The organism is Achromobacter pestifer, from assembly GCF_013267355.1.
GTDB classification, from domain to species: Bacteria; Pseudomonadota; Gammaproteobacteria; order Burkholderiales; family Burkholderiaceae_B; genus Achromobacter; species Achromobacter pestifer_A.
In genome coordinates this window covers 6,700,269-6,926,578 of the sequence record NZ_CP053985.1, presented here as the reverse complement: position 1 = coordinate 6,926,578, position 226,310 = coordinate 6,700,269, and the positions used below count along the sequence as shown (strand labels likewise).

The window sequence follows — 226,310 nt, the reverse complement described above, 5'->3', positions numbered from 1 at the left end:
GCAATACCTGGCGCAACGCGGCACGCCGCTCACGGCCGACGACCTGGCGCACCATGACGCAGTGGCCTACGGCCGCGCGGACGGGGAGCCCCCGGTCTGGCGGATCGCGCAGGGCGCGGGACCGGCCAGCCTGCGGCCCGTCGACGGCGTGATGGCGCTGGACAGCGCCGAAGCCCAGGTCGACGCCGTCGCCGCCGGCTTTGGCATCGCGCAACTGGCAACCTGGCTCGCGGCCGACGCCTTGCGCGACGGGCGGGTGGTCGAGGTGCTGCCGCAATTGGCCACTGAGGGCCTGCCGCTGTACCTGGCGTGGCCGCTGGGCAAGCAGTTGCTGCCCAAGGTGGATGCGGTGCTGGAGATGTTGGGGGAGTCGCTCAGCATCGTGTAGGGGGCGGCCGCAATGTCGTTCGGTCCGAGAAAGAGATGGGCTAGCGCCGCGTTGTTCCTTCGTCTTCTACGCTCATGTCGGGAGGATAGCGGCTCGAGTAAACACTTCTGTTTATTTATTCAACATTTTTGTTTATGCTCGATCAGGCCGTAGCCATCGGTCATGAAATACAGCGAATTCAAGAGATGGCTGGAACGACAAGGGGCAGTGTTTGTGCCGCACAAGTCAGGCAGCAGCCATTACCGGGTTACCTTGAACGGCGTGACCACGATCTTTCCACATCACGGGTCCAAGGAAATGGGCAAGCATCTGGAAAGCGAAATCAAGAAACAGCTCGGTTTGAAATGACGTTGTGCGTCCAGCACGCCGGATGCGCGTCACGCAAACGGTCTTGCCTGGCACTCTCATCGAACAGGAAGCCTGAATGCTGACCTATCCCTACACCCTGACTCGCGACACCAACGATACGTGGCTAGTCCAGTTTCCTGATATTCCAGAAGCGCTCACCGTGGGACAGGACGCCGATGAGGCGGCGATCAACGCCGAAGAGGCGCTCGAAGCTGCGCTGGAGATCTACTTCGAGGCGCGCCGCCCCATTCCCATGCCCTCCAAGCCCGCGAAGGGCCAGGCATCGGTAACCTTGCCTGCCTTGGTCACCAGCAAGGTCTTTCTGTCGAACGAGATGATTCTTCAGGGAGTACGCAAGGCGGAGTTGGCGAGGCGCATGGGGGTTCACATGCCGCAAGTAGATCGCTTGCTCAACGTGCGCCACGCATCCCGGATCGAGCAGGTCGAATCCGCTCTCGGGCAGCTTGGGCGCCGTCTGGACGTGTCGATTGCCTGAGGCTGGCAAGCCTGCAAGTCCCGCGCCCAATGAAAATCGGCCCCGATAACGGGGCCGATCGTCTTGCATCAGAAAACCAGGCTTATTCCGCCGTTTCCTGCAGCACGCGCCGGGCTTCCTCGGCCACGCGCTCGGGGGCGGTGCCGCCCACGTGCTTGCGGGCCGCGACGGAGCCTTCCAGGGTCAGGACCTGGTGCACGTCGTCGCCGATGCTGGCATGGTAGGCCTTGAGCTCGTCCAGCGACAGGTCGGCCAGGTCGCAGCCGCGCTGTTCGCAGTCGCGCACCGCGTGAGCCACCACTTCGTGGGCGTCGCGGAAGGGCACGCCGCGCTTGACCAGGTAGTCGGCCAGGTCGGTGGCGGTGGCGAAGCCCTGCAGGGCGGCGGCGCGCATGTTGTCGGCCTTGACCTTGATGCCGCCGGCCATGTCCGCGAAGATCGTCAGCGTGTCGCGCACGGTGTCGACGGTGTCGAACAGGCCTTCCTTGTCTTCCTGGTTGTCCTTGTTGTAGGCCAGGGGCTGGCCCTTCATCAGGGTCAGCAGGGCGACCAGGTGGCCGTTGACGCGGCCGGTCTTGCCGCGGGCCAGCTCGGGCACGTCGGGGTTCTTTTTCTGCGGCATGATCGAGCTGCCGGTGCAGAAGCGGTCGGCCAGGTCGATGAAGCCCACGCGCGGGCTCATCCAGAGCACCAGCTCTTCGGACAGGCGCGACACGTGCGTCATGATCAGCGCGCTGGCGGCGCAGAATTCGATGGCGAAATCGCGGTCGGACACGGCGTCCAGCGAATTGCGGCAGACGCCGTCAAAGCCTAGGGTCTTGGCGACGCGTTCGCGGTCGATCGGGTAGGACGTGCCGGCCAGGGCGGCGGCGCCCAGCGGCAGGCGGTTCACGCGGCGGCGGCAGTCGGCCAGGCGCTCGGCGTCGCGGCCGAACATTTCCGCGTAGGCCAGCAGGTGATGGCCGAAGGTGACGGGCTGGGCCACTTGCAGGTGGGTGAAGCCGGGCATGATGGTGCCGGCGTGTTCCAGCGCCACCGTGGCCAGGGCGCGGCGCAGCTGGCGCAGCAGGTCCAGCAGGTTGTCGATTTCACCGCGCAGCCACAGGCGGATGTCGGTGGCGACCTGGTCGTTGCGCGAACGGCCGGTGTGCAGGCGCTTGCCCGCGTCGCCCACCAGTTCCACCAGGCGCTTTTCGATGTTCAGGTGCACGTCTTCGAGGTCGAGCAGCCACTGGAAGCTGCCGGCGTCGATTTCGGACAGGATCTGGGTCATGCCGCGCTGGATGTCGGCCAGGTCCTGGGCGCCGATGATGCCCTGGGCGGCCAGCATGTCCGCATGCGCGAGCGAGCCCTGGATGTCGTGGCGCGCCAGGCGCTTGTCGAAATCCACGGACGCCGTATAGCGCTTGACGAGTTCGGAAACCGGTTCCGAGAACCGGGCGGACCAGGCCTGCGCCTTGTTGGCGAACTGGTTTTGATCGGGGGAGGGAGTGTTTGCCATGATGGGCGGAATTATAGGGCCTGGCGCGCAAGGCCGGCGGCGCCGGGCGCGGGTTCCGCGGGGGCGAACCCTCCGGCCTGGGCTTTGTCGGATAATCCTGGATTAGTTTCAAGACCTTAGAGCAGGAAGAGAGCCTATGCCCCTGGAATGGGAAGAGCTGGTCACCCAATTGGATACCCATCTGCCGCGCGAGGCCTGGGCGCAGACCTTGATCGGGATCGGTGCGCTGATCCTGGTCGCGCTGTTCGTGCAGTGGGTGGTGGCCCGGGTCGTGCTGCTGCTGGCGCACCGCGTGCTGGTGCTGAGCGGCCACGGCGACTGGGATAAGGCCCTGCAACGCCGCCGCGCCTACCAGAACCTCTGGTACGCCGTGCCGTTCGCGGTGGTGTCGCTGGGCATAGACTTGGTGCCGCACGTCGAACGGGCGGTGACCATCGTCGGGCGGCTGGCGCACGCCGGCGCCTGGATCTGCGTGTTCATGGCATTTTCCGGGGTGCTGAGCGCCTGGCAGGACACCTATTCCGCTACCACCCGGGCCCAGACCCGCTCCATCAAGGGCTATATCCAGATCAGCAAGCTGATCCTGATGGCGGTATGCACCGTTTTGGTGCTTTCCATCCTGATCGACCGCTCGCCGCTCTGGATGATCTCCGGCCTGGGCGCGCTGTCCGCCGTGCTGCTGCTGGTGTTCAAGGACACGCTGCTGTCGCTGGTGGCCAGCACCCAGCTGACCAGCAACGACATGCTGCGCATCGGCGACTGGATCGAGATGCCGCAATCCAACGCCGACGGCTTCGTCAAGGACATCGCGCTGCATACGGTCAAGGTGCAGAACTGGGACAACACCGTCACCACGGTGCCCACCTACAAGCTGTTCTCGGAAAGCTACCGCAACTACCGCCACATGTTCGAGTCGGGCGGACGGCGCATCAAGCGCACCATCCGCATCGACTCGGCCAGCGTGCGCTTCCTGACCGACGACGAGGCGCAGCGGCTGATGCGTTTCCGCCTGCTGCACGACTACCTGCAGGCCAAGACCCACGATATCGCCCAGGCCAACCAGACCATGGGCGATCTGGCCAGCGTGCCGGCCAACCGCCGCCGCCTGACCAATATCGGCACCTTGCGGGCCTATGCGCTGGCCTACTTGAAACAGAATCCCGAGGTCCGCCAGGACATGGCGATGATGGTGCGCATGATGGAGCCCACCTCCGAAGGCATCCCGGTCGAGGTCTATTGCTTTACCGCCGTCACCGCCTGGGTGGAGTACGAACGCATCCAGGGCGACATCTTCGACCATCTGCTGGCCATCCTGCCCGAACTGGGCCTGCGTCTGTACCAGCAGCCGTCCGGCGCCGACATCGGCGCGATGGGCGTCCATCTGCGCGAAGGCGCCTTGCAGGCCGCGCTGGCCGGCGAGGGCGGCCGGCCGGGCCTGGCCGCGCCGTCGGAGCACGGTCTGACCGACGCGAAGATGCCGCGCTAGCGCACAGCGGGCGCGGCAGGGCGCCGGGGCGGGGCCGGCGGGTGGCCCCGTGAGATAATCCAGGCGTTGAAATCCCAGGCGATAGACCCGATGTCGAACCCGTTCTTCAACCTGTATTCCCACGGCTTTGCCCGGGTGGCCGTCGGCGTGCCCGAATGCAAGGTCGCGGACCCCGCGTTCAATGCCGCCCAGACCATCGCGCTGGCGCAGCAGGCCGCCCAGGGCGGCGCGGTGCTGGCGGCGTTTCCCGAGCTGGGCCTGTCCGCCTACACCTGCGACGACCTGTTCCACCAGAAGGCCTTGCTGGACGAATGCGAGGCGGCGCTGGCCCAGGTGGTGGCGGCGACGGCCGACATGGACATCGCCGTGATCGTCGGCGCGCCGCTGCGCGTGTCCCACCAGTTGTTCAATTGCGCCGTGGTCGCGGCCGGCGGCCGCGTGCTGGGCGTGGTGCCCAAGAGCTACCTGCCCAATTACGGCGAATTCTACGAAGCGCGCCAGTTCAGCGCCGGGGATTGCGCCACCGCTTCCGAGATCCGCCTGCTGGGGCAGACCGTGCCGTTCGGGTCCGAGCTGGTCTTCCAGATGGAAAAGCTGCCGCTGTTCCAGTTCCACGTCGAAATCTGCGAGGACGTCTGGGTGCCGATCCCGCCGTCTTCCTATGCCGCGCTGGCCGGTGCGACGGTGCTGGTGAACCTGTCGGCCTCCAATATCGTGGTCGGCAAGTCCGAATATCGCCACCAGCTGGTGGCGCAGCAGTCGGCGCGCTGCCTCTCGGCGTATATGTACACCTCCGCCGGGCGGGGCGAGTCCTCCACCGACATGGCCTGGGACGGCCAGGCGCTGATCTACGAAAACGGCGAACTGCTGGGCGAATCGGAACGCTTCCTCGGCCATTCCCACCTGCTTTTTTCCGACGTGGACCTTGAACGCCTGTCGCGCGAGCGCATGCGCCAGACCACCTTCGGCCAGTCCGTGCGCCGCCACCACGACGAAGTCCGCAAGTTCCGCAGCGTGGCGGTGCCGGTGAATCCGCCGCTGGAAGACGCCGAGCTGCCGCTGGAGCGGCGCGTGGCGCGCTTCCCCTACGTGCCGGCCGATCCGCAGCGCCGCGACGCCCGTTGCAAGGAGGTCTACAGCATCCAGGTGCAGGCCCTGGTCCAGCGCCTGTCGGCCAGCGGCATGTCCAAGGTCGTCATCGGCATTTCCGGCGGGCTGGATTCCACCCATGCGCTGCTGGTCTGCGCCAAGGCCATGGACGCGCTGGACCTGCCGCGCTCCAACATCCTGGCCGTCACCATGCCGGGCTTCGCCACCAGCTCGCGCACGCTGCAGCAGGCGCGCAAGCTGATGGAGGTGGTGGGATGCACGGCCTCCGAGATCGATATCCGGCCGAGCTGCCTGCAGATGCTCAAGGACCTGGGACATCCCTATGCGGACGGCAAGCCGGTCTACGACATCACCTTCGAGAACGTGCAGGCCGGCGAACGCACCAACCACCTGTTCCGCATCGCGAACTTCAACAACGCCATCGTCATCGGCACCGGCGACCTGAGCGAGCTGGCGCTGGGCTGGTGCACCTACGGCGTGGGCGACCACATGTCGCACTACAGCGTCAACGCCAGCGTGCCCAAGACGCTCATCACCCACCTGGTGCGCTGGGTGGCCGAATCCGGCCGCCTGGGCGACGAAGGCGCGCAAGTGCTGCTGGACGTGCTGGGCACCGACGTCAGCCCCGAACTGGTGCCGGGCGGCGCGGACGACAAGCCGGTGCAGAAGAGCGAAGACTCCATCGGCCCCTATGAATTGCAGGATTTCAACCTGTACTACACGCTGCGCTATGGCTTCGCCCCGACCAAGGTGGCCTTCCTGGCGCTGGCGGCCTGGCGCGACCGCGAGGCCGGCGCCTGGCCCGAGGGCGGCCACGTGGCCCGCAACCAGTACGATCTGGCCGCCATCAAGCGCAACCTGAAGATCTTCCTGGACCGCTTCTTCCGCCTCAGCCAGTTCAAGCGCACCTGCGTGCCCAACTCGCCCAAGGTCGGCTCCGGCGGTTCGCTGTCGCCGCGCGGCGACTGGCGCGCGCCCAGCGACTCCGAGTCGGCGGTGTGGATGCGTGACGCCGAGCGTATCCCCGACGAAGCCTGAGCGGGATTTCCCGCCCATGGGGGACCCGGCGCCCGGGCCCCCTGGCGGGTGGTATTCTCTTATTCGATGCGCCCTGCAGCCATGCCGTGTCAGGGCGCCGCAACAGATCAAAAAACAGGACGACCAACGTGAAACAAGTCACCGCCATCATCAAACCCTTCAAGCTCGACGAAGTCCGCGAAGCGCTGGCCGAAGTCGGCGTCAGCGGCCTGACCGTCACCGAAGTGAAGGGTTTCGGCCGCCAGAAAGGTCATACCGAGCTCTACCGCGGCGCCGAGTACGTGGTGGACTTCCTGCCCAAGATCCGCGTTGAAGTGGTGTTGCCCGACAGCCAGGTCGAAGCCGCCATCGAGGCCGTCGTCAAGGCCGCCCGCACCGGCAAGATCGGCGACGGCAAGATCTTCGTGACGCCGGTCGAACAGGCGATCCGCATCCGCACGGGCGAGAGCGACGAAGAGGCGCTGTAAGTTCCATGGGACTTGCGGCTGACCGGATTCGCCGGCAGCCGCGAGACCGCAGCGGGATTCTGCGGGCTTGGCGCGGCGAGGATCTTGCCGCACCAAGCCCGCAACGCATTTTCCGCCCTAGCGGATGAGCTGGTTCATCTCCAGGATCGGGCTCATCACCGCCAGCACGATCAGCAGCACGAATCCCCCCATCAGCAGGATCAGCGCCGGCTCCAGCAGCGCCGTCATGGCCATGGCGCGCCGCTCCAGGTCGCGCGACAGGTTCTGTGCGCCCCGGTCCAGCAGTTCGGGCAGGCGGCCGGTCTTCTCGCCGCTGGCGATCAGATGCACCAGCAGCGACGGGAACACCTTTTGCGCGCCCAGCGAGGCCGACAGCGAGGCGCCTTCGCGCACGCGCGCCGAGGCTTCATCCACGGCCTGGCGCAGCACGTCGTTGCCCAGGGTGCGGCGCGCCGCCTCCAGCGCCGTCAGCAACGCCACGCCGCTGCCTGAAAGTATCGCCAGCGTGGACGCGAAGCGCGCGGCATTCACGCCCAGCACGAAGCGCCCCGCCAAGGGCAGCTTCAGCACGCGCGCATGCCAGGCGCGCCGCGCGGCGGGCGCGCGCAGCGCGTAGCGCCACAGCGCGACGGCCGCGGCCAGCGCCGCGCCGGTCGCCACGCCCCATTCGCGCACATAGTCCGACAGCGCCAGCATGATGCGCGTCAGCAGCGGCAGCTCCTGCTTGGCCTGGCTGAACGCCGACACTACCTGCGGCACCACATAGCCCAGCAGGAAGATCACGATGATCACCGACACGCAGGCCACCACCGCCGGATAGATGAAGGCCGTCAGCACCTTGCTGCGCAAGGCATTGCGCTCCTCGATGTAGTCCGCCAGCTTTTCCATCACTTGCGCCAGATCGCCCGATTCCTCGCCGGCGCCGATCAGCGCGCGGTAGATCTCGGGGAAGTCGCGCGGCCGCGCGGCCAGGGCGGCCGACAGCTTGTGGCCCGCGCGCACATCGTCGCGCACGCCGCCCAGGGTGGCGGCGATGTGTTTCTTCTCGGCCTGTTCCAGCGTGGCGCTCAGGGCCGCGTCCAGCGGCAGGCTCGCGGCCAGCAGGCTGGCGAGCTGGCGCGTCAGCCAGGCCAGGTCGGCATCCGACAGGCGCGTGCGCAGCGCGGCGCCGAACCCTTCGGCGCGCGCCGCCAGGGACGTGGACAGCGGCAGCAGGCCGCGTCCGCGCAGCTGGTTGCGGGCGCCGCGCTCGCTGTCGGCGTCGATCGTGCCGCGCACGATCTTGCCCAGCGCGTCGGTGGCTTCGTAACGGAAGGAAGGCATCTGGAAAGCATCGGCCGCGCGCATTCAAAACACGCGCAAAGCCCCGAATTTAAAGGGTTTCAAGGCCGCTACGATGCCTGCGGATTATGACCGTAGTGTTGCACTGTCACCCCGTATACTCCGACGCGCTTTCACGTTTTTTCACACGATTTCACGTTTCAGGCACCTATCACGTCATGCGTCATATTGCGCAATTCAGCCTTGCGGTACTACTAGCCGCAAGCCAGCTCGGACCCGCGTCCCGCACGGCCCATGCTCAACAGACCGACAATCGCGTCAGTCTGAATTTCGTCGACACCGACATCCCCGCCGTGCTGCGCGCGCTGTCGCTGTTTACGCAGCGCAACTTCCTGGTGGATCCGCGCGTCAAGGGCAAGCTCACGCTGGTGTCGGACCGTCCCGTGGACAGCGCGCAGGCCCTGTCGATGTTGACGGGCGCGCTGCGCATGCAGGGCTTTGCCATCGTCGAGGTCGACGGCGTGACGCGCGTGGTGCCGGAGGCCGACGGCAAGCTGCAAGGCAGCGTGGTGGCGGGCAATGGACGCCCGGCGCAAGCCGTGGGCGGGGCGCAGGCCGGCGCCGCGGGCCGCGGACCGGTGCCCGTGTCCGCGTTCGCCAAGGGCAGCAGCGGTGAAATGCTGACCCGCGTATTTCCGCTGAAGTACGAGAACGCCGCCAACCTGGTGCCGGTGCTGCGCCCCATGGTGCCGCCCAACAACCCGATCAACGCCTATCCCGGCAACAACACGCTGGTCGTCACCGACTACGCCGACAACCTGGAGCGGATCGCGCAGGTCATCGCGCGCATCGACGTGCCCAGTTCCATCGACACCGACGTGGTGCCAGTGCGTTCGGCCATCGCCACCGACCTCGCCATCCTGGCTTCGCAGCTGTTGGACACGCAAAGCAGCGATCCGACCCAGCGCATCGCCGTGGTGGCCGATCCGCGCAGCAACAGCGTGCTGGTGCGCTCCGGCAGCCCGGCGCGCACGCGGCTGGCGCGCGAGCTCATCATGAAGCTGGACGCGCAGCAGAACCGCGCCGGCAACCTGCACGTGGTCTACATGCGCAATGCGCAGGCCACGCGCATCGCCGAGGTGCTGGGCGGGTTGCTGACCGGGCAGGCGAATTCCGCGCCCGGCGCCACGGGCGGCGCCAGCGGCGGCGCGGGCGCGCAGGGCGGGGCGCGCCCGCAGAACGCCGCGGCGGGCATGGCAGCCCAGGCGGGGCAGGGCATGGCCGGTATGTCCGGTTCGAACAAGGGCGGGCTGTCGGGCGAGCAGGAACGCATCTCGCGGGAAGACAACAGCACGCAGGCCGTGTCGTATTCGGCGGGCGGCGCCACCATCCAGGCCGACCCGGCCACCAACTCGCTCATCATTTCCGCGCCCGAGCCGCTGTACCGCAGCCTGCGCGAAGTCATCGACCAGCTCGACCAGCGCCGCGCGCAGGTGCTGGTGGAAAGCCTGATCGTCGAAGTCAGCGAGGCCAAGGCGGCGGAGTTCGGCATCCAGTGGATGACGGGCGCCGGCAACATCAACAGCGACGGCACCAGCTTCATCGGCGGCACCAACCTGGGCGGCAGCGGCATCACCGGCAAGGGCCCGACCACCATCGACGGCATCGGCAGCGGCCTGAGCCTGGGGGTGGTCAAGGGCACCGTCGACGTGCTGGGCAACAAGGTGATCAACCTGGGCGTGCTGGCGCGCGCGATGGAGAACACCGGTGAAGCCAACATCCTGTCCACGCCCAATCTGCTGACGCTGGACAACCAGTCCGCCAGCATCCTGGTGGGCAAGACCGTGCCGTTCGTGACCGGGCAGTACGTGACCTCGGGCAGCAACGGCAGCACCAATCCGTTCCAGACCATCGAACGCGAGGACGTGGGCCTGAAGCTGAACATCCGGCCGCAGATTTCCGAGGGCGGCGCGGTCAAGCTGGACATCTACCAGGAAGTCAGCAGCATCGACGAAAGCCGCTCCAACGCCACCACCGGCATCGTGACCAACAAGCGCGCCATCGACACCAGTGTGCTGATCGATGACGGCCAGATCATCGTGCTGGGCGGCCTGCTGGAAGACAACGTCACGCTCTCCACCAACAGCGTGCCGCTTCTGGGATCCTTGCCCGTGATCGGCTCGCTGTTCCGCTACGACTCGCGCAAGCGCACCAAGACCAACCTGATGGTGTTCCTGCGCCCCTACGTGGTGCGCGACGCCAACCGCACGGCCGGCGTCACCATGGACCGCTACGACTACATGCGCCGCGCGCAGGCGGCCGTGCAGCCAGGCCAGCACTGGGCGCTGCCCGACATGCAGGCGCCGATGCTGCCGCCGCCGGGCTCCGCGCCCACGGTGTCGAACAACGCCTATGACCTGCGGCCGGAACACCAGGCCGAAACGCTGCGCCGGCCGGCGCCGGTCACGGCGCAGTCCTTCGCGGTGCGTCAGTATCCCGGCATGGAGCCTGCGGGCGATGCCTCGGGCGCCATCCGCGTGTCGCGCACGCTGATGCACAGCGTGGCGGTGGACCCCGATAAGCTGCTATGAGCGCGCACCCCCTGCCTTATGCCTGGGCCCGGGCACAGCGCGCGGTGCTGTCGCTGCGCGGCGGCCAGGCCCGCCTGACCGTCAGCCCGCGCACGCCGGAATGGGCGGTGCGCGAGATCCGGCGCTGCCATGGCGACATCGAACTGGCGCAGATCGAGGACGAGGCGCTGGAAACCCTGCTGACCGCGGCCTACAGCCACTCGGAGGACGCCGCCTCGGTGATGGGCGTGGCCGAGAACGAGATCGACCTGGACCGCCTGATGCAGGACATGCCCGAAGTGGCGGACCTGCTGGAAGCCCAGGACGACGCGCCCGTGATCCGCATGATCAACGCGCTGTTCGCCCAGGCGGCGCGCGACGGCGCCAGCGACATCCACATCGAACCCTTCGAGACCCACTCGGTGGTGCGCTACCGGGTCGACGGCACCCTGCGCGACGTGGTGTCGCCGCGCAAGGCGCTGCACGCCGCGCTGATCTCGCGCATCAAGATCATGGCGCACCTGGACATCGCCGAAAAGCGTCTGCCGCAGGACGGCCGGATTGCGCTGCGCGTGGGCGGACGGCCGATAGACGTGCGCGTGTCCACCTTGCCCACCGGGCACGGCGAACGCGCGGTGCTGCGCCTGCTGGACAAGGAAGCGGGGCGGCTGCAGCTGGAGAAGCTGGGCATGGACGCGGGCGTGCTGGGCCAGCTGGACCGGCTGATCCGCCAGCCGCACGGCATCGTGCTGGTAACGGGGCCCACCGGCAGCGGCAAGACCACCACGCTGTACGCCGCGCTGAGCCGCCTGGACGCCTCCACCAGCAACATCCTCACGGTCGAGGACCCGATTGAATACGACCTGGCCGGCATCGGCCAGACGCAGGTCAACGCCAAGATCGACATGAGCTTCGCGCTGGCCCTGCGCGCGATTCTGCGGCAGGACCCCGACGTCATCATGATCGGCGAAATCCGCGACCTCGAAACCGCGCAGATCGCGGTGCAGGCCTCGTTGACCGGCCACCTGGTGCTGGCCACGCTGCACACCAACGACTCGGTGTCCGCCGTGACCCGGCTCACCGACATGGGGGTCGAACCCTTCCTGCTGGCGTCGTCGCTATTGGGCGTGCTGGCGCAGCGCCTGGTGCGCAAGCTCTGCCCGGCCTGCAAGCAGCCGGCCATGCAGGACGGCGCGCGCGTGTTCCATCCGGTGGGCTGCGAGGCCTGCAACCATACGGGCTACAGCGGGCGCTCCGGCATCCACGAACTTTTCAAGGTGGACGACGAGGCGCGCCGGCTGATCCACGAAGGACGCGACGAACGCGAACTGCGGCGCGCGGCCGCGGCGTCGGGCATGCGGACCATGCGCGAGGACGGGCAGCGCTGGGTGGAGAGCGGGCAGACCTCGCCCGAGGAGATCCTGCGGGTCACGCGGGACGCCTAGCGCCTATGCCCGCCAGCGGTCCGGAAAATCGAAGGAAAGCTGGCGGTGATGCCGGATTGAGAGCAGGTAGACCTGATTCTTGATCCGGGCGTACAGCATCAGGTAGTGCGCGGACACGTATTCGCGCAGCTCCGCATCCTTGGCCAGCGCTTGAAGCTGTTTGGCCAGGCGCGTGACGCCGTTGGCGGCCTCCACCGAACGCGGGGGCCGTTCCAGGAACAGGCGTCCCATGTCGGGAAAGGCCGCCAGGTTCGGGATGATCACCTCGGCCAATTCACCCAGCAAGGCGTCGAAAGCGCGCGGCATTCCCGCCTCCGCGAGGAAGGCTTCGATCTCCTCAAGCTGGCGCTCGAAGTGGGCGGTGAGCTTGACGGCAGGTTTCGCTGTCACGATGCCGGTCAGCGGGCGGTCTTGGCCGCGCGGCGGCGCTTGAGAGCGTACACCGCGCCCTGCGCGTCCTTGACCTTGCCGGCCACAACATCGGACAAGCCCCGGCTTGCGTCGTCGATCAACAACAGGTGGATGCGTTCCTGTTCCAGCCGGTGGTAGTAGTCCAGCCGCTCGGCGTCGATCAGCGCGACGTAGCTTTCACCATTTTTGGTGATGATTTTCTCAGCCCCGGACTTGACCTGATCGGCCAGCTCGGACAAATTGGCCCTGGCTTGGGACAAGGGAATCACATCGGCGGACGAGATGCTCATGGCGGGTCTCCCTGTGCTGAATATTTGTACATAATAACGTACATTTTTATCGCGTAAGACTACTGCCCCGGGGGTCATGTCCCGAAGGTCGTAACATCCCCCGAACGCCGTCCCAGCGCCGACAGCAGTCCGTCCAGCGCCGCCCGATCCGCCTCGCGCGCGGCGCCGGCGTAGGTCGCCTGGCCCTGGAACTTCAGGCCGCCGCGCCCGCCGGCGCTGCCCTGGCCGCTGACGTCCAGCAAGCCGCTTTCCGTACTCAGGGCCAGCGTGGCGCCGGCCTTGCCGCCTTGCACCCGCAGCAGATACGACCCCACGGGCGCGACCGGCGTCAGCGCGGTGCTGGCGTTGCGCCAGCGCAATTCGGCCACGGGGCCGGCGGGCAGGGCCGCGCCCAGCCGCAGGGGCTGCCAGCGGATTTCCAGGGTGCCCTGGGGGGCGATGGTGTTCCACGGCGCGCCCAGCGCGGACAGGATGGAAGCGGGCGCGCGCAGCGACTGGGCTGGCAGCGATATGCCGTTCCAGCCGGGCGTCGCGCGCAAGGGGCCTTGCAGCCAGGGATGCGAGATATCCAGGGCCAGCGCGTCCCAGCGCCATTGCCACTGCACCGGCTGCGGCAGCATGCGGCGCGCGCCGGGAGGTCCCAGCGCGATCCAGGCGCTGCCTTGCCACAAGGTGCCGCTGGCGTCGGCCAGCGTGACCGGCGCTTTGTCCGGCAGCAGGACCAGCAACCAGCGCGCGGGTAGCACGGTGACGGCCGCTGCCGCTGCGCAAGCGCAGCCTGCCAGCAGCAACGCGGCGGAACGCTTGGAGAGGCGGAATCCGGACATTTCAACCCCGCTCAGCTTGCGGCGCCGCCAGGCTGACCTTGCCATTGACCAGGCCGGGCAGCGGCCTGCCGTTGGCGTTGGCGGCGCGGGTGAGGTCCACCTGTTTGACGGCGAGCCCCCAGTCGCGCGCCGCGCCGTCCAACCAGCGCAGCAAGGCCGAAGAAGGCGCCTGCTTCAGTGTCAGCAGCACGCCGGGACCCTGTTCGGGCTCGCCCAGCGTCCATAACTCCGCGGTCAGTCCGGCGCGTTCGAGCGAGGCGCCCAGCTCCGCGGCGCTGGGCATGGCGCCGGCGGGCGCGGCGGACTTATGCCGCAAGGCGCCGGCTTGCGCGGTCAGGTCGGCGACCGTGGCCGCCTGGCCGCGCAGCGCGGGCAATTCCGCTTGTAGCTTGCGCAGTGTGTTCAAGGGCGGTTCGATCAGCGTGACGAAGACCAGCGCCGCGCCCAGCAGCAGGCCGGCGGCGCTTACCAGCCGGCGCTCGCGCGGCGCCAGCGCCCGATAGCGTTGCCCGGCGCGCGTCAGCGCGGGCGTGAGGGTCTTGGCCAGCGACTGCCTGGCCGCATGCAGGGCTTGCGGGAGTTTCATGGTTGCGCGCGCACGATGCGCCAGGTGTTGTCGTTATCGCCGCGTTCGAGCTTCAGGCCCAGTGCGGCGGCTTGCTGGATCAGCGCGGGGGTTTCCGCGACGCGTTGCGACTGTTCGCCGGCGTCGGCCAGCTGCAGCGTCAGCGCCTGTTCGGCGTAGCCCAGGCGGGCCACCTTGTCGGCGGCGAAGGGCAGGGCCTGGGCCGCGGCGCGGGCCAGGGGCAGGAAGTCGGCGGCATTGGCCGCGCCGCGGTTGGCCTGCAGCGCGTCCAGGCCCTGCTGCGCCTGGCGCGGCGGATCCAGCACCACCGGCAGGTCGGGAAAGGCGGCCAGCACCTGCGTGCGCATGCCGTTGCGCAACGCATCGGCTTCGGTGTACAGCTGCGAAGCGTACAGATTCAGGCCGCCGATCCAGACGACCGCCGCGGCCGCGCCCCAGCGCCAGACGGGACGCCAGGCCGAGACGCGGGCCGGCGCCAGCTGCGGCATGGCCAGCGACCACGAAGGCGTGGGCGCGAGCCAACGCGGGTCGGCGGGATCGCGCAGCGGCGCAGTGGTATCGGATCCCAGGGTCTGCGGCGCGATGAGCGCGTGCGCGCGCAGTCCTTGCGCGTTCAGCAGGCCCCAGGCGCGGCGCACGGGTTCGCGCGCGGCCCAGGCCAGCGGGACCGTGCCGTCCGCGGCGCGCGGGCCATGGCCGATAGCGAGTGAGTCCAGGTCGCTGAGCACCAACGGTTCCAGCGCCCCGTGGACGGCGGCGGCGTAGCGGGCGCGTGCCACCGCGGGGATCTGCACGCTGGTGGCGATGACGTCCGCGGGGTGCAGCACGGCTTCGCAAGCGGCGTGGGGAAAGGCATGGCCCATGGCTTCAAGCGTCAGCTCGCCCTGGCGGGCGCAGTGGCCGCGGCGGTCGAACCAGGCATAGGGCAGCAGGGAGCCGGAGCTGAATTCGTCCAGTGGCGGCAGCGCAAGGCGCAGGATGTTCTTCAAGGAATTTCTCTAGTCCATAAGGTGTCGGGGGCCGCGGGCGGCGAACTGCGCAGCAGCACCTGCATGGAGATGCGCGCGCGCTCGTAGGCCACGGTGCCGCTGGCCAGGAACCAGCCGCTGGTGGTGGTCACGGCGGGCGCAGGCGTCTTCACGCCCGCGCCGGCCAGGCGGTTGGCGAAGTCGCCGGAATTGTTGAACCAGTTGCCGCGGTCGCGTTCGCCCGCCATGGAGCGGGCCTGGCTGAGCGACAGGCCGGGCGCCAGCGCCGCAAGCACCTCGGCCGGCGCGGTGTTGACATTGACGGTGGTGGCCGCGGGCAGCACCGTCATGGTGCGGCGCAGCTCATTGCGCACTGCCGGATCCAGCGAGAGCAGGGCGGCCACTTCGTCCACGCCGCGCGGCAGGGGCGCGCGGGCGTCGGGCGCGGGCCGTCCCGGCGGCGCGGAGGGTGCGTCGGCAGGCAGCGCCGGAGGCTGCGCGGCCGACATCACATCCACCATGCGCGCGGCCAGCGTGTCCGGCAGCTGCAGGGTGTTCAGCAGCCGGCGCAGCACCAGCTCCTGCTCGGGCTGCGGCACGCCATGGTTCGCCAGGTTGTAGAGGTTGTACTTGCCTTGCTCGTCCTGCACGCGGCCGGAGAACACGGCGACGCGTTCGTCGCCAGGCCGCTCGATGCGCGTGTCCAGCAGCGGGGTGGCCCAGATCTGGTCGCCGCGGGTGGTGGGCTCGCGCCGGCTGTGGTCGCGCACGATCAGGCGGGCCCAGTCTATGCCGCCCGCCAGCATGGCGCGCGCCTGCACTCGCGCCATCTCGTTTTCCACGCGCCGCGTGCTGGCGGTCTGGCGCTGGAACAGGCCGGTGGTCAATGCCGCGACGATGGCGACGATGATGAGCGCGCTGATGACGGCCGCGCCGCTTTCCGTGGCAGTGCGCGGCGGCATCATGGCAGCTCCAGCACGCGGGTGTAGCGCTCGGGGGCGCCTGGGGAGCCGCGTTCCAGCGTGATCTCCAGGCCGGCGGGGGAGGCGGCCAGGCTGGCGTCGCCGTCCACCCAGCCCGACCCCGGCACCCAGGCGCGCAGCTTCAGGGCGCGCGTGCCGGGCAGCAGCAGGATGCCGTCGCTGGCGGCCGGCAAGGGGCTGCGCGCCGCCGCTGGCCCGCTGGCGCGCCACAGACCGTCCTTGCGCACCTGCCATTGCACGCGCTGCCACAGGCCGTTGCCGTCGGGGTCGGGGCGCAGGATCTCGAATACGGGGCCGTCGCTTGCACGGCGCAGCAGGCGCAGGCCGCTGGTATAGGCTTGCGCGTCCAGGCCCGCCGGTTCGAAGCCGGGGCCGGTGTACGAGAGTTCGACATCGCGCGCCATCTGGCCCAGCGTGCGGACGATGGCGTCGATGTCCTCGGCCTGTTCCTCGATCCGCTCGCGGGCGCTCGACACGCTGGCCAGGCCGCGCCAGGCCATCAGGCTGACCAGCGCCATCAGCGCCAGGGCCACCAGCACTTCGATCAGCGTGAAGCCGGCTTGGTCGCGGGGAGGGCGGCGCATGGCTATCGCAGGCTGGACAGCAGGCCGTCCAGTTGTAGCAGGATGGTAGCCGGCTGCGCCGCGCCCGCGTCGCGCACCTTGACCGATACCTGGCGGAAGCTGCGGTTCATCGAATTCGTAAACTCCATTTCGCATTGCAGGGCGCGGCCGCCTTGCGGACAGGGCGTGCTGCGCGTGCCGGCGCGCGGCAGGGCCTGTTCCAGCCGCAGCTGGGCCAGTGCGTTCTGCGCGGCCAGCAGCGCCAGCGTCTTGTCCTGCAGGGCGCGGTTGTTCTCCGCCATGACGCCGGTTGCGCGCAGGGCGGCGCCCATGGCGACGGCGATGATGGCCAGGGCCACCAGCACCTCGATCAGCGTGAACCCGCGCTGCCGGTCGGGCGGGCGGGGCGGTTCATTGAATTTCATAGCGGCCTGCGGCGTCGCGCAGCAGCGTGACGCGGGCATCGCCCGCGCTCAGCGTCAGGGTGATGGGCGCGGCGACCCATTCCGTGTTGAACACCAGCGGCCGGTCCGGATCGAGCCGCAGCGCCACCGGCGCCACCGACCAGGATTGCGGGCGCAGCACCTCGTCGCGTTCCAGCCGGTCCGGCGGCAGCGGCCTGTCGTCCTCGGCGCTCAGGCCTGGCAGCCGTCCCTGGCGTTCGAACGACCAGCCCTGGCCGCTGGCCAGCCAGCGGATGGGACGGCCGTCGCTGCGGGCCTCGCTCTGAGCCACGGTGAAGGCGTCGGCCAGGCGCTGGGCATCGCCGCGCAGACGGTTCTCGCCGCGGCCCACGGACAGGCTCACCATGCTGGCCGCGATCGCCACGATCACCAGCACCACCAGGACTTCCACCAGCGTGAAGCCGCGCTCAGAGTTCCCAGGAGCCGATGTCGGCATCGCCGCTTTCTCCGCCGGGCTTGTTGTCGGCGCCGAACGAGAACACGTCGATATCGCCTTTGACGCCGGGGCTCAGGTATTGATAGGGGTGGCCCCAGGGATCGTTGGGCAGCTTGTCCAGGTAGCCGCGCCAGTTGTTCACGCCCTCGGGCTTCTGCACCAGCGCGCGCAAGCCCTGCGCGGTGCTGGGGTAGCGGCCGTTGTCCAGCCGATACAGCTTCAAGGCCTGCATGATGCCGGCGATGTCCTGGCGCGCGGCGACCTGGCGGGCCTGGTCGGGACGGTCCAGCACGCGGGGAACGATCAGCGCCGCAAGTATCCCCATGATCACTATCACCACCATGATCTCGATGAGGGTGAAACCTTGCTGGCGGGCAAGCCCGCGCGGTAACTGACGCACTTGATGACTCCGGTCTTTCAGTAGAAGCGGAGGATTGTGGACATGAAATATGACAGCAATACGGACGCCGCCGCCAAATGTGGCAAGGCCGGACCTGCGCGCAGCGTGCGCATCGCAGCGCCTGCGGCGCGGCCTACTTTTCGCGCGATATGCCAGCGGGCGCGGGCAGGGCGGCCGGGGCAGGCAGGCGGCTGGCGCGCCCAGCCTGTTCCACCGTCACGGCGTCCGCGGCGACTTCGCGCAGCACGATGCCGGGGGCCACTTCGCCGCCCGCGCGCCAGGCCAACGGCGGGCCGCCGTCGATGCTGAGCACGGCGGCGCCGTCGGCGCCCGAGGCGATCACGCCCAGCACGGTGATCTGCGTGCGCATGGCCTCGTCCCGGCCGAACCACAGCGCCACCGGCGTGTTGTCGGCGGCGCGCGGCGCGGCTGCCGATACCGCGGGAGGCAAGGCGCCAGCCTTGGGCGCAAGCAGGATCGACGCCCATGCGCCCAGGCCTGCGGCCAGGGCCAGCACGGCAAGAACGCGGAACGCGGCGGGCAGGTTCGGGCGCAGGGACAGGAGCATGGAACGGATGGGCAGGGCGGGTTGCGACGGGCCGACTATAGCGTTGCTACATGACAGGCTTGCGATGGCCGGCGGTATTTGCCACGGCGCCCATCGCGCGGGGCATGCTGTCATCGTTCGTACATGCCCCATGTCTAGCATGCGCTCAAGTCCGGATGCCGAAGCCGGGCAGACCTCCTCTCCAACAGGGAACACCCGCATGCAAGACCTGAACCAAGCCAATCGCCGCCGACTCCTGAAAATGCTGGGAGGCGCGCCGATGCTGCCGCTGGGCGGCGTCAGCCTGGCCGCGCTGCTGGCCGGCTGTAATTCCAGCGACGATGACGACGACAGCGCGCCGCCCGTCACGCCGGTCACTTTCAAGTCCGCCTCCTTCACGTCCATGGCCGCGCCCTCGCTGTCCCAGCCTGAGCTGATGGCGCGCACCACCGTGGCCTCGGCGCTGGAGCTGACGTTCAGCGACGGCTCCAAGCGCAGCGTCGAGCTGGGCTACGAGCCCTTCTTCATGACGGGCGACGCCGTGCCGGACGGCAAGGGCGGCACCGTGGTCGCCGGCGGCTACTACAACCTGGCCGGCGCGCCCATCGTCGACAATTCGGTGCCCGCCCGGGCGCGGCAGTTCTTCTCGAACTGTCCGGACGGCATGTCGCTGCTGTCCTTGTCGGAACCGACCAAGGTGGCGGGCGTGGCCGGCAACGCGCTGTACGCGGTGGTGCAGTTCGAGTACCAGTCCATGGACCAGGCCGGCAAGGACATGTACGGCCTGCTGCCGTCGCAGATCGCGGTACTGACGCTGTCGCAGGACCCCAACACGGGCAAGCTCAGCCTGGTTAAGTACCACACCGTGGACACGTCGTCGGTGCATGGCCTGTGGATCACCTGTGGCGCGAGCCTCTCGCCCTGGAACACCCACCTGTCCAGCGAAGAGTACGAGCCCGACGCCACCACGGCCAAGGCCTCGTCCTCATTCAAGACCTACAGCCAGAATCTCTACGGCGATCCGGCCAAGGCCAATCCCTACCACTACGGCCACATGCCCGAAGTCACCGTCAATCCGGACGGCACCGGCACCATCAAGAAGCACTATTGCATGGGCCGCATCTCGCATGAACTGGTCCAGGTCATGCCGGACCAGCGCACCGCGCTGATGGGCGACGACGCCACCAACGGCGGTTTGTTCATGTTCGTGGCCGACCGCAAGGCCGATCTGTCGGCCGGCACGCTGTACGTGGCCAAATGGAACCAGACTTCGGGCGCGGGCCCCGGCGCTGGCACGCTGAGCTGGATCAAGCTGGGCCATGCGACCAGCGCCGACGTGCAGGCGCTGGCCGACCAGTTGAGCGCCGCCGACATCATGGACGTGCGCACCGCCGACCCGCTGGATGCCGCCTTCACCAAGATCCGCTATTCCGGCAAGGACAACTGGGTCAAGCTGCAGCCTGGCCGCAACGTGGCCGCGGCCTTTCTGGAAACCCACCGCTACGCTGCCATGGTGGGCGGCACGCTGGCCTTCTCCAAGATGGAAGGCACCACCGTCAACGCCAAGGACAAGATCGCCTACAGCGCGATGTCGCGCGTGGACAGCTCGATGACCGACGGCCTGTCGCCTGGCTTCAAGGTCGAAGGCCCGGCGGCCGGCGCGGTCTACCAGCTGCACATGAAGGAAGGCCAGGTCGACACCGACGGCAAGACCATCGACAGCGCCTGGGTGCCGGTGGACATGGCCGCGGTGCCGGAACTGATAGGCGAAGTGCTGGCCGCGCGCGACGCGCTGGGCAACACCCACGCCGCTGGCAAGATCTCCAACCCCGACAACCTCAAGTTCTCGGAGAAGCTGCGCACGCTGTTCGTGGGCGAGGACAGCGGCGGCCACGTCAACAACTTCCTGTGGGCCTACAACGTCGACACCAAACAGTTGTCGCGCCTGCTGTCCTGCCCGGTGGCCGCCGAATCCACCGGCCTGCAGGCCGTGGACGAGATCAACGGCTGGACCTACATCACCAGCAACTTCCAACACGCGGCCGATTGGGGCAGCGTGCACTCGGTGGTGCGGCCCACGCTGGAGCCCCTGGTCAAGGCCAACTACAAGGACGGCTTCGGCGCGTCGGTGGGCTATTTGACCGGCGTCAAGATTGGCGCCTAGGCTCGCGCCAGGCCCAGCTTGCCTGCCGTCTTGGCACGGCTTCCTTCAGGAAGCCGTTTTTTTTCGCGTCGCGCGCAAAAGAATCCTGATCCGTCGATCAAGGTTTCTCTTCTTTGCTTCACGGGGCTTTCACCTTTGCTGCCCATCATGTGGCCCAGCATAAAACCCTGTTCATGACTAGAGAAGAGAAGCATGCAAGCATTGAATTGGAGAAGATGGTGCGCGGCCTTGCTGGCGACCAGCGCCCTGGCGGGCTGCGGCGGCAGCGACGATGACGACGACGCCGAACAGCCGACCCAGCCGCCGGTGACCCAGCCGGACCCGACGCCCGCCGACAAGGTGCTGTTCATCGGCGTCGACGGCCTGACCTATGACGCGATGCGCCGCGGCGTGGCAGACAAGTTCCTGCCGAACATCGCGCAGCTCAACGCCACGCGCGCCTGGACCGGCGGCGTGACGGATGCGCCCACGCAGCAGCCCACGCTGTTGGCGCCGGGCTGGGCGACGCTGTTGACGGGGCAATGGGCCGATCAGCACGGCGTGCGCTACAGCGTGCAGGGCGAAACGCTGCAATCGCCGACCCTGTTCCAGCGCGTCAAGCAGGCGCGTCCCGAAGCGCGCACTGCCGCCGCCTTCAATTCGACCGTGGTGGCCGGACTGATCGCCGGCCAGCGCGATGCGGGCTATCTGCAGTCGCTGACCGACTGCGCCGGCGCGGACGATTGCGTCGCAGCCCAGGCGCGCGACCGCATCACCGAAGGCTATGACGTGGTGGTGGCGCAGTTCGGCGCGCCGGAGGGTGTTGCTTCGGAGAACGGCTTCGGCTCGGCCTATGACAGCGCGATCCGCCAGACCGACGCCGCCATCGGCGTGCTGGCCAAGCAGATCGCCGACCGCAAGGCGCAGCATCCCGGCGAGAAGTGGCTGGTGATCTTGGCTTCCAGCCACGGCCTGGGCAAGACCGGCGCCAGCGACGGCCGTCCCCTGTCCTCGAACAAGACCATCCTGCTGGCCGCCAACCAGCCGGCACTGTTGGGCGGCAGCGCCGACGACGCCTCCTTCGACGGTTTGTGGGACAACAACTGGTACGCGTTTCCCAGCGCGGCCGACGTCGCGCCGACGGTGCTGGACCACCTGAAAGCCCTGCCTGCCGCCGCCAAGTACGACATGGCGGGCACCTCGCTTGCCGGCAAGCTGGCGTTGCGCCACACCGCGGCCCGCACCTCGACCGACAACAAGAGCGTGACGCTGAGCTGGGTGCGCGTGGGCGAACCCGCCGGCGACATCGTGGTCAGCCGCGACGGCGTGGAGATCGCGCGTGTGCCCGGCACGGCCGCCGAGTACGTGGACCGGGGCTTCAAGTTCGACACCGAGGGCGTGCATACGCTGAACTACAGCGTGGCGGTCGGCAGCGCGGTCAGCGCCGCGCGCACCACCGTGGCGTACACCAAGCCGCTGCCGCTGCTGGCTACGCTGCGCACCGGCCTGACGATGCTGTTCCCCTTCGAAGGCAATATGACCGATATCGCCGCGGGCGGCGGGGCCATCACGCCGTTCGACGGCACCCAGGCGCCGGCCTACGCCGAGGCGGGCGTGTTCGGCAAGATGTTCAAGAACGACCGTGGCGCGGCTGCCCTGGGTGGCTTCAAGCTGGACTATCCGGCAGGCATGCTGGACGCGGCCCAAGCCTTCACCATCGGCTTCTGGTACCAGTCCGACGGCACTGCCAATGACCGCTCCATTCTGGGCAACAAGGACTACAACTCTGGCGGCAACCCCGGCATCACCATCGCGCAATGGGCCGGTCCAGTGCTGTATTTCAACCTGGCTGGCGGCGGCTCGCGGGTCGACATCAACAACGTCAAGTTCACCCCGAATAAGCCGGTCTACGTCGCGATGACCGTGAACAAGACGGCCAAGACCCTGACGGCCTCCGTCTACGACAGCGAGCTGGGCTTCTCGCAGCGCACCATCGGCACGGGCTCGGTCGACCTGAGCAAGATCGCCGGCGTCTATGGACCACACCTGGGCCTGAACGAAGACGGACGCGGCACCTATGGCGTCTGCTGCGCCGGCACCAAGGGCCCGTACACGATGTATTTCGACGACCTGGCCTATTGGTCGCGCGCGCTCACCGAAGCCGAGGTGAAGTCGCTGGCCCTGTCCGGCAAGTCCGTTTCCGAACTGTTTCCCTGATGTACCAAGGATAGAAAAATGAACATGTCCATGATCTTGCGCGGTTTCCTGCGCCTGGGCGCGGTGCTGATGCTGAGCGCCACGCTGGCCGCGTGCGGCGGCGATGACGGCGACAGCGACGGCGGCAAGGACCCCGGCACCGGCCAGCCCGAAACGCCCAAGCCCGAGCCCGTCAAACCCGAATTGCGTTGCGCGCCCTGAGCCGCGCTCCCTCCCGATCCATAGGAATAGAATCCGTGACGTTCGATAAAGACCAGGTCCACGCCGGCAAGCGCCGCTTCTTGCGCAACGCAGCCGCCTCGACCGCGGGCCTGACCGCGCTGTCGATGTTCCCGCCGGCGATCCGCCGCGCGCTGGCCATCCCCGCCAACAACCGCACCGGCACCATCAACGACGTCGAGCACGTGGTCATCCTGATGCAGGAAAACCGCTCCTTCGACATGTACTTCGGCACGTTCAAGGGCGTGCGCGGCTTCGGCGACCGCATCACCATCCCGCTGCCCGAAAAGCGCTCGGTCTGGGAACAGAGCAACGGCACCCGCGTGGTGATGCCGTATCACCTGGACAGCACCCAGGGCAACGCCCAACGCGTGGCCGGCACGCCGCACGACTACGTGGACGCGCAGATGGCCTGGGACGGCGGCCGCATGGACCACTGGCCACGCTACAAGCAGAACCAGTCCATGGGCTACTACCGCAAGAAGGAGGTGGAGTTCCAGTTCGCGCTGGCCGAAGCCTTCACGCTGTGCGACGCCTACCACTGCTCAACGCATGGCGGCACCAATACCAACCGCCTGTTCCACTGGACCGGCACCAATGATCCGCTGGCTTTGGGCAACGGCCCCTCGACCCGCAACCAATGGGACAGCCTGGGCGCCTCGTCCACCGGCTGGACCTGGAAGACCTATCCCGAGCGCCTGCAGGAAGCCGGCGTCAGCTGGAAGGTCTATCAGAACCTGCCCGAGAACTTCGGCGACAACCCGCTGGCAGGCTTCAAGCAGTACCGCCGCGCCAACGAGCTGGCCGGCAACAGCGCCAACGGCGCGCCGTATCCGGCCTGGACGCCCTCCATGGACGCCGCCAACCCGCTCTACAAGGGCACGGCCAACACCATGCCCGACGGCGGCTTCCTGAAGGCGCTGCGCGAGGACGCGGTCAACGGCAAGCTGCCGCAGGTGTCGTGGATCGTGGCTCCGGCCACGTACTCCGAGCACCCCGGCCCGTCCAGCCCGATCCAGGGTGCCTGGTACATCCAGGAAACGCTGGACGCGCTGACCGCCAATCCCGAGGTCTGGAGCAAGACCGTGCTGCTCATCAACTTCGACGAGAACGACGGCTACTTCGACCATCTGCCGCCGCCCGCCGCGCCCTCGTTGAACCCGGACGGCTCGATGGCTGGCGCCTCCACCGTCAACACGGACCTGGAGCGCCACACGCATGCCTCGGCCCAGGACGCCGCCGACGACCGCGTCTACGGCCCCGGCCCGCGCGTGCCGATGTACGTGGTGTCGCCGTGGAGCCGCGGCGGCTGGGTCAATTCCCAGGCCTTCGACCACACCTCGGTGCTGCGCTTCCTGGAGGCCCGCTTCGGCGTGGCCGAGGACAACATCAGCCCGTGGCGCCGCGCCGTGCTGGGCGACATGACCTCGGCTTTCAACTTCGCCACGCCCAACAGCGAAAAGCTGCCCGACCTGAACCTGTTGACCCGCGCGGGTTCGGACAGCGAGCGCAGCGCGCAGGAAGCGCTGAAGGCCGTGCCGCTGCCCGACCCCAGCGCCCAGGCCAAGCCGGTGCAGGAGCAGGGCGTGCGCTACTCCCGCGCCTTGCCCTACGAACTGCACACCAGCGGCCGCGCCCAGCCCGACACGGGCGCCATGCGCCTGGTGTTCTCCAACACGGGCAAGCAGGCGGCGGTGTTCCACGTCTATGACCGCCTGCACCTGGAGCGCCTGCCGCGCCGCTACACGGTGGAGCCGGACAAGCAGCTCGAAGGCAGCTGGGACACGGCGGCCGACGGCGGCAAGTACGACCTGTGGGTGCTGGGCCCCAACGGCTATCACCGCCATTTCGCTGGCGACCTGACCCTGGCCCGCAGTTCGGCGCTGGCGCCCGAGATCCGCGTCTGCTACGAAATCGCCAAGGGCGATGTCTACGTCAGCTTCATCAATGGCGGCAAGAATCCCTGCACCTTCGAAGTTGCGCCCAACGCCTACTACGCCAACCACGAGCGCTGGAAGTTCACGGTGCCCGCGGGCGCTCAGGTCGAACAGCACTGGGCGCTGCAAGGCAGCCAGGGCTGGTACGACTTCACCGTGCGCCTGGCCGAAGACCCGGCCTATCTGCGCCGCTTTGCCGGCCGCGTCGAAACCGGCCGTGCCTCGGTGACGGACCCGGCGATGGGGCTGTAGGCCTCAGGCGGCGGTCTGCGGTTCGCGCGCCCGGAAAGCCTGGGCGCAGGACTCGCAGATCGCCGCCGTGATGCCCTGGCGTGCATGCTCGCGCCGCTCCAGCATGCCGATGGCGCGCGTCATCGGCCCCAGGTCCTGCGGCAGCGTCAGGATCCGCAGTTCCGGGCTGTGCTGCCAATTGGAGCCGTTGATCAGCGGCAGCAGCGTCACGCCGACCTCCTGGCGCACCAGCTCGACCAGCGTCTCGATGGCGTTGAGTTCCAGGAATTCGTTCAGCGGCGCCCCCAGGCGCCGCAGCAGCCGGTCTATCTGCAGGCCGGTGCGCTGGGTGCGGTCAAAGCGCAGGAAGGGGTTCTGCGCCAGCACCTGGCGCGCGTCTTGCCCAGGCGCCGAGCGCGGCGCGATCACCACCAGCTGCTCTTCATATAGCGCGGTCCAGCGCGTGCTGGCCATCTTGCGCCCGGCCTCCACCAGGAAGGCCGCGTCCAGCTCGCCGTCCTCGACCTTGCCCGCCAGCTCGCTGGCCTTGCCCGACAGGATGCGCACGTCCAGCTTGGGGTGCTGCTTTTTCATGCCGGACACGACCTTGGACAGGGTGCCCATGCACGACACGATACTGCCCACGGCGACCGATCCGGCCAGCTCGCCGGGCGCGGTGCGCGGCTTCCGCATGCGGTCGTAAAGATCCAGCAAGTGCTTGATTTCCGGCAGCAATTCCCGGCCGGCGGCGTTCAGGATGGCAAGGCGGCCGCTGCGGTCGAAGAGCTCGCGTCCCAGTTCCGTTTCCAGGGAGCGCATCTGGAAGCTGACTGCGGCCTGCGTCAGCGCCACCTGTTCGGCCGCTTCGGAGAAGGAACCATGGTGCGCGACCGCCAGGAAAGTGCGCAGAAAACGGATGGTACTCATAAAAATCTCTTTTATGACGGAACAAAATTTCAAATTGATTTAATTAGACCACGGGAGTAACTTCGGCCGCTTACCCGTTATGAGACTAGCCACATGAAATCCTTCGACTGGGGCAACCCCTATCCTTCCGTCCGCATTCCGCTGTTCGCCCGCAATGTGGTGTCCACGTCGCATCCGCTGGCGGCGCAGGCTGGGTTGCGCATGTTGCTCAAGGGCGGCAACGCCGTGGACGCCGCCATCGCCGCGGCCGCCACCATCGTCCTGGTCGAACCCGTGTCCTGCGGCCTGGGCGGCGACTGTTTCGCCATCGTCTGGGACGGCAAGGAACTGCATGGCCTGAACTCCTCGGGCGTGGCCCCCGCGGCCTGGAGCACCGAATACTTCAAGCGCAAGCACGGCGTGGGCGCCGACGGCCTGGCGATCCAGCCCAAGCGCGGCTGGGACGCGGTGACGGTGCCAGGCGTGGTGGCCGGCTGGTCCGCGCTGCATGAAAAACTGGGCAAGCTGCCGTTCGAGCAGCTGTTCGAGCCCGCCATCGAAATCGCCGAGCGCGGCTACGCCGTGCCGCCGGTGGTGGCGCACAAATGGGCCGCCGCGGCCGAGGAACTGAAATCGCAGCCGGGTTACGCCCAGGCCTTCCTGCCCGAGGGCCGCGCGCCCAAGGTCGGCGAACACTTCCGCTTCCCGGACGCCGCCAATACGCTGCGCCGCATCGCCGCCTCCAAGGGTCGCGACTTCTATGAAGGCGAACTCGCCGAACGCATCGCTGCCTTCAGCCAGGAATGCGGCGGCGCCATGACCCTGGAAGACCTGCGCAACTACCGTCCGGAATGGGTCAAGCCCATTTCCAAGTCCTATCGCGGCTACGAGCTGCACGAGATCCCGCCCAACGGGCAGGGCATTGCCGCGCTGATCGCGCTGGGCATCGTCGAACGCTTCGACATGGCCGACATCCCGGTGGACTCGGTGCAGTCGCAGCACATCCAGATCGAAGCCATGAAGCTGGCCTTCGCCGACCTGTACAAGTATGTGGCCGATCCGCGCTCCATGCAGGTGACGCCGGAGCAGATGCTGTCCGACGCCTACCTGGACAGCCGCGCCAAGCTCATCCGCCTGGACCGCGCCACCCATTTCGAGGCGGGCCGTCCGCACGCCGGCGGCACCATCTACCTGACCGCCGCCGATGAGAACGGCATGATGATCTCGTTCATCCAGTCCAACTACATGGGCTTCGGTTCGGGCGTGGTGGTGCCGGGCACCGGCATCAGCATGCAGAACCGCGGCGTGGGCTTCTCGATGGATCCGAAGTCGGCCAACGTGGTCGAAGGCGGCAAGCGTCCGTTCCACACCATCATCCCCGGCTTCCTGACCCGCGGCGGCAAGCCGGTCATGAGCTTTGGCGTGATGGGCGGCGACATGCAGCCGCAAGGCCACATGCAGACCGTGGTGCGCATGCTGGACTATCACCAGAACCCGCAGGCTGCCTGCTGCGCCCCGCGCTGGAAGGTCAACCGCGATTTCACGCTGGACATCGAGACCAATATGAAGGCTTCCACCATTGCGGGCCTGAAAGACCTCGGGCATGCTCTGAAGTCGGTCGATGATCCGTACATGGATTTCGGCGCGGGCCAGTTCATCTGGCGCATGTCCGAAAACGACAACGAGCTTGGCTATGTCGCCGCCAGCGACAGCCGGCGCGATGGTCAGGCGGTCGGCTTCTAATACGCAATAGCGCAGCCACAAGGGGAAATTAAATAATGAAACGCTTGACCTTGACCTTCGGCGCCAGCCTGCTGGCGCTGGCCGCGGGCGCGGCTTCCGCCCAGAACATCCGGATCGGCCTGCAGGAAGATCCGGACGTGCTGGACCCGCACCGGGCGCGCACGTATGTGGGCCGCATCGTCTTCACCTCGCTGTGCGACAAGCTGATCGACATCGATCCCAAGCTGCACTTCGTGCCGCAACTGGCCACCTCGTGGTCGTTCAGCCCCGACAACAAGGTGCTGACCTTCAAGCTGCGCGAGGACGCGCTGTTCCATGACGGCTCCAAGTTCGACGCCGCCGCGGCCCGCGCCAACCTGGAACGCGCCATGTCGCTGCCGGACAGCCTGCGCAAGGGCGAACTGGCCTCGGTCGAAAAGGTCGACGCGCCCGACGCGACGACCCTGGTGCTGACGCTGAAAAAGCCCGACGCCACCTTGCTGGCCCAGCTGTCCGACCGCGCCGGCATGATGCTGTCGCCCAAGACCTTCAGCGACGACGTCGCCGCCGTGGGCCGCAAGCCGGTCTGCTCCGGCCCCTACAAGTTCGTCGAACGCATCCAGAACGACCGCATCGTGCTGGAGAAATTCGACCAGTACTACGACGCCAAGGATTTCGCCTTCAAGCGCGTGACCTTCCTGCCGATTCCGGACACCACCGTGCGCCTGTCCAACTTGCGCGCGGGCGACCTGGACATGCTGGAACGCCTGAATCCCTCCGACGTGCCGCAGGTCAAGACCGACGCCAGCCTGACGTTCGCGCCGGTGGCCGGCCTGGGCTTCCAGCAGTTCATGTTCAACGTCGCCAACGGCAAGCGCGCCGAGGACAATCCGTTCAAGAACAAGCTGGTGCGCCAGGCGTTCCAGTACGCCATTGACCGCAACGCCATCAGCGAAGTGGCCGGCGGCGGCATCTTCGATCCGGCCCAGCAGCCGTTCCCGCCCGCCAGCCCCTACCACAGCGACAAGTTCCCGCCGACCCAGCGCGACGTTGCCAAGGCCAAGGCGTTGCTCAAGCAAGCGGGCTTCGACCGCGTGAAGGCCGAGGTCATGTTCGGCAACAACACCACGACGTCGTCGATCGCCGAGATCGTCCAGGCCATGGCGTCCGAGGCGGGCTTCGACCTGTCCTTGCGTCCGACCGAGTACGCGGCCCTGCAGAAGGAATCGGCCGGGGGCAACTTCCAGGTCGTGATGCTGGGCTGGTCGGGCCGGGTCGATCCGGACGGCAACATCCACGCTTTCGTCACCTGCAAGGGCGCGCTGAACGATGGCCACTACTGCAACCCGGAAGTGGACAAGCTGCTGAACGAGGCCCGCACCGTGCCGGACGAAACCAAGCGTAAGGCCATCTATGACCAGGCGCAGACCATCATCCAGGACGAATTGCCCGGGGTGTATAACTACTACCAGCCTTGGCCGTTCGCGCTGGCCAAGAAGGTCAAGGGCTTCACACCCTATCCCGACGGCATGATCCGCCTGAAAGGCGTGACGTACGCGCAGAAGTGATCGCGGCGCGGCCGTTGCGCGCCACGCCAGCCGGACGCGCCTTGCGCGTCCGGTTGTTGTTTGCGGCGGCGGGGCGTCGCGGAATATCCTCCCGGCCCCGTCCGCCGTTCCTGTCTTACGGTTTCTCATATGCTTAAACTCATCTTGCGCCGCGTGATCGTCGCGATACCGACACTGATACTGGTGTCGATGATCGTCTTCATGCTGCAGAAAATCCTGCCCGGCGACCCAGTGCTGACGCTGGCCGGCGAAGAACGCGATCCGGCCGTCCTGGACTACCTGCGGGACAAGTACCGCTTGAACGATCCGCTGCCCGTGCAGTACGCCGCCTGGGCCGGACAGGTCCTGCAAGGCGACCTGGGCAAATCGCTGCGCACCGACGTCCCCGTCACCACGCTGATCGGCCAGAAGCTGCCGGTCACGCTGCAACTGGCCGCCATGGCCATGTTCTTCGCGTTGCTGATCGGCATCCCCATGGGGATCATCGCCGCCGTGAAGAAAGGCAAGCCCGTTGAAATGGGGGCCAACATCGCCGCGCTGTCCGGCATGTCCATACCCAACTTCTGGCTGGGCATCATCCTCATCATGGTGGTGTCGGTGCAGTGGAAGCTGCTGCCGGCCTCGGGCTACGTGTCGCCGTCCGAGGACTTCTGGCTGTCGATCAAGACCATGCTGATGCCGTCCCTGGTGCTGTCCACGGCCATCGCGGCCTACCTCATGCGCCATACCCGCTCCGCCATGCTGGAAGCCCTGTCGGCCGACTATGTGCGTACCGCGCGCGCCAAGGGCGTGTCGCCGCGCAGCGTGGTGCTGCGCCACGCCTTGCGCAATGCGCTCATGCCCATCGTCACGCTGGTGACGCTGCTGTTCGGCGAACTGCTGGCGGGCGCCGTGCTGACCGAGCAGGTCTTCACGATCCCGGGCTTCGGCAAGCTGGTGGTCGACGCGGTCTTCACGCGCGACTACGCGGTGGTGCAGGGCGTGGTGCTCTGCGTGGCGGTGGGCTTCATCATCATGAACCTGCTGGCCGACATCCTGTACATCCTGGTCAATCCCCGCCTGAGGCACTCATGAGCGCAATTCCTGCAACGGCCGCAGCCGTCACGCCGCCCCGCAGCCGCAACCGCGCCTGGGGCAAATTCAAGCGCAACCACATCGCCATGCTGGGCCTGGTCATTGTGCTGTTCTTCGTGCTGCTGGCCATCCTGGCGCCGCTGATCGCCAGCCACGATCCCTTCCAGACCAGCTTCACCACCATCCGCAAGGCGCCTTCGGCGTCCTACTGGCTGGGCACGGACGAGCTGGGCCGCGATATTTTCAGCCGCATGGTGTACGGCGCCCGCGCCTCGCTGATGGCGGGCCTGGTGTCGGTCCTGATCGCGCTGGCGGTGGGCGTGCCCTTCGGTCTTGCCGCCGGCTACTTCGGCGGCTGGACCGACAGCATCATCTCGCGCGCCACCGAAGCATTGCTGGCGATTCCCTTCCTGATCCTGGCCATCGCGCTGGCCGCGTTCCTGGGCCCCAGCCTGATGAACGCCATGATCGCCATCGGCGTCTCGGCCGCGCCCAAGTTCATCCGGCTCACGCGCGGGCAGGTGCTGGCGGTCAAGAACGAGGACTACGTGCAGAGCGCGCGCGCCCTGGGCGCGTCCGACCTGCGCATCATCGGCCGCCACGTGTTTCCCAACGTCATGCCGCCCTTGATCGTGCAGGCCACCATCACCATCGCCACGGCAATCATCGCCGAGGCCAGCCTGTCGTTCCTGGGTCTGGGGCTGCAGCCGCCGAACCCGTCCTGGGGCTCGATGCTGAACACCGCCAAGAACTTCATGACCCAGGCGCCCTGGATGTCGATCTTCCCCGGATCGGCCATTTTCCTGGTGGTGCTGGGCTTCAATCTGCTGGGCGACGGCCTGCGCGACGCGCTCGATCCGCGTCAGGAAAAGTAAACACATGGCAACAACAATGGACCCCAAGCGCGTCGTCCAAGTCAACGACCTGACCGTGCGCTTCAAAGCCCCCGAGCGCATCGTGGAAGCGGTGCGCAAAGTCTCCTTCCACGTCGACTGTGGCGAAACCCTGGCCATCGTGGGCGAATCCGGCTCCGGCAAATCGGTGACCTCGCTGGCGCTGATGCGCCTGGTCGAATACGGCGGCGGCAGGATCGTCAACGGCGGCATGCTGCTGCGCCGGCGCAGCGGCGAAGTGCTGGACCTGCTCAACGCGCCCGACAGCACGCTGCAGCGCGTGCGCGGCGCGGACGTGGCCATGATCTTCCAGGAGCCCATGACGTCCCTGAACCCCAGCTTCACGGCCGGCAACCAGATTGCCGAAGCCCTGCAGCTGCACCAGGGGCTGGACGCGGCCGCGGCCCGCGCCGAGACGCTGCGCATGCTGGAGCGCGTGCGCATCCCCGAGGCCCGCGCCATCCTGGACCGCTATCCGCACCAGTTGTCGGGCGGCATGCGCCAGCGCGTCATGATCGCCATGGCGCTGTCGTGCAAGCCCCAGCTGCTGATCGCCGACGAGCCGACCACGGCCCTGGACGTGACCATCCAGGCCCAGATCCTGCAACTGATCCGTCAGCTGCAGGAAGAAATGGACATGGGCGTGATCTTCATCACGCACGACATGGGCGTGGTGGCTGAAGTGGCCGACCGCGTGCTGGTCATGTACCGCGGCGACAAGGTCGAAGAGGGCAGCTCGGACGAGGTCTTCGCCCGGCCGCAGCACGCCTACACGCGCGCGCTGCTGTCGGCGGTGCCGCGCCTGGGCGCCATGCAGGGCACGGACGAGCCCGCGCCGTTCCCGCTGCTGCGCGTGGATGACGCCACGGCGCGAGCGCAAGCCGCGGCCGCGCCCGTCGCGGCGGCGTCCACCGTGCGCCGCGAAAACGGCCCGGTGCTGAAGGTGCGTGACCTGACCACCAGCTTCGACATCACGGGCGGCATCCTGGGCCGGGTGCAGAAGCGCGTGCACGCCGTGGAGAAGGTCAGCTTCGACCTGTATCCGGGCGAGACGCTGTCGCTGGTGGGCGAGTCCGGCTGCGGCAAGACCACCACTGGCCGCTCGCTGCTGCAGCTGGTCAAGAGCAAGGCCGGCAGCATCGAATTCGACGGCAAGAACATCGGCGCGCTGCGCGGCAGCGCCATGCAGACCCTGCGCCAGCACATCCAGTTCATCTTCCAGGATCCGTTCGCCTCGCTGGACCCGCGCATGACGGTGGGCTACTCCATCATGGAGCCGCTGCTGATCCACGGCGTGGCGCGCGGCAAGGCGGCGCAGGATCGGGTGCGCTGGCTGATGGACAAGTGCGGGCTGCTGCCCGAAATGATCGACCGCTATCCGCACGAGTTCTCGGGCGGCCAGCGCCAGCGCATCTGCATTGCGCGCGCGCTGGCGCTGAACCCCAAGGTAGTGATCGCCGACGAATCCGTGTCGGCGCTGGACGTCTCGATCCAGGCGCAGATCGTCAACCTGCTGCTGGACCTGCAGCGCGAACTCGGCGTGTCATTCCTGTTCATCTCGCACGACATGGCGGTGGTCGAACGCGTCAGCCACCGGGTGGCGGTGATGTACCTGGGGCAGATCGTCGAGATCGGGCCGCGCCGGGCGATCTTCGAGAACCCGCAGCACCCCTACACCAAGAAGCTGATGGCGGCGGTGCCCATCGCCGATCCGCAGCGCCGCCACCGTGAGCGCTCGCTGCTGGTCGACGAGATCCCCAGCCCGATGCGCAAGCTCGGCGACGATCCGCTGGTCGAGCCGCTGGTCGCCGTGGGCGAGGGCCATTTCGTGGCCCGCCATCCGATCGGGGTCTATTGAGGCAGGAGGCCGCCGGCTGGCCGCCGGCGGCTTGCGCCCCGCTGCGCGCGGGGGCGTTCTTGGAACGCCGAAACTAGCGCTTTTCCAGCGCCAGCTTCAGCCCGAAGGCGATGAACACCGCGCCCGTCATGCGGTCCAGGCCGCGCATCACGGCCGGGCGCGACAGCCAGCGCGCCAGCGGCCGCGTCGCGGCCACCAGCACGGCGAACCACAGTATGCCCAGCACCGCGTGGATGCCAGCCAGCAGCAGGCTGAAACGCAGCACGTCCGCGCCCGCGGGGATGAACTGAGGCAGGAAGGTGATGTAGAAGATCCCGATCTTGGGATTGAGGGCGTTGGTCAGGCAGCCGCGGACGAACCACCCACCCGCGCTGGCGGCCGCGGCCGGCGCGGGTGGGGCGGCGCCCGGGGCGGCCTGCTTGCCGGGCCGCGTGCCCCACAGCAGTTTCACGCCCAGATAGAACAGGTATAGGGCCGCGCAGAGGCGTAGCGCGTCATAGGCCAAGGTCGACACCAGCAGCAGCGATCCCAGTCCAAACGCCGCCACGGCGCCCCAGACCAGGCAGCCAGCGGCTACGCCCAGGCCGGCCATGAGGGCGCGGCGGCTGCCTTCGACGGCGGCGGTGCGCAGCACCAGCGCGCTATCCATGCCGGGCGTGACGGTCAGGATGGCGGCGGCCAGGGTAAAGGCGAGCAGGGCGGCGGTGGCGGTCATGGGCGGGATCCGGTGGCGGGCGTGGTGGAGCGGAGCCGGCCAGTGTAGCGCCGCCGGGCCGGCGCCCGCAGCCGTCCGTCGCCGTGCCACGGCGCCGCAGGCGTTATCATGGCGGCCTTCAGCAATTCGCTACATTCACCGGATTTACGCCATGGCCCTGCGCGCCACCATCTACAAGGCCGAGCTCAACGTCGCCGACACCGACCGCCACTATTACGGCAGCCACTCGCTGACGGTCGCCCGCCATCCTTCGGAAACCGACGAGCGCATGATGGTGCGGCTGGTCGCCTACGCCCTGCATGCGCAGGAAGATTTGGCCTTCACCAAGGGCCTGAGCGACACCGACGAGCCCGACCTGTGGGTCAAGGACCTGACCGGCGCGGTCAAGCTCTGGATCGAAGTCGGCCAGCCGGAAGAACGCCGCATCCTGCGCGCCTGTGGCCGCGCCGACGAGGTCATCGTCTATTGCTATGGCGGCTCCGCCAGCAAGATCTGGTGGGACGGCGTGAAGAACAAGCTGGAGCGCACCCGCAACCTGAAGATCGTCAACCTGCCCGCCGACCAGACCCGGGCCCTGGCCCAGCTGGCTGAGCGCACCATGCGGCTGAACGCCAACATCTCGGATGGCGTGGTGTATTTCTCGGCGGACAAGGGCGAGGTCAGCGTCGAGCCGGAGATCTGGCGCTGACGCCTGGGCGAGGAAGGGCGTTCGTGCCGCGGGATCCGCGCACAGGCGCGGATGGCGGGAGCGCAGCTTAGCCCGGGGCGCAGCGTCGCGGAGCAGGTGATTTTGAAATGAGAGTTGTTATCATTTATGATGCAGCCTGTTTCGACTGCTCCCGCCGCCAGTGCCGATGCCCCCCCAGCCCAGTACCTGGCTCGCCAAGTACGCAACGATGTTCCGCGACTGGACGCGCCGCAGCGAGCATCCGCAAGAGGCGGAGGATGCGCTGCAAGAGGCCGCGCTGGGCATGCTGAAGCGGCAGGGCGCCGCGCTGGCCGATCCTTGCGCCTATCTGTACCAAGCCAGCCGCAACAACCTCGTGAGCAATCTGCGCAAGCTCGGCCAGCGCGCCGGCATGCCGCTGCACGACCTGGCCGAACACGAGCACCCGCAGTCGGCCGATGTCACGGACGAGCTTGACGGCATCCAGCTCGCGCATGCGATCGACGCCGCATTGCGGCAGTTGCCCGAGAAATGCCGCCAGGCATACATCTGGCACCGCATCGACGGGCTGACCCAAGCCGAGGTCGCAGCCCGGATGGGGCTTTCACTCAATACCGTCGAACGCTATATCATGCGTGCCATGCGCCATCTGCGCGATGTCCTGCAAAGCGGTGTCTCAGGCTGAATCCGGCCTCACGCTTCTCCCCGATGAACGCTCCCTTGGATCCCCGCCACTACTCCGACCCTCGCGACGCCGCGGCGGCGTGGTTCGCGCGCGCTCGGTCCGGACGCATGGGCGACGCGGATCGGCGGGAGTTCGACGCATGGCTGCGGGCTGACCCGGGGCACCGCAAGGAGTATGCGCTGCTGGAACAACTCTGGGACAGCACGGGCCAGGCGGGACATGAGCGCTTGCGCGCATTGGCCGGTGCGCCGCCGGAGTCGTCGGGGAAATCCGCCGGACGCGGGCGGCGCGCGCTGCTGGGCTGGGGCCTGGCCGGCGCGGGCGCGCTGGCCGTCGGCGGCCTCGGCATAGGCATGCGCTGGCAGCGCCCCGCGAATTTCGAGCAGGCGTTGGCGAGTGCGCACGGGCAGCGCCGGACCGTGCTCCTGCCTGACCGCTCTTCAATCGACCTGAACACCGACAGCCGCGCCGTGGTGCGCTTTTACGCGGACAGCCGCGAGGTCGACCTGGAAACTGGCGAGGCCAGTTTTTCGGTGTCCGCTGATGCGTCGCGCCCCTTCATCGTGCGCGCAGGGCGGGCGACCGTGCAGGTGACCGGCACGCGGTTCAATGTCCGCAGGCGGGACGACGCCACCGAGGTTGCGGTGGCCGCGGGTTCGGTCGAAGTCCGGGGCGCAGGCTGGGCGTTTTGGCGGCGGGAAGCGCTGGGGCCGGGCGAAGGGCTGCTCGCGACCCGCGACGGGCTTACGCCGGCTGCGGCCGTCGATGTGGCCTCGGTCACGGCCTGGCGCGAAGGCCGGATCGTTTTCAACAACACGCCGTTGCCCATGGCCGTGGCCGAGTTGAACCGCTACGCGCCTTTCGTCATCCGGCTGGAAGGCGCGCGCCTGGCGCAGCTCAGGGTATCGGGCACGCTGAGCGTGGACTCTCCCGGCAGCCTGCTTGAACTGCTGCCCCGCATGGCGCCGGTGCGCGTGCGGGCCGACGCCAAAGGCGGTTACGTGCTGACGCCGGCGCTGTAGTTTCAATCTATTACAACATTCACGGCCTGGCGCTTCAGGGATTTCCATCGTTGCGCACTCGTTATCCATGAGTGCCGGCTTGCGACCGCAAGCCGCGTTGAACCCGTTGGAACAAATCCCTCATGTCCCCTCTGTCTTTCCGCCCCCGCCGCCAGCCCGCGCGCGCACGCTTACTGCTGGGACGGCTGTCCCTCGCCCTGATTTCCCTGGCGGCCGTTCCCGCCATTGCGTTGGCTGCCGAGACCGCGGTCATCATCAATTCGGCCCGGCAACCTCTGCATGAGGCGCTGGTCGAGGTCGCTCGCCAGATGTCCATGGAACTTCTGTACGACCCCGCGCTGGTTGCCGGCAAGACCGCGCCGCCCGTGGCCGGGCGACTGACGCCGCAGCAGGCGCTGGACCGGCTGCTGGCGGGCAGCGGCCTGATCGCCGCCGTGGAGAACGGCAAGGCCGTGATCGAGCGCGAACCGGACAATCTGGATGCCGCCACGCTGTCGGCCATTACCGTGACCGCGCGGCGCGCCGAAGACGGCACCACGGAAGGCACCGGCTCCTATACCAGCCGCGTCACCAGCACTGCGTCCAAGACCGACTTGGCCTTCCGCGAAGTGCCGCAGTCCGTGTCGGTGGTCACTCGCCAACAGATCGAAGATCAGCATCTGGTCAGCGTCAGCGACGCGCTGGAGCAGGCGGCGGGCATCACGGTGCAGCGCGCCAACTACAACTCGTTCAACTTCTATTCCCGCGGCTTCCAGATCACCAGCATGCAGATCGACGGCGGCGCACCGCTGGCGTTGGGCGCGTATACCTACGATGCGGGCCAGGATCTGGCGTTCTACGACCGCGTCGAAGTCATGCGCGGCGCTTCGGGCCTGCTGGGCGGCATGGGCGATCCGGGCGGCATCGTCAACCTGGTGCGCAAGAAGCCGCTGGCTGAATCGCAGGTGATCGTCGAGGCCTCGGCGGGCAGCTGGGACAACTACCGGAGCATGATTGATGCCACGGGTCCGTTGGGTTTCGACGGGCGCTTGCGGGGCCGCGCCGTGGCCGTGTACGGAAACAGCGACTCCTTCCTGGACGACCGGAGCACGGAATCGCCCCAGGTGTATGGCGTGCTGGAAGCGGACCTCACGCGCGACACGCTGCTGACGGTTGGTGGCAGTTACACGAAAAACCGTGAACGCGGCAATGGCGATGGCGTGCCGCGCTACGCCGATGGCCGGGATCTGGGCTTGTCGCGCTCGACTTCGTTGACTCAGCCGTGGGCGCTGGCATCGACCGAGACCAGGCAGCTTTTCGCTCAGCTCGATCAGCGCTTTTCGGATCGTTGGCGGCTCAGGCTCAACTACACGCAAGAGCGCAGCGACACGCGTTCGACCACCGCCTTTGCCTACGGCGCCATCAGTCCGGTGGACGGCTCGGGCGCCACCTGGGGGGGCGGGCGCTACGTCATGGACAACCAGCAGAACCTGTTTGACGCCAACCTCAGCGGCGGCTTCGATCTGTTCGGGCAGAGCCACGAGATCCTGTTGGGTGTCGACTGGCAGCGCGTGGAGGGTACGTGGAATACCGGCAAGCCGGTGGACAACTGGATGGTGCCGGTCGATGTGTTCGACCGCAACGCCTGGAATCCCGACATGAACGTGCCGCTGACCACACGCTATGAACCCTGGGGCCAGGAGCAGAAAGGCCTCTACGGCCTGCTGCGCTTTAACCCGACCTCGCGCCTGCACCTGATCGCCGGCGCCCGCGTGAGCCGCTATAAGTTCTTCCAGACCGTTTCGAACCGGAAGGATGCCAGCTCCAGTTGGGCGGTGACTTCGCGCACGGACTATGAGGAACCCAGCAAGACCACTCCCTATGGCGGCGTCATCTACGATCTGGACGACGCCTGGTCGGCGTATGTCAGCTATTCAGCCATCCACAAGCCGCAAGGCTTGCTGAAGTCAGGACCGGCGCCGGGCACCTCGCTGCCCGCGATCAGGGGGAAGAGCTACGAAGCCGGCATCAAGGGCGAACTGATGGATGGCCGGCTCAACGCCACGCTCAGCCTGTTCAACGTCGAACGCACCGGCACCGGCGTGCTCGATCGGCGCTACCCGGAATCCTATGACGTCTGGGCAGGCAGTTGCTGCTACCAGGCGCAGGGCAAGGTCGTGAGCCGCGGCGTGGACCTGGAGATTGGCGGTGAAGTCACGCCGGGCTGGGAGATCGCGCTGGGCTACACCTTCAACAATTCCAAGGACAAAAGCGACGATACGGTGTTCAGTTCGATCACCCCGCGGCATCTGTTCAAATTCTCCACCGCCTATACGCTGCCGGGCTCGTTGTCGCGCTGGCGCGTCGGCGGCAATGCCATCATGCAGAGTTCCACTTTCGTCTCCGGATCGGTCTATGCGCCGGATGGCAAGGCCTCGCCCTACAAGTTCAGCGAACCTGGCCATGCCGTGTTCGGCCTGATGGCGCAATACCGCTTCGACCCCAGCTGGACCCTGACGCTCAACGCCAACAACGTGTTCGACAAGGTCTACTACGAACGCGTGGGCGGTGCGGATGGCGGCAACTGGTATGGCGCGCCGCGCAACTGGATGCTGACGGTGCGCGGCACGTATTGAGCAAGCTTGCGGTTGCCGTCGATTGCCGCGGCGTACCCCCACGCGATTCCGCTGACGGCCTCGTTGCGCGTGGCGCTGGGTACATCGCCGCGGGCGGCGGCGCGCCTCAGCCGCAGGCGTCGGCGGCCTGATTCGCGGGATCGGCGCAGGCGCGCCAGCGGGCCTCGTCCATCGCAGGCAGCAGCAGCACCCGGCTCATCAAATCCGAGTACCAGAAGATCCTGCCAGGCTTGTCGCGCATGGCCTGCCAGACGCGCTCCTGTGCGTTGGCCGCGAGCGGCGCGCGGCCTTGCGCGTCGGTCACGCCCTGGGCCAGGATGGTTTGCGTGTCTGGATTCCAGGACTGCATGTCGGTGTCGTCCAGCGGCACCTCGTCGGCGATGCTCACGATACGCCAGTCATTGCCCGGCACCTCGGTGGACAGCTTGGCCAATTCTTCCCGGCGCACCGGATAAGGGCGGGAGTCGGAGGAGGCGTGCGCGGCATCGGCGTAGGACCTGGCGCCATCTCCGGGAGAATGGCGGCGCAGATAGCGCTGCTGCGGCTGGCCCTGGGCATCATAGGTCTGGACCTGGAAGGCGCCGCCTTGCGAGGTGGTATCGATGGCGCGCAGCAGGCGGCCCGCGGCGTCGCGCGCGTAGAACCGGCCGCCGGCCGGTTCCTGCTTGTCGTCGCAAGCCTCATTGATGAATGCGGTCAGCGCGCCCCGGCCATCGCGTTTCAGGCAGGTCTGGCGGCTTGCCTCGTAGGTGGCGGGCCGGCGGACCGAGGTCTGTTCGTACTCGATCACGCGTGTCAGGGCGCCGGCGCCGTCGTACTCCAGCGTGTAACCGCCGGCCAGGAAGGGCGCGCCGCCGTCGCGGGGGATCTCATAGTGTTCCGCGCGGCACAGCCGGCCGTCGCCGTCGAAATACAGCCTCGCGGGCGCCTGTGAGGCCTTGTCCAGCCGATAGGCGGACCAATCGACCTTGTCCATCCAGGAGCGGGGCAGCGGATCGCCGCCATCCTCGACCCATGCCGGCGTGTTGCGGGCGGCAATGCGTTCGCCCTGGCGGCCCAGCAGGACGCGGTCGCCGCCCAGACCGACCGAGACGGGCACCGCCGTCAGCGCCACGGGCGCGGCGAAATCAACGGCAGCCGGGCCGCAGGCCGCCAGCGCGGGGCCGGCATGCGCGATGGCCGCCAGCAGCAGGACCAGTCGCTTATGCATATTGCAGCATGTCCATGAACTTCAGCAGCGCCCAGAACTCCTTGGACACGCCGCCCAGCCGCAGCTTGCCGTCATGGTCCTCGAACAGCAGGAAGGGGTAGGCGTCGCGCTCCAGGGTGCCGGGAGCGGGCAGGCGGTAGGGCTTGAAGACGTCCGGGTCCTTGAAAAAAGGCTCCAGGCGGCCGCCGCCGTCCACATGCATGTAACGCACGCGCAGTACTTGTTTCTGATACTTGGCCTGCGTTTCCGGGTAATCCCCGCCGTCGCCCGCCACCACGGCGTCGGCCAGGGCGGCCAGGAAGATGCGTTGGAAGCCGGCGTAGTGGATCTCGCCGCTGGTGGAGTCGCCGGGCGCCTCGATCAGCGTCTTGACCAGCTGGGTGGCGCGGGATCCCGGGGCGATGGTCTTCGCGAACAGGCTGTCGATATCGGCCTTGGCCGGATCGGGCGACTGCCGCAGGCGCTGCAGGTCGGCGCGGAAGTCCGCCAGCCACTGCCGGTAGCGGGCATTCTCCGCCTGGCGGTCGAATGCCTGGGCCTGGGCCATGCCGCCAGGGAGGGTGATCAGGAAGGCCAGCAGCAGGAGCCAGGCACGTTGCAGCCAGCCTGGGGGCACGCGGATAGGGTGTTCCATAGGCCGGTGATCATATCGTTCAAAATGATGCTATTTTGGTGCAGAGCGTGACAAAATGTCAGACATGGCCACCGGCATGGTCATGTCTATGAACCCAGTGTTGAATCAGGTCCAGAAATGCCAGCAACAGGTGACGTTCCCCCTGCATGCGCGCCCGCCGGTGGCGCGGAAAATGTGCAACCCGGGCTCGACGGTCCCCTGGACCGGCTCGCCCGCTTGGCCAGGCGGCATTTCGGCGTGGACCTGGCGCTGGTGGCCTGCAGCGACGCCGACGGCGTCTGGCAGGCCCAGGCGGGCGCCTTGCCCGCAGCCAGCGCCGGCATGCTTCCTTTTTCCGTGGATTGCCCGCTGCGCGCCTCCGATGGCCGCCGGCTGGGCACGTTCCGATTGCTGCACGGCCAACCTCGGGACTTCGGCGACGAGGACCTGGACGCGCTGCGCGATTTCGCCGAACTGGCCGTCGCGGCCGTGGAAAAGCGGCAGGCCCTGGCGGCGGAACGGGCGGCGGAAGACGGCTGGCGCACCGAGGCGCGCAATCTGTCCATGGCCATCGCCGGCAGCGGCACGGGGATCTGGGACCGCAACGTCGTGACCGGCGAAATCACGTATTCGCCGGGTTGGAAGGCCTTGCTGGGCTATACCGAATTCGAAGTCACCAATCGCATCGAGGATTCCTACAAGCGCCTGCATCCGGACGACGCCGACTATGTGCGCGCCGCCATGCAGGCGCATTTCGAGGGCCGGACCGAAAGCTACGAGGTCGAGCATCGCATCCTCTGCAAGGACGGCAGTTACAAGTGGATCTGCAGCCGCGGCAAGGTCGTCAGCCGCGATGCGGCGGGCCAGGCCTTGCGCATGATGGGCACCACCACCGACATCAGCGCCATGCGCGCCATGTCGGAGCGCCTGCGGCGCACGGCGGACCTGCTGGTCAACCTGACCGACGCCGTGCCTGGCATGGTGTTCCAGTGCGGCCAGCGGCCCGAGGGCGGGTCGCGCTTCCTGTACGTCAGCGCCGGCATCTGGGACATGTTCGAGCTGACTCCCTACGACGTCCGCACGAGTCCGTCGGCGATCGAGCAGCGCGTCCATCCCGAGGACCTGGCCACTTACCACGCCTCGCTGCAGGCCGCGGCCGCGGCGCAGATGCCCTGGCATCTTGAGTTCCGCGTGTGCCTGCCGCAGCAGGGCCTGCGCTGGCGCCAGGGCGACGCCAGCCCGCGCAAAGGAGCTGACGGCGCCGTGGTCTGGCATGGCTTCGTGACCGACATCACCGACCGCAAGCGCGCCGACTTCGAATTGCGCGAACTTGCCGCCACCGACGCCCTGACCACGCTGCCGAACCGCCGCCATTTCATGTCGCGCATCGCGGCGGAGCTGGCCCGGATCAAGCGGCAGGGCAGCGACTGCGCCGCCGTGCTGATGTGCGACCTGGACCATTTCAAGCGCATCAACGACACCTGGGGCCATGCCATCGGCGATGGCGTGCTGCAGCATTTCGCCAATACGCTGCGGGCGCAGCTGCGGGCGGTCGACCTGGTGGGGCGCATCGGCGGCGAGGAATTCGCCGTGGTGCTGCCGGACACCGACATCGAGCGCGCGCGCGCCTTCGCCACGCGGGTGCAGCAGCGCATCGCGGCGGCCCCGTTTTCGCTGGGCGACGACCGGCATATCCCGCTGACGGTCAGCATCGGCATCTCCACCATGCACACCCTGGACGCCGACGCCGAGCTGGCGCTCAGCCGCAGCGACCGTGCGCTGTATTGCGCCAAGCAGCGCGGGCGTAACCGCATCGAGTCCGCGCCCTCAGTGTTTTCCCGATAGAACAACCGTCAATGGCATTTGTTCCATTGACGGTACATTAGGACACCCCTAGAGTTCCCGTCATGGGAACCTCACTGCCGCTGCCGAAGTACCACCAGATCTACCTCGTCCTGCGCGAGCAGGTGCAGGAGGGGCGTTTCGATCAGGACGGCGTGCCCGGGGAGCACGCGTTGGCCGACCAGTTCGACGTGGCCCGCATCACCATCCGCAAGGCCATGGAGATGCTGGTGGCCGACGGGCTGGTGTCGCGCCGGCCGGGCCTGGGTACCTGGCCGCTGCGCGCGCCCGCGAATCCGGCCAGCGCGCCCAAGGCCAATCCGCAGCAGAAGGCGCATCTGACCGGTCTGCTGGAAAACATCGTCAACATGGGCCTGCGCACCTCGGTGCGGGTGCTGGACAGCACCCTGGTGTCGGCGCCGCCCGTGGTGGCCGAAGCGCTGGACCTCGCGCCCGGCGCGCCCGTGCACAAGAGCCTGCGGGTGCGCAGCACCGAGGCCGGGCCGCTGTCCCACATCACCACCTACGTGCCCCAGGCCGTGGCCGATTTCACGCGCGATGACCTGGAGCGCGAACCCTTGCTGATGCTGCTGGAAGCCGCCGGCGTGGAGTTCGGCGGCGCCACCCAGACCATTTCGGCGCGGCTGGCCGACGCCCAGGTGGCGCGCCACCTGGACGTGGCCGTGGGCTCGGCGCTGCTGGCCGTGACGCGCATCGTGCGTGACGTGAATGAACGGCCCGTGCAGCTGCTGCAAGGCCTGTACCGCCCCGATCGCTATCAGTACCAGTTGCAGCTGTCACGCGTCGGCAGCATCGACGCCAAGGTCTGGGTCAGCGAAGAGCTGTCCGCCCAATTCCATTGAACCCTCGGAGATCGCCCATGAATTCGCGCCGCACTTTCCTCTATCAATCCGCCGCCGCAGCCGCCATGGTGTCGGCGCCGTGGGTGGCCCGCGCCCAGGGCGCCAAGCCCGTGAAGGTCGGGATCCTGCATCCGGTGACGGGGGCGCTGGCCTATTCGGGCCAACAATGCCGCCTGGGCGCCTTGCTGGCGATCGAGGACATCAACAAGGCCGGCGGCATCAAGTCGCTGGGCGGCGCGCCGCTTGAGGCCGTGCTGGGCGATGCGCAGTCGCGGCCCGAGGCGGGTTCGGCCGAGGTCGAGAAAATGAACGAGGCGGGCGTCTCGGCCATCGTCGGCGCCTACGCCTCGGCGATCTGCCTGGCCACGACCCAGACCGCGGCCAAGTACAACCTGCCGCACGTGGTGGACGTGGGCGTGGCCGACCAGATCGTCGAGCGCGGCCTGAAGAACACCTTCCGCTTCGGCCCGGGCTACCGCGCCTGTAGCGAACGCGCCATCACCGACCTGGCCGCGCTCAACGACGCGGCGGGCAAGCCGGCCAAGACCGTGATGATCGTGCACGAGGATTCGCTGTTCGGCACCGGCACCGCGGCGCTGCTGTCCAAGGCGCTGCCGCAGCATGGCTTCGAGGTCAAGGACGTGGTCAAGCACCCGAACCCGACCCGCGACTTCAACAACATCGTGCTGCGCATGAAGTCCCTCAACCCGGACATCGTGATCCCGGCCAACTACTACAACGAGTACGCCTTGCTGCTGCGCGCCATGAAGCAGCAGAAGGTGCAGCCCAAGGCGATCTACTCGGTGCTGGGCGGCGCGGCCTCCAGCTACAAGTTCCTGAAGGAATTCCCCGACATCGCCAACGGCATCCTCGACTGCAACCACTGGTTCAACCCCAAGGACGCGCGCGTGGCGCCGCTGAAGGCGCGTGTCGAGGAGAAGGGCGCCTACTTCAGCTACGAGGTCTTCATGACCTACACCTCGGTGCTGCTGCTGGCCGACGCGCTGGAGCGCGCCAAGTCCGCCGACCGCGCCGCCATCATCGATGCGCTGGCCTCCAGCACGTTCTCCAACCACATCATGCCCTACGGCCCGACCAAGTTCGTGGACGGCCAGAACACCGGCGCGCAGCCCCTGCTGACGCAGGTGATCGGCGGCGACATCAAGGTCGTCATCCCGGCCGACTACCGCCAGGCCGACGCCATCTTCCCGCTGAAGGCCTGAGCGTGCTCGATCCCGCCATCCTCCTTGCCTCGGTGCTCAACGGCCTGACCACGGGCGCGGTGTACGCGCTGATCGCCCTGGGCCTGACCTTGATCTACGGCGTGCTGCACATCATCAACTTCGCCCATGGCGCGGCGTTGATGGTGGCGCTGTACGCCGTGTACCTGTTGAAGGACCGCCTGGGCATCGATCCTTACGCCGCCTTGCCGCTGGTGGTGGCTGGCATGTTCGTGCTGGGTTACGCCTTGCAGCGCTACGTGATCAACCGCGCCAGCCACGGCAAGGACGAGAACATCCTGCTGGTGACGCTGGGCCTGGCCATCGTGCTGGAGAACCTGGCGCTGGTGTGGTTCAAGTCGGACACGCGCACCATCGACACGGCCTACACGCTGTCCACGGTGGAGATCGGGCCGGCCATGATCGCCTTGCCCAAGGTCATCGCCTTCTGGGGCGCGCTGGCGGTGGCGGCGGTGCTGTTCTGGATCATCCGCAGCACCGATCTGGGCCGGGCGATACGCGCGGTGGCCAAGGAAAAGCAGGGCGCCAAGCTCATGGGCATCGACGTGGAGAAGGTCTACGCGCTGTCGTTCGGCATCGGCATGGCCTGCCTGGGCGCGGCGGCCTGCTTCCTGCTGCCGGCTTACTACGTCAACCCGCAAGTGGGCGGCGGCTTCGTGCTGGTGGCCTTCACCATCGTGGTGCTGGGCGGCATGGGCAGCTTTGTCGGCGCGCTGGTCGGCGGCCTGCTGATCGGGGTGGTGGAGTCCATCGGGGGCCTGTTCCTGGGCGACTCGCTGGGCCAGATGGGCATATTCGCGATCTTCATCGCGGTGCTGCTGTTTCGCCCGCAGGGGCTGTTCGGGGCGAGGGGCTGAGCATGGGCAAGGATCTTTTGACTATCGCGCTGTTCGGCGCGGCGCTGGCGGCCGCGGCCGCGCTGACCGAGTCGGGCGTGGCGCTGACGTTCGTGATGATGTCGCTGTACGCGGCCCTGCTGTCGCAGGCCTGGAACATCCTGGGCGGTTACGGCGGCCAGCTGTCGTTCGGCCATGCGCTGTTCTTCGGCGTGGGCGCCTATGCCCAGGCCCTGGGGCAGCTCAACCTGGGGATCAATCCCTGGCTGGCCCTGCCCATGGCCATTGCGCTGGGCGCGCTGGTTGGCTTGGCGGTAGGCGGACTGACGTTCCGCTATGGCCTGAAGGGTTCCTACTTCGCCCTGGTGACGCTGGCGTTCGCCGAGGTGTTCCGCATCCTGGCGTTGTCGGTGTCGTTCACCGGGGGCGGGGTGGGGCTGATGGTGCCGCTGCAGGAGGGTGTGGCCAACATGCAGTTCGGCTCGCGCCGCGGCTACATCTACCTGTTGCTGGGTTTCGTGCTGCTGGCGCTGGTGGTCACCGCGTGGCTGCGCCATTCGCGCTTCGGCGCCTATCTGCAGGCCGTGCGCGACAACGAGGACGCGGCGCGCGCCATCGGCGTGAATCCGCTGCGGGTCAAGCTCGGCGGCATCGCGCTGTCGGCCGCGTTCATGAGCGCGGCGGGGGCCTTTTACGTGCAGGTGTTCCAGTACATCGACCCGGGCATCGCCTTCGGTTCGGCGGTGTCGGTGGAAGCGTTGGTCGGCGCCATCGTCGGCGGCCTGGGCACCTTGTGGGGCCCCGTGCTGGGCGCGGTGACCCTGCATCTCCTGAGCGACCTGACGCGCAACCTGTTCGGCGAGTTGCCGGGCATCAGCATGGTCATCTACGGCGTGGTGCTCATCCTGATCGTGATGTTCCTGCCCCGCGGCATCACCGGTAGCGGCCAGGCGCTGGGCCGCCTGTTCAGTGCCAAGGAGCGCGCCCGTGCCTGAGATCCTGCTGCAAGCGCGCAATCTGTCCATCACCTTCGGCGGCCTGAAGGCAGTCCAGGATGTGAGCCTGGACGTGCGCCAGGGTTCGCTGACTGCGCTGGTCGGGCCCAACGGCGCGGGCAAGACCACGCTGTTCGGCCTGCTGTCCGGCTTTCTCAAACCGGGTTCCGGTTCGGTGCATTTCGCGGGTGCGGACATCACCGGCCGCCCGCCGCACGAGTCGGCGCGGCTCGGACTGACCCGCACCTTCCAGATCGTGCAGCCCTTCGGCGCGCAGACGGTGCGCCAGAACATCGCCGTGGGCGCGCACCTGCGGCTGGGCAATCGCCGCGAGGCCTTGGCCGAGGCCGAAGCGGTCGCGGCGCGGGTCAACCTGCAAGCCTTGCTGGACCGGCCGGCGGCCGATCTGACGGTGGCGGGGCGCAAGCGCCTGGAACTGGCGCGCGCGCTGGCCACACGGCCGCGCCTGCTGCTGCTGGACGAAGTATTGGCGGGGCTCAACCCCAGCGAGATCGACGAGATGATACCGGTGGTGAAACAGCTGACCGACGATGGCGTGACCGTGCTGATGATCGAACACGTGATGCGCGCCGTGATGAGCCTGGCCGAACATGTATGGGTGCTGGCTCAGGGCCGCCTGATCGCCTCGGGCACGCCGGGCGAGGTCACGCGTGATCCGGCCGTGGTCGAGGCCTATCTGGGCCAGGGCGCGGCGGCGCGGCTGGCCGCCCAGGGAGCGCCGGCATGAGCGCGCTGCTGGAAGTCCAGGGACTGCGCGCCGGTTACGGCCGCATGGAAGTGCTGCGCGGCGTCGACCTGCGGGTGGACCCGGGCGAGATCGTGGTGCTGCTGGGCAGCAACGGCGCCGGCAAGTCCACGCTGAACAATACGGTCTGCGGCCTGTGCCGGCCCTGGGGTGGCACGGTGCGCTTCGAAGGGCAGGACCTGACCGGCCGCCACTATCGCGACGTGGTCAAGGCCGGGCTGATCCAGGTGCCGGAAGGCCGGCGCGTGTTTCCCAACCTGAGCGTGCGCGAAAATCTGGAGCTGGGCTCCTTCACGAGGGCGCGCGAGCGTCGCGCCGCCAATCTGGAAAAAGTGCTGCATATCTTCCCGCGCCTGCGCGAACGCCTGGCGCAGCTGGCCGGCACCATGTCCGGCGGCGAACAGCAGATGCTGGCCATCGGCCGCGGCCTGATGGCCGAGCCGCGCCTCCTGATCCTGGACGAGCCCTCGCTGGGCCTGTCGCCGCTGATGGTCGAAGAGCTGTTCGGCCTGATCGGGCGCCTGCATGGCGAGGGGCTGGCGATCCTGCTGGTGGAGCAGAACGTGGGCCAGTCGCTGGAAACGGGACAGCGCGCCTACGTGCTGGAAAACGGGACGGTGCGCTATAGCGGCGCCTGTCCGGAACTGCTGGCCAGCGACGACGTGCGCCGGGCCTATCTCGGGATGTAGCCATGGCCGAGACTCAAACGCTGGCCCAGAAGCTGATCGCGGCGGCTTGCGGCCGCGCTTGCGTGGCCGAGGGCGAAATCGTCACCTGTGACGTCGACCTGGCGATGTTCCACGATTCCAGCGGTCCGCGCCGCTTGCAGCCGATGCTGCAGGAACTGGGCGCCGCGCTGTGGGATCCGTCAAAAGTGGTGCTGGTCATCGACCACTATGTGCCTGAATCCGACGATGAGTCGCGCCGCATCGTGCGCATTGCGCGCGATTGGGCGGCCGAACAGCAATTGCCCAACGTCTACGACTCGCTCGGCATCTGCCATGTGGTGGTGCCGCAGCACGGTCATATCCGCCCGGGCATGTTCTGCGTGGGAGGGGATTCGCACTCGCCCACGGGCGGCGCTTTCGGCGCCTATATGTTCGGCATCGGCAGCACTGAAATGCTGGGCGTGGCGGTCACCGGGAAGATCTGGGTGAAAGTGCCCCAGACCCTGATGATGCGCTGGAACGGCCGTCTGCCGGCAGGCGTGACCGCCAAGGACATGATGCTGCGCATGATAGGACGCTACGGCATGAACGGCGGCCGTTATCAGGCGGTGGAGTTCTGTGGCGAAGCGGTGCGCGCCTTGTCGATGCAGGAGCGCATGACCCTGTCCAACATGAGCGCCGAGCTGGGCTCGCAGGTGGGCCTGATCGCGCCCGATGAAACCACCGTCGCCTATCTGCGGGAGGCGGGCATCACGGACGATATCGACTTGGCGCGCTGGCGCAGCGACGAGGGCGCGCAGGCCGAATGGCACGATTTCGACGCCGCGGCGCTGGCACCCCAGGTTGCCGCGCCGCACAGCCCGGCCAATGCGCGCGATGTGGATCAGTACGCCGACGTGCCGGTGCAGGTGGCCTACATCGGCGCCTGCACCGGCGCCAAGCTGGAGGACCTGCGCGCAGCCGCCAGTGTGCTGCGCGGCCGCCGACTGGCCGCCGGCATGCGTTTGATGGTGGCGCCGGCCAGCCAGAAGGACCAGCGCCAGGCCGAACAGGAAGGGGTCATGCAAGTGCTGCGCGATGCCGGCGCGCAGGTGCTGGCCACGTCCTGCGGCGCCTGCGCGGGCTACGGCGGGTCCATCCCCGACGACGCCAGCGTCATCTCCACCACGGCGCGCAATTTCAAGGGGCGCATGGGCTCGGAAACCGCCCAGGTCTACCTGGCCTCGCCCTACACGGTGGCGGCCTCTGCCGTCGCCGGCCGCATCGCCGACCCCAGGGAGTTCATGGCATGACCGAGCAGTCCGTGACGCATCGCGTCTGGCGCGTGGGCGCGGATATCGACACCGATGCGCTGGCGCCAGGCGCCTACATGAAATTCGGCATCGACGAGATCGCGCGCCATTGCCTGCAACGGGTGCGGCCCGAGTTCGCCGCGCAAGCGCGGCCAGGCGACGTGCTGGTGGCGGGCCCCAACTTCGGCATCGGCTCCTCGCGCGAGCAGGCCGCCGCGGCGCTGGTGCGCCTGGGCATCGCCGCGGTGGTCGCGCCATCCTTCAACGGCCTGTATTTCCGCAACGCCTTCAACGTAGGCCTGCTGCTGCTGACTTGCGGACAGGCCGAAACCCTGGAAGAGGGCGAACTCATTGCCCTGGACCCAGGCGCGGGACGCATCCGCCGCGCCGCAGGCGACCCCATTGAACTGCATTGCGACACCGTGCCCGCCTTTCTGCTGGAAATGGTGCAGGCCGGCGGACTGCTGAATCTGCTGAAACAGCGCAAGACTCATTAGGAACCACATCATGCTTGATCCCGTCACACTCGCGGTCCTGAAGGGCCGCCTGGAACAGATCGCCGACGAGATGGACGCCACGCTGTACCGCAGCGCGTTCAATCCCATCATCGCCGAGGCCCACGACGCCTGCCACGGCATGTACGACGCGGCCACCGGCGCCACGCTGGTGCAGGGCAAGTCCGGCCTGCCCGTATTCGTGGGCGCCATGGCCTTCGCCGTCAAGGCCGCGGCCAAGGCGGCCGCCAGTCGCGGCGGCATGGTGGACGGCGACGTCTGGCTGTTCAACGATCCCTACGAAGGCGGCACCCACGCCAACGACTTCAAGCTGGTGCGTCCGGTGTTCCGCGGCGGCAAGCTGTTCTGCTTCCTGGCGTCGGCGGCCCACTGGCACGACGTGGGCGGCGCGGTGCCGGGCAACTACAACCCCGCCGCCACCGAGTGCTGGCAGGAAGCGGTGCAGATTCCGCCCGTGCGCATCGTGCGCGCAGGTGTGCTGGACCTGGACGTGCTGGCCATCCTGCAGGCCAATACCCGCTTGCCCGACAGCCTCTGGGGCGACCTCAACGGGCAGTTGGCGGCGCTGGAATTGGGCGCGGGCCGGCTGGACGGCCTGCTCGACGAGTACGGCGACGCCACCGTGCTGGAATCGCTGGACACGCTGCGCGAACGGGCGCGGCGCCTGATGCGCGACCACATCGCGCGCCTGCCCGACGGCGAATACGCCTTCGAGGACATGCTGGACAACGACGGCGTGCGCGACCAGCCGCTACGCATCGCGCTCAAGCTTAAGGTCCAGGGCGAGCGCCTGACGCTGGACTTCACCGGTACGTCGCCTGCCTGCGCCGGTCCGGTGAATATCTCGCGGGCCACGGCGATCGCGGCCTGCTACGTGGCCTTGAAACACCTGTTCCCGGACGTGCCGGCCAACGCCGGCGTGCTGGACGCGGTGGACGTGGCGCTGCCGGACGGCCTGGTGATCTCGGCGGACCGTCCGCGACCTGTCGGCGGCTATACCGAAACCATTCTGCGCATGATCGACGTGATTTTCTGCGCCATGGCCCAGGCCGAGCCGGCGCGCGCGCTGGCGCAGGCCTACGGCACCATCAATGCCTTGTCGATCGCCGGCTACCGCAGCGATCCCGCCCGGCGCGGCCAGCGCTGGGTGATGTTCAGCTTCTTCGGCGGCGGCCACGGCGGCCATTCGGACGGCGACGGGCTCAGCCACGGCAACGCGCCCATCTCCACCGCGACGATTCCGCCGCTGGAAATCCTGGAGGCGGCCTATCCCGTGCGCTTCACGCAATGGGCGCTGCGCCCCGATTCGGCGGGCGACGGGGAGCACCGCGGCGGCCTGGGCGCCATCTATGAGATCGAATTGCTGGAGGACAGCGCCGAGGCCTTCATCTTCGGCGAACGCGGCAAGAGCGCGCCCAAGGGCATTGCCGGCGGGCGGGAAGCGGCGCTGAACGTCTTCCGCTATCAGCAGGACGGCGGCTGGCAGACCCCGCCCATGCGTTCGAAGATGCTGGGCATCCAGCTCAAGCGCGGCGACCGGGTGCGCCTGGAAACGCCCGGCGGTGGCGGCTATGGCGAGCCCGCCGCGCGTGCGCAGGCGGCGCGTGAGCACGACCGCAAGATGGGTTACGTAAGTGAAAATCTGAAGGAGCAGTCGGCATGAGCGCGGCACAAGGTTTGGTCGTAGGCGTGGACGTGGGCGGCACGTTCACCGACATATTCGTGCTGGACGAGGCGGGCGGCAGCGCCCGCGTGGTGAAGGTGCCTTCCACCCGCGGCGAGGAAGCGCGCGGCTTCATGAACGGCATCGCCCGCGTGGCCGACGGCGCTGGCGCCATCGCCACCATCGTGCACGGCACCACGGTAGGCACCAACGCGCTGCTGGAGCGCAAGGTGGCGCGCACCGGCATCATCACCACCGCGGGCTTTCGCGACGTGCTGGAAATGCGCCGGCGCGACCGGCCCCAGACCTGGGGCCTGCGCGGCAATTACGAGCCCGTGGTCCCGCGCGACCTGCGCCTGGAAGTCGAGGAGCGCGTGCTGGCGGACGGCACCGTGCATACGCCGGTGAACCTGGCGCAGGTCGAGGCCGCCGCCCGGCAACTGCTGGAGCAGGGCTGCGAGGCGGTCTGCCTGTTCTTCGTCAATGCCTATGCCAACCCGGCCAACGAGGCGCAGGCCGCGGCCTGCGTGCGCGCGCTGTGGCCCAATGGCAATGTCACCGCCGCCACCGAGGTGCTGCCTGAGATCCGCGAATTCGAGCGCTGCTCCACGGCCGTGCTCAACGCCTCGCTGCAGCCGGTGGTCGGCGGCTATCTGACGCGGCTGGAATCGGACCTCAAGGACAATGGCTTCGGCGGCGAACTGCTGGTGGTGCAGAGCAACGGCGGCGTGATGTCGCGCCAGACGGCCTGCGACGTGCCGGTGCGCACCGCGCTGTCGGGCCCGGCCGCGGGCGTCATCGCCTGCGCCGCCATCGCGCGCGCCGCGGGCTTTCCCAACGTGGTCAGCGGTGACATGGGCGGCACCTCGTTCGACGTGTCGTTGGTGGCGGGCGGCGAGGCTTCGCTGTCGGCGCAGACCGCCATCGACTTCGGCATGGTGGTGCGCGCGCCCATGATCCAGATCGAAACCATAGGCGCGGGCGGCGGCTCGATCGCCAGCGTGGACGCGGGCGGCCTGCTGCAGGTGGGCCCCGAATCCGCCGGCAGCGTGCCGGGTCCGGCCTGCTATGGCCGCGGCAATACCCGTCCCACCGTGACCGACGCCAATGTGCTGCTGGGCCGCATCGCGGCCGAGCGGCCGCTGGGTGGCGGCCTGCTCGCCAGCATGGACGTGGCGCTGGCGCGCGCCGCCATCGAAGAACACGTGGCCAAGCCGCTGGGCCTGGACGTGTACGCCGCGGCCGAGGCCATCCTGACCGTGGCCAACGCCAAGATGGCGGGCGCGATCCGCGTCGTTTCCATTGAGCGCGGCCACGATCCGCGCAAGTTCGCCTACATGCCGTTTGGCGGCGGCGGCGCGCTGCACGTTTGCGCCATGATGAACGAGGTGGACGCCGTTCGCGGCATCGTGCCGCGCTATCCCGGCGTGACCTCGGCCCTGGGCTGCGTCATGGCCGACATGCGGCATGACGGCGTGCAGACCCTGAACGTGGCGCTGGCCGCCCTGGACGCCGACGACTTGCTGGCCCGTATCGACGGCCTGGCGCTGGCTTGCCAGGATCGGCTGGATTCCGCCGGCGTGGGCTTCGAGGGCATACGCGAGAGCATCGAGCTGGACATGCTGTATGTCGGCCAGAGCCATACCGTGCGGGTCGAAGTCAGCCGCGCCGAACTGAACCTCGCGGGCATCGGCGCCGCGTTCGACCGTGCCTATCGCGCCGCCTTCGGCCGCAGCCTGGAAGGCATTGCCGTGCGCATCCTGAACCTGCGCTATGCGCGCATCGGCCAGCGGCCCAAGTTCGACCTGGCGCTGTTGGCGCCGACCAGCACCGAGATGCCGGATGCGCTGGGCACGCAAGCCGTTTTCCACGGCGGGCAATGGCACGACGCCGTGCGCCATGCGCGGCTGGACCTGCCGGTGGGCGCAGAGGTGGCGGGCCCCGCCATCCTGGAGCAGCCGGACACCACGATCTGGATCGAACCGGGCTTTGGCGGCCAGGTCGATTCCCTGGGCAATCTGCTGATCGCCCGCCAAGCTTCCTAGGAGCCGCGCCCATGTCTGCCTTCGATCCCCGCAGCACCGCGCTGGTCATCATCGACCTGCAGAACGACTTCCTGGCGCCAGGCGGCGCCTACGACCGCGGCGGCGCGGTCAGCCCGCAGGCGCGCGCCTTGCCCGCCCGCGTGGCGCCCGTGGCCCGCAAGCTCAAGGAGCGAGGCGGCTTCGTGGCGGCCAGCCAGTTCACGCTGTGGCCGGACGCCCATGGCGAACCCATGATTTCGCCGCATCTGCGGCAGTTGCGCCCGTTCCTGCGCAAGGGTGATTTCGTCGCCGGCTCCAAGGGGCAGGCCAATGTGGCCGAGCTGGACGGACTGGTGGACGTGTCGGTGTGGAAGGTGGCGTACTCCGCCTTCTTCAATACCCAACTGGACTGGGTGCTGCGGCGCGCGGGCATTTCCAACGTGGTGATCGCCGGCATCGTCACCAACGGCGGCGTGGCCAGCACGGCGCGCGACGCCCACATGCGGGATTATCACGTGGCGGTGCTGGCCGACGGCTGCGCCGCGCCCACGCCGGCCATGCACGATGCCGCGCTGGCGGACCTGCGCACCGTGGCCGATGTGCTGTCCTGCCAGGATTTCCTGGACAGGCTGGCCTCGTGAGTGCGCCGCAGGTCCTGCGGGGCGCTGCGCCCGGCGCGGACGCGATGCATGTGCCGGTGGCCATCATCGGCGCCGGCGCTTGCGGCCTGACCGCCGCGCTGCGCCTGGCCGAGGCTGGCATCGAAACCGTGCTGATCGAGCGCGATGCGGCGCCCAGCGGCTCCACCGCGTTGTCGTCCGGCTTCATTCCGGCGGCGGGCTCGGCGGCGCAGCGGGCCGCCGGCATCGAGGACGACGCGCAGCGCTTTGCCGCCGACATCCAGGCCAAGGCTGGCGGCACGGCCGCGCCACGGCTGGTGGCCGCCTACACCGGGGCGGCCGCGGCCGCCGTGGACAATCTGGCGCGTCACGGACTGGATTTCCAGGTGCTGGACGGCTTTCTGTACCCGGGCCATACCGCCCGCCGCATGCACACCTTGCCCGAGCGCACCGGCGCTGCCCTGGTTGCCGCGCTGGAGCGCGCCGCCACGGGGGCCGGCGCCTACTTGCTGACCCGCGCCCTGGCGCGGCAGATCTGGACGGACGAAGCCGGCCGCATTACGGCGGTGGGCTGCGAGCGGCCGGATGGCTCCATCGACGTGATCGGCTGCGACGTGCTGATCCTGGCCTGCAACGGCTTTGGCGGCAATGCGGCGATGGTGGGCGAGTATTTGCCGGCCATGCGCGGGGCCGTCTACGGCGGCCATGTCGGCAATGACGGCAGCGCGATCGAATGGGGCGCTCAGCTGGGCGCGCATCTGGCCGACCTGGGCGGCTATCAGGGCCACGGTTCCTGGGCCGCGGCCCAGGGCGCGCTGATTTCCTGGGCCGTGATGATGGACGGCGGTGTGCAGATCAACGGGGCGGGGCGGCGCTTTCACGACGAGACCCACGGTTACTCCGAGGCCGCGGTCCATGTGCTGGCGCAACCCGGCGCCCTTGCCTGGAACGTATTCGACGACCGCACGCTGGCGCTGGCGCGCGGCTTCCCGGACTTCGTCCAGGCGGAAGCGGGCCAGGCGCTGAAGACCTGCGTGGACGTCGCGGCGCTGGCGGCCCTGATCGGTTGCGACGAAGCGACGCTGCGCGGGACGCTCGCGGGCGTGGCCCCCGACGCCGCCGATGTGCACGGCCGGCGCTTCGAGCGCGCGCTGCAAGCGCCATACCACGCCATCAAGGTGACGGGCGCGCTGTTCCATACGCAAGGCGGCCTGGACATCGACGCGCACTGCCGCGTACTGGACCAGGCGGGCCATGCCTTGCCCAATCTGCTGGCCGCCGGCGGCGCGGCACGCGGCGTGTCGGGCAACGACGTGTCCGGCTACCTGTCGGGCAATGGCCTGCTCAGCGCGGTGGCGGGCGGCCATATCGCCGCGGCGACCGCCGCATCGTTGCTGGGCCGCGAGCTTTCCTAGGATTTTCCAGACCATGCAAAAACAGAATCTGCAAGCACAGCTGGCCGGCGGCGCCGTGTTGGCTCCGGGCGTCTATGACGCCTTGTCCGCCCTGATCGCCGAACAGGCGGGGTTCGGCGCGCTCTACCTGTCGGGCGCATCCATCGCGTACACGCGGCTGGGGCGTTCGGACATCGGCCTCACCACCTATAGCGAAGTCGAGGACACGCTGGCCCGCATCACCGAGCGGGTGGCCACGCCCGTCATCGTGGACGCCGACACCGGCTTCGGCAATGCCTTGAACACGCAGCGCACGGTGCGCGGCCTGGAGCGCGCGGGCGCGGCCATGATCCAGCTGGAGGACCAGACCTTTCCCAAGCGCTGCGGCCACCTGGACGGCAAGACCGTGATTCCGGCCGCGGAGATGGGCGGCAAGCTGCGGGCGGCAGTGGATGCGCGCGTTCATGCGTCGACCTTGATCCTGGCGCGCACCGACGCCCTGGCGGTGGAAGGCCTGGACGCCGCGCTGGACCGCGCCGAGTCGTATCTGGAAGCGGGTGCGGACGCGCTGTTCATCGAAGCCCTGCGCACGCCCGAGCAGATGCAGGCGGCTTGCAGCCGTTTTGCGCAGCGCGTGCCGCTGCTGGCGAACATGGTCGAAGGGGGTAAGACCCCGGTGCAAAGCGCCGATGCGCTGACCGCGCTGGGATTCCGCATCGTCATTTTCCCGGGCGGCACGGCGCGCGCCGTGGCTCATACCTTGCAAGGCTACTACGGCAGCCTGCGCGCGCATGGCACCACCGCGCCGTGGCGCGAGGGCATGCTGGACTTCGACGGCCTGAACGCCGTCATCGGCACGCCCGAGCTGTTGGAGCGCGGACGCCGCTACGAAGGCTGAGGCCGGCGCTTCAGCGCGGCGTGCGCTGGTGCGGCACCAGCGGCGGCACCGGCTGGTCGGCGACCAGTTCCCAGAATGCCGGCAGGAAGCATTCGGCCACCAGCAGCGGCTGGCCCTGGCGCCAGAAGACGGAGCGACGCGCCCAGATGCGGCCGGCGTCGCGGTCGCGCTGTGCGGTGGGGGTCAATACGCCCAGCGCGGTGCCATGGAACGGTACCGGCGAGGCCAGCCGGCGGCAGGCGAAAGGCGTACGCACGACCGTGCTGTCGTGGTAGAGCATGTCGGCCAGCGGGCGCGTCAGGAGGCGGCGCATGCCTTGCCAGGCGCCGTGGGACGCGCGCAGCGGCGTCAGGCTGCGCGCGGGCACGCTGTCCACGCCGTTCACCGACATCAGCACTTCGCGGATCCACACCGGCGTGCCGGGCGCGATGCCCATCGCCCGGGCTTCATCCAGCGGCGCACCATCCGCGTACTCGGCCAGCACGCGCAGGCGCACCTGGCCGACCTGGCGCAGGCCGGCGGTCAGCGCGCCGGGGCGGAACAGCCAATGGCGCGGGGCAGGGGGCAGGATGGGCGGCGCGCTGGACAGCCAGCCTGCGGCAAGAGGAGGGTGATGTGCTGCGGGTTTGCTCATGGCTGCGTATTATGCCAAGCCGGGCGGGACGGCCCAATGCGTCGCAATGACGCAGCGGCCGCGGGCGCGCTTGGGCGGGCTGGTCCAGCGTCCGGGAAAGCACTTATTGTCCCAGGAACCCGGGCCTCCCTATCATTCGCACACGGTCAACATTGACCTGAACGGCTTGCAGTACCCCGCAGCAATGATTGCTGCTTGAACATACAGTTTGGCTATGAAAGCCCCCGACGTGCACGCAATGCGTGGTCGGGGGCTTTTTCGTTTTCAATTTCCGAATATGGAGCTCGCATGCAAGCGTCGGATCCGCAACGTTCTCCCGCCTCCGTGACCTGGGTGGCCAGTGTGCAGATGGAGCCCGCCATCGGCGAAGTCGCCGCCAACATCGCTCGTTCGATCGAACTGGTGGAGCAGGCGGCGGCCCAGGGGGCACGGCTGGTGGTGCTGCCCGAACTGGCCAACACCGGCTACATGTTCGAAAGCCGCGAGGAAGCCCATGCCCTGGCCGAGACGGTGCCGGAAGGCCCCAGCTCGCAGGCATGGATCGCGTTGGCCCAGCGGCTCGGGATCTACCTGGTGGCAGGCATCGCCGAACGCGCCGGCGGCCGTCTCTACAACTCCGCGCTGGTCGCCGGCCCCGAAGGGTATGTGGGGACTTATCGGAAGCTGCATCTGTGGGGCGATGAGAATCTGTACTTCGAAGCCGGCGACCTGGGCTTGCCGGTGTTCGATACCGAGCTGGGACGCATCGGCGTGGCGATCTGCTACGACGGCTGGTTTCCCGAGGTCTACCGGCTGCTGGCGGTGCGCGGCGCGGACATCGTGGCGGTGCCCACCAATTGGGTGCCGATGCCGGGACAGACGCGCGACGGGCCGGTCATGGCGCACGCGCTGACCATGGGCGGCGCCCACAGCAACGGCCTGACGGTGGTGTGCGCCGACCGCATCGGCACCGAGCGCGGCCAGCCCTTCGTGGGCCGCAGCCTGATCGTGGGCTCCCAGGGCTGGACCGCCGCGGGGCCGGCCAGCGTCGACCAGGAGGAGGTGCTGCTGGCGCCCATAGACCTGAAGGCCTCGCGCCGTGCGCGCCAATTGAATGATTTCAACCACGTGCTGCGCGACAGGCGCCGCGATATCTATGACGAGCAGTTGGGCGCGGCAAGCCTGGCGCAACGCTGAACGACAGTCGTTCCCCCCAAGGAGAAAACCCATGAAGAGCCTATTCAATAGCTGCCGGATCCGTCTGTCGTTTGTCGCATTGCTGGCTGGCGCGGCCAGCGCGCATGCCGCCGAACCGCTGCGCATCGGCGTGCCCGTCGGCCTGTCGGGCGCCAATAGCGTGGTCGCGCCAGGCGTGGTGCAAGCCTCGCAACTGGCGGCCGATGAGATCAATGCGGCCGGCGGCATCCTGGGCCGCCAGATCGTGCTGGAGATCGCCGATGACGCCTCGGGCGCGGTCGGGGCGCAGAAGGCGTATGACACCCTGGTGTTCCAGAAGAAGGTCGACGCCATCATCGCCATGGAAACCAGCGCGGCGCGCAATGCCGCGCTGCCCATCGTGTCGCGCGGCAAGGTGCCGTACATCTACACGTCATTCTATGAAGGCCGTTCCTGCAACCGCTGGCTGCACGTGAACGGCTGGGTGCCGGAGCAGCAGGTCGCGCCGGTGGTGGATCACTTCATGCAGGACCGCAAGGCCAAGACCTTCTTCCTGGTCGGCAGCGACTATGCCTTCGGCCGCGGCATGCTCAAGTTCACGCGGGAATACATCGAAAAGCAGGGTGGACGCGTGGTGGGCGAGGAATACCTGCCCATCGATGGCTCCGATTGGACGCCGGTGATTTCAAAGATACGCTCGGCCAATCCGGACGCGCTGATCAGCTCGACGGCGGGCGGCGGGCCCAATGTCAGCCTGGCCAAGCAGGTCAAGGCGGCAGGCCTGTCCATGCCTTACGGCAATCTGGCGATCGACGAGGGCACCGCCAAGACCATGGGCGACACGGCGGTGGGCATGTACATGTCGGCCTCGTACCTGACCAGCATCGACACGCCGCAGAACCGCAAATTCCTGGACGGCCTGAAGGCGAAGTTCGGCAACGACGCCAAGACCGCCAACGAGTTCTCCGCGCCGCAGTATGAAGCCTTCTACCTGTACAAGGCGGCGGTCGAAAAGGCCGGCGGCACCGATGCGCCCAAGGTGGTGCAGGCATTGAGCGCGGTCACGTTCGACGGCCCGCGCGGCCCGGTGACCATGGACCGCCAGCGCCACGCGGCGCTGACCATGCGCCTGGGACAGGTGCAGCAGGACGGTTCCATCAAGATCCTGCAGACCTTCGACAAAGTCGACCCGGGCGCCCAGTGTCCGGACCTGAAGTGACGGCCATGCCATGACACGCGCCGCCGGTCCTGCCGGCGGCGCCGGAGAGCGATATGGGTTTGCTGCTGGACATCCTGAGCACGGCCGCCATGCTGTTCATCGTGACGGCCGGGCTGATGATCATCTTCGGCGTGATGAAGATCGTCAATTTCGCGCATGGCGCGATTCTTACGCTGGGCAGCTATGCCAGCCTGGTGGTGACGCAGCTGGGGCTGAACCCCTGGCTGGCGCTGCCGTTCGCGCTGGCGGTCGGCGTGCTGGTGGGCATGGGCGTGGAACGCCTGATTGTGCAGCCGCTGTACAAGCGGCCGCTGGACGCCATCCTGGCCACCTGGGGGCTGGGCATCGTGATCGGCCAGCTCATCACCATGGCGTTCGGGCGCGAAGTGAAGTTCGCGGATTCGCCCATCCATGGCGCCGTGTCCTTCCTGGGCACGGAGTATTCGGCGTACCGGCTGTTCCTGGTGCCGGCGGCCCTGCTGATGTATGCGGCCATGACGCTGCTGCTCAGCGGCACGCGCTTTGGCGTGCGGACCCGGGCGGTGATCATGAACGAGGACCTGGCGCGCGGCCTGGGCATCAACGCCGAGCGCATCCGTTTCACCACCTTCGGCCTGGGCGCGGGGCTGGGCGCGCTGGCCGGCGCGCTGATCACGCCCTTGTCCAGCGTCGATCCGAACATGGGACTGCCGTGGCTGGTCAGCGCCTTCATGCTGGTCATGGTGTCGGGGCATTCGATCACCGCGCTCATGCTGACCTGCCTGGTCTACGGCGCCTGCCAGGTGCTGGTAAGCGTCTACGTCAGCCCGATCCTGGGCGGCGTCACCATCGCCGTCCTGGCCGCGCTGACGCTGCGCCTGCGTCCTCAAGGATTCGCCCATGACTGACCGCGCATTGATTCCTCAAACGCTGGCCGGCGCCGCCGATGACGCCTCGTTGCAAAAGGCCTCGCGCAGCCGCAGCCTGCTGGGCCTGGCCGGGCTCTGCCTGGTCCTGACCGCGGCGGGGCCCTGGCTGTTCGACACCTATCTGCTGAACGTGCTGATCAAGGCGCTGTTCTTCGCCGTGGCGGCGGTTACCGTGGATGTGCTGTGGGGCTACACCGGCTACCTGACTTTCGGCCAGTCCGCGTTTTTCGGCGTGGGCGCCTATGCCGCGGGCCTGGCCTTCACCCACTACGGATTCTCGCCTGGCATCGCCGCGCTGGCCGCGCTGGCGGCGGTGGGCGCCGCGGCGCTGCTGGCGCTGGTGACGGGCTGGCTGTCGTTCTACCGCGGGGCCTCGCCGTTCTTCGCCACGGTGATCTCGCTGGTATTGCCCATCGTCCTGATGCAGCTGATGCTGTCCGGCGGCACCTTTACCGGCTCTTCATCCGGCCTGACGGGCTACGAGACCTTCGACCTGTCGCTGGAGGCCTGGTACGTGATCGCGGCTGGCGGCCTGTCGGTGGTGGCGCTGCTGGCCTGGGTGGCGGTGCGCAGCGACGGCGGCCGCATCCTGGTGGCGCTGCGCGACAACGAGGCGCGTTGCAGCTACCTCGGCCTGAACACCGCTCACTGGCGCATCGCGCTGCTGGTGGTGTGCGGCGCCGTGGCTGGCCTGGCAGGCTTCGGCTATGGCGCGTTCAGCGGCGTGGTGGCGCCGGAGCTCACGGGCTTCGTCTTCGGCACGGAGCTGATCATCTGGGTGGCGCTGGGCGGACGCGGCACCATCTGGGGCCCGGTGCTGGGAGCCATCCTCATCAACGTCGCGGGCTCCTATCTCAGCGGCAACATGCCGTTCGTCTGGCAGCTGCTGCTGGGCGTGACCTTTGTGCTGGTGATCCTGCTGCTGCCGCGCGGGCTCCTGCCCCTGCTGACCGCGCCCTGGCGCGCAAGGGCGGGGCGGGCGGCCACGCCCGCGCTGGGCGAGCGCGCCATTCCTGCGCGGCAAGCCGGCGGCGCGGCCCTGGCCTTGAGCCTGGCGGGCGTGTCCAAGCACTTCGGCAGCCTGAAGGTGCTGGAAGGCATCGACCTGCAAGCCCGCGGAGGCGAGCTGTTGGGACTGATCGGCCCCAACGGCGCAGGCAAGACCACGCTGATGCGCTGTATCGCCGATGGCGCCGAGCGGTCCCAGGGCAGGTTGGAACTCTATGGCCACGAAGTGCGGCGCGATGGTCCGGAACAATGCGTGCGCCACGGGCTGGGCCGCAAGTTCCAGAACGCCAACGTGTTCGACACGCTGACCGTGGCCGAAAGCCTGCGCATCGCCACCACGCTGCGCGAGCGGCCGTCGTGGTGGCGCCGCTCGCCCACGCTGGATCTGCCCCCCTATGCGCTGGAGACGCTGCGGGTGACGGGCCTGGACCAGTGCCTGGACGGCGTCGCGCGTGACCTCTCTCACGGGCAGCAGCAGGCGCTGGAACTGGCGATGGTGCTGGCGCTGGAACCGGGCATCGTGCTGTTGGACGAGCCGACGGCCGGGCTGAGCAAGGCCGAGCGCCAGCAGATCGGCCATGTGCTGTCGTCGCTGGCGCACCGCTATGGCCTGTGCTGCCTGCTGGTGGAACACGACTTGGATTTCGTCAAGGAAATCGCGACGCGCATCGTGGTCCTGCATCAGGGCCGCATCGTCATGGACGGGGGATTCCGCGAAGTCGTGGAATCCGAACTGGTGCGCACCATCTACGCGGGCAGCGCGCCGGCTGCGCAAGGAGCAGGGCAATGACGAGTATCGCCGCGCCGGCGTTGCGCTTGGAAGAAGTGTCCAGCGGCTACAAAAGGGCCATGGTGCTGCACGAGGTATCGCTCTCGGTGGAGCGGGGCTCGTGCGTGGCCTTGCTGGGCAAGAACGGCATGGGCAAGAGCACCTTGCTCAAGACGGTCATGGGCTATCTGCCCAAGCAGCGCGGCCGCGTCAGCGTGGGCGGGGTGGACGCGACCCGGCTGCGGCCGCACGAAGTGGCGCGCTGCGGCGTCGCCTACGCGGCCCAGGAGCAACCGCTGTTTCCCGACCTGAGCATCCGCGACAACCTGCGCCTGGGGCTGCCGCGCGAGCAGCTGTTCGACGAGCGCTTCGCCGAGATCGCCGAGCTGTTTCCGGTGTTCACGACCCGCTTGCGCCAGCATGCGGGCACGCTGTCGGGCGGAGAACAGAAAATGCTGCTGGTGGCGCGCGGGCTGATGCAGCGGCCCGCGTTGCTGCTGCTGGATGAGATCACCGAAGGGCTACAGCCCTCGGTGATCGAGCGGTTGGGCCGGGCGCTGAACTGGGAGCGCGAGCGGCACGGCACCACGATGTTCATCGTCGAGCAGAACGTGGCGTTTGCGCTGGACGTGGCCGACCGGTATCTGGTGCTCAAGCAGGGCAGCATCGTCGATGCAGGCGAGGCTGGCGCGTCCGGGGCGGCGGGCAATATCATTGCTCATCTGAAAGTCTGAACGCCATCCGGCCCGAATTCGCCATGACGCACACACGCAATACCCGCTCAAGGATTCCATCATGACCTCGCTCCAGGACCAGGACGCGCAGCGGTCCGGTTGGCGCATCGGCGTGCTCTATTCGCGCAGCGGCGTCACCGGCACGACGGAGTCGCAGCATTTCTTCGGCACGGTGCTGGCGGTGGAAGAGATCAATGAGCTGGGCGGCGTCCTGGGACGGCCGTTGGCGCCCGTGGTGTACGACCCGCGCAGCGATGCCGAGGAATACCGCCGGCTGGCGGCCCGACTGCTGCTGGACGACGAGGTCAGCGTCATTTTCGGCGGTTGCACCTCGCACTGCCGCAAGGCCATGCTGCCGGTGGTGGAGCGCAGCAATTCCCTGCTGTGGTACGGCTCGGTCTACGAAGGCTTCGAGTATTCGCCCAACGTCATCTATACCGGGGCGGCGCCGAACCAGGGCAGCATGCAGCTGGCGGCCTACCTGATCCAGAACTGCGGTTCGCGCATTTTTCTGGTGGGCGCGGACTACATCTATCCGCGCGAGACCAACCGCATCATGCGCGAGACCGTCGAGGAGCACGGCGGCGAGATCCTGGATGAAACCTATCTGCCGCTGGGCTGCGACGACAGCGAGATCAACGACGTGGTCGCGGACATCCGCCGCATCCAGCCCGACGTGGTGTTTTCCACGCTGATCGGCGCCGATGCGCAACGCTTCTACCAGCGCTATCACGAGGCCTGCCAGGCCGAAGGCGCGGCCACCGCGCATATTCCCATCGCCAGCCTGACGATGGCGGAGTCGGAGGTGGCGGAGATCGGGCCGCGACGCTGCGTGGGGCATATCACCGCGGCCACCTACTTCAACACGGTGGACACGCCGGCCAATGCGCACTTCCTGGAACGCTGGCGCGCGCGCTTCGGCGACCATCCCGCCAGCGTCTATGCCGAGACCTGCTACAGCCAGATGCACCTGTTCGCGCGCGCTTTGCAGCGCGTGGGCAGCATGGACACCCGCAAGCTGGTGCAGGCGGTGCACCAGGTGCAGTTCGATGCGCCGGACGGGCAGATGTCCGTGCTGGCGGAAAACAACCACAGCGTGCTGACGCCGCGCATCGGCGTATGCCGCGAGGACGGGCGCTTCGACATCGTCTGGCAAAGCGATGAACCCGTGAAGCCGGACCCGTACCTCACCGCGTTCGGTCTGGACGAGTTCTGGTTGAAATAGCCATGGACCATAGCCTACGCCGCCTCTACGAGGACCTGCGCAGTGTGGCCGTCGCCGTGGTGTATCCGCCGGGCGAGGACCGCGACCTGCTGGTCGAACAGCTCAAGCGCATCGGTTGCCGCATCCATTTGCACTGGCCGTTTCCGGACGGTCCGCCCGCGGGAGTGGACGTCATCTTCTTCCAGGTGTCGCAATGCGGCGGCAACAGCGCCGCCTGGTCGGCCAGCGAGGTCGAGGCCACCTTGATCGCGTTGTCCGAGTACGAAACCCCGACCACGCTGAAACAGCTGCTCAAGACCAACGCGCATGGCGTGCTGACGCGGCCGTTCCGCTCGGCCGGGGTGCTCAGCACGCTGGTGCTGGCGCGTTCGGCCAAGCAATTCCAGAGCCGCCAGCAGTCCAAGATCAACAAGCTGGAAAGCACGATCAAGGCGCGGCGCGTCATCGAGAAGGCCATCCGGGTGCTGATGGATCACCAGCGCCTGGATGAGCGCGCCGCCTATGAGCACATGCGGACCCGGGCGACCGGCCTGCGCGTGAGCGTGGCGGAAGTGGCTGCGATGATCATCGAGGCCAGCGAAGCCATGGAAAAACTTGGCCTGGGAGCCTTGCGCCCGGGCCCGTCCCAGAACCACTGAACGCACTGAATGCGCATGCCGAGGAGCCCGACAATGAAGGTCATGATCGCCCGCCTGAACCACGAGACCAATACGTTCTCGCCGGTGCCCACGCCGCTGTCCGCGTTCGGCAATGACGGCCCTGCCTTCGGCGCCCAGGCCTATGCAGATAACAAGGGCAAGCGCACGGCCATGTCGGCCTTCATCGATATTGCCGAGGCCAATGGGGCGACCGTGGTCACGGCGGTTTCCGCCACCGCTTACCCCAGCGGCCCGGTGTCGGCGGACGCCTATAGCCGGCTGTGCGACGCGATCGTGGCCGGCGCGCAGGGCTGTGGCGCCATTCTGCTCGATCTGCATGGCGCGATGGTGGCCGAGACCACCGACGATGGCGAGGGCGACCTGCTGGAGCGCCTGCGGCGGCGCACGCCGGACGTGCCCATCGCCGTGGCGCTGGACCTGCACGGCAATGTCACGCCCAAGATGATGGCCAATGCCGACGTGATCGTCAGCTTCAAGACCTACCCGCACGTGGACATGTACGAGACCGGCGAGCACGCGGGGCGCATCCTGTATGACTGGCTCAACGGCGGTCCGCGCCCGGTCATGGCCTGGCGCCGCCTGCCGCTGATGACGCACACCCTGCGCAGCGCCACGGCCCAGGGCGCCATGAACCGCGCGGTGCAGGCGGCGCGGGGCGCGGAAAAGGACGGCATCCTGGGCGTTTCCGTGTTGGCGGGCTTTGCGCTGGCGGACATCCCCGACCCGTGCCTGAGCGTGGTCGTGGTGGGCTCGGGTCCGCAGGAGCAGGCGGAACGGGTCGCGAGCGGGCTGGCCGCGGCCATCTGGGCCGAGCGCGACGGCTACTTCTACGACAGCGAGCCCCTGGGCGAGTCGCTGGCCCGCGCGGCGGAACTGGCCCGCGGCGCGGACAAGCCCGTGCTTTTGCTCGACCACGGCGACAACTGCATGTCCGGCGGCACCTGCGACACCATGGAGGTGCTGATGGCGGCGGTCGACGCCGGCCTGACTGGCATCATTGCGGGGCTGTATTGCGACCCCGAGGCCGTCGAGGCGCTGGCTGCGGCGGGCAAGGGCGCCCAAGTCGAACTGCTGGTGGGCAACAAGCGGCCGATTCCAGCCATCGGCCGTCCGGCGGCGCCCGTGCTGCTGCGCGGCGTGGTCCAGGCCGTGACCAACGGCGAATATGTCATCACCGGCCCGACCTACACCGGGCAGACGGCATGCATGGGCCGCAGCGCGGTGCTGGACATCGGCGCCGCGCAATTGGTGATCACCGAGAGAACCCACGAGCCCTGGGACCTGGGCGTGTTCGAGAGCATGGGGCTGGATCCGCGCCGGGCCCGCTTTGTGCTGGTGAAGTCGCGCATGTATTGCCGCCCGGTGTTCGAGCCTATCTCCCAGGCGCTGGTGGAATGCGCCAGCGAGGGCGTCACCAGTTCGGATTTTGCGCTGTTTCCTTACCAGCGGCGCAGCCGGCCGCTCCATCCGCTGGATCCCATGGCGCCTTCGGACTACGATCCGGCCGCCTGAGGCAAGGGCCGGACGGCGTCCGCATACAATACCGGCCATGGAAAAAGTACGTATCTCCAAGCTCATGTCCGAGCGTGGGCTGTGTTCGCGCCGCGAGGCCGACACCTATATCGAGCGCGGCTGGGTCCGCGTGGACGGCATCGTGGTGTCCGAACTGGGCGCCCGGGCCTACCCTGACCAGGTCGTCACCCTGGAGCGCGCCGCTCAGGCGCGCCAGACCTCGCGCGTCACCATCCTGATCAACAAGCCCGTGGGCTATGTGTCGGGCCAGGCTGAAAAGGGCTATACGCCCGCCGTGGCGCTGATCGACTCCCGTTCCCGCTATGCCGGCGACCGCGCGCCGCAGCGTTTCGAGCGTTCGCACCTGGACGGGCTGGCCGTGGCCGGCCGCCTGGACATCGATTCCCAAGGCCTGCTGGTGCTGACCCAGGACGGCCGCATCGCCAAGCACCTGATCGGCGAAGATTCCAGCGTGGACAAGGAATACCTGGTGCGGGTGCAGGGCAGCCTGTCCGAGAGCGGGCTGGCGCTGCTGAACCACGGCCTGTCCCTGGATGGCAAGGCGCTCAAGCCGGCGCAGGTGCGCTGGCAAAACAGCGACCAGCTGCGGTTCGTGCTGCGCGAGGGCAAGAAACGGCAGATCCGCCGCATGTGCGAGCTGGTCGGCCTGAAAGTGATCGGCCTGAAGCGCGTGCGCATCGGGCGGGTATCGCTGGGCGACTTGCCGTTGGGGCAGTGGCGCTACCTGCGCGAGGACGAGCGCTTCTGATGTCCGTTTCCGGTTTCTGATTAGGCGGTCTGGCTGACAGGTGATGTCGGCCAGTCCTAGATTTTTCAGTCTGTTTCCGACTCCCGCTTATTTCATGAAAGCAGGAGTATTCTTCGCGTGCCCTGTGTTGCCCAGGCGCTCCATCAGGAATTCGATGAAGATCCTGGTCTTGGCGGGCAGTAGCCGCGTCTCGGTCACGGCGTAGACCGGGAGCGGACCCAGTTGCCAGTCGGGCAGCACGCGCTGCAATTGGCCGGACTGCTGTTCCGCCTGTTGGCCGCCCACCAGCACCACGATGCCCGCGCCCAGGATGGCCAGGCGCCGCGCCATGGCGACCCCGTTGACGGAAAAGCGGTTGCCCGGCGTGAATTCGATGTGCTGGCGGCCGTCGGTCAAGGGCCAGGGCGTGACCTGTCCGGCGCCCTTGGCGCGGAACTCTATGCACTCATGCCGGGTCAAGTCGCTGGGATGCAGCGGTTCTCCGTGCTTTTCCAGGTATTCGCGCGAGGCGTACAGATGGGCGGGCAGCATGCCCAGCAGCCTCGCAATCTGTGACGAATCGGGCAGTTCGCCGATTTCGATCGAAATATCGCAGGTCTGGAACACGCGCTGCGCGTGGTCCGGATTGGCCAGATCAAGGAAAAACGTGACGTCGGGGTAGCGGCGGGAAAATTCCATGAACGATTCAGCCAGGAAGTCCGTGCCGAAATCCGCGGGCATGTTCACCCGCAGCGGCCCGGCCGGCGTATCGACCAGCTTCTGCAGTTCTTCGTGGGCGATCTGCGCTTCGGCCACGATGCGTTGGCAGCGTTCGAAGTACAGGCGCCCGGCGTCGGTCAGCTCGACCTTGCGGGTGGTGCGGCTGAGTAGCCGCAAGCCGACGGACCGCTCCAGTTCGGCCACCTGGCGGGACAAGGTCGACTTCGGGATGCCCAAGATCACCGCCGCGCGGCTGAAACTGCGCGTTTTGGCGACCTCGACGAAAAGTTCCATGCCTTGCAAGCGTTTCATGACCGAATTTTGTCATAGTCTGGTGCGGCCATTGTCCCATAAATGGAATGATGTTTTCTCAACATGCCTCTTTGTTTCTGGGGCGGGATAACTCAGAATGCGGGTTCTGCAATGCAGCAATGCGACAAAGCCCAGCCTGCGTGTTCGAGGCAAATCCACCCCATCGATGCGCACGGACCGCATAGACGCGATCCGGGGCGGGCTTTTTTTTTGTTGAAATCGGGAATGCAATCTATGGATAAGAAAAGCGCTATGTGGCGCAGCGCGGCGGTCGTCACGCTGACGGCATCGGCCCTCGCTCTGGCCGCTTGCGGCAAGAAGCAAGACGCTCCCCAGGCGGGCAAACCCCAGGTAACGGTAGTGACGCTCGCCACGCAGCCCGTTGCGCTGACCACCGAGCTGCCCGGACGCACTTCGCCATTCCGCGTGGCCGAAGTGCGCCCCCAGGTCAACGGCATCGTCCAGAAACGCCTCTACACGGAAGGCGGCGAAGTCAAGGCGGGGCAGCAGCTCTACCAGATCGATCCCGCCCTCTACCAGGCCAGCCTGGACAGCCAGAAGGCCGCCTTGGCGCGCGCCCAGGCGCAGCAGAAGACGGCCGCGCTGCTGGCCGAGCGCTACAAGCCGCTGGTCGCCACCCGCGCGGTCAGCCAGCAGACTTATGACAACGCCGTCGCCTCGCGCGACCAGGCCGCCGCCGATGTGCTGTCGGCCAAGGCGGCGCTGGACACGGCGCGCATCAACCTGGTCTACACCAAGGTGCTGTCGCCCATCGACGGCATCATCGGCCGTTCGGCGGTGACCGAAGGCGCGCTGGTCACGGCCAACCAGACCACGGCGCTGGCCGCGGTGCAGCAAATCGATCCCATCTACGTCGACGTGACCCAATCCAGCGTCCAGCTGCTGCGCTTGCAGAACGCGCTGGCCAGCGGTCAGCTGAAAAAGGCCGACGGCGAGCAGGCCGCGCTGGTGACGCTGACCCTGGAAGACGGGTCGCAGTACGCCCAGCCGGGCAAGCTGCAGTTCTCGGAAGTCACGGTCGACCAGGGTACGGGCTCGGTCACCTTGCGCGCGGTGTTCCCGAATCCGGACCGCCGCCTGTTGCCGGGCATGTTCGTGCGCGCCCGCTTGGCCGACGGCGTGGCCGCCGACGGCCTGCTGGTGCCGCAGCGTGGCGTGACGCGCAATCAGCGCGGCGTCCCGACGGCGCTGGTGGTCAACGCCAAGAACCAGGTCGAATTGCGTGAACTGAAGACCGACCGCGCCATCGGCGACAAGTGGCTGGTCACCAGCGGCCTGGCCGCCGGCGAAAAGGTCATCGTGGAAGGCTTGCAGATGGTGCGCCCGGGGGCTGAAGTGGTCGCCACCGAAGCCAGCGCCGCGCAGCCCGTGCAGCAGCCGCAAGCAGCCGCCGCGGCGGCCAAGCAGTAGTAGTCAGGGAGCCTTGCATGGCAAAGTTTTTTATCGATAGACCAGTTTTCGCATGGGTGATCGCGATCGTGCTGATGATGGCCGGCGCGCTGTCCATTCTGAAGTTGCCGGTCTCCCAATACCCCAACATCGCGCCGCCGGCCATCGGCATCGCGGTGACCTACCCGGGCGCGTCCGCGCAGACCGTGCAGGACACCGTGGTGCAGGTGATCGAGCAGCAGATGAACGGCCTGGACGGGCTGCAGTACATCTCCTCGGAAAGCAACTCCGACGGCAGCATGTCCATCACCCTGACCTTCTCCCAGGGCACCAACCCTGATACCGCGCAGGTCCAGGTGCAGAACAAGCTTGCGCTGGCGCAGCCGCTCTTGCCGCAGGAAGTGCAGCAGCAGGGCATCCGCGTCACCAAGGCCACCAAGAACTTCCTGATCGTGGCGGGCTTCGTGTCCACCGACGGCTCGATGACCAAGGACGACCTGGCCGACTACGTCGCCTCCTACGTCCAGGATCCCATCAGCCGCACGCAGGGCGTGGGCGACTTTCAGCTGTTCGGTTCGCAGTACGCGATGCGTATCTGGCTGGATCCGGCCAAGCTCGTCAACTACGGCCTGACCACGGTCGACGTGGTGACCGCGATCAAGGAACAGAACGTGCAGGTGTCGTCCGGCCAGCTCGGCGGCCTGCCGTCCGTGCGCGGCCAGCAGTTGAACGCCACCATCATCGGGCCGTCGCGCCTGGAAAAGGCGGAAGACTTCGGCCGCATCCTGCTCAAGGTCAACGCCGACGGTTCGCAAGTGCGCCTGGGCGACGTGTCGACCATCGAGCTGGGCGGCCAGACCTACGCCATCGACAGTTTCTACAACGGCAAGCCGGCCTCGGGCCTGGCGGTCAAGCTGGCGCCGGGCGCCAACGCGCTGGATACGGCCCAGGCGGTGCGCGACACCATCAACAACTTGAAGCCTTACTTCCCGCCGGGCATGGACGTGGTCTATCCGTACGACACCACGCCGTTCGTCAGCCTGTCGATCCATGAGGTGTTCAAGACGCTGATCGAGGCCATCATCCTGGTCTTCCTGGTGATGTACCTGTTCCTGCAGAACTTCCGCGCCACCATCATCCCGACGCTGGCGGTGCCGGTGGTGCTGCTGGGCACGTTCGGCGTGCTGGCGGCGTTCGGCTATTCCATCAATACCCTGACCATGTTCGGCATGGTGCTGGCCATCGGCCTGCTGGTGGACGACGCCATCGTGGTGGTGGAAAACGTCGAGCGCGTGATGGCGGAAGAAGGCTTGTCGCCCAAGCAGGCCACCCGCAAGTCCATGTCGCAGATCACCGGCGCCCTGATCGGCATCGCCATGGTGCTGGCGGCCGTGTTCATTCCCATGGCCTTCTTCGGCGGTTCCACGGGCGTGATCTACCGCCAGTTCTCCATCACCATCGTGTCCTCCATGGTGCTGTCGGTGATCGTGGCCATCGTGTTCACGCCGGCCTTGTGCGCGACCTTGCTCAAGCCCATCCCCAAGGGCCATCACGGCGCCAAGAAGGGCTTTTTCGGCTGGTTCAACCGCAGCTTCGAGCGCAGCAGCAACGGCTACGCCAATACCGTCGCGCGCGGCCTGAACCGCAGCAAGCGCCTGATGGTGATCTACCTGGCGCTGGTCCTAGCCATGGGCTGGATGTTCACCCGCATTCCGACCGCGTTCCTGCCGGATGAGGACCAAGGCATTCTGTTCGCCCAGATCCAGACGCCCGCCGGCGCCACGGCGGAAGCCACCAAGGCCGTCATCGACGACGCCACCAAGTACTTGCTGACCGAGGAAAAGGACGCCGTCACCTCGGTGTTCGCGGTCAACGGCTTCAACTTCGGCGGCCGCGGCCAGAACGCGTCCATCCTGTTCATCAAGCTGCGCGACTGGGAAGAACGCGGCGACGCCCGCCTCAAGGCCGGCGCCGTGGCGCAGCGTGCCAACGCGCACTTCCGCAAGACGGAGCGCCGCGGGCAATTGTTCGTGGTGCCGCCGCCGTCCGTCATGGAGCTGGGCAACGTGACCGGCTTCGACTTCCAGCTGATGGACCGCGCCGGCGTGGGCCATGAGAAGCTGCTTGCCGCGCGCAACCAGCTGCTGGGCGAAGCCGCCAAGAGTCCGGTCCTGCAGGGCGTGCGCCCCAACGGCATCGAAGACGCGCCGCAGTACCAGCTGGACATCGACCGCGAGAAGGCGCGCGCCCTGGGCGTGGCCGTCTCGGACATCAACAGCACGCTGGCCACCGCCTGGGGGTCGTCGTACGTCAACGACTTCATCGACCGCGGCCGCGTGAAGAAGGTGTTCGCGCAGGGCGAGGCTTCCTCGCGCATGCTGCCGGAAGACCTGAACAAATGGTACGTGCGCAACAAGGCGGGCGACATGGTGCCGTTCTCGGCGTTCGCCAAGGCCACCTGGAGCTACGGTCCGCAGAAGCTGAACCGCTACAACGGCGTGCCGTCGTACAACATCCAGGGCCAGGCGGCGCCGGGCTACAGCTCGGGCGCGGCGATGGCGGAAATGGAGAGCCTGGCGTCCAAGCTGCCGGTGGGCGTGGGCTTTGAATGGACCGGCCTGTCGTTCGAGGAACGCCTGTCCGGCGCCCAGGCGCCCGCGCTGTACGCCATCTCGTTGATCGTGGTGTTCCTGTGCCTGGCGGCGCTGTACGAAAGCTGGACGATCCCGTCGGCGGTGATGCTGGTGGTGCCCCTGGGCATCATCGGGGCCTTGCTCGCCACCATGCTGCGGGGCCTGTCCAACGACGTGTACTTCCAGGTGGGCCTGCTCACAACCATCGGTTTGGCGGCCAAGAACGCCATCCTGATCGTGGAGTTCGCCAAGGAGCACTACGAGCAGGGCGCCAGCCTGACCGAGTCGGCCATCCATGCCGCGCGCCAGCGCCTGCGTCCCATCCTGATGACGTCGCTGGCGTTCATCCTGGGCGTGACGCCGCTGGCGATCTCGTCGGGCGCGGGTTCGGGCAGCCAGAACGCCATCGGCACGGGCGTGATCGGCGGCATGCTGACCGGCACCTTCCTGGCCATCTTCTTCGTTCCGGCCTTCTTCGTGATCATGCTGCGCGTCTTCAAGGTCAAGCGCATGAGCGAAAACGTCGATGTGCACGACACCAGCGTCAACGGTACGCAGGCCGTGTCGACGGAGGGCCAACCGCAATGACATTCCCGATGAGAACCTTGCTGTCTGTTTCCCTGGCGGCGGCCCTGGCGGGCTGCTCGCTGGCCCCCACCTACGAACGGCCGGACGCGCCGGTCGATGCGGCCTATCCCACGGGTCCGTCCTACCAGGCGGCCCAGCCCGCCGACGCCGGCGGCCTCTTGACCGCCGACATCGGCTGGCGCGATTTCTTCGGCACGGATCCGCTGCTGCAACAGCTGATCGAGCAGTCGCTGGCAAACAACCGCGACCTGCGCGTGGCGGCCCTGAACGTCGAGGCGGCGCGCGCGCAGTACCGCATCCAGCGCGCCGATCTGATGCCCAGCGTGGGCATCGCCGGCCAGGAAACGGCCCAGCGCTCGCCGGCCGACTTGTCGGCCAGCGGCCGCGCCACCACCAGCCACAGCTACCAGGTGGGCGCCGCCATGTCGGCCTGGGAACTGGACCTGTTCGGACGCATCCGCAGCCTGAGCGACAAGGCGCTGGAATCCTATCTGGCGTTGGACGAAACCCGCACGGCGACCCAGCTGACGCTGATCGCCGAAGTGGCCAACGCCTACCTGACCCTGCGCGCCGACCAGGAACTCCTGAGCCTGACGCGCGACACGCTCAAGAGCCAGCAGGATTCCTTCAAGCTCACGCAGCAGAGCTATGACCAGGGCCTGTCCACGGCGCTGGACCTGAGCCAGGCGGAAGTGTCGCTGCGCACCGCCGAGCGCAACCTGTCGCAGTACACGCGCCAGGCCGCGCAGGACCGCAATGCGCTGGTCCTGCTGGTGGGCCAGCCGCTGTCGCCCGAAATGACGGCGGCGCTGGACAACGCGGTCAAGCTCGACGATGCCATGCTGCCGACCACCTTGCCCGCCGGCCTGCCGTCGGACTTGCTGGCCCGCCGCCCGGACATCCGTTCGGCCGAGCACCAGTTGAAGGGCGCCAACGCCAATATCGGCGCGGCGCGCGCGGCGTTCTTCCCGACCATCAGCCTGACGGGTTCGGCTGGCACCGCCAGCGCCAGCCTGGGCGGCCTGTTCGAAGGCGGCTCCGGCGCCTGGAGCTTCGTGCCCCAGATCACCGTGCCGATCTTCGCGGGCGGCTCGCTGCTTGCCGGCCTGGATCTGGCCAAGGTGCAGAAGAACATCCAGGTCGCGCAGTACGAGAAATCGATCCAGACGGGTTTCCGCGAAGTGGCGGACGCCCTGGCTGGGCGCGGCACCCTGGACGAGCAGATCCAGGCGCAGCGCCTCCTGGTGGCCGCCAACCAGCGCGCCTATGACGCGTCGGACCAGCGGTTCCGCCAAGGCATCGACGACTACCTGAGCGTGCTGGATTCGCAGCGTTCGCTGTACACCGCGCAGCAGGCGCTGGTGGACACGCGCCGGGCCAGGCTGTCCAACCTGGTCACCTTGTACAAGGTGCTGGGCGGCGGCTGGACCGAACGCACGGTCACCGCGCAGGCCCAGCAGCAATAAGGGCAGGCAAAAAAAACGGGCCGATCTTTCGATCGGCCCGTTTTCATTTCAGATCCAGCAGGACGTCAGGTGCGTTTCTTGGCGATCAGGCCCACCACGAACAGCACGACGATCGCGCCGACGACCGATCCGATCCAGCCGGCGGGTTCGCCCGGCGCGTACCAACCCAGCGACTGGCCCAGGAAGCCGGCGACGACCGAGCCGACGATACCCAGGATGGTGGTCATGATGATCCCCATGTTCTGGTCTCCGGGCATGATGGCGCGGGCGATCAGGCCCACGACGAACCCGACGATGATCATGATGATGATGCTCATGCGCGTACTCCTTGCTGGAAGTAAAAGGGGGCAGTGTGGCTAGATGATACCCACGCCCCGCGCGCAGCGGTTGTAACAACTGGTGTATGGCGCAGGCAGGCAACATGCCGTCCCGCGCGGGCGGGCGCTCAGGAAGTCAGGTCGATCAGTTGGCGCACGTCCCGGGTCATGGCCTCGATGCTGTCGGTGTCGGAAGCCAGCAATCGGGCCTGCCCATCCTTGTCGAATATATACACGCCGCGGCTGTGCGTGACTTCGTACATGTCGGCGTCGTCGCCCGGGCGCGGCTTCTCGATCTGGTAGGCCACGCGATAGCGGCGCGCCAGGTCCGCGATCTGCTTCTCGTCGCCGGTCACGCCGATGGCGTTGTTGTTGAAGGCGTTGACGTAGGCCTGCAGGATGTCCGGCGTGTCGCGGTGCGGGTCCACGCTGACGAACAGGATGCGCACATCGCGGGCCTTGTCGCCCAGGTTCTGCAGCACGGCGGTCAACTGCGCCATGGTGGTCGGGCAGATGTCGGGGCAACTGGCATAGCCGAAGAACAGCAGCACCGTCTTGCCCTTCAGGTCGTCGCTGCTGACCGTCTTGCCGCCCGCGCCGGGCAGCGAGAACTTCAGGTCGGGCAGGTGCCCCTTTACGTTGTACAGGGTCCAGTCGACGTTCCTGTCGCCGCAGGCAGCGAGAAACACGCACAGGGTCAGCAGCAGGCCGCGCAGGGCGCGGCCGGAAATGAGGTGTCGCATGAGTCCAAGGGCCGGTAGGGGGTAAACCTTTTGATTCTACCCGCAAGCCGCGGGCAGGGCAGAGCGGGGAGGGGGCGCCGGCTTGGGGCGGCTTGTCCTGGCGCAAGCCGAGGGGGCGGAACCGGCTTGCCCACTTGTAAAGCTTTGTCTGTTTATTGTTTGGATCTGGCGAATTCGCCAGACCCGGTGCCATGGCTGCCGCTACATTCAGGGCCGTGTCAGATTTCAGAATCCAGAGGCGCCGCAAATGGACATGCCAGTCAGGAATTCCTTGGGCTATCCCTACTATCCCTACTACCCCGTCGTGCTCGACATCCTGCGCAGCCGCCTGGCGGATTCGGTGCTGGACGCGCCTTGCGGACTAGGCTGGCTGGGCGACATGCTGCCCGCCGCCAGCGGCCGCCAGGTCGATATCGACGGCGTGGGCCTGTGGGAGTTTCCCCCGGCGGACGGCGGCTACCGCCGCGTGACGGAGCACGACCTGGAAACACCGTTGACGGTTGCCGAGCCCTATGACGCCGTGGTCTGCTGCGAGGCGATCCATTTGCTGACCAACCCCGGCGTGCTGGTGCAGAGCCTTTACCGCGCGCTGCGTCCGGGCGGCACTCTGATCGTCACCACGCCCAACACCTGGTATTTCCGTTCGCGCCTGCAGTTCCTGCTGCGCGGTTTCCATTCGGGGTTCCGGCCCATGGTGGGACGGCAGCGCGGCGAGGATTACGTCACTTACTTCCCCTGGAGCTTTCCGCAGCTGCACCTGCTGTTCAAGCACTACGGTTTCACGGACATCAGCTTGCACGACGTGGACGAGATCAAGCCCAAGCGCATGGTGGAGCATGTGCTGGCCATGCCGTCCCGCCTGTATTACGGCCGCAGACTCAAACAGGCGCAGGACGAGGAAAGCCGCCGCTACTGGAAGCAGGCCGGTTCCGACCAGTCCGTGCACGGGCGCTGGCTGGTGATGTCGGCGCGCCGGCCGGTCGACGCTGCATAGAAAACGGCCCGCCAGGGCGGGCCGTCGGGTAGCGACTGGGAAGCTGACGCTCAGGCGGGCGTCATGCCGCTATGGCGCAGCAGGGCATCGATGCGCGGTGCGCGTCCGCGGAAGGCGGCGAAGGATTCGGCCGCCGGGCGCGACCCTCCCACGGCCAGCACTTCACGCCGAAAGCGCGCGCCGGTTTCCGGGTCCAGCGTGCCCAGGGCGTTGCCGGCCTGGCGTGCCGCGGCTTCCTCGAAAGCTTCGTAGGCGTCGGCCGACAGCACTTCCGCCCACTTGTAGCTGTAGTAGCCCGCGCCGTAGCCGCCCGCGAACAGGTGCGAGAAAGCATGCGGCAGGCGGTGCCAGGCCGGCGGGAACAGCACGGCCACTTCCTGGCGCACTTCCTGCAGCAGGGCCAGCACTTCGGCAATGGAGGCGCCCCGGGCGCGGTCATGCATCTGCATGTCGAACAGCGCGAACTCGATCTGGCGCACGGTCTGCATGCCGCTCTGGTAGTTGCGGGCGGCAACCAGGCGGTCGTAGAGCGCGCGCGGCAGGGGCTCGCCCGTGTCGACGTGGGCGGACAGCTTCTGTACCACCGCCCATTCCCAGCAGAAGTTCTCCATGAACTGCGAGGGCAGTTCGATGGCGTCCCACTCCACGCTGGCGAAGGCCGCCGCGCCAGGCTCGTCCACCTCGGACAGCAGGGCGTGCAGCGCATGGCCGGTTTCGTGGAACAGCGTGATGACGTCGTCGTGCGTCAGGACGGCGGGCTTGTCGCCGTTGGGGCGCGAGAAGTTGCAGGTCAGGTAGGCGATGGGCGTTTGCAACTTGCCGCCCACGACGCGGCGCGTGCGCTCGCTGTCGACCCAGGCGCCGCTCTGCTTGCCGGCGCGGGCGTACAGGTCCAGGTACAGGTAACCGATGAGTTCGCCCTTGGGGCTTTCCACGCGCACGCCGCGCACATCACCGTGCCAGGACGACACCGGCGTTTCCGCCAGGCGCACGTCGAACAGGGTTTCGATGACCTCGAACAGGCCCGACAGCACGCGCGGCTCGGTGAAATACTGCTTCACCTCGTCTTCGGAGTAGGCGTAACGCGATTCGCGCAGGCGCTCTGAAGCGTAGGCCACGTCCCAGGGCTGCAGATCGTCCAGGCGCAGTTCGCCGGTGGCGTAGGCTTTCAATTCCGCCAGGTCGCGCTGGGCGTAAGGCTTGGCGCGCGCGGCCAGGTCGCGCAGGAACACGGTGACTTCCTGCGCGTCGCGCGCCATGCGGGTCTGCAGGCGCAACGCGGCGAAGGTGCCCAGGCCGAGCAGGCCGGCTTCCTCGGCGCGCAGGGCCAGCAGCTCTTCGATGAGCGGCGAGTTGTCGAACTTGCCGTCGCCGTGTTCCGACGCCACCGTGCCATAGCCGCGGTACAGCGCCTCGCGCAGCGAGCGGTCCTGGGCGTACTGCATGACGGGCAGGTAGCACGGCATCTTCAGCGTGAGCTTCCAGCCCGGCTTGCCGTCTTCCTCGGCAGCGGCGCGGGCGGCGGCCCGCACGTCGGCCGGAATGCCGGCCAGGCGGGCTTCGTCCTCGACCAGCAGCGACCAGGCGTCGATCGAATCCAGCACGTTTTCGGAGAATTTCTGCGAGGACTGGGCCTCGCGGTCGGAAATGGCGGCGTAGCGTTCGCGGTCCGCGCCTTGCAGCTCCACGCCGCTCAGGCGGAAGTCGCGCAGCGCCATTTCCACGATGCGGCGGCGCACCGGCGTCCAGGACGCGAAGTCGGGGGCGGCGGCCAGGCGCTGATATTGCTTGTACAAGCCTTCGTGCAGGCCGACCCAGGTGGAGAATTCAGTCACCAGGGGCAGAGCGGCGTTATAGGCTTCGCGCAGCTCCGGCGTGTTGACCACGGCATTCAGGTGGCCGGCCACCGACCAGGCGCGCCACAGGCGTTCCGAGGCCGTGTCCAGCGGTTCCACCACGGCATCCCAGGTGGGCGCCAGCGCGGGGTCGGCGGCGCGGTCCACGGCCTGGCGGGCGATGCCCAGCAATTCCTCGACCGCGGGCACGATGTGCCCGGGCTTGACGGCCGCGTAGTCGACGAGGTCGGAGACAGGGGCGAGCAGGGGGTTCTGGGTCATGGTGTTACAGGCTGGGAAGAGGTGGGCGGCGCCACGGCGCCGGCAAGGGCATGAGAATCAGGTGAGGGCGATCTGCCTGAACGCAAGGGCAGATCGCAATACCCATCCCGCGGCCTGGCTGGCCGCGGGCGCACCGGCCGTCAGGCTGCGGCGCGTTCGGCCGCTTCGATGGTATTGACCAGCAGCATGGCAATGGTCATGGGGCCCACGCCGCCCGGAACGGGCGTGATGGCGCCGGCCACTTCCTTGGCCGAGGCGAAGTCCACGTCGCCGCACAGCTTGCCGTCGGCGCCGCGGTTGATGCCGACGTCGATGACGACCGCGCCGGGCTTGATCATCGAACCGTCGATCATGCCGGGCTTGCCGGTGGCGACCACCAGCACGTCGGCGCGGCGGGTCTGGGCCGCCAGGTCGCGGGTCTTGGAATTGCAAATGGTGATGGTGGCGCCGGCCTGCAGCAGCAGCATCGCCATGGGCTTGCCGACGATGTTGCTGGCGCCCACGATCACGGCTTCGGCGCCGCGCAGCGTCACGCCTTCCGCTTCCAGCATCTTCATCACGCCGTAGGGCGTGCAGGGACGGAACAGGGGCTGGCCGGTCATGAGCAGGCCGGCGTTGCTGATATGGAAGCCGTCCACGTCCTTCTCGGCCGCGATGGCTTCGATGACCTTGTGCGAGTCCATGTGCTTGGGCAGCGGCAATTGCACCAGGATGCCGTGGATGGTCGGGTCCTGGTTCAGGATGGCGATGCGGGCCAGCAGTTCGGCCTCGGTCATGTCCGCGGGGTACTGCTCCTTGACGGAATGCAGGCCGGCCTTTTCGCAGGCGGCAACCTTGTTGCGGACATACACCTGGGAGGCGGGGTCTTCACCCACCAGCACCACGGCCAGGCCGGGGCGAGCGCCCTTGGCGGCCAGGGCCGCAACGCGTTGGGCAGCTTCTTCGCGAATGCGCGCCGACAGGGCCGCGCCGTCGATAATTCTAGCGGTCATGCCGTCGCCTCGGGTTTGGCCAAGGCCACTTTCATCAAATCAGCTACGGTGGTCACTTCCAGTTTTTCCATGATGTTGGCGCGGTGCGCCTCTACGGTCTTGATGCTGATGCCCAGGTCGTCGGCGATCTGCTTGTTCAAGCGGCCCGCGACGATACGCTCCAGCACCTGCTGCTCGCGCGCGGTCAGGCGCGCCAGCATGGCTTCGTGGTCTTTCTGGGCCTGGTGCTTGCTCACGCGCTGCGTGGCCTGCTCCAGCATGCGCGCCACGATCTCGCGCAAGTCGGATTCATTGAAGGGCTTTTCCAGGAAGTCGACCGCGCCTTTCTTCATGGTGGACACGGCCATCGGCACGTCGCCGTGGCCGGTGATGAACACGATGGGCAGCGGGGCATTGCGGGCGATCAACTGTTCCTGCAGCTCCAGGCCGCTCATGCCGGGCATGCGCACGTCGGCGATCAGCACCCCGATCTGACCGGCGTCGTAGTCTTCCAGGAAGGATTCGCCACTGGCGTAGGCGCGGACGCGATAGCCATTGGCCTCCAACAGCCAGCGCAGCGAATCGCGGACCGCTTCGTCGTCGTCAACAATGAAAACCGTGCTCGACAGGTGGGGCGTGTTCATGCGTGCAACTCCTCGGACTGATCGTTCTGGGCCTGCGACTGGGGTGCAGCGCAGGGCAGGGTAAAGCGGAAAATGGTGCCGCCGGCAGGGTTGGGGTCTGCCCACAGGCGGCCATGGTGCGATTCAATAATGGTACGGCAGATGTTCAGCCCCATGCCCAGGCCCTGGGTCTTGGTGCTGAAGAAGGGTTCGAACAGGCGCTCGGGTTCGGCCAGGCCGTGGCCGCGGTCGACCACCGCGACCTCGATGTGCTGTTCATGCAGGATCACGGCGACCTTGAGTTCGTCGGATTCGCTATTTTCCATGGCCTCCAGCCCGTTCTTCAGCAGGTTCAGCAGCACCTGCTCGATCAGGATGGGGTCGGCCAGCACGTCCGGCGCGTTCGACGGCACGAAGCGGTCGATGCGGATGCGGCGCTTGCGGGCGTCGATCTCGGCGAAGCCGATGGCATTGTCCACGATCCGGCTGATTGCCACGCGCTGGCGGCGGGGCTCGCTGCGTTTCACGAATTCGCGGATGCGGCTGATGATCTTGCCGGCGCGCTCGGCCTGCGAGGCGGCCTTTTCCAGGGCCGGCAGCAGCATGTTGGGGCTGGTGTGGCCGGCCTTGACCAGGGCGACCGCGCCCATGCTGTAGTTGGCGATGGCGGTCAGCGGCTGGTTCAGTTCGTGCGCCAGCGACGAGGCCATTTCGCCCATGGTGGTCAGGCGGCTGGTGAGCTGGATCTTTTCCTGCTGCACGCGCGAGGCCTCTTCGTGCACGCGGCGCTCGGTGATGTCGCGCGCCACCTGCATGCGCACGCGGCGGCCGTCGGTCCAGGCCAGCATGCGGTGGTGCACTTCGAACCAGCGCTGCACCGACGGCGCGAAGACTTCCACGGATTCGTCGGTAAAACGGCCGCGGCGGCCAGCCAGCAGCTCGTCGTGGCCGCCGGTCTGGGCGCCGAACACGCGGCGGTAGGTGCGGTTGGCGAACAGCAGCTCCAGGCCGTCGTGGGTGTCGGCGGTGACCGAGATGGCGTCGTCCAGGCCTTCCAGCACCGTCATGAAGCGCTCGTGCGCGGCCGTCAGGGCCTCGCGGATGCGCTTGGGTTCGGTGATGTCGGTCATGGAGGTCATCCAGCCGATCTGGTTGCCGTTGGGATCCAGCAGCGGGGACACATACATGCGCGCCGTGAAGCGCGAGCCGTCGCGGCGCTGCGCCTCGACTTCCAGGCCGCTGCTGGGGGTCTTGCCGGACATCAGCACGTCCAGGGTGTGCTGATGCTGTTCGTGGCGGCCCGGCACCCAATAAGGGAAGGGCGGGCTGCGGCCGATCAGGTCGGCCTCGTTCCAGCCGATCATGCGGCAGAAGGCCGGGTTCACATAGGCGATGCGGCCTTCCATGTCGAGCACGCGCATGCCGGTGGACATGGAGTTCTCCATGGCGCGGCGAAAACCGGTTTCGGCGATCAGGGCAGCCTCGGCCGCCGAACGGAAGCGGGTATAGCGCCACAGCATCAGCAGGCTGATGACGATCACACAGGACAGGGCCAGCACCACCCAGATCAGGCGCTGCTGGCGCATTTCCTGGTCGATGGTGACAAACATGACACTGTCGTCATGGATGCGCTGCAGCCAGAAAAACACCGCCATCACACAGATATAGAGGATCAGCACCATTGCTGGCGTGATCCAGTACACCCCGCGTCGGCGATTGCGGGCGTGATCGTGGAACGGCGTAGGAATATTGGACTTGGGCGCGCTGGACATGGAATTCGGGCCGGATAGACCGCGCATTTTAGTGCGTGTTGGCAGGGATTTGCCGGGATTCGGCTCATCCTTTTGGAGTACCTGCGTAAAAGTATGACGCCAAAGCGTTCAGCTTGCGTTCATTTTTTCGTATTATGAAATGCCGTACCGCAACATGAAATTTTGCTTGCGACCGGTTACCCTTCTTTCTTAGAATGCCCGCTGATAGGGAACCGACCCAGTAGCAGGTCTCTAGAACAACCCGACCCCATGCCTTGCATGGTAGCCCGGATGATCCCGGCTACCATGCAATGTCCGCGAGTAGACAAATAAGCGGGTGCGGTCACGAACAATCCAACAGGAGACACACGATGTCCTCTTACGCCCAGGCTGGCGCCGTACAGGCTGCCAACGACGAAGACACCCTTGAAACCCAGGAGTGGCTCGAAGCCCTGGCGGCTGTCCTTGATCGTGAAGGACCGCAGCGCGCCCACTATCTACTCGAACGCCTGATCGACGAAGCCCGCCGTTCCGGCGCGCATATCCCGTTCTCGCCCAACACCGCCTACGTCAACACGATTCCCCCCGGCCTGGAGCCGGCCCACCCGGGCAACCTGGAGCTGGAATCGCGCATCCGCTCGTACGTGCGCTGGAACGCCATGGCCATGGTGGTCAAGGCCAACAAGCACAACCCGCCGGACGGCGGCGACCTGGGCGGCCACATCGCCTCCTTCGCCTCGCTGGCCACCATGATCGGCTGCGGCCAGAACCATTTCTGGCACGCCGAAGACGAAAATCACGGCGGCGACCTGGTGTACTTCCAAGGCCACACCTCGCCCGGCATGTACGGCCGCGCCTACCTCGAAGGCCGCCTGACCGAAGACCAGCTGAACCACTTCCGCCAGGAAGTGGACGGCAAGGGCCTGTCGTCCTACCCGCATCCGAAGCTGATGCCGGAGTTCTGGCAGTTCCCGACGGTGTCGATGGGCCTGGGCCCGTTGATGGCCATCTACCAGGCCCGCTTCCTGAAGTACCTGCACGCCCGCGGCATCGCCGACACCAGCAAGCGCAAGGTCTGGGTGTTCTGCGGCGACGGCGAAATGGACGAGCCGGAATCGCTGGGCGCCATCGCCCTGGCGGCGCGCGAAAAACTGGACAACCTGATCTTCGTGGTGAACTGCAACCTGCAGCGCCTGGACGGTCCGGTGCGCGGCAACGGCAAGATCATCCAGGAACTCGAAGGCGACTTCCGCGGTTCGGGCTGGAACGTGATCAAGCTGATCTGGGGCGGCTACTGGGATCCGCTGCTGGCGCACGACAAGGAAGGCATCCTGCGCAAGATCATGGAAGACACCGTCGACGGCGAGTACCAGGCGTACAAGGCCAACGACGGCAAGTTCGTGCGCGAACACTTCTTCGGCAAGCATCCGAAGCTGCTGGAAGCCGTGTCGCGCATGAGCGACGAGGATATCTGGCGCCTGAACCGCGGCGGCCATGACCCGCACAAGGTGTACGCCGCGTTCAACGCCGCCGCCACGCATGCGGGCCAGCCCACCGTCATCCTGGCCAAGACCATCAAGGGCTACGGCATGGGCCACGTCGGCCAGGCCAAGAACCCGACCCACCAGCAGAAGAAGCTGGAGCTGGACTCGATCCGCGAATTCCGCGACCGTTTCGGCATCCCGATCCCGGACGACCAGCTGGAAGACCTGCCGTACTTCAAGCCGGCCGACGACTCGCCCGAAATGAAGTACCTGCACGAGCGCCGCGCCGCGCTGGGCGGCTACCTGCCGCGCCGCCGCGCCAAGGCCGACGAGCATCTGACGGCGCCCGCCCTGGACGCCTTCAAGGCCGTGCTGGAGCCCACCGCCGAAGGCCGTGAGATCTCCACCACCCAAGCCTTCGTGCGCATCCTGAACCAGGTGCTGCGCGACAAGCAGCTGGGCCCGCGCGTCGTGCCTATCCTGGCCGACGAATCGCGCACCTTCGGCATGGAAGGCCTGTTCCGCCAGATCGGCATCTACGCGCCGGAAGGCCAGAAGTACATCCCGGTCGACAAGGACCAGGTGATGTACTACCGCGAAGCGGCCGACGGCCAGCTGCTGCAGGAAGGCATCAACGAAGCGGGCGCGATGAGCTCCTGGATTGCGGCGGCCACGTCGTACTCCTCGAACAACCGCATCATGATCCCGTTCTTCATCTACTACTCGATGTTCGGGTTCCAGCGCATCGGCGACCTGGCCTGGGCGGCCGGCGACATGCAGGCGCGCGGCTTCCTCCTGGGCGGCACCGCCGGGCGCACCACGCTCAACGGCGAAGGCCTGCAGCACGAAGACGGCCACAGCCACATCCTGGCGTCGACCATCCCGAACTGCGTGTCGTACGACCCGACCTTCGGTCATGAGCTGGCCGTGATCATCCAGCATGGCTTGAAGCGCATGGTGGAAGACCAGGAAAACGTCTATTACTACCTGACGGTGATGAACGAAAACTACCCGCAGCCCGGTCTGACCCAGGGCGACGAGGAAGGCATCATCAAGGGCATGTACAAGCTCAAGTCGCACGGCAAGGGCAAGAACCGCGTGCAGCTGATGGGCTCGGGCACGATCCTGCGCGAAGTCATGGCCGCGCAGGAACTGCTGGAAGCCGACTGGGGCGTGGCCTCGGACCTGTGGAGCGTCACCAGCTTCACGGAACTGCGCCGCAACGGCCTGGACGCCGAGCGCCACAACATGCTGCACCCCGACGAGAAGAAGCCGCAGGTGGCTTACGTCACGGAACAGCTGGCCAAGACGGAAGGCCCGATCATCGCGTCGACCGACTACATGAAGCTCTTCGCCGACCAGATCCGTCCGTTCGTGCCCAAGGGCCGCGAATACAAGGTGCTGGGCACCGACGGTTTCGGCCGCTCGGATTTCCGCTCGAAGCTGCGCGAGCACTTCGAAGTGGATCGCCACTTCGTCGTGGTCGCCGGCCTGCGCGCGCTGGCCGACGAAGGCAAGGTGCCGGTCGTCAAGGTGGCCGAAGCCATCAAGAAGTACGGCATCAATCCGAACAAAGCCAACCCGCAATACGCCTGAGGGTAAAGAGACATGAGCAACATCGTGCAAATCAAGGTTCCCGACATCGGCGACTTCAAGGAAGTGGAAGTCATCGAAGTGCTGGTGGCGGTGGGCGACACGATCAAGGCCGAACAGAGCCTGATCACCGTCGAATCCGACAAGGCCTCGATGGAAATCCCCGCGTCGCAAGGCGGCGTGGTGAAGTCGATCAGCGTGAAGGTGGGCGACAAGATTGCCGAAGGCACGGTCGTGCTGGAAGTAGAAGCGTCGGGCGCGGGCGAGGCTGCGGCCCCCGCGGCTGCGCCGGCCAAGGAAGAGGCTCCCAAGGCTGAAGCCAAGGCCGCTCCGCAGCAGGCAGTGGCTGCGGCTCCGGCCGCTCCGGCTGCCGCCAGCGGCCCGGTGAACATCGAAGTGCCGGACATCGGCGACTTCAAGGAAGTCGAAGTCATCGAAGTCATGGTCGCGGTCGGCGACACCATCAAGGCCGAGCAAAGCCTGATCACCGTCGAGTCCGACAAGGCCTCGATGGAAATCCCGGCTTCGCAAGGCGGCGTGGTCAAGGAAGTGAAGGTCAAGGTCGGCGACAAGGTTGCCAAGGGCTCGGTCGTGGTCGTGGTGGAGGGCGCCGCGCCCGCCGCCGCTGCCGCCGCGCCGGCTCCGGCCGCCAAGGCTGAAGCCGTCGCCGCGCCCGCGGCCAAGGCTGAGGTAGCAACGGCGCCTGCCGCGCAGCGTCAGGCTCCCGCCGCTGTGCTGGAAGACGCCAACCTCAAGCCGGGCCAACTCCCGCACGCCTCGCCTTCGGTGCGCAAGTTCGCGCGCGAACTGGGCGTGAACCTGAGCAAGGTCAAGGGTTCGGGTCCCAAGGAACGCATCACGGCAGACGACGTGCGCGGTTTCGTCAAGCAGGCGCTGGCGGCGCCCGCCGCAGCCGCTGGCGGTTCGGCCGATGGCGCCGCGCTGGGCCTGTTGCCGTGGCCAAAGGTCGACTTCACCAAGTTCGGCCCGATCGAAGCCAAGCCGCTGTCGCGCATCAAGAAGATCTCCGGCGCGAACCTGCACCGCAACTGGGTCATGATCCCGCACGTCACCAACAACGACGAAGCGGACATCACCGACCTGGAAGCGCTGCGCGTCACGCTGAACAAGGAAAACGAGAAGTCGGGCATCAAGGTCACGATGCTGGCCTTCCTGATCAAGGCCGTGGTCGCGGCCCTGAAGAAGTTCCCCGAGTTCAACGCCTCGCTGGACGGCGACAACCTGGTGCTCAAGCAGTACTACCACATCGGCTTCGCCGCCGACACGCCCAACGGGCTGGTGGTGCCGGTGATCCGCGACGCCGACAAGAAGGGCATCCTGCAGATCGCCCAGGAAATGACCGACCTGTCCAAGAAGGCGCGCGACGGCAAGATCTCGCCCGCCGACATGCAGGGCGGCTGCTTCTCGATCTCGTCCCTGGGCGGCATCGGCGGCACCTCGTTCACGCCCATCATCAACGCCCCTGAAGTGGCCATCCTGGGCGTGTCGCGCTCGGCGCACAAGCCCGTTTGGGACGGCAAGCAGTTCGTGCCGCGCCTGATCGTGCCGCTGTCGCTGTCGTACGATCACCGCGTCATCGACGGCGCCTCCGCCGCGCGCTTCAACGCCTATCTGGGCGCCTTGCTGGCCGACTTCCGCCGCATCGCGCTGTAAACGGGGAGCCCCATGAGCAATACCGTTCAAATCAAAGTGCCGGACATCGGCGACTTCAAGGAAGTGGAAGTCATCGAAGTGCTGGTCGCCGTGGGCGACACGATCAAGCCCGAGCAGAGCCTGATCACCGTCGAGTCCGACAAGGCCTCGATGGAAATCCCCGCGTCGCAGGGCGGCGTGGTGAAGTCCATCAACGTGAAGGTCGGCGACAAGGTCGCCGAAGGCACGGTCGTGCTGGAAGTGGAAGCTGCCGCGGGTGCTGCCGCCGCGCCCACCGCCAAGGAGGCCCCCAAGGCCGCCGAGGCGCCCAAGCAAGCAGCTCCGGCTGCGGTAGCCGCGCCCGCCGCGGCCAGCTTCAAGGGCTCGGCCGACGGCGAGTACGACATGCTGGTGCTGGGCGCCGGCCCCGGCGGCTACTCCGCCGCCTTCCGCGCCGCCGACCTGGGCCTGTCCGTGGTCCTGGTGGAACGCTACGACACCCTGGGCGGCGTCTGCCTGAACGTGGGCTGCATTCCGTCCAAGGCGCTGCTGCACAACGCCGCCATCATCGATGAAGCCCGCGAACTGGCTGCCCACGGCATCAGCTTCGGCGAGCCCAAGATCGACCTGGACAAGCTGCGCGGCTATAAGGACAGCGTGGTCGCCAAGTTGACCGGCGGCCTGGCCGGCATGGCCCGCGCGCGCAAGGTCACCGTGGTGCACGGCGTGGGCGAATTCGCCGACCCCAACCACCTGGCGGTCAAGTCCGCCGACGGCAAGACCCAGACCCTGCGCTTCAAGCAGGCCATCATCGCCGCCGGCAGCCAGTCGGTGAAGCTGCCGTTCCTGCCCCAGGACGACCGCATCGTCGACTCCACCGGCGCCTTGCTGCTGCGTGAAGTGCCGAAGAAGATGCTCATCGTCGGCGGCGGCATCATCGGCCTGGAAATGGGCACGGTGTACTCCACGCTGGGCGCGCGCCTGGATGTGGTGGAAATGCTGGACGGCCTGATGCAGGGCGCCGACCGCGACTTGGTCAAGGTATGGCAGAAGAAGAACGCCTACCGCTTCGACAACATCATGTTGAAGACCAAGACCGTGGGCGCGGAAGCCAAGAAGGATGGCATCTATGTCAGCTTCGAAGGCGAGGGCGCTCCCAAGGAGCCGCAACGCTACGACCTGGTGCTGCAAGCGGTGGGCCGCAGCCCCAACGGCAAGAAGATCGGCGCCGACCGCGCCGGCATCGCCGTGACCGACCGCGGCTTCATCGAAGTCGATCGCCAGATGCGTACCAACGTGCCGCACATCTACGCCATCGGCGACATCGTCGGCCAGCCCATGCTGGCGCACAAGGCCGTGCATGAAGGCCACGTCGCCGCCGAAGCCGCCGCAGGCCAGAAGTCCTTCTTCGACGCCCGCGTCATTCCGTCGGTGGCCTACACCGATCCGGAAGTGGCCTGGGTCGGCCTGACCGAGGACGAAGCCAAGAAGCAGGGCATCAAGATCGAGAAGGGCGTGTTCCCCTGGGCCGCCTCCGGCCGCGCCATCGCCAATGGCCGCGACGAAGGCTTCACCAAGCTCATCTTCGACGCGGAAACGCATCGCATCCTGGGCGGCAGCATCGTCGGCACCCACGCCGGCGACCTGATCAGCGAACTGGCCCTGGCCGTCGAAATGGGCGCCGACGTCGTCGACATCGCCAAGACCATCCACCCGCACCCGACCCTTGGTGAATCGGTGGGCATGGCGGCCGAAGTCGCCGAAGGCGTCTGCACCGACTTGCCGCCGATGAAGAAGAAGTAAGGCGGGGGCCGCTCCTGCGCGGGCGGCCCTTCATCCGCGCAACAAAAAAGCGCTGGCCCTGTATGGGAGCCGGCGCTTTTTATTGCTTGTTCGCGGCCAACGCAACAGCCGCCGCTATCTGGATGGCAAATTGCGTTAAGGGAGCGGAGACGGGGGTGGAAAAACCAGTCTTGCTGCGCCTGCGCTTCAGGCGTGTGTATTGATGCGCGAGCCCAGCGTGGCATCCACGGCCAGCACCGGCAGCGATTGCATCAGCGTCAAGGCCGTATCCGCTTGCGCATTGAGCGCCTTCTTCAGCACTCGGGTCTGCACTTCCTGCATGAGATTCGCGTCCTGCAAAGCCAGGGCGGTATTGACGGTACTGCTGATCGATGCGTCCATGCTCGGGTGTCCTAGTGTGTGGAAGGCGGCTCAAACCGACACCGGATTATCGCGTGGACTGCGCTGCAATGCACGAGTTTCGTGGCCGAAAACGCCGGCGTTCACGCCGCGACGGTAATCCCCGGCGCATGCGTGCGCCGCGCGGGCTCGACCACGATCTCCACATGCTGATCCAGCGACACCAAGGCCCGCATCAAGCGTTCCAGCGAGATGTTCTGCAGCTTGTAGCGACGAATCTGCGAAACCTTGGGCTGGGTCATGCCCGTAAGCGCTGCGGCTTCGATCTGGCTGAGCCCTCGCTGATCGATCAATTCATTGAGCTTGAGCGCCAGCGCCGCCTTGGCCGACAGTTCCGCGGCATCTTCGAAACCCAGGTCCAGCAAGACGTTGTCGGTGCCTGGGGAATGTTCTCTACGTGTCATTGCTTGCTCCCGCCGGATTCGTACCGGGCCAGTACCGCCTTCAAACGCCGCTGGATAAGCGCGATATCCGGCTGCGGCGTGGCGATGCCGGACTTGGACTTCTTCTGGAAAGCATGCAACACATGCACGGCGTCACCCACTCGTACGGTATAGACAGCCCGAAACGTATCGCCGAGATAGTCATCCACCAGCTCATGCACCCGCGGCCCCAATCCTTTCCAAGGCTTGGCCGAGATTGGCATGCCACCCAGCTGAACGACGAACAGCGCCACGCCCAGATCTTTCTGGACTTCGATGGGAAATTTCTTGAAGTCCTTCTTGCTGGCGCCTTCCCAGTGCAGCATCTTTCTATCCAAAATTATATCCGTTCGGGTATATATAGCAAGCCCCCACGATGCCCGCCAGGTACTGAAAGGCCAGGCGGAGCGATCTGGTAGGCGGGGATGCATGCAGGACAGGTGCATGGGCGAGTCTTGCCATGGCTGCGGGCGTAATAGCGGTGCAGCAGGCAGGATAGGCGTTCGCAGTCCGACGTTGTGGCGGACAGGGACGGTTTAAGCACTGACCGCGGGAGGGGCGGACTGTAGTCTGTTGCGACTGGTTTGGATCCCGGCCGGTGCAGGCCGAGGCAGACTCAGACCTGTTTCAGCCTATGCAAAGGCTCCGGCGCAGCAGGGAAGGCGCATGCGGGCGTCCTGAATGAACACCCGCGCCTTCACGGCCGGTTCGGGCATTCCTTGATGGTGCCCCACGCGCGATTAGGCTCGCAGAACTGCTTGCGTGCGGCCCAGGCGCAGTCGGGTCGATCAAAAAACCCCAGCGTTGCGCAACGCGCCAACTCGTTTTTCAACTCGCCTACCCAGGCCGTGGGATCTTCGGCGGGGATCTCGGTCACGCGCAGGGTGGACCTGGGTGTGGCGCTCGGCGCGTCAGCCGTGTTCGCCGCCGTGCGCGGCGCTGCTGGTTGCTCATGCTGCGCAGGCGAGGCAGGTTGTGGTTCGGCAGGCGCCGGCTCCGGCGCGGGGCCGGACTCAGGTTGAGTTGCCGCAAGATCCGAACCCGAATCCGAGCTCGAATCTGGAATCGGTACCGGCACCGCCACCGATGTCAGTTCGGGCTGACTGAATACAGGTTCCGTGTTTGGCATCGGTGCGGGCGTCAGAGGCACCCGTACCGGGCCGGCAGCCGTGGCGCCGGAAACCGCCGTATTTGGCGAACTCCAAGACACCACCAGCAGCACCAGCGCACCGTAGATCGCCAGCGTATACAGCACGGTCAATGTGACATAACCCACACGCTTACCCGTGATCGGCCTTGCATCCTCGCGCCCCACCAGCTTGCGCCAGCCCACTAGCGCAGCGCCAGGCGCCGAAATCAACCACCAGAACATCCGTCGCAGCGGACCGGGTTCCTGCGGGGCGGGCGCGGCCTGCGCCTGCGCCACCAACAATTCGCGCAAGGCGCGGTTTTCTTCGCGCAGACGCAGAGTCTGCTCATCCATCGGCGCCTGAGTATCTGGATCCGGGGTGCTGCCGTGCTGCGTAGCGAGTGGATCGGGGGGCGTCGCGGTCATGTTGTGAAAACTATGGATACAAAATCGTGCAGTCGCGAGTATGAGGCAATCGGGGCAAGTGAAAAAGGGGAATAGTCTGAAAAAAAGGGCCTTGATTGGGACTCGGACGCCCCTGGGGCTGTAACACTCCCTGAGTGTTCCGCCATACTGCGGCTCGGGCGGACGGTCAATGGCTCGGCGCCACCGCGAGTCCTGGCTAATACCCGTCGTTTTGGCCGCTATTCGCGGGATTTTCTTGACGATAGGGCTGTTAACGTGGCCGCTCCATTTTTCCGCCCATGCTTTCAGGAGTTCCCGTGGACGCCACCATCCCCGTTTCGTCCGACGACGACAGCGCCAACCAGGAAATCGCTCGCCAGTACGACGAGCGGCCATATGCCTCGGAGGCGTTTTTCTATTCCTCCCCCGCGCATATCCAGGCAGTCGCGCATTTGTACGGCGTGGCCGCGCCTGCGCCCCATCGCGCGAGGGTACTGGAGATCGGCTGCGCGGCAGGCGGGAACCTCCTGCCATTCGCGCTGGCCTATCCCGATGCGGAAGTGGTAGGCGTCGATCTGTCGCCGGTGCAGATCGAGGCGGGCCGACGGGTGCTAGCGCGCACGGGCGTGAAGAACTTGACGCTGCATGCCATGAGCCTGACCGATATCGGGCCGGAGTTCGGCAAGTTTGATTACATCATTGCGCACGGCGTTTTCAGCTGGATCCCTCCGGCTGTGCGCGAAGCGCTGATGAAGCTGTGCCACACCAACCTGACTGACGAAGGCGTGGCCTACATCAGCTACAACACGTACCCAGGCTGGAAGGCCGGAGACATCATTCGGGATGCCATGACTTTGCATGTGCATGGACTGACCTCAGGCAAGGAGCGTGTGGAGTCGGCTCGGGCGGTGATCAACATGTTCAAGCAGGGGACGGCAGGCAGCAATACGCTGGGCGCGGCGCTCGGCAAGATCATTCATTCCCTGGATCGCTTGCCAGACTATTACCTCGAACACGAATACCTTGAGACCTTCAATTCACCGTGCTACCTGGTCGAATTTGCCGACCTCGCCATGCGCAGTGGGTTGGACCATATGGGAGATGCCCAACCCCAGCTGGAAATCTCGGCAAACTACGGGCAGAACGTGCAATTGAATCTGAGCCTTACCGCAATTGGGCAGCCCAGGTTGGTCCGTCAGCAATACCTGGATTTTCTCGTTGGACAGAACTTCCGTAAGAGTCTGTTGGTGCAGCTCGCGCGCCAAGCCGAAATGCTGCATCAGCCAGACCCAGCTCGAGCCAGCGCGCTCCGCCTGGCTGCGCACTTTGACAAGGTGGATGCACCCGCCGATGTTTCCTCCCAGAATGGCGAGCAATGGTTGCGCGATCAGAATGGAGTCATGCTGTGCGCCGACAATGCGGCAACGTTGGCCGTCACGGAACTGCTGTCGCAGGCATGGCCTCGCTCGTTGACGGTCGTAGAGATTGTTGATCGTATCGACTTGCCCGCTACCGACATCGAACGAGCCTGGCTGCATCTGGTCTCCGTCGGGCGGGTATTGCTTGCGCAGGACCAGACTCCCTACGATGCCATACCGCAAGACATGGCACCCAGCTTGATACCCGGTATCGTGGCGTTGCTTGATGCAAAGGCTGGGGATGATAGCCAAGTGGCGCCTTCGAACCTCTGGCATTGCCCCGTGTACTGGACTCCTGATGCCGTGCAATTCTGGACCATGCGTCAGATGGACGGCCAGCGTAACGAGGCCGCGTTGAGCAAGCTGCTACGCGATGCATGGCAACAAGGGATTGTGTCGGGCCCCAATGGGGAAAGCTTGACGGGCCAACGCAACCTTGACGCCTTGGCACAGCGTTTCATCAGGGCGCTATTGGAAATCTTGCGTCGTCACGCGTTGCGGCTTTCCTGAGCGCGTCTACCGTCAGATCAATCCAGCGCCTCTACCATGAGGCGCTTTTTTCATGGATGCTCTCAACGAAAAAACGCCCGCGCGGTGAGGCGGCGGGCGTTTCGTTGCCATAAGCCGGCAGGGCGTGCGCCCATCCGGCATTTGGTTTTGGTGCTTAGCGCAGCAGCGACAGCACGTTCTGCGGAACCTGGTTGGCCTGGGCCAGGACCGAGGTGCCGGCCTGTTGCAGGATCTGGTTCTTGGTCATGTTCGACACTTCGGTCGCGTAGTCCGAATCTTCGATGCGCGAACGGGCTGCGGACAGGTTCGTGATCGTGTTGTTCAGGTTGGCAACGGTCGATTCGAAGCGGTTCTGCAGGGCGCCCAGCGAGCTACGCAAGGAATCAACGCTCGCCAGTGCGCTGTCCATGGTAGCCAGCGCGTTGGTGGTCGAGCCTTGCACCAGCGAACCGAAGCTGAGCGTCTTGCCATCGGGGGTGAACGTAGCGGTGCCCGCCGTTGCGGTGAAATCAGCCTTGGCCGGATCCAGAGCGACGTAGTAGGAGCCGGTCTTGGTGGCATCGATGTTGAAGCCGGATGCCTTCAAGGCTGCCGATTCAGTAGCGCTGGCAGGAGTGATGTTCACCTTGGCGAACCAATTGCCCGAGTCGTCCTGATAGGCGTCCGCTTCCAGGGCGACGCTACCGGCCACCACGCCCAGGCGGGCGCTCAGGTCGGCTGCAAACGAGCCGGGAGCGACGGCGACCTTGGTAACCGCGGTGCTGTCACCATAGTTGGCCTTGATCTGCGCCTTCTGCGCTGCGCTTACGCCGTCGAACTTGGTGGCGGCACCCTTGACGCCGTTGACGTTGAAGCCTTGCAGGCCCAGCGTGGACGCGGTGATTTCCTTCAGGTCGATGTCGATGGTTTCGCCGTCGTTGGCGCCGACTTGAATCTTCAGGGTGCTGTCCTTGGCCAGGACCTTCACGCCGTTGAACTGGGTCTGGGCCGACACGCGGTCGATTTCTTCCAGGCGCTGCTTGATTTCGTCCTGGATCGAGTTCAGGTCGGTGCCGGAGTTCGTGCCGTTGGTGGCTTGCACGGACAGCTGGCGGATGCGCTGCAGGTTGTTGTTGATTTCGTTCAGCGCGCCTTCGGTCGTCTGAGCGATCGAGATGCCGTCGTTGGCGTTGCGAGCGGCTTGGGTCAGGCCCTTGACGTTGGCGGTGAAGCGGTTGGCGATGGCTTGGCCAGCGGCGTCGTCCTTGGCGCTGTTGATGCGCAGACCCGACGACAGACGCTCGATGGCGCTGCCCAGAGCCGATTGCGACTTGTTCAGGTTGTTTTGAGCAACCAGCGAGAGATAGTTGGTATTGATGACTGCAGCCATGTTCAGGCTCCCAAGAGAGAAAGGCTTCTTCAAACTGGGCAGCAAGGCCGCCCACTGGTGTTAACGGGAAAGTTCGTTGACTTGGTGTCTAGGAATCTCTCCGTTGCCAGGATTACGGCAGTCCAAAATCAATCTTTAGCGCTATTTCGCGAAAGTCGACATTTTTCTTTCTGTCCGAAGGGAGGGGGCCGTTGCCTGGCCTGCGGCCCAGCTGCTCAAGTCGCTGCGGCCATATGGTGTAAGCGCGCCCGTCGTCCTCATCCCTGCACCCAGAAGCATGTACAGAGCGCATTTCCACGGTCCTTCATGCGTGGCGGGCACACGATGTAAAACGGACGCGAGGTGCGTCCGTCATGTTCAGGGCCTTTGGTGGCCAGGGCTGTCGCGGCAAGGGCGTCCCGGCACGTGCCGAGCTTGTGCCTATCTATATCACCTGTGCAATCTGCCCGTCCTGGGGCAACTCGTGCCACGCCTGTTCCTTCAGCTTCGCCCGTATCCGTGCCGTCGCCTGCGACCTCAGTTGGCACACCCGCGCTTCGGTCACATTCAGGATTGCGCCGATCTCCTTCAGGTTCAGCCCCTGTTCGTAACAAAGCGACAACAGCAGCTTTTCACGCTCGGGGAGGGCGTCGATGGCGTGGATCAGCGCCTGGCGGAAGTCGCCGGCCAGCAGCGAATCCAGCGGATTGCCGCCGGCGGCGCCATGGTTCAGCGTGGCGGCCCAGTCGGATTGGCCGCTGGCAGAGTCGGGTTCGGTGGTGAAGTCCTCGTAGTGCACGATCTGTACGCCCTGGGCGTCGTGCAGCAGCGATTGGTACTCGTTCAGCGGCATGTCGAGTTGTTGCGCGATTTCGGCTTCGCTCGGGGCGCGCATCAAACGCTGCTCCAGCTGCTGGATGGCCTGTTCGATCTTGCGCGCCTTGGCGCGGACGCTACGGGGCAGCCAATCCTGGCCGCGGAGTTCGTCCAGCATCGCGCCGCGGATGCGGGTGGTGGCGTAGGTCTCGAATTGGGCGTCGGGGGTTTCCTGATAGCGGCGCACGGCGTCGAGCAGGCCGATCATGCCGGCCTGTATCAGGTCGTCGAGTTCTACGCTGGCGGGTAGCCGGGCGAGCAATTGCAGGGCCAGCTTCCGCACTAGCGGGGCATAGTCGACCAGGCTGTCATCTGCGTGAGGCATTGCGGGAATGTCGGGCGGTGTCCATCGTGGCGCGTTGTTGGCTGTTGTCAATTTGCGACATTGTCGACAAACGCGCGGCTGCGCTGAAGCTAGGTGGATTCAGTGATCTGCAAGGTGCCATTGTCGGCAAACAACACCGTTTCATTCCTCAAAGTACGCAATGTTTTGAATGCTTATTTGCCAAATTGACGTAAATTTGTCTGAAATTTATATGTCAAGGTGTATCGAAAGCGGTAAGTTGCGCAACATCAACAAAGTTTTGTCATATAAGTCATAGAAAATGACATCAGCTGTGGTAAATTTTACTTAAATTGCGAACAAATGATACATTTCGCATCAATGCAGGATGTATCGAACGTAAAGGCGCCGGAATTCCGGTGCTTTTGCTTACACAAGCCCCCATCGGCGGGATAGGGAATAGGGAGTTGGGCGTGCAACAAGTCGAAAATTCATTGCTGACAGACATTCGTGAAGTGAATCTGTCCTATTTGTTACTGGCGCAACGCATGCTGCGCGACGACTACGCGGCGTCGATGTTCCGCCTGGGATTCAGCAATGAGGTCGCTGACATCCTCATGCGCCTATCGCCGGCGCAATTGGTCAAGCTCGCAAGCTCCAGCTCGCTGCTGTGCCGTTTCCGCTTCGACGACTACAGCCTGTTGTCCGCGCTGACCCATGACGTGCTGGGCGGTGCGCTGCAGCAAGCGCATGCAACCATTCTGCTGGCCAAGCAGCCTGTCGAAGAATTGGCCTGACGGCCTGATCATTCCATCCGGAAGCACGTGTAATGGCCACCAAGAGCGTTTCGCAGGAAGCGGATGACATCCTGCTTGCCAGCTCCATGATCACTTTGGGAGCTCGGCTGCAGGTGCTGGAGGCTGAAACCAGCCTCAGCCATGACCGCCTGGCGCGCCTGTACCGCGAAATTCGCGGCTGCTCGCCACCCAAGGGCATGCTGCCTTTTTCGGTCGACTGGTTCATGACCTGGCTGCCGAACATCCACTCCTCGCTCTTTTACAACGTGTATTCGTTCCTGAATACGCGTACCAGCAGCAAGGGCATACGCGCCACCATCGACGCCTATCGCCTCTATCTCGAAAACGCCGGCATGGATGCCGCTGAAAGCACGGAACCCGTCCTGAGCTTCACGCGGGCCTGGATGCTGGTGCGTTTTTTCGACAGCGGCATGCTGCAAATGTCCGCCTGCCGCCAGTGCGGAGGCCATTTCATCGCTCACGCCCACGATCCTCAATCGGATTTCGTGTGCGCGATCTGCCGGCCGCCACCCCGCGCCGGCAAGACCCGCGCCGCGGCCAAGGCGCGCGCCGGCACCCGCCCCGCGCCCGTCGCGAACACCGCCCGGCTCTGACCGGCGGTATCCAAATACATCAAAAGCCCTGGAAAACCCCCCGTAACCCGCCTTTTTGGGTCGAGGGGAACAGGGGATCATTGACGCCGGTTTTAGACTTCGTTGGCAGGGGCCTGATGTGTTGATTGTTATCGGTTTTCTCGTGGTGAGCGTGTCGGTCGTCGGCAGCTTCATAGCGCTGGGCGGCCACTTGGGCGCGCTGTATCAGCCGTTCGAGCTCACGCTGATTTTCGGGGCGGCTTTCGGGGCTTTCCTCGCCAGCAACAGCAAGAAGTCGCTGATGCTGGTCAAGGCCGCGCTGCCTGACTCGCTGAAAAGCTCGCGCTACGGCAAGGACGTATACATGGAGCTGATGGCGCTCTTGTACGTGCTGCTGAACAAGGCGCGCCGCGAGGGCCTCATGGCCATCGAATCGCATATCGAGGATCCGGAATCCAGTCCGATCTTCAGCGAATATCCCCGCATCGCCAAAGACGCCAAGCTCATGGAGTTCATCACGGACTACCTGCGCATCATGATCAGCGGCAACATGAGCTCGTTCGAAATCGAAACGCTCATGGACGAGGAAATCGAGACCTACCGCCATGAACGCGAGGTTCCCGTGCGCGCCCTGCAACAAATGGCCGACGGCCTGCCGGCCTTCGGCATCGTGGCGGCGGTGCTGGGCGTGATCAAGGCGTTGGCCGCGGTGGACCAGCCTCCGGCGATCCTGGGCGACCTGATTTCCAAGGCCATGGTGGGCACGTTCCTGGGCATTCTGCTGGCCTACGGCTTCGTGGGGCCCTTGGCCTCGCGCATCGACCGCCGCAGCGACGAAGCCACCAAGGTGCTGGAATGCATCAAGACCACGTTGCTGGCCAGCATGAACGGCTATCCGCCGCAGTTGGCGGTGGAATTTGGCCGCAAGGTGCTGTTCTCGGCCGTGCGTCCGACCTTCGGTGAGCTGGAAGAACACGTCCGGCAAGCCAAGTCCACAGCCACCGGCAAGGCCTGACGGAGCGGGCCATGAGTACGGTAAACAACCACCGCGTGGTGATCCGTCGCAAGAAGGGTGGGCACGGCGGCGGGCATCATGGGGGTAGCTGGAAGATTGCGTACGCCGACTTCATCACGGCGATGATGGCGTTCTTCCTGGTGATGTGGCTGATCAGCATCGTGCCCCGAGAAGAGCTCAAGGGCATCGCGGAGTACTTTCGCATGCCGTTGCGCGTCGCCATCGCGGGCGGGCCTAGCAGTTCGGCCGAGACCAGCGCGGTGCCGGGCGGCGGCAAGGACCCCTTGCGCAGCGAAGGCGACGTGCGCCGCGCGCAGGGTAACCGCGTCGAGGCGCAGCCCATGGGCGACGCCGAGCGCCGCGAACAGCATCGCCTGGAAAACCTGAAAAAGCGGCTTGAGAACGTCATCGAGACCAGCCCGGTGCTGAAGAGCTTCAGGCCGCAGCTGCTGATCGACCTGACCACTGAAGGCTTGCGCATCCAGATCATCGACAACCAGAACCGTCCAATGTTCGCCACCGGCCGCGCGGATGTGCAGCCCTATATGCGCGACATCCTGCGGGAACTGGGGCCGGTATTGAACGAATTGCCCAACAAGGTCAGCATATCCGGCCACACCGACGCGTCGCAGTACGCCCGTGGGGAGCGCGCCTACAGCAACTGGGAACTGTCGGCCGACCGTGCCAACGCATCGCGCCAGGAGCTGGTGGCCGGCGGCATGAACGAAAGCAAGGTCCTGCGCATCCAGGGGCTGTCGTCCAGCATGAGCCTGGTTAAAGATGACCCGTATGCAGCCGTTAATAGACGCATCAGCCTAGTGGTGCTCAACCAGAGCACTCAGCGGCGCATCGAAAACGAGAACGCCGCGGCTGCGGACGTCAGCGCCAAGGATGCCCGCGAGGTGGGAACGGCAGTGGAAGCGGCGCAAGCCGCCGCCCAGGCCACGACGGCAACCAAACCAGGCGAGGCGGAGAGCAACCCGTCCGCCGAAGGGGTTCGATAGCAATGGCGGCAACGATTCTGGTGGCGGACGACTCGGCGACGATGCGGATGATCGTCCAGGCGACGTTGACGGGTGCGGGATGGAAAGTCTTGACGGCCGGCAACGGCCAGGAAGCGCTGGAAATGGCCAGGCGCCATCAGGTGGACCTGGTGGTCAGCGACTGGAACATGCCGGTCATGGGCGGTCTGGAGCTGATTCAGGGTTTGCGCCAGGAAGACGAGTACCTGGACGTCCCAGTGCTGGTCCTGACCACCGAGGATGATGTGGACAGCAAGATGGCCGCCCGGGATCTGGGGGTCTGTGGCTGGCTTTCCAAGCCGGTCGACCCCGATGTGCTGGTGGAATTGGCGTCTGAACTGCTCGACGAGCAGGCCGGCGCGTAAGCAGATTCATTTTTGAAGGCGTACGGGCCATGAGTTCTGGTTTGGACCTCAGTCAGTTTTACGAGACCTTTTTCGACGAGGCGGACGAGCTGCTCGCGCAGATGGAGCAGCTGCTGCTCGAGCTCGATGTGGGCGCGCCCGACATCGAACAGCTCAACGCGATTTTTCGTGCGGCCCACTCGATCAAGGGTGGGGCGGCGACGTTCGGCTGCTTCACGCAGCTGGCGGGCACGACCCATTTGCTGGAAAACCTCCTGGATGCGATCCGTCGCGGCGAAATGGCGCTGCGTACGGACATGATCGATATTTTCTTGGAAACGAAAGACGTGCTCAAAAGCCAACTGGATGCCTATCGGGCCTCCGAAGAGCCCGATGAAGCCGTGTTTGAGCGTATCTGCGCCGTTTTAAGGCAGCTTGCGCTGGAGCATAAGGATCCCGCCGCGGCGGCTGAGGCTCCGGCAGCGGCGGCCGTCCCGGCTCCGGCGCCGGTCCCTGCGCCAGTGGCCGCAGCGCCTGCGCCGCAGGCCCAGACCGTGGAAGCCGGCAGTCTGCCGTTGCGCGTGCGGATTACCAAGGTCTCGGATAAGGATGCAGCTTCCCTACTCGAAGAGATGGGCAATCTCGGCAACGTGAAGGCCAGCGAACACGCCGGCGGCGCGCTGACCGTGTGGATGGAAAGCACCTGCACGCCCGACGATATCGAGGCCGTGTGTTGCTTCATCATCGACGGCGACCAGCTGGAAATCAGCCGTGAAGCAGCGCCCGCGGGAGCTCCTCAGGCTGCAGCCGCGCCTGCCGCGGCGCCGGCAGCGGCTCCGGCGCCCACTCCCGAGGTGCCCGCGGCAGTCGAACCGACAGCTTCCGCCGAGGCGGCCACGCAGGCAACCCGCGCCGCGCGGCCTGCCGCGTCTGCTCCGGCGCATGCTGACAAGGAATCCACCTCGATCCGCGTCGGCGTCGAGAAGGTCGACCAGGTGATCAACCTGGTGGGCGAACTGGTCATTACCCAAGCCATGCTGGCGCAGACGGCTTCCACGCTGGATCCGGTACTGCACGACCGCCTGCTCAACGGCATGGAACAGCTGGAACGCAATGCCCGCGACCTGCAGGAAGCGGTCATGTCCATCCGGATGATGCCAATGGACTACGTGTTCAGCCGCTTCCCGCGTTTGGTGCGCGACATCGCCGGCAAGATGGGCAAGCAGATAGAACTGCAGACCTATGGTCGGGCGACGGAACTGGACAAGAGCCTGATCGAACGCATCATCGATCCGCTGACCCACCTGGTGCGCAACAGCCTGGACCACGGCATCGAGACGCCCGAAAAGCGCGTCGCGGCTGGCAAGGATCCAGTCGGCCAACTGGTGCTCTCCGCCCAGCACAACGGCGGCAACATCGTCATTGAGGTCAGCGATGACGGCGGTGGCTTGAGCCGCGAAAAAATCCTGAAGAAGGCGATCGCGCAGGGCCTGCCGGTAAACGAGAATTCGCCGGACGACGAAATCTGGCAACTGATCTTCGCGCCAGGTTTTTCCACCGCCGAAAAGGTTACCGACATTTCGGGCCGTGGCGTGGGCATGGACGTGGTGCGCCGGAACATCCAGGACATGGGCGGCCATGTCCAGCTGTCTTGCGAACCGGGCCACGGCACCACGACGCGCATCGTGCTGCCGCTGACGCTGGCGATCCTGGACGGCATGTCGGTGCGCGTCGGCGAGGAAACCTTCATCCTGCCGCTTAACCACGTTACCGAATCGCTGCAACCCACCAATGACCAGATCTATTCCGTGGCCGGCAACGAGCGCGTGATGCAGGTGCGTGGCGAATACCTGCCGCTGGTCGAGATGCACCGGGTGTTCTCGGTGGGCGGCGCCCAGACCGACCCCACGCAGGCGATCGCGGTCATCATGCAGGCCGAGGACCGCCGTTTCGCGCTGTTGGTGGATCACCTGATCGGCCAGCACCAGGTCGTGGTGAAGAATCTGGAATCGAATTACCGCAAGGTGCCGGGCATTTCCGCCGCCACCATCCTGGGCGATGGCAGCGTGGCCCTGATCGTCGACGTATTTGCGCTTGCGCGCGCCAACCGCGAGCGTTGGTCGCAGCCCGAAGCCATTCTGAATTGATGGAGAAATAAACCTCATGGCAGCCAAACCGCACGCGCAATCCGCGCGCAACGAAGATGTCGGCAGCGAGTTCCTGGTCTTCACGCTGGGCGACGAAGAGTACGGCATCGACATCCTGAAGGTGCAGGAGATCCGCGGCTACGACGCCGACACGGTCACCCGCATCGCGAATGTTCCGCCGTTTATCAAGGGTGTGACGAATTTGCGCGGCATCATCGTGCCCATCGTCGACCTGCGCATCAAGTTCAACCTGGGCCGCGTCGAGTACAACGAGCAGACCGTGGTCATCATCCTGAACCTCGATCGCCGCGTCGTCGGCATCGTGGTGGATGGGGTGTCCGACGTGCTGATGCTCAATTCGGGCCAGATCCGCCCGGCGCCGGAATTCGGCGCCACCTTGTCCACGGAATACCTGACGGGCCTGGGTACGGTGGACGAGCGCATGTTGATCCTGGTGGATATCGAAAAAATGATGACCAGCGACGAAATGGCGCTGGTGGAGAAGGTCGCTTCCTGATCGGAACGGCCTGCTTGGGAGGTGGAAGCGCCATATTGAACCCAATGTGGCGCTTTCCTTTAACGACTTCAATCTAGGAGTGGTTCTTGTGATGCGCAAGTTTCTCGCGAACATGACGATACGCAGCAGCCTGTTGTGGGTGCTGGCGTTTTTCTCATTCATGTTGGTGATCGGGGCCGCGCTGGGCGTGCTGTCCCTGCGCATCAGCAATGGCACCCTGGCGGAGATCAAACAATCGCAAGAACTGGACGATGCGGTCGGCCGTGTCGTCTCCAGCTACAAGGACACCATGACCGGCCTGGGTCGTGCGGCTGCGGCCAACTACGCGGACATCGTGAAGAACGTGGGTCAGCCTACCTTGCTGACCCAGGGCTTGTCGTCCGACGCGGCCGGTCTGCTGGAACGCGCCAAGGCCTCCATGAACAAAGGGCAGGCCGAATTCGAGTATTACAAGAGCTTGGCTCGGCCCGTCGAAGCGGTCGATGCCCTGAAGGAAATCGACGCATCCTATGATGCGCTGGTCCGGCAAGGACTGGCACCGCTGGTGGCTGCCTTGGAAAAGGCGGACATGCCCGCCTATCAGAAGCAGGTACAGATGATGCAGGACGCCCTTGAAGGGCGTTATGCGCGTGCGATCGAAGGCTTTGATTTCTGGCGCGCCAGCAAGATGCTGGATGCCCACGAAGTGGCAAAAGTGCGTTATCAGTTCGTCCTGATGGCGGTCGGCGCGGGCGGTGTGATCGCCGCGCTGCTGGTGTTTGCCACCTACGTGTTCCTGCGCCGGCGCGTGCTGCAGCCGCTGAAGGAAGCGGGGCATCACTTCGACCGCATCGCCGGCGGCGACCTGACCGCCCGCGTGGATGTCCGTAATACCAATGAAATCGGCCAACTGTTCGCCGCCTTGAAGCGCATGCAGGAAAGCCTGACCCGGACGGTGGCGTCGGTGCGCCGCGGCGTGGATGAGATCAACGTCGGTTCGCACGAGATCGCCGCAGGCAACACGGACCTGTCCAGCCGCACCGAGCAGCAGGCGGCCTCGCTTGAAGAAACCGCGGCCTCGATGGAACAGCTGGCTTCGACGGTGAAGCAGAACGCCGACAACGCGCGCCAGGCCAACCAACTGGCGGCCAGCGCTTCGGACGTGGCCGAGCGCGGCGGTTCGGCGGTGTCGGAAGTGGTCAACACCATGCAGGAAATCTCTGGCAGCTCGCGCAAGATTTCCGAGATCGTGTCGGTGATCGACGGCATTGCCTTCCAGACCAATATCCTGGCGCTGAACGCAGCCGTGGAAGCGGCGCGAGCCGGCGAGCAGGGCAAGGGCTTTGCGGTGGTGGCGGGCGAAGTGCGTTCGCTGGCGCAGCGCAGCGCCCAGGCGGCCAAGGAAATCAAGGGCCTGATCGAGGACTCGGTGACCAAGGTCGGCGCGGGTTCGCAGCAGGTAGAGCGCGCCGGCGCGACGATGCAGGAGATCGTGGCCTCGGTGAAGCGGGTGACGGACATCATGGGCGAGATCTCGGCGGCGTCGGAAGAACAGTCCAGCGGCATCGACCAGGTGAACCGCGCGGTGTCGCAGATGGACGAGGTGACGCAGCAGAACGCGGCGCTGGTGGAAGAGGCGGCCGCGGCCGCGGGTTCCCTGCAGGAGCAGGCCCAGCGCCTGGCTGAAGCGGTGGCCGTCTTCAAGATCAACGCGGGCGAGGTCATCGAAGTCCCGGCTCAGCGTTTATCGTCGGTGCGTTCGTCCAATGACGATACACGTTTGCAGGCGCCCGACGCGCTTGCGCTTGGGCACTGAGGGCAAGAGTGGCTACAGCAGCGGCAACCCAGGCGCCGTCCATTTCGGTGGAACGCCAATTCGATTTTCGCGACGCGGACTTTTCGCGTGTGCGCAAGATGATCCACGCCTACGCAGGCATTTCGCTGGGCACGCACAAGCGCGAGATGGTCTACAGCCGGCTGGCCCGGCGCCTGCGCGCGCTGGGCATGCAGGATTTCGGCAGCTATCTGGACCAGCTTGAAAAGGAGCCCAACGCGGCCGAGTGGGAAGACTTCGTCAACGCGTTGACAACGAACCTGACCGCTTTCTTTCGCGAATCGCATCACTTTCCCATCCTGGCCGACTTCGCCAAGCGTCGCGGCGGCCCGGTATCGGTGTGGTGCTGTGCGGCTTCCACGGGCGAAGAACCGTATTCCATTGCCATGACGTTGGTGGAAGCGTTGGGCCCGCGGGCCAACGCATCCTCGGTGCTGGCTACCGATATCGACACCAATGTGCTCACCCGTGCGCGTGCTGGGGTCTATCCCGTCGAGCGCGTGGAAAAGCTGGATGGCGAGCGCCTGAGGCGCTTTTTCCTTAAAGGGCGGGGCGTCAACGAGGGGCAGGTCCGGGTGCGTCCTGAGATCGCCGACATGGTTCGCTATGAGACGCTGAATCTATTGGCGCCGACCTGGCAGATCAACGAGCAATTTGATGTGATCTTTTGCCGCAACGTTATGATTTATTTCGACAAGCCTACCCAGACCAGGATTCTGGAACGGTTCGTGCCGCTGCTCAAGCCCGGCGGCTTGCTGTTCGCTGGCCATTCCGAAAACTTCACCTATATCAGCCGCGACTTTCGTCTGCGTGGGCAGACCGTCTATGAATGTGCGGGCAGGTCCTGAGCGGGACGAGGCAGCAACAAATGAAGAAAATTAGCGTTTTGTGTGTGGACGACTCGGCGTTGGTGCGGGGGCTGATGACGGAGATCATCAACAGCCAGCCGGACATGGAAGTGGTCGCGACCGCGCCCGATCCCTTGGTGGCGCGTGAACTCATCAAGCGCCACAATCCCGACGTGCTGACGCTGGACGTGGAAATGCCCCGCATGGACGGGCTGGATTTCCTGGAAAAGCTGATGCGCCTGAGACCCATGCCGGTGGTGATGGTGTCGTCGCTGACCGAGCGCGGCGGCGAGATCACGCTGCGGGCGCTGGAATTGGGCGCCATCGACTTCGTCACCAAGCCCAAGCTGGGCATACGCGACGGCCTGCTCGAATACACCGAGATCATCGCCGACAAGATACGCGCCGCCTCGCGCGCCAAGCTGCGCGCGCCGACGGCGCACTCGGCGCCCGCCGTACCCCCGCCCATGTTGCGCCGCCCGCTGGCCAGCTCGGAAAAGCTGGTCATCGTCGGCGCCTCCACGGGCGGCACCGAGGCGATCCGCGAGGTTCTGCAGCCGCTGCCGCCCGATAGCCCGGCCATCCTGATCACCCAACACATGCCGGCGGGTTTCACGCGCTCCTTCGCACAGCGCCTGGATGCCCTGTGCGCGGTGACCGTTCGCGAAGCCGTGCACGGCGACCGCGTGCTCCCCGGGCACGTGTATCTGGCGCCGGGCGGCGACATGCACATGCGCCTGGGGCGTAGCGGCGCCAACTACGTAATCGAGCTGGAAGCAAGCGAACCAGTCAATCGCCACCGCCCGTCTGTGGACGTGCTGTTCAATTCGGCCGCCGCCGCCGCTGGCAAGAACGCCATCGGCGTCATCCTGACCGGCATGGGCAAGGACGGCGCTGCCGGCATGCTGGCCATGCACCGCGCGGGCGCCCATACGATTGCGCAGGACGAGGCCAGCTGCGTGGTCTTCGGCATGCCGCGCGAAGCTATCGCCTTGGGCGCCGCGGATGAAGTGGTTTCGTTGTCGGCGATAAGCGAACGCATTCTGACTCGCCTGGGCGATCGTGGGCACCGCGTCTGACGCGCAAGCCTTCCCGATCGGTCCAAGGCAAATTTTTTTGGAGTAGAAGATGGTAGACAAGGGCCTGAAGATTTTGGTGGTGGATGACTTCCCCACCATGCGGCGGATCATCCGCAACCTGCTCAAGGAGCTGGGTTTCGAGAACGTGGATGAGGCCGAGGACGGCGCCATCGGCCTGGAAAAGCTGCGCAACGGCGGTTTCCAGTTCGTGGTGTCGGACTGGAACATGCCTAACCTCGATGGCCTGGAGATGCTCAAGCAGATCCGTGCCGACGCCGCGCTGGCATCGTTGCCCGTGCTGATGGTGACGGCCGAGGCCAAGAAGGAGAACATCGTCGCGGCGGCCCAGGCCGGCGCCAACGGTTATGTGGTCAAGCCTTTCACGGCGGCGACGCTGGAAGAGAAGCTCAACAAGATCTTCGAGAAAATCGCCGGTTGAGGTGAGCCATGAGTACGACGGAACATGAGAGCCCGGGCGAATCCCCCGATCTGATCCATCGCATCGCGTCGCTGACGCGCATGCTGCGCGACAGCATGCGCGAGCTTGGCCTGGATCAGGCCATCAAGGACGCTGCCAACGCCATTCCCGACGCCCGCGACCGTCTGCGCTACGTGGCGCAGATGACCGAGCAGGCCGCCAACCGCGTGTTGAACGCCACCGAGCAGGCCGGTCCCATCCAGGATGGGCTATCGCGCTCGGCGCAGGCGCTGGATGCGCGTTGGCAGCAATGGTACGACCAGCCGCTGGAGCTGCCCGAGGCGCGCGAACTCGTTAAGGACACCCGCGCGTACCTGCAGGATGTGCCGAAGCAGGCGCAGCAGACGCAGTCCCAGCTGATGGAAATCATCATGGCGCAGGATTTCCAGGACCTTACGGGCCAGGTCATCATGCGCATGATGGACGTGGTGGGCGCGATCGAGCGCGAACTGCTGCAGGTGCTGCTGGACAACGTCCCGCAAGAGCGCCGCGACGAGGCCAACAGCCTGCTCAACGGGCCGCAGATCAGCCCGCAGGGCAAGACCGACGTAGTGACCAGCCAGGACCAGGTCGACGACCTGTTGGCGAGCCTGGGCTTCTAGCCAAGAGGCGCGCCGCCGGAAATGCCCTCCGGCGGCGCATTCTCCAGTGGGCGCAGCTCGTGCATGACCGTATTCCCCAGGGGCGCAAACAGCGCCTCGTCGATAGACTCCCCTCCAGAACAATAAATTGGGGCCATGCAGCGTGAATCACGGCGCGCAGTGCGCGCTTGGCAACGGATGCCCATAGACGGCGATCCGGGCCGGCACAAGGAGATCGATCGTGGCCAGATCCGTATTCCGTCTGGGCGGTATGTGGAGGTTGTTGCGTAGGCTGAATCGCGGCGACGCGACGCTGTCGGAGCGCACTTTATCCATCAGTCCGGCTGTTTGGCCGCTCTACGGCTTCATGACGCGTATTCGCAGCCGCATCATGACCGTGCGCCAATCCAGCATCGAAATCGCGCTGAATGCCGCGCGCACGCAGTTTCAGGCGGGCCGTTGCTCGCTGCTGGCGCAGGAGCAGGCGCGCGCGGCCGATGCGCTCGCGGCCAGCGGCGCGCAAATTGCCGCCTTGTCGGCCTCGACATCGACTCATGCACGCGAGATCGCCGAGGTGTCGGGGCAGAATCTGCACACGGCGCAGCAGGCGCTGGCCGAGCTGTCCGACGTCAAGGCGCGGGTGGAGCGCATGACGCGCGAGATGGCCTCGTTCACTCAAGTCGTCGGGCAGTTGACCGACCGCGCCCAATCGGTGGGCAACATCAGCAAGCTGATCAAGGAGGTCGCCTTGCAGACCCAGCTCCTGGCCTTGAACGCCGGCGTCGAGGCGGCGAGGGCAGGGGACGCGGGGCGCGGTTTCGCCGTGGTCGCCAGCGAGGTAGGGCGGCTGGCCGAACGCGTGAATTCGGCCACCAGCGATATCGGCCGGCATACCGCCGAGATGCTGGAACTGGTGGAGACGACCCAGCGTCAGACCGGCATGCTGCGCGAGGACGTCGATGCTTCCGGCGGCGTGCTGGAGCGGACATGCTCCGGCTTCGAGCGTTTCGTGCGCGACTTCGACAGCATGAACCGGCAGGTCGGCGACGTGGTCCAGGCCATCGGCGAAGTGGATTCCACCAACCACGGCATGAGCGAGGAGGTGGGGCGGATCGCGGCGCTGAGCGCCGACGTGCTGGAGCGTATCGGCAACATGTCCGGTGAAATCGACCGCATCCGCCGCCAGACGGAAAGCGTGCAGGAGGTGTTGGCCGACATGCGCACTGGCAATACCGCCTTTGACGGCCTGTCCGAGACCGTTGAAGCCTTCCGGGACGCGGCCGTCAACCTGCTGGAAGACGCCAGAAGCCGGGGCGCCGATGTGTTTGACCGCCACTACCGGCGCATCCCCGGCAGCGAGCCCGCGCGCTACCACACCAGCTATGACCGACAGATCGAGGAGTCGGTGACCCGCCTGCTGGACAGTGTGCTGGACGGCGTGCCGGGCGGCATCTACACGATACTGGTGGATGGCCGGGGTTACGCGCCGGCTCACAATCTCCGTTTTTCCCAGCCGCCTACCGGAGATCCCAAGCAGGATATCGCGCGGGTGCGGAACAAGCGCATCTTCGACGATCCGGTGGGCTTGCGGCTGGCGACCAACACCGGTGGGATGCTACTTCAGACGTATTCCCGCGACACGGGTGAAATCGTCAATGACATATCCATTCCGGTCTATCTGGGGTTGGAACACTGGGGTGCGGTGCGGATAGGCCTGGATTTCAGCCGCTTCCAGGCGGTGGCGGGCGAGGACGGGGCGGACCGGCTGGCAGTCGCCGCGCAGGGCTGAGGCAACTGGCTGTTACAGGCTGAGCGCGTTCCAGGCAGGCCCGGAACGCGCTGTCTCGGGCGCATCCGGGAATAGCGCCGCTTTCCCCCCGTTTCTTGGCTTATCGCCCAAGGCCGGGGCCTCCTAGAATCTCGGCGGGCAGCTCGTCATTCCAGAATCCGCGAGCCGCGACAATACCGCAGAGCATGGCCGAAGAAAGCGACCTCGAAAAAACCGAAGCCGCCTCTCCCAGGCGCCTGGAAAAGGCGCGCGAGGAGGGGCAGATTGCGCGTTCCCGCGAATTGGGAACGTTCATGATGCTGGCTGCGGGCGTGGCTGCGATCTGGGTCGGCGGTGGTTCGCTCTACCGAACCCTGAGCGGCGTGCTGCGCAACGGCCTGGCCTTTGATCAGCGCATCGTTCTCGATCCCGGCGTGATGGTCGAGCGCGCGGTCGAGGGTTTCGGCCAGGCCCTGTTGGTGCTGCTGCCGATTTTCGGCTTGCTGGCGGTCATCGCGGTGCTGTCCAGTGTGCTGCTGGGCGGCCTCGTCATCTCGGGCAAGCCCCTGCAGTTCAATTTCTCCAAGCTCAGCCCCATTGCCGGGGTGAAGCGGATGTTCTCGTCGCAGACGGTGGTGGAACTCATCAAGGCGCTGGCCAAGGCCGCGCTGGTCGGCGGCGTGGCGGTCTGGGTCATCTGGCGCTACCACGACGACATGCTCAGCCTGATGCACGTGGCGCCGTCGGCGGCGCTGATCAAGGCGCTGACGCTGGTGGCGATGTGCTGCGCCTTCATCGTGGCTTCGCTCCTGGTTATCGTCATGCTGGACGTGCCGTGGCAGATCTGGAGCCATCTGAAGAAGCTGCGCATGTCCAAGGAAGACGTGCGCCAGGAACACAAGGAAAGCGAGGGCGACCCGCACGTGAAGGCGCGCATCCGGCAGCAGCAGCGCCAGGCGGCGCGGCGCCGCATGATGGCCGAGGTGCCGAAGGCGGACGTGGTGGTGACCAACCCCACGCACTACGCCGTCGCCCTGAAGTACGACGAGGAAAAGAGCGGCGCGCCGCGCGTGCTGGCCAAGGGTACCGGGCTGATCGCGGCCAAGATCCGCGAGCTGGCGGCCGAGAACCGCATCCCGACATTGGAAGCGCCGCCCCTGGCGCGCGCATTGCATCAACACGTGGAGATCGGGCAGGAAATCCCGGCCGAACTCTACACCGCGGTGGCAGAAGTGCTGGCGTGGGTCTTCCAGCTGCGCTCCTGGCGGGCCGGTTGGGGCGCCGAACCGACGGCTCCCTCCAGGCTGGCCGTGCCGGCCGGGCTGGACCCGCAAGCCAAAACCGCAGCACAAGGAGCTTAAGGAATGAGCGCTTTGCTCACCATGTTGAAGAGTAGCGGGGCCACGCACGCGCGGCTGCTGGCAGGGCCCATCCTGATCGTGATGGTGCTGGGCATGATGGTCTTGCCTCTGCCCACGTTCCTGCTCGATCTGCTGTTCACCTTCAACATCGCGTTGTCCGTGATGATCCTGCTGGTCGCCATGTTCACGCGCAAGCCGCTGGATTTCGCGGCGTTTCCGGCCGTGCTGCTGTTCGCCACGCTGCTGCGCCTGTCGCTGAACGTCGCCTCCACCCGCGTGGTCCTGCTTCATGGCCATACCGGGCCTGACGCCGCGGGCAAGGTCATCGAGGCCTTCGGCCACTTCCTGGTTGGCGGCAACTTCGCCGTGGGGATCATCGTCTTCGTGATCCTTACCATCATCAACTTCATCGTCATCACCAAAGGCGCGGGCCGTATCGCGGAAGTGGGCGCGCGCTTTACCCTGGACGCGATGCCGGGCAAGCAGATGGCCATCGACGCGGACCTGAACGCCGGCCTGATCGGCGAAGACGAAGCGCGCAAGCGGCGTGCCGAGGTCTCGCAGGAATCCGACTTCTTTGGCTCGATGGACGGCGCCAGCAAGTTCGTGCGCGGCGACGCCATCGCCGGCCTGCTGATCATGGCGATCAACATCATCGGCGGCCTGATCGTGGGCGTGGCCCAGCACGACATGTCGATGGGCGATTCGGCGCGCGTGTACACGCTGCTGACCATCGGCGACGGCCTGGTGGCGCAGATCCCGGCGCTGGTGATCTCGACCGCGGCCGGCGTGGTGGTGTCGCGGGTGTCGACCGACCAGGACATCGGCCAGCAGATCATCAGCCAGTTGTTCTCCAATCCCGCCGTGCTGTTCCTGACGGCCGGCATCGTCGGCATCATGGGTCTGATTCCCAACATGCCGCACGTCGCCTTCCTGACCCTGGCCGCAGCGCTGGGCTGGGGCGGCTGGGTACTGTACAAGCGGCAGACGGCGGCGGCGGCGAAAGCCGCGGAGGTGCCGCCCCAAGCCATCACCCAGGCGCAGGCCGCCGCGGCCGAAGCCAGTTGGGACGACGTGTCCATGGTGGACCAGTTGGGCCTCGAGGTCGGCTACCGCTTGATTCCGCTGGTGGATCACGCGCAGAACGGCGAGCTGCTGCACCGCATCCGCAGCCTGCGCAAGAAATTCGCGCAGGACGTGGGCTTTCTGCCGCCGGTCGTGCATATCCGGGACAACCTGGAACTCAAACCTAACGATTACCGAATCCTGCTGTCTGGCGTGGAAGTTGGCCATGGCGTGGCGATGCCGGGGCAATGGCTGGCCATCGACCCGGGCGGCGTGACCATGCCGATCAAGGGCACGCCCACGACCGATCCCGCCTTCGGCCTGCCGGCGCTGTGGATCGACGGCAGCCTGCGCGATCAGGCGCAGGTGGCCGGCTATACGGTGGTGGACGCCGGCACCGTGGTCGCGACGCACCTGAATCACCTGATGCATCGCCATGGCTCCAACCTGCTGGGCCGCCAGGAAGTGCAGCAGTTGCTGGATCGCATCGGCCGCGACGCGCCCAAGCTGGTCGAGGACCTGGTGCCCAAGACCCTGTCGCTCACGGCGCTGCAGAAGGTGCTGCAAGGCCTGCTGTCGGAAGAGGTGCCGATCCGCGACATGCGCACCATCATCGACACCCTGTCCGAACACGGCCCGCGCCTGGCCGCGCTGGCTGCGGGTACGGGCAGCCAGCCCGATATCAACGAACTGATCGCGCTGACGCGCCGTTCGCTGGGCCGCGCCATTACCCAGCAGTGGTTCCCGGGCGAAGGCGAGCTGCGCGTGATCGGCCTGGACGTCAAGCTCGAGCGCGTGCTTTCGCAGGCCATGACGACCAGCGGCGGGCTGGAGCCCGGCCTGGCCGATACGCTGTTGCGTGAAGCGCAGGCCGCGGTCGAGCGCCAGGAATCGCAGGGCAATGCGCCGGTGCTGCTGGTGTCGCCGGTCTTGCGTGCGCCTTTGTCGCGCTTTCTGCGGCACCATCTGCCGCAGCTGGGCGTGTTGTCGAATACGGAAATTCCCGATGAGCGCATGGTGCGTGTGACCGCGCTGATCGGCGGGGGTAATGGGGCATGAAGATAAGCCGTTTTTTCGGCGCGAATAGCCGCGACGTGATGCGCCAGGTCCGGCAGGTGCTGGGGCCGGACGCGTTGATCGTGTCGAACCGCAGCGTTGACGGCGGGGTCGAGGTATTGGCCACTGTCGAAGGCGCCTTTGACGATGCCGCTCATGAAGCTGCGCCGCGCGAGGAGATTGCGTCCTCCCGGCCGCCCGAAGCACGGCAGTTGCCATCCGCGGGCTCGCCGGCCGGCATGCGCTTCGATGTTCCGGAGCAGGCTGCGCGTGCGCCCGTGATGCCGCAGGGCGGATACCCGGCGTCGTCGCGATCGATCGCCGCATACCAGACCGCCTACGCATCCTCGACACAGGCCGAGGATGAGGCGCCCCAGGTTGCTCCGGTGGCGCCCGAGCCGATTGCGCCCGTGCGTGTTGAATTGCCATCCCTGCCGCCGTTGCGCCAGGCGCCCGCTGCGCAGGCCGCCACGTCCGCTCATGCTGCCTCACCGGCAAGTCCGGCCCCGGCCGCGCCGTCGGCCTATGCCGCTGCACCTGCCAGTGCGGTTCCGGCCGCACTGCCGGCCAGTCCGATGGCCACCCCGGCGTCTGCGACGCCGATTTCCGCTACTGCCGCTCCGACTTCCGCCGCTTATGCGCCGCCACCCGCGCCTTCCATGGCCCGTATGCCGGACGCGCCCGTGCGGCAGCCCCCGGCATTGCCGCCGACGGCGATGCCCGTCGATGCCACAGCCGGTTTGCAGGACGCCATCAGCGCGCTGCGCGGCGCCCTGGAAAGCCGCATGGATGGACTGCTCTGGGGCGGCCGCCAAGGGCCTGGTCGGGAACCCGCGGGCGCCGCCTTGTTCCGCAGCCTGCTGGATGCAGGATTCAGCACGAAGCTGGTGCGCACCTTGGTCGAGCGCCTGCCCGAGGGCATGACGCCGGAAACGGCACTGAGCTGGGCCCGCAACGAGTTGGTGACGCACCTGCCGGTGCTGCGGTCCGAAGACGAATTCCTGGCCGGCGGCGTATATGCCCTGGTCGGCCCGACCGGCGTCGGCAAGACGACCACGCTGGCCAAGCTCGCCGCACGCTGCGTGGCGCGCGAAGGCCGCGAGCAGGTCGCGATGCTGACCACCGACAATTTCCGGATCGGCGCGCTGGAACAGCTGCAGATCTATGGACGCCTGATGGGCGTGCCGGCCCATTCCGTGCGCGATGCGGGCGAGTTGCGCCGCATCCTGGCTGAACTGGGCAGCCGCAAGATCGTGCTCATCGACACGACCGGCATCAGCCAGCGCGACCGTCAAGTGGCGGAGCAGGCGGCGATGCTGTGCAACGCCGGCAAGCCGGTGCGCCGGCTGCTGGTACTCAACGCGGCCAGCCAGGGCGACACGCTGGACGAAGTGGCGCATGCCTATCGCAATGGCGTGGGCGAGGACGTCGCCGGCTGCATCATCACCAAGCTGGACGAGGCCACGCGGCTGGGCGCGGCGCTGGACACGGCCATCCGCCATCGCCTTCCGATTCATTACATGTCGGTCGGGCAGAAAGTGCCCGAGCACATGGAGCTGGCCCGGGCCGACGTGCTGATCGATCGCGCCTTTTCCATGGTCGAGCGCGCGCGCGCGCTGTACACCCCCAGCGAGGCCGACCTCGCGACGCTGGTGTCTGCGTCGCGGGAGCCCGAGAGCGCGGATCCGGCCCGCAAGCGGCAGTTGCTGGCTTCGGCCATCCTGCGCCCGCAAGGCGGCGCAGGCTCCATTGAGGCTGCGCAGAACCTGGACGATGCCATCGCGTGGCTGGAAAGCGACCCTACCTGCGTGCAGGCGCGTGCATCCTGGCGCGGTTATGTCGGCGACAATTCGGGCGCAAGCGTAGCTGCGCTGGGCGACGAACCTTTGGCCATGGCGCGCCGTGAATTTTCCTCGGTCTGCGCACGGCATCTGCTTGCCATGCACGGCAAGGCTGCCATGAAGGGGGAGGGCCTCCCCGGCGGAACGTTGCTGGGCACGCTGCTGATGAGCGACCGCGGCACCGCTCTGGCGGCGCCCGCGCAGCAATTGGTTCTGCCGCATGGTCTGCTGTCTTCATTTGCGCCGACCGCGCCGGCCCAGCCGGACCCGGCCCTGGCGCTACAGGCGCGTGTGGCTTGGCTCGCCGAGAAACTGGCACGCGTCCCGGTCGTCCACATGCTGGAAGCCGGTACCTCGGCCTTGTGGCCAGCCCTGAACGAGCAAGGCGTGGCCTGGGTGGCGCGCAGCGCCGGCGGCCAGCGCGTCATCCAGGATGACTGCCCGACCAATCTGAATGCCGTGGGCAAGAGCGTGGGCTATCTGCCCGTCGGCCAGCCTGGCGATATGCCCGGGCTGCATAACGTCCAGGGCAGCAAGCGTGTGCCCCTGGCGTTGTGGGCCTCGGGCACGGAAGTGACCCTGCCCGGCCGCAACGGCGGCGAGTCCGTGCGGCTGGTCTGCGCCCGGCTGATCGACACGGTCAGCGGCGAGGTGTCCGGACAGCTGTTCGGCATGACCAATCTGCCCGCGTCCCAGGCTGATGCCGCCACCGTGGCACGCTGGCTGGTGCTGCAGGAAGAGGCCAAGGCCGGATTCCGCTATATGGCGAACGCGTGGTTGGCTCTGCAAGCCGTGGACGGCGCTCATGCGCTGGCGCGCCAATCGCTGATGGCCGGCCAGTTGGGCGCGGCATGCTGGCAGCTGGCTCATACGCCGGCAGCGGAAGTGCTGCGCGGGCCCTTGTCGGGCATCATGGGAACGGAGCGCAAGCTGTCCGGGCGCATGCTGCCGGTGGCTTTGCTGAAAATGTACGCGCTGTTGGAAATGACGGCCGCGTGACCGTGGCCGTCGTTTGATGGGTTGCGAAACACAGAGTGCAGATTCTTGCACAAGCGCGCGTGGGCGCTCTAGCCATCCTGCCGGTCAATCAGGGTGGTTGAACCGTAGCGTGCTTCAACCGGCCACAATGGGCTTGCGTCCCGGAGCGCTGCGCGCACCACGCCCGCGGGCGTCGTAAGTGGCATGGGCGCCGCCAGCGGCGCCCATGCTGCGCAGGGCTTCCAACGACTGCTGCGTATAGCGCAGATGCACGTCGATGAGCGCGCCGTTGCGCATGTTGATTTCGTTGGCGGATGCCGATTTACTAAGCAGGGCCTGCCAGACGCCCGACAGCTGCGGGTGCAGTACGGCCGCCTGCTCGGTGCCGACGTGCCCGGCGGGCAAGCCGATTTCCGCAAGCAGGGAATCCCGGACCTGGCTCAGGTCCACGAGCCTGCGGGCGACGTCGCCCTTGCGCTCGGTGATTTCCTGCAGCGTGCCGACGCTTCCCAAGCCCACCAACACTTCGGTCTCTTCTTCCAGGATCGCGGAGAACTCTGTGATCAGGGCATCTTCCTGGCGCATGCAGGACTGCAGGGATTCGACGGTGCTCATGGTCATGCTGTTCGGCTCGGGAAGGTTGCGGGTTTACTTCAACAGGTCGCGGGCGCTGGCGATCAGGCTGTCCGCGATACGGCCGGTATCGATCTTCAGTTGACCCGATGCGATGGCTGCGCGGATGGCCGCGACGCGTTCGACGTTGATGTCATTGGAGCCGTCCTGCAGCGCGAGCAGCTTGCGCGATGCCGAGCTCAGCGCCACCTGCGAGCTGCTGGAGCCGCCGGCGCTGCTGGCGCCATAAGCCTGGGCAACCGCCGAGTCGGCGCGAGGCGCGACGGCGTCAGCCGATAGGGGGCGGTTGGTGGTGGAATTGATCTTCAAGATTTTCTCCGCAGGGCGTCCTGGGTCGGTTGTGCGACGGATTCGCCTACTTATGCCTCAGTAACGGCAAGGCCGGAAGGAACTTTAGGGGCGGGATGCGTGTTGGTGCAATGCAACATGTAACAGCAACTACAGTTGTATTTCCACCAGACCGGCGTTGCGCACCACGCCGCTGACCACTTGGCCGCCCGCGGTACGCACCTGCACGGTGGCACCCGGCGCCGCGTTGTCGAGCGCCTGGCCTTCGCTGCTGACGACAAAGCCGTTGCCGCGCGCGTTGATGCGGACATTGGCGCCGCGCACCACCGATTGTGCATTGCGCAACGCTGACCCCCGCACCGCTTGGCCGGCATTGATTCGGTGCACGGCTGTCATGCCCACCACGGTTTGCGGATCGGTAATGGCGCCTGGGGGCAGGGCGACCAGGTCGCCGTCCCTCGGGGCGAGGTCGTCCGGCGTCAGGGCTTGACCCGCGGCGATCATCCGCGCGGCGACGTAATAGTGGCCCGGCACGCTTACCGTCGCCTGGACATAAGCCGTCCAGGGCTTAGGCGCGTTGCAACGTATCCCAACCGTCATGCGCGAGCGCAATTTCATGCTTGCAGGCATAAATGGGGACATTACATCGCAGGCCGCCAGGTGTTCTGCACGCGGCGGATCGATCGCGACCAAGGGTTGCCCAGGCAGGCCGGCCAACTGATCCAGCAAATAGGTCTGTGCCACCAGGGCGATCGCCTCGGGTGCCTGGGTAGCCGCTGCCTGCCCCTGCGCGGTAGCCAAGGGCAGCAGCAGGGCTGCCAGGCAGCATGCGCGCGCGCAGAGTCGGGTTGCGGATATTTTCATGGTGGATGAATTGTAGAAGTCCGCGGCATTCGGCAATACGTGAATTGGATGAGAAATGACGGGTTATTTGGCTGATTGTGTTCAAGCCCCGGCCCCTATGATGCCGTCATCCAATGGGATAACGGTCTGTCCGGAGTCCCTGGCTTTATCCGAATTGCAACGCACCAAGGCGCCCCGATGCTAGACAGGCTCAATGAAGATTTCCGGTTTTACCAGCAGGCCCTGGGACTGCGCGCGCAACGCCAGGAAGTGCTGTCGTCGAACATCGCCAACGCCGATACGCCCAACTACAAGGCGCGGGATTTCGACTTCAAGACGGCCATGGCCAGCGCCATGGAAGGCACCAAGCGCCTGCCCGATACCTCGCTTGCGCTGACGTCCGCCCGCCATATCCCGGCCAAGGCCGTATCGCAGGGTCCGACGGAACTGCTGTACCGCCTGCCGTACCAGCCCAGCATGGACGGCAACACGGTGGACATGGACATCGAGCGCGTGCAGTTCGCGGATAACACCCTGCACTACCAAAGCACGATGCAGATGCTGTCTGGCCGCATCCGGACCATGATGGCCGCAATTCAGGATTGATTTTTAAAGGGAGCGGCAGGCAATGTCCTTGTTGAGCATTTTCGATATCGCCGGTTCGGCGCTCAGCGCGCAATCGCAGCGCATGAACGTGGCGGCCAGCAACATGGCTAACGCCGACAGCGTAGTCGGCCCCGACGGCAAACCGTACCGCGCCCGCCAGGTCGTGTTCCAGGTGAATCCCCCGGCCGGCCAGGCGCTGGGCCAGGAAATCGGCGGCGTGCGCGTGGCTGGCGTGGTCGAAGACCAGTCCCCCTTGAAACAGGTGTATGACCCGCAGCACCCCATGGCTGACGCGCAGGGCTACGTCAGCATGCCCAACGTCGACCCGGTGGCCGAAACCGTGAACATGATCGCGGCCTCGCGCTCTTATCAGGCGAACGTGGAAGTGCTCAATACCGCCAAGGCCCTGATGCAGAAGACGCTGACCATCGGTCAGTCCTAATTTCTCGAACCATTGAATCCATGACCACTATCGACCAATCGACGAGCAAGACTGGCCTGGGCCTGGCGCAAACGGGTGCCAACGGCATCAGCACGGCCCAAGGCCTGCAGGATCAGTTCCTCAAGCTGCTGGTGACCCAGCTGCAGAACCAGGATCCCCTGAACCCGATGCAGAACGCCGAGCTGACCTCCCAGCTGGCGCAGATTTCCACCGTGGAAGGCATCACCAACCTGAAGAACACCATGCTCGCCATCAGCGGGCAGATCGACGTGTCTCAGTCGATGAACGCCGTGGCCATGATCGGGAAGGGCGTGTTGATCCCGGGTTCCAAGATCAAGTCCGGCGTGGATGCCGCGAATCCCGAGGCCCGTGTCGTCACGCCTTACGGGCTGGACCTGCAGGGCGACGCCCAGAAAGTGCAGATCCGCATTTCCGACGCCAACGGCGCGGTCGTGCGCACGATCGAAATGGTGGACCAGAAGACTGGCGTGTATACGCTGAACTGGGACGGCAAGAACGACGGCGGCGTGGCATTGGAACCGGGCGCGTATAACGTGTCCGTCCTAGCCACGGACGCCGACGGCAAGAAGGTGAATGCGGAAACGCTGAGCTACGGCCAAGTCAAGAGCGTGGCTTACTCCACCAATGGCCTGCGGTTGGATCTGGGGCTGGACGGCCAGACCAGCATGCTGGACGTGCGCAAGGTGATCGGCGCCTGAAGCGGGCGCACTGAATCGGTGCCGGCGCAAGGGCGGCGGCTTTCCCTGATAGTTATAGATTAGCGAGAGAAAACATGGGTTTCGGACAAGGATTGAGCGGCTTGAACGCCGCGGCGCAGAACCTGGACGTCATCGGCAACAACATCGCCAACTCCGGCACCGTCGGCTTCAAGTCGTCGACCGCATCGTTTGCGGACGTCTACGCCAGTTCGCGCATCGGCCTGGGCGTAAAGGTGTCGGCCATCACCCAGCGTTTCACGGTGGGGGTGGTCACCGGTGGCGGTGGCGAATACGACATCGCGATCGACGGCGCCAATGGCATGTTCCGGGTCACGGACAATAGCGGTGCGGTGATGTACACCCGCAACGGCGAATTCCTGGTCGACAAGGACAACTACTTCGTGAACGCGCAGGGCTACCGCCTGACGGGCTACCCGGCAGGTGTGGTGGGAGCAAATCCCGAGGAGCTGCGTCTGCCCGTGGGCAACGTGGCGCCTCAGGCGACGTCCGGGATTTCCTTCAAGAAGGCCAACCTGGATGGGAACGCCAAGGTCATTGATCCGGCCACCAATCCCTTTGACCCCAAGCTGGCCAATACCTTCACCAACGCGTCGCCCATGACCGTGTACGATTCGCTGGGCAATTCGCATCAGGTCATGCAGTACGTCGCAAAGCGTTCCGCAAACGCTGCTGGCGAAAGCGTCTATGACGTTTACTACACGTTGGACGGTCAGGCCATGGCGCCGGCATCGAAGCAGCTGACGTTCAATACCTCCGGCGTGATGACCAGCGCTCCGATCACGAACTTCACGTTTGCCACCCCTGGCGGAACGGCTACGCCGGCGCAGCCGCTCAACATAGCCTTCAACTACACCGGCATGACCCAATATGGCACCAGCTACGGGTTGGAGCCCTCGGTGGACGGCTATGCCTCCGGGGAGCTCACCGGCGTCAACATTGGCGGCGACGGTAGCTTGGTGGCCAAATACACCAACGGTAAGACGCAGGTGGTTGGCACGATCGTGCTGGCGGATTTCGCGAACTTGCAAGGCTTGCAACCCGTGGGCAACAACGCCTGGACGGAAACCTCCGCCTCCGGCCAGCCCGTTCTGGGCCAGCCCGGCACCAATGGCCTCTCCAAGATCGTGGGCCAGGCCACGGAAGCGTCCAACGTCGACATGAGCAAGGAGCTGGTCAACATGATCATCGCCCAGCGCACCTACCAAGCCAACTCGCAGACCATCAAGACCCAGGACGAAATCATGCAAGTCCTGATGAACCTGAAGTAAGCCCGGCAGGCACGCGACGACACCGACGGAATAGGCAATGGACCGTATCATCTACACCGCCATGAATGGCGCGGCGCGCATCACCGAGCATCAGGCCGCGCTTTCCAACAACATGGCCAACGTGAACACGGCGGGTTTCCGCGAGCAGATCGCGTTGTACCGCTCGGTGCCGGTCACGGACGGGACGAGTCTGCCCACGCGTGTTTCGACGGTGGCGTCCACGCCGCGCAACAGTTTCCAGATGGGCAATATGCAGACCACGGGCCGGGACCTGGACGTGGCGCTGTCCAGCGAGCGCGGCTGGATCGCCGTGCAGACCCCGCAAGGCGAGGCCTACACCCGCGCCGGCAGCCTGCAGGTCGGCATCAATGGCCTGTTGCAGACCTCGCTGGGCCAGCCCGTGTTGTCTGATCAAGGCGGGCCCATCGACATACCCGACCAGGCCGCGCTGACGATCACCTCGGACGGCACCATTACGGCCATCGGCGCCGGCGATGCGCCGAACAACATCCTGAACCTGGGCCGGATCAAGCTGGCCAACCCGCAAAACGAGCAACTGGTACATGGCGATGACGGCGTGTTCCGCATGGCGCCCGTCAATGGCCAGCCTGCGCCTGCGGTGCCGGCCGATCCCAGTCTGCGGCTGTTGTCGGGCGTGCTGGAAGGCAGCAACACCAACCCCATGGCGGCGATGGTGGGCATGATCGCCAACGCCCGCCGGTTCGAGCAGCAAATGCAGGTGATCCAGCACTCGGACCGCAACGCCGAGCGCGCCAACGGCATCCTGTCGGTAAGCGCCTGATACGGCAATTGAACTAGAAACATTTTTTGCGCGCGGCCGGGCCGCGGCACCAGGAGTACTTCATCATGATGCGTTCGCTGTGGATCGCCAAGACGGGCCTGGAAGGTCAACAGACCTCCATGGACGTGATTTCGAACAACTTGGCCAACGTCTCCACCAACGGTTTCAAGCGCGGCCGCGCCGTGTTTCAGGACCTGATGTATCAAACGCTGCGTCAACCCGGCGCCCAGGTCGGCGACGCCACGCAGCTGCCGTCGGGTCTGCAGCTGGGCACCGGCGCGCGCGTGGCCGCAACCGAGCGCATTCACACTACCGGTAACCTGAACAATACCGGCGGCGAAATGGACATCGCCATCAACGGCCGCGGTTTCCTGCAGATCGAGCTGCCTGACGGCACCCAGGCGTACACCCGCGATGGCGCGCTGCAACGCGACCAGAACGGCCAGCTGACGACCGTCAGCGGCTACGTGATCCAGCCGCCCATGAACATTCCCGACAACGCGCTGTCGATCTCCATCGGCAACGACGGCATTGTTTCGGTGACGCAGCCCGGCGCCGCCGGCATCAACGTGCAGATCGGCCAGCTGCAGATCGCGACGTTCATCAACCCCACCGGCCTGCAGAGCATCGGCGAAAACCTGTACCTGGAAACCGACGCTTCGGGGCCTGCCAACCTGTTGCAGCCGGGCGTGGACGGCGCCGGTTCGATCATGCAGAAGTACGTCGAAACTTCCAACGTCAACGTCGCTGAAGAACTGGTCAACATGATCACCACCCAGCGCGCCTACGAAATGAACAGCAAGGCCGTCAAGACCTCGGACGAAATGCTGGCCCGCCTGACCCAACTGTGATGTCCATGTCTGTCCTGCGTCTGGTATCGAGTGCGGCACTGGCCATGCTGGTGGCCGGTTGCGCCATGATTCCGCCCGAGCCCATTGTCACCGGGCCGACGACGGCGGCGCCGCCGCCTCCGCCCACACCCATGGCGCAGCCCACGGGCTCCATCTACCAGCCTACGACCTACGGCAACTATCCGCTCTTCGAGGACCGCCGGCCGCGCAACGTGGGGGACATCGTCACCATCGTCCTCAACGAGAAGACGAACGCCTCCAAGAACGTCGCGACCAACACCAATCGCAGCGGCAGCGCCAACCTGGGCATTGCCGCCGCACCGTCCTTCATGGATAGCTGGGCCAACGCCAACCTGAACACCGACGCCAAGGGTGGCAACGTGGCGCAGGGCAAGGGTGATAGCACCGCAAACAATGCCTTTACCGGCACCATCACCACCACGGTGGTGGGGGTGATGTCCAACGGCAACCTGCAGGTTGCGGGCGAAAAGCAGATCGCCATCAATCGGGGCAGCGAATACGTGCGTTTCTCCGGCATCGTGGATCCGCGCTCCATCACCGGCACGAACACCGTCTCGTCCACGCAGGTGGCCGACGCCCGCATCGAATACCGCAGCAAGGGCGTCATGGACGAAGTCCAGACCATGGGCTGGCTGCAACGCTTCTTCCTGATGGCCTCGCCGTTCTGAACATGAAACAACCGAATCCGATATCCGCCTTGCTGTCCTTGTTGGCGCGCGTCTGCGTTTCGGTCGGGCTGCTGGCCGGCGCAGGCGCGGCTCAAGCCGAGCGGCTCAAGGACCTGGCCTCGATCCAGGGCGTGCGCGGCAACCAGCTGATCGGCTATGGCCTGGTCGTGGGCCTGGACGGCAGCGGCGACCAGGTGCGGCAGACGCCATTCACGCAACAAAGCCTGACCAATATGCTGTCCCAGCTTGGGATTACGGTACCCGCCGGCAGCAATATGCAGCTCAAGAACGTGGCGGCCGTCATGGTCACGACCACGCTGCCCGCATTCGCCCGCCCAGGCCAGACGCTGGACGTGGTGGTTTCGTCCATGGGTAATGCCAAGAGCCTGCGCGGCGGCACATTGCTGATGACCCCGCTCAAAGGGGCAGACAGCCAGGTCTATGCCATCGCCCAGGGCAACATTCTGGTGGGCGGCGCTGGCGCCTCCGCCGGTGGTTCCAGCGTGCAGATCAACCAACTGAACGGCGGCCGCATCAGCGCGGGCGCCATCGTCGAGCGCGGCGTGCCCACCACGTTCTCGCGCGATGGCTACATCTATGTGGAACTGAACAGCACCGATTTCAGCACGGCGCAGAATGTAGCCATGGCGCTGAATCGCAAGTTCGGCCAAGGCACCGCCACCGCCCTGGACGGCCGCGTGGTGCAGGTGCGCACGCCCATGGATCAGGCCTCGCAGGCGCGCTTCCTGTCGCAGCTCGAAGACTTGCAGGTGACGCGCGCGCCCACGGTGGCCAAGGTCATCATCAATGCCCGCACGGGTTCGGTCGTCATGAACCGCACCGTCATGATCGAAGAGGCGGCGGTGGCCCATGGCAACCTGTCGGTCATCATCAATCGCCAGAACCAGGTGTCGCAGCCCGACACGCCCTTCACGGAAGGGCAGACGGTGGTGGTGCCCAACACCCAGATCGAGGTGCGTCAGGAGAACGGTTCCCTGCAACGCGTGAGCACCAGCGCCAATCTGGCGGACGTGGTCAAGGGTCTGAACGCCCTGGGCGCGACGCCGCAGGATCTGTTGGCGATTCTGCAGGCCATGAAGACCGCGGGCGCCCTGCGCGCCGAACTGGAAATCATCTGACGGCCATGGCTTACACCAATGATGCGGCGCGTGGCGCCAGTCGGCAGGATTCAGTCTTTGACATGGGCCGCTTGTCGGACTTGAAGCGGGACGTCAAGAAGGATCCTGAAGGGACCGATCAGCAGAAGCAGGTCGCCAAGCAGTTCGAGGCCCTGTTCCTGCAGATGATGGTCAAGCGCATGCGCGAGGCCACGCCCAAGGAAGGGCTGTTCGACTCGCAACAGACGCAGATGCTGCAGTCCATGGCGGACGAGCAACTGGCTTTGCATCTAGCCTCGCCCGGCATTGGCCTGTCCGGCGCCATTCTTGCCCAAATGCAGCAGGGCAAGCCCGGCGAGCTGGGCGCGGATGCCGTCAAGCGCCTGGGAGAGGGTTCTGATCTCGATTTCCGTTCGTCGGGTCCGCGCGAAGTCTCGGCCCTGTTGAACGTGATGCGCAACAACAGCGCGCAGAATCGGGCCTTGGCCGCGGCCGAGGGCGCTCCCGAGCATGTGGTCTCTTTCGTGTCCAAGATGTCGCGAGCGGCCAATCTGGCTTCGCAGCAAAGCGGCGTGCCCGCGCGTCTGATCATGGGGCAGGCGGCGCTGGAGTCTGGCTGGGGCAAACGCGAGATCAAGCATCAGGACGGCAGCACCAGCTACAACCTGTTCGGCATCAAGGCGGGATCCAGCTGGAAGGGCCAGGTCGTCAACGTACTGACTACCGAATACGAAGATGGTGTGGCGAAAAAGGTGACGCAACCCTTCCGCGCCTACGCGTCCTACGAGGAATCGTTCGCGGACTATGCGCGGCTGATCGGCAACAGCCCGCGCTACGAGGGCGTCACGCAGGCACGCAACGAGATTGAGGCGGCTCGCAGAATCCAGGACGCAGGCTATGCGACGGACCCGCAGTATGCGCAAAAGCTGATCGGCGTCATGGGTCAGCTGCGGGGCGCGGCATCCAAGGTGGAAATTTCTCGCCAGATGTTGGAAGGACTCTAAATTCGGATCATCCGCTGCCGTTAATGGGGTATCCAGGTATATCAGCGGTTAAATACGGGGCATTGTCAGCATGAATATGTATAAATTGGCGCTGGGCGGGCTGAACGCCGCCCAGGCAGGGCTGGCCACCACCAGCCACAATATCAACAATGCCACCACGGTCGGTTACAACCGTCAGCGCGTCATGGTCTCGACCGCAGGCGCGCAGGCCACCAGCAACGGCTATGTTGGCCGTGGCGTTCAGGTCGACACGGTCGTGCGCAGCTACGACAGCTTCCTGTACAAGCAACTGGTCGGCGCCCAAGGCAGTGGCGCCCAACTCCAGACGCAATACAACCAGGTTTCGGCGATCAACAACCTGTTCGCGGATCGCACCGTGGGTATCGCGCCGGGTCTGAACAACTTCTTCACCAGCATGAATGCGGTGGCCAGCAAACCTGCCGACCCTGCCGCTCGCCAGGATCTGCTGGGCAAGGCCAACAGCCTGGCCACCCAGATCCGCTCGGCCTACACCGAAATGCAAAATCAGCGCATGGGGCTGAATACGCAGATCACGACCACGGTGGAGCAGGTCAACAGCTATTTGTCCCGCATCAACGACCTGAATCAGCAGATTTCGTTGGCCACGGGCAGGGCGGGTGACGGTCCCCCCAATGACCTCCTGGATCAGCGCGATCAGGCCGTCATGGAGCTGAACCAATTGGTGGGTGTCACCACCTATGAGCAGGGCGACCAGCTCAACGTTGCGCTGGCCAATGGCGGTCAGGCCCTTCTGTCTGGCAACACCGTCTATCCGCTGCAAGCGGTAAGTTCCGCCAAGGACGTGGGGCGTACCGTCATCGCCTATACGCTGCCGGCGGGGGCCGGCAAAACGGTGGCCGTGGAATTGAGTGACACGGAAGTGACCGGCGGTACGCTGGGAGGCCTGCTGCAGTTCCGAACCGCGTCGCTGGACATGATGCAAAGCCAACTGGGCCAAATGGCCGTCGGTCTGGCGCTGTCCTTTAACGCGCAGCATAAGCAGGGTTTTGACCAGAACGGCAATCCCGGGACGGACTTCTTCGGCATTGGCTCGCCGCAAGGCATACCCAATGGGCAGAACAAGAGCAATGCGCAGATCTCGGGCCAATTCACGAATCTGAACAATATCAATGCCAAAGACTACGAGATTTCGTTCGATGGAACGAATTACCGGGTGCTGCGCATGCCCGAAGGTTCGGAGGTTTTCAACGGCCCGGCCACGGGTACTCCGGCTACGCTGAATCTTGAAAACGAGATGGGCGTCTCCCTGACCATCAGCGCGCCGCCGCAGGCGGGTGACAAATGGTCGCTGGCCCCCACGCGCGACGCTGCGCGCGATATCAGCGTGTTGATCAGCGATCCGTACAAGGTGGCGGCGGCCGATGGCGACAAAGGTGACGCCAACGGCAAGAACGCACTGAAATTGGCGCAACTGCAAAACGGCAAGATGCTGGCCAATGGCACGATGAGCGTGAACGACATGTTCGCCCAGGTCGTGAATACCGTTGGCGTCCAGACCGCGCAGGTCAAGTCCGCGGCGATCGCGCAGGCGAATCTGATCACACAGAAGGTCGCGGCGCAGCAGGGTGTGTCGGGCGTCAATCTGAATGAAGAGTACGTCAACCTGTCGCAGTACCAAGAGCAGTATCAAGCGAGCGCCCGCATTATTGACGTGGCCAGCACCATGTTCGACACGCTGCTGGGTCTGCGCGGCTGATCGGATCGTTGAATCGTGACCAATACAGATAAATTCGGAGCTTCACCATGCGCCTGAGCACTTCAATGATGTATTCGAACGGGCTGAAAGGCATCCTCGCTCAGGAATCGGACATGAATCGTCTGGTCGAGCAGGTGGGCAGCGGACGCAAGTTCTTGTCGCCTGCGGACGACCCCTTGGCGGCCGCGCGCGCTATCGATGTGGCGCAGACGCAGAGCATGAACGACACGTATAGGGCGAATCGCCAGACCGCCAACACGAATCTGGGTCAGGAAACCAATACGTTGACGGCGGTGACGCACGCATTGCAGGGAGCGCGCACGCGCATCATCCAGGCAGGAAGTACCCTTTCGGATAGTGACCGCCGCACCCTGTCCACGGAGCTCAAGAGCACTCGTGATGCCTTGTTGGGCCTGGCCAATACGACCGACGGCAATGGTCAGTATTTGTTCTCCGGCAACGATGGCAGCGTGATGCCTTACTCCAAGAACGCCGCGGGCCAGATTACGTACAGCAATTCGGTAGGCGAACGCACCATTCAGGTGGATCAAAGCCGCCAGATGTCCACCAGCGATCTCGGCAAGGACATCTTCGGACGCGCCAATCCGGGCTCGCAGGCCTACGTCGCTTCAGCACCACAAACGAACACGGGTTCGGCGCAGTTTGGCGCGGTTTCGGTAACGCCCGGGAGTGGCGCCAGCGGGAAGACCTTCGAGGTGAAGTATGAGGCCGATGCGACGACGGGCGCTATGGGCTACCGCATCACGACGACGAATCCCGACGGAAGCTCCACTGTCGTTCCGCAGCCTCCGCAAGCCGCGACGCTCTATGCCGATGGTGCAGTGATCGACTTCGGCGGTGTTTCGGTGGCTATCAATGGGGCTCCCAAACCAGGAGATTCGATCACCGTCCAGAGCGTTCAGTCGGCGGATATGGACGTGTTCGCCACCTTGGACAACATCATCGCCGCACTGGATGCGCCCAACGATGGTGATCCTGTGGCGATGGCGAGACTGAACAACGCCCTGGCGACCGGCAACAAGAAGCTCGCGAACACCTACGACAACGTCCTGACGGTGCAGGCCTCGGTCGGCGCACGCCAGAATGAATTGGACGCCCTGAACGCGACCGGCACGCAAAAAGGCCTGTCGTACTCGCAATCTCTCTCGGATTTGGAAGAGCTGGACTATTACCAAGGCGCGAGCCAGCTCGCATTGCGCCAAGTCGCGCTGCAAGCGGCTTCGGCGGCATTCATGACCATCCAGGGATCGAGTCTGTTCAGTCGCAAGTAGGTAATAGGGTAGGTCAAAAAAAAGCGCGCCATTGAGTGCGTGGGGTTGCGCCGTTACGGACGCTACTGGCCAGGGGCCGGGGCGTCCGTGTGTGCGTGCAGAGTAGGAAATAGTCGTTTCACATTGCTTAACGCTCGGATATTCCATGCTTGTCAACTTGAAAGTCCGCACCTGTCTCGTTTTGGTGTTGCTGCTCTTCACGGGCGCCATGTTCATTTCCAATGGCGTGGCGTGGATGGGCCTGAACTCGAGCAATGAGAAGCTGGAGCGGGTCAACGACGCCTATTCGACGCAGGCCTCGCAGCTGAATCGGGCCTACATCCTGTTCCTGCGCGGCCGCTTGCTGCTGGCGACGTCGCTGATGGATCTGCAGCAAGGAAAGACCGAACAGGCGACCTCGCAGGCCAAGCGCGCGGAGGGCCTGATGCAGGAAGGCGCTCAGGCGCTGGACGCATACCGCAAGGCGCCGCGCCTGGAAGGCTCGGAGGCCCTGAATCAAAAGCTGGAAAGCGCCTACAAGCAATTCAACGACGTCGTCAGACGTCAGGCGACTGCCTTGTCGACCATGGCCGTGCAGGACTATCTGGATCTGAACGACGCGGGAAGCGCGGCGAACACGGCCTTGAGAGAAGCGGTAGGAGGCGTGCTGGCGCATATCGACACCAGCACCGACGAGCTGGTGGTGCAGGCCGAGGCGGCCCACGGCGTTTCGCGCACGGTCACGATTGTGATGCTGGCGATCACCCTGGCCTTGGCATTGGGATGCTGGCTGTTCATCAGCCGGACCGTGCTGCGCCCATTGCGTGAGGCGGGTGATCATTTTGAAAAGATCTCGGGCGGCGATTTCACCGGTCGTATCGATGTGCGCAGCACGAACGAAATTGGGCAGCTGTTTGGCGCGATCAAGCGCATGCAGGAAAGCCTGACCCGCACCGTGGCGCTGGTGCGCCGCGGCGTGGACGAGATCAACGTGGGTTCGCGCGAGATTTCGGCGGGCAATACGGATCTGTCCAGTCGCACCGAGCAGCAGGCGGCCTCGCTGGAAGAAACCGCGGCGTCAATGGAAGAGCTGGCTTCGACCGTGAAGCAGAACGCGGACAACGCGCGCCAGGCCAATCAGTTGGCGGCCAGCGCCTCGGACGTGGCCGAGCGCGGCGGTTCGGCGGTGTCGGAAGTGGTTAGCACCATGCACGGCATTTCGGCCAGCTCGCGCAAGATCTCCGAGATTGTGTCGGTGATCGACGGTATCGCGTTCCAGACCAACATCCTGGCGCTGAACGCGGCGGTGGAAGCCGCGCGTGCGGGCGAGCAGGGCAAGGGATTTGCCGTGGTGGCTGGCGAAGTGCGTTCGCTGGCGCAGCGTAGCGCCCAGGCCGCCAAGGAAATCAAGGGCCTGATCGAGGATTCGGTGAGCAAGGTCAGCGCGGGCTCGCAGCAGGTAGAGCGCGCAGGGTCGACGATGCAGGAGATCGTGGCCTCGGTGAAGCGTGTCACGGACATCATGGGTGAAATCTCGGCGGCGTCGGAAGAACAGTCCAGCGGCATCGACCAGGTGAACCGCGCAGTGTCGCAGATGGACGAGGTGACGCAGCAGAACGCGGCGCTGGTGGAAGAAGCGGCTGCCGCCGCGGGGTCGCTGCAGGAGCAGGCGCAACGCCTGGCCGAAGCAGTCTCCGTGTTCAAGATCAACGCGGGTGAAGTGATCGAAGTCCCCGCGCAGCAATTGGCATCGCAACGCAGCGCGCCACGCATGCCGGCGCCGCCGGCACGGCCGCAGACAGCGGCGGCAAGCAAGCCGTCCGCCGAACCTGCCCACGCAGAATCGCCGCAGTCGGCGCAGCCTGCTCCGAAGACGGCGCCCGCGCCGCGCCTGACGCAGGTCGCCCGGCCCAAGCCGGCGCCGGAAGCTGCTACTACTGTTCGTCCGCTACGCCGGCCGGCCAGCCGCCCGGCGGGTGCCAAGGATGCCGCACCAGCGGCGCCACCCGCCAGCCGTCGTCCTCCGCCTTCGGCGGACGACGATTGGGAGTCTTTCTGACGGAGAGATCCGTCAGCGCAGCACATGCAGTAAAGCTACCCCCCTATTTACGGCCTGGCGGCAAGAATGCCGCCGGGACGACTACCGGAATATACGGAAATGTTTAGCAATCTGAAGGTGCGCACGGGCCTGATGCTCGCCCAGTTGGCCGTGGCGCTGGCCGCGCTGGTGGCCATCGTCCTGGGTTGGAACAGCATGCGGTCCAACTCGGAGGCGATCAACGCCCTGGATACCTTGAGCGTCCAGCAAGCCAATCTGATCAAGGACGCATATACGCAGATGCTGCGTGCCACGATACGTGCCGACATTGCCGCCGCACAGCGGGCAGCGGGTGATGCCAGCGGCGCCAGCGAGAACACTCGCACGGTGCAGCAACTGGTCGGCGATGCCAAGAAGAAGATGGAGACCTTCAAGGCCATCCCGAAGACCACGGCAATCGGCAAGAGTGCCGAGGGCGATCTGATCACGTCCTTCAACGGATTTGCAGACGCGTTGCAGGCCATGATGTCGGCCCTGGACAAGGGGGATTCGGCAGCTTACCTGGATCTGAAGAACACCAAGGCCGGCGCAGCGAGTGGTGCGTTTTCGAAGCAACTGACGGAATTCGCCAAGGACATTACTTCCTATAGCGAAGAGATGGTGTCGTCCTCGCGTTCGCAGGCGGCGACGATGGCGATTGTGTACGTCGTGCTGGCGGTATTGATCATCGCGGTATGGCTGGGCGCCTTCCTGTTCATGAACCGCGTGGTCCTGCGGCCCTTGCGCGCCGTCAGCGACAGCTTTGACAAGATCGCCGGCGGCGACTTGACTGTACGCGTGGATGCGACCTCGACCAATGAGATCGGCATGCTGATGGCCGCAGTCAAGCGCATGCAGGAAAGCCTGACCCGCACCGTGGCGTCGGTGCGCCGCGGCGTGGACGAAATCAACGTGGGTTCGCGCGAGATTTCCGCGGGCAACACCGACCTGTCCAGCCGTACGGAGGAACAGGCCGCCTCGCTGGAGGAAACCGCCGCCTCGATGGAGCAGCTGGCCTCGACCGTGAAGCAGAACGCGGACAACGCGCGCCAGGCCAACCAATTGGCTGCCAGCGCGTCCGACGTGGCCGAGCGCGGCGGCTCGGCGGTGTCGGAAGTGGTCAACACCATGCAGGAAATTTCGGCCAGTTCGCGCAAGATTTCCGAAATTGTGTCGGTGATCGATGGCATCGCGTTCCAGACCAACATTCTGGCTTTGAACGCGGCGGTGGAAGCCGCGCGTGCAGGCGAGCAGGGCAAGGGCTTCGCGGTGGTGGCGGGCGAAGTGCGTTCGCTGGCGCAGCGCAGCGCCCAGGCGGCCAAGGAAATCAAGGGCCTGATCGAGGATTCCGTGACCAAGGTCGGCGCGGGCTCGCAGCAGGTGGAGCGCGCTGGCGCGACGATGCAGGAGATCGTGGCCTCGGTGAAGCGGGTGACGGACATCATGGGCGAGATCTCGGCGGCGTCGGAAGAACAGTCTAGCGGCATCGACCAGGTGAACCGCGCGGTGTCGCAGATGGACGAGGTGACGCAGCAGAACGCGGCGCTGGTGGAAGAGGCCGCCGCGGCAGCGGGTTCTCTGCAGGAACAGGCGGAGCGCCTGGCCGAAGCGGTGGCGGTGTTCAAAATCAACGCAGGCGAAGTCATCGAAGTTCCCGCGCACCAGTTGGCCGGTCAGCGCCGCGCACCGCGTATGGCTGCTCCGACGGCGCCCGCAGCGCAGGTGGAGCAGCCCGCCGCCGAGGCCAAGGCAGCTCCGGCAGTACGCTTGACGCATTCCACGCGAGCCAAGCCGGCAGCGGCCGAAGGGGCGACGGCGGCACGGCCGCTGCGCCGGCCCGCGCCGCGCCCGGCGGCTGCGCCGCAGGCAAAGCCCGTGACGCCGGCAAGCCGCCGGTCTGCGCCTGCGGATGACGATTGGGAATCTTTCTGACACCGGCCTGGCCGGTAAATGGGTAGGATATGCGAGGCTATATACATCTTCTGGCGGCGGCCGCGTTTGTGGCGCTTCTGGCCGGCTGCGCGGCGACGGGGCATAACTTCGACCCGGGCAAGCTGTCGCAGCTGACGCCGGGGCGGACGACGCTGGAAGAGGCTTCGCGCATGCTCACCGCCCCGCCCGACAAGCTCTACAAGCAGACCGACGGCACGCTGCTCGCGCTCTGGGCCTTCAAAATCACCTTCGTCGCGGACGGCTTGTACAGCCGCAAGGAAGCGCTGCTGCAGTTCGGCCCGGACGGCCGGCTGCTGCGCCTCGTCGACAGCACCAATATCTTGCTGGAACCTTGGGAACGCCAGAAGCTGCTGGGACCCGCGCCTGCGCCTGACTTGCGTCAGGATGTGGCGCCGCCCGCCGTGGCCCCCGAGGTGCAGACCATCTACATACCGGGTCCGGGTGAACCGGCCGGATTGCAGCCTCAGGGCAAGTAGCGCCCTGTAGTCCAGCGGGGAGCATCGCGGCGCGCGCCGCGATGTACGTCGCCCGGAGTGCATGCCTCGTGTAACAAGGCATGTCTCCCGGGTGGTTTTTCATTTGGTCAGAGTAGTTCCTGAGGGATGGGGAAACAATATGGAAGCGAGTCTCGAATCCGGTGCGAAATCCGGCAAGGTCGGCAAGAAGAAGGCCGCGCGCGCACCCAAGGTGAAGCGCAAGCTGCGGCTGCGCGATGCCCGCGTCGGCACCATGCTGCTGTGGGTCATGGCGTTCTTCGCCGTGTTGATTGCGGCGGTGGGCGGCCTGGCCGCGTATTTCCTGCAGAACAACTATGAATCGATCCGCGAGGTCAACGCCTTGACCGAGCGCTCCAAGCAGGTCGAGGTGATCAACAGCGACATGCTGCGCGCGCGGGTTGCGTTGATGGTTGCCGCGCGCCACCTGCAGGAATCCGGTTGGGGCAGCGGGGAGAACTCGGCCCGCGATGCGGCCGCGGCCTTGAAAGGTGCGACGGACCTGCTGACTGGGGTGCGCAGCCGTTTCGCTGATTTCCAGAAGAACATGCTGCAGGACGATACGGGCCGCCAGCTGTCGATGAACCTGGTACGGCGCTACCGGTCGTACATCGACGATGGCGTGGACACCATGGTCGAAGCCCTGCGCAGTGAGGACTATTCCACCTTCTACATGGTGAACAACGAATACGGCACGCCGCGCAGCGCCGCGTTTATCGAGGCGCTCAGCGAGTTCGGCAAGTACATCGGCGACCAGCAGCAAGCCACGATCGACGAGGCCGAAGCGAATTTCAACCTCGCCATGGTGGCGGTGGGCGTGGCCGTCGGCTTGGCGGTGCTGCTGATGATCCTGGCACGCCTGCTGTTCGGCCGCCTGGTGGTGCGCCCCTTGGTGGAAGCTGGCCAGCACTTCGACAAGATCGCTGCCGGAGACCTGACCAGCCGCGTGGAAGTGCGTTCGCACAATGAGATCGGCCAGCTGTTTGCCGCGTTGAAGCGCATGCAGGAAAGCCTGACCCGCACGGTGTCGGCGGTGCGCCACGGCGTGGACGAGATCACGGTGGGCTCGCGCGAGATCTCGGCCGGCAATACGGACCTGTCCAGCCGCACGGAAGAACAGGCGGCTTCGCTGGAGGAAACCGCGGCGTCGATGGAAGAGCTGGCTTCGACCGTGAAGCAGAACGCCGACAACGCGCGCCAGGCGAACCAGCTTGCGGCCAGCGCCTCGGACGTGGCTGAACGCGGCGGTTCGGCGGTGTCGGAAGTGGTCAGCACCATGCAAGGCATTTCGGCCAGCTCGCGCAAGATCTCCGAGATTGTTTCGGTGATCGACGGCATCGCGTTCCAGACCAACATCCTGGCGCTGAACGCGGCAGTGGAAGCCGCGCGCGCGGGCGAGCAAGGCAAGGGCTTTGCGGTGGTGGCGGGCGAAGTGCGCTCGCTGGCGCAGCGCAGCGCCCAGGCGGCCAAGGAAATCAAAGGCCTGATCGAGGATTCCGTGACCAAGGTCGGCGCGGGTTCGCAGCAGGTGGAGCGCGCCGGCGCGACGATGCAGGAGATCGTGGCCTCGGTGAAGCGGGTGACGGACATCATGGGCGAGATCTCGGCGGCGTCGGAAGAACAGTCCAGCGGCATCGACCAGGTGAACCGCGCGGTATCGCAGATGGACGAGGTGACGCAGCAGAACGCGGCGCTGGTGGAAGAGGCGGCCGCGGCCGCGGGTTCCCTGCAGGAGCAGGCCCAGCGCCTGGCCGAAGCGGTTGCAGTGTTCAAGATCAACGCGGGTGAAGTGATCGAAGTCCCCGCGCACCAGTTGTCGGGCGGTTATGGAGCGCCGACGCTGACGCAGTCATGAGGTCTTCTGCCTGCTGAAATCGGCACATGGACCACGGCCGCGCTGATGCGCGGCCGTGGTCCATGTGCTTTGCGTTTGACGCGCGTAACAATCATGCGCACGTTAAGTTTTCGAAAATTTGGCCGTTAACAACAATAACGCCTGAAAAGGGCGGTGAACAGTGTTCGAAAGTGCCAGGGGACAAGCTACCCCGGAGCCTGACGAATCTGGCGGGGGAACACGTCTAAGCGGGGCGTCAGATCCGGTTTGCTCGCCGATATTCATTCGCTGCTCGAAATGAAGTTCCCGGAGGCAAGCTGTGCGTGTCAACCTACCCATCCACAATGTAGAAACCAAGCTGCGCGAGGATCAGTACCTGATCTCGCGCACGGATACCAAGGGCCGGATCGTCTATGCGAATCCGGCCTTTGTCGAAGTCAGCGGCTTTTCCCGAGAAGAACTCATCGGCAAGCCGCACAACATCGTGCGCCATCCCGACATGCCACCCGAAGCCTACGAAGACCTGTGGGAGACGCTGCAGGCCGGAGAATCGTGGCTGGGACTGGTGAAGAACCGGCGCAAGGACGGCGGCTACTACTGGGTGCTGGCCAATGCGACGCCCATCGTCGAGAACGGCGAGGTCGTGGCGTATTCCTCGGTGCGGGTGCGCCCATCGGAAGAGCAGATCGACATGGCCGAGGATTTGTATGCCCGCATTCGCGAGGGTACGGCCAAGGGCGTGCGCATCCTGCGTGGGCGTCCCGTGCGGGCAGGTTGGCGCCGCGGCGTGGATGTGCTGGCATTTCCGTTCCGGCACAATGTCCGCAGCCGCATGCTGCGCCACGCGCTGCTGTCGTCCGGAATCATGGCTGGCGCGGGCGTATACGGTTTGCGGGCCAATTGGGCGGAACTGAGCACCCTGGGCGCCAGCGTCGGCTGCGCAGCCATTGCACTGGGCGTGGTCGCCATTTTCGGCATGGGCTGGCGTTTGTCCCGGTCGCTGCTGGATCCGATGGTCGATGCGGCCAATATGGCGCGCCAAGTTGCCGCGGGCAACCTGACCACGCAGATCGTGGCGGATTCCGATGACGAAGTCGGGAGCCTGAAGTTCTCGCTCGAAGTGATGCGCAAGAGCCTGATCGGGATCGCGCAGGACGTGTATCGCGGCATCGAAGGCACGACCCATGCCGCAGCGCATATTGCGCGCGGCAACCAGGAACTGGCGGGCCGTACCGAGGGGCAGGCAGCGTCCTTGCAGCAGACCGCCGCCAGCATGGAGCAACTGACCTCCACCGTGCGGCAGAACGCCGACAATGCGCGCCAGGCCAACCAGCTCGCGGCCAGCAGCATGGAAGTGGCGCGCAAGGGCGGCGTGGCGGTCGGGCAGGTGGTGAGCACCATGCATGGAATCTCGGACAGTTCGCGCAAGATTGCGGACATCGTCAGCATCATCGAAGGCATTGCGTTCCAGACCAACATCCTGGCGCTGAACGCCGCGGTTGAAGCGGCCCGCGCCGGGGAGTCCGGCAAGGGCTTCGCGGTGGTCGCAGGCGAGGTCCGCAGCCTGGCGCAGAAGAGCGCCCAGGCGGCCAAGGAGATCAAGGGCCTGATCGAGGATTCGGTGGAGCGCGTGACCGAAGGCTCCCAGCAGGCCGAGCAGGCGGGCGCGACGATGCAGGACATCGTGGCCGCCGTGCATCGCGTCACGGACATCATCGGCGAGATTTCACAGGCTTCTCAAGAGCAGTCCAGCGGTATCGAGCAGGTGGATACGGCGGTGTCGCAGATGGACGTGATGACGGTACAGAACACCGCGCTGGTCCAGGACCTGGGCGGCGCCGTCCAGCAGCTGGGGAATCAGTCCGGCGCGCTGCGTGAGACGATCCGCGTGTTCCGTCTGGTCGGGCAGCAGTAAGGATAGCGAGGCGGTGCCAGGCGCCGCCTCGCCCCCCGGGGTCGATCAGGGCTTCTATTTGCCGGCCAGCGCATCGGCGACCCGGCTCATCGCGGTGAGGCCCGATTCGAACAGCGATTCCAGGAAAGGTCCGGCATGCGGCAGCACGACGGCCAGAATCGTGACGCCGATGATGAGCGTCACCGGAAATCCGATGGAGAACACGGACAGCTGTTGCGCGGCGCGGTTCAGGATGCCCATGGCCAGGTTGATGGTCAGCAGTGCGCAGATCAGCGGTAGCGCCAGCAGCAAACCGGATATGAAAATGGTCTTGCCCCATTCCACCACGACGCCAAAACCATTCTGGTGCAGCTGGATCATGGCGATGGGCAAGGTATCGAAGGAGCGGACCAGCGCGGCCAGGACCAGCAGGTGGCCGTCCAAGGCCAGAAATGTCAGCATCGCGATGATGTTGAATAGGCGCGACAGCACGGCGGTATTGGCGCCGGAACTAGGGTCGAAAAACGAGGCGAAGGACAAGCCCATCTGCAGGCCGACGAATTCGCCGGCGGTCTGCGCGGCGGCAAACACCAGGCGCATCGTGAAGCCCAGCGCGATGCCGATCAGCACTTGCTGCATGACCATCCATAGGCCCGTGAACGAACCCGGCGCAATGGAAGGCACGGGATCCAACGCGGGGCTGATCGCGACGGCCAGGATGAAAGACAGCCCGACTTTGACCTTGATTGGAATGTGCGATTCGGAGAACAGCGGGGCGGTGCCCACGAGCGCCAGGATGCGCACGAACGGCCAGAGAAACTGGCCGATCCAGCCGTTGAGCTGCTCGAGCGTGAACGCGATCATGGGGGGAGTTCCGGTGCCCGGCGGCGGCGCCCGCTCAGGACACCAGCATGGGGATCTGGCCGATCAGCTGCCGGATGTAGTCGACCATGACGCCGATGAGCCAGGGGCCCAGTAGCACCAGCACGCCGCACATCGCCAGCAGCTTCGGAATGAACGACAACGTCATTTCGTTGATCTGCGTGGCGGCCTGGAAGATGCTGATGACCAGACCCACCACCAGCGTCACGAGCAGCAGCGGCCCGGCCATCGCAAGCACGATCTTCATCGCCTGGTAGGTCATGGTCATGACGGTTTCGGCGGTCATGGCGATTCTCCTTCAGGCGTTATTGATAGAAGCTCTGGGCGAGCGAGCCCATGAGCAGGTTCCAGCCGTCGGCCAGCACGAAAAGCATCAGCTTGAAGGGCAGGGCCACCGTCACCGGCGGCACCATCATCATGCCCAGCGCCATCAGCACGCTGGCGATGACCAGGTCGATGATGAGAAAGGGGATGAAGATGGTGAAGCCGATCTGGAATGCGGTCTTGAGTTCGCTGGTGATGAACGCGGGCACCAGAATGCGCAGCGGCACCTGCGAGGGATCTTCCAGGGCGGGTTGCTTGGCCAGGTTGGCGAACAGCGACAGATCGTTCTCGCGCGTCTGGTGCAGCATGAAGGTGCGCAGCGGCGCGGCGGCGCGTTCGACGGCGGCCTCGAACTGGATCGAGCCCTCGGACAGCGGCTTGTAGGCGTCGGTGTAGATCTTGTCGAACACCGGCGACATCGTATAGAAGGTCAGGAACAGCGCGAGGCCGATCAGCACATGGTTGGGCGGCGACATGGCCGTTCCCATGGCGCTGCGCAGCAGGCCCAGCACGATGATGATGCGGGTGAAACCCGTCATCATCAGCAGCGCGGCAGGCAGGAACGACAGCGACGTCATCAGCAGCAGGGTCTGCATGCTGAGCGAATAGGTTTCGGAACCATTCGGGCCGGGCGTGGCCGTCAGCGCGGGCAAGGTTGCCTGCGCGACGACACCCGCAGGGAACAAGGCCAGGCCCAGCAGCGCGGCGGCGCCGAGCAGGGGCAGCGCGCCGGAGCGGGCGCGGACAGGTGTCGTGCTTGTGGGCAAACTCATGGGTGTCGCTTGGAGGGCGCGGCAGCGCTAGCGGCGCTTGAGCGCCTGGCCCAGCTTGGCCGCGAAGGCGGCCGCGGGCAAGGTCGAAGCCTCCGGCAACTGGCCGGCGGGCAGGGTATGCAGGGTGTTGAGCTGGTTCGGACCGACGCCCACCACCAGCCAGGTGTTTTCGATTTCCACCACCACGATGCTCTGGCGCGGTCCGACCGGCAGGCTTGCAACCTGCCGCAGCAGGTTGCCGCCGCCGCGCGGCGTCAGCCCTGCGCGGCGCGCCAGCCAGGCCGAAACCAGGATGGCGGCCACGACCAGGATCAGGCCAACAATGACGCGCAGGAGAGCGGAATCGTCCATGACGCCAGGTTCAGCGGCGGTTGTTCAAGCGGTTGATCCGCTCGGACGGCGTGATGATATCGGTCAGGCGGATACCGTATTTGTCTTCCACGACCACGACTTCGCCCTGGGCGATCAGGTAGCCGTTGACGAAGATGTCCATCGGTTCACCCGCCAGACCGTCCAGCTCGACCACGGAACCCTGGCCCAGCTGGAGCAGGTTCTTGATGGTCAGGCGGGTGCGGCCCAGTTCGACCGTCAGTTGGACAGGCACGTCCATGATCAGGTCGATATCCGCGCCGGTGCCGCCAGTCGTGCCGGCCAGGGGCTTGAACACGGATTGCGCAGCGGGTTGGGCGGCGGCTTGCGCGGCAGATGCGGCGGGAGCCGCCGCGGGAGCGGGCGCCGGCGCGGCAGCGGGCGCAGCCGCGCTGGTCTGCTCGGCCATGGCGGCGGCCCAGTCGTCTTGGGGCTTCAGGCCGTCCGCTTGGGTCGGCGGATTGGCGCGGGATTGTTCGGCGAGCGCGTCGGCCCAGTCGTCGGCCGGGGACGAGCCGGTACCGGGCTCGTTCTTGTCAGTCATGGTCAGAGGCCTCGTTGGATTCTGTATCGTGGGTAAACATGTTCTGTACGCGCAGGGCGTACTGGCCGTTGAAGACGCCGTAGCCGCATTCCATCAGCGGCACGCCGTCGACGCTGGCGACTATGGTTTCGGGCACGGTCACGGGCAGGATGTCGCCTACCTTCAGGCGCATCAGTTCGCGGATCGACGAGGGGATGCGGGCAAACTCCGCAACCACGTCGATGTCGGCGCTGCGCACCTGGCGCGAGAGCTGCTGCGCCCAGCGCTGGTCCACTTCTTCGAGCGTGGTTTCCTGCAGCGGGCGCGTCAGCAGGTCGCGCACCGGCTCGATCATGGAATAGGGCAGGCAAATGTTCAGGTCGCCGCCGGTCGCGCCGAATTCGATGTGGAACGAGGTGACGACCACCACTTCATTGTTGCCGGTGATGCTGGCGAACTTGGTGTGCATCTCCGAGCGCACGTACTCGAATTCGATCGGATAGACGGGGTCCCAGGACTTGCCGTAGCTTTCCAGGGTCAGATTGAGCAGGCGCCGGATGATGCGCTGTTCAGTCGTGGTGAAGTCGCGGCCTTCGACGCGCGTGTGGTAGCGGCCATCGCCGCCGAACAGGCTGTCGATGACCAGGAACACCAGGTTCGGGTCATAGGTAAAGAGCGCGGTGCCACGCAGGGGCTTCATCTGAATCATGTTCAGATTGCTCGGCACCGGCAGATTGCGCTCGAAATCCGCGTACTTGAGGATCTTGATCGAGCCCACCGTGATGTCGGCGCTGCGGCGCATGAAGTTCAGCAGCACATGGCGCATCTGGCGCGCGAAACGCTCGTTGATGAGCTCCAGCGTCTGCATGCGGCGGCGCACGACGCGCTCGGGCGAACTCAGGTCGTAGGCGCGGGCGCCGGCGTTCTGGTCCGTGGCGCTTGCCTTGCTGTCGCTTTCGCCGGTGACGCCCGCCAACAGCGCATCGACCTCGTCCTGCGAAAGAAATGCCTCGTAGGCCATGCTTATTGCACCACGAACGCCGTGTACAGCACGTCGGTGACGTACTGGCCGTCCGGCAGGGGCGAGAAGGGGCGGTTCACGGCCTGCTTGATGGCGTTGGCCATGTCGGTCTTGCCTTGCTGCGTCTGCACGCCGGTGGGCGATTGCGACGACAGGACCATCAGGATGCGGCTGCGCACTTCAGGCATGTATTTTTCGAGGCGCGTGCGGGTCTGCTCGTCGCTGACGCGCAGCGTCAGGCCCACGTGCATGATGCGCTCCGTATCCGGATTTTGCAGCGTGACGGTGAAGGGCTCGATCGGCACGAAGATCGGGGCCGGGACGGCTACCGGGTTGGCAGGAGGCGCGACGAAAGTCGTCGGGGTCGCCTGGGGGCCTTGCGCGGCTTGTCCGGGCTGGCCGGGTTGACCAGACTGGCCGGGTTGACCAGGCTGGCCGGTCGGCACCTGGCCGACGCCGAGCTGCACGGTTGCGCTGTTTTGCGGCTGCATGCGTTGGGTAATGAACCAGGTTGCCCCGGCGCTGGCCGCGGCAACGATGAGCAGGACCAGGATTGCCAGCAAGGGGCGAAGAATACGGCCCATGCCGGAGCGATTGGAGGCTGCGCGCGCAGGCATGGGTGAAGGTTTGGAAGTCGCCATCTCGGAGTCGATGCGTGTTTTGCCGCTGATGAAAACGGGTTCTTAGTGGATGAAAGCATTCTGCCCCAAATGCCGCCTCCGCTTGGAGGCGAAAAACAGGGCGAAAGCCGCGTATCTCAAGCTATTGCTGCAGCGCCCGCAGGCGCGGCCAGAGGCGATGCGTTTCTTTGTCAGGCGAAGGTGTCCACCAGCGCATTGGCGTTGCGCGGGGTCGTCACCGCGACGGGCGCTTCGGCGACGCTGTCGGCGCCAGCCTGGCCGCCGCCAGCATGGCGTTGCGAGCCGTTGCCGCCTTGTTGCGCGAATTCCTGTTGGGCCGCCTGTTCGCCCACGCTGGTCTGGCCCAGCGAGATGCCGGCCTGGGCCAGCGCCTGCTGCAGTTGCGGGATGGCGGTTTCGATGGCCTGGCGTACCGAGGCGTGGGCCGATACGAACGAAGCGCTGGCCACGCCGTCCGACAGGTTCAGGCTGACGCGCAGCGGACCCAGATCGGGCGGGTCGAGGCGCAGCTCCGCTGTTTGCATGCCTTGGCGAGCGCCATGGCTCATCATGACGACCTGTTGGCCGAGCTCGGTGCCCCAGTGAGTGCCGCCAACAGGGGTGGCGACTTGCAGCATGACCGGTACGACGGGTGCGGCGACGGCTGCCGGGTTTGCGATCGGCGCGGCGGCCGGACGCTGCGTGGCGGCGGCAAGCGCTTGGGCCAGGTGGTCTTGGGCGGAGGCGCCATGCTGCGGCGCCTGGAATTGTTGTTGGGCGCTGGCCAGGACCTGGGCCTCGGCGTCGTCGGCCTGCTCAGGCATGGCGATGTGGCCGGTTTCGGGGCGCACATCGCGCGCGGGACGGGGTAGTGCGACTTCCGCGGCGAGTCGCGGCGTTTCCGCCTTGACGGGCGCGGCAGCAGCCGGGGCGCGGACCGGCGCTTGCACGGTGGTGGCTGCGTCAGTGCCGGGCTTGGCTGCCGCGGTGATGACCGGCACGGCGATCTCGGCCTCGCGGGCGGCAAGCGCGGCCGCTGCCTCGGCCTGCGGGGCGGTAAAGGCGCCAGCACCGGCGGCTGCCGCGGCTGCGCTAGCGGCCTGCGCCGCGGGTGTCGCGGGCGCGGCGTCGGCGGCATTCAGCGCGGCGGTCAGGACGGCGGCGCCACTGCTCATTGCGGCGGCGGCCGCGGCGGCGTTGCCGCGCGCGAGCTGTACCTGTTCGGCGGCCTGGGCCGCGATCTCCAGGGCTTGCTGCGGCAGGATCACGGCGGGTTGCGCGGCGGCGACGGCCAGCGCGCCAGCCTCGGCCTGCGCGGCGGTCTGCACCGCCTCGTCGATGGCGCTGGCGGCGGCGCCTTCGGCGCGGGCGGCGGGGTCGCCGGAATTCTTGCCGTCAGCGGACGTCTTGGCGCCGTTGTTCGCCGGCCGCGAGTCGGCGGCCTGGCTGGGGCGCGACTGCGCGGAGCGCTGCTGGGCCAGGACGTCCGAAAAGCTGGGGCCCTTCTTGTTCACGGGCGCGGATTTGGCGCCGAGCGCGTCGGCGATCGAGGTCGGCGCGGCGGGCGCGATGGCGGGCAGGGGCAGGGGAGCGTTCATCTTGGGCTTCCTGTGAGATATCGCTTAATGCATGCCGGTCTGGCGTTGGACCAGGCGGGCGGAGTATTCATCGTTGGCGCGCTGTTCGCGGCGGGATTCCACCACGGCCTGGGCGCGCAGTTCGCGCTGCGCCAGGGCGTCGTAGGAGTTGAGCTTGCGCTTTTCCTGTTGCCAGTAGAGCCGGCCTTTGGCGAGGTTGTCGTCGGCCTGGCGCAACACGCCTTGTTGCTGGCTGATGGCGTCGTCCAGCGTGCTGATGAAGCGCTGGTAGTTGTGGCAGTCGCTTGCCGACATGCCGCTGGTCATCGCCTGCTGCAGCCGTTCCAGGTAGTCCTGGCGGTAGTCGTGCAGCATGGACAATTGGCGCTCGGCATTGGTGCGTTCGGCGTTGAGCCTGCCGAGCAGACGCGCCGCTTCGTCCGTGCTTTCCTTGGCCAGGTTGATCAGCATGTCCAAGGGCAATTGGCTAGGCATAAGCGTTCCTCAATTCGAAACTGGCGCGCAGCTGGCTGACGGCGGCTTCATAGCCGACGTTTTCGCCGATGTCCTGCTGCAGGAAGGCTTCCAGGCGCGGGTAGCGGGCGATGGCCTCGTCCAGCTGCGCATCGTTGCCGGCGGCGTAGGCGCCCACCGCGATCAGGTCGCGGTTGCGCTGGTAACGTGACAGGCTTTGCTTGAAGCGGCGCACCACGGCGAACTGCTCTGGCGTGATCAGCGAGGTCATGGCGCGCGAGATCGACGCTTCGATGTCGATGGCGGGGTAGTGGCCGGCTTCGGCCAGGTGGCGCGACAGGACGACGTGGCCGTCCAGGATGGCGCGGGCCGAATCGGCGATCGGGTCCTGCTGGTCGTCGCCTTCGGCCAGCACGGTGTAGAAAGCAGTGATGGAACCCGCCTTGCCGGACGGTCCTGGCGCGCCCATGCCGGCGCGTTCGACCAGCATCGGCAGCTTGGCGAAGACCGAGGGTGGATAGCCCTTGGTGGCGGGCGGTTCGCCGATGGCCAGCGCGACTTCGCGCTGGGCCATGGCGTAGCGGGTCAGCGAGTCCATGATCAGGAGCACGTCCAGGCCCTGGTCGCGGAAGTGTTCGGCCAGCCGCGTGGCGTAGGCGGCGCCTTGCAGGCGCAGCAGCGCCGACACGTCGGCTGGCGCGGCCACCACGACCGAGCGCGCCAGGCCCTCGGGCCCGAGGTTGTGCTCGATGAATTCCTTGACTTCCCGGCCGCGTTCTCCGATCAGCCCGACGACGATGACGTCGGCCGTGGTGTAACGGGCCATCATGCCGAGCAGCACGCTTTTACCGACGCCGGAGCCTGCGAACAGGCCCATGCGCTGGCCGCGGCCAACCGTGAGCAGGCCGTTGATGGCGCGCACGCCGGTGTCCAACACCGTATCGATGGGCGCGCGTGACAGGGGATTGATCGGCTGCGCAGACAGGGGCGCGAGTTCGGCACCCGTGAGCGGACCCAGTCCGTCCAGGGGGCGGCCGGCGCCGTCCAGCACCCGGCCCAGCAGGGCATTGCCCACCGGCAGGTGGCGGCCCAGCTGCGGTTTGGCGTTGCCGTTCAGTTCGGCCTTGCGCGGCAGCGGAATCTGGCGTTGGACGGGCGGCTCGCCCGGCACGACGCGCGCGCCAGGCGGCAGGCCGGAAATATCGGCCTGAGGCATCAGATAGAGGGTGTGGCCGTCGAAACCGACGACTTCGGCGTCTGCCCAATGGTCGTGACCGCGCGCGATTTCAATGCGGGCAGCTGCCCCCACCGGCAGGCGCAAACCGGTCGCGTGCAGCACCAGGCCGGTGGCGCGCGTGATCTTGCCGCTGACCAGCCAGGGGTCGGTGGAGGCGGCGCGGATCGAGCCGATCTGCAGCTGGGTCTGCCAACGGTCGATGACCGGCACGGCGGTGGCGGGCGCGGCCGGCTGGCCGGGCAGGGGGGAGGCCGGATTGGCGCTCACACCGGCTCCTCCCAGGATACGTTGCGGCCCAGCGAGGCCGCGACACGGCGCCAGCGCGTTTGCAGGGTGGCGTCGATGTCGCCGAAGGGCGTTTCGGCGCGGCAGCCGCCGCGCGAAATGGACTCATCGGCCAGGACGCGCCAATGGCCTTCCTTGAGTTCGTCCGCCAGGTGCAGGCGGATCAGATCGATGTCTTCGGGGTTGGCCCACAAGCGCATCTGGCCGCCGGCGGTGGGATTGATGTGCAGCACTTCGCGCACGGCGCTGACCACGGTGTCCGGCTGCTCGGCGAGGGTGGTGCGCACGACCTGCTGGGCGATGTCCAGAGCCAGGGTCAGCAGGCCCTGGCCCATTTTTTCTTCGAGCGAGCCGAGGGACGCGGCGCAAGCCTCGACCAGCGCATGCAGGCGCTGCGCTTCGGCGGCGCCTTGTTCGCGCGCCTGAATGAGGCCTTCGCCATAGCCTTGTTCGCGGCCGGCGGCGAGACCGGCTTCGTAACCAGCCTGCTGGCCGCTTTCCAGACCGGCGGCATGGCCCAGGGCATGGCCTTCCTCGCGGCCTTCCGCAAGGGCCTGGGCACGCAGTTGGGCCATCACCACTTCCGGGTCCGGCCCCGGATCGGGTTCGGGCTCGGGTTCCGGTTCAATGGCCGCGGGCTCGTCGAACGACAGCATCTGCCAGCGCCGCCAGGCGGCGCTGCGCGAGATGAGCGCCGTGGCGCCGCTGTCCACCTCAGACATACGTGTCGTCTCCCTGGTTGCCCAGGACGATCTGGCCGCTCTCGGCCAGGCGGCGGGCGATCTGCAGGATCTTCTTCTGTTCGGTCTCGACCTTGGACATGCGGATCGGGCCTTGCGCATCCAGGTCTTCGCGCAGCATTTCGGCGGCGCGGCTGGACATGTTGCGCAGGAACTTCGCGCGCAGCTCTTCCGGGGCGCCCTTGAGCGCGACCATGAGCGTGTCGTTGTCGATTTCCTTGAGGATGAGCTGGATGGCGCGATCCTCGACGTCGAGCAGGTTGTCGAAGACGAACATCTCGTCGATGATCTTTTGTGCCAGATCGTTGTCGCGCTCGCGCAGGCTGGCGACCACCGTTTCTTCCTGGGTCGAATTCATCATGTTCAGGATCTCGGCCGCGGTGCGCACGCCGCCCATCTTGCTGCGCTTTGCGCCCTGGCCAGCCAGCACCGAATTCAGGACTTCGGTGAGCTCGGACAACGCCGCGGGCTGCACGCCGCCGAAAGTGGCGATGCGCAGCATGACGTCGTTGCGCAGGCGGTCCGTCAGCAGCGCCAGCACGCCGGCGGCGCGGTCGCGCTCGAGGTGTACCAGGATGGTCGCGATGATCTGCGGGTGTTCGTCGCCGATCAGCTCGGCCACGGTGTTCGGGTCCAGCCAGTTCAGCGCATCGATGCCGCTGCCGCCTTCGCCGGCTTCCAGGATGTCTTCGATCAGGCCGGCGGCGCGGTCGCTGCCCAGCGCCTTGGTCAGCACGGTGCGGATGTAGTCGTCCGAACCTAGCGTGACGGCCATGAACTGGTCGGCTTCCTGGCGGAATTCCTCCAGGACCACGGCCACGTCGCTGCGCGTGACTTGCTTCAGGCTGGCCATGGCGGCGCCGACCTGCTGGACTTCACGGGCGCCGAGGTACTTGAAGACCTCGGCCGCGGCGTCTTCGCCCAGCGACATCATCAGGACGGCGCTGCGCGTCATGCCGTCCAGCGGCGTGGAATCATTTTTCATCTTTGCTCATCCAGGTGCGCAGAACCATCGCAACGGCGCGCGGATCTTTGGTGGCCATCGTGCGGGCGCGTTCCAGATTGTCCTGGTACCGGTCCACTTCCTTGGCGCGGGCCACGTCCTGGGCCTCGCGCACCGCTTCAATGCGCTCGGCTTCAGCCTGCTCCGGGTCGACCGGCGGGTACAGGTAGTCGCCCACCGTGCGGCGCAGCATGCGATACAGCCACAGTGCCAGCACGCCACCGACCAGCCAGGCCAGGATCGTCTTGAACAGCGAGATCATTTCCGGATCGCGCCACATCGGCACCGGCGGCGGGCCGTCGTTGAACTGGCTGTTGACCAGGTTGAGCGAGTCGCCGCGGGTCTCGGAGTAGCCCATGGCTTCGCGCACCAGATTGGTCAATTTGTTCAGTTCTTCGGGCGGCAGGGGCTGCAGTTCGCCGTCCTTGTCGCGGACGTAATTGACGACCACGGCCACCGACAGGCGCTTGAGGTTGCCCACCGGTTGCTTGATGTGGCTGATCGTGCGGTCCACTTCATAGTTGGTGGTGGCGTCGCGGCGTTCGTTCAGATTGCCAGTGACGGCCTGCGTGCCGGTCTGCTGTTGGGTGTTGGGCTGCTGCGGCTGGCCGGGTCGGGGCGGTTGCGGTGCCGGCGGATTGGCGATGGCGGCCTGCGGATTGGCCGGGGCCTGGTTCGATAGCGCGCCGGGCACGCCTTGCGCGGGATTGACGCCGCGCTGGGCCGAGTCGCTGGTTTGCTGGCTGCGCACGGCGGCCTGGCCGGGTTCCTGGTTCGGGCGATAGACCTCGGACGTTTCTTCGCGGCGGGCGAAGTCGACGTCGGCGCTGGCCTGGGCGTGGACGTTGCCTGGACCGACCAGCGGATTGAGAATGGTGAGAATGCGTTCGACCGCGCGCTGTTCCATTTCGCGCACGAAGCGCATCTGGTCGGCGTCCATGCCGCGGCCTTCGCCCATCGGCGCCGACAGCAGGCGGCCGTTCTGATCGACGATGGACACGTTCTCGGCGGTGAGTTCGGGGACGCTGGAGGCCACCAACCAGGAAATCGCGGAGACCTGGGCGTCGCTCAGGCTGCGGCCGGGATGCATGTTCAGCAGCACCGAGGCGGTGGGCGCCTGGCGTTCGCGCACGAACAGCGACTGGCGCGGCATGGCCAAGTGCACGCGGGCATGCTGCACGGTGTGCATGGCTTCGATCGAACGCGCCAGCTCGCCTTCAAGACCGCGCTGATAGTTGATCTGTTCCGTGAACTGGCTGGCGCCGAAGCGGGCGTTGTCCATCAGTTCGAAGCCAACCGAGCCACCGCGGGGCAGCCCCTGGGACGCCAGCTGCAGGCGGGCGTCGTACACGCGGTCGGCCGGCACCAGCACGGCAGTGCCGGTTTCGTTGTAGCGGTAGGGCACGTTCATCGCGCCCAGCGCCGTTACGATGGCGCCGCCATCGCGGTCGTCCAGGTTGGAGAACAGCACCTTGTACTTGGGTTCGCTGCTCCACATCGCCACGGCGACGATGATCGCGACTAGGGCTGCCCCCGCGCCCAGCAGTATGGGCTTGGGCAGCGCGCGCACCTTCTCCAGCACGGGGAATTTCGTCAGCAGCGACGAACTCAGGGTGGCCTGCTGGTTCATTGGAGGCCCCCGCTGGCCACGCGGAGCTGGAAATGGGACTTCATGTCTGGGTAGGGCAGATTACACATGCAACGTGCTTCTGGTCTGGGGAGAGCGTGGATTATTGCCCCTGAGACGTCCATCCCAATCGTTGAAAACGGCCGGTTTTTGGCGTTACTTGTCTCCTATGTCCCCGACAAGGCGAAAGTCGCCGCAGCCGCCCTGGCGGCAGGCGGCCGCATTCGCGGAAATGTCGGGTTTTTTGGCGGTTCTTGTCGGCTATGAACCGGCAGAGTCGGGGTTACGCTGTGCGCAACATTGGCGTAATCCCAAACAGCAAGGAATCAGGTAATGGCTGTATCAGGCTTGTCCGGCATCGAAAGCATGCTTCAGCAGATGCGCGCGGTAGTGAGCAAGGCGGAGACCGGTAACCTCAGCGCGGGTGAAATGGTCGGCCAGCCCGATGGCTTCGCCGCGGAACTGCAGCGTTCCATCCGGCGCGTCACTTCCGCCCAGAACGCCGCCACGGCCCAGGCCAAGGCGTTCGAGCTGGGAGCGCCCGACATTTCCCTCAATGACGTCATGATCGATATGCAGAAGGCGAGCATCGGCTTCCAGACGGCGGTGCAGGTACGCAACAAGCTGGTTGCGGCCTACAAGGAAATCTCCTCGATGGCGGTCTGAGTCCCGGTCGCTGGGGCGCGCTTGCGGCTTGACCGGAAGCGCTGGCTGACATCAGGCGGGAACTTGCTGCGCATGTTTCCCGCCGCACGACATCAATTGCGCTGGACGCTCTTTTCCAGGCGCCAGACAACCTGTTGCAGCCAGTTTTCCTGGCGCGCGTCCAGATTCAGGAATACAGCCCCGAGGTGGCTGACCGGCGGTTCGCCGGTCAGCGAAACGTGCTTGGGCGCCGGTTCGTCAGGATCCGCGGATTGCTTCATGGGTTGTCCCGAGACCGGATACACATTGCGCACCTCCAGGCTGGCGTTTAGCTTGCCCTGGGCGCCGAAATCCAGTTGCACGTTTTCCATCAGCGTGCCGCGCTCCGGCAGGGCGGGGACCGCCAGATCTGCGCGCAGGCCCACGCCGTCCACTGAAATGTCGCGTATCGTGAACGCGTAGGGTTTGTCGGCGGGGGAGGCTTGCCAACTGGCGCGGCACACGTTGGCGGCGGCGATCAGGGAGGCGCGGAACATCTTGCGGCGCTGGATGCGGGCCAGGCGTTCCGGGAACGGCGAAACCAGCGCGGCGCTGCCGTCATCGAAATGAATGACCTGGGGCCGTTGCACGCGAAAGCGGATCTGCACGCCGCCATAGGCGGTGGCATGGAAGTGGAAGGTGGTGCCGCTCAGCAAGCCCATGGAGTCGGATTGTTCGAAGTCCGCGCCGGCGTAATCGCGCGGTCTCCAGAAGAATTCTCCGGCACGCTTGTCCACGCCCAGGATCAGCACGGCCATCTCCCGGTCCGCAGCGTCGCGCACCAGGATATGGCTGTCGGGGTGGGTCAGCTCGAACAGGGCCGAACGCATCTCTTCAGGCCGGGTCAGCAGAAACTCCGGGTCGCTGGCATCCAACACTTTGGTCTTCCTCAGGTAATAGGGTCAGGCGGGTGGAGCGGGTTCGGGGAACTCGCGCGATTCCAGGCGGTAGAGCCAGGCCAGCAATTCTGCCACCGCTACGTAGAGTTGGGGAGGAATATGTGCGTCCAGGTCCACCTGCATCAGCAGGCCGACCAGCTCGCGCGACTCGTGGACGTAGAGACCGTTTTCCTGGGCGGCGCGGACGATGGTGTCCGCGAGCTGGCCATAACCCTTGGCGACGACGCGTGGGGCGCCGTTCTTTTCTTCGTAGGAAATGGCGACCGCCGCGTTGCGGCCGGCGTTCGGGTCCGATTCTGGATGGGGGGTGAGGCGGCTCATCAGATATCGGTGGGGATCTCGGGGCGCGGTTCGACCACGCTTACCGACAGATTGCTCAGGGTCAGGCCGGCGGCCAGCAGCCGCGAACGCAGGGCGTCCGAGGAGTTATTGATCTCGGCGGCGCTGTGCGGTGCGATGAGTTGCAGGACGATCTGGTCGCCGGCCAGGTTCAGGCGGGCATCGACCAGGCCCAGCCGGGGCAGGTCCAGCTTCAGCCGTGTGGCCCAGGTCGAAACCGCCGACTCTGGATCGCCGCCGTAGGGGTCGCGCTCGACTTCCCATTCCATGGGCGCGCCGGGCCAGGCTTCGCCTTGCCAGGTCAGCGTCTGGTTGGCCAGCACGTCCAGTTGCTGGCGGACGAGCACGGTCAGGTCCTGGTGTATGCCGCTGACCGGAGTACCAGGGGCGGGCGAACTGGAGGCGCCGGTGCTGGGTGCGGCGTCGGCGCCCGGACTGCCACTGGGAGCCGCGCCGGCCCGCGGTCGCGAGGGCGCGGCATCCTGCGCGGGCGGGTTCTTGCCGAGTACGGCCTGCGGCTCGTTGCGCAATTGTTCCGGGGTGGCCCGGCCGAAGACCATGTCGGTCAGGTGGGATTCGTAAAAGAGTCCGCTGCCTTGCAGCGCCTGGCGCAGGGCCTGTCCCAGTGCGCGGGCGGAAGGTCCGCCAGCCGCCAGGGCGGCATGCACCGCGGCTTCGGGTCCCTTGCTTGCGTTGGCGCTTGCTCCCTGTCCGACCGGTCGGTCCTGTTTGGCACCGTCGGCCGGGTTGTCGCCGTCAAGCGCTGCCGCGACAGAGGCGGCGAGGGCCGGGGCTTGCTGGGCGGTGGCCTGCGCCGGCATCTGGCCAGGCATGGGCAGGGGTGTTTGTGCGGCAGTCTGCGCGGGTTGCTGGCCTGTTTGTGCTGCCGGCATGGGGCTGGCGCCGGCGGCGGGTTGGCCCGACTGCGCATCGGCGGCCCACAGGGGCGTGCGTCCCTGGACCGCAGGCGCGGCCTCGGGAAATTGGGCCAGCAGAGCAAGAATGGCGCGCGCCGTCGTGCCCAGTGTCGTGGGAGCCGAGGCCGTGGTGTCGCTGCTGGTGACCAGGCCGCGCGCGGCCAACGCCAGCGCAGCTGCGATTTTGGGATCGACGACAGTATTCTGGCGGTCGCCGCGGGCGCCGCCAGTCTGTATGCCTTGTCGCGGGTCGCGCGTCGATCCGTCGGAGGCGCCGGGTTTTTCCAGATTGCCTGGCTGGCTGACCGCGTCGGGCCGGGCTCCGGAAACTTGATTGGCGCTGGCGGCGGACATCGTCGTGCCTAGCACGGCGTCCAGCCGCTGCACCAGGACATTGCCGAGTGCGGCGGGACCTACGCTCATTCTTCAGGCGCCTGCTGGTAACCGTAGGCGGACAGCAGGGTCTGCTGGCGTTTCATGCGTCCCAGCAAATCGCCCAGACGGGCCAGTTGCGGAAGCGCCAGGTCGCGAGTGAGTGCGTCATTGTCGAGGATGCGCACGAGCAGGTCGTACTTCATGGCGCGGCCGGCTTCGTCCAGCGGTGCGGAGTGTTCGGTCTGGCGCAGGCGTTCCACCAGCTCGCAATATTGCTGTCCATGGACCATCGCGCCATCCCAGTCGCCGGCTTGCGCTGCCGCTAGCATTTCTCCCGTGATGAGAGCGATCTCCTGGTAGTTTTCCAGGATAGGGGAGGTGTACTGGGTCGTGGACGTCATGGAAATCTCGGGCGTTCGATGGCTGGCTGGGGCATATGCGATGCCGTCAAGGCTGCACGCCCCCGACAGGGCGATCAATGGATGTTTGCCAGGCCTCGGCCAGATCGGCCAACAGGCGATCCGCCGTTTCGAGCGCTTCCGCGTCTGCTTTCAGGTTCGCCATCAGCAGCGTGCGGACGATGTAGTCGTACAGGCGGGCGAGGTTTGCGGCAATTTCGCCGCCCGCCTCCATGTTCAGTCCGGTCTTCAAGCCTTCATCGACGATCTTGATAGCCTTCGAGATGGCGGCTCCCCGTTCAGTGGTTCTGCCTTCCTGAAGGTGCAGGCGCGCCTGCCCGATTGCCGCCCGGGCACCCATGTAAAGCAGGGAGATCAGCCTTTCCGGGCTGGCCCCGAGGATTTGCGTTTCCAGGCCGATCTCGGCGTAGGAACGCACGGAATAGGATCCGGTGGGGCGGCGGGCGGCGTAAGTCATCGATACATCTTCTATAAGTTACTTGGACTTGCTCAAGGCCGCGAACTGTTGAGTCAGATAATTGGCGGTGGCGGTCTGTTGAGACACGAATTTTTCCAATTGGACGAATTGGGCGCGCATAATCGCCATGGTGGCGTCGCTGCTGGACTTGGCGCGTGCGAGCTGATCCTCGACGTCCTTGATCGACTCGGTCAGGCCGTCTTCACGGATCTTGATTGAGCCCTTGTCACCCAGCATGCCTTTTGCTGCCGTGGTGAACTGTGCGGTGAGTCCGTTGGCCGAGGTCATGATGCGTTTGACGTCGGCGGGGTTTTCGGTCAACGCCTTATCGAGCTGCTTTTGATCGATCTTCAACGTGCCGGTCTTCGGGTCTAGCGCGACACCCAGGTCCGCCAGCGTGCGCATGGACCCTTCCGAGGTCGCGATTCGCAGTGCATCGGACATGGTGGATTGGATACTGCGAGTCGTGCTGTCGCCGGTCAGCGCCTGATTGGTTTCGGCCTTGACGTCGAATGCCGTGTGCTTGGCGATGGTGTTTTGCAGTGAGTTGTACGCATTCACGAAGTCCTGCACGGCCGTGCTTGCGACGCTTGTATCGCTTTCCAGCTTCAGGGTGATCGGCTTGCCTGCCTCGGTCGTTGCCGTCAGGTTCAAGGTCACGCCATCGATGGCGCTGGAGAGGCTGTTGCTGCCGCTCTTGACCAGAATGCCGTTGACTTCTATTTCGGCATCCACAGGAGCGGTCTGTTGCGCCATTTTCGGGCTGGTATCAGCAGGGTCCTTGTTGTAGTTCAGGATGTCCTTGAGTTTTTGGTCGCCGGTTACGGTAATCGACTTTACCGACGTCTGTTCGCCCGTGTCCTTGGCGCTCAGCATCAGATAGCTGCTGCCGCTGCCATCATTGATGATGGTGGCGCGCACGCCGACCTTGTCGTCGGCATTGATTGCATTGGCGATGCCGTTGAGCGACGTGTCGTTCTTCAGGTCGATGGTGCGCTTTTCGCCATTGGTCAGTTCAATCGTGAACGAGCCGGTTGCGCCATTGGACGCTTTCCGGTCCGCGACCACGCCGGATTGCAGCGTGTGCGCGGTGGCCAGCCTGTTGACCTTGATGGAGTATTCCCCCTTCGTGGCGCCATCGGCGCCCACGGTCGCGGTCAAGCCGCTGCCGGATACGTTGGCCTTCACGGCGTTCAAGACGGAACTCTTGCTCAGTGCTTCGGCGGTTTTTTGCACGGCTTCCACCGCGCTCTTGATTTGGCCAAAGGCGCTTACGCGAGCCTCATAGCTCGCTTGGCGGTTCGTGTACAGACTAAGCTTCTTATCCTCGACAGCTTGGAGCTTTTTGAGGATGTCTTCCAGAGGAAGTCCGGTGGTCGAGCCGAGATTGGTGATAGAAGCCATGTGAAATTCCTTCCTAGCGATGCGATTTTGTCAAAAATACGGTGCCGGCGATTGGCCGGGTAAGGGCATAAGGCGGGCCTAATTCGACGCTTCCGGAGCCCTGCTCGCTTCGGACGAGCATTCGAGCCGATTGCGGGGTCGGATCAGGCAGAGGTCTTGATGCCGTTTCCTTGCATGTTCACGATCATTTTGGCGATTTTCAGCAGTGTTTCGCTGGGGATCGTGCGGATGACATCGCCCGATTCCGCATCCACCACGGACACCACGACTTGATGCACGTTGGGGTCAATTTCGAACTTCAACTGCGTGGACCAGGCCTTCATCTGGTCGTTGATTTCGTCCAGAGCCTTGTCCAGGGGTAGTTTCTGCGAATCGGACTGATCCGACGTCGCGTTGTCCGAAGCCCCGCTGTTCGTTGCGGCGGCCGTGGGCACGACGCTTACGGCGGGATCCGGCGCGAGCGGCGCGGGGGCGACCGGCGCTGGTGCAAACGATGCAGGGGCTATGGGGGTTACGGCCATGATCACTCCAACGGCGATGTGGGCGTCTCGGAGGAACGCGCTGTTTTCAGGGAATTCTCAGCTACGATTACGGCAGGCCCGCAGGGAACTTTAGCCACCGGCGAGCCAGATGTTTCACGTGCTAAACAGTTCGGACCGGGTAATGAGTGTCAAGACGGCGCTGCGAGTCATCGAAATCATCGAAACCTATGCCCGCGAAAAGCGCGCGCTGCCGCTATCGGAACTGGCCCGGCTGCTGGATGTGCCGGTGTCAAGTTGCCTGGCCTTGATCCGGACCCTGACCGGCCTGGGCTATCTGTATGAAACCGGGCGGCGCCAGGGCTACTACCCGACCGGCAGGTTGCTGGCCATGGCGCAGCGCATCGCCCGCGCCGACCCGGTGCTGGACCGGGTCTATCCCAGCCTCACGGAATTAAGGGACGCTACGCGCGAAACGATTGTTTTCGCCAAGCTGAGCCAGGATGGCCGGGTGGTGTACCTGGATGTGCTGGATTCGCCCCATACGATCAGATATGCACCGGTTGCGGGTGAGTTCAAAGACGTTCATGCAAATTCGCTAGGAAAGGCGTTGTTGTCCCTGCTGAGCGAGGCGGCCCGCGATGCCATGCTTGCGGACATGACCATGACCCGCCACAACGAGCGCACGCTGGTCACGCGCGAGGCGCTGCTGGCGGACCTGGAGCTGTCGCGCCAGCGCGGCTGGTTCATGAACAGCGGCGAGTCGATTGCGGACGTGGGCGCGATCGCCTGGCCGGTCACGCTGTCCGGCGAGCACTATGCGATTTCGGTGGGCGGGCCGATCTACCGGATCGAGCCGCAGCAGGAGGCCTACGCGCGCATCCTGCGCTCGGCCTGCACCGCGCTGGAGCAGCAGGCCTGACAGGCGGCAGGCCTGGGCGCCGATCAAACGGCGCCGCTCAGTAGGACTTGGGCAGCCCCAGCACTTTTTCCGCGATGAAGCACATGATCAGTTGCGGGCTGACTGGTGCGATGCGGGGAATGAAGCTCTCTCGCAGCAGGCGCTCCACGTGGTATTCCTTGGCGTAGCCCATGCCGCCCAGGGTCATGACCGCGGTCTGGCAGGCGTTGTAGCCGGCCTCGGCCGCCAGGTATTTGGCAGAGTTGGCGTAGGGGCCGCAGGCCTTGCCCGCGTCATACAGGCTGGCGGCCTTGAACACCATCAGGTCGGCGGCTTCCAATTGCATCCAGGCCTGGGCCAGCGGGTGCTGGATGCCCTGGTTCTGGCCGATGGGGCGGCCGAACACGGTGCGTTCGCCGGCGTACTTCACCGCCCGGTCCAGCGCGGCCCGGCCGATGCCCACCGCTTCGGCCGCAATCAGGATGCGTTCTGGGTTCAGGCCGTGCAGGATGTATTCGAAGCCCCGGCCTTCCTCGCCGATGCGGTCGGCCACGGGGATGCGCAGGCCGTCGATGAACAGCATGTTCGAGTCCACCGCCTTGCGTCCCATCTTCTCGATTTCGCGGACTTCTATCTTGCCGCGGTCCAGGTCCGTATAGAACAGCGACAGGCCCTGAGTGGGTTTTTCGACGTCCGATAGCGGGGTGGTACGCGCCAGCAGCAGCATCTTGTGAGCGACCTGGGCGGTCGAGATCCAGATCTTGCGGCCGTGCACCACGTACTCGTCGCCCTGGCGCACGGCGCGGGTGCTGAGCTTGGTGGTGTCCAGTCCGGCGTCGGGTTCGGTGACGGCGAAGCAGGCTTTCTCGCGGCCTGCGATCAGGGGCTCCAGCCAGCGGCGGCGCTGTTCATCGCTGCCGAAGACCACCACCGGGTTCAGGCCGAAGATGTTCATATGGACGGCCGAGGCGCCAGTGAAGCCCGCGCCGGAAGCGGCGATGGTCTGCATCATCAGCGCCGCCTCGGTCATGCCCAGGCCCGCGCCGCCATGTTCCTGGGGCATGGCGATGCCCAGCCAGCCGTCGCGCGCCAGATCGGCGTGCAGGGGCTCGGGAAAGCCGCCTTCGCGGTCGCGTTCCAGCCAGTACTCGTCGGGATAGCGTTCGCAGATGCGGGCCACGGCGTCCCGCAGCGCCAACTGGTCGGGGGTGAATTCAAAGTCCATCAGTGGTTTCCATCCAGGGTGATGCCGCGGGCCGCCATGGCGTCGATCCGGGCAGGGTCATAGCCGGCCTCGGCCAGCACTTCGCGGCTGTGCTGGCCCAGCCTGGGGGCGGGGCGGCGTATGGAGGTGGGGGTGCCTTCGTACTTGCCCAGCGGAGCGGTCGTGCGGATCGGGCCCTCGCTGGGATGGTCCATGGCCCGGAGGAAGCCGGTCGCCGCCAGGTGCTCGTCCTGCAGCAGGTCGTCCACGGAGTAGAGCGGCGACGCGGGAATGTCCGCCCGCGCCAGGCTTTCCAGCCAGGCCTGGTTGCGTCGGGTGGCGATGATGTCGGCGACAAAGGCATAGACCTCGCCGATATGGGCGGCGCGCGCGCCGTGGGAGTTGAAGCGCGGGTCCCGCGACAATTCGGGCCGGCCGATCAGGTCGAAGAAGTTGCGCCAGTGCTTGTCGTTATAGATCAGCAGGCTGATATAGCCGTCGGCCGTGGCGTAGGGGCGGCGATGCGGCGCCAGCAGGCGCGCATAGCCGGTGGGGCCCAGTGGCGGCTCGAAGGTGGCGCCGCCAAGATGGTCGCCCAGCACGAGGTGGGCCATGCCTTCGAACATGGGGATTTCCACCTGCTGGCCTTGTCCCGCGCTTCGAGCGTGCAGCACCGCGGACACGAGAGCGATGCCCACGTGCAGGCCGACCGCCCGGTCGGCCAGGGTCAGCGGCGCGTAGCGCGGCACGTCCCCGCTCTGCTGGGCGGAAAGGGCGGCGATGCCGGTCTGGCCCTGGATCAGGTCGTCGTAGGCGGGCCGCCCGGCGTAGGGGCCGGCCTCGCCATAGCCGTAGGCGCCCAGATAGACGATGCGCGGATTGCGCGCCGCCACGGCCTCGTAGGACAAGCCCAGCCTGGCCATCGCCTGCGGGCGGATGTTGTAGAGCAGGGCATCGCAGCTTTCGGCCAGTTTCAGGCAGGCCGCAAGCCCTTCGGGCGTCTTCAGGTCCAGCACGACCGACCGCTTGTTGCGGTTCAGGTGCAGGTAGATGTGGCCCATGCCGGGGTTGCGCATGGGGCCGACGGCCCGCATGTTGTCGCCGGCGGGCGGTTCGACCTTGATGACGTCCGCACCCAGGTCAGCCAGGACCTGGGTGGCATAGGGACCCATTACTACCGCGCTCAGGTCCAGGATGCGCACGCCCGCCAGCGGGCCGTCGGGAGTTTCGGATTGCGGCCGCTCGCTCATTGCTGCTCGATCCCCGCGTCGCGGATCAGCTTGCCCCACAGGTCCAGCTGAGCGCCGACGAACTGGGAGAAAGCTTGCGGCGTGCCGGAGAAGGCGTCGAACCCCAGGCCGGCCAGGCGCTTTTTGACGTCGGGCTTGGCGACCACCTGATTGATCGCGGCGTTCAGCTTGGCCACGATCTCCGGCGGCATGCCGGCCGGGCCGAAGTAGCCGTTCCAGGAGTTCAGGTCGAAATCCTGCACGCCGGACTCGGCCATGGACGGCAGGTCCGGGACGATCGCGCTGCGTTCGGCGGTCGACACGGCCAGGGCGCGCAACTGGCCCGATTGCACGAAGGGCAGGCCCGAAGCCAGGTCGGTGAACATGAAATCGACCTGTCCGCCGACCACGTCGGTCAAGCCTTGCGGCGTGCCTTTGTAGGGCACGTGCAGGATGTCGATCTTGGCGCGGTTGGCCAGCGTGGCGCCGGCGACGATGCCGGTGCTGTTGCCGCTGGCATAGGTGATGCGGCCGGGACGCTGGCGCGCGTCGGCGACCAGTTCGCCCACGGTCTTCCATGGCCGCTTCGGGTTCACCACCAGGATGAAGGGCAGGTTGCCGCCGCGGGCGATGGGGGTGAAGTCCTTGACCGGATCGTAGGGCACGTTCTTCATCAGCCAGGGGGCGGCGGAATGCGAGGTGTTGGTGGTGACGAACAGTGTGTAGCCGTCCGGCTTGGCGCGCGCCACGTAGTTGGCTGCGATGGTGGCGTTGGCCCCGGGCTTGTTCTCCACCACGACCTGCTGGCCCAGGATGTTGCCCAGCTCGGCGCCGAAGATGCGGCCCACGGCGTCGGTGCCGGATCCGGCGGGAAAGGGGACGATCAGGGTGATGGGTTTGGTGGGGTAGTCGGTGGCGTGGATGGCGGGGCTGGCGGCCAGCGCCGCGCCGCTGATGAGGGCGGCGCCCAACAGGCTTAGGGGTCTCATGGGTTTGTCTCCTGTGTGCTTGGGGTCCAGGCGCGGTTTCTGCGTCCGCTGCCCGGGGCTGCGCCGCGTCAGGCGGCCGGGGGTGGCGCCGGAAAGCCGCGTATCACGCGGTCTGGGGATTCTTCATAAGGGGGCGTGTAGATCACCAGCAGGCGGGCGGGTTCGTCGCTGGTGACGGTGAAGACGTGCGGAATGTCGGGGGGGAAGTAGCAGCAGTCGCCGGGACCCATGTCGACCCATTCGTCCTGCACCTGTGCGCGTGCCGTGCCGGACAGCAGGTAGCAGACTTGTTCGATGCCGGGGTGGGCGTGCGGCAGGGCGCCCTTGCCCTTGTCTATGACGCCCAGCAGCACCTCCACGCCCCGGGAGCCGACGGTGTCCGGGCCGATCAGGCGCCGGTTCAGGGTGCCGGTGTGGTTGGCGGGGTGGTAGCCGGGCACGTCGGCCTCGCGCACCAGCCAGGCGGGGGTCTTGCTCTGCATCATGCTTGATCCAATAAAATTCCCATACGTGAAATTATTTTTATGTATGAGAAAAATAGTGGCAAGCAGTTTTTCAGTGGGGATACCTTGCCGCTCCCTGGGGGATTAGGGAAAACACCGTGCGTGGACTGCTAAAATCGAAGGCTGATCTCACTTACGGCCCTGTCATGTCTTCTGCCCGCACGCCCGACGTTTCCGCCACCCTGTCCGATTGGCTGCAGTACCTGGAATCGATCCATGCCACCGCCATCGACATGGGCCTGGACCGGGTGCGCGAGGTGGCGGGGTGGCTGGGGTTGGAGCTGTCCGGCGTGAAATTCGTCGTCGGCGGCACCAACGGCAAGGGTTCCACCTGTGCCATGCTGGAGGCGATTTTGCTTGCGGCCGGCTACAAGGTGGGGCTGTACACATCTCCGCACCTGATCGATTTCAACGAACGCGCCCGCATCAATGGCCAGATCGCCACGGACGAGGCGTTGATCGCCCAGTTCCAGGCGGTCGAGGCCGCGCGCGGCGACGTTTCGCTGACCTACTTCGAGTTCACCACGCTGGCGATCCTGCGGCTGTTCTCGCAGTCGAAGCTGGACGCCGTGGTGCTGGAAGTCGGCCTGGGCGGGCGGCTGGACGCCGTCAACATCATCGATGCCGACTGTTCCATCGTCACCAGCGTGGACCTGGACCACACCGACTGGCTGGGCGATACGCGAGAAAAGATCGGATTCGAGAAAGCCCATATCTATCGCAGCGGCCGCCCGGCCATCTGCAGCGATCCCATGCCGCCGCAATCGCTGTTGGACCACGTCAAGGAGATCGGCGCCGACCTGTGGTTGTTCGGCCATGATTTCAACTATTCCGGCGACCGTCAGCAATGGGCCTACGGCGGACGCGAACAACGCCGCAATTCCCTGGCCTATCCGGCGCTGCGCGGCGCCAACCAGCTGCTGAACGCGTCAGCAGCGCTGGCGGCGCTGGAGTCGGTGCGCGACCGGCTGCCGGTGCCGCAGCAGGCCGTGCGCCTGGGACTGTTGCAGGCGTCGCTGCCGGGCCGCTTCCAGATCCTGCCGGGCCAGCCTGTGGTCATCCTGGACGTGGCGCACAATCCGCATGCCGCGGCGGTGCTGGCACAGAACCTGGACAACATGGGCTTCCATCCGTACACCCATGCGGTGTTCGGCATGCTCAACGACAAGGACCTGGCCGGCGTTGTCGCCAAGCTAGGCACGCGCATCGACAACTGGTACTGCGCCGGCCTGCCGGGCCCGCGCGGCACGCCTGGAGAAGCGCTGGCCGAGCAGGTCGCCGCGGCGTTGCCGCCCACGCCCGCGGAAGGCGAAAAACCAGGCATTGCCGCGTACGCGGATCCTGCCCAGGCCTTTGCGGCTGCGCGCGAACGGGCAGGGGAGAATGATAGAATCGTGGTGTTCGGCTCGTTTCTCACCGTAGCCTCGGTTTTGCAGGCTCTGGGTCGCAAGGCATAGGCAACAGCGGGTCAATCGCGTCCAGGCGGCCCGCCGCCATATCGCCGCAAGGAATTCTCCTCCATGGGTTTTTTCAATCGCAAAGATCCTGCCGACCAGGCGCAGTCCTCCAAACGGGCGGCAGTGCCCAGCGAGGTGCAGGCTGCGGAGCTGCGCGGCCGCGCGCGGCGCAGGCTGGCGGGCGCCGTCGCGCTGGTGCTGGCAGCCGTCATCGTCCTGCCCATGGTGCTCGATTCGCAGCCCACGCCTGTCGACGACAACCTTCCCATCAGGGTGCCGGAACGCAATACGCCGTTCCAGCCGCAAGTAAGCGAACCCCAAGTCGCCGCGCCGCAGACGCCCGCGCCGGGCAGTGCCGCGCCGACGGATCCTGCGGCCATCCCCACGCCGCCTGCGGTCACGTCGGTGCAACCGCCCGCCACGGCCACGCCGGCCACGCCTCCTGCGACGCAGCCCGCGACGCCGCCCGCGACCGCGGCCGTCACGCCGCCCAAGCCCGAGCCCAAACCGGCCACGCCGCCCAAGCCTGAACCCAAGCCGGCGACGCCGGCCAAGCCCGATACTCGTTCCGACGACGGCGCACGCGCCCTGGCCCTGCTGGAAGGGCGCCAGGCGCCCGCCGCCTCGGCGCCTGCGCCCAAGCCGGCCGCCAAGGGCAATTTCGTGTTGCAGATCGCGGCCTACACCACTTCCGAGGATGCCCAGTCGCGGCGCAGCAAGCTGCACCAGGCGGGCGTCACCAACGCATTCGTCGAACAAGCCACCATCAATGGCAAGCAGCAGTACCGTCTGCGGGTGGGGCCGTTCCCCTCGCGCGAGGCGGCGCAGGCGGCCCAGGCGCGATTGCGCACCCTGGGCTATGACAATGGTTTCATCGCCGCCCAATAGTGACCGGTTTCGACTTCGTCGTGCTGGCCATCCTGGTGGTTTCGGGTGTGCTGGGCCTGGTGCGCGGCCTGCTCAAAGAGGTGCTGTCGCTGGTTGCCTATCTGCTGGCCTTCGTGGCCGCGATATGGTGGGGGCCCACGGTCTATGCCTGGCTGGAGCCCTATATTGAAACGACGCTGCTGCGCATGGGAGTTTCGTACGCCGCGGTGTTCATCATCGTGTTGCTCGGTGTGGGCTTGGTCAACATGACGCTTGCCGCCCTGATCCGCAGCACCGGACTGAGTCCCGCCGACCACGGCCTGGGCGGGATGTTCGGGCTGGCCCGTGGCCTGTTGATCGTGCTGGCGCTGGTCGCCGCCGCAGGTTACACGCCGCTGCCGCAGGAGCCGTGGTGGAAGGACGCCATGTTTTCGCATTCGGCCATCGAGGCCATCAAACATATCAAGACGTGGCTGCCGCCGTCCCTGGCGACGTGGCTGCCGTATTGATTAGCTTTAAATCAACCAGGAAATCTCACCATGTGTGGAATCGTAGGGGTCATCGGGCGCGGGCCGGTCAACCAGCTGCTCTATGACAGCTTGCTGCTGTTGCAGCATCGCGGGCAGGACGCCGCGGGCATCGCGACATCGCAAGGTAACCAATTCAATATGTACAAGGCGCACGGCCTGGTGCGCGACGTTTTCCGTACGCGCAACATGCGCTCGCTGCCGGGTACGTCGGGCGTCGGCCAGGTCCGTTATCCCACCGCGGGCTCCAGCGCCAGCGAGGAAGAGGCCCAGCCGTTCTACGTTAACGCGCCGTTCGGCATCATGTTCGCCCACAACGGCAACCTGACCAATTGGCGCGAACTGCGCGAATCGCTCTACCGCGTCGACCGCCGCCACATCAACACCAACTCCGATTCCGAAGTCCTGCTGAACGTGCTGGCGCACGAGCTGCAATCGGCGGCCAGCGGCGTGTCGCTGGACGACGATGCGATCTTCCGCGCCGTGTCGGCCCTGCACAAGCGCGTGCGCGGCGCCTACGCCGTGGTGGCGCAGATTTCCGGTTACGGCTTGCTCGCCTTCCGCGATCCCAACGGCATCCGTCCGCTGTGCATCGGCCGCCAGGAAACCGAAGAGGGCGTGGAATGGATGGTGGCCTCGGAATCCGTGGCGCTGGAGGGCAGCGGCTTTGCCTTCGTGCGCGACGTCGAGCCCGGCGAGGCCGTGTTCGTCGACCTGGACGGCCGCTTCGTCAGCCGCCAGTGCGCCGACAACCCCCAGCTGGTGCCCTGCATATTCGAATACGTGTACTTCGCGCGTCCGGATTCGCTGATCGATGGCGTGTCGGTGTATGACGCCCGTCTGCGCATGGGCGAGTACCTGGCCGACAAGGTGGCCCGCAACATGCGCCTGGGCGACATCGACGTGGTCATGCCGATTCCGGATTCCTCGCGTCCCGCCGCCATGCAGCTGGCCGCGCGCCTGAACCTGGACTACCGCGAAGGCCTGATCAAGAATCGCTACGTGGGCCGTACCTTCATCATGCCGGGCCAGGCCGTGCGCCGCAAATCGGTGCGCCAGAAGCTCAACGCCATCGGCATGGAGTTCAAGGGCAAGAACGTGCTGCTGGTGGATGACTCCATCGTGCGCGGCACTACCAGCCGCGAAATCGTGGACATGGCCCGCGCCGCCGGCGCCAACAAGGTGTACTTCGCCTCGGCAGCTCCCCCGGTGCGTTTCCCGAACGTCTACGGCATCGACATGCCCACGCAGAGCGAACTGATCGCCACCGGCCGCAACGACGAGGAAATCGCCCGCGCGATCGGCGCCGATTCGCTGATCTACCAGGACCTGCACGACATGCAGCAGTCGGTCCGGGACATCAATCCCAAGCTGTCGCGCTTCGAGGCTTCCTGCTTTGACGGCCAGTACGTCACGGGCGACATTACCCCCGAGTACCTGGCGCGTCTGGGTCAATCCCGCTCGGAGCCTGGCCAGGATGAAGGGGCGAGTGGTTTGCGCTTCAACATGGGCTACGCCGCCAGCGACGCCTGATCTGCCTGATGGGCAAAAAAATGCCGTCCTGCGGGACGGCATTTTTTATTGCCAAGTGCAAGGCGCGCGCCCGGGGATGTCAGGCCGCAGTCTTCCACAACGTTTCCCGCGTGGCTTCCAGGTGCGTCAGATATAGGCGCAGGTCGAACTCATACTGGTGATACTGCGGCTCCATGCGCAGGCACATACTGTAGAAGGCCTTGTTATGGTCCTTCTCCTTCAGGTGAGCCAGCTCATGCACCGTGATCATCTTCAGGAACTCGGCCGGCACGGTCTTGAACAATGTCGCCAACCGGATTTCATGCTTGGCCTTGAGCTTGCCGCCCTGCACGCGCGAGATATAGGTGTGCTGTCCCAACGCATGCTGGATCACGTGGATCTTGCTGTCGAAGGCGACCTTGTTGATCTGGTCGCCGTTGCGCATGTGGGCGTTCTTCAGATCCGTCACATATTGGTAGAGCGCGCGGTCGGTGCGGACGTCGTGCGGGCCGGCAGGGTAGCGCGCCAGCAGCGCCGCGCCCAGCTTGCCTTGGTCGAGCAGCTTTTGGGTCTGGGTGAGCAGGGATTCCGGGTATCCGGTCAGGTACTTCAAGGTGGACATGATCAAGAATGGGGTTACGGCATGACGGTCAGGCGCGGCCACGTCTCGACATGGCGTTTGGCGGCGAGCCGCGAGGCATAGGCTGCGGGGTCCGCTGCGGGGCTGGGCCGCAGCACTAGCGCAAACAGGTCGGCCAGGCCATGCGGAGCGATGATCTGCACCTCGTCAGCGCGCGTCAGGCGCACGGCGACACAGGTGGCGGTTTCAGGCCAGGCCGCAATGCCTGCTGCCAGCGAGGGCGCCGGGGGCGGCGCGGCGCCCGCGCTATCTCGGCGCCAGAGGTGCACGCGGGCTTGGTTCACCACCTCCCAGGGCGCATCGGGCGCGGCGTCGCGCAGGCGGCGGGTGACTTCCGCCTCATGGGCGGCGGAGAGATCGGCGGGGTTGTGGTAGACCAAGTCGACGTCGGCTGGGGTATGGTTTCCCAGCGGGTAGCCGTGCAGGTGATTCCAGACCAAGGTGCGAACCGCGCCGGCGCCTACGCAGCCATCCACGGGTCCATGATCACGGGCGACGCGCAGCCAACGCATCAGCGGCTCATGCCCCAGGACCAGCTGGCGCAGCGTGGCGGCGTTCCGATCCCCGGACAGCGCCTGCACGGTACTTACTGCGAACCGCCGCGCCGGAACACGACAGGCAGCGCCATGAAGAAAATGATGACGAAGAGCGCCAGGCTCCACAAGGCGTACTCGATGCCCAGCACCGGCACCTTGGCGTCCATGCAGGTGGCAAAGATGCCGAACAGCCACGGCACGGCGCTTTCCAGGCCGATGCCGGTCATGAAGCGGTCGGCGAAGGTCTGGTCGCACGACAGCATGTTGGCGGCCACGCTGTATTGGTACCAGGCGGCGGCGATGCCGCTCAGGGACAGCAGCGCGGTGAGCGCGCCGCACAGGCGCGTCAGGGCGCGTCCGCCGCCGAATCCGCCCACCAGCGCGATGACGCCGATCACCAGGTAGATCAGGCGCTGCATGACGCACCAGGCGCAGGGCGGCATGTCGAAGACGTGCTGGGAAACCAGGGCGAGGCCGACGGCGCCGAAGCAGAAGAGGGCGATCAGGCGGAGCAGGCGTTCTGAGCGAGAGGTCATTGTTGCTTTGCAAGGGTTGGAAAAGGGGCCGGACCCGGCGTCCGGCCAGGCTTAGGCCTTGGGAATTGGAATTGGTTGCATCACTTGCTGCAACACGCCCAGCAGCAGTTCGCGCGAGCCTTCCCAGAAGATCTGCACGCCCAGGCACAGCATGATGAAGGCCGACAGGCGCATGAACACGGCCGTGCCGTTGTCGCCCAGCCGGTGCAGCATCTGCGCGGCAAAGCGCAGGCAGATGTAGAGCGTCACCGACACGACGATGATGCCTGGGATGGAGCCGCCTAGCCGCAGCAGGCTAAGCACGTGGTTCTGGTCCCGTAGCGAGACCCCCACGGTGATGGCCGCGGCGATGGAGCCCGGCCCGCAGCTGATGGGGAAGGTCAGGGGGTAGAACGCGCGGGCCTTGGCCATTTCCGGGGTGAAGGACTCGGCCATGCGCGCCACGCGCTCCGTGTCGGCGTCGGGCGAATTCACCAGCCGCCAGGCGCTGGCGATCACGAGCATGCCGCCGCCAACCCGCACAATGGACAGCGAGATGCCGAAGAAGCTGAGCAGCACGTTGCCGGCCACCATGGCGACGACCAGCATCAGGCAGACATTGATGGCCACGCGCTTGGCCAGCACCATCCGGGTGGATGATGACGCGCCCTCGGTCAGCGACAGGAAGATCGGCGCGATCGCGGGCGGGTTAAGAAACGGCAATAGGGTGGCCAGCGCGAAAAAGAAGCTGGTACCGAAAACGCGCAGATATTCGTTTAGCTCCATGGGGAGGGCATCGCCTGGCCGAAAACCGGGATTGTATGCGGTCCCGGCGGCGCTGGCGATGCCAGGCGCCAGGGGTCAGGCGGCGCGCTGCTGGGCTTCCTCGCCCGCCAGGGCATCCAGGATGTCGCGCTCGAACTGCATCTGGCTGCGCGGGCGCGCCAGCGCCGAGCCGTCCACGATGAACACGTCCTCGACCCGGTCGCCCAGCGTCATGATCTTGGCCATCAGCAGGTTCACTTCATGGCGGGCGAAGACGCGCGCCAGGGCGTGCAACAGGCCGGGGCGGTCGGTCGCGGTCACGGACAGGCGCCAGGAGGTGCTGCGTTCGTCGGGCTGCAGTTCGGCCTGCGGCATGACCGGGAACACCCGCGACACGCGCGACTGGCGGCCGCGGCCGTAGTAGCCGCCGCGGGCGGGCTGCTGCAAGGCGGCGGCGTGCGGGTCTTTCAGGCGTTCAGCCAGCTCATGTTCGACCAGGGTGGCGTGGGCGCGCAGGTCGCTGGCGCCTTCCGGCAGCAGCACGATGAAGCTGTCCAGCGCCCAGCCGTGGCGCGTGGTGTGGATGCGGGCATCCTGAATGGAAAGCGACTTGGCGTCGAAATAGCCGCAGATCGCCACGAACAGGTCGGGCGCATCGCGGGTGTACACCATGATCTGCAGGCCTTCCCCATGCTCGGTGGGGCGGGCCTTGACCACGGCCTGCGCCGGTTCCACCTGGTGGTAAAGATGGCGCGTGTGCCAGGCGATGTCCGAGGCGTCGTGGCGCAGGAAGTACGCCACGTCGAGCTGGTTCCAGAACGCTTCGCGGGCGTCGTCGCGCAGGCCCGCCAGGCGCGTCAGGCGGGCGGCCTCTTCCTTGCGTTCGGTCAGCACGGTGTGGGCGTCGGCATGGGCGCCGCCCAGGGCGGCCAGCGTCAGCTTGTACAGGTCTTCCAGCAGCTTGCCCTTCCAGGCATTCCAGACCTTGGGGCTGGTGCCGCGGATATCGGCCACTGTCAGCAGATACAGGGCGGTCAGGTGGCGTTCGTCCTTCACGGTGGCGGCGAAGTCCTGCACCACGGCGGGGTCGGACAGGTCGCGCTTCTGCGCCACGGCCGACATCAGCAGGTGCTGGCGGACCAGGAACTCGACCAGCTGGGTGTCCTCGGGCTCCATGCCATGGTCTTGCGCGAACTTGCGCACTTCGCGCGCGCCCAGTTCGGAATGGTCGCCGCCGCGGCCCTTGGCAATGTCGTGGAACAGCGCGGCCACATACAGCAGCCAGTGCCGGTCCAGGCCGGCGATCAACTGGCTGGCCAGCGGATATTCCTGGGCATGTTCGGGCATGGTGAAGCGGCGCAGGTTGCGCACCACCGCCAGCGTGTGCTGGTCGACCGTGTAGGCGTGGAACAGGTCGTGCTGCATCTGGCCTACGATGCGGCGGAACACCGGCAGGTAGCGCGGCAGGATATTCAGCATGGTCATGCGCCGCAGCTCGTGCACGATGCCGCGCGGCTGCTGCAGGATCTGCAGGAACAGCTTGCGATTGACCGGGTTGCGTCGGAACTGCGCGTCGATGCGATGGCGCGAATGCCAGATGGCGCGCAGGGTCCGCGCCGACATGCCGGTCAGTTCCGGATGCTGCTGCATCACCAGGAAGGCGCGCAGCAGCAGCGTGGGATTGCGCTCGAAGCCGTCGTCGCGAATGATGTCCAGGCGGTCGCGCAGGTTGCGGAAATCGTCGTCGATGTCGCGCGCGTCGCTGTCCGGGCGCGGGAACAGGCGCTCCTCGATGTTCTGCACCAGGATGCCATTGAGCTGCGTCACCAGCCGCGCCGCCCAGTAGTAGCGCTGCATCAGCAGCTCGCTGCCGCGGCGGGTGGCGGTGGCGTGTATGCCGTAGACCTCGGCCAGGGCCGGCTGCAGGTCGAACAGCACGCGATCCTCGCGCCGGTTCGCCAGCAGGTGCAACTCGATGCGCAGCCGCTTGAAGGCTTGTTCCGCTTTACGCAGGTCACGCGCCTCGGACGAAGTCAGCAGGCCGGCCTGCGCCACGGATCGCCAGCTGTCGCCAAAGCCTGCCGCCCGGGCCATCCACAGGATGACCTGCAGGTCGCGCAGCCCGCCGGGCGACTCCTTGCAGTTCGGCTCCAGTGCGTAGGGCGTGTCCTGGTAGCGCGCGTGGCGCTGCTGCATTTCGACGCGCTTGGCGCGGAAGAAGGCGCGCGGGTCCAGCCGGGATTTGGTCGCGGCTTCGAATTTCTTCATCAGCGCGCGGCTGCCGGCGAGCCAGCGGGACTCCAGCAAGGCGGTCTCCACCGTGATGTCGGCGTCCGCCTCGCGTTCGCAGTCCTCGATGGTGCGCACGCTGTGGCCGGGCTCCAGGCCCAGGTCCCACAGCGAGGCGACCAGCTTCTCGATGGCCGACTCGTCCTCGGGCGTGGGGACGTGCGGCAGCAGGATCAGCAGATCGACATCGGAATGCGGGTAGAGCTCGCCGCGGCCATAGCCGCCCACGGCCGCCAGCGTGGCGCCTGTGGGCAGCGGGCAATGCTTGACCAGGTCGCGCAGCGCGGCGTCGACGATGCGCCGCAGCTCGGACAGCAGGGCGTCCGGCCGCAGGTGCGTGCGGAACTGCGCCACCGCGGTCCGCCGGGCTTCCTGAATGCGTTCGCGCAGGGCGCTGAGGTACTTGGCGGTCATGGTGGCGGTAGGCGGGGTTTCAGACGGCGGGGATGACCAGGGGCTCGGTGATGAAGGCCGGCGGCTGGGGCATGCCAGGCGACAGGGTCAGGACTTCGTAACCGGTTTCGGTGACACAGACAGCATGCTCCCACTGGGCCGACAGGCTGTGGTCGCGGGTGACGACCGTCCAGCCATCGGACAGCTGGCGAATCTCGCGGCGTCCGGCGTTGATCATGGGCTCGATGGTGAACAGCATGCCGGTCGTCAATTCCACGCCCGTGCCGGGCTTGCCATAGTGCAGCACCTGCGGGTCTTCATGGAAGCGCTGGCCGATACCGTGGCCGCAGAATTCGCGCACCACCGAAAAGCCGTTGGCTTCGGCGTGCTTCTGGATCGCGTTGCCGATGTCGCCCAACGTGGCCCCGTTTTTTACCTGCTGGATGCCCTTCCACATGCATTCGAAGGTGATCTCGGTCAATCGGCGCGACAATATGGACTGTTCGCCCACCGGGTACATGCGGCTGGTGTCGCCGAACCAGCCGTCCTTGATGATGGTGACGTCGATATTCAGCGAATCGCTGTTCTTCAGCACCTTGTCGCCCGGGATGCCGTGGCAGACCTGATGGTTGACCGAGGTACAGATGGCGCCGGGAAAGGGCGGGTAGCCCGGGGGGGCATAGCCCACGGTGGCGGATTTCACGCCCAGCTCATCGGTCAGGTATTCCAGGCAGAGACGGTCCAGCTCCCCGGTGGTGACGCCAGGCTTGACGTAGGGAGTGATGAAATCGAGGACTTTGGCCGCATCCTGGCAGGCGGCGCGCATCTTGGCCAGGTCGGCTTGATTGGTGATAGTGCCCATGGAGTCGCTTGGCGATATCTCGCTTGAATGTCTGCTTGAAAGGATAGTAGAATTATAGGCTTCCCTAAAATTTTGGGGAGCAATCGGGTTACGGCAAAGGCTGAGCCCGGCGGGTGCAGGCAGCGACGTTCGGCGTCAGGCCACGCAAACCCGGCAGTTATTGGCAGCGGATCCTTTCATAGTGATCGGCGGCGCGCCCTGAAGTTTCACCGCAAGCGAAGGTTGTGGAGCGAAATCGGGTGGGTCGTTGGTTCCATGGGCGGGAGCGCGGGCAGGACCTGCTGGACACGTGTGGGCGGCGGTGAATCCAAAGCAGGTGCAAGCTGGGACGCGGCGTGCTTGTAAGCCCGGTCATGTTTTAGAGCGGCGATGCAGGCTCAGGGTCTGGACTCAGTATGGGCGTCGGCTTAAGTTCTTGAAAACGTTCACGTTTTCTTAAGAAATGCCCCGATGGTCTGATGCGCGGTCGAACTGAAGCCAGGGCGTAAAACCCCGCGCTTGAACGCGAAGAGCTGGATTTTCCAGAGCTGGATTTCGCTGCCAACAAAACAGGTCCGGGTGCGCTTTCGGGAAACCGCCGGAAACTTCCAGGAAATTCCTGGTGGGTCTGGACAAGCGCCTGCAAGCGTGCGGTGCAAGGCTCTTGGTCGTGGCGGCCGTCTGGGTTTATCGCGGCAGCGTAGTAGAAGGCGCCCTAGGGCGTCGTAGTTATTGCGGCAGTGATCGGTCGGCCCGGTTAAAATTTAGTCATCCCGCATTTGCGGGAAATCGCGCGCAACACCACCCAGGGTGTCAGCCAGAGGCTGATGCAGGTGCGGCGCAAGAAATCAACCCTTGGAGAAAGTTATGTCTTTGATGCGCGAAATGCTGGAAGCGGGTGTCCACTTTGGTCACCAGACCCGCTACTGGAACCCCAAGATGGCCCCCTACATCTTCGGCCATCGCAACAAGATTCACATCATCAACCTCGAAAAGACGGTTGATAAGTACCAGGAAGCCACCAAGTTCGTGAAGCAGTTGGCTGCTCGCGGCGGTAGCATCCTGTTCGTCGGCACCAAGCGCGCTGCCCGCGAGCTGGTCGCCTCCGAAGCCAGCCGTTGCGGCATGCCTTTCGTCGACGCCCGCTGGCTCGGCGGCATGCTGACCAACTTCAAGACGGTCAAGACCTCGGTCAAGCGCCTGAAGGACATGGAAGTCGTGGTCGCCGAAGGCGGCGCCGAGCGCATGATCAAGAAGGAAGGCCTGCTGTTCCAACGCGAACTGGACAAGCTGAACAAGTCGATCGGCGGCATCAAGGACATGAACGGTCTGCCTGACGCCATTTTCGTGATCGACGTCGGCTACCACAAGATCGCCATCGCCGAAGCCAAGACCCTGGGCATCCCCGTGGTCGCCGTGGTTGACACCAACCACTCGCCCGACGGCATCGACTACGTCATCCCCGGCAACGACGACTCGGCCAAGGCCATCGCGCTGTACGCCAAGGGCATCGCCGACGCCGTGCTGGAAGGCCGCGAACAGAACCTGAACGGTCTGGTCGAAGAGCTGGGCGAAGGTCAGGAAGAGTTCGTCGAAGTGCAGGACAACCAGGCCTAAGCCTGCTGTCATGTCCGGCGGTTAGCGTCTGGGAGCGGTGCCGAAGCCGGTCCGCTCCCGCCTCGCCGGCAATGCGAAGGTGGGCTCCCATCTTCCTGATCCGCTAGTCGCGGATGTCCCATCGAATCAAACCACTGTCCCGGTGCGCCGGGGCATGTTCTAGCAAATTGGAGCAAACATGGCTGAAATTACCGCTGCCCTGGTCAAGGAACTGCGCGAAAAGACCGACGCGCCCATGATGGAGTGCAAGAAGGCCTTGACGGAAGCCGAGGGTGACCTGGCCCGCGCCGAGGAAATCCTGCGCGTCAAGCTGGGCAACAAGGCCAGCAAGGCTGCCGCCCGCGTCACCGCTGAAGGCCTGATCGGTCTGTTCATCTCCGCCGACGCCAAGAAGGGCGCCGTCATCGAAATCAACTGCGAAACCGACTTCGTCGCCAAGAACGACGACTTCGTCGGCTTCGTGAACAAGCTGGCCGAGCTGGTCGCCACGCAGAACCCCGCCACGGTGGAAGCCCTGTCGGCGCTGCCCTACGGCGACGGCACGGTCGAAAGCACCCGCACCGCCCTGATCGGCAAGATCGGCGAAAACATCTCGATCCGCCGCTTCGAGCGCATCGAGACCCCGAACGCGCTGGCCAGCTACGTGCACGGCGGCAAGATCGGCGTGCTGGTCGAATACACCGGCGCGGAAGAAGTGGGCAAGGACCTGGCGATGCACATCGCCGCCACCAAGCCCAAGGCGCTGAACGCCGACGGCGTGAACCCCGCCGACATCGCCGCCGAGCGCTCGGTCGCCGAGCAGAAGGCCGCCGAATCGGGCAAGCCGGCTGAAATCGTCGCCAAGATGGTCGAAGGTTCGGTCGCGAAGTTCCTGAAGGAAGTCACCCTGCTGTCGCAGCCGTTCGTCAAGAGCGACAAGCACAGCGTTGAGCAGATGCTCAAGGAAAAGGGCGCTTCGATCAGCAAGTTCGTGCTGTTCGTTGTCGGCGAAGGTATTGAGAAGAAGACCAGCGATTTCGCCGCTGAGGTCGCCGCCGCCGCCGCTGGCCGCGCCTGACCCAGGGTAGTGCTTAAGGGCCGGCGCTAGATTAAATTCTAGTCCGGCCTATTTCTTGTCTTACACTTTCGTCGGATTGTTCTTCGGGATATCACCTATGAGCAGCAGAGCATACAAACGGGTTCTTCTCAAACTTTCCGGCGAGGCGCTGATGGGCGACGATGCATTCGGCATCAACCGCTCCACCATCGTCCGCATGACCGATGAGGTTGCCGAGGTCGCCGCCACGGGCGTCGAGCTGGCCATCGTCATCGGCGGAGGTAATATTTTCCGTGGCGTCGCCCCGGGTGCGCAGGGCATGGACCGCGCAACCGCCGACTACATGGGCATGATGGCCACCATCATGAACGCGCTTGCGCTGCAAGACGCGCTCAAGCACAAGGGTATCGACACCCGCGTGCAGTCGGCCTTGAACATCGATCAGGTCGTCGAGCCGTACATCCGCCCGAAGGCGCTGCGCTACCTCGAAGAGGGCAAGGTCGTCATTTTCGCGGCAGGTACCGGCAACCCCTTCTTCACCACGGACACGGCTGCTGCGTTGCGCGGCGCCGAGATCGGGGCGGAGATCGTGCTGAAGGCCACCAAGGTCGACGGCATCTACAGCGCGGATCCCAACAAGGATCCCACCGCCACGCGTTACTCGCGCATCAGCTTCGACGAAGCGATCGTACGCCGGCTGGAAGTCATGGACGCCACCGCCTTCGCGCTGTGCCGTGACCAGAAGCTGCCGATCAAAGTGTTTTCGATCAATAAGTCCGGCGCCCTCAAGCGGGTCGTCAGCGGCGAAGACGAAGGCACCTTGGTACACGTCTAAAGAAAAGGAAATTCCATGAGCGCCGCAGAAATCCGCAAATCCGCCGAAGCCAGGATGGCCAAGTCGCTTGACACGCTCAAGACCAGCCTGGCCAAGATCCGCACGGGCCGCGCCCACACCGGCATCCTGGACCACGTGCAGGTCGAGTACTACGGCTCGCCCGTGCCGATCAGCCAGGTCGGCAACGTGAACCTCGTGGACGCCCGTACCATCAGCGTGCAGCCCTACGAGAAGAGCATGGCCGCCGCGATTGAAAAGGCGATCCGCGAATCGGACCTGGGCCTGAACCCCATGTCGATGGGCGACACCATCCGCGTGCCGATGCCCGCGCTGACCGAAGAACGCCGCCGCGATCTGACCAAGGTGGTCCGCAGCGAAGGCGAAGACGCCAAGGTGGCCGTGCGCAACCTGCGCCGCGAAGCCAACGAAGCGTTGAAGAAGCTGGTCAAGGACAAGGAAATCTCCGAGGACGACGAGCGCCGTTCGCAGGATGATGTCCAGAAGCTGACCGATCGCAGCGTGGCCGAGATCGACAAGATGGTCACGCAGAAAGAAGCGGAAATCATGACCGTATAATTCCTGGATGCCGTCAGGGTGATAGGCTAGGCCGTATCGCCCTGGCGACCAGGATTTCCTGCCTGAGCGCCGTCCTGTCCATTGTTCCGCAGCATTGCTGCGCAGCGGTGGAGCGACGGCGCAGGCTTTTCTCCCTGTATTTCCGTTTTCGCCGTTTCACCGCGCGCAGCTCCAGACCAATGGCAACCAGTTCGACCCAGGCGGTTCCCGCTACCCGCGACATTCCCGAGCACGTGGCCATCATCATGGATGGCAATGGCCGGTGGGCGACGAGGCGGCTGCTGCCGCGCACGGCGGGCCACGCCAAGGGCGTGCAGGCGGTGCGTCGCGTCGTCGAGGCCTGCGGCCGCGCCGGCGTGCGCTATCTGACCCTGTTCGCCTTCAGTTCCGAGAACTGGCGCCGTCCCGCCGAGGAAGTGTCGCTGCTCATGCGCCTGTTCGTGCAGGCGCTGGAGCGCGAAATCGGCAAGCTGGACGAGCAGGGCGTGCGCTTGCACGTCATCGGCGATCTGTCGGCCTTCGAGCCCCGCCTGCAAGAACTCATTTTCGCCGCGCAGGAACGCACCGCGCACAACGACCGCCTGCATCTCACGGTCGCCGCCAACTATGGCGGACGCTGGGACATCCTGCAGGCCACCCGCGCCATGCTGGCGGCCGAACCCGGACTGGCCGCCCAGCCCCAATTGGTGGACGAGGGGCGCCTGTCCCGGCACCTGTCCATGGCCTGGGCGCCCGAGCCCGACCTGTTCATCCGCACTGGCGGCGAACAGCGCATTTCCAATTTCCTGATCTGGCAGATGGCTTACGCGGAGTTCTACTTCACGGATCGCTACTGGCCGGATTTCGGCGCCGCCGAGCTTGCGGCCGCCTTTGACTGGTACCGGGCGCGCGAACGCCGCTTCGGCCGTACCAGCGCGCAACTCAGCGAAGACGGCGCGAAGTAAACGGACGACCCGCGCGTCTTTCCAGGCTGTACACGAGGAGACCGTCATATGTTGGGCCAGCGTATCGTTACCGCAGTCGTTCTGTTGGCCGTTCTGGCTGCCGCGATGATCAGCGCGAACCCCTGGTGGTTCGTTGCCTTGTTGGCCCTGGCTGCCGCCTGCGCCAATTGGGAGTGGCTGCGCCTGACGCTGCCGCAACCGCCTTCCCCCTTGATCGCCGTCGGCGTCGCCGTGCTGCTGTTTGCGGGCATGCTGGCCTTGGCTTCGGCCTGGCTGGCGGGTGGCGGCGCGGGAATCGCCGATCCCGCCTGGGTGCTGCGCTATCTGGTGCCGGCAGTGGCCGCGGTCTGGCTGTTCGGCGGCTTGGCGGTGGTGGTGCGCGGCCGTTCCGATGCGCCGCCCGCCAGCCTGGGCTGGTCGGTTTTCTCCGTACCCGCCGCGTTTGCCGCCTGGGCCGTGCTGGCGCAGATGTTCGTGGCGCACGGCGCCGGTTTCGTGGTGTCGCTGCTGGCGCTGGTCTGGGTCGCCGATATCGCCGCATATTTCGCCGGCAGGGCGTTCGGCAAGCGTAAACTGGCCCCGCGGGTCAGCCCGGGCAAGACGATGGCCGGCGCGGTCGCCGGCGTCCTGGGCGCGGTCATCTGGATCGGCCTTTCCAGCCTGTGGGACGGCACTTATGGCCACGCGCTGGTCGAGCGCTGGAGCCTGTGGCTGGCCCTGCCCATCGCCGCGCTGCTGGGCGTGGTGTCGATCGTCGGAGACCTGTTCGAATCGCTGCTCAAGCGGCGGGCCGGCCGCAAGGATTCCAGCACGCTGCTGCCGGGCCACGGCGGGGTCTATGACCGCATCGACGCCATTCTCCCGGTCGCGCCGTTTGCGCTACTTTTGTCTGGAGTGTTGTTTTGACGGCTTTTCAACGCGTCGTCGTGCTGGGATCCACCGGTTCGATCGGTGAAAGCACGCTGGATGTGATCGCTCGCCACCCCGAGCGCCTGGCGGTTCATGCCTTGTCGGCGTACAGCCGGATGGCGCGCCTGGCGCAGCAGGCGCAGGCGTGCCGGGCGGCCGTCGTGGTGGTGCCCGATGCGGCGGCCCGCGAAAAATTCATTGCTGCCTGGGCAGGCGGTCAGCCCATGCCGGAGATCCGGGTCGGCGCGCAGGCGCTGGCCGATACCGCCGCCGACCCCCAATGCGACGCGGTCATGGCCGCCATCGTGGGCGCTGCGGGTCTGCCCGCCGCCCTGGCGGCAGCCCGCAGCGGCAAGCGCGTCCTGCTGGCCAACAAGGAAGCGCTGGTCGCGGCCGGCTCGCTCTTCATGCAGGCCGTACGTGACAACGGCGCTGAACTGCTGCCTATCGACAGCGAACATAACGCCATCTTCCAGTGCTTGCCCCATGGCGGGCGCGCTGTCGCGCCGGAGAGCCCTGCGCCGGGCGTGCGCCGCCTGCTGCTGACCGCTTCCGGCGGTCCGTTCCGTGGGCGCGACCTGGAAGACCTGCACGACGTGACCCCGGCCCAGGCTTGCGCCCACCCCAACTGGAGCATGGGCCGCAAGATTTCGGTCGATTCCGCCACCATGCTCAACAAGGGTCTCGAGGTGATCGAGGCGCATTGGCTGTTCGCCATGCCCGCCGACCGCATCGAGGTGGTGGTGCATCCCCAGAGCGTGGTGCATTCCATGGTGGAGTACGACGACGGCTCCGTGCTGGCGCAGCTCGGCCAGCCCGATATGCGCACGCCCATAGCCTACGGCCTGGGCTTTCCCGAGCGCCTGGACAGCGGCGTCGGTCCGTTGGACCTGACGCGGCTGGGCCGGCTGGACTTCGAGAAGCCCGATCTAGCCCGTTTTCCGTGTCTGGCCCTGTCATTCGCGGCGTTGCGCGCCGGGCAGGGGGCATGTGTGGCGCTGAATGCCGCCAACGAGATCGCGGTGGAGGCTTTCCTGGGCGGCCGGCTGACCTACACCTGGATTCCGCGGGTTATCGAGGCGACCCTGGAGTGGCAGGCGCGGCAAGCATCTGTTACGCTCAACAGTCTTGACGACGTGCTCGCGCTAGACTCGGACGCGCGCGTTTTCGCCGGCAACCTGGGCCTGGCCTGATGTGGGCACGATCGCCATCGTCCGCCGGCCTCTGATTTTCTAGATTTCCTCGACCCCGATGCTTTTCACCCTGCTGGCCTTTGCGGTTGCGCTTGGCACCCTGATCATCTTCCATGAACTGGGGCACTATTGGGTGGCCCGCCTGTGCGGCGTGAAGGTGCTGCGCTTCTCGGTGGGGTTCGGCAAGGTCATCCTGCGCCGCACCGACCGCCACGGCACGGAATGGGCTGTCTCGGCCCTGCCGCTGGGCGGCTACGTCAAGATGCAGGACGATCCGCCCGCCGGCGCGAGCCCGGCGGAAATTGCCGGGGCCTTCAACAGCAAGCCCGTGGGCCAGCGCATCGCCATCGTTGCGGCCGGCCCCATCTTCAACCTGATACTCGCGGTCTTCCTGTACGCCGGCTTGAACATGGCCGGCACCGAGGAACCCGTGGCCGTGATCGCCCAGCCCGCGGCCGGCACGCCGGCCGCGCGCGCCGGCCTGCTCTCGGGCGACCACATCCTGGCCATCGATGGCGAGGAGGTCGCCTCCTGGTCCGACGCGCGCTGGCGCCTGATGGACGTCATGGCGACCGGCGGCAGCGCCCGCATCGAGGTCAAGACCCCCGCAGGGGCCGTCCAGCAGCGTGAACTGGTCTTGCCGTCCAACACCATGGATCCCGCCGGCGGCGACCCGCTGGCCGCGGCCGGCGTACGCCTGGCCCAGCCCAAGCCTGCCGTGCGAGTCGTCAATGACGGCGGCGAAGGGCAGGCGGCCGGCCTGCGCGCGGGCGACCTGGTCCTGGCCGTGGACGGCGTGCCCACGCCGGACACCGGCGCCCTGGTGCGGCAGATCCAGGAAAGCGCCGGCAAGACCCTGGCGCTTACGCTGGCGCGCGACGGCGCCAATATTTCCCTGAACGTCGTGCCGCGCGCCGAGACCGTCAATGGCCAGGTGATCGGCCGCCTGGGAGTCCAACTGGGCGGCGACATTCCCATGGTCACCGTGCGCTATGGCGTGTTCGAAAGCCTGTGGAAGGGCGCCGTGCGCACCTGGGACACCGCCTGGTTCTCGCTGCGCATGATGGGCCGCATGGTGACGGGCGACGTTTCCTGGCGCAATGTCAGCGGTCCCGTGACCATCGCGGACTACGCCGGCCAGACCGCCAGAATCGGAATTGTTGCGTATATCGCGTATATCGCCTTGATCAGCATCAGCCTGGGCGTACTAAATTTGCTGCCTATTCCCATGTTGGACGGTGGCCATCTGCTGTACTATCTCGTCGAAATTGTGCGGGGTAGCCCGCCGCCAGCAAGGTGGATCGATATCGGACAGCGCGCCGGCATAGGTTTATTGGCAAGCCTGATGGGGCTTGCGCTATTCAACGATTTCACGCGTTTGTTCACTTGAACGCGATTTAGCATAAAATCCACCGCCATTTGCACGACCGAGGATACTCAAGGATGTCTTTTCGCCGGATGTTTCATCACAAAAAGGGTGTACTGCCGGGTTTGATCGCCGCACTGCTGGTTCCGGCCATCGCCCACGCCTTCGACCCTTTTGTCGTGCGGGATATCCGCGTAGAGGGTATTCAGCGAACTGACGCCGGCACCGTCTTCGGCTATCTCCCCGTCAAGGTGGGTGAGAAGTTCACCGAGGAAGAAGCGACCGAAGCCATCCGCCGCTTGTACGGCACTGGCTTTTTCACTGACGTACAGATCCAGACGGACAACAACGTCGTCGTGGTGGTCGTGCAGGAACGCCCCACGATCGCGTCGCTGAACTTCAACGGCATGCGCGAGTTCGACTCCAAGGCCATCACCACGTCGCTGGCGCAGGTGGGCTTCGCCGAAGGCCGCATCTTCGACCGCTCCATGCTCGAGCGCGCCGAATACGAACTGAAGCAGCAGTACCTGTCCAAGGGCAAGTACGGCATCGAAGTGACTTCCACCGTGACCCCGCTGCCGCGCAACCGCGTGGGCGTGAGCTTCGACGTGTTCGAAGGCTCGGTCGCGCGCATCCAGGAAATCCGCTTCGTGGGCAACAAGGCTTTTTCGGAAAGCGATCTGCTCGACGAATTCAAGCTGACCACGCCGGGCTGGCTGACCTGGTACACCGATACCGACAAGTACTCGCGCGAAAAGCTCGAAGGCGACCTGGAGCGCCTGCGCTCGTTCTACCTGGACCGCGGCTACCTCGAGTTCTCGGTCGAGCCGCCCCAAGTCACGATTTCGCCGGACCGCAAGGACATCCGCATCACGATTACCGTGCACGAAGGCGAGCCCTACAAGGTGCGCAGCGTGAAGCTGGCCGGCAATCTGCTGGGCCTGGACAAGGAAATCGGCGCACTGCTGGAAATCAAGCCGGAAGAGACGTTCTCCGCCGCCAAGGCCAACGGCTCGGCCAAGGCCATCACCGACTATCTGGGCGAACTGGGCTACGCGTTTGCCAACGTCAACCCCAACCCGCAGCTGGACCGCGCCAAGCATGAGGCCGACCTGACGTTCTACGTCGATCCCAGCCGCCGCGTGTACGTGCGCCGCATCCAGATCGGCGGCAATACCCGCACGCGCGACGAAGTCGTGCGCCGCGAAATGCGCCAGCAGGAAGCTGCCTGGTACGACGCCAAGGACATCAAGACCTCGCGCGACCGCGTTGACCGCCTGGGCTATTTCAGCGACGTGAACGTCAAGACCGATCCAGTTCCGGGCTCCCCGGACCAGGTCGACGTCAACGTGGACGTCAAGGAAAAGCCCACCGGCATGATCAACCTGGGCGTGGGTTACGGCTCGTCCGAAAAGGCCATTCTGTCGGCCGGCATCAGCGAAGACAACGTCTTCGGCAGCGGCACCAACCTGACCCTGCAGCTGAACACCAGCAAGACCAACCGCGCCGTGGTGCTGTCGCACACCGATCCGTACTGGACCAAGGACGGCATCAGCCGTACCACGTCCGCCTACTATCGCGTGACCGAGCCCTGGAACAACAACGACGGCGACTACCGCGTCAAGGCCATGGGCCTGGGCATGAACTTCGGCGTGCCGATCTCGGAATATGACCGGATCATGCTGGGCGCGAACATCGAACGTAACCAGATCGATCTGTTCAACAACTCGCCGGCGGCCTACGAGAAGTTCGTCAGGGACTACGGCGACGCGACCAACTCGGTGATCTTCACCACCGGTTGGACCAAGGACACGCGCGACAGCGGCCTGGCGCCGACCAAGGGCGGGTATACCCGCCTGAAGGCCGACGTGTCGACCATCGATCTGCAGTACACGATGCTGACGGCACAGCAGCAGTACTTCGTGCCGCTGGGCGGCTCCTATACCCTGGCCTTGAACGGCATGGTCGACTGGGGTCAGAGCTACGGCAGCAAGGACTACCCGATCATCAAGAACGTCTATGCCGGCGGTATCGGCACGGTGCGCGGCTACGAGGGCTCGTCCTTGGGTCCGCGCGATACGAAGACCGGCGACTACCTGGGCGGCACGCGGCGCGTCATCGCCAACGCGCAGCTCTATCTGCCGTTCCCGGGCGCGTCGAAGGACCGCACGCTGCGCTGGTTCATTTTCTCGGACGCGGGCCAGGTTTCGGCCGGCAGCGGCCAGAGCTGCACCGGCGGCAAGCCCGGCAGCGAGGTCGAGGATCCGTGCGGCTGGAGGTTCTCGGCGGGTATCGGCCTGTCGTGGCAGTCGCCGATGGGACCGCTGCAGTTGTCTTATGCCCGTCCGCTCAATTCGAAGTCGGGCGACGACAAGCAGAGCTTCCAGTTCCAGATCGGGACCGGTTTCTAAGCACGCCGTTACGCTTGAAAACAAGGGGGAAGGGCGTACGGCCGGCTCCCTTGCTGTTTAGTGGCACAATACACACTTTGGCTTTGCCTTACTGGAAGGTGAGATTTTCATGATGTCTGATTCCGCACTTAAAACCTCGAATTCGCTGCGCGCCAAGCGCCGCGGCAAACTGGGCGGCTCCATTGCCCTGGTAGGTGCGCTCATACTCGGTTCGGCTGCGGCGATTCCCGCGCAGGCTCAAGGCACGAAGATCGGTTTCGTCAATACCGAGCGGATCCTGCGCGAGTCGACCCCGGCCAAGGCGGCGCAAAGCAAGATCGAAGCCGAATTCAAGAAGCGCGACGACGAACTCCAGCGCCTGAACAACAGCCTGCGTTCGCAAGCCGAGAAGTTCGACAAGGACGCTCCCGTTCTGTCGGAGTCCGATCGCGTCAAGCGCCAGCGCGAACTGTCCAACCTGGATACCGACCTGCAGCGCAAGCGCCGCGAGTTCCAGGAAGACTTCAATCGCCGCCGCAACGAAGAGTTCTCGGGCATCGTGACGAAGGCCAATGACGCCATCAAGCGCATCGCCGAACAGGAAAACTACGACCTGATCATTCAGGACGCCGTGACCGTCAACCCGCGCATCGACATCACCGACAAGGTGATCCAGAGCCTGGGCAAGTAAGCAGCACCCGTCACGCCATGCCGGTTTTACTGGATCTTGCCCGCGCGCCAACGCTGGAAACACTGTTGAGCGCCGCCAACACCCAGGGAATGGACTGGCGTATCAGCGCGGTTCCCGGTGCGGACCCCATGCGGGTCTGCGGCATTGGAACCCTGTCATCGGCGGGTCGGCAGGAAATCGCTTTCCTGGCCAACCCCCGCTACCAGAGCCAGCTAGGCGCCACGCAGGCAGGGGCGGTCATCGTCTCGCCCGACGTGGCCCAGGTTCTGGAAGCGGAAGGCAATGCCCGGCCGCCGTTCGCGCTGGTCGTCTGTCAGCATCCCTATCTGCTCTATGCCCGTGTGGCGCAATGGTTCGACGCCGCCAGGCGTCCCGCGCTGCCCGCGTCCACGCATCCTTCCGCGGTGGTCGCCGCTGACGCCATCATCGAAGAGGGCGTGCGCATCGGCCCGAATTGCGTCGTCGAATCCGGCGCCCGCATCGGCCGCGATACCGTGCTCGGACCCGGCTGCGTCATAGGCGCGGGCTCGTCCGTCGGACCCGGCAGCCGCCTGTACGCCCATGTCACCCTGTATGACGGGGTCAAGGTGGGCGCGCGCGCGATCATCCATAGCGGCGCCGTGCTGGGCGCGGATGGCTTCGGCTTTGCGCCCGATCCCACGCTGGGCAAGGGCGCCTGGGGCAAGATTCCCCAGCTCGGCGGCGTGACCATTGGTGACGACGTCGAAATCGGCGCCAACACCACCGTCGATCGCGGCGCGCTGGAAGACACCGTCCTGGCCGATGGCGTGAAACTGGACAACCAGATCATGGTCGCGCATAACTGCCGGATCGGCGCGCATACCGCGATTGCGGCCTGCGTCGGCGTGGCTGGCTCGACCACCATCGGCGAGCGCTGCACCATAGGCGGCGCGGCCATGCTGTCCGGCCACCTCACGCTGGGCGACGATGTGCATGTTTCCGGCGGCACCGCGGTGACCTCCAGCATTTCGAAGCCTGGCCGCTATACCGGGGTCTTCCCGTACGCGGAACATGGCGAATGGCAGCGCAACGCCGCCGTGATACAACAGTTGGCGCAATTGCGCCGGCGCGTGCGGACGCTGGAAAAAGACTAGGGCGGCGCACTGCCGCCCCTGGCGCGTCCGCGCCGCACGATTACTTTACTTCGCAGGAAAGCATAGAAAAATGGAACTCGACATCAAGGGGATCATGGAGAGGCTGCCGCATCGTTATCCGATGCTGCTGATTGACCGCGTCGTCGAAATGGTGCCTGGCAAGTCCATCGTGGCCATCAAGAACGTCTCGATCAATGAACCGTTTTTCAACGGCCATTTCCCGCACCACCCGGTGATGCCGGGCGTGCTCATCGTGGAAGCCATGGCTCAGGCCTCCGCCCTGTTCTCGTTCACCGACGAGAACGGCGGCCTGAAGTGCGAAGGTTCCAAGACCGCGTATTACCTGGTCGGCATCGACGGCGCGCGTTTCCGCCGCCCCGTGGTCCCGGGCGACCAACTGCGTATCGAGGTCGAAGCCGAGCGCCTGAGCCGCAGCATCTGTAAGTACCAAGCGCGCGCGACAGTGGACGGCCAGGAAGTCGCCTCGGCCAAGCTGATGTGCGCGATTCGCAGCCTGGAAGAGTAAATGGCAGGAAACATTCACCCCACCGCCGTCGTTGATCCGGCGGCAAAGCTCGACCCGACTGTCGTCGTGGGTCCGTTCGCGACCATCGGTCCCGATGTGACCATCGGCGCGGGCACCGAGATCGGCCCGTACTGCATGGTGGACGGGGTGACGACCATCGGGCGCGACAACCGCTTCTACCGCTATTGCTCGGTCGGCGGCATGCCCCAGGACAAGAAGTACCAGGGTGAGCCTACCCGCCTGGAGATCGGTGACCGCAACACGTTCCGGGAATTCGTCACGCTCAACACGGGCACCGTGCAGGACGGCGGGGCCACGACGATTGCCGACGACAACTGGATCATGGCGTACGTGCACGTCGCACATGATTGCCACATCGGCAACCACACCATCCTGGCCAACTCGGTGCAGCTGGGCGGCCACGTCCACGTCGGCGATTGGGCCATCGTGGGCGGCCTGACCGGCGTGCACCAGTTCTCGCGCATCGGCGCGCACAGCATGACGGGCGGCAATAGCTCCCTCATGCAGGACACGCCGCCGTTCGTGCTGGCCGCGGGCAATCCCTGCCGTCCTGTGGGCGTCAACGTCGAAGGCCTCAAGCGCCGCGGCTTCACGCCCGCCGACATTTCGGCGCTGCGCGACGCCTACAAGATCATCTACCGCCGTGGCCTGTCCCTGGACGCGGCGCGGGCAGAACTGCGCGCCCGCCTGGATGCGGAGCCCGAGGTCGCCCCGCACCTGCAGACCCTGCTCGACTTCCTGGACGTCGCAAGCCGCGGCATCATCCGCCCATGAGCACTCGGATCGGCATGGTGGCCGGCGAGCCTTCGGGCGACCTGCTGGCCGGACGCATCATTGCCGGTCTGCAAGCGCGCGACGCCGGCATTCGCTGCGAGGGTATCGGGGGGCCGCAGATGCAGGCCCGCGACTTTGACACCTGGCATCCCATGCACGCCTTGACGGTGTTCGGCTATGTCGACGCGCTGAAACGCCTGCCCAGCCTGCTCGGCACCTATCGCGACGTGAAGCGGCGCTGGCTGGCGGAGCCGCCCGCCGTCTTCGTCGGCATCGACGCGCCCGACTTCAACCTGCGGCTGGAGCATCAGCTGCGCCAGGCGGGCACGCCCACGGTGCATTTCGTCGGGCCGTCGATCTGGGCCTGGCGCTACGAGCGCATCCACAAGATCCGCGAATCCGTGTCGCACATGCTGGTGCTGTTCCCGTTCGAGGAAGAGATCTACCGCAAGGAAGGCATACCCGTCACTTACGTGGGCCATCCGTTGGCTGGCGCCGTGCCCATGCAGCCGGACCGCGCCGCGGCGCGCGAGCGCCTGGGCATAGACCAGAATGCGCGCGTGCTGGCGATCCTGCCGGGTAGCCGCTCCTCCGAAATCCGTCTGCTGGCGCCGCGCTTCCTGCAAGCCGCGCAGATACTGCAGAAGAAGGATCCGGCCCTGCAATGCGTCGTTCCCATGGTCAACGACCAGCGGCGCGCGGAGTTCCAGGCCATTCTGGCCCAGTATCCGGTGCCGGGGCTGCGCTGCGTCACCGCGAATGATCTGCACGGCGAGGGCGGAGAACGCCAGGCGCCCGTGGCCTGGTCCGTCATGGAGGCGGCCACGGCCGTGCTGGTGGCCAGCGGCACCGCCACGCTGGAAACGGCGCTGTACAAGCGGCCCATGGTCATTTCCTACGTGCTGTCGCCCTGGATGCGCCGCATCATGGCCTGGAAGTCCGGCCAGCAACGCCCCTATCTGCCCTGGGTAGGCTTGCCGAACGTGCTGCTGCGCGATTTTGCCGTGCCGGAGCTGCTGCAGGACGATGCGACGCCCGAGAAGCTTGCCGAGGCGACCTGGACGTCGCTGACCGACGACGCGGGCAGGGCGCGCATCGAGGCCCGCTTTACCGCCCTGCATCAGGAATTGCTGCGCGATACGCCCGCGCTGGCCGCACAGGCGATCCTGGAGGTGGCCGGTGGAGCAGCCTGACCTGTTCGTGGCTCCCGAGCAGCCCGCCATGGTCACGGCGGGCGTGGACGAGGCGGGCCGTGGCCCGCTGGCGGGCGCGGTCTACGCCGCGGCCGTAATCCTGGATCCGGCCCGGCCCATAGGCGGCCTGGCGGATTCCAAGGTGCTCAAGGCTGCCACGCGCGAGGCGCTGGCGCTTGAAATCCAGGAGTTCGCGCTGGCCTGGTGCATCGCCAGTGCCAGCGTGGCCGAGATCGACAGCATGAACATCCTGCGCGCCACGATGCTGGCGATGCAGCGCGCGGTGCAGGGCTTGTCCACCAGGCCACAGTTGGCGCTGGTGGACGGCAATCAGGCTCCCAAGCTCGGCTGCACGGTGCAGACCGTCATCAAGGGCGATGCCCTGGTGCCCGCGATTTCCGCGGCCTCCATCCTCGCCAAGACGGCGCGCGACGCGGATCTGCTGCGCCTGCATGCCCTGTATCCCCAATACGCCTTCGACCAGCACAAGGGCTATGGCACGCCGCTGCATCTGGAGATGCTGCGCGAGCACGGCCCCTGCGCCGAACACCGGCGCAGCTTCGCACCCATCAAGGCCTTCGGCCTGAATTCATGAAGCACATCAGTTCTCGCGACAACCCCGCGGTCAAGGCGCTGGCCAAGCTGGCGGGCACGGCGGGCAAGCGCGGCGCGCCGGTGCTGCTGGACGGCGTGCATTTGTGCCAAGCCTGGCTGCAGCACCACGGCGCGCCGGATCAGGCGATTTTCGACGTGGAACGGTTGTCCCAGCCCGACATTGCGGCGCTGGCGGCGGCTGTGCCGGACCGCGACTGCCTGGCCCTGGACGCGCGGCTGATGCAGTCCCTGGCGGCGGTCGAAAGCGGGCAGGGCGTGGCGTTTCTGGTGACCCCGCCGGCGCCGGACCTGCCGCAAGCCATGGACGAGAACTGCGTGCTGTTCGACCGCATCCAGGATCCTGGCAATGTCGGCACGCTGCTGCGCACCTGCGCGGCGGCGGGCGTGAAGCGCGTCTTCCTGGCCACGGGCACGGCCGCGGCCTGGTCTCCCAAAGTGCTGCGCAGCGGCCAGGGCGCTCATTTCGCCCTCGCCATCCATGAACATGTGGATCTGGCCGCCTTGCTGCCCAGGCTGCAGGTGCCGCTGGTGGCGACCGCGCTGGATGGCGCGCGCGACCTGTACGAAGGCGTGCTGCCGCAACGCTGCGCCTGGGTGTTCGGCCACGAAGGCCAGGGCGTGGCCGCGGAGCTGCTTGCCGCCGCGCGCCTCAAGGTGCGCATTCCGCACGACATGGCGGCGGTGGAATCGCTCAATGTGGGCGCCGCAGCCGCGATCTGCCTCTTCGAGCAGCGGCGCCAAGCCTTGCGCAGCAAACCGGGCTGAACGTCAAGCAGCCCTGCCTTTCGCCGTTTTTCCGCCGATTGAAGGCACCGTCCCCTGTTTATACTGCCCCGTTTTCCCGAGCGAGGCGGCCTTGAGCCGCGCGGCGCGGCGGGACCGGATCAAGGACGGGACATGAAAAGCGGGATCAAATCGAGTCTTGCCGCGCTGGGCGCGGCCGTGTTGCTTGCTGCTTGTGCCGGCCCCCGGTATGGCGACGTGGCGGACCGCATTCCGGCGCTGGAAGCTGCCGAAGGCCGGATCTACTTCTACCAGCCCGTGACGCCCAACGGCGACAAAGTCGCGCAGCCCGCGATCCTGGTCGATGACCGCAAGGTCGGACGTTCCAAATCCGGCCGCTTCTTCTTCGTGGACCGCGCGCCAGGCGAAGTGGAAGTCATTACCGCCACCGACCGCAAGGAGCGCAAGGACGCGCTCAAGGTCCCGCTGGCCGCCGGACAGACCCGATACGTGCGCGTGGATGTCGCGGGCGGCCGGCAGGTCCTGCGGCTGGAGGCCTCCGCTGACGAAGCCGTGCAGGCCATGAAGGACCTGCGTTATTGGGGCGCGGGGCATCGCGACCGCGAGCCGCTGCGCTATGAATAAAACTCCAATATGTAGGTTTTGGTTTTATCTACATACCTGCTCGCGTCGGGCCATCGAGCTGACGGCCTGCGAAGCGGGCAAATCGGAGAAGACGGAATGAAGCGCAGGTTCAAGATGGTGGCGGCCGCCGTGCTGGGCGCGGCCTTGTTGGCGGGTTGCGGCGGTCCTCGGTACAAGGAGGTCGCCAGCTCCATTCCCATGATGGTGCCGGAAACGGGTCGCATCTACTTCTACCAGCCGCCGGCGCCGGTTGGCGTGGTGTCGGCCCAGCCGTACCTGCGCGTGAACGGCCTGAAGGTCGGCCGTTCCAAGCCGGGCAGTTTCTTCTATGTGAACCGGCCCGCCGGCCAGTACGTGGTCGACACTTTGCGCGACGACGAAAAACTGTCGTTCACGCTGGCCCCGGGCCAGACCCGCTACGTGCGGTTGAGCATCGAAGGCGTGAGCGGCAATTCGTCCAACATGGGTCGCCAGGAAATGCGCCTGGAAGAGTCGGAGGCGGCCGCCCAACAGGAAATGGGGCCGCTGCAATACTGGGGCGCCGGGTCGCGCGAACGCGTCAAACTGCGCCCCTGATCTGGACCATGTCTTGTAAAAGGGCGCGCCATTGGCGCGCCCTGTCGTTTTCAGCCCCGGTCCAGGCCCACTTCCTGCAACACCGTCGTGGCGATCTCCTCGATCGATTTGGTGGTGCTGGACAGCCAGGAAATGCCCTCGCGGCGCATCATCCGTTCGGCCTCGGCCACTTCGTAGCGGCATTGCTCCAGCTGCGCGTAGCGGCTGTTGGGGCGGCGCTCGTTGCGGACTTCGGCCAGGCGTTCGGGCTGGATCGACAGGCCGAACAGCTTGCCGCGATGCGGGGCGATGGTCGAGGGCAGGGTGCCGCGCTCGAAATCGTCCGGCGTCAGGGGGAAATTGGCCGCCTTGATGGCGTATTGCATGGCCAGGTACAGGCTGGTGGGCGTCTTGCCGCAGCGGGACACCCCGACCAGGATCACGTCCGCCTGATCCAGCTGGTTCACGAACTGGCCGTCATCATGCGCCAGGCTGAAATTGATGGCGTCGATGCGGTTGCGGTACTTTTCCGAATTGGCCTGCATGTGCGAGCGGCCGATGGAATGGCTGGACTTCAGGCCCAGCGCCTGTTCGATATGGCTGACGAAGGTGCCGAACAGGTCCAGGAAAATTCCGTTCGCCTGGCGAACGCGTGCCAGGATATCGGGGTTGACCAGGGTGCTGAAGACGATCGGGGGGACGCCCGCCTCCAGGGCGCTGCGGTCGATCCGCATGGCCACTTCCGCCGCCTTTTCCAGCGTGTCGACAAAGGGCAGGCGGACAGGCTTGAAATCGACCTCTTCAAACTGCGAAAGCACTGACTGGCTGAAGGTTTCTGCGGTGATGCCGGTACTGTCGGAAACGATGTATACCGTGCGTACGATCGGGGTAGATGTCATGTGTAAAAAATTCCAACCAGGCAGATGGCCGGACGTACTCCACCGAGTACAATCAGGCCCCTATAAGTCACCCCAAGGGCGGTCCAAGGCCAGTTTGGTCAGCGCGTAAATTGGGGCTGTGATCCGGCTGTGATCCAGCTTCCTGATGCATTGACCAAACTCGCTTTCATTCCATTGTAAAAGGTGACTTCAATGTCGTACGTTGTTTTGTTCGAGCAGCTCCGCATGACGGATGTGGACTCGGTAGGAGGCAAGAACGCATCACTAGGCGAAATGATCAGCCAGCTGTCTGGCGCGGGAGTCCGCGTGCCGGGCGGCTTTGCCACGACCGCTGACGCCTTCCGCGACTTCCTCAAGGCCTCCGGCCTGGACAAGCGCATTGCTGAACGCCTGACCACGCTGAACCCCGAAGACGTGCGCGAACTGGCCAACGCCGGTTCGCAGATCCGTCAATGGATCGTCGACGCGCCGTTCTCGTCCGAGTTCGAATCGCAGATCCGCACCGCCTTCTCCAAGCTCGACGCTGACGGCAAGGGCTCGTTCGCCGTACGTTCCTCCGCCACTGCCGAAGACCTGCCCGACGCCTCGTTCGCAGGCCAGCAGGAAACCTTCCTGAACGTCGTCGGCATCGAAGACGTGCTGGACAAGATCCGCCACGTCTTCGCGTCGCTGTACAACGACCGCGCCATTTCCTATCGCGTGCACAAGGGCTATGCCCACGCCGACGTCGCGCTGTCGGCCGGCATCCAGCGCATGGTGCGTTCCGACAAGGGCAGCGCCGGCGTCATGTTCACCATCGACACCGAATCGGGCTTCCAGGACGTGGTGTTCATCACCTCGTCCTACGGCCTGGGCGAAACCGTGGTGCAGGGCGCGGTCAATCCCGACGAGTTCTACGTCTTCAAGCCGACGCTGGCCCAGGGTCACTACCCGATCGTCGGCCGCCGCATCGGCTCCAAGCTGATCAAGATGGAGTTCGATCCCGAGCGCCCCGAAGGCCGCGCCGTGCGCACGGTCGACGTGCCGGTGTCAGAGCGCAACCGTTATTCGTTGACGGACGACGAGGTCAACGAGCTGGCCCGCTATGCCGTCATCATCGAGAAGCACTACCAGCGCCCGATGGACATCGAGTGGGGCCGCGACGGCGTCGACGGCAAGATCTACATCCTGCAGGCGCGCCCGGAAACCGTGAAGTCGCAGCAGGGCGTCAACGACGTGCAGCAGCGCTACCGCCTGAAGGCCACCGGCCAGGTCCTGATCACCGGCCGCGCGATCGGCCAGAAGATCGGCGCGGGCCCCGTGCGCGTGGTCGGCGACATCTCCGACATGGACCAGGTCCAGCCTGGCGACGTGCTGGTCACCGACATGACGGACCCCAACTGGGAACCCGTGATGAAGCGGGCGTCCGCCATCGTCACGAACCGCGGCGGCCGTACCTGCCACGCGGCGATCATCGCGCGCGAACTGGGCATCCCGGCTGTCGTGGGTTGCGGCAACGCCACCGACCTGCTGAAGCAAGGCCAGGCGGTGACCGTGTCTTGCGCTGAAGGCGACGAAGGCCGCATCTATGATGGCCTGATCGAGACCGAAGTGGAAGAAGTGCGCCGTGGCGACATGCCCCCCCTCGATCTGAAGATCATGATGAACGTGGGCAACCCGCAGCTGGCGTTCGACTTCGCCCAGATTCCGAACGGCGGCGTGGGCTTGGCGCGCCTGGAATTCATCATCAACAACAACATCGGCATCCACCCGAAGGCGGTGCTGGACTACCCGAACGTCGACGGCGAACTGAAGAAGGCCGTGGAATCGGCAGCCCGCGGCCATGCCAGCCCGCGCGCGTTCTTCGTCGAGAAGATGGCCGAAGGCGTGGCCACCATCGCTGCGGCCTTCTATCCCAAGCCCGTCATCGTGCGCATGTCGGACTTCAAGTCCAACGAGTACCGCAAGCTGGTCGGCGGTTCGCGCTACGAGCCCGAGGAAGAGAACCCCATGCTGGGCTTCCGCGGCGCGTCGCGCTACATCGCCGAAGACTTCGCCGAGTGCTTCCGCATGGAATGCGAAGCGCTGAAGAAGGTGCGCGATGAAATGGGCCTGACCAACGTCGAGATCATGGTGCCGTTCGTGCGTACCGTGGGCCAGGCGGAAAAGGTCGTCAACCTGCTGGCCAAGCACGGCCTGGCCCGCGGCGAAAATGGCCTGAAGCTGATCATGATGTGCGAAGTGCCGTCCAACGCCATCCTGGCCGACGAGTTCCTGCAGTACTTCGACGGCTTCTCGATCGGTTCGAACGACATGACCCAGCTGACGCTGGGCCTGGACCGCGATTCGGGCATGGAGCTGCTGGCCGCCGACTTCGACGAACGCGACGAGGCCGTGAAGTTCATGCTGCGCCGCGCGATCAAGGCTTGCTTGGCCGCCAACAAGTACGTGGGCATCTGCGGCCAAGGCCCCAGCGACCATCCGGACTTTGCGCAATGGCTGAAGGACGAGGGCATCCTGTCGATGTCGCTCAACCCGGACACCGTTGTGGATACGTGGCAGCGCCTGGCCAAGAACTGATCGGACTACCGATGTGAAAACCCCGCGCCTGAGAAGGCGCGGGGTTTTTTTATGGGCGGGCGGCGCGTATGCCTGGCACTGCCCGCTATGCCGCCAGCGCTTCGCGCGCGATCAATTCGCGCTTGCGGTCTATGCCCCAGCGGTAGCCGGCCAGCGAGCCGTCGGTGCGGACCACGCGGTGGCAGGGGATGGCCAGCGCGATGTTGTTGGTGGCGCAGGCGCGGGCCACGGCGCGCACGGCCCGCGGCGAACCGATGCGTTCGGCGATGTCGGTGTAGGTGGCGGTTGCGCCCACGGGGATCTCGCGCAGGGCTTGCCATACCTGGCGCTGGAAGGCCGTGCCGCGCACGTCCAAGGGCAGGTCCAGGCCGCGGGCAGGGTCTTCGACGAAGCCCACCACGGCCGCCACCCAGCCTTCGAACTGCGCGTCCGCGCCGATCAGGCGGGCGGCCTTGAAGCGGTCCTGCAGGTTGCGCACCAGTTGTTCAGGGTCTTCGTGCAGCGCGATTTCGCAGATGCCGGTGTCGCTGGCCGCCACCAGCAGCGCGCCCAGGGAGCATTGCGCCACCGCGAAGCGGATATCCACGCCCTCGCCACTCTTGCGAAAGGCGGTGGGCGTCATGCCCAGGATGGCCGGGGCGGCTTCGTAGAAGCGGCCGCTGGAGTTGAAGCCGGCGTCGTACATGGCGTCGGTGACGCTGGCGCTCCGCTTGAGCTGTTGGCGGGCACGGCCTGCGCGCAGGGCGTCGGCGTAGGCCTTGGGGGTGATGCCGGTGGCCGCCTTGAAGACGCGGTGGAAATGGAAGCGGCTCATGCCGGCCTGCTCGGCCAGGGTGGACAGATCCGGCGGCTGCTCGGCTTCCAGGGCGCGGCAGGCGCGTTCGACGGCGGCGGCGTGCTGTTTGCTCAGGGCGGCGGCTTGGTTCATGAAAAAGCTCCTGTTGCGCATGGATTCACGCGCTTGGACCCATCGTCTCAAAAGCCTGCCGCCGCCGCACTCCGTATGTTGCGCGGCGGCCGCGCCAGGTGCTACGCGGGCGCGTAGGCGTCCAGAAAGCGCCGCAGCAGGCCGCCTGCCACGGGCGTGGCGCGGACGTTGGCGGACAGGCCGGGGACGTCCAGGTTTTCAGCCGCATAGCGGCGGCCGAAGCGTTCCAGGTGGGCGCGGATGAAGTCGGGGCCGAATTCAGGGTGGAACTGGGTCGAGAACACGTTGAGGCCGATGCGGATCATCTGGTGTTCGTCCAGGTCCGAGCGCGCCAGCACCGCAGCGCCAGGCGGCAGTTGCAGCACGGTCTGCGCATGCAGCATCTGGGCGGGGAAGGTGGACGGCAGTCCGGCCAGCAGCTTGTCGCCCGCCGCGGGCGGCAGCAGTTCCACGGTCTGGGTGCCTACCTCGCGCCCGGCGGGGTTGTATCCCACCTTGCCGCCCAGCGCGTAGGCCAGCAGTTGATGGCCGTAGCACACGCCGAACATGGGCAGGCCGGCCGCGGCGGCTTCGCGCAGCCAGGCGGCAGTGTCCTCGCTCCAGGGCTCCTTGTCGGTCACCATGGCGGGCGAACCCGTGATCAGCGCGGCGCGATAGCGGGCGGGGGCCTGCGGCCGCTTGCCCTCGTGGACGGGCACGATTTCCATGGTTTCGGCGGTCAGGCCGGCGGCCTGCGCGAGTTGTTCGGCATAGCCGCCGAACTGGCTTTTGAGCGTGTCGTCCGGATCGCCGGTGTGCAGGATCAGGACGGGGAGAGCGGAGGGTATTGCAGCGGTCATTGGGGGCTTGTGCGTAGAGGATGCGGGCGCCGGGTTCCAGGGGGAGATCCACCGCCAGCGCACATCATAATCCAGCGCTCCGATCCATGATGAAAGCCGCTTTTCCGTTCCGTCCCGGAAATACGTACAATTCCGCTCAGATACTCATCCTTTCGGGCGAACAAAGACTATGTGGATTTGGCTGGGATTGGCCGCGCTGGCCCTGATCGGGGAATTGGCGACTGGCACTTTCTATCTGCTGCTGGTGGCCTTGGGGCTGGCGGCCGGGGGCGTGGCCGCATGGTTCGGCGCGGGCCTGGAGTGGCAGTTGGTGGGCTGCGGCATCGTGTTGCTGCTGGGCCTGCTGGTGCTGCGCAAGACCCGCGTGCTGAAAAAGCGCGAGGTCGATTCCGCCCGCAATGCCGACGTCAACCTGGATATCGGCCAGACGGTGTCGGTCGAGGCCTGGTCCGACCAGGGCACCGCGCGCGTCTGGTACCGCGGCGCGCACTGGCAGGCGGAGCTGGCCCAGGGCCAGGCGCCGGTGGCCGGAGAACAAACCATCATTGAAATGCGCGGCTCGATCCTGGTGCTGGCCCCCAAGGGCGCACCCGGCTTGGCCTGAGCAAGGCCGGCCCGCCGCGGGCGGGGCCGGCTGCGGACGTCCGCAAGGTCTGGACGGTTTCCGCATATGTACTTACCAGAAGGAGAGGCTCCGAATCATGATGATCGATACATCCACCATCGTCCTGCTCGTCATCGTCGCGCTGGCGATACTGATAGTCATCAAAGCGATCGCCATCGTGCCTCAGCAGCACGCCTGGGTGGTCGAGCGGCTGGGCAAATTCGATCGGGTGCTGTCGCCCGGCGCGGGCTTCGTCATCCCGTTCATCGAGCGCGTGTCGTACAAGCACTCGCTCAAGGAAATCCCGCTGGACGTGCCCAGCCAGGTCTGCATCACGCGCGACAACACGCAGCTGCAGGTCGACGGCGTGCTGTACTTCCAGGTGACCGATCCCATGCGCGCGTCGTATGGGTCGTCGAACTACATCTCGGCCATCACGCAGCTGGCGCAGACGACCCTGCGTTCGGTCATCGGCAAGATGGAACTGGACCGCACCTTCGAAGAGCGCGACTCCATCAACAGCAACATCGTCGCTTCGCTGGACGAGGCGGCGCTGAATTGGGGCGTGAAGGTGCTGCGCTACGAGATCAAGGACTTGACCCCGCCCAACGAGATCCTGCGTTCGATGCAGGCGCAGATCACCGCCGAGCGTGAAAAGCGCGCCCTGATCGCGGCCTCCGAAGGTCGCCGCCAGGAACAGATCAACATCGCCACCGGCGAGCGCGAAGCCGCCATCGCTCGTTCCGAAGGCGAGAAGCAGGCGCAGATCAACCAGGCGCAGGGCGAGGCCGCCGCGGTGCTGGCGATCGCCGAGGCCACCGCCAAGGCCATCACCCAAGTGGCCGACGCCGTGCGCCAGCCGGGCGGCATGGAAGCCGTCAACTTGAAGGTGGCCGAGCGCTACGTCGAGGCTTTCGGCAACGTCGCCAAGGAAGGCAACACGCTGATCCTGCCGGCGAACCTGGCGGACGTGGGCGGCATGATCGCGTCCGCCATGACGATAGTGAAGTCCACCCGCAACAGCTGATAACCGCGCCCGGCGGCGCCTGACGATGATCGCTCCCGTTAACTTGCTTCTGATAGCGGCATTGGCGGGAGTGCTTGCGCTGTGCGTGCTGGGGTCCCTGGCCCGCAGCGGCATGGCGGGCATCAAGGAGGCGATCCGCGCCAACCTGCTGACGCTGGCGGCGTTCGGGCTCTATGCCTTGCAGGTCACCGAGGCGCCGCTGTGGATATCGGTGATGGCCGCCAATACCGCCGTTGCCCTGGCGCTATGCGCGTACTACACGGGGTTGCGCCGGCTGGTGGGCCTGACAGTACCCAAGCGCCTGATGGCGCTGGCTTGCGGCATGACCTTGCTGGCGCTGGCGTTCTACACCTACGTCGATCCCCTGGTCGGGCCGCGCATGGTGGTCATGTCCTGGCTGATGTTCGGGTTCATGGTGGCCATCGCCATGACGGTCAAGCGCGGCATGCCGATGAACCGGTCGCGCTACAGCTACCACTTCGTGCGCGTGGTGGCCCTGATCTCCGCGCTGGTGTGCGCAACGCGGGCCATCGTCTACATGTTCGACATCGCCATCGCGCAGGCCCTGCTGCTGCCTTCGGCATGGAACATCGCGTTCATGACGCTGGGCGTGCTGACGATGCCATGCCTGACCCTGGGCACCATCATGATCATCCACGACCGCATGCTGGCCGACCGCGAGCAGGAGGCCAGCACCGACTTCCTGACGGGCCTGATGTCGCGCAAGGCATGGTGGCTGCAGGCCGAGCGCTATTGCGCGCAGGCCCTGCGCACGCGGCGGCCGCTGACGCTGCTGTTGCTGGACATCGATCATTTCAAGCGCATCAACGATACCCACGGCCACGCGGCCGGCGACGCGGTGCTGCGGCATTTCGGTCTGCTGGCCACCGCCACGCTGCGCACCGGCGACCACGTCGGGCGCGTGGGCGGCGAGGAGTTCGCGGTGCTGTTTCCAGACATGCGCAGCGACGCGGTGTTGGATGTGGCAGAGCGGCTGCTGGATTCGGTGCGGCGCACGCCCTGTGCGCACGGCGGTAGCACCATTTCCTATACGTTCAGCGCCGGGGTGGCGGACTGGATGCCCGGAGAGAGCCTGCAGGCGTTTTTCGAGCGGGCCGACCGCAAGCTGTACGCGTCCAAGGCGGCGGGGCGCAACCGCATCACGGGCCCGGGGCAGGAGTCCGACCGCCAGGCGCTGCCCGAGGCCGCCTGAATCAGTCGTCCTTGTCCTTGCGCGGGGCGCGGGTGTCGTGCTTCATGATGCGCTCTTTCTCACGCTGCCAGTCCTTTTCGCGCGCGGTGTCGCGCTTGTCGAACAGCTTCTTGCCGCGGCCCAGTGCGAAGTCCAGCTTGATGCGCCCGTTCTTGTAGTGCAGGTTGAGCGGCACCAGCGTATAGCCGCGTTGCTCGACCTTGCCGATGAGCTTGCTGATTTCCTCGGCCTTGAGCAGCAGCTTGCGCGTGCGCATGGCGTCGGGGTGGATATGGGTGGAGGCCGTGGGCAGGGGGCTGACGTGCATGCCCAGCAGGTAGAGCTCGCCGTCGCGCACGATGACGTAGCTTTCCTTGAGCTGCACGCGGCCATCGCGGATCGCCTTGACCTCCCAGCCTTGCAGCACCAGGCCGGCCTCGTAGCGGTCTTCGATGAAATAGTCGTGCGTGGCCTTGCGATTGTCGATAATGCTCATAAAGCCCTTGTGCCTGGGTGCCGCGCGCCATGGCTAGGCGGATTCTGGCCCCAGGTCGTGTTGTGCCGGTAAAATCGTGCCATTCTAGCCATTTGCGATAGTCGATGCACAAAGTACAACGATCCGTCCTGGTGCCTTACAGCGCCGCCCAGATGTTCGATCTGGTCGCCGACGTGGAGAAGTACCCCGAGTTCATGCCCTGGTGCGGCGGCGCCGAGGTGCAGACCCGCGACGAGCACGGCATGCAGGCCTCCATCCTGATCAGCTTCGCGGGCATGAAGCAACGCTTCACCACTCGCAACACCCATGTCTATCCCGACCGGATCGACCTGGAGCTGGTCGACGGCCCGTTCTCCAGCCTGGTGGGGCACTGGGAGTTCCAGCCGCTGGCCGAGGATGCCTGCAAGGTCCTGTTCACCATGGAGTACGCGTTTTCCAACCGGGCGCTGGAAATGGTGGTGGGGCCGGTGTTCAACCGCATCGCCACCAGCTTCATCGATTCCTTCACCAAGCGCGCGCAGGCCAAGTATGGCGAATGAGCCGTCCGCGGGGCCGCAGATCGGCGTCAGCGTCTGCTATGCCTTGCCGGGCCATGTCTGGCTGCGTGAATTGCGCCTGCCCGACGGCGCCACCGTGGCCGACGCGCTGGCGGCCAGCGGCTTCGCCCAAGCCTTTCCGGTGGTGCAGCCCTGGACCCGCGGCGTGGGCATTTTCGGCCGCGCCACCGAGCCGCAGGCCAGGCTGGCCGACGGCGACCGCGTGGAAATCTACCGCGGCCTGAGTTTCGATCCCAAGGAATCGCGGCGCCGGCGTGCCGAGCACCGCCGCGCCAAGACGGCGAAGAATGGCAGGATTCGCCCGGCCGGGCTGCTGTAGCGAAGTGCCGCCGGGGCGGCCGACGCCCCGCACAATGTCGCGAATAGGACAAATTCCGCCGCCGCTTCGGGCGTAACATAGGCATCGTCACGCATTTACGTTTACGTCAACGTCATGTCAAAATCGACGGGCTGGCGTTCACGAGACGGCAGCAACGCCAACAGACAATACTCAGTACAACAGGAGACAGGCTGTGGACTTGGAACTGACCGACGAGCAACGCGCTTTTGCGCAGGCGGCGCGCGACTACGCCGAGGGCGAACTGGCGCCCAACGCCGCGCGCTGGGACGCCGAAGGCATCTTCCCGCGCGAAGCCTTCGCGCGGGCGGGCGAGATGGGGTTTTGCGCCATTTACGCCAGCGAGGACATCGGCGGCCTGGGCCTGCCGCGCCTGGACGCCACCCTGGTGTTCGAGGAAATGGCGGCGGTGGACCCGTCGACCACGGCTTTCCTCACGATCCACAACATGGCCACCTGGATGGTCGGCAACTGGGGCCAGCCCGCGCTGCGCGAGGCCTGGGGGCCGTTGCTGGCCAGCGGCCAGAAGCTGGCCTCCTACTGCCTGACCGAGCCGGGCGCGGGCTCGGATGCCGCATCGCTGTCGACCCGGGCGCAGCGCCAGGGCGATGATTACATCGTCAACGGCGCCAAGGCCTTCATTTCCGGCGGCGGCGACACGGACCTGCTGATCGTCATGGCGCGCACCGGCGGCGAGGGCGCGGGCGGCATCAGCGCGTTCGCCATTCCGGCCGACAGCGAGGGCATAGGCTACGGCCGCAAGGAAGAGAAGATGGGCTGGAACAGCCAGTCCACGCGCCCCATCACCTTCGAGAACGTGCGGGTGCCTGCCGCCAACATGCTGGGCCAGGAGGGCGAGGGCTTCAAGATCGCCATGAAGGGCCTGGACGGCGGACGCATCAACATCGGCACCTGCTCGGTGGGCGCGGCGCAGGGCGCGCTGGACGCTGCCCGGCGCTACATGGACGAACGGCGCCAGTTCAACCGCCGCCTGGCCGAGTTCCAGGCCCTGCAATTCAAGCTGGCCGACATGGCGACGCACCTGGTGGCGGCGCGCCAGATGGTGCGCCTGGCGGCCTGCAAGCTGGATGCGGGGGCGCCGGACGCGGCGACCTATTGCGCCATGGCCAAGCGCTTCGCCACCGACATGGGTTTCCAGATTTGCCTGGACGCGCAGCAGATCCACGGCGGCTACGGATACCTGCGGGACTATCCCTTGGAGCGTCTGGTGCGCGATACTCGCGTTCATCAGATTCTGGAAGGGACCAACGAGATCATGCGCGTGATCATCGCCCGCCAATTGTTGGAAAAAGGAGCCGACATAAGATGAATGCACCGGTGCTGTTCGAAGAAAAAACCGCTGCCAATGGAGTACGGTTCGGGATCGCGACGTTGAATTCGCCGCAGACCCTGAACGGCCTGTCGCTGGAAATGGTGGACCTGCTGGCCGAGCGCCTGGACGCCTGGGCACGCGATCCCGGCGTGGCCCTGGTGGTCCTGCAGGGCGCGGGCGACAAGGCATTCTGCGCGGGCGGAGACCTGCACGGCCTGTACCGCAGCATGACTGAAAACGCCGGCAAACCGGGCTGGAACAACGCCTACGCGCGCCGTTTCTTCGAGCACGAGTACCGCCTGGACTACCGTATCCACACCTATCCCAAGCCGGTGCTGTGCTGGGGCCATGGCATCGTCATGGGCGGCGGCATCGGCCTGATGATGGGCGCCAGCCACCGGGTGGTCAGCGAGACCTCCCGCCTGGCGATGCCGGAGGTCACGATCGGCCTGTTCCCGGACGTGGGCGGCAGCTGGCTGCTGAACCGCATGTCCGGCCGGATCGGACTGTTTCTGGCGCTGACCGGCGCGCAGCTGGGCACGTCGGACGCCATTTTCGCCGGCCTGGCGGATTTCCGCCTGGACCACGCCGATTGGCCCAAGCTGCTGGCGTCGCTGGAACAGCAGCCCTGGGCGGGCCAGGCCGCGGACGCGGCGGAGGACGCCATCCCCCCGCGCTCGATCAACGATGGCCTGCTGCGCCGCGCGCTGACGGCGCTGGAGCCCAAGACGCCGCTTGCGCCCGGTCATCTGCGCCAGCACTCGTTCCTGATCAACAGCCTGTGCAACGGCAACCGCCTGGACGACATCTACGAAGAACTGGCCGCGCTGAAGGACCACGAGGATCCGTGGCTGGCGCGCGCGGCGCAGACGATGCTGGCCGGCTCGCCCGGATCGGTGCGCCTGTCGTTCGCGCTGCAGCAGCGGCTGCGCCTGCGTTCGCTGGACGACGTGTTCCGCGCCGAGTACATCGCGGCGCTGGCCTGCACCGGCCATGGCGATTTCGCCGAAGGCATTCGCGCCTTGCTGATCGACAAGGACAAGAAACCACGCTGGAATCCCGCCGTCATCGATATGGCGACCGACGCCTGGGTGCAGAAATTCTTTGACGAGCCCTGGCCCGAGGGCGAGCCCCATCCGCTGGCGGATCTGGGGCAGGAAGGGCGCTAGGCGCCGCGCGGCGGCGTATCGGCCGCCGCCTGCCGGCGAAGCAACGCAGTACACGATGATTTCACACCTATAGCTATAGCAACAGGAGACAAGACATCATGAGCAGCATCGCGTTTATCGGTTTGGGCAATATGGGCGGGCCCATGGCATTGAATCTGGTCAAGGCCGGACATAGCGTGACGGTTTTCGACCTGGTGCCGGCAGCGGTGAAGACCCTGACGGACGCTGGCGCCCGGGCCGCCGCGTCCGCCTCGGAAGCGGTCAAGGGCGCCGAGGTGGTGATCTCGATGCTGCCCGCCAGCAAACACGTCGAAGGGCTGTACCTGGGCGAGGACCTGCTGGGCAAGATCCCGTCGAGCGCGCTGGTCATCGAATGCAGCACCATCGCGCCGGACTCGGCGCGCAAGGTGGCGCAGGCGGCGGACGTGCGCGGCATCGCCATGATCGACGCGCCGGTTTCGGGCGGCACCGGCGGCGCTGTCGCGGGCACGCTGACCTTCATCGTCGGCGGCCAGGCTGCCGCGCTGGAGCGCGCCCGTCCCGTCCTGGAAAAGATGGGCAAGAACATCTTTCATGCCGGTCCGGCCGGCGCCGGCCAGGTGGCCAAGATCTGCAACAACATGCTGTTGGGCATCCTGATGGCGGGCACCTCCGAAGCGCTGGCGCTGGGCGTGGCCAACGGGCTCGATCCCAAGGTGCTGTCGGACATCATCGCCAAGAGCTCCGGGCGCAACTGGGCGACGGAGCTCTACAACCCCTGGCCCGGCGTGATGGAGCATGCGCCGGCCTCCAAGGGCTATGCGGGCGGTTTTGGCGTGGACCTGATGCTGAAGGACCTGGGCCTGGCGGCCGAGGCCGCCTTGTCGGCGCGGGCCTCGATTCCGCTGGGCGAGCTGGCGCGCAACCTGTATTCGCTGCATAGTTCGGGCGGTTCGGGCAAGCTGGACTTCTCCAGCATCGTCAACCTGGTCAAGCGCGAGCAGGACTGACATGGCGCCATTGCAAGCGCAGCGGGACCCGGCCGCAAGGGTCCAGGAGAGCTTCGCCCGGCAAAGCATCATGACTTTGCTGGGCGCGGAGCTGGCCGTGGTCGAGCCGGGCCGGGTGGACATCGTGCTGCCTTACCGCGCCGACCTGTGCCAGCAGAACGGCTTTCTGCATGCGGGCATTTCCACGACCATCGCCGACAGCGCCGGCGGCTATGCCGCCTACACCTTGTTCGCGCCGGGCGAGGACGTGCTGACCTCGGAGTTCAAGATGAACTTCCTGGCGCCCGCCAAGGGCAGCCGCTATGTGGCCAGCGGCCGCGTGGTCAAGCCTGGCAAGCGCCTGTCCGTCTGCCAGGTCGAGGTGCATGCCTACGACGGCGAGCAGGCCACGCTTTGCGTGATAGGCTTGCTTACCGCGGTGCGCGTGACGCCGCGCTGAATCCTGCGCGCTGCGGGTCCTTGGTAGCCGGATCCGCAGCGCGTTCATCGCGCGGTGCATGGGTTTCTGGCAATGCCTCCAAAAGAACATCATCGGATTTTCCGCAGCAACTGGCTGCGCGCGGCCGTGCTGGGCGCCAACGACGGCATCGTGTCCACCGCCAGCCTGATTACCGGCGTGGCGGCGGCCCAGGCCACGCATGGCGCCATCCTGACCTCGGGCGTGGCCGGGTTGGTGGCCGGGGCCTTGTCGATGGCGGCGGGCGAGTACGTGTCGGTGCGGTCGCAGGCCGACACCGAGGCCGCCGACCTGCGCATGGAACAGCGCTCGCTCAAGCGCAATTCCAACGAGGAACTGGCCGAGCTCATCGACATCTACGTGGCGCGCGGCTTGACCCGCGAGCTGGCCGAGCAGGTCGCGCGGCAATTGACCAGCCACGATGCGCTCGACGCGCATGCCCGCGACGAACTGGGCATCTCCATGCATAACCGTGCCCGTCCGGTGCAGGCCGCCGTGGCGTCCGCCGCATCGTTTGCGGGCGGCGCGGCCTTGCCGCTGGCCGTGGCGGCGACGGCGCCCTTGCCGCAATTGATTGTCTGGGTCATCGGCGCATCGGTCGCCTGTCTGGCCGGCCTGGGCGCCCTGGCCGCGGGCGCGGGCGGCGCGCCCAAGGGGCCGGCCGCGTTGCGGGTGACAATCCTGGGCGGCTTGGCGATGGCGGCGACGGCGGGCGTGGGCGCGCTGTTCGGCGTGGCGGTGTAAGGGCAAAGGCCGGCCTGAGCGCATCCGGCCCGGGGTAACCGGGCGGGCTCAGGCGCCGGCTCGGCGGCCCCTGGTTTTACGGCGTGATGGAGTAGGGCAGCGCAACGGCCGAAATGCGCGGGCCGTCCGCGGCGCCCAGGCGCAGGTCGCCTTCGGGCAGCGCCGCCAGCGTGGTTTCGAACAGCACCGAGACGACGCCTTGTGCGCCGGCCGCGTCCACGATCCGGCCGGTGGGTTCGCCGGGCTGGGTGGCGTCGTAGACGTCCACGCCGGCCAGCGCCTGGTCCTGGACGGCGGCGTCGGCGATGGTGCCGTAGGCCATGCGGCGCTTGACCGTGCCGCGATAGTGGCTGCGCGCCACCACTTCCTGGCCCGGATAACAGCCCTTGGTGAAGCTGACGCCCTGGATCAGATCCAGGTTGACCGTCTGCGGGATGAAGACGTCCTGCGTGGCCGCGGTGATCCACGGGATGCCCGCGGCCAGGTCGGCGGCGTGCCATTGCGCGGCGGGCGCCAGGCCCAGCGCGCCGGCCAGCGCGGCCGACTGCTCCAGTTGTGCGTCGGAGGCGATCCACCACCAGCGCAGGCGCGCGTCGGCGGACGGCGCGGCGATCCAGGTGCCGGACGGCAGGTCGACGCGTTGCCAGGGCGTGCGCGGCAGCGCGCCGGCGGCGGCTTCCAGTGCAGCCAGGTCCGCGACCGAGGCCGTGACGCCCGCCACGTGCAGCGGCGTGGCGGCGAGCTTGGCCTTGGCGCGCAGCACGAACATCGACAGGCGCTTGAGCAGCGCCTGGGCCAGATCCTGGCGCACCAGGCCGTAGAGCTGGGGCGCGTCGTCCGCAGCGCCGGGGGCGCCGCGCCACATTACCAGGGTGGCCAGCAGGCGGCCCTTTGCGGTGCAGTAGCCGGCCAGGCGGGCGGCGTCCTGGGGCAGGCCGGTGACGTCCTGCGTGAGCTGGCCGTGCAGGAAGGAAAGGGCGTCCGCGCCGGATGCGGCAAAGACCAGGAAGTCGTCCAGCGGCGCGATTTGCGCGCAACCTTCTGCGCGGGCGGGAATCGAAGAATGGAAAGCGTGCATGGAGGCGGTGTTATCGCGTCATCAAAGTGCTGATGATAGCCGTGTTCCCCTCCAGGCTGGGCCATGTCCCCGTCGCGCGCAGGGACGCGCGCCGCGTTCTGCCCCTCTTTAGCCGCGACAGGTCCGCGCGATCAATTAAACTTCCGACACTTATGAAGAAGCGACTCTTTTTTTACGTCCTGTGGTTTTTTCTGTTGATCGCGCTGGCGGCCGCCGCGGCCGTGGGCGGCGCCTGGTATTGGGCGCACAAGCCCATGCAGTTGCCGGCCGACAGGATAGATTTCGTGGTGGATCCGGGCAGCAGCCCGCGCACGGTGGCGCGCGCGCTGAACGAGGCCGGCGTGCCGGTCTGGGAGCCTGGTTTCGTCTGGATGGCGCGTCTGTCCGAACTCGACAAGCAGATGAAGGCGGGCGGCTACCAGGCCATCAACGGCGATACGCCGTGGAAGCTGCTGGAACGCCTGGCGCGCGGCGACATGACGCAGCGGCAGATCACCTTCCTGGAAGGCTGGACCTACCGCCAGATCCGCCAGGCGCTGCGCGCCAACCCGGACGTCAAGCAGACGCTGGGCGAAACCACCGATGAAGAATTGATGGAACGCCTGGGGTCCGACATCAAGCAGCCGGAAGGGCTGTTCTTCCCGGATACCTACATCTTCACGCCCGGCAGCACCGACTACGACCTGCTGCGCCGCGCCTACCAGGAAGGCCAGCGCATCCTGCAGGACACCTGGGCCAAGCGCCAGCCGGACCTGCCGGTGACCACGCCCTACGAGGCCCTGGTGCTGGCTTCCATCGTGGAAAAGGAAACCGGCCATGGGCCGGACCGCCGCCGCGTGGCTGGCGTGTTCACCAACCGGCTCAAGATCGGCATGCTGCTGCAGACCGACCCGACGGTGATCTACGGCATGGGCGATGCCTACCAGGGCCGCATCCGCAAGCGCGACCTGCAGACCGACACGCCGTGGAATACCTACACGCGTCCGGGCCTGCCGCCCACGCCGATCGCGGCTCCCGGCCGCGCGGCGCTGCTGGCGGCGGTGCAGCCGGAACAGCACAAGTTCCTCTTTTTCGTTTCCCGCGGCAACGGCACCAGCGAGTTTTCGGTCAACCTGAACGAGCACAACCGCAACGTTTCCCGCTATATCCTGGGCCAGGGCCAGAATGCCGCGCCCAGCCCGGCCTCGAACCGCGGCGCAGCCAACGGCAGCCCGGCCAATGGCTCGGCCGCTCCCGCTAGCCCTGCGCCCGCCGCGGCCGCGGACACCCCGCCCGAGCCGGACCAGGGACAGGCACAAGCACAAGGACAAGACCAATGACCACGCGCGGACGCTTTATCACGCTGGAGGGCGTGGACGGCGCGGGCAAGAGCACGCATACCGTCTGGATCGCCGATTTCCTGCGCGCGCAGGGCTTGGACGTGGTGTCCACCCGCGAACCCGGCGGCACGCCGTTGGGCGAGAAACTGCGCGCCTTGCTGCTGACCGACGCCATGGGCTTGGACACCGAGACGCTCTTGATGTTCGCCGCCCGCTGCGAGCACCTGCACCAGGTCATCGAACCGGCCCTGGCGCGCGGCGCCTGGGTGGTCTGCGACCGCTACACCGACGCCACCTACGCCTACCAGGGCGGCGGCCGCGGCCTGGGCGCGGCGCGCGTGGCCGCGCTGGAAGCCTGGATGCAGGCCGGCCAGCCCGACCGCACCTGGCTCTTCGACGTGCCGCTGGAAGTCGCGCGCGCCCGGCTGGCCGACGCGCGCGAGCCGGACCGCTTCGAGCGCGAGGGCGCGGCCTTTTTTGAGCGCACCCGCGAGGCTTACCACGCGCGCGCCGCGGCCGATACGCAGCGCATCCGCATCGTCGATTCGACCCAGTCCATCGCCCAGATCCGTACCGGCCTGGAGGCGGGGCTGCGCGAACTGCTGGGGCAGCCGGCATGAACGCGACCCGCGCCGCCAAAGACGAGGACGCCACGGCGTCCAACGCGCCGCAATTCCTGCCCTGGCAGGCCGAGACGGCGCGCAACTGGCTGGGCAACCGCGACCGCTTCGCGCACGCCTGGCTGGTCCACGGACTGGCCGGCATCGGCAAGCTGGATTTCGCGGTCGCCGCGGCGGCCAGCCTGCTGTGCGAAACCCCGGACAACGGATTGGCCTGCGGCCGTTGCGCCGCCTGTGCCTGGTTCGCCAGCGGCAACCATCCCGACCTGCGCCGCATCCGCCCCGAGGCCGTGGCCGTGGAAGAGGGCGCGGACGCCGCCGAGCCCTCGGAAGACGCCGAGCCCGCCACGGGCACGGCCAAGCGCGCGCCGTCCAAGGAAATACGCATAGACCAGATCCGCTCGCTGGAGTCCTGGTTCAACACCGCCACGCACCGCGGCGGCTGGCGCGTGGCGCTGCTGTACCCGGCCCATGCGCTGAACGTGGTGTCGTCCAACGCCTTGCTCAAGGTGCTGGAAGAGCCGCCGCCGCACACGGTCTTCCTGCTGGTCGCGGACGCGCCGGACCGGCTCTTGCCCACCTTGGTGTCGCGCTGCCGGCGCCTGCCGCTGCCGGCGCCGGACGCCGACACCGCGCTGCAATGGCTGCGCGAACAGAACGTGGAGCCGGCTCGCGAATGGCTGGCTGCCGCGGGCGGTGCGCCGCTGGCGGCGCTGCGCCTTGCCCAGTCGGGCGAGGCGGCTTGCCCGCCGTGGTTGACGCAACTGGTCGGCCCGTTGTCCAAGGGCCAGTCGCCCGATGTGGGCACGCTGGCCGAGGCCCTGGAAAAGGTGGCGGCGATCGAATGGATCGACGCCTTGCAGCGCCTGTATACGGATCTGATGCTGGCCAGCGCCGGGGCGCCCGCACGCTACTTCCCGGCGCTGGGCGGCACGGTCGCGCAGGTCGCCACGCGCATGAACCCAGCCAAGGTGGCCGAGGCCGCACGCTGGCTGACGCGCCAGCGCGCGCTGGCCACCCATCCCTTGAACGCCAAGCTCTTCGCCCACGCGACCTTGCAGCGCGTGGTGCTATCCTGCCTGGCGTAAGCCCTTGACCCGGCGGCGCTTCGTCCGGCAAAGGGCGCAGCGCCGCGGCACTTGTATCCAGACTCATCATGTACGTCGATTCCCACTGCCATTTGAACTTTCCGGAACTGGCCGCCGACCTGCCGGCCATTCTCGACCGGATGGCCGCCAACCAGGTCACGCATGCGCTGGTCGTCAGCGTCAACATGCCGGAATGGCCGGGGCTGATGTCGCTGGTCGAGCCGCAGGCCAATCTGTGGGCCTCGGTCGGCGTGCACCCCGATTACGAAGACACGCCGGACCCCACGCCCGAAGAGCTGGCGCGCCTGTCCGAGCATCCGAAGGTCGTGGCCATCGGCGAGACTGGGCTGGACTATTACCGCCTGTCCGAACCCCTGGATTGGCAGCGCGAGCGCTTCCGCCGCCACATCCGCGCCGCGCGCGACACGGGCCTGCCCCTGATCGTGCACACGCGCTCGTCCGCCGAGGACACCGTGCGCATGCTGCGCGAAGAGCAGGCGGCCGAGGTCGGCGGCGTGATGCATTGCTTTACCGAAAATTGGGAAGTGGCACAGGCCGCGCTGGACCAGAACTTCTATATTTCCCTGTCGGGCATCGTGACCTTCAAGAATGCGCAGATCGTGCATGAAGTGGCCGCCAAGGTGCCGCTGGACCGCTTGCTGATCGAGACGGACTCGCCGTACCTGGCGCCCGTGCCGTACCGGGGCAAGCTGAACGACCCGTCCAAGGTGATCCACGTGGCCGAGAAGATCGCGGATCTCAGGGGCATATCGGTGGCTGAGGTTGCGCGTGCTTCAACGGATAATTTCTTCCGTCTTTTCAATAAGATAAAGAAGTAATCTAATCTAATTTATTTAAAGTAATTTATAGGAAATCCATGGCTGCCCGCAACGCTTCCGTCCAGAACACCCTCTTGTCGTGTTGCCGTGGAGCGCTGCTGGCGCTGGCCGTCGGTATGGCGGTTCCGGCCGCGGCGCAGGCGGCCAACCCCGGCGATTGGTGGGTCTATGTCGCCAATGACTATCCGGACGACATCAAGGAACTGCTGGCGCGCGGCGAGGATCCCAACGTGCGCTACAAGAATGGCCAGCCGGCGCTGATGCGCGCGGTGGTTGACGGCGCCTGGAAGGTGTTCGACGTGATCGCCGCCGACAAGCGCACCGACGTCAACGCCGAGAACCCGGCGGGCGAGACGCCGCTGATGTACCTGGCCATCGCCGGCCAGACCGAGCGCGCCAAGAAGCTGATCGCCCGCGGCGCCCAGGTCAACCGCCTGGGCTGGACGCCTTTGCACTACGCGGCGTCCAAGGGCCAGCTGGAAATGGCCCGCCTGTTGCTGGCGCACAAAGCCATGGTCAACGCGCCCGCGCCCAATGGCGAAACGCCGCTGATGATGGCGGCGCTGTCCGGCCGCAAGCCCATGGTGGACCTGCTGCTCAAGGCGGGGGCGGACGTGGGCTCGCGCGATACCAAGGGCCAGACTCCGGCCGATTGGGCCAGGACGGGCAAGTCCACGGCAGTGGCGGCGGAACTGGACAAGCTGATCGCCCAGCAAGAAGAAACCCGCCGCAAGCTGCGCGCGTCGCGGCCGGCCGAAGAGGGCGCCGAGGCGGTGGGGGCGCAGGCGGGCGCGGCAGTGAGCGCGCCGGCCAGTCCGGAGCCGGGCGCGGCCGCCGCGCAGGCTCCCGCCGCGGAAAAGAAAGCCCCGGCCGCGTCTTCCGCGGTTCAGGGCGTTTCGGGCGTCAAGCTCAACAACTACGACGAGCCCGCCGCGCCCTGAGGCGCGGGTTCGTCCGCGGCCGGCCCGCAAGGGGCCGGCCCGTGCCGCTTCAGATGACGTAGTTCTTGTAGCGCTCGATATAGTCGCGGGCGCTGCCGTTCAGTTCGCGCACGCAGCGCTCGGCCTCGTCGGCGTCGCCGCGCACCATGGCGTCCAGCAGGGCGCGGTATTGCTTGATCCCCATCTCTGAACGGCCCGGCAGCAAGGCCACGCGGCGCATCGACACGCGGGTGCGGTCGTAGATGCGCTCGATCATGTCGCTTAGTACCGGATTGCGCGCCAATTCCTTGATGTGGTTGCGGAACTGCTCGATCGTGGCCACGTGGGCCTCGATGTCGCCGCTTTTCAGGCTCTGTTCGAAGGGCTCGCCCAGCAGGGCCTGCATCGCCGCCCAATCCTCGGGCGTGGCATTGGCCATCGCCAGCCGCACCGCCAGGCCATCCAGCGCCTCGCGCACCTGATACAGGCGGTAGGTCGTTTCCATGTCGACCAGGGCCACCACGGCGCCCTTGTTGGGCACCCGTTCCACCAGCGCGCGGTCTTCCAGCGTCGCCAGCACTTCGCGCGCCTTGGCGCGCGGAATCTCGTAGGCCTGCGCCAGGTCTTCTTCCGGCACGCGGGTGCCGGGCAGCAAGGCCTGCGACGCAATGCGTTCCCGCATATCCAGTATGACTTCGTGGGTGGAAGCCGCCTTGCGTGTTTCGGGGGCGGCGGCGTCGGCAGAGGCAGTCGCGCGTTTGTTGGGCATGTAGGCACCTGGGTTGAGTGGCTCAAAGCATAGCATTTTTTTGAACTCAAAATTGTGCACAATTTAGAGTGCGTAGTTGTAAATCATCATTGACACAATAAAACGCACAAGAATATAGTGGCTTCACTTCGTCGCCGTACCCACTCATCCAAGGAGCCCAGGGCAATGAAAGATGCCGCGCAGTCCCCTCAACTTCCCGGCCCGCAGTGCCAGGCATACCTGGCCCGGCGCAATGCCGCCGTCGCCCTGGGCGTGGCCAACGGGCCCCCGGTGTTCGCCGCCGCTGCCCGCGGCGCCACGCTGACCGACCTGGACGGCAACGCCTACATCGATTTCGCCGGTGGCATCGGCACGCTGAACGTCGGCCATGCGCACCCCGAGGTGGTGGCCGCCGTCCAGGCGCAGGCCGCGCGCTATCTGCACACCTGCTTCAACATCGTCATGTATCCGGAATACATCGAGCTGGCCGAAGCGCTGGTCGATCTGGTTCCGGGAGCCTGGCCGAAGAAGGCCATGCTGCAGACCACGGGCGCCGAAGCCGTGGAAAACGCCATCAAGGTGGCGCGCCGCGCCACCGGCCGGCAGGCGGTGGTGGCCTTCGAGAACGCCTTCCACGGCCGCACCTACATGGCGCTGTCGCTGACCGCCAAGGCGCCCGCCTACAAGACCGGCTTCGGTCCGTTCGCGGCCGAGGTCTACCGCGCGCCGTTCCCGGTGCGCTACCGCTCGGGGCTGACCGAAGCCGAATGCGCCGAGGCCGCCTTCAGTGAGTTCCGCCGCCTGGTCGAAACCGAGATCACACCGGAACAGCTCGCCGCGGTGATCATCGAGCCGGTGCAGGGCGAGGGCGGTTTCCATGCCGCGCCGCCCGCCTTCCTGCAGGCGCTGCGCACCTATTGCACCCAACACGGCATCGTGCTGATTGCCGACGAGATCCAGTCGGGCTTCTGCCGCACCGGGGAATGGTTCGCCACCCAGCATGGCGGCATCGAAGCGGACCTCTACACCCTGGCCAAGTCCATGGGCGGAGGGCTGCCGATAGCGGCGCTGGTGGGGCGCGCCGACCTGATGGACGCGCCCGCCGTGGGCGGCTTGGGCGGCACCTATGGCGGTAATCCGCTGGCTTGCGCCGCGGCGCTCGCCACCATCGCGGTCATGCGGCGCGAGGACTACGCGGCGCGTGCCCGCGACCTGGGCGGCCGGGTGCGCGCACGCTTCACGGACTGGGCCGGACAGTTCGGCATCGTCGGCGACGTGCGCGGCCTGGGCGCCATGGTGGCGTTCGAGGTCGTGCGTGGCAACGGCGACGACAGTCCCGCCGGCGACCTGGCAGCCCACATCGTGCAGGCCGCCTACCAGGGCGGGCTGGTGCTGGTGAAGGCGGGCTTTTACGGCAACGTGATCCGCTTCCTGGCGCCGCTCTCGATTACCGACGAGGAACTGGCCCGCGGCCTGGACATCCTCGGGCGCGCGGTGGCCGACGCCCAGCGCATCGCCGACGCCCGCGCGTCGCAAGCGGCTTGAGGAGCGCGCCATGCACACACTGTTGAAACTGAAGAACGCCCGCAAGGTGGTCAGCCAACTGGGCGCGGCCAAACCGGGCATGGAAGTGCTGGTGCTGTACGACCTGCACACCCACCACAACGTCGAGCCCCTGGCCATCGCGGTGGACGAGGCGGGCGCCGGCCTGCACCTGCTGCAGATCGCGGGCTCCGCACGCCACGGCCGGCAGTTGTCGCCAGTGGTGGCCCAGGCCATGCAAGGGGCCGACCTGGTCATCGCGCTGACGCGCGCCAACGCCGCGCATACCGATGCGCGCCAGCAGGCCACGCGCGCCGGGGTCGGCGTGATCGTGCTGCCCGAATCGCATCTGCCCGACTTCTTCCTGGCCGAAGGCTGGGACTGCGACTTCGACGCGCTGCGCCCGCAGATCCAGGGGCTGGCCGACGCGCTGACCCGCGCCGACACGGCCCGCGTCACCAGCGAACTTGGCACCGACGTGACCATGAGCATTGCTGGCCGCCGCGGCCGCGCGCTGCACGGCTTTGCCAATACCACCGACATTTCGGCGGGTTATTGCCTGGAGTCCAGCCTGGCGCCGGTGGAAGGCACGGCCGAAGGCGTGATCGTGGTCAACGCCAGCATCCCTGGCGTCTCGCTGATTCGCGACGAGCCCGTGCGCATCCATATGGAGAAGGGCATGGCGGTGGCGATCGAGGGCGGCGCGGTGGCGCGCCAGTTCCGCGAGCTGCTGGCCAGCTTCAACGATCCGCAGGTCTACAACCTGGGCGAACTGGGCGTGGGCATGAATCCGCGTTGCCAATTGGACGGCACCATGCTGTCCGACGAATCGGTCTACGGCTCGATCCAGCTGGCGCTGGGCACCAGCGCCTATATCGGCGGCACCGTCAAGGCGGCGGCGCACTACGACACCATCGTCACCGACGCCACGCTGGAGCTGGACGGCAGGGTGGTGCTCAAGGGCACCGAACTGCGCCTGGAGGACGCGGCATGAGCATAGACCTGAGCCGCGACGCCGATGGCGTGGCCACCGTGCTGATGAACCGCCCGGAAAAGCGCAACGCGTTCACGCTGGACATGTACCGGGAGTTCGGCCGGGTCATGCGCGAACTGGACGCCGACGATACGGTGCGCTGCGTGGTGCTGCGCGGCGCGGGCGGCGCCTTCTGCGCCGGCAGCGACATCGGCGGCTTCGAGGAAGACCGCGATGGCGCCGCGCAGGCCGCCGAGTACGCGCTCTTCACCCTGTCCATGACCGACACGCTCAAGCACCTGCGCCATCCGACGGTGGCCTGCATCGAAGGCGTGTGCGTGGGCGGCGGGCTGGAGCTGGCCGCCCTGTGCGACATCCGTATCGGTGGGCGCAACAGCCGCTACGGCATCCCGGTGAACCGGATCGGGCTGACCGTGGACCACCAGGAACTGGCCGACCTGATCCGCGTGGTGGGCGCCGCGCGCGTGCTGGAGATCCTGCTGGAAGGGAACATCTTCGGCGCCGACGAAGCCATGTCCAAGGGCCTGTTGAGCCGTATCGTGGACGACGAGCGCGTGGCCGAGCAGGCCTACGCCACCGCCCGCCGCATCGCCGCGGCGGCGCCGCTGGTCAACCGCTGGCACAAGCGCTTCGTGGGCCAGCTGCGCGAAGGGCGCGCGCTGACCCAGGACGAACGCGGCGAAGCCTACGCCTGCTTCGGCACCGAGGACTACCGGCGCGGCCGCGCAGCCTTCGCCGCCAAGCGCATTCCCGAATTCATCGGCCGCTGAACCGGCCACCGACCCGAGACGGACCGCATATGACTCAAGCTGCATCCCCCCTTGCCGGCATCAAGATCCTGGACCTCTCGCAGATCATGGCCGGCCCGTATTGCACCATGGTGCTGGCCGACCTGGGCGCGGAAGTGATCAAGGTCGAGAAGACCGGCGCCGGCGACGATTCCCGCGAGATGGGCCCCTACGTGAACGGCGAGTCCACCTGTTTCGCGCAGATCAACCGCAACAAGCAGGGCGTGGCGCTGAACCTGAAGGACCCCGAGGCCCGCGAAGTGCTGTACGAGCTGGCCCGCTGGGCCGACGTGGTGGTCGAGAACTACCGCGTGGGCGTGACCAAGTCGCTGGGCGTGGACTACGAAACGCTGTCGCGCATCAATCCGCGCCTGGTGTATTGCTCCATCTCCGGCTACGGCCATTCCGGGCCCTCCGCGGGCAAGGGCGGCTTCGACCTGGTGGCCCAGGGCATGAGCGGCATCATGAGCATGACGGGCGAGCCCGGCGGGCGGCCCTTGAAGTCGGGCATCGCCATCTATGACGTGGGGGCGGGGTTGACCGCGGTCTACGCCATCCTGGCCGCCTGCATCCACCAGATGAAGACGGGCGAGGGCCAGCACATCGACATCGCGCTGGCCGAGTGCGGGCTGCCCTGGTTCGTCTGGGAGGCCGCCGCCTACTTCGCCGACGGCACGGTGCCGGAAGGCACCGGCAGTCGCCACCGGGTATCGGCGCCGTACCAGGCGTTCAACACGCGCCAGGGTTTCATCATGATAGGCGCGGCCAACCAGCGCACCTGGGAGCGTCTGTGCGCGGACGTGCTGGAACGTCCCGAGCTGATTACCGATCCGCGCTTCATCACGAACTCCGACCGGCTGACCCATATCGCCGAACTGGAACCCATATTGGAAGCGGAGTTCGCGCGCGCCGACGCCGCCGAATGGATTGAACGCTGCGAGCGGGCCTCGGTGCCTTGCGGCCCAATCAACGACTTCGGCCAAGCCATGCAGGACCCGCATTACCTGGCGCGCGGCATGGTGCAGGAACTGGAGCACCCCGCGCTGGGCAAGATGAAGACCATCGGCATTCCAACCAAGTTTTCCAAAACGCCGGGCGCCTTGCGCACCGCGGCGCCGCTGATGGGCCAGCATACCGACGAGGTGCTGCGGCGCTTTGGCGTGCCGCAGGACAGGATTGCCGGCATGCGCGCCAGGGGAGTCATCGCGTAGCCAGTCAACCGCAGCAGGCAGTATCGAAGTCGAATCCAAGCTCCAAGGGGACGCCGGCCTAAAAGACGCCGGCGGCTATTCGAAGTTGAACAAAGATGTTCACGCCGCAAGGAACCTTCATGACACAGCCCACCACTCTTTCCCGCCGCGGCTTCATCGCGGCCAGCGCCGCGCTGGCCGCCTGCGGCGTCGTTCCCTCCCTGGTCCGGGCGCAGTCGGCCCAGCCGTTCCGGCTGGGGGCGCTCAATTCCATCACCGGCGTCGGCGGCCCCTACGGGCCGGCCATGCTGGAAGCCATCAAGATCGCGATTGACGAGGTCAACGCCGCCGGCGGCGCGGCCGGCCGCAAGATCCAGCTCTATGCCGAGGACGACCAGACCAAGCCCGATGCCGCCGTGCTGGCGGTGAAGAAGCTGATCGAGATCAACAAGGTCGAGGCGGTGGTCGGCATCTGGCCCTCGTCGGTGGGCCTGGCCGCCATGCCCATCACCAACGCGGCCGGCCTCATCACCATGAATACCTGCGGCGCGCCCGAAATGCTGACCGAGAACAAGCTCGGCCTGGCCTGGATGTACCAGGCGTCCAACGCCGTGTTCGGCCGCGCCTTCGCCGAAGTGGCGCGGCAGCGCGGCTTCAAGCGGCCGGCGGTCATGGCCTTCAATAACTCCACGTTTGTGGGACAGGCCAACTACTTCCGTGATGCCTGGCAGGAGAAGGGCGGCAAGGTCAGCGCCTTCACCATCTACGAACCCAACCAGACCACCTACCGCACCGAGCTGACCAAGGTGCTGGCCTCCAAGCCCGACGTGATCTCGCTGAGCGCCTACCGGCCCGACGCCACCATCATCCTGAAGGAATGGTTCCAGACCGGCCAGGACTGCAAGTTCATCATGCCCGGCTGGACCGCCAACGAAGACCTGGTGAAGGCCCTGGGCAAGGAGGCCACCGAGGGCATCATTTCGATCTCCAACGTCGCCGCGCACGAACACCAGGCGTACAAGACCTTCGCCGCCGAATTCCGCAAGCGCACCAAGCGCGAGCCGGACATCTTCGCCTCGCAGTCCTACGACATGGTGATCACGCTGGCGCTGGCCATCGAGACGGCCGGGCCGACCGCGGACGTGGCCGCCATCAACGGCAAGATCCGCGCCGTGACCGCGCAGGGCGGCGGCGAAAAGGTCAGCGGTTTCGCGCAAGGCCAGGCGCTGCTGCGCGCCGGCAAGCCGGTGGACTACGACGGCGCGTCCTCGCGCCTGGATTTCGGCAAGCAGGGCGAGACCGTGCCGGACTTTGGCGTCTTCGACATCCGCGACGGCAAGCTGGTGCTCAAAGAAGTCATCGCAGGCCAAGTCTGACCATAAGAAACACTAGGGGAACACAAGTATGGATGCAATCACCGTCATCAACGCCGCGATCAACGGCGTTGTGATCGGGATGCTGCTGGCCTTGCCGGCACTGGCGATCACGCTGGTGTTCGGCATCGCCCGCTTTCCCAACGCCGCCAGCGGCGACTACATGACGCTGGGTGCCTACGTGGCCGTCTTCACGCAGGCGCTGGCCGGCGGATCGATGCTGGCGGGCGGCTTGGCCGCCGTCGCCGCCACGATCCTGGTCAGCCTTTTCTTCTATGCCTGGGTGTTCCGGCCGCTGGAGTCGCGCTCCAACGTGTCGCGCCTGATCGCGTCCATCGGCGTGGCGTTCGCGCTGCGCAGCACGATCACCTTCTTCGCCGGGCAGGACCAGTACACCTTCGACATGCCGCTGACGCGCGCCTGGAATTTCGGCGGCGTGCGCATCCTGCCCACCGACCTGTATATCGTCGGCACGGCGGTGGCGGCGCTGGCGCTGGTGTTTGCGCTGATGCATATGACGCCCACCGGGCGGCGCATGCGGGCGGTGGCGGACAACCCGGAACTGGCCGCGGCCAGCGGCATACGCGGGCGGCGCGTGATGATCACGTTGTGGAGCATCGCCGGCGCCTATTGCGGGCTGGGCGGCGTGCTGCTGGGCATCAAGGCGGTGGTGATCCCCGAGCTGGGCTGGGAACTGCTGATGCCCATGTTCGCGGCCGTGATCCTGGGCGGCATCGGCAATCCGGTGGGCGCCATCGTCGGGATCATGGTGTTCAGCATTGCGCAGGAAGTCGCCAGCCTGGTGGTCGGGCCGGCCTACAAGATCGTGTTCGCCTTCGCGGTGCTGCTGTGCGTGCTGCTGCTGCGTCCCCAGGGCATCTTCGGCCGTCCGATGGCGGCGAGGTGAAATCATGGAAGCCTATCTGATTGCAATCGCCATCGGGATCCTGATCTACATGCTGCTGGCCTTCGGCCTGTCGCTGCACTACGGGTTCACCGGATTGATCAACTTCGGCCACGTCGGCTTCTTCGCCATCGGCGCCTATACCTCGGCCCTGCTGTCGCTCAAGGGCGTGCCCATACCCATCTCCATGGCGGCGGCCGCCGCCTTCGCGGCGCTGGCGGCCTGGCCGCTGGGCATGATCGCCTTGCGGCTGGGCAGCGACTACCTCGCCATCGTGACGCTGGGCTTCTCGGAGTCGGTGCGCATGATGCTGCAGACCGAGGAATGGCTGACGCGCGGCATGCACGGCCTGCCGGGCATCCCGCGGCTGTTCGCGGGCTGGGCCTCGCCGCAGACGGTGGACCTGTGGATCATGCTGCTGTTGTTGGCGGTCAACGCCGGCGCCTTGCTCCTGATCCACCTGGTGATACGCAGCCCCTTCGGCCGCGTGATCGAGGCGGTGCGCGACAACGAGGTGGCGGTGCGGGCACTGGGCAAGGATCCGGCCCGTTTCAAGACCCGTTCGCTGATGCTGGGCGCGGGGCTGGCCGGCCTGGCGGGCGCCTTCCAGGCGCACTACCTGACCTTCATCAGTCCGGAACAGTTCGTGCCGCTGATCACCTTCTACATCTGGATCGCCATCATCCTGGGCGGGGTGGGGCGGCTGAGCGGCGTGGTGGCTGGCACGGTGCTGCTGGTCGGGTTCCTGGAAGGCTCGCGCTTTGTGCGCGACTTCGTCGGCGGCATCTCGGAGGTGCAGATGGCCAGCGTGCGCATCGGCGTCATCGGCCTGGCGCTCATCTGCGTGGTGCTTTACCGGCCCCAGGGCATTTTCGGCAACACAAGCACCACCCGCAGGAGAAAGGCATGACGCTGCTTTGCATCAAAGGGCTGAGCGCCAGTTTCGGCGGCTTCAAGGCGCTGGACGACGTGTCGCTGGAAGTGCGCAAGGGTGAAATGGTCGGGGTGATCGGCACCAACGGCGCGGGCAAGAGCACGCTGTTCTCGGTGGTCACGGGCTACATCCCGCCCAGTTCCGGGTCGGTGCGCTTCGCCGATGAAGACATCACGGGCGTGGCGGTGCACCAGCGCGTGCGCCGGGGCCTGGCGCGCACCTTCCAGGTGCCGCGCGAGTTCAGCCAGCTGACGGTCTTCGACAACATGATGGCCGCCGCGCCGGACCAGCGCGGCGAAAAGCTGGCGGCGTTGGTCTTCGCCCGCCGCGAAGTCGCCCGCGAAGAGGCGCGCAACGCGGAGCGGGTGCACGAATTGCTGGCCTTCCTGAACCTGTCGCGCGTGGCGGACGAGCCCGCGGGGAAACTCTCGGGCGGCCAGAAGAAGCTGCTGGAGCTGGGGCGGCTGCTGATGCTGGAGCCGCGCTGCATCCTGCTGGACGAACCGTTCGCCGGCGTCAATCCGGTGCTGATCGAAGAGCTATCGGCGCGCATCGTGGAGCTGAACCAGCGCGGCCTGACCGTCGCCATCATCGAACACAACCTGGAAGAGCTGTCGCGCATCGTGCCGCGCATGTACGTCATGGACCGCGGGCGGGTCATCGCCGAAGGCTCGCCCGACAGCGTCCTGGCCAATGAACAGGTGCGCGAAGCGTACATGGGGGGAGTGATATGAGCCAGCTCGTCATGCAAGGCCTGTCCGGCGGCTACGGCGAGGTCGATATCGTGTCCGGCATCGACATGCACGTGGCGCCGCGCGAGATCGTCACCATCGCCGGCACCAACGGCGCGGGCAAGTCCACGCTGGTCAAGGCGGTGATGGGCCTGCTGCCGCGCATCGCCGGCGCCATGGCCTTCGATGGCCGCGACCTGCTCACGCTGCCGGTCGAGGAGCGCGTGCGCATCGGCATTTCCTATGTGCCGCAGGTGCGCAATGTGTTCGGCGCGCTGACCGTGCTGGAGAACCTGCAGGTGGTTGAACACGTGCAGGCGCGCGAAAAGCGCATCCGCGACATGTTCGACTTGTTTCCCGCCCTGGCCGGGCGGCGCAAGACCCACGCCGAGAACCTGTCCGGCGGCGAGCGCCAGCAACTGGCCTTCGCCCGCGCGCTGATGTCCTCGCCGCGGCTGATGGTGCTGGATGAACCGTCGGCCGCCTTGTCGCCGGCGCTGACCGAGCAAGTGTTTGCCGAAGTGCGGCGCCTGCCGCAGATCGGCGTGGGCGTGCTGATGGTGGAGCAGCGCGCGCGCCAGGCGCTGGCGTTCAGCGACCGCGGCTACATCCTGGATTCCGGCCGCATCGTGCTGACCGACACGGGGCAGGCGTTGCTGGCCAACCAGCATATGAGCGATTTGTATATAGGGCGGGGCGGCCATGCCCAGCCGTCAGGCGCCTAGCGTCCCTTTCCTGCATCCTTTCCAGGAGCCGTATCTTGCGTACTTCCGACACGAGTGTTTCCCCGGCGTCCGTTGCGCGCCGCCCGGCGCCCGGCGCCATCGCCACTTTGACCGCCACCCAGGGCCTGGCCGCGCTGGAGCAGGGCAGGCTGACCTGCGAGGCCTGGGCGCGCGCCTGCCTGGACCGCATCGAGGAACGCAACGGCGGCGTCAAGGCCTGGGTGCGAGTGGACGCCGAGGGCGCGCTGGCCCGCGCCCGGGAATGGGACCGCCATGGCCGGCGGCGCGCGCTGGACGGCGTGCCGCTGGGCATCAAGGACACCATCGACACGGCGGCCATGCCCACCGAGTTGGGCGATCCCGAGATCTTCCCCGGCCGCCAGCCCGAGGCGGACGCGCCCGTGGTGACGCAGGCGCAGGCACTGGGCTTTAACGTGCTGGGCAAGAACACCGTGTCGCGCCATGCCATCATGCTGCCGGGGCCCGCGCGCAACCCGCATGACCTGACCCGCACGCCGGCCGCGTCCTCGGCCGGCTCGGCGGCGGCCGTCGCCGACTTCATGGCGCCACTGTCCATCGGCACGCAGACGGCGGGCTCCATCCTGCGGCCGTCGGCGTTCTGCGGCGCGGTGGGCTTCAAGCCCACGCTGGACGCCATTCCCTACGTGGCGATCCGGCGCTATTCGCGGGTATTGGACGTGATCGGTCCGATCTCGCGCTCGGTCGACGATGCGGCGCTGTTCATGCGCGCGTTCACCGGCGACCCGCGCTTCGATCCGGCCTCGACGCTGCGCAGCGATTTCCGCCTGGGCGTATGGCGGCCGAAGGACTGGGCCGACACCGAGCCCTGCATGCGCGAGAGCTTCGAGGCCAATCTGCGCACGCTGGCTGCCGCAGGCGTGACAGTCACCGAGCTGGCCATGCCGCCGGCCTTCGACACCATGGGCGAGGCGCAGGACGTGATCATGGCCTACGACCTGGCGCGCGAGTACGCCGCGCTCAAGCGCGACCATGCGGCGCTGTGCGATCCCGGGCTGATCGAGTACCTGACCATGGGCGAGGGGCTATCCGCGGCCGACTACGCCGCCGCGCTGGACGCCGCCGACGCCTGCCGCCGCGATTTCTACGATGCCGCGCGCGAGGTCGACGCGGTCGCCATGCCGTCCACGCTGGGCGAGGCGCCGCCGGCCAGCTCCACCGGCAGCTCGGCCTTCATCCGCATCTGGTCCCTGCTGCACAACCCGTCCATCACCTTGCCCGTCGCGCGCGGCCCCAACGGCCTGCCGCTGGGCTTCCAGATGGTCGGCTTCGTGAAGGAAGATGCGCGGCTGCTGTACTGGGCGCGCTGCGCCGAGCGCATTCTGGGGTCGACCGCCCACCAGGTTTGAACAGCCCCTGACCAGAGCATGATCCTGTGTGGAAGGTCACCGAGTTTGCGAGTGAGTCCTTTGACTTTGAGAACCAACCGGCGCGCTGAGGCAGGCCGCCGTTGTTTCACGCTGGATCAGGTGGATAGGCAGCACATCCCGCGATACCGTCGTGGGTATTGGTCCATTGATGCGATCCAGCAGCCGTCGAGCGGCGGTGCGAGCCATCGTTTCAACCGGTTGCCGGATTGTCGTGAGGGACATCACGTGCGTGCCCGCCAGGGGCATATCGTCGAATCCCAAGACTGACAGCTGCTGCGGCACTGCGATTCCCTTGCGCTTGGCCGCTTCAAGCACGCCCAGCGCCATGGTGTCATTGCCTGCAATGATCGCGGAAACGGGCTGCGGTCCAGACAGCAGGGTCATGGCGCTCGAATAGCCGCTTTCCATGGTGTACATGCCAAAAATCAGCGGGATGTCCTGGCGACGAATTCCCTGGCTTTCCAGCCAGATCAAGGCGCCTTCCGATCTGTCGCGACTGGTTGAAGTATTGCGTTGGCCCATGACCAGCCCGATCCGTCTATGGCCCAGCTCAAAAAGATGACGTGCCGCTTCGGCCCCTGCATGAACGTTGTCGATTTCCACGGTATCGACGTTCGAGTTGTCGACTGAGCGGATGACAAGAACGAGAGGAATGGCTCGGCGTTTCAGTTCCGTGACGATAGGAGAATCCAGCGTCGCGGTTGCCAGCACTAGCCCATCCAGATAGCCATCGACAAGCGGACGCAGCTTTTGCAGGCAGTTCGACTCGCTCATCGAATCGATGATGAGAATCATGTGGTAGCCGGCTTCGTCGAACGCATCATGCAAATGAGCGATCAAGGACGTGATGAATGGGTTGTGCAGCGCTTCCACCACGACTCCGATGACTTTCGTCGCGGCCTTGCGCAGCTTTCTGCCCTGCATGGGCAAGCGATATCCCAATTGTGCCGCCGCCTCCTGAACGGCATCGCGCGTGGCGGCGCTGATTGCAGGGTGGCCGGATAGTGCCCGCGAGACGGTGGACACGGCGACTCCCGCGCGATCTGCAACGTCCTTCAACTTTTTCTTCTGGGGAGCCGACTCGTCGTCGTCATGCATGGCGGGCCTTGTGTCGAGGGTTTTTACCGATTATTTGCACTGCATTTGCACTTTGAGTTGCACCATAATTGACGCAAACGGAAATGCAAAATATAGCAATTTTTGCACTCGATGCGCAATCGTGAATGTCGGATAGCTAACTTTTCATCAACTTGGAGCAAGCGATGGTTCGGTTTCTGAAGCAAGGGCGTACGGAAGAGCAATCGGAGTCCGATGCGGCGCAGGTGCAAAGCACGGTCAGCGGCATTCTTGCCGATATCGGGAAGCGAGGGGACGAGGCGCTCCTCGAGTACTCCCGGAAGTTCGACCAATGGGCGCCCGAATCTTTCAGGCTCACGGATGTTCAGATTCAAGACTGTATGGCGCAATTAAGCGCGGGGCAGCTCGACGACATCCGCTTTGCGCAAAAGCAGATACGCAATTTTGCCCAGCTCCAGAAGGAATCCATGCGCGATGTCGAGGTCGAGACCCTCCCAGGGGTCATTCTCGGGCATAAGAATCTTCCGGTGGAAAGCGTGGCCTGCTATGTGCCGGGGGGGAAATTCCCGCTGGTTGCGTCGGCGCATATGGGCGTGGTCACGGCAAAGGTTGCGGGTGTGCCGCGCGTGGTCGCTTCGTCGCCCGTGGTGAACGGCAAGCCGTCGGCTGCCGTGGTCGCGGCAATGCACTTGGCCGGGGCGGACGAGATCTATACCCTGGGTGGCGTGCAGGCCATTGGCGCCTTCGCCATCGGCACGGCAAGCATTCGTCCGACGACCATGGTCATTGGCCCCGGCAACGCTTACGTGGCCGAGGCAAAACGACAGCTATTCGGCCGGATCGGGATCGACCTGCTGGCAGGGCCGACGGAAACCTTGGTCATCGCTGACGATTCGGTCGATGCCGAGCTGTGCGCTACCGACCTGCTTGGCCAGGCTGAACACGGCTACAACACGCCCGCGATCCTGATCACCAACTCGGAAACGTTGGCTCGCGAGACCATGCAGGAAATCGAACGCCTGCTGAAGATCTTGCCCACCGCGAACACGGCTGGCGTCTCATGGCGCGACTACGGCCAGGTAATCGTGTGCGACAGCTACGAGGAGATGGTGGAGCAGGCCGACCTTATCGCCAGCGAGCATGTCCAGGTCATGACGCGAGATCCCGACTACTTCTTGAACAATATGCGGAACTACGGCGCGCTATTCCTTGGGGCGCGTACCAACGTCGCATACGGCGACAAGGTCATAGGCACGAATCACACCCTGCCTACGGGCAAGGCTGCGCGCTACACCGGGGGCTTGTGGGTGGGAAAGTTCATCAAGACCTGCACCTATCAGAAGGTCTTGACGGATGAAGCTTCCGCCCTGGTCGGCCGCTATTGCTCCAGGCTGTGCGGCATCGAAGGCATGGTAGGCCACGGCGAGCAGGCGAACATCCGCATCCGCCGATATGGCAACACCGATGTGCCTTATGCCGGGGTTGCCGCCTGACCGGACGGTCGGCTCCCGCTGGCTTGGGCTCGCGCCGCGCGGACCTTTGCAGCTGCAAGGTCCGGGCCGCTTTTAATTGAATGTGATCGAGACGACTCGACGACTTGGCAAGGGATGACAATGGAAAAAACCGAAGATGAATTCAAAGGCGAAATAGGCCGCACGTATCGAGACTCGACGCCATCGTGGCCGGAGCAGGTTCGCGTTCCCAAGGACGCGCCCAATATCGTATTTATCGTGCTCGACGATGTGGGTTTTGCCGACCTGGGATGCTATGGGTCGGAGATTGCGACGCCGCGCATGGACCGGCTGGCGGCGAAGGGCGCGCACTATTCGAACTTTCACGTGACTTCCATGTGCTCACCGACACGGGCCTGCCTGTTGACGGGCCGCAACTCGCATGCGGCAGGGGTGGGCATCATTGCTGAATGGTCCAGCGGCTATCCAGGGTACGCGGGCCAAGTCGGGAAAAATGCGGCCACCGTGCCCGAAGTTCTGGGCTTGCATGGCTATTCCAGTTACGCCGTCGGGAAATGGCATTTGACCAATATCGCCGACTACGGCGCGGCGGGCCCGCACGACAACTGGCCCATAGGCAAGGGCTTCAACCGCTGGTACGGGTTTCACGGCGCGCTGACGGATCAATGGAATCCTGAGCTATGCCAGGACAACCGTCCCATCCAGCTCGAGAAGACGGACGACTATCACCTGAGCACGGATCTCGTTGACCATGCAATCACCGACATCAAGGATCACGTCAGTTCTGCCCAGGGACGGCCGTTCTTCCTGTACTTGGCGTTCGGCGCTTGCCATTGGCCTCATCACGTGCCCCAGGAGTACATCGAGCGCCACCAGGGCAAATATGACTGCGGTTGGGACGTCATTCGCGCCCAACGACACAAGAAGCAATTGGAATTGGGCGTCGTGCCGCCCGGAACGGCGCTTGCGCCGCTGAATCCAGGGGTCCGTCCATGGACAGAATTTCCGGCGGACGAGCGCACGCTATTGGCGCGCCTTCAGGAAACCTATGCGGGTTTCCTGGAGCACACGGACGATCAGGTAGGCAGGCTCGTCGATCACCTGGAAGCCATCGGCCAACTGGACAATACGCTGATCGTATTGCTGTCCGACAACGGCGCAAGCCCCGAGGGCGGCCCGACTGGGGCGATCAACTTGCGTAAGCATATGGTTTACGAGACGGAATCGCCGCAGGTCGGCATCGCGCACCTGGACAAGATCGGCAGCGAGCTGGCGTACAACCATTACCCCACCGGCTGGGCGCAAGTCTCCAATACTCCCCTGAAGTGGTACAAAAAAAACGTGCACGGAGGCGGGGTCCGCGCGCCGTTGATCATCCATTGGCCGGGACATATCGCCGATCCTGGGGTATTGAGACATCAATATCATCACGTCATCGACATTGCGCCGACGCTATACGAAATCATGAACATCGAGGCGCCCGGGCAATACAAGGGCGTGCCGCAATTGCCGGTGCATGGCATCGGCATGAATTACACGCTCGCCGACGTCCAGGCGCCGACGCAGAAGGACTCCCAGATTTTCGAGCTACTGGGAGATCGCGCCATCTGGCATCAAGGTTGGAAGGCGGTTTCACGGCACCCGAAGGGGCGTGACTTCGACCTGGACCAATGGGAGCTTTACCACCTGTCCGAGGATTTCTCCGAGGCTTCAGATCTGGCCAAACAGCATCCGGAGAAGCTTGAGGAACTCGTGGCCCTCTGGTGGGAGCAGGCGGGACGGTATGGCGTCCTGCCTTTGGATGACAGGGATTGGGAGCGGGCGGCCGAGCGGCTCAAGATGAACCAGACGCTGCACTATGAATTCCATAGCAATATGGCCCGGGTGGACAGAATGCAATCCCCCGACATCACGGACCGCAGCTATGCCATTGAGGCGAGATTCACCGTCGGCGAAGAGCCGCCGCGAGGCGTGCTGTTGGCCTGGGGCAGCCATTTCGGCGGCTTCGTGATTTACCTGAAGAACGGACGGCTTTGTTATGAGTACGTGTACTCCGAGTCGCTGACGCATCGTATCGAGAGCCCGTACCAGCCTCCGCCCGGCAATGCCATTGTCGAACTCCATTTCACACGGACGGGAAAGAACGCCGGGCGAGCAGTATTGCTGGCGGATGGCAATGAAGTCGGCGAAGTCGAGATACCCAAGACCTGGCCCACGCACGGCACGACCGCAGGGCTGAACTGCGGACAGGATGCCGGCGCGCCCGTGAGTTTCTCCTATCAGAAGCCGTTCCGGTTCAACGCGAGCGGATTGAAAGTGACGGTGAGCCTTGCGACGGACAGTGAAAGCGAGGCGGGGGCGGCGTACGCCGCCGCTCTGAAAGAACAATAAGGCGTCTGGCGTATGCCGTCGTCGGCCGTACGTCGGGACAGTACTTTTAAAAGAACAGGAAACGTTATGTGGAAAGCACTTTTACGTTCGTTCGGGCTTGCGTGCAGCTTCGCCGCTGTGTTGCCGTCTGCGCATGCCGAGGCCGTCTACCCGGCCAAACCCATCCGTCTGGTGGTGGCGTTTTCGCCGGGCGGCTCAGCGGATATCCTGGCCCGCCTGCTGGCGGAGAGAATGGCCGAGAACCTGGGAAAGCCGGTCATTGTCGAAAACAAGGCTGGGGCCAGCGGCAACATTGGCGGCGACTTTGTCGCACGTTCCGCGCCGGACGGGTACACGTTGTTGCTGGCTTCGGCCGGGCCGACAGTCATCAATCCCAGCCTGTATTCCAACATGCCCTACGAGCCGGCGACGGATCTCGCGCCCGTTTCGCTATTGATCAAGGATTACAACCTGATGGTGATCAATGCTTCGATCCCGGCAAGAAACCTGAAGGAGTTCATTGCCTATGCGAAGTCCCATCCTGGCAAGCTGAGTTTTGGTTCACCCGGAACAGGGACGCCAGCGCATTTGGCGGGTGAACTCCTCAATCAACGGGCAGGAACGGAATTGCTGCATGTTCCCTACAAGGGGACCGGCCCGGCCATTACAGACCTGCTGGCAGGGCACATCACCATGATGATCGACAACATGCCGCCGTTGTTGCCTTATGTGCAGTCGGGAAAACTGCGGGCCTTGGCAGTGGCTAGCCAAGCGCGAGCGGAATCCATGCCGGACGTGCCCACCGCCAAGGAAGCCGGACTGGATGGTTATGTGGTTACCGCATGGAAGGGCTTGATGGTGCCCGCCGGCACGCCCGGGCCCGTAATCGAGCGGCTGCACGTAGCGGTTACGCAGGCGTTGGCGAGTCCGGAAATGAAAAAGCGCTTGGTGGAGCTTGGCGCGGAGCCCGTCGGAGGTAGCCCTGCCCAATTCGCAGAGCAGATTCGCAACGATACGGCGTGGTGGGCGGCGCTGATCAAGTCGACGGGCACAACGCTGGATTAGGCCATGGTCCATTCAGTCCGCAATCGCGGCGAGCGGGCGCTGTTTTGGGATGGGCCGTACCGCCGGCCCATCCGATCATTTTCCGGGTTTTCCCCAATTATTCTCAAAATTTGGGAATAAAAACCTGGATAAGAACCAAAAATTGATAATCTGCGCTCCATTAGCTTGGAGCCACATGTTGAAAGCGGATCTATCAGTCGGGGCAGGCGCGGATCGCGTGCTGTACGTGCTGGCCACCCTGGCCAGGCACGACGGCCCCCTCAGCATCGCCGCCTTGGCCGAGCAGACCGGCCTGGCGCAAAGCACCCTGTACCGTCAGGTGGCGCTGCTCAAGCGCTGGGGGTTCGTTGCCGAGCACGATGGCGAATACGGCCCCGGCCCGCTGTGCGTGCAACTGGCCTGGGGCTTTGACCAGTCCTCGTTCCTGATCCATGAAGCGCAGCCCGACATGGCCGCGCTGGCCGCCGCCTCCGGCGAAACCATAGGCCTGCTGGTGGCGGTCAAGGACCAGGCGGTGTGCCTGGACATGATCGAAAGCCAGCATCCGCTGCGCTGTTCCTTCACCAAGGGGCGCGGCCTGCCGCTGGCGCGCGGCGCCTCGGCCAAGTCGCTGCTGGCCTTCATGCCGCTGGCCCGCCAGCAAGCCGCGCTGGCCTATCTGGCGGCCGAAGCCGGCATGGACGCGATTCGTCTCGGGCAGGAGCTCGAAGCCATCCGCATCCAGGGCTACGCCGTTACTGACAGCGAGGTCGACGCCGGCGTTTGGGGCGTCAGCGTTCCCATTTTTCAACGCGCCAACCAGGCCGTGGCCTCGATCACGCTGATGGCGCCATCGACCCGGGCCGCCCAGCGGCCCGAGGCATTGACCGAAATGACCGTGGCCGCGGCCCGGCGCATCTCGGCGAAATTGCAGGTTCATTAAGCCCGCGCCTCGCGGCAATCGACCTTTTTCCTTGTATTCCACGCCGTATCAGTACCCATCCGACCGCCGTATCCACTTTCGATAGGACCCACCATGACCACTCGCCGCACACTGCTGACCGCCGCCCTGACGCTGGGCCTCGCCTGGAGCGCCGGTCCGGCGTTCGCCCAGGAAACCATCCGCGCCGTGACCGACGCGACTTTCCCGCCGATGGAGTTCGTCAAGGACGGCAAGCGCACTGGCTTTGACATCGAACTGGTGGAAGCCCTGGCCGGCGCCATGGGCAAGAAGGTCGAGTGGATCGACATCGACTTCAAGGGCCTGATTCCCGCCCTGCAGGCCGGCCGCGCCGACATCGCCGTGTCCGCCATCTACATCACGCCGGAACGCGCCAAGGTCGTGGACTTCACCGATCCCTACTACGCGGGCGGCCTGGTCGTCATGACCAAGAAGGACGGTCCCGTCAAGACGCTGAAGGACCTGGACGGCCGCAAGGTGTCGGTGCAGGTCGGCACCAAGTCGGTCAACTACCTGAAGGAGCACTACCCGGCGGTGCAGCGCGTGGAAGTCGAGAAGAACCAGGAGATGTTCAACCTGGTGCAGATCGGCCGCGCCGAAGCCGCCGTGACCGGCAAGCCTGCCGCCAAGCTGTTCGCCCAGAGCACGCCGGACCTGACGGTGCTGAACGACCAGATCACCACCGAGGACTACGGCATCGCCGTACCCAAGAACAAGCCCGAGCTGACCCGTGAACTGAACGCCGCGCTGCAGAAGCTCAAGGCCGACGGCAGCTACCAGGCCATCGTCAACAAGTGGTTCGAGGCTCCCGCGAAATGAACCTGGATTTTTCTCCCGTTTTCGCCGACTTCGGCGAGCTGATCAATGGCGCCGTGGTCACCGTCGAGGTGACTGCGGGCGCCTTGCTGCTGGCCTGCGTCATCGGCCTGCTGGTCGGCGTGGGGCGCCTCAACCCGAAGCGCTACGTCATCTATAACCTGTGCAGCGTCTACCTGCTGCTGTTCCGCGGCACGCCCTTGCTGGTGCAGTTGTTCATCTGGTTCTTCGGCCTGCCGCATTTCGGCATCACGCTGCCGGCGTTCGCTTGCGGCGTGCTGGGCCTGGGCATGTACTCCGGCGCCTACGTGTCGGAAATCGTGCGCGGCGCGATCCAGTCGGTGGACCGCGGCCAGACCGAAGCGGCCCGTTCGCTGGGCATGTCCTCCGGCCAGGCCATGCGCATCATTGTGCTGCCGCAGGCGGTGGTGCGCATGATCCCGCCGCTGGGCAACGAGTTCATCGCGCTGATCAAGAACTCGGCGCTGGTGTCGCTCCTGACCATTCACGATCTGATGCATGAAGGGCAGAAGATCATCAGCGTGTCGTACCGCTCGCTGGAAACGTATCTGGTGGTGGCGCTGATCTATCTGATCCTGACCACGGCCACCATGTTGGTGCTGCGCCAGGTTGAAAACCGCCTGCGCGCGGGAGGGATGGTGCAATGAACACCGCAATGAACTCGGCGGCGAACCCGCAAGAAATGATCCGTATCCGCGGCCTGCGCAAGTCCTACGGCGACCACGAAGTGCTGCGCGCGATCGACTTCGACGTGCTGCCGTCCCAGGTGGTGGTGGTGATCGGGCCCAGCGGCTCGGGCAAGAGCACCTTGCTGCGCTGCTGCAACGGCCTGGAAGTGGCGCAGGCCGGCACCATCGACATCTGTGGGCAGACCCTGCTGGACCACGGCAAGCTGTTGCCCGAAGCCGCACTCAACCAGCTGCGCATGCAGGTGGGCATGGTGTTCCAGGGCTTCAACCTGTTTCCGCACCTGTCGGTGCTGGACAACGTCACGGTCGGTCCGCGCACGCTGCGCGGCATGGGCCGCGAGCAGGCCAATGCACTGGCGGCGGACTTGCTGGACAAGGTCGGCCTGAGCCAGAAGATGGCGGCCATGCCTGCCAGCCTGTCCGGCGGGCAAAAGCAGCGCGTGGCCATCGCCCGCGCGCTGGCGATGCAGCCCAAGGTCATGCTGTTCGACGAGCCGACCTCGGCGCTGGACCCGGAACTGGTGGGCGAAGTGCTGCAGGTCATGAAGCTGCTGGCCCGCGAAGGCATGACCATGATGGTGGTCACGCACGAAATGGGCTTCGCCCGCGACGTGGCGGACAGGGTGGCGGTGATGGACGGCGGCGTGATCCTGGAATCCGGTTCGCCCGATGTGATCTTCACCCAGCCGCGCGAAGCGCGTACCCGCGAGTTTCTGCAGGCGGTGTTGAACGCGGGGCAGGGGGCTGCATGAGCATGGCGCAATTCGACAAAAGCCTGTGGAAGGCCCGCGACGACAGCGCCGAACAAGGCGACACGCGCCGCTTGGCGCATATCGTCGAAGCGGCCGCCGGCCAGGTCCGCAAGGGCGAGGCGGCGCTGCTGGGCTTCGCCTGCGATGCCGGCGTGGCCCGCAACCAGGGCCGCATCGGCGCGGCCGAAGGCCCGTCGGTCATCCGCAAGTTCCTGGCAGGCTTGCCGGCGCACGGCCTCACGCGCCTGCTGGACGCTGGCGACGTGGCCTGCGAGGGCGACCGGCTTGAAGACGCCCAGGAACAGCTGGGCCTGCGCGTGGCGGAACTGATGGAGCAGGGCGCCCGTCCGCTGGTGCTGGGCGGCGGCCACGAGATCGCCTGGGGCAGCTTCCAGGGTCTGGCGCGCTGGCTGGATGCCCGTGGCGACAGCGAACCCGTGCTGGTGCTGAACCTGGACGCGCACTTCGACCTGCGCACCGGGCGGCCTGGCAGTTCGGGCACGCCGTTCGACCAGATCTCGCGCTACTGCGAGGAACGCGGCCGGGCCCTGC

The 226,310-nt window shown here is 66.0% G+C and carries 214 protein-coding genes (2 of these 214 cut by a window edge); 142 read left to right on the top strand and 72 right to left on the bottom strand.

Annotation, left to right across the window (positions count from 1 at the left end; genetic code table 11):
• The 3 genes from FOC84_RS32560 to FOC84_RS32550 all read left to right on the top strand — a co-directional run.
• Positions 1–388 carry the 3' end of a LysR family transcriptional regulator gene (locus FOC84_RS32560; RefSeq protein ID WP_173149636.1) on the top strand. 521 nt of this gene lie to the left of the window's left edge, so only the last 388 of its 909 coding nucleotides appear in the window; the start codon falls outside the window, past its left edge; its stop codon occupies positions 386–388.
• A 162-nt stretch (positions 389–550) separates the two neighbouring features.
• Positions 551–736 (top strand): type II toxin-antitoxin system HicA family toxin, encoded by a 186-nt coding sequence (locus FOC84_RS32555; protein WP_119449491.1) that lies wholly within the window; start codon positions 551–553, stop codon positions 734–736.
• Positions 737–812: 76 nt separating this feature from the next.
• Entirely contained in the window at positions 813–1,232 is a 420-nt protein-coding gene (locus FOC84_RS32550) for a type II toxin-antitoxin system HicB family antitoxin (protein WP_173149634.1), read from the top strand.
• Between the two features lie 82 nt (positions 1,233–1,314).
• Here the strand turns inward: FOC84_RS32550 and argH are convergent, their stop codons facing one another.
• Positions 1,315–2,733, bottom strand: coding sequence for an argininosuccinate lyase (argH, locus tag FOC84_RS32545; protein ID WP_173149632.1), 1,419 nt, complete (start codon positions 2,731–2,733; stop codon positions 1,315–1,317).
• A gap of 136 nt (positions 2,734–2,869) precedes the next feature.
• Between argH and FOC84_RS32540 the strand changes: the two genes are divergently transcribed.
• The 3 genes from FOC84_RS32540 (at position 2,870) to FOC84_RS32530 (ending at position 6,834) form a co-directional block, all read left to right on the top strand.
• Positions 2,870–4,219 carry a mechanosensitive ion channel domain-containing protein gene (locus FOC84_RS32540; protein ID WP_173149630.1) on the top strand — a complete coding sequence of 450 codons (1,350 nt, stop codon included), beginning with the start codon at positions 2,870–2,872 and terminating at the stop codon, positions 4,217–4,219.
• Positions 4,220–4,309: 90 nt separating this feature from the next.
• Entirely contained in the window at positions 4,310–6,367 is a 2,058-nt protein-coding gene (locus FOC84_RS32535) for an NAD(+) synthase (RefSeq protein WP_173149628.1), read from the top strand.
• A 128-nt stretch (positions 6,368–6,495) separates the two neighbouring features.
• On the top strand, positions 6,496–6,834 hold the full coding sequence (locus FOC84_RS32530; protein ID WP_013393295.1) for a P-II family nitrogen regulator: 339 nt from the start codon (positions 6,496–6,498) through the stop codon (positions 6,832–6,834).
• A 117-nt stretch (positions 6,835–6,951) separates the two neighbouring features.
• On the opposite strand, the gene gspF is transcribed toward FOC84_RS32530, so the two are convergent.
• Positions 6,952–8,157 (bottom strand): type II secretion system inner membrane protein GspF, encoded by a 1,206-nt coding sequence (gene gspF / locus FOC84_RS32525; RefSeq protein WP_173149626.1) that lies wholly within the window; start codon positions 8,155–8,157, stop codon positions 6,952–6,954.
• A 176-nt stretch (positions 8,158–8,333) separates the two neighbouring features.
• On the opposite strand from gspF, the gene gspD reads away from it, so the two are divergent.
• Positions 8,334–10,706: a type II secretion system secretin GspD gene (gene gspD / locus FOC84_RS32520; protein WP_173149624.1), complete on the top strand. Its 2,373-nt coding sequence runs from the start codon at positions 8,334–8,336 to the stop codon at positions 10,704–10,706.
• Positions 10,703–12,130: a type II secretion system ATPase GspE gene (gene gspE, locus FOC84_RS32515; RefSeq protein WP_173149622.1), complete on the top strand. Its 1,428-nt coding sequence runs from the start codon at positions 10,703–10,705 to the stop codon at positions 12,128–12,130. Before gspD ends, gspE begins: the two co-directional genes overlap by 4 nt.
• Positions 12,131–12,133: 3 nt before the next feature.
• Here gspE and FOC84_RS32510 read toward each other — a convergent pair whose 3' ends face one another.
• From FOC84_RS32510 to FOC84_RS32460, 11 genes are all read right to left on the bottom strand, one after another.
• Entirely contained in the window at positions 12,134–12,520 is a 387-nt protein-coding gene (locus tag FOC84_RS32510; protein WP_173149620.1) for a type II toxin-antitoxin system RelE/ParE family toxin, read from the bottom strand.
• A gap of 8 nt (positions 12,521–12,528) precedes the next feature.
• Positions 12,529–12,831 (bottom strand): type II toxin-antitoxin system Phd/YefM family antitoxin, encoded by a 303-nt coding sequence (locus tag FOC84_RS32505; protein WP_173149618.1) that lies wholly within the window; start codon positions 12,829–12,831, stop codon positions 12,529–12,531.
• A gap of 74 nt (positions 12,832–12,905) precedes the next feature.
• Positions 12,906–13,658: a type II secretion system protein N gene (gene gspN / locus FOC84_RS32500; protein WP_173149616.1), complete on the bottom strand. Its 753-nt coding sequence runs from the start codon at positions 13,656–13,658 to the stop codon at positions 12,906–12,908.
• A gap of 1 nt (position 13,659) precedes the next feature.
• Positions 13,660–14,244: a type II secretion system protein GspM gene (gene gspM / locus FOC84_RS32495; protein WP_173149614.1), complete on the bottom strand. Its 585-nt coding sequence runs from the start codon at positions 14,242–14,244 to the stop codon at positions 13,660–13,662.
• On the bottom strand, positions 14,241–15,233 hold the full coding sequence (gene gspL, locus FOC84_RS32490) for a type II secretion system protein GspL (RefSeq protein ID WP_173149612.1): 993 nt from the start codon (positions 15,231–15,233) through the stop codon (positions 14,241–14,243). Before gspL ends, gspM begins: the two co-directional genes overlap by 4 nt.
• Complete coding sequence (gspK, locus tag FOC84_RS32485; protein ID WP_173149610.1) at positions 15,230–16,177, bottom strand: type II secretion system minor pseudopilin GspK; 948 nt, start codon at positions 16,175–16,177, stop codon at positions 15,230–15,232. Before gspK ends, gspL begins: the two co-directional genes overlap by 4 nt.
• Positions 16,174–16,779 carry a prepilin-type N-terminal cleavage/methylation domain-containing protein gene (locus FOC84_RS32480; RefSeq protein ID WP_173149608.1) on the bottom strand — a complete coding sequence of 202 codons (606 nt, stop codon included), beginning with the start codon at positions 16,777–16,779 and terminating at the stop codon, positions 16,174–16,176. Before FOC84_RS32480 ends, gspK begins: the two co-directional genes overlap by 4 nt.
• 2 nt (positions 16,780–16,781) lie before the next feature.
• Positions 16,782–17,183 (bottom strand): type II secretion system minor pseudopilin GspI, encoded by a 402-nt coding sequence (gene gspI, locus FOC84_RS32475; RefSeq protein WP_173149606.1) that lies wholly within the window; start codon positions 17,181–17,183, stop codon positions 16,782–16,784.
• Entirely contained in the window at positions 17,170–17,658 is a 489-nt protein-coding gene (gspH, locus tag FOC84_RS32470) for a type II secretion system minor pseudopilin GspH (protein ID WP_173149604.1), read from the bottom strand. Before gspH ends, gspI begins: the two co-directional genes overlap by 14 nt.
• Complete coding sequence (gene gspG, locus FOC84_RS32465) at positions 17,630–18,058, bottom strand: type II secretion system major pseudopilin GspG (protein WP_054456600.1); 429 nt, start codon at positions 18,056–18,058, stop codon at positions 17,630–17,632. The genes gspH and gspG overlap by 29 nt, the downstream gene beginning before the upstream one ends.
• A gap of 133 nt (positions 18,059–18,191) precedes the next feature.
• Entirely contained in the window at positions 18,192–18,626 is a 435-nt protein-coding gene (locus FOC84_RS32460) for a general secretion pathway protein GspC (RefSeq protein ID WP_173149602.1), read from the bottom strand.
• A gap of 199 nt (positions 18,627–18,825) precedes the next feature.
• Here FOC84_RS32460 and FOC84_RS32455 point away from each other — a divergent pair, with 199 nt between their 5' ends.
• Positions 18,826–20,769, top strand: coding sequence for a PhoX family protein (locus tag FOC84_RS32455; protein WP_173149600.1), 1,944 nt, complete (start codon positions 18,826–18,828; stop codon positions 20,767–20,769).
• On the opposite strand, the gene FOC84_RS32450 is transcribed toward FOC84_RS32455, so the two are convergent.
• Positions 20,766–20,963, bottom strand: a complete 198-nt coding sequence (locus FOC84_RS32450; RefSeq protein WP_173149598.1) for a hypothetical protein — start codon at positions 20,961–20,963, stop codon at positions 20,766–20,768. The two genes, FOC84_RS32455 and FOC84_RS32450, sit on opposite strands and share 4 nt — an antisense overlap.
• Between FOC84_RS32450 and FOC84_RS32445 the strand changes: the two genes are divergently transcribed.
• The 3 genes from FOC84_RS32445 to FOC84_RS32435 are packed head-to-tail and all read left to right on the top strand — an operon-like array spanning position 20,962 to position 25,373.
• Positions 20,962–22,965, top strand: coding sequence for an alkaline phosphatase family protein (locus tag FOC84_RS32445; RefSeq protein WP_173149596.1), 2,004 nt, complete (start codon positions 20,962–20,964; stop codon positions 22,963–22,965). The genes FOC84_RS32450 and FOC84_RS32445 overlap by 2 nt on opposite strands.
• An 18-nt stretch (positions 22,966–22,983) precedes the next feature.
• Positions 22,984–23,166 (top strand): hypothetical protein, encoded by a 183-nt coding sequence (locus FOC84_RS32440; protein WP_173149594.1) that lies wholly within the window; start codon positions 22,984–22,986, stop codon positions 23,164–23,166.
• Between the two features lie 35 nt (positions 23,167–23,201).
• On the top strand, positions 23,202–25,373 hold the full coding sequence (locus FOC84_RS32435) for a phosphocholine-specific phospholipase C (RefSeq protein ID WP_173149592.1): 2,172 nt from the start codon (positions 23,202–23,204) through the stop codon (positions 25,371–25,373).
• Between the two features lie 3 nt (positions 25,374–25,376).
• Here the strand turns inward: FOC84_RS32435 and FOC84_RS32430 are convergent, their stop codons facing one another.
• Positions 25,377–26,279: a LysR family transcriptional regulator gene (locus FOC84_RS32430; protein ID WP_173149590.1), complete on the bottom strand. Its 903-nt coding sequence runs from the start codon at positions 26,277–26,279 to the stop codon at positions 25,377–25,379.
• Between the two features lie 93 nt (positions 26,280–26,372).
• Between FOC84_RS32430 and ggt the strand changes: the two genes are divergently transcribed.
• The 5 genes from ggt (at position 26,373) to FOC84_RS32405 (ending at position 33,373) form a co-directional block, all read left to right on the top strand.
• On the top strand, positions 26,373–28,001 hold the full coding sequence (gene ggt / locus FOC84_RS32425) for a gamma-glutamyltransferase (protein WP_173149588.1): 1,629 nt from the start codon (positions 26,373–26,375) through the stop codon (positions 27,999–28,001).
• Positions 28,002–28,036: 35 nt separating this feature from the next.
• The gene (locus FOC84_RS32420; RefSeq protein WP_173149586.1) at positions 28,037–29,548 is read left to right on the top strand and encodes an ABC transporter substrate-binding protein; all 1,512 of its coding nucleotides are present in this window, start codon (positions 28,037–28,039) and stop codon (positions 29,546–29,548) included.
• A gap of 129 nt (positions 29,549–29,677) precedes the next feature.
• Positions 29,678–30,622 carry an ABC transporter permease gene (locus FOC84_RS32415; RefSeq protein ID WP_173149584.1) on the top strand — a complete coding sequence of 315 codons (945 nt, stop codon included), beginning with the start codon at positions 29,678–29,680 and terminating at the stop codon, positions 30,620–30,622.
• Positions 30,619–31,497, top strand: a complete 879-nt coding sequence (locus FOC84_RS32410; protein WP_088140044.1) for an ABC transporter permease — start codon at positions 30,619–30,621, stop codon at positions 31,495–31,497. Before FOC84_RS32415 ends, FOC84_RS32410 begins: the two co-directional genes overlap by 4 nt.
• Before the next feature lie 16 nt (positions 31,498–31,513).
• Positions 31,514–33,373: a dipeptide ABC transporter ATP-binding protein gene (locus FOC84_RS32405; protein ID WP_173150572.1), complete on the top strand. Its 1,860-nt coding sequence runs from the start codon at positions 31,514–31,516 to the stop codon at positions 33,371–33,373.
• 73 nt (positions 33,374–33,446) lie between these two features.
• On the opposite strand, the gene FOC84_RS32400 is transcribed toward FOC84_RS32405, so the two are convergent.
• Complete coding sequence (locus FOC84_RS32400; protein WP_173149582.1) at positions 33,447–34,088, bottom strand: LysE family translocator; 642 nt, start codon at positions 34,086–34,088, stop codon at positions 33,447–33,449.
• Positions 34,089–34,239: 151 nt separating this feature from the next.
• Between FOC84_RS32400 and FOC84_RS32395 the strand changes: the two genes are divergently transcribed.
• The 4 genes from FOC84_RS32395 (at position 34,240) to FOC84_RS32380 (ending at position 39,077) form a co-directional block, all read left to right on the top strand.
• On the top strand, positions 34,240–34,776 hold the full coding sequence (locus tag FOC84_RS32395) for a YaeQ family protein (RefSeq protein WP_173149580.1): 537 nt from the start codon (positions 34,240–34,242) through the stop codon (positions 34,774–34,776).
• Between the two features lie 166 nt (positions 34,777–34,942).
• The gene (locus tag FOC84_RS32390) at positions 34,943–35,440 is read left to right on the top strand and encodes an RNA polymerase sigma factor (protein ID WP_173149578.1); all 498 of its coding nucleotides are present in this window, start codon (positions 34,943–34,945) and stop codon (positions 35,438–35,440) included.
• A gap of 23 nt (positions 35,441–35,463) precedes the next feature.
• On the top strand, positions 35,464–36,462 hold the full coding sequence (locus FOC84_RS32385; RefSeq protein WP_173149576.1) for a FecR family protein: 999 nt from the start codon (positions 35,464–35,466) through the stop codon (positions 36,460–36,462).
• Positions 36,463–36,584: 122 nt separating this feature from the next.
• The gene (locus FOC84_RS32380; protein WP_173149574.1) at positions 36,585–39,077 is read left to right on the top strand and encodes a TonB-dependent siderophore receptor; all 2,493 of its coding nucleotides are present in this window, start codon (positions 36,585–36,587) and stop codon (positions 39,075–39,077) included.
• Between the two features lie 106 nt (positions 39,078–39,183).
• On the opposite strand, the gene FOC84_RS32375 is transcribed toward FOC84_RS32380, so the two are convergent.
• On the bottom strand, positions 39,184–40,287 hold the full coding sequence (locus FOC84_RS32375) for a hypothetical protein (protein WP_173149572.1): 1,104 nt from the start codon (positions 40,285–40,287) through the stop codon (positions 39,184–39,186).
• Entirely contained in the window at positions 40,280–40,921 is a 642-nt protein-coding gene (locus tag FOC84_RS32370) for a hypothetical protein (RefSeq protein ID WP_173149570.1), read from the bottom strand. The genes FOC84_RS32375 and FOC84_RS32370 overlap by 8 nt, the downstream gene beginning before the upstream one ends.
• 117 nt (positions 40,922–41,038) lie before the next feature.
• Here FOC84_RS32370 and FOC84_RS32365 point away from each other — a divergent pair, with 117 nt between their 5' ends.
• The 14 genes from FOC84_RS32365 (at position 41,039) to FOC84_RS32300 (ending at position 56,517) form a co-directional block, all read left to right on the top strand.
• Entirely contained in the window at positions 41,039–42,745 is a 1,707-nt protein-coding gene (locus tag FOC84_RS32365) for a sensor domain-containing diguanylate cyclase (protein ID WP_173149568.1), read from the top strand.
• Between the two features lie 62 nt (positions 42,746–42,807).
• The gene (locus tag FOC84_RS32360) at positions 42,808–43,605 is read left to right on the top strand and encodes a GntR family transcriptional regulator (protein WP_173149566.1); all 798 of its coding nucleotides are present in this window, start codon (positions 42,808–42,810) and stop codon (positions 43,603–43,605) included.
• Between the two features lie 17 nt (positions 43,606–43,622).
• Positions 43,623–44,828, top strand: coding sequence for an ABC transporter substrate-binding protein (locus tag FOC84_RS32355; RefSeq protein ID WP_173149564.1), 1,206 nt, complete (start codon positions 43,623–43,625; stop codon positions 44,826–44,828).
• Positions 44,829–44,830: 2 nt separating this feature from the next.
• Positions 44,831–45,703, top strand: a complete 873-nt coding sequence (locus FOC84_RS32350) for a branched-chain amino acid ABC transporter permease (protein WP_173149562.1) — start codon at positions 44,831–44,833, stop codon at positions 45,701–45,703.
• A 2-nt stretch (positions 45,704–45,705) separates the two neighbouring features.
• Positions 45,706–46,677 carry a branched-chain amino acid ABC transporter permease gene (locus FOC84_RS32345; RefSeq protein WP_173149560.1) on the top strand — a complete coding sequence of 324 codons (972 nt, stop codon included), beginning with the start codon at positions 45,706–45,708 and terminating at the stop codon, positions 46,675–46,677.
• On the top strand, positions 46,670–47,425 hold the full coding sequence (locus FOC84_RS32340; RefSeq protein WP_173149557.1) for an ABC transporter ATP-binding protein: 756 nt from the start codon (positions 46,670–46,672) through the stop codon (positions 47,423–47,425). The genes FOC84_RS32345 and FOC84_RS32340 overlap by 8 nt, the downstream gene beginning before the upstream one ends.
• A complete protein-coding gene (locus FOC84_RS32335; RefSeq protein WP_173149555.1) occupies positions 47,422–48,132 on the top strand; it encodes an ABC transporter ATP-binding protein in 711 nt (236 codons plus the stop codon). Before FOC84_RS32340 ends, FOC84_RS32335 begins: the two co-directional genes overlap by 4 nt.
• A gap of 2 nt (positions 48,133–48,134) precedes the next feature.
• On the top strand, positions 48,135–49,403 hold the full coding sequence (locus FOC84_RS32330; protein ID WP_173149553.1) for a 3-isopropylmalate dehydratase large subunit: 1,269 nt from the start codon (positions 48,135–48,137) through the stop codon (positions 49,401–49,403).
• On the top strand, positions 49,400–49,900 hold the full coding sequence (locus FOC84_RS32325; RefSeq protein WP_173149551.1) for a 3-isopropylmalate dehydratase: 501 nt from the start codon (positions 49,400–49,402) through the stop codon (positions 49,898–49,900). Before FOC84_RS32330 ends, FOC84_RS32325 begins: the two co-directional genes overlap by 4 nt.
• Positions 49,901–49,910: 10 nt before the next feature.
• Entirely contained in the window at positions 49,911–51,581 is a 1,671-nt protein-coding gene (locus FOC84_RS32320; RefSeq protein WP_173149549.1) for a hydantoinase B/oxoprolinase family protein, read from the top strand.
• On the top strand, positions 51,578–53,626 hold the full coding sequence (locus FOC84_RS32315; RefSeq protein ID WP_173149547.1) for a hydantoinase/oxoprolinase family protein: 2,049 nt from the start codon (positions 51,578–51,580) through the stop codon (positions 53,624–53,626). The genes FOC84_RS32320 and FOC84_RS32315 overlap by 4 nt, the downstream gene beginning before the upstream one ends.
• Before the next feature lie 11 nt (positions 53,627–53,637).
• On the top strand, positions 53,638–54,246 hold the full coding sequence (locus FOC84_RS32310) for a cysteine hydrolase family protein (protein ID WP_088157723.1): 609 nt from the start codon (positions 53,638–53,640) through the stop codon (positions 54,244–54,246).
• Positions 54,243–55,640: an FAD-dependent oxidoreductase gene (locus FOC84_RS32305; protein WP_173149545.1), complete on the top strand. Its 1,398-nt coding sequence runs from the start codon at positions 54,243–54,245 to the stop codon at positions 55,638–55,640. Before FOC84_RS32310 ends, FOC84_RS32305 begins: the two co-directional genes overlap by 4 nt.
• A 13-nt stretch (positions 55,641–55,653) precedes the next feature.
• On the top strand, positions 55,654–56,517 hold the full coding sequence (locus FOC84_RS32300; protein ID WP_173149543.1) for an isocitrate lyase/PEP mutase family protein: 864 nt from the start codon (positions 55,654–55,656) through the stop codon (positions 56,515–56,517).
• 10 nt (positions 56,518–56,527) lie between these two features.
• Here FOC84_RS32300 and FOC84_RS32295 read toward each other — a convergent pair whose 3' ends face one another.
• Positions 56,528–57,151 (bottom strand): chorismate--pyruvate lyase family protein, encoded by a 624-nt coding sequence (locus tag FOC84_RS32295; protein ID WP_173149541.1) that lies wholly within the window; start codon positions 57,149–57,151, stop codon positions 56,528–56,530.
• 288 nt (positions 57,152–57,439) lie between these two features.
• Here FOC84_RS32295 and FOC84_RS32290 point away from each other — a divergent pair, with 288 nt between their 5' ends.
• The 9 genes from FOC84_RS32290 to FOC84_RS32250 all read left to right on the top strand — a co-directional run bounded on the left by FOC84_RS32290 (position 57,440) and on the right by FOC84_RS32250 (position 67,109).
• Positions 57,440–58,327: a nitrilase family protein gene (locus tag FOC84_RS32290; protein ID WP_173149539.1), complete on the top strand. Its 888-nt coding sequence runs from the start codon at positions 57,440–57,442 to the stop codon at positions 58,325–58,327.
• Positions 58,328–58,358: 31 nt separating this feature from the next.
• Positions 58,359–59,525 (top strand): substrate-binding protein, encoded by a 1,167-nt coding sequence (locus FOC84_RS32285; protein ID WP_173149537.1) that lies wholly within the window; start codon positions 58,359–58,361, stop codon positions 59,523–59,525.
• 53 nt (positions 59,526–59,578) lie between these two features.
• Entirely contained in the window at positions 59,579–60,412 is an 834-nt protein-coding gene (locus FOC84_RS32280) for a branched-chain amino acid ABC transporter permease (RefSeq protein ID WP_173149535.1), read from the top strand.
• Entirely contained in the window at positions 60,405–62,231 is a 1,827-nt protein-coding gene (locus FOC84_RS32275) for a branched-chain amino acid ABC transporter ATP-binding protein/permease (protein ID WP_173149533.1), read from the top strand. The genes FOC84_RS32280 and FOC84_RS32275 overlap by 8 nt, the downstream gene beginning before the upstream one ends.
• Positions 62,228–62,944, top strand: coding sequence for an ABC transporter ATP-binding protein (locus FOC84_RS32270; protein WP_173149531.1), 717 nt, complete (start codon positions 62,228–62,230; stop codon positions 62,942–62,944). The genes FOC84_RS32275 and FOC84_RS32270 overlap by 4 nt, the downstream gene beginning before the upstream one ends.
• A 61-nt stretch (positions 62,945–63,005) precedes the next feature.
• Complete coding sequence (locus FOC84_RS32265) at positions 63,006–64,169, top strand: transporter substrate-binding domain-containing protein (protein WP_173149529.1); 1,164 nt, start codon at positions 63,006–63,008, stop codon at positions 64,167–64,169.
• A 2-nt stretch (positions 64,170–64,171) separates the two neighbouring features.
• Positions 64,172–64,807 (top strand): ANTAR domain-containing response regulator, encoded by a 636-nt coding sequence (locus FOC84_RS32260; protein ID WP_173149527.1) that lies wholly within the window; start codon positions 64,172–64,174, stop codon positions 64,805–64,807.
• Positions 64,808–64,840: 33 nt separating this feature from the next.
• The gene (locus FOC84_RS32255; RefSeq protein WP_173149525.1) at positions 64,841–66,340 is read left to right on the top strand and encodes a M81 family metallopeptidase; all 1,500 of its coding nucleotides are present in this window, start codon (positions 64,841–64,843) and stop codon (positions 66,338–66,340) included.
• Positions 66,341–66,377: 37 nt separating this feature from the next.
• Positions 66,378–67,109, top strand: a complete 732-nt coding sequence (locus FOC84_RS32250) for a pseudouridine synthase (protein ID WP_173149523.1) — start codon at positions 66,378–66,380, stop codon at positions 67,107–67,109.
• Between the two features lie 87 nt (positions 67,110–67,196).
• Here the strand turns inward: FOC84_RS32250 and FOC84_RS32245 are convergent, their stop codons facing one another.
• Positions 67,197–68,102: a LysR family transcriptional regulator gene (locus tag FOC84_RS32245; protein ID WP_173150570.1), complete on the bottom strand. Its 906-nt coding sequence runs from the start codon at positions 68,100–68,102 to the stop codon at positions 67,197–67,199.
• Positions 68,103–68,354: 252 nt separating this feature from the next.
• On the opposite strand from FOC84_RS32245, the gene FOC84_RS32240 reads away from it, so the two are divergent.
• Genes FOC84_RS32240 through adeC form a run of 3 tightly spaced genes read left to right on the top strand, consistent with a single transcriptional unit; the run spans position 68,355 to position 74,217 of the window.
• Positions 68,355–69,551 (top strand): efflux RND transporter periplasmic adaptor subunit, encoded by a 1,197-nt coding sequence (locus tag FOC84_RS32240; RefSeq protein ID WP_438800857.1) that lies wholly within the window; start codon positions 68,355–68,357, stop codon positions 69,549–69,551.
• Positions 69,552–69,568: 17 nt separating this feature from the next.
• A complete protein-coding gene (locus FOC84_RS32235) occupies positions 69,569–72,751 on the top strand; it encodes an efflux RND transporter permease subunit (protein ID WP_173149521.1) in 3,183 nt (1,060 codons plus the stop codon).
• Positions 72,748–74,217 (top strand): AdeC/AdeK/OprM family multidrug efflux complex outer membrane factor, encoded by a 1,470-nt coding sequence (gene adeC, locus FOC84_RS32230; protein ID WP_302053183.1) that lies wholly within the window; start codon positions 72,748–72,750, stop codon positions 74,215–74,217. The genes FOC84_RS32235 and adeC overlap by 4 nt, the downstream gene beginning before the upstream one ends.
• A gap of 65 nt (positions 74,218–74,282) precedes the next feature.
• Here adeC and FOC84_RS32225 read toward each other — a convergent pair whose 3' ends face one another.
• Positions 74,283–74,534, bottom strand: a complete 252-nt coding sequence (locus tag FOC84_RS32225; protein WP_088140076.1) for a GlsB/YeaQ/YmgE family stress response membrane protein — start codon at positions 74,532–74,534, stop codon at positions 74,283–74,285.
• A gap of 128 nt (positions 74,535–74,662) precedes the next feature.
• Positions 74,663–75,277 carry an SCO family protein gene (locus tag FOC84_RS32220; protein ID WP_173149517.1) on the bottom strand — a complete coding sequence of 205 codons (615 nt, stop codon included), beginning with the start codon at positions 75,275–75,277 and terminating at the stop codon, positions 74,663–74,665.
• Positions 75,278–75,524: 247 nt separating this feature from the next.
• Here FOC84_RS32220 and FOC84_RS32215 point away from each other — a divergent pair, with 247 nt between their 5' ends.
• Positions 75,525–76,271 (top strand): class I SAM-dependent methyltransferase, encoded by a 747-nt coding sequence (locus tag FOC84_RS32215; protein WP_173149515.1) that lies wholly within the window; start codon positions 75,525–75,527, stop codon positions 76,269–76,271.
• A gap of 50 nt (positions 76,272–76,321) precedes the next feature.
• Here the strand turns inward: FOC84_RS32215 and FOC84_RS32210 are convergent, their stop codons facing one another.
• From FOC84_RS32210 to FOC84_RS32195, 4 genes are all read right to left on the bottom strand, one after another.
• Positions 76,322–78,388: a M3 family metallopeptidase gene (locus FOC84_RS32210; RefSeq protein WP_173149513.1), complete on the bottom strand. Its 2,067-nt coding sequence runs from the start codon at positions 78,386–78,388 to the stop codon at positions 76,322–76,324.
• A 140-nt stretch (positions 78,389–78,528) separates the two neighbouring features.
• A complete protein-coding gene (gene folD, locus FOC84_RS32205; RefSeq protein ID WP_173149511.1) occupies positions 78,529–79,380 on the bottom strand; it encodes a bifunctional methylenetetrahydrofolate dehydrogenase/methenyltetrahydrofolate cyclohydrolase FolD in 852 nt (283 codons plus the stop codon).
• Positions 79,377–80,003 carry a response regulator transcription factor gene (locus tag FOC84_RS32200; protein WP_088140080.1) on the bottom strand — a complete coding sequence of 209 codons (627 nt, stop codon included), beginning with the start codon at positions 80,001–80,003 and terminating at the stop codon, positions 79,377–79,379. Before FOC84_RS32200 ends, folD begins: the two co-directional genes overlap by 4 nt.
• Positions 80,000–81,754 (bottom strand): PAS domain-containing sensor histidine kinase, encoded by a 1,755-nt coding sequence (locus FOC84_RS32195; protein WP_173149509.1) that lies wholly within the window; start codon positions 81,752–81,754, stop codon positions 80,000–80,002. The genes FOC84_RS32200 and FOC84_RS32195 overlap by 4 nt, the downstream gene beginning before the upstream one ends.
• A 350-nt stretch (positions 81,755–82,104) precedes the next feature.
• On the opposite strand from FOC84_RS32195, the gene aceE reads away from it, so the two are divergent.
• From aceE to lpdA, 3 genes are read left to right on the top strand one after another with little or no spacing between them, the layout of a single operon-like run.
• A complete protein-coding gene (aceE, locus tag FOC84_RS32190) occupies positions 82,105–84,813 on the top strand; it encodes a pyruvate dehydrogenase (acetyl-transferring), homodimeric type (RefSeq protein WP_173149507.1) in 2,709 nt (902 codons plus the stop codon).
• A 12-nt stretch (positions 84,814–84,825) separates the two neighbouring features.
• Complete coding sequence (aceF, locus tag FOC84_RS32185; protein ID WP_173149505.1) at positions 84,826–86,484, top strand: dihydrolipoyllysine-residue acetyltransferase; 1,659 nt, start codon at positions 84,826–84,828, stop codon at positions 86,482–86,484.
• A 12-nt stretch (positions 86,485–86,496) separates the two neighbouring features.
• On the top strand, positions 86,497–88,266 hold the full coding sequence (lpdA, locus tag FOC84_RS32180) for a dihydrolipoyl dehydrogenase (protein WP_173149503.1): 1,770 nt from the start codon (positions 86,497–86,499) through the stop codon (positions 88,264–88,266).
• 186 nt (positions 88,267–88,452) lie between these two features.
• Here lpdA and FOC84_RS32175 read toward each other — a convergent pair whose 3' ends face one another.
• The 4 genes from FOC84_RS32175 to FOC84_RS32160 all read right to left on the bottom strand — a co-directional run bounded on the left by FOC84_RS32175 (position 88,453) and on the right by FOC84_RS32160 (position 90,570).
• Positions 88,453–88,647 carry a YjfB family protein gene (locus FOC84_RS32175; RefSeq protein ID WP_173149501.1) on the bottom strand — a complete coding sequence of 65 codons (195 nt, stop codon included), beginning with the start codon at positions 88,645–88,647 and terminating at the stop codon, positions 88,453–88,455.
• Positions 88,648–88,748: 101 nt separating this feature from the next.
• Positions 88,749–89,069, bottom strand: coding sequence for a helix-turn-helix domain-containing protein (locus FOC84_RS32170; RefSeq protein WP_173149499.1), 321 nt, complete (start codon positions 89,067–89,069; stop codon positions 88,749–88,751).
• Positions 89,066–89,413 carry a type II toxin-antitoxin system RelE/ParE family toxin gene (locus tag FOC84_RS32165; RefSeq protein ID WP_438800856.1) on the bottom strand — a complete coding sequence of 116 codons (348 nt, stop codon included), beginning with the start codon at positions 89,411–89,413 and terminating at the stop codon, positions 89,066–89,068. The genes FOC84_RS32170 and FOC84_RS32165 overlap by 4 nt, the downstream gene beginning before the upstream one ends.
• A 371-nt stretch (positions 89,414–89,784) precedes the next feature.
• On the bottom strand, positions 89,785–90,570 hold the full coding sequence (locus FOC84_RS32160; protein WP_254241846.1) for a hypothetical protein: 786 nt from the start codon (positions 90,568–90,570) through the stop codon (positions 89,785–89,787).
• 368 nt (positions 90,571–90,938) lie between these two features.
• Between FOC84_RS32160 and FOC84_RS32155 the strand changes: the two genes are divergently transcribed.
• Entirely contained in the window at positions 90,939–92,549 is a 1,611-nt protein-coding gene (locus tag FOC84_RS32155; protein ID WP_173149495.1) for a methyltransferase regulatory domain-containing protein, read from the top strand.
• Positions 92,550–92,703: 154 nt separating this feature from the next.
• On the opposite strand, the gene FOC84_RS32150 is transcribed toward FOC84_RS32155, so the two are convergent.
• Both FOC84_RS32150 and FOC84_RS32145 read right to left on the bottom strand, forming a co-directional pair.
• Complete coding sequence (locus FOC84_RS32150) at positions 92,704–93,918, bottom strand: FliC/FljB family flagellin (protein ID WP_173149493.1); 1,215 nt, start codon at positions 93,916–93,918, stop codon at positions 92,704–92,706.
• Positions 93,919–94,342: 424 nt separating this feature from the next.
• On the bottom strand, positions 94,343–95,098 hold the full coding sequence (locus tag FOC84_RS32145) for an RNA polymerase sigma factor FliA (RefSeq protein ID WP_173149491.1): 756 nt from the start codon (positions 95,096–95,098) through the stop codon (positions 94,343–94,345).
• A gap of 431 nt (positions 95,099–95,529) precedes the next feature.
• On the opposite strand from FOC84_RS32145, the gene flhD reads away from it, so the two are divergent.
• The 16 genes from flhD to flhF all read left to right on the top strand — a co-directional run bounded on the left by flhD (position 95,530) and on the right by flhF (position 114,380).
• Complete coding sequence (gene flhD / locus FOC84_RS32140) at positions 95,530–95,853, top strand: flagellar transcriptional regulator FlhD (protein ID WP_013393369.1); 324 nt, start codon at positions 95,530–95,532, stop codon at positions 95,851–95,853.
• A gap of 32 nt (positions 95,854–95,885) precedes the next feature.
• On the top strand, positions 95,886–96,467 hold the full coding sequence (gene flhC / locus FOC84_RS32135; protein WP_173149489.1) for a flagellar transcriptional regulator FlhC: 582 nt from the start codon (positions 95,886–95,888) through the stop codon (positions 96,465–96,467).
• Positions 96,468–96,585: 118 nt separating this feature from the next.
• The gene (gene motA, locus FOC84_RS32130) at positions 96,586–97,461 is read left to right on the top strand and encodes a flagellar motor stator protein MotA (RefSeq protein WP_088156912.1); all 876 of its coding nucleotides are present in this window, start codon (positions 96,586–96,588) and stop codon (positions 97,459–97,461) included.
• 11 nt (positions 97,462–97,472) lie between these two features.
• The gene (gene motB / locus FOC84_RS32125; protein WP_173149487.1) at positions 97,473–98,465 is read left to right on the top strand and encodes a flagellar motor protein MotB; all 993 of its coding nucleotides are present in this window, start codon (positions 97,473–97,475) and stop codon (positions 98,463–98,465) included.
• 2 nt (positions 98,466–98,467) lie between these two features.
• Positions 98,468–98,848 (top strand): response regulator, encoded by a 381-nt coding sequence (locus FOC84_RS32120; RefSeq protein WP_088140093.1) that lies wholly within the window; start codon positions 98,468–98,470, stop codon positions 98,846–98,848.
• A gap of 29 nt (positions 98,849–98,877) precedes the next feature.
• Positions 98,878–100,974 carry a chemotaxis protein CheA gene (gene cheA / locus FOC84_RS32115; RefSeq protein WP_173149485.1) on the top strand — a complete coding sequence of 699 codons (2,097 nt, stop codon included), beginning with the start codon at positions 98,878–98,880 and terminating at the stop codon, positions 100,972–100,974.
• 16 nt (positions 100,975–100,990) lie between these two features.
• Positions 100,991–101,491 (top strand): chemotaxis protein CheW, encoded by a 501-nt coding sequence (gene cheW / locus FOC84_RS32110; protein ID WP_173149483.1) that lies wholly within the window; start codon positions 100,991–100,993, stop codon positions 101,489–101,491.
• A gap of 91 nt (positions 101,492–101,582) precedes the next feature.
• On the top strand, positions 101,583–103,286 hold the full coding sequence (locus FOC84_RS32105; RefSeq protein ID WP_173149481.1) for a methyl-accepting chemotaxis protein: 1,704 nt from the start codon (positions 101,583–101,585) through the stop codon (positions 103,284–103,286).
• 98 nt (positions 103,287–103,384) lie between these two features.
• Positions 103,385–104,152, top strand: coding sequence for a CheR family methyltransferase (locus FOC84_RS32100; protein WP_438800902.1), 768 nt, complete (start codon positions 103,385–103,387; stop codon positions 104,150–104,152).
• Between the two features lie 20 nt (positions 104,153–104,172).
• A complete protein-coding gene (locus FOC84_RS32095) occupies positions 104,173–105,231 on the top strand; it encodes a protein-glutamate methylesterase/protein-glutamine glutaminase (RefSeq protein WP_173149477.1) in 1,059 nt (352 codons plus the stop codon).
• A gap of 49 nt (positions 105,232–105,280) precedes the next feature.
• Complete coding sequence (cheY, locus tag FOC84_RS32090; protein ID WP_013393379.1) at positions 105,281–105,670, top strand: chemotaxis response regulator CheY; 390 nt, start codon at positions 105,281–105,283, stop codon at positions 105,668–105,670.
• 8 nt (positions 105,671–105,678) lie between these two features.
• Positions 105,679–106,311: a protein phosphatase CheZ gene (gene cheZ, locus FOC84_RS32085; RefSeq protein WP_054456663.1), complete on the top strand. Its 633-nt coding sequence runs from the start codon at positions 105,679–105,681 to the stop codon at positions 106,309–106,311.
• Positions 106,312–106,531: 220 nt separating this feature from the next.
• Positions 106,532–108,079 (top strand): methyl-accepting chemotaxis protein, encoded by a 1,548-nt coding sequence (locus tag FOC84_RS32080; protein WP_254241844.1) that lies wholly within the window; start codon positions 106,532–106,534, stop codon positions 108,077–108,079.
• A 185-nt stretch (positions 108,080–108,264) separates the two neighbouring features.
• Positions 108,265–109,419, top strand: a complete 1,155-nt coding sequence (flhB, locus tag FOC84_RS32075) for a flagellar biosynthesis protein FlhB (RefSeq protein WP_173149475.1) — start codon at positions 108,265–108,267, stop codon at positions 109,417–109,419.
• Between the two features lie 3 nt (positions 109,420–109,422).
• On the top strand, positions 109,423–111,543 hold the full coding sequence (gene flhA, locus FOC84_RS32070; RefSeq protein WP_173149472.1) for a flagellar biosynthesis protein FlhA: 2,121 nt from the start codon (positions 109,423–109,425) through the stop codon (positions 111,541–111,543).
• Entirely contained in the window at positions 111,540–114,380 is a 2,841-nt protein-coding gene (gene flhF / locus FOC84_RS32065; RefSeq protein WP_173149470.1) for a flagellar biosynthesis protein FlhF, read from the top strand. The genes flhA and flhF overlap by 4 nt, the downstream gene beginning before the upstream one ends.
• Positions 114,381–114,494: 114 nt before the next feature.
• Here flhF and FOC84_RS32060 read toward each other — a convergent pair whose 3' ends face one another.
• From FOC84_RS32060 to flgA, 3 genes are all read right to left on the bottom strand, one after another.
• Entirely contained in the window at positions 114,495–114,974 is a 480-nt protein-coding gene (locus FOC84_RS32060) for a flagella synthesis protein FlgN (RefSeq protein ID WP_173150562.1), read from the bottom strand.
• 33 nt (positions 114,975–115,007) lie between these two features.
• Positions 115,008–115,301, bottom strand: a complete 294-nt coding sequence (gene flgM, locus FOC84_RS32055) for a flagellar biosynthesis anti-sigma factor FlgM (RefSeq protein ID WP_173149468.1) — start codon at positions 115,299–115,301, stop codon at positions 115,008–115,010.
• Between the two features lie 129 nt (positions 115,302–115,430).
• Positions 115,431–116,144 (bottom strand): flagellar basal body P-ring formation chaperone FlgA, encoded by a 714-nt coding sequence (flgA, locus tag FOC84_RS32050; RefSeq protein WP_173149466.1) that lies wholly within the window; start codon positions 116,142–116,144, stop codon positions 115,431–115,433.
• Positions 116,145–116,321: 177 nt separating this feature from the next.
• On the opposite strand from flgA, the gene flgB reads away from it, so the two are divergent.
• From flgB to FOC84_RS31970, 16 genes are all read left to right on the top strand, one after another.
• A complete protein-coding gene (gene flgB, locus FOC84_RS32045) occupies positions 116,322–116,729 on the top strand; it encodes a flagellar basal body rod protein FlgB (RefSeq protein WP_173149464.1) in 408 nt (135 codons plus the stop codon).
• Between the two features lie 22 nt (positions 116,730–116,751).
• Positions 116,752–117,171, top strand: coding sequence for a flagellar basal body rod protein FlgC (flgC, locus tag FOC84_RS32040; protein WP_054456669.1), 420 nt, complete (start codon positions 116,752–116,754; stop codon positions 117,169–117,171).
• A 20-nt stretch (positions 117,172–117,191) separates the two neighbouring features.
• Positions 117,192–117,890, top strand: coding sequence for a flagellar hook capping FlgD N-terminal domain-containing protein (locus FOC84_RS32035; protein WP_173149462.1), 699 nt, complete (start codon positions 117,192–117,194; stop codon positions 117,888–117,890).
• A 74-nt stretch (positions 117,891–117,964) separates the two neighbouring features.
• On the top strand, positions 117,965–119,179 hold the full coding sequence (gene flgE / locus FOC84_RS32030) for a flagellar hook protein FlgE (protein ID WP_173149460.1): 1,215 nt from the start codon (positions 117,965–117,967) through the stop codon (positions 119,177–119,179).
• A gap of 37 nt (positions 119,180–119,216) precedes the next feature.
• On the top strand, positions 119,217–119,981 hold the full coding sequence (locus FOC84_RS32025) for a flagellar basal body rod protein FlgF (protein WP_173149458.1): 765 nt from the start codon (positions 119,217–119,219) through the stop codon (positions 119,979–119,981).
• A gap of 65 nt (positions 119,982–120,046) precedes the next feature.
• Entirely contained in the window at positions 120,047–120,832 is a 786-nt protein-coding gene (gene flgG, locus FOC84_RS32020; RefSeq protein WP_173149456.1) for a flagellar basal-body rod protein FlgG, read from the top strand.
• The gene (locus FOC84_RS32015) at positions 120,832–121,521 is read left to right on the top strand and encodes a flagellar basal body L-ring protein FlgH (RefSeq protein WP_173149454.1); all 690 of its coding nucleotides are present in this window, start codon (positions 120,832–120,834) and stop codon (positions 121,519–121,521) included. The genes flgG and FOC84_RS32015 overlap by 1 nt, the downstream gene beginning before the upstream one ends.
• Positions 121,522–121,523: 2 nt before the next feature.
• Positions 121,524–122,660, top strand: coding sequence for a flagellar basal body P-ring protein FlgI (locus FOC84_RS32010; RefSeq protein ID WP_254241843.1), 1,137 nt, complete (start codon positions 121,524–121,526; stop codon positions 122,658–122,660).
• A gap of 5 nt (positions 122,661–122,665) precedes the next feature.
• A complete protein-coding gene (flgJ, locus tag FOC84_RS32005) occupies positions 122,666–123,643 on the top strand; it encodes a flagellar assembly peptidoglycan hydrolase FlgJ (protein WP_173149452.1) in 978 nt (325 codons plus the stop codon).
• A 70-nt stretch (positions 123,644–123,713) separates the two neighbouring features.
• Positions 123,714–125,381: a flagellar hook-associated protein FlgK gene (flgK, locus tag FOC84_RS32000; RefSeq protein ID WP_173149450.1), complete on the top strand. Its 1,668-nt coding sequence runs from the start codon at positions 123,714–123,716 to the stop codon at positions 125,379–125,381.
• A gap of 47 nt (positions 125,382–125,428) precedes the next feature.
• The gene (gene flgL, locus FOC84_RS31995; RefSeq protein WP_173149448.1) at positions 125,429–126,673 is read left to right on the top strand and encodes a flagellar hook-associated protein FlgL; all 1,245 of its coding nucleotides are present in this window, start codon (positions 125,429–125,431) and stop codon (positions 126,671–126,673) included.
• Positions 126,674–126,818: 145 nt separating this feature from the next.
• Entirely contained in the window at positions 126,819–128,711 is a 1,893-nt protein-coding gene (locus FOC84_RS31990) for a methyl-accepting chemotaxis protein (RefSeq protein WP_173149446.1), read from the top strand.
• 99 nt (positions 128,712–128,810) lie between these two features.
• Positions 128,811–130,661, top strand: a complete 1,851-nt coding sequence (locus FOC84_RS31985; RefSeq protein WP_173149444.1) for a methyl-accepting chemotaxis protein — start codon at positions 128,811–128,813, stop codon at positions 130,659–130,661.
• A 29-nt stretch (positions 130,662–130,690) separates the two neighbouring features.
• The gene (locus FOC84_RS31980; RefSeq protein ID WP_173149442.1) at positions 130,691–131,158 is read left to right on the top strand and encodes a hypothetical protein; all 468 of its coding nucleotides are present in this window, start codon (positions 130,691–130,693) and stop codon (positions 131,156–131,158) included.
• Between the two features lie 139 nt (positions 131,159–131,297).
• A complete protein-coding gene (locus tag FOC84_RS31975; protein WP_173149440.1) occupies positions 131,298–133,031 on the top strand; it encodes a methyl-accepting chemotaxis protein in 1,734 nt (577 codons plus the stop codon).
• Between the two features lie 298 nt (positions 133,032–133,329).
• Entirely contained in the window at positions 133,330–134,925 is a 1,596-nt protein-coding gene (locus tag FOC84_RS31970) for a methyl-accepting chemotaxis protein (RefSeq protein WP_173149438.1), read from the top strand.
• Between the two features lie 54 nt (positions 134,926–134,979).
• On the opposite strand, the gene fliR is transcribed toward FOC84_RS31970, so the two are convergent.
• The 13 genes from fliR to fliF form a co-directional block, all read right to left on the bottom strand.
• Positions 134,980–135,768, bottom strand: coding sequence for a flagellar biosynthetic protein FliR (gene fliR / locus FOC84_RS31965; RefSeq protein WP_173149436.1), 789 nt, complete (start codon positions 135,766–135,768; stop codon positions 134,980–134,982).
• A 34-nt stretch (positions 135,769–135,802) separates the two neighbouring features.
• The gene (fliQ, locus tag FOC84_RS31960; RefSeq protein WP_008163193.1) at positions 135,803–136,072 is read right to left on the bottom strand and encodes a flagellar biosynthesis protein FliQ; all 270 of its coding nucleotides are present in this window, start codon (positions 136,070–136,072) and stop codon (positions 135,803–135,805) included.
• A 19-nt stretch (positions 136,073–136,091) separates the two neighbouring features.
• Positions 136,092–136,883 carry a flagellar type III secretion system pore protein FliP gene (gene fliP / locus FOC84_RS31955; protein WP_173149434.1) on the bottom strand — a complete coding sequence of 264 codons (792 nt, stop codon included), beginning with the start codon at positions 136,881–136,883 and terminating at the stop codon, positions 136,092–136,094.
• Positions 136,884–136,910: 27 nt separating this feature from the next.
• Positions 136,911–137,234, bottom strand: a complete 324-nt coding sequence (gene fliO / locus FOC84_RS31950; RefSeq protein ID WP_173149432.1) for a flagellar biosynthetic protein FliO — start codon at positions 137,232–137,234, stop codon at positions 136,911–136,913.
• 10 nt (positions 137,235–137,244) lie between these two features.
• Entirely contained in the window at positions 137,245–137,796 is a 552-nt protein-coding gene (gene fliN, locus FOC84_RS31945; protein ID WP_173149430.1) for a flagellar motor switch protein FliN, read from the bottom strand.
• Positions 137,789–138,796: a flagellar motor switch protein FliM gene (fliM, locus tag FOC84_RS31940; protein ID WP_088140137.1), complete on the bottom strand. Its 1,008-nt coding sequence runs from the start codon at positions 138,794–138,796 to the stop codon at positions 137,789–137,791. Before fliM ends, fliN begins: the two co-directional genes overlap by 8 nt.
• A gap of 2 nt (positions 138,797–138,798) precedes the next feature.
• Complete coding sequence (gene fliL, locus FOC84_RS31935) at positions 138,799–139,437, bottom strand: flagellar basal body-associated protein FliL (protein WP_173149428.1); 639 nt, start codon at positions 139,435–139,437, stop codon at positions 138,799–138,801.
• A 170-nt stretch (positions 139,438–139,607) separates the two neighbouring features.
• Positions 139,608–141,014, bottom strand: a complete 1,407-nt coding sequence (locus FOC84_RS31930; protein WP_173149426.1) for a flagellar hook-length control protein FliK — start codon at positions 141,012–141,014, stop codon at positions 139,608–139,610.
• A 24-nt stretch (positions 141,015–141,038) separates the two neighbouring features.
• Positions 141,039–141,488 carry a flagellar export protein FliJ gene (gene fliJ, locus FOC84_RS31925; RefSeq protein ID WP_088140140.1) on the bottom strand — a complete coding sequence of 150 codons (450 nt, stop codon included), beginning with the start codon at positions 141,486–141,488 and terminating at the stop codon, positions 141,039–141,041.
• Entirely contained in the window at positions 141,481–142,971 is a 1,491-nt protein-coding gene (fliI, locus tag FOC84_RS31920; RefSeq protein ID WP_173149424.1) for a flagellar protein export ATPase FliI, read from the bottom strand. Before fliI ends, fliJ begins: the two co-directional genes overlap by 8 nt.
• Positions 142,968–143,711 (bottom strand): flagellar assembly protein FliH, encoded by a 744-nt coding sequence (gene fliH / locus FOC84_RS31915; protein ID WP_173149422.1) that lies wholly within the window; start codon positions 143,709–143,711, stop codon positions 142,968–142,970. Before fliH ends, fliI begins: the two co-directional genes overlap by 4 nt.
• On the bottom strand, positions 143,704–144,714 hold the full coding sequence (gene fliG / locus FOC84_RS31910; RefSeq protein WP_054456694.1) for a flagellar motor switch protein FliG: 1,011 nt from the start codon (positions 144,712–144,714) through the stop codon (positions 143,704–143,706). Before fliG ends, fliH begins: the two co-directional genes overlap by 8 nt.
• Positions 144,704–146,362 (bottom strand): flagellar basal-body MS-ring/collar protein FliF, encoded by a 1,659-nt coding sequence (gene fliF / locus FOC84_RS31905; protein WP_173149420.1) that lies wholly within the window; start codon positions 146,360–146,362, stop codon positions 144,704–144,706. Before fliF ends, fliG begins: the two co-directional genes overlap by 11 nt.
• Before the next feature lie 330 nt (positions 146,363–146,692).
• Between fliF and fliE the strand changes: the two genes are divergently transcribed.
• Positions 146,693–147,025 carry a flagellar hook-basal body complex protein FliE gene (gene fliE / locus FOC84_RS31900; protein ID WP_054456696.1) on the top strand — a complete coding sequence of 111 codons (333 nt, stop codon included), beginning with the start codon at positions 146,693–146,695 and terminating at the stop codon, positions 147,023–147,025.
• Between the two features lie 92 nt (positions 147,026–147,117).
• Here the strand turns inward: fliE and FOC84_RS31895 are convergent, their stop codons facing one another.
• The 7 genes from FOC84_RS31895 to FOC84_RS31865 all read right to left on the bottom strand — a co-directional run bounded on the left by FOC84_RS31895 (position 147,118) and on the right by FOC84_RS31865 (position 152,374).
• Positions 147,118–147,921, bottom strand: a complete 804-nt coding sequence (locus FOC84_RS31895) for a flagellar brake protein (RefSeq protein ID WP_173149418.1) — start codon at positions 147,919–147,921, stop codon at positions 147,118–147,120.
• 24 nt (positions 147,922–147,945) lie between these two features.
• Positions 147,946–148,263: an EscU/YscU/HrcU family type III secretion system export apparatus switch protein gene (locus tag FOC84_RS31890; protein WP_173149416.1), complete on the bottom strand. Its 318-nt coding sequence runs from the start codon at positions 148,261–148,263 to the stop codon at positions 147,946–147,948.
• On the bottom strand, positions 148,263–149,621 hold the full coding sequence (locus FOC84_RS31885; protein ID WP_173149414.1) for a flagellar hook-length control protein FliK: 1,359 nt from the start codon (positions 149,619–149,621) through the stop codon (positions 148,263–148,265). The genes FOC84_RS31890 and FOC84_RS31885 overlap by 1 nt, the downstream gene beginning before the upstream one ends.
• Entirely contained in the window at positions 149,618–149,974 is a 357-nt protein-coding gene (locus FOC84_RS31880) for a flagellar protein FliT (RefSeq protein ID WP_173149412.1), read from the bottom strand. The genes FOC84_RS31885 and FOC84_RS31880 overlap by 4 nt, the downstream gene beginning before the upstream one ends.
• A gap of 46 nt (positions 149,975–150,020) precedes the next feature.
• Positions 150,021–150,449 carry a flagellar export chaperone FliS gene (fliS, locus tag FOC84_RS31875; protein WP_173149410.1) on the bottom strand — a complete coding sequence of 143 codons (429 nt, stop codon included), beginning with the start codon at positions 150,447–150,449 and terminating at the stop codon, positions 150,021–150,023.
• An 18-nt stretch (positions 150,450–150,467) separates the two neighbouring features.
• The gene (gene fliD / locus FOC84_RS31870) at positions 150,468–151,853 is read right to left on the bottom strand and encodes a flagellar filament capping protein FliD (RefSeq protein ID WP_173149408.1); all 1,386 of its coding nucleotides are present in this window, start codon (positions 151,851–151,853) and stop codon (positions 150,468–150,470) included.
• 143 nt (positions 151,854–151,996) lie between these two features.
• Positions 151,997–152,374 carry a flagellar protein FlaG gene (locus FOC84_RS31865; RefSeq protein ID WP_013393423.1) on the bottom strand — a complete coding sequence of 126 codons (378 nt, stop codon included), beginning with the start codon at positions 152,372–152,374 and terminating at the stop codon, positions 151,997–151,999.
• Between the two features lie 142 nt (positions 152,375–152,516).
• On the opposite strand from FOC84_RS31865, the gene FOC84_RS31860 reads away from it, so the two are divergent.
• Positions 152,517–153,254: an IclR family transcriptional regulator gene (locus FOC84_RS31860; RefSeq protein ID WP_173149406.1), complete on the top strand. Its 738-nt coding sequence runs from the start codon at positions 152,517–152,519 to the stop codon at positions 153,252–153,254.
• 37 nt (positions 153,255–153,291) lie between these two features.
• On the opposite strand, the gene FOC84_RS31855 is transcribed toward FOC84_RS31860, so the two are convergent.
• The 4 genes from FOC84_RS31855 to FOC84_RS31840 form a co-directional block, all read right to left on the bottom strand.
• Positions 153,292–154,458, bottom strand: a complete 1,167-nt coding sequence (locus tag FOC84_RS31855; RefSeq protein WP_173149404.1) for an acyl-CoA dehydrogenase family protein — start codon at positions 154,456–154,458, stop codon at positions 153,292–153,294.
• Positions 154,458–155,687 (bottom strand): CaiB/BaiF CoA transferase family protein, encoded by a 1,230-nt coding sequence (locus FOC84_RS31850; RefSeq protein ID WP_173149402.1) that lies wholly within the window; start codon positions 155,685–155,687, stop codon positions 154,458–154,460. Before FOC84_RS31850 ends, FOC84_RS31855 begins: the two co-directional genes overlap by 1 nt.
• The gene (locus FOC84_RS31845) at positions 155,684–156,655 is read right to left on the bottom strand and encodes a Bug family tripartite tricarboxylate transporter substrate binding protein (RefSeq protein WP_173149400.1); all 972 of its coding nucleotides are present in this window, start codon (positions 156,653–156,655) and stop codon (positions 155,684–155,686) included. The genes FOC84_RS31850 and FOC84_RS31845 overlap by 4 nt, the downstream gene beginning before the upstream one ends.
• 68 nt (positions 156,656–156,723) lie before the next feature.
• Positions 156,724–157,140: a cupin domain-containing protein gene (locus tag FOC84_RS31840; protein WP_173149398.1), complete on the bottom strand. Its 417-nt coding sequence runs from the start codon at positions 157,138–157,140 to the stop codon at positions 156,724–156,726.
• Between the two features lie 164 nt (positions 157,141–157,304).
• Here FOC84_RS31840 and folC point away from each other — a divergent pair, with 164 nt between their 5' ends.
• The 4 genes from folC to purF all read left to right on the top strand — a co-directional run bounded on the left by folC (position 157,305) and on the right by purF (position 161,542).
• Positions 157,305–158,615 carry a bifunctional tetrahydrofolate synthase/dihydrofolate synthase gene (gene folC / locus FOC84_RS31835; RefSeq protein WP_173149396.1) on the top strand — a complete coding sequence of 437 codons (1,311 nt, stop codon included), beginning with the start codon at positions 157,305–157,307 and terminating at the stop codon, positions 158,613–158,615.
• A gap of 63 nt (positions 158,616–158,678) precedes the next feature.
• The gene (locus tag FOC84_RS31830; protein ID WP_173149394.1) at positions 158,679–159,503 is read left to right on the top strand and encodes an SPOR domain-containing protein; all 825 of its coding nucleotides are present in this window, start codon (positions 158,679–158,681) and stop codon (positions 159,501–159,503) included.
• A complete protein-coding gene (locus tag FOC84_RS31825) occupies positions 159,503–159,991 on the top strand; it encodes a CvpA family protein (protein WP_054456710.1) in 489 nt (162 codons plus the stop codon). The genes FOC84_RS31830 and FOC84_RS31825 overlap by 1 nt, the downstream gene beginning before the upstream one ends.
• Positions 159,992–160,021: 30 nt before the next feature.
• Positions 160,022–161,542, top strand: coding sequence for an amidophosphoribosyltransferase (gene purF / locus FOC84_RS31820; protein WP_173149392.1), 1,521 nt, complete (start codon positions 160,022–160,024; stop codon positions 161,540–161,542).
• Between the two features lie 79 nt (positions 161,543–161,621).
• On the opposite strand, the gene FOC84_RS31815 is transcribed toward purF, so the two are convergent.
• The 6 genes from FOC84_RS31815 to map form a co-directional block, all read right to left on the bottom strand.
• Positions 161,622–162,143: a YgjP-like metallopeptidase domain-containing protein gene (locus tag FOC84_RS31815; RefSeq protein WP_173149390.1), complete on the bottom strand. Its 522-nt coding sequence runs from the start codon at positions 162,141–162,143 to the stop codon at positions 161,622–161,624.
• A 14-nt stretch (positions 162,144–162,157) separates the two neighbouring features.
• Positions 162,158–162,601 carry a nucleotidyltransferase family protein gene (locus FOC84_RS31810; protein WP_217278781.1) on the bottom strand — a complete coding sequence of 148 codons (444 nt, stop codon included), beginning with the start codon at positions 162,599–162,601 and terminating at the stop codon, positions 162,158–162,160.
• Positions 162,602–162,747: 146 nt separating this feature from the next.
• Positions 162,748–163,233, bottom strand: a complete 486-nt coding sequence (locus FOC84_RS31805; RefSeq protein WP_173149388.1) for a disulfide bond formation protein B — start codon at positions 163,231–163,233, stop codon at positions 162,748–162,750.
• A gap of 51 nt (positions 163,234–163,284) precedes the next feature.
• Complete coding sequence (locus FOC84_RS31800; RefSeq protein ID WP_173149386.1) at positions 163,285–163,998, bottom strand: MarC family protein; 714 nt, start codon at positions 163,996–163,998, stop codon at positions 163,285–163,287.
• Between the two features lie 75 nt (positions 163,999–164,073).
• Positions 164,074–166,680, bottom strand: coding sequence for a [protein-PII] uridylyltransferase (locus FOC84_RS31795; RefSeq protein WP_173149384.1), 2,607 nt, complete (start codon positions 166,678–166,680; stop codon positions 164,074–164,076).
• Between the two features lie 19 nt (positions 166,681–166,699).
• Positions 166,700–167,521, bottom strand: coding sequence for a type I methionyl aminopeptidase (map, locus tag FOC84_RS31790; protein ID WP_173149382.1), 822 nt, complete (start codon positions 167,519–167,521; stop codon positions 166,700–166,702).
• A gap of 846 nt (positions 167,522–168,367) precedes the next feature.
• Here map and rpsB point away from each other — a divergent pair.
• From rpsB to FOC84_RS31700, 18 genes are all read left to right on the top strand, one after another.
• Positions 168,368–169,117, top strand: a complete 750-nt coding sequence (rpsB, locus tag FOC84_RS31785) for a 30S ribosomal protein S2 (RefSeq protein WP_173149380.1) — start codon at positions 168,368–168,370, stop codon at positions 169,115–169,117.
• Positions 169,118–169,295: 178 nt separating this feature from the next.
• Positions 169,296–170,174, top strand: coding sequence for a translation elongation factor Ts (gene tsf, locus FOC84_RS31780; protein ID WP_088140169.1), 879 nt, complete (start codon positions 169,296–169,298; stop codon positions 170,172–170,174).
• Positions 170,175–170,271: 97 nt separating this feature from the next.
• Positions 170,272–170,988 carry a UMP kinase gene (pyrH, locus tag FOC84_RS31775; protein WP_088140170.1) on the top strand — a complete coding sequence of 239 codons (717 nt, stop codon included), beginning with the start codon at positions 170,272–170,274 and terminating at the stop codon, positions 170,986–170,988.
• A gap of 15 nt (positions 170,989–171,003) precedes the next feature.
• The gene (gene frr, locus FOC84_RS31770; RefSeq protein WP_173149378.1) at positions 171,004–171,564 is read left to right on the top strand and encodes a ribosome recycling factor; all 561 of its coding nucleotides are present in this window, start codon (positions 171,004–171,006) and stop codon (positions 171,562–171,564) included.
• Positions 171,565–171,743: 179 nt separating this feature from the next.
• Entirely contained in the window at positions 171,744–172,508 is a 765-nt protein-coding gene (gene uppS, locus FOC84_RS31765) for a polyprenyl diphosphate synthase (protein ID WP_173149376.1), read from the top strand.
• A 48-nt stretch (positions 172,509–172,556) separates the two neighbouring features.
• Entirely contained in the window at positions 172,557–173,414 is an 858-nt protein-coding gene (locus FOC84_RS31760; RefSeq protein ID WP_173149374.1) for a phosphatidate cytidylyltransferase, read from the top strand.
• The gene (locus FOC84_RS31755) at positions 173,411–174,610 is read left to right on the top strand and encodes a 1-deoxy-D-xylulose-5-phosphate reductoisomerase (protein ID WP_173149372.1); all 1,200 of its coding nucleotides are present in this window, start codon (positions 173,411–173,413) and stop codon (positions 174,608–174,610) included. The genes FOC84_RS31760 and FOC84_RS31755 overlap by 4 nt, the downstream gene beginning before the upstream one ends.
• Positions 174,611–174,668: 58 nt before the next feature.
• On the top strand, positions 174,669–176,000 hold the full coding sequence (gene rseP / locus FOC84_RS31750) for an RIP metalloprotease RseP (protein ID WP_173149370.1): 1,332 nt from the start codon (positions 174,669–174,671) through the stop codon (positions 175,998–176,000).
• Positions 176,001–176,053: 53 nt separating this feature from the next.
• Positions 176,054–178,387: an outer membrane protein assembly factor BamA gene (bamA, locus tag FOC84_RS31745; protein WP_173149368.1), complete on the top strand. Its 2,334-nt coding sequence runs from the start codon at positions 176,054–176,056 to the stop codon at positions 178,385–178,387.
• A gap of 109 nt (positions 178,388–178,496) precedes the next feature.
• On the top strand, positions 178,497–179,057 hold the full coding sequence (locus FOC84_RS31740) for an OmpH family outer membrane protein (RefSeq protein ID WP_173149366.1): 561 nt from the start codon (positions 178,497–178,499) through the stop codon (positions 179,055–179,057).
• 17 nt (positions 179,058–179,074) lie between these two features.
• Entirely contained in the window at positions 179,075–180,172 is a 1,098-nt protein-coding gene (gene lpxD / locus FOC84_RS31735) for a UDP-3-O-(3-hydroxymyristoyl)glucosamine N-acyltransferase (protein WP_173149364.1), read from the top strand.
• A gap of 70 nt (positions 180,173–180,242) precedes the next feature.
• On the top strand, positions 180,243–180,698 hold the full coding sequence (gene fabZ / locus FOC84_RS31730) for a 3-hydroxyacyl-ACP dehydratase FabZ (RefSeq protein ID WP_008167730.1): 456 nt from the start codon (positions 180,243–180,245) through the stop codon (positions 180,696–180,698).
• Positions 180,699–181,493, top strand: a complete 795-nt coding sequence (gene lpxA, locus FOC84_RS31725) for an acyl-ACP--UDP-N-acetylglucosamine O-acyltransferase (RefSeq protein ID WP_173149362.1) — start codon at positions 180,699–180,701, stop codon at positions 181,491–181,493.
• Positions 181,490–182,686, top strand: coding sequence for a lipid-A-disaccharide synthase (gene lpxB / locus FOC84_RS31720; protein ID WP_173149360.1), 1,197 nt, complete (start codon positions 181,490–181,492; stop codon positions 182,684–182,686). Before lpxA ends, lpxB begins: the two co-directional genes overlap by 4 nt.
• The gene (gene rnhB, locus FOC84_RS31715) at positions 182,673–183,281 is read left to right on the top strand and encodes a ribonuclease HII (RefSeq protein ID WP_173149358.1); all 609 of its coding nucleotides are present in this window, start codon (positions 182,673–182,675) and stop codon (positions 183,279–183,281) included. The genes lpxB and rnhB overlap by 14 nt, the downstream gene beginning before the upstream one ends.
• On the top strand, positions 183,278–184,066 hold the full coding sequence (locus FOC84_RS31710; RefSeq protein ID WP_173149356.1) for a TrmH family RNA methyltransferase: 789 nt from the start codon (positions 183,278–183,280) through the stop codon (positions 184,064–184,066). The genes rnhB and FOC84_RS31710 overlap by 4 nt, the downstream gene beginning before the upstream one ends.
• 132 nt (positions 184,067–184,198) lie before the next feature.
• On the top strand, positions 184,199–184,669 hold the full coding sequence (locus FOC84_RS31705; protein ID WP_173149353.1) for a DUF2846 domain-containing protein: 471 nt from the start codon (positions 184,199–184,201) through the stop codon (positions 184,667–184,669).
• A gap of 96 nt (positions 184,670–184,765) precedes the next feature.
• On the top strand, positions 184,766–185,245 hold the full coding sequence (locus FOC84_RS31700; RefSeq protein WP_173149351.1) for a DUF2846 domain-containing protein: 480 nt from the start codon (positions 184,766–184,768) through the stop codon (positions 185,243–185,245).
• 50 nt (positions 185,246–185,295) lie between these two features.
• Here the strand turns inward: FOC84_RS31700 and ppsR are convergent, their stop codons facing one another.
• A complete protein-coding gene (ppsR, locus tag FOC84_RS31695; RefSeq protein ID WP_173149349.1) occupies positions 185,296–186,123 on the bottom strand; it encodes a posphoenolpyruvate synthetase regulatory kinase/phosphorylase PpsR in 828 nt (275 codons plus the stop codon).
• Positions 186,124–186,315: 192 nt separating this feature from the next.
• Between ppsR and ppsA the strand changes: the two genes are divergently transcribed.
• On the top strand, positions 186,316–188,682 hold the full coding sequence (gene ppsA / locus FOC84_RS31690) for a phosphoenolpyruvate synthase (protein WP_173149347.1): 2,367 nt from the start codon (positions 186,316–186,318) through the stop codon (positions 188,680–188,682).
• 85 nt (positions 188,683–188,767) lie between these two features.
• Here the strand turns inward: ppsA and FOC84_RS31685 are convergent, their stop codons facing one another.
• Positions 188,768–189,610 (bottom strand): bifunctional transcriptional activator/DNA repair enzyme AdaA, encoded by an 843-nt coding sequence (locus FOC84_RS31685; protein ID WP_173149345.1) that lies wholly within the window; start codon positions 189,608–189,610, stop codon positions 188,768–188,770.
• Positions 189,611–189,711: 101 nt separating this feature from the next.
• Positions 189,712–190,449, bottom strand: a complete 738-nt coding sequence (locus tag FOC84_RS31680; protein WP_173149343.1) for a glutamine amidotransferase — start codon at positions 190,447–190,449, stop codon at positions 189,712–189,714.
• 169 nt (positions 190,450–190,618) lie between these two features.
• Between FOC84_RS31680 and FOC84_RS31675 the strand changes: the two genes are divergently transcribed.
• The 3 genes from FOC84_RS31675 (at position 190,619) to FOC84_RS31665 (ending at position 193,293) form a co-directional block, all read left to right on the top strand.
• Entirely contained in the window at positions 190,619–191,053 is a 435-nt protein-coding gene (locus FOC84_RS31675; protein ID WP_088140186.1) for an NfeD family protein, read from the top strand.
• Positions 191,054–191,153: 100 nt separating this feature from the next.
• Positions 191,154–192,080: an SPFH domain-containing protein gene (locus FOC84_RS31670; protein ID WP_041655510.1), complete on the top strand. Its 927-nt coding sequence runs from the start codon at positions 191,154–191,156 to the stop codon at positions 192,078–192,080.
• Positions 192,081–192,105: 25 nt separating this feature from the next.
• Positions 192,106–193,293: a GGDEF domain-containing protein gene (locus tag FOC84_RS31665; protein WP_173149341.1), complete on the top strand. Its 1,188-nt coding sequence runs from the start codon at positions 192,106–192,108 to the stop codon at positions 193,291–193,293.
• 1 nt (position 193,294) lies between these two features.
• On the opposite strand, the gene smpB is transcribed toward FOC84_RS31665, so the two are convergent.
• Positions 193,295–193,768, bottom strand: coding sequence for an SsrA-binding protein SmpB (gene smpB / locus FOC84_RS31660; RefSeq protein ID WP_006223414.1), 474 nt, complete (start codon positions 193,766–193,768; stop codon positions 193,295–193,297).
• A 104-nt stretch (positions 193,769–193,872) separates the two neighbouring features.
• Between smpB and FOC84_RS31655 the strand changes: the two genes are divergently transcribed.
• The 7 genes from FOC84_RS31655 to FOC84_RS31625 all read left to right on the top strand — a co-directional run bounded on the left by FOC84_RS31655 (position 193,873) and on the right by FOC84_RS31625 (position 199,354).
• The gene (locus FOC84_RS31655; protein ID WP_006223413.1) at positions 193,873–194,307 is read left to right on the top strand and encodes a type II toxin-antitoxin system RatA family toxin; all 435 of its coding nucleotides are present in this window, start codon (positions 193,873–193,875) and stop codon (positions 194,305–194,307) included.
• Positions 194,297–194,644, top strand: a complete 348-nt coding sequence (locus FOC84_RS31650; protein WP_173149339.1) for an RnfH family protein — start codon at positions 194,297–194,299, stop codon at positions 194,642–194,644. The genes FOC84_RS31655 and FOC84_RS31650 overlap by 11 nt, the downstream gene beginning before the upstream one ends.
• A 193-nt stretch (positions 194,645–194,837) precedes the next feature.
• Positions 194,838–195,992: an acyl-CoA dehydrogenase family protein gene (locus tag FOC84_RS31645; protein WP_173149337.1), complete on the top strand. Its 1,155-nt coding sequence runs from the start codon at positions 194,838–194,840 to the stop codon at positions 195,990–195,992.
• Entirely contained in the window at positions 195,989–197,164 is a 1,176-nt protein-coding gene (locus FOC84_RS31640; RefSeq protein ID WP_173149335.1) for an enoyl-CoA hydratase/isomerase family protein, read from the top strand. The genes FOC84_RS31645 and FOC84_RS31640 overlap by 4 nt, the downstream gene beginning before the upstream one ends.
• A gap of 98 nt (positions 197,165–197,262) precedes the next feature.
• Entirely contained in the window at positions 197,263–198,153 is an 891-nt protein-coding gene (gene mmsB, locus FOC84_RS31635) for a 3-hydroxyisobutyrate dehydrogenase (protein ID WP_173149333.1), read from the top strand.
• Position 198,154: 1 nt separating this feature from the next.
• A complete protein-coding gene (locus FOC84_RS31630) occupies positions 198,155–198,592 on the top strand; it encodes a PaaI family thioesterase (RefSeq protein WP_173149331.1) in 438 nt (145 codons plus the stop codon).
• 72 nt (positions 198,593–198,664) lie between these two features.
• The gene (locus FOC84_RS31625; protein ID WP_173149329.1) at positions 198,665–199,354 is read left to right on the top strand and encodes a VIT1/CCC1 transporter family protein; all 690 of its coding nucleotides are present in this window, start codon (positions 198,665–198,667) and stop codon (positions 199,352–199,354) included.
• Between the two features lie 76 nt (positions 199,355–199,430).
• On the opposite strand, the gene ygfZ is transcribed toward FOC84_RS31625, so the two are convergent.
• Positions 199,431–200,432: a CAF17-like 4Fe-4S cluster assembly/insertion protein YgfZ gene (gene ygfZ / locus FOC84_RS31620; RefSeq protein ID WP_173149327.1), complete on the bottom strand. Its 1,002-nt coding sequence runs from the start codon at positions 200,430–200,432 to the stop codon at positions 199,431–199,433.
• A 152-nt stretch (positions 200,433–200,584) separates the two neighbouring features.
• Between ygfZ and mltG the strand changes: the two genes are divergently transcribed.
• The 5 genes from mltG to FOC84_RS31595 all read left to right on the top strand — a co-directional run bounded on the left by mltG (position 200,585) and on the right by FOC84_RS31595 (position 205,239).
• Positions 200,585–201,751, top strand: a complete 1,167-nt coding sequence (gene mltG, locus FOC84_RS31615; RefSeq protein WP_173149325.1) for an endolytic transglycosylase MltG — start codon at positions 200,585–200,587, stop codon at positions 201,749–201,751.
• Positions 201,748–202,371, top strand: coding sequence for a dTMP kinase (tmk, locus tag FOC84_RS31610; RefSeq protein WP_173149323.1), 624 nt, complete (start codon positions 201,748–201,750; stop codon positions 202,369–202,371). Before mltG ends, tmk begins: the two co-directional genes overlap by 4 nt.
• Entirely contained in the window at positions 202,368–203,459 is a 1,092-nt protein-coding gene (gene holB / locus FOC84_RS31605) for a DNA polymerase III subunit delta' (RefSeq protein ID WP_173149321.1), read from the top strand. The genes tmk and holB overlap by 4 nt, the downstream gene beginning before the upstream one ends.
• 68 nt (positions 203,460–203,527) lie before the next feature.
• Complete coding sequence (locus FOC84_RS31600) at positions 203,528–204,298, top strand: TatD family hydrolase (RefSeq protein WP_173149319.1); 771 nt, start codon at positions 203,528–203,530, stop codon at positions 204,296–204,298.
• Between the two features lie 38 nt (positions 204,299–204,336).
• Positions 204,337–205,239 carry an ankyrin repeat domain-containing protein gene (locus FOC84_RS31595; protein ID WP_173149316.1) on the top strand — a complete coding sequence of 301 codons (903 nt, stop codon included), beginning with the start codon at positions 204,337–204,339 and terminating at the stop codon, positions 205,237–205,239.
• Between the two features lie 49 nt (positions 205,240–205,288).
• Here FOC84_RS31595 and FOC84_RS31590 read toward each other — a convergent pair whose 3' ends face one another.
• On the bottom strand, positions 205,289–205,987 hold the full coding sequence (locus tag FOC84_RS31590; protein ID WP_173149314.1) for a GntR family transcriptional regulator: 699 nt from the start codon (positions 205,985–205,987) through the stop codon (positions 205,289–205,291).
• Between the two features lie 165 nt (positions 205,988–206,152).
• Here FOC84_RS31590 and gabT point away from each other — a divergent pair, with 165 nt between their 5' ends.
• From gabT to FOC84_RS31540, 10 genes are all read left to right on the top strand, one after another.
• Positions 206,153–207,511, top strand: coding sequence for a 4-aminobutyrate--2-oxoglutarate transaminase (gene gabT / locus FOC84_RS31585; protein WP_173149312.1), 1,359 nt, complete (start codon positions 206,153–206,155; stop codon positions 207,509–207,511).
• 10 nt (positions 207,512–207,521) lie between these two features.
• Positions 207,522–208,502, top strand: coding sequence for an aminopeptidase (locus FOC84_RS31580; protein WP_088158229.1), 981 nt, complete (start codon positions 207,522–207,524; stop codon positions 208,500–208,502).
• Positions 208,499–209,272, top strand: a complete 774-nt coding sequence (locus FOC84_RS31575) for an enoyl-CoA hydratase/isomerase family protein (RefSeq protein WP_173149310.1) — start codon at positions 208,499–208,501, stop codon at positions 209,270–209,272. The genes FOC84_RS31580 and FOC84_RS31575 overlap by 4 nt, the downstream gene beginning before the upstream one ends.
• Positions 209,273–209,301: 29 nt before the next feature.
• Positions 209,302–210,501: a CaiB/BaiF CoA transferase family protein gene (locus FOC84_RS31570; protein WP_173149308.1), complete on the top strand. Its 1,200-nt coding sequence runs from the start codon at positions 209,302–209,304 to the stop codon at positions 210,499–210,501.
• Between the two features lie 119 nt (positions 210,502–210,620).
• On the top strand, positions 210,621–211,856 hold the full coding sequence (locus tag FOC84_RS31565) for an ABC transporter substrate-binding protein (protein ID WP_438800855.1): 1,236 nt from the start codon (positions 210,621–210,623) through the stop codon (positions 211,854–211,856).
• A 28-nt stretch (positions 211,857–211,884) separates the two neighbouring features.
• Entirely contained in the window at positions 211,885–212,760 is an 876-nt protein-coding gene (locus FOC84_RS31560; protein WP_173149304.1) for a branched-chain amino acid ABC transporter permease, read from the top strand.
• A 4-nt stretch (positions 212,761–212,764) separates the two neighbouring features.
• Positions 212,765–213,667, top strand: a complete 903-nt coding sequence (locus FOC84_RS31555; RefSeq protein ID WP_173149302.1) for a branched-chain amino acid ABC transporter permease — start codon at positions 212,765–212,767, stop codon at positions 213,665–213,667.
• A complete protein-coding gene (locus FOC84_RS31550) occupies positions 213,664–214,425 on the top strand; it encodes an ABC transporter ATP-binding protein (protein ID WP_173149300.1) in 762 nt (253 codons plus the stop codon). The genes FOC84_RS31555 and FOC84_RS31550 overlap by 4 nt, the downstream gene beginning before the upstream one ends.
• Entirely contained in the window at positions 214,422–215,147 is a 726-nt protein-coding gene (locus tag FOC84_RS31545) for an ABC transporter ATP-binding protein (protein ID WP_173149298.1), read from the top strand. The genes FOC84_RS31550 and FOC84_RS31545 overlap by 4 nt, the downstream gene beginning before the upstream one ends.
• 35 nt (positions 215,148–215,182) lie before the next feature.
• Positions 215,183–216,535: an amidase gene (locus FOC84_RS31540; RefSeq protein WP_173149296.1), complete on the top strand. Its 1,353-nt coding sequence runs from the start codon at positions 215,183–215,185 to the stop codon at positions 216,533–216,535.
• Positions 216,536–216,571: 36 nt separating this feature from the next.
• Here FOC84_RS31540 and FOC84_RS31535 read toward each other — a convergent pair whose 3' ends face one another.
• Positions 216,572–217,654, bottom strand: coding sequence for a LacI family DNA-binding transcriptional regulator (locus tag FOC84_RS31535; protein WP_173149294.1), 1,083 nt, complete (start codon positions 217,652–217,654; stop codon positions 216,572–216,574).
• A gap of 164 nt (positions 217,655–217,818) precedes the next feature.
• Between FOC84_RS31535 and hisD the strand changes: the two genes are divergently transcribed.
• The 8 genes from hisD to hutG form a co-directional block, all read left to right on the top strand.
• Complete coding sequence (hisD, locus tag FOC84_RS31530) at positions 217,819–219,126, top strand: histidinol dehydrogenase (protein ID WP_173149292.1); 1,308 nt, start codon at positions 217,819–217,821, stop codon at positions 219,124–219,126.
• A gap of 120 nt (positions 219,127–219,246) precedes the next feature.
• Positions 219,247–221,496, top strand: coding sequence for an arylsulfatase (locus FOC84_RS31525; RefSeq protein ID WP_173149290.1), 2,250 nt, complete (start codon positions 219,247–219,249; stop codon positions 221,494–221,496).
• A gap of 66 nt (positions 221,497–221,562) precedes the next feature.
• Positions 221,563–222,540, top strand: coding sequence for a Bug family tripartite tricarboxylate transporter substrate binding protein (locus FOC84_RS31520; protein ID WP_173149288.1), 978 nt, complete (start codon positions 221,563–221,565; stop codon positions 222,538–222,540).
• Between the two features lie 175 nt (positions 222,541–222,715).
• Positions 222,716–223,462, top strand: a complete 747-nt coding sequence (locus FOC84_RS31515) for an IclR family transcriptional regulator (RefSeq protein WP_173149286.1) — start codon at positions 222,716–222,718, stop codon at positions 223,460–223,462.
• Positions 223,463–223,555: 93 nt separating this feature from the next.
• Positions 223,556–224,299 (top strand): transporter substrate-binding domain-containing protein, encoded by a 744-nt coding sequence (locus FOC84_RS31510; RefSeq protein WP_013393488.1) that lies wholly within the window; start codon positions 223,556–223,558, stop codon positions 224,297–224,299.
• Positions 224,296–224,964, top strand: a complete 669-nt coding sequence (locus FOC84_RS31505; protein WP_173149284.1) for an amino acid ABC transporter permease — start codon at positions 224,296–224,298, stop codon at positions 224,962–224,964. Before FOC84_RS31510 ends, FOC84_RS31505 begins: the two co-directional genes overlap by 4 nt.
• A gap of 8 nt (positions 224,965–224,972) precedes the next feature.
• Positions 224,973–225,758 (top strand): amino acid ABC transporter ATP-binding protein, encoded by a 786-nt coding sequence (locus tag FOC84_RS31500; RefSeq protein ID WP_302053206.1) that lies wholly within the window; start codon positions 224,973–224,975, stop codon positions 225,756–225,758.
• Positions 225,755–226,310: the 5' portion of a formimidoylglutamase gene (gene hutG / locus FOC84_RS31495; RefSeq protein ID WP_173149282.1), read on the top strand. It continues 392 nt past the right edge of the window; only the first 556 of its 948 coding nucleotides appear in the window; its start codon is at positions 225,755–225,757; its stop codon lies beyond the right edge, outside the window. Before FOC84_RS31500 ends, hutG begins: the two co-directional genes overlap by 4 nt.

Excerpts from the sequence above, each read along its gene's own strand:
- FOC84_RS32555 (WP_119449491.1), top strand. The coding sequence starts at position 551 with ATGAAATACAGCGAATTCAAGAGATGGCTGGAACGACAAGGGGCAGTG.
- FOC84_RS32550 (WP_173149634.1), top strand. The coding sequence starts at position 813 with ATGCTGACCTATCCCTACACCCTGACTCGCGACACCAACGATACGTGG.
- argH (WP_173149632.1), bottom strand. The coding sequence starts at position 2,733 with ATGGCAAACACTCCCTCCCCCGATCAAAACCAGTTCGCCAACAAGGCG.
- FOC84_RS32540 (WP_173149630.1), top strand. The coding sequence starts at position 2,870 with ATGCCCCTGGAATGGGAAGAGCTGGTCACCCAATTGGATACCCATCTG.
- FOC84_RS32535 (WP_173149628.1), top strand. The coding sequence starts at position 4,310 with ATGTCGAACCCGTTCTTCAACCTGTATTCCCACGGCTTTGCCCGGGTG.
- gspF (WP_173149626.1), bottom strand. The coding sequence starts at position 8,157 with ATGCCTTCCTTCCGTTACGAAGCCACCGACGCGCTGGGCAAGATCGTG.
- gspD (WP_173149624.1), top strand. The coding sequence starts at position 8,334 with ATGCGTCATATTGCGCAATTCAGCCTTGCGGTACTACTAGCCGCAAGC.
- gspE (WP_173149622.1), top strand. The coding sequence starts at position 10,703 with ATGAGCGCGCACCCCCTGCCTTATGCCTGGGCCCGGGCACAGCGCGCG.
- FOC84_RS32505 (WP_173149618.1), bottom strand. The coding sequence starts at position 12,831 with ATGAGCATCTCGTCCGCCGATGTGATTCCCTTGTCCCAAGCCAGGGCC.
- gspN (WP_173149616.1), bottom strand. The coding sequence starts at position 13,658 with ATGTCCGGATTCCGCCTCTCCAAGCGTTCCGCCGCGTTGCTGCTGGCA.
- gspM (WP_173149614.1), bottom strand. The coding sequence starts at position 14,244 with ATGAAACTCCCGCAAGCCCTGCATGCGGCCAGGCAGTCGCTGGCCAAG.
- gspK (WP_173149610.1), bottom strand. The coding sequence starts at position 16,177 with ATGATGCCGCCGCGCACTGCCACGGAAAGCGGCGCGGCCGTCATCAGC.
- FOC84_RS32480 (WP_173149608.1), bottom strand. The coding sequence starts at position 16,779 with ATGCGCCGCCCTCCCCGCGACCAAGCCGGCTTCACGCTGATCGAAGTG.
- gspI (WP_173149606.1), bottom strand. The coding sequence starts at position 17,183 with ATGAAATTCAATGAACCGCCCCGCCCGCCCGACCGGCAGCGCGGGTTC.
- gspH (WP_173149604.1), bottom strand. The coding sequence starts at position 17,658 with ATGCCGACATCGGCTCCTGGGAACTCTGAGCGCGGCTTCACGCTGGTG.
- FOC84_RS32460 (WP_173149602.1), bottom strand. The coding sequence starts at position 18,626 with ATGCTCCTGTCCCTGCGCCCGAACCTGCCCGCCGCGTTCCGCGTTCTT.
- FOC84_RS32455 (WP_173149600.1), top strand. The coding sequence starts at position 18,826 with ATGCAAGACCTGAACCAAGCCAATCGCCGCCGACTCCTGAAAATGCTG.
- FOC84_RS32445 (WP_173149596.1), top strand. The coding sequence starts at position 20,962 with ATGCAAGCATTGAATTGGAGAAGATGGTGCGCGGCCTTGCTGGCGACC.
- FOC84_RS32450 (WP_173149598.1), bottom strand. The coding sequence starts at position 20,963 with ATGCTTCTCTTCTCTAGTCATGAACAGGGTTTTATGCTGGGCCACATG.
- FOC84_RS32440 (WP_173149594.1), top strand. The coding sequence starts at position 22,984 with ATGAACATGTCCATGATCTTGCGCGGTTTCCTGCGCCTGGGCGCGGTG.
- FOC84_RS32430 (WP_173149590.1), bottom strand. The coding sequence starts at position 26,279 with ATGAGTACCATCCGTTTTCTGCGCACTTTCCTGGCGGTCGCGCACCAT.
- ggt (WP_173149588.1), top strand. The coding sequence starts at position 26,373 with ATGAAATCCTTCGACTGGGGCAACCCCTATCCTTCCGTCCGCATTCCG.
- FOC84_RS32420 (WP_173149586.1), top strand. The coding sequence starts at position 28,037 with ATGAAACGCTTGACCTTGACCTTCGGCGCCAGCCTGCTGGCGCTGGCC.
- FOC84_RS32415 (WP_173149584.1), top strand. The coding sequence starts at position 29,678 with ATGCTTAAACTCATCTTGCGCCGCGTGATCGTCGCGATACCGACACTG.
- FOC84_RS32410 (WP_088140044.1), top strand. The coding sequence starts at position 30,619 with ATGAGCGCAATTCCTGCAACGGCCGCAGCCGTCACGCCGCCCCGCAGC.
- FOC84_RS32405 (WP_173150572.1), top strand. The coding sequence starts at position 31,514 with ATGGACCCCAAGCGCGTCGTCCAAGTCAACGACCTGACCGTGCGCTTC.
- FOC84_RS32400 (WP_173149582.1), bottom strand. The coding sequence starts at position 34,088 with ATGACCGCCACCGCCGCCCTGCTCGCCTTTACCCTGGCCGCCGCCATC.
- FOC84_RS32395 (WP_173149580.1), top strand. The coding sequence starts at position 34,240 with ATGGCCCTGCGCGCCACCATCTACAAGGCCGAGCTCAACGTCGCCGAC.
- FOC84_RS32390 (WP_173149578.1), top strand. The coding sequence starts at position 34,943 with ATGCCCCCCCAGCCCAGTACCTGGCTCGCCAAGTACGCAACGATGTTC.
- FOC84_RS32385 (WP_173149576.1), top strand. The coding sequence starts at position 35,464 with ATGAACGCTCCCTTGGATCCCCGCCACTACTCCGACCCTCGCGACGCC.
- FOC84_RS32380 (WP_173149574.1), top strand. The coding sequence starts at position 36,585 with ATGTCCCCTCTGTCTTTCCGCCCCCGCCGCCAGCCCGCGCGCGCACGC.
- FOC84_RS32375 (WP_173149572.1), bottom strand. The coding sequence starts at position 40,287 with ATGCATAAGCGACTGGTCCTGCTGCTGGCGGCCATCGCGCATGCCGGC.
- FOC84_RS32370 (WP_173149570.1), bottom strand. The coding sequence starts at position 40,921 with ATGGAACACCCTATCCGCGTGCCCCCAGGCTGGCTGCAACGTGCCTGG.
- FOC84_RS32365 (WP_173149568.1), top strand. The coding sequence starts at position 41,039 with ATGCCAGCAACAGGTGACGTTCCCCCTGCATGCGCGCCCGCCGGTGGC.
- FOC84_RS32360 (WP_173149566.1), top strand. The coding sequence starts at position 42,808 with ATGGGAACCTCACTGCCGCTGCCGAAGTACCACCAGATCTACCTCGTC.
- FOC84_RS32355 (WP_173149564.1), top strand. The coding sequence starts at position 43,623 with ATGAATTCGCGCCGCACTTTCCTCTATCAATCCGCCGCCGCAGCCGCC.
- FOC84_RS32345 (WP_173149560.1), top strand. The coding sequence starts at position 45,706 with ATGGGCAAGGATCTTTTGACTATCGCGCTGTTCGGCGCGGCGCTGGCG.
- FOC84_RS32335 (WP_173149555.1), top strand. The coding sequence starts at position 47,422 with ATGAGCGCGCTGCTGGAAGTCCAGGGACTGCGCGCCGGTTACGGCCGC.
- FOC84_RS32330 (WP_173149553.1), top strand. The coding sequence starts at position 48,135 with ATGGCCGAGACTCAAACGCTGGCCCAGAAGCTGATCGCGGCGGCTTGC.
- FOC84_RS32325 (WP_173149551.1), top strand. The coding sequence starts at position 49,400 with ATGACCGAGCAGTCCGTGACGCATCGCGTCTGGCGCGTGGGCGCGGAT.
- FOC84_RS32320 (WP_173149549.1), top strand. The coding sequence starts at position 49,911 with ATGCTTGATCCCGTCACACTCGCGGTCCTGAAGGGCCGCCTGGAACAG.
- FOC84_RS32315 (WP_173149547.1), top strand. The coding sequence starts at position 51,578 with ATGAGCGCGGCACAAGGTTTGGTCGTAGGCGTGGACGTGGGCGGCACG.
- FOC84_RS32310 (WP_088157723.1), top strand. The coding sequence starts at position 53,638 with ATGTCTGCCTTCGATCCCCGCAGCACCGCGCTGGTCATCATCGACCTG.
- FOC84_RS32300 (WP_173149543.1), top strand. The coding sequence starts at position 55,654 with ATGCAAAAACAGAATCTGCAAGCACAGCTGGCCGGCGGCGCCGTGTTG.
- FOC84_RS32295 (WP_173149541.1), bottom strand. The coding sequence starts at position 57,151 with ATGAGCAAACCCGCAGCACATCACCCTCCTCTTGCCGCAGGCTGGCTG.
- FOC84_RS32290 (WP_173149539.1), top strand. The coding sequence starts at position 57,440 with ATGCAAGCGTCGGATCCGCAACGTTCTCCCGCCTCCGTGACCTGGGTG.
- FOC84_RS32285 (WP_173149537.1), top strand. The coding sequence starts at position 58,359 with ATGAAGAGCCTATTCAATAGCTGCCGGATCCGTCTGTCGTTTGTCGCA.
- FOC84_RS32280 (WP_173149535.1), top strand. The coding sequence starts at position 59,579 with ATGGGTTTGCTGCTGGACATCCTGAGCACGGCCGCCATGCTGTTCATC.
- FOC84_RS32275 (WP_173149533.1), top strand. The coding sequence starts at position 60,405 with ATGACTGACCGCGCATTGATTCCTCAAACGCTGGCCGGCGCCGCCGAT.
- FOC84_RS32270 (WP_173149531.1), top strand. The coding sequence starts at position 62,228 with ATGACGAGTATCGCCGCGCCGGCGTTGCGCTTGGAAGAAGTGTCCAGC.
- FOC84_RS32265 (WP_173149529.1), top strand. The coding sequence starts at position 63,006 with ATGACCTCGCTCCAGGACCAGGACGCGCAGCGGTCCGGTTGGCGCATC.
- FOC84_RS32260 (WP_173149527.1), top strand. The coding sequence starts at position 64,172 with ATGGACCATAGCCTACGCCGCCTCTACGAGGACCTGCGCAGTGTGGCC.
- FOC84_RS32255 (WP_173149525.1), top strand. The coding sequence starts at position 64,841 with ATGAAGGTCATGATCGCCCGCCTGAACCACGAGACCAATACGTTCTCG.
- FOC84_RS32250 (WP_173149523.1), top strand. The coding sequence starts at position 66,378 with ATGGAAAAAGTACGTATCTCCAAGCTCATGTCCGAGCGTGGGCTGTGT.
- FOC84_RS32245 (WP_173150570.1), bottom strand. The coding sequence starts at position 68,102 with ATGGAACTTTTCGTCGAGGTCGCCAAAACGCGCAGTTTCAGCCGCGCG.
- FOC84_RS32240 (WP_438800857.1), top strand. The coding sequence starts at position 68,355 with ATGGATAAGAAAAGCGCTATGTGGCGCAGCGCGGCGGTCGTCACGCTG.
- FOC84_RS32235 (WP_173149521.1), top strand. The coding sequence starts at position 69,569 with ATGGCAAAGTTTTTTATCGATAGACCAGTTTTCGCATGGGTGATCGCG.
- adeC (WP_302053183.1), top strand. The coding sequence starts at position 72,748 with ATGACATTCCCGATGAGAACCTTGCTGTCTGTTTCCCTGGCGGCGGCC.
- FOC84_RS32225 (WP_088140076.1), bottom strand. The coding sequence starts at position 74,534 with ATGAGCATCATCATCATGATCATCGTCGGGTTCGTCGTGGGCCTGATC.
- FOC84_RS32220 (WP_173149517.1), bottom strand. The coding sequence starts at position 75,277 with ATGCGACACCTCATTTCCGGCCGCGCCCTGCGCGGCCTGCTGCTGACC.
- FOC84_RS32215 (WP_173149515.1), top strand. The coding sequence starts at position 75,525 with ATGGACATGCCAGTCAGGAATTCCTTGGGCTATCCCTACTATCCCTAC.
- FOC84_RS32210 (WP_173149513.1), bottom strand. The coding sequence starts at position 78,388 with ATGACCCAGAACCCCCTGCTCGCCCCTGTCTCCGACCTCGTCGACTAC.
- folD (WP_173149511.1), bottom strand. The coding sequence starts at position 79,380 with ATGACCGCTAGAATTATCGACGGCGCGGCCCTGTCGGCGCGCATTCGC.
- FOC84_RS32200 (WP_088140080.1), bottom strand. The coding sequence starts at position 80,003 with ATGAACACGCCCCACCTGTCGAGCACGGTTTTCATTGTTGACGACGAC.
- FOC84_RS32195 (WP_173149509.1), bottom strand. The coding sequence starts at position 81,754 with ATGTCCAGCGCGCCCAAGTCCAATATTCCTACGCCGTTCCACGATCAC.
- aceE (WP_173149507.1), top strand. The coding sequence starts at position 82,105 with ATGTCCTCTTACGCCCAGGCTGGCGCCGTACAGGCTGCCAACGACGAA.
- aceF (WP_173149505.1), top strand. The coding sequence starts at position 84,826 with ATGAGCAACATCGTGCAAATCAAGGTTCCCGACATCGGCGACTTCAAG.
- lpdA (WP_173149503.1), top strand. The coding sequence starts at position 86,497 with ATGAGCAATACCGTTCAAATCAAAGTGCCGGACATCGGCGACTTCAAG.
- FOC84_RS32175 (WP_173149501.1), bottom strand. The coding sequence starts at position 88,647 with ATGGACGCATCGATCAGCAGTACCGTCAATACCGCCCTGGCTTTGCAG.
- FOC84_RS32170 (WP_173149499.1), bottom strand. The coding sequence starts at position 89,069 with ATGACACGTAGAGAACATTCCCCAGGCACCGACAACGTCTTGCTGGAC.
- FOC84_RS32165 (WP_438800856.1), bottom strand. The coding sequence starts at position 89,413 with ATGCTGCACTGGGAAGGCGCCAGCAAGAAGGACTTCAAGAAATTTCCC.
- FOC84_RS32160 (WP_254241846.1), bottom strand. The coding sequence starts at position 90,570 with ATGGATGAGCAGACTCTGCGTCTGCGCGAAGAAAACCGCGCCTTGCGC.
- FOC84_RS32150 (WP_173149493.1), bottom strand. The coding sequence starts at position 93,918 with ATGGCTGCAGTCATCAATACCAACTATCTCTCGCTGGTTGCTCAAAAC.
- FOC84_RS32145 (WP_173149491.1), bottom strand. The coding sequence starts at position 95,098 with ATGCCTCACGCAGATGACAGCCTGGTCGACTATGCCCCGCTAGTGCGG.
- flhC (WP_173149489.1), top strand. The coding sequence starts at position 95,886 with ATGGCCACCAAGAGCGTTTCGCAGGAAGCGGATGACATCCTGCTTGCC.
- motB (WP_173149487.1), top strand. The coding sequence starts at position 97,473 with ATGAGTACGGTAAACAACCACCGCGTGGTGATCCGTCGCAAGAAGGGT.
- FOC84_RS32120 (WP_088140093.1), top strand. The coding sequence starts at position 98,468 with ATGGCGGCAACGATTCTGGTGGCGGACGACTCGGCGACGATGCGGATG.
- cheA (WP_173149485.1), top strand. The coding sequence starts at position 98,878 with ATGAGTTCTGGTTTGGACCTCAGTCAGTTTTACGAGACCTTTTTCGAC.
- cheW (WP_173149483.1), top strand. The coding sequence starts at position 100,991 with ATGGCAGCCAAACCGCACGCGCAATCCGCGCGCAACGAAGATGTCGGC.
- FOC84_RS32105 (WP_173149481.1), top strand. The coding sequence starts at position 101,583 with ATGCGCAAGTTTCTCGCGAACATGACGATACGCAGCAGCCTGTTGTGG.
- FOC84_RS32100 (WP_438800902.1), top strand. The coding sequence starts at position 103,385 with ATGATCCACGCCTACGCAGGCATTTCGCTGGGCACGCACAAGCGCGAG.
- FOC84_RS32095 (WP_173149477.1), top strand. The coding sequence starts at position 104,173 with ATGAAGAAAATTAGCGTTTTGTGTGTGGACGACTCGGCGTTGGTGCGG.
- cheY (WP_013393379.1), top strand. The coding sequence starts at position 105,281 with ATGGTAGACAAGGGCCTGAAGATTTTGGTGGTGGATGACTTCCCCACC.
- cheZ (WP_054456663.1), top strand. The coding sequence starts at position 105,679 with ATGAGTACGACGGAACATGAGAGCCCGGGCGAATCCCCCGATCTGATC.
- flhB (WP_173149475.1), top strand. The coding sequence starts at position 108,265 with ATGGCCGAAGAAAGCGACCTCGAAAAAACCGAAGCCGCCTCTCCCAGG.
- flhA (WP_173149472.1), top strand. The coding sequence starts at position 109,423 with ATGAGCGCTTTGCTCACCATGTTGAAGAGTAGCGGGGCCACGCACGCG.
- flhF (WP_173149470.1), top strand. The coding sequence starts at position 111,540 with ATGAAGATAAGCCGTTTTTTCGGCGCGAATAGCCGCGACGTGATGCGC.
- FOC84_RS32060 (WP_173150562.1), bottom strand. The coding sequence starts at position 114,974 with ATGAGCACCGTCGAATCCCTGCAGTCCTGCATGCGCCAGGAAGATGCC.
- flgA (WP_173149466.1), bottom strand. The coding sequence starts at position 116,144 with ATGAAAATATCCGCAACCCGACTCTGCGCGCGCGCATGCTGCCTGGCA.
- flgB (WP_173149464.1), top strand. The coding sequence starts at position 116,322 with ATGCTAGACAGGCTCAATGAAGATTTCCGGTTTTACCAGCAGGCCCTG.
- flgC (WP_054456669.1), top strand. The coding sequence starts at position 116,752 with ATGTCCTTGTTGAGCATTTTCGATATCGCCGGTTCGGCGCTCAGCGCG.
- FOC84_RS32035 (WP_173149462.1), top strand. The coding sequence starts at position 117,192 with ATGACCACTATCGACCAATCGACGAGCAAGACTGGCCTGGGCCTGGCG.
- flgE (WP_173149460.1), top strand. The coding sequence starts at position 117,965 with ATGGGTTTCGGACAAGGATTGAGCGGCTTGAACGCCGCGGCGCAGAAC.
- FOC84_RS32025 (WP_173149458.1), top strand. The coding sequence starts at position 119,217 with ATGGACCGTATCATCTACACCGCCATGAATGGCGCGGCGCGCATCACC.
- flgG (WP_173149456.1), top strand. The coding sequence starts at position 120,047 with ATGATGCGTTCGCTGTGGATCGCCAAGACGGGCCTGGAAGGTCAACAG.
- FOC84_RS32015 (WP_173149454.1), top strand. The coding sequence starts at position 120,832 with ATGTCCATGTCTGTCCTGCGTCTGGTATCGAGTGCGGCACTGGCCATG.
- FOC84_RS32010 (WP_254241843.1), top strand. The coding sequence starts at position 121,524 with ATGAAACAACCGAATCCGATATCCGCCTTGCTGTCCTTGTTGGCGCGC.
- flgJ (WP_173149452.1), top strand. The coding sequence starts at position 122,666 with ATGGCTTACACCAATGATGCGGCGCGTGGCGCCAGTCGGCAGGATTCA.
- flgK (WP_173149450.1), top strand. The coding sequence starts at position 123,714 with ATGAATATGTATAAATTGGCGCTGGGCGGGCTGAACGCCGCCCAGGCA.
- flgL (WP_173149448.1), top strand. The coding sequence starts at position 125,429 with ATGCGCCTGAGCACTTCAATGATGTATTCGAACGGGCTGAAAGGCATC.
- FOC84_RS31990 (WP_173149446.1), top strand. The coding sequence starts at position 126,819 with ATGCTTGTCAACTTGAAAGTCCGCACCTGTCTCGTTTTGGTGTTGCTG.
- FOC84_RS31985 (WP_173149444.1), top strand. The coding sequence starts at position 128,811 with ATGTTTAGCAATCTGAAGGTGCGCACGGGCCTGATGCTCGCCCAGTTG.
- FOC84_RS31980 (WP_173149442.1), top strand. The coding sequence starts at position 130,691 with ATGCGAGGCTATATACATCTTCTGGCGGCGGCCGCGTTTGTGGCGCTT.
- FOC84_RS31975 (WP_173149440.1), top strand. The coding sequence starts at position 131,298 with ATGGAAGCGAGTCTCGAATCCGGTGCGAAATCCGGCAAGGTCGGCAAG.
- fliR (WP_173149436.1), bottom strand. The coding sequence starts at position 135,768 with ATGATCGCGTTCACGCTCGAGCAGCTCAACGGCTGGATCGGCCAGTTT.
- fliQ (WP_008163193.1), bottom strand. The coding sequence starts at position 136,072 with ATGACCGCCGAAACCGTCATGACCATGACCTACCAGGCGATGAAGATC.
- fliP (WP_173149434.1), bottom strand. The coding sequence starts at position 136,883 with ATGAGTTTGCCCACAAGCACGACACCTGTCCGCGCCCGCTCCGGCGCG.
- fliO (WP_173149432.1), bottom strand. The coding sequence starts at position 137,234 with ATGGACGATTCCGCTCTCCTGCGCGTCATTGTTGGCCTGATCCTGGTC.
- fliN (WP_173149430.1), bottom strand. The coding sequence starts at position 137,796 with ATGACTGACAAGAACGAGCCCGGTACCGGCTCGTCCCCGGCCGACGAC.
- fliM (WP_088140137.1), bottom strand. The coding sequence starts at position 138,796 with ATGGCCTACGAGGCATTTCTTTCGCAGGACGAGGTCGATGCGCTGTTG.
- fliL (WP_173149428.1), bottom strand. The coding sequence starts at position 139,437 with ATGGCGACTTCCAAACCTTCACCCATGCCTGCGCGCGCAGCCTCCAAT.
- FOC84_RS31930 (WP_173149426.1), bottom strand. The coding sequence starts at position 141,014 with ATGAACGCTCCCCTGCCCCTGCCCGCCATCGCGCCCGCCGCGCCGACC.
- fliJ (WP_088140140.1), bottom strand. The coding sequence starts at position 141,488 with ATGCCTAGCCAATTGCCCTTGGACATGCTGATCAACCTGGCCAAGGAA.
- fliH (WP_173149422.1), bottom strand. The coding sequence starts at position 143,711 with ATGTCTGAGGTGGACAGCGGCGCCACGGCGCTCATCTCGCGCAGCGCC.
- fliG (WP_054456694.1), bottom strand. The coding sequence starts at position 144,714 with ATGAAAAATGATTCCACGCCGCTGGACGGCATGACGCGCAGCGCCGTC.
- fliF (WP_173149420.1), bottom strand. The coding sequence starts at position 146,362 with ATGAACCAGCAGGCCACCCTGAGTTCGTCGCTGCTGACGAAATTCCCC.
- fliE (WP_054456696.1), top strand. The coding sequence starts at position 146,693 with ATGGCTGTATCAGGCTTGTCCGGCATCGAAAGCATGCTTCAGCAGATG.
- FOC84_RS31890 (WP_173149416.1), bottom strand. The coding sequence starts at position 148,263 with ATGAGCCGCCTCACCCCCCATCCAGAATCGGACCCGAACGCCGGCCGC.
- FOC84_RS31885 (WP_173149414.1), bottom strand. The coding sequence starts at position 149,621 with ATGAGCGTAGGTCCCGCCGCACTCGGCAATGTCCTGGTGCAGCGGCTG.
- FOC84_RS31880 (WP_173149412.1), bottom strand. The coding sequence starts at position 149,974 with ATGACGTCCACGACCCAGTACACCTCCCCTATCCTGGAAAACTACCAG.
- fliS (WP_173149410.1), bottom strand. The coding sequence starts at position 150,449 with ATGACTTACGCCGCCCGCCGCCCCACCGGATCCTATTCCGTGCGTTCC.
- fliD (WP_173149408.1), bottom strand. The coding sequence starts at position 151,853 with ATGGCTTCTATCACCAATCTCGGCTCGACCACCGGACTTCCTCTGGAA.
- FOC84_RS31865 (WP_013393423.1), bottom strand. The coding sequence starts at position 152,374 with ATGGCCGTAACCCCCATAGCCCCTGCATCGTTTGCACCAGCGCCGGTC.
- FOC84_RS31860 (WP_173149406.1), top strand. The coding sequence starts at position 152,517 with ATGAGTGTCAAGACGGCGCTGCGAGTCATCGAAATCATCGAAACCTAT.
- FOC84_RS31855 (WP_173149404.1), bottom strand. The coding sequence starts at position 154,458 with ATGGACTTTGAATTCACCCCCGACCAGTTGGCGCTGCGGGACGCCGTG.
- FOC84_RS31850 (WP_173149402.1), bottom strand. The coding sequence starts at position 155,687 with ATGAGCGAGCGGCCGCAATCCGAAACTCCCGACGGCCCGCTGGCGGGC.
- FOC84_RS31845 (WP_173149400.1), bottom strand. The coding sequence starts at position 156,655 with ATGAGACCCCTAAGCCTGTTGGGCGCCGCCCTCATCAGCGGCGCGGCG.
- FOC84_RS31840 (WP_173149398.1), bottom strand. The coding sequence starts at position 157,140 with ATGATGCAGAGCAAGACCCCCGCCTGGCTGGTGCGCGAGGCCGACGTG.
- folC (WP_173149396.1), top strand. The coding sequence starts at position 157,305 with ATGTCTTCTGCCCGCACGCCCGACGTTTCCGCCACCCTGTCCGATTGG.
- FOC84_RS31830 (WP_173149394.1), top strand. The coding sequence starts at position 158,679 with ATGGGTTTTTTCAATCGCAAAGATCCTGCCGACCAGGCGCAGTCCTCC.
- purF (WP_173149392.1), top strand. The coding sequence starts at position 160,022 with ATGTGTGGAATCGTAGGGGTCATCGGGCGCGGGCCGGTCAACCAGCTG.
- FOC84_RS31815 (WP_173149390.1), bottom strand. The coding sequence starts at position 162,143 with ATGTCCACCTTGAAGTACCTGACCGGATACCCGGAATCCCTGCTCACC.
- FOC84_RS31805 (WP_173149388.1), bottom strand. The coding sequence starts at position 163,233 with ATGACCTCTCGCTCAGAACGCCTGCTCCGCCTGATCGCCCTCTTCTGC.
- FOC84_RS31800 (WP_173149386.1), bottom strand. The coding sequence starts at position 163,998 with ATGGAGCTAAACGAATATCTGCGCGTTTTCGGTACCAGCTTCTTTTTC.
- FOC84_RS31795 (WP_173149384.1), bottom strand. The coding sequence starts at position 166,680 with ATGACCGCCAAGTACCTCAGCGCCCTGCGCGAACGCATTCAGGAAGCC.
- map (WP_173149382.1), bottom strand. The coding sequence starts at position 167,521 with ATGGGCACTATCACCAATCAAGCCGACCTGGCCAAGATGCGCGCCGCC.
- rpsB (WP_173149380.1), top strand. The coding sequence starts at position 168,368 with ATGTCTTTGATGCGCGAAATGCTGGAAGCGGGTGTCCACTTTGGTCAC.
- tsf (WP_088140169.1), top strand. The coding sequence starts at position 169,296 with ATGGCTGAAATTACCGCTGCCCTGGTCAAGGAACTGCGCGAAAAGACC.
- pyrH (WP_088140170.1), top strand. The coding sequence starts at position 170,272 with ATGAGCAGCAGAGCATACAAACGGGTTCTTCTCAAACTTTCCGGCGAG.
- frr (WP_173149378.1), top strand. The coding sequence starts at position 171,004 with ATGAGCGCCGCAGAAATCCGCAAATCCGCCGAAGCCAGGATGGCCAAG.
- uppS (WP_173149376.1), top strand. The coding sequence starts at position 171,744 with ATGGCAACCAGTTCGACCCAGGCGGTTCCCGCTACCCGCGACATTCCC.
- FOC84_RS31760 (WP_173149374.1), top strand. The coding sequence starts at position 172,557 with ATGTTGGGCCAGCGTATCGTTACCGCAGTCGTTCTGTTGGCCGTTCTG.
- rseP (WP_173149370.1), top strand. The coding sequence starts at position 174,669 with ATGCTTTTCACCCTGCTGGCCTTTGCGGTTGCGCTTGGCACCCTGATC.
- bamA (WP_173149368.1), top strand. The coding sequence starts at position 176,054 with ATGTCTTTTCGCCGGATGTTTCATCACAAAAAGGGTGTACTGCCGGGT.
- FOC84_RS31740 (WP_173149366.1), top strand. The coding sequence starts at position 178,497 with ATGATGTCTGATTCCGCACTTAAAACCTCGAATTCGCTGCGCGCCAAG.
- lpxD (WP_173149364.1), top strand. The coding sequence starts at position 179,075 with ATGCCGGTTTTACTGGATCTTGCCCGCGCGCCAACGCTGGAAACACTG.
- fabZ (WP_008167730.1), top strand. The coding sequence starts at position 180,243 with ATGGAACTCGACATCAAGGGGATCATGGAGAGGCTGCCGCATCGTTAT.
- lpxA (WP_173149362.1), top strand. The coding sequence starts at position 180,699 with ATGGCAGGAAACATTCACCCCACCGCCGTCGTTGATCCGGCGGCAAAG.
- lpxB (WP_173149360.1), top strand. The coding sequence starts at position 181,490 with ATGAGCACTCGGATCGGCATGGTGGCCGGCGAGCCTTCGGGCGACCTG.
- FOC84_RS31710 (WP_173149356.1), top strand. The coding sequence starts at position 183,278 with ATGAAGCACATCAGTTCTCGCGACAACCCCGCGGTCAAGGCGCTGGCC.
- FOC84_RS31705 (WP_173149353.1), top strand. The coding sequence starts at position 184,199 with ATGAAAAGCGGGATCAAATCGAGTCTTGCCGCGCTGGGCGCGGCCGTG.
- FOC84_RS31700 (WP_173149351.1), top strand. The coding sequence starts at position 184,766 with ATGAAGCGCAGGTTCAAGATGGTGGCGGCCGCCGTGCTGGGCGCGGCC.
- ppsR (WP_173149349.1), bottom strand. The coding sequence starts at position 186,123 with ATGACATCTACCCCGATCGTACGCACGGTATACATCGTTTCCGACAGT.
- ppsA (WP_173149347.1), top strand. The coding sequence starts at position 186,316 with ATGTCGTACGTTGTTTTGTTCGAGCAGCTCCGCATGACGGATGTGGAC.
- FOC84_RS31685 (WP_173149345.1), bottom strand. The coding sequence starts at position 189,610 with ATGAACCAAGCCGCCGCCCTGAGCAAACAGCACGCCGCCGCCGTCGAA.
- FOC84_RS31680 (WP_173149343.1), bottom strand. The coding sequence starts at position 190,449 with ATGACCGCTGCAATACCCTCCGCTCTCCCCGTCCTGATCCTGCACACC.
- FOC84_RS31675 (WP_088140186.1), top strand. The coding sequence starts at position 190,619 with ATGTGGATTTGGCTGGGATTGGCCGCGCTGGCCCTGATCGGGGAATTG.
- FOC84_RS31670 (WP_041655510.1), top strand. The coding sequence starts at position 191,154 with ATGATCGATACATCCACCATCGTCCTGCTCGTCATCGTCGCGCTGGCG.
- FOC84_RS31665 (WP_173149341.1), top strand. The coding sequence starts at position 192,106 with ATGATCGCTCCCGTTAACTTGCTTCTGATAGCGGCATTGGCGGGAGTG.
- smpB (WP_006223414.1), bottom strand. The coding sequence starts at position 193,768 with ATGAGCATTATCGACAATCGCAAGGCCACGCACGACTATTTCATCGAA.
- FOC84_RS31655 (WP_006223413.1), top strand. The coding sequence starts at position 193,873 with ATGCACAAAGTACAACGATCCGTCCTGGTGCCTTACAGCGCCGCCCAG.
- FOC84_RS31650 (WP_173149339.1), top strand. The coding sequence starts at position 194,297 with ATGGCGAATGAGCCGTCCGCGGGGCCGCAGATCGGCGTCAGCGTCTGC.
- FOC84_RS31640 (WP_173149335.1), top strand. The coding sequence starts at position 195,989 with ATGAATGCACCGGTGCTGTTCGAAGAAAAAACCGCTGCCAATGGAGTA.
- mmsB (WP_173149333.1), top strand. The coding sequence starts at position 197,263 with ATGAGCAGCATCGCGTTTATCGGTTTGGGCAATATGGGCGGGCCCATG.
- FOC84_RS31630 (WP_173149331.1), top strand. The coding sequence starts at position 198,155 with ATGGCGCCATTGCAAGCGCAGCGGGACCCGGCCGCAAGGGTCCAGGAG.
- FOC84_RS31625 (WP_173149329.1), top strand. The coding sequence starts at position 198,665 with ATGCCTCCAAAAGAACATCATCGGATTTTCCGCAGCAACTGGCTGCGC.
- ygfZ (WP_173149327.1), bottom strand. The coding sequence starts at position 200,432 with ATGCACGCTTTCCATTCTTCGATTCCCGCCCGCGCAGAAGGTTGCGCG.
- mltG (WP_173149325.1), top strand. The coding sequence starts at position 200,585 with ATGAAGAAGCGACTCTTTTTTTACGTCCTGTGGTTTTTTCTGTTGATC.
- tmk (WP_173149323.1), top strand. The coding sequence starts at position 201,748 with ATGACCACGCGCGGACGCTTTATCACGCTGGAGGGCGTGGACGGCGCG.
- holB (WP_173149321.1), top strand. The coding sequence starts at position 202,368 with ATGAACGCGACCCGCGCCGCCAAAGACGAGGACGCCACGGCGTCCAAC.
- FOC84_RS31600 (WP_173149319.1), top strand. The coding sequence starts at position 203,528 with ATGTACGTCGATTCCCACTGCCATTTGAACTTTCCGGAACTGGCCGCC.
- FOC84_RS31595 (WP_173149316.1), top strand. The coding sequence starts at position 204,337 with ATGGCTGCCCGCAACGCTTCCGTCCAGAACACCCTCTTGTCGTGTTGC.
- FOC84_RS31590 (WP_173149314.1), bottom strand. The coding sequence starts at position 205,987 with ATGCCCAACAAACGCGCGACTGCCTCTGCCGACGCCGCCGCCCCCGAA.
- gabT (WP_173149312.1), top strand. The coding sequence starts at position 206,153 with ATGAAAGATGCCGCGCAGTCCCCTCAACTTCCCGGCCCGCAGTGCCAG.
- FOC84_RS31580 (WP_088158229.1), top strand. The coding sequence starts at position 207,522 with ATGCACACACTGTTGAAACTGAAGAACGCCCGCAAGGTGGTCAGCCAA.
- FOC84_RS31575 (WP_173149310.1), top strand. The coding sequence starts at position 208,499 with ATGAGCATAGACCTGAGCCGCGACGCCGATGGCGTGGCCACCGTGCTG.
- FOC84_RS31570 (WP_173149308.1), top strand. The coding sequence starts at position 209,302 with ATGACTCAAGCTGCATCCCCCCTTGCCGGCATCAAGATCCTGGACCTC.
- FOC84_RS31565 (WP_438800855.1), top strand. The coding sequence starts at position 210,621 with ATGACACAGCCCACCACTCTTTCCCGCCGCGGCTTCATCGCGGCCAGC.
- FOC84_RS31560 (WP_173149304.1), top strand. The coding sequence starts at position 211,885 with ATGGATGCAATCACCGTCATCAACGCCGCGATCAACGGCGTTGTGATC.
- FOC84_RS31555 (WP_173149302.1), top strand. The coding sequence starts at position 212,765 with ATGGAAGCCTATCTGATTGCAATCGCCATCGGGATCCTGATCTACATG.
- FOC84_RS31550 (WP_173149300.1), top strand. The coding sequence starts at position 213,664 with ATGACGCTGCTTTGCATCAAAGGGCTGAGCGCCAGTTTCGGCGGCTTC.
- FOC84_RS31545 (WP_173149298.1), top strand. The coding sequence starts at position 214,422 with ATGAGCCAGCTCGTCATGCAAGGCCTGTCCGGCGGCTACGGCGAGGTC.
- FOC84_RS31535 (WP_173149294.1), bottom strand. The coding sequence starts at position 217,654 with ATGCATGACGACGACGAGTCGGCTCCCCAGAAGAAAAAGTTGAAGGAC.
- hisD (WP_173149292.1), top strand. The coding sequence starts at position 217,819 with ATGGTTCGGTTTCTGAAGCAAGGGCGTACGGAAGAGCAATCGGAGTCC.
- FOC84_RS31525 (WP_173149290.1), top strand. The coding sequence starts at position 219,247 with ATGGAAAAAACCGAAGATGAATTCAAAGGCGAAATAGGCCGCACGTAT.
- FOC84_RS31520 (WP_173149288.1), top strand. The coding sequence starts at position 221,563 with ATGTGGAAAGCACTTTTACGTTCGTTCGGGCTTGCGTGCAGCTTCGCC.
- FOC84_RS31515 (WP_173149286.1), top strand. The coding sequence starts at position 222,716 with ATGTTGAAAGCGGATCTATCAGTCGGGGCAGGCGCGGATCGCGTGCTG.
- FOC84_RS31510 (WP_013393488.1), top strand. The coding sequence starts at position 223,556 with ATGACCACTCGCCGCACACTGCTGACCGCCGCCCTGACGCTGGGCCTC.
- FOC84_RS31505 (WP_173149284.1), top strand. The coding sequence starts at position 224,296 with ATGAACCTGGATTTTTCTCCCGTTTTCGCCGACTTCGGCGAGCTGATC.
- FOC84_RS31500 (WP_302053206.1), top strand. The coding sequence starts at position 224,973 with ATGAACTCGGCGGCGAACCCGCAAGAAATGATCCGTATCCGCGGCCTG.